Genomic DNA, 230,686 nt, shown 5'->3' on the forward strand with positions numbered 1-230,686 from the left:
TTGGAGACTGCGGCGGAATACTTTGAGTTTGAGAGCAGCAAACCCGAGGAAGTTCTGCAGGAGATTCCCGATACCATCGGCACCCATGCGGTGTTTATGGATAAGGACAGGGAGAACCTGACACTGATCGAGGTCATCAGCTGGAGGCTGCACGCCGACGGCGTTATTCACGGTATGCTGATCGATCACGATGTCGTTGAGACCACTCCGGTACTACCGGGAGATCACTGTCTATACCCAGCACAGGAGAGTGAAGGCTTTCGCTACTTCTTCCAACATCATATCGCCAACAAGATCAAATCTGAGGACCCTGAGGCACTAGCCGCGATCGCCGCTCTAGTAACGGCGCCATAAGAGTTAACAGGCCATAGAGTCAGTACAAAACTTATTCGGGAGTGTGCCCCCGGTGCCGTCGAAGCGGGACCGGGGCGCTATCTGACCAACTATTCCGCTTTCTTGATCCAATACACGAACTCGTCATTCTCCTCTGCATGCTGCACTAGTTCATAGCCGAGAAACTGGCAGAACTTGGGCACATCCCGCTGCGTCGAGGGATCGGTGGCCATCATTTTCAATACTTCCCCATCGGCAACATTTCTCACCGCTGAGTGCAGCATCATTACGGGTTCCGGGCACAACAGGCCGCGGGCATCGAGGGTGTGATCAAACTTCATAGTATTTATTGTGCGCAATTTAGCGCACTTCGTCATCTAGAAACTGGCTGCCGACTCTTCCGCTGACAGCCGCGCTAAAATCCATTTAGGCCCTATCGCATTGTGGGGAGATGATGATCTATGTATTGATTGAGCGAGAAATTGCCGCCGAAATGCAGAGCAGCTACGAGGAGGCCGCACGAAGAGTCCTTACCTGTGCCTACCGCACCGTCGGTTTTATCGAGGGACAGACCTATATCGAAAAGGGCAATCCATTGCGCCGCTTTACCCTGTCTAAGTGGCAGTCAGAACTGCACTGGCAACACTGGTACACCAGCGAGGAGCGACGCGCCCAAATGGCCCAGTTGGCCCCACTGCTAGTGGGGGAAGAGCGCGTCACGATCCTGGAAACCGCTGCATAAACCCCGCCACTTTATCCACCGCAGTCTGCCAGTGTTGGGCTTGGGTAAATCCACTCGCGCGACGGGGCTTAAAATCGTGGTCACCATCGGCAAGCCACTCAATCTCAATAGCCTCCGCCAATCCATAAGTATTCACCTCTGCAAGGCTGCCAAGTGGATCGCGATCTCCCTGCACAATCAAAGTGGGGCAGGCAAAATCTAGCAGGTGCTCAGTGCGGAGCTTCTCCAGCTTGCCCTGGGGGTGAAATGGATACCCCAGGCAGATAAGTCCGGCAACCACCCCCTGCGCATAGCTGTCATTGGCCAGGAGGCTCGCTACCCGCCCTCCCATCGACTTGCCCCCAATAAACAGGGGTAAATCACCGGCAAACTGCTCAATCTGGGCGTTAAAGTTCTCCTGTAACTGCGACATAGTGTTAGGCGGCCGCTTGCCACCTCCGCTGCGGCGCTGGGCCATATAGGGAAACTCGAAACGCACCACTTCGATACCCTGCTCACACAACCCAGTGGCCAACGTCTGCATAAATTCACTGTCCATGGGCGCACCGGCACCATGGGCAAACAGAAAGCGCGCTTTAGGAGCTTGAGGCTCATCAATGAGGTATTCAGACATCGGTAGGCAGATCCTCGGCCAGCACCAGATTGACTGTCTCCTCGCCGGGATCGAACCAAATTACCACGTCACCGGACTGCAACTGACGGCGCAGGCTAGCCACCTTCTCCGGTAGTTCCACCTCGCGCTCACCATACTCGGTGCCCTCACGGGTAGCATACTCTTCCAATAGGTTCTGCAAAGTGTTGGGATCCAACTGCGCAAAGGGAATGATCATACAACTTTCATATCCGGGTGAGATGGGAGCGACGAGCGCCGCTCCCGGTGTTTACCTGTACTGGTAAGTGGTTATTTAAACTTAGGATTTTGGCTTGCGGAAGCGCAGAGTCATGCGGTCACTCTCGCCGATGGCCAGGTACTTGTCTTTGTCCTCATCACCCAAGCGGAGAGAGGGTGGCAAAGTCCAGACACCTTTCGGGTGCTTGGCGCTATCTTTCGGGTTGGCGTTGACCTCACTGCTCTCTTCCAACTCAAAACCAGCCTTCTTGGCTGCTTCGATAACATACTCCTGAGTCACATAACCGCTCTTGACCATATCCTCTTTACTGGTACCAGGCTTGGCGCGATGCTCAACCACACCGAGAACACCGCCGGGTTTCAGAGCGCTGTAAAAGCTGGCAAAAGCCTTATCTTCATAACCGCGGTACATCCAGTTGTGTACGTTGCGGAAAGTCACCACCGCATCGGCACTGCCTGCTGGGGCTATCTCACGGCCAGTTTGCGGTGAAAACTCGGTCACTACGACATTCTTATAGGCCTTCTTGTCGGCAGCTAGCTTGTCTTTAAAGCTCTTCAAAGAACGTTGATAGTAAGAAGACTCGCTATCCTCGGGGAAGTGCGCCGCATAGAGCTTGCCCTTCTTGCCCAGGTAGGGCCCTAGGATTTCTGTATACCAGCCACCGCCAGGAGTAACCTCCACTACCGTCATATCTGGCTTAATGCCCAAAAATTCCAGGGTTTCTGCCGGGTTACGGTACTGGTCTCGCGCAACGTACTCTTTGCTGCGGTGATCCCCCTGAATAACAGAATTCAAGTCGGCAGCCTGGGCGCCACCAGCCAGGGCCAGAGCGCCGGCCAGAGCGAGCAGAGATTTCTTGATATTGATCGTCATAATCGTTCCTGTGTTGTTATCGTTAATCCAGCTTCGATCGCACACTGTCGATCTTATCCTGTAATGACTGTTCCCGGTCTATACGGGTTCCCAATTTCAGACTGGTAGTGATGCGATCGGCGCCCATCGCGTGTACTCGCTCATGGCAGGTTTTTACCGCAGCCATCACCGTATCCCAGTCCCCTTCTATGTTGGTGCCATAGGCATGTAGATGGTGTGTCAGTCCGGCTTCCGCCAGTACTTTTTCACACTCCGCAACATACCTACTGACAGACACCCCCACACCCATGGGTATCACGCACAAATCGGCAATGACCTTCATTGACAGTCCCTCGCTAAGTTACCTGTTACCGGGAAAAGAAAAATGGCTTTGAGATTGGACGATAGAGTTATCCGACGAGATCCTATTACAATGCAAATGATACGTCTCCACTGAAGCAAAGGAACACTATATGCAACAGCATCTCGTTATCTCCATGATCTGCAACGATAAGCCCGGTGTTGTGGAAAAGCTTTCTGCAGTCATTGCGGATAACGGTGGCAACTGGGAAGACAGCCATATGGCCCATTTTGCCGGAAAATTTGCCGGTATATTGCGCGTTGCTGTTCCCGGTGACAAAACCCAAGGCTTAAAGGTCGCCCTCACTAGCCTCGCCCAGGATGGCTATAACCTGATCGTTGAAGACGCGATCGCCGTTTCCACTAAGCCTCAACAGACACTGACATTGAAGCTGGTAGGCAACGACCGCCCCGGTATTGTGCGGGAAATATCCCGCGCACTCAGCGCCCACCATATCAATATGGATCAGTTGGAAACTACTTACAGTAGTACTCCGTGGAGTGGCGAGCCTCTGTTTACTGCCGAGTGCAAGATCAATGTGGATGAAGATATGGATCTCGATGGCCTGCGCGACGAACTCGACCAGATCGCCAATGAGCTGGGGGTGGAGATCGACTGCGAGGAGATCGCCACTCCCCTCTAATTATGGAATAATCCGCTGCCATGCGGAGCCGGGCCCACCGCCCGGCTCAAATCATTCAAGCTAGATAGTACCGCTCCAGGGCATCCGCCAAGTAATGTTCAAAATTGTTCTATTCCAACCGGAAATTGCCCCGAACACAGGCAATATTATTCGACTTTGCGCCAATACTGGCGCCGAGCTACACCTAATCGAACCCCTTGGCTTCGATATGGACGACAAACGCCTGCGCCGCGCCGGGCTTGATTACAGTGAATACAGCCGCGTGGTTCGACACCCAGACTGGCTGGCTTTTGTCGATAGTGAGAAACCTTCGCGGGTGTTGGCCCTGTCCACTAAAGGCAGCCACAGCCATACCTCAGTGGAATACCAAGACGGCGATGCGATTGTGTTTGGCCCCGAAACTCGCGGCCTGCCGGCGGAGTTTCTACAAATGGTGGGCCCAGAGAACACCCTGCGCATTCCTATGCGCGCCGAGAGCCGCAGTATCAACCTGTCCAACGCCGCCGCCATTGTGATCTATGAAGCCTGGCGACAGCTCGACTTCAACGGCGCCATAGACCAGCAGTAAGAATTTTTTGTTATGCCAAGCTCCCAAGCTCCAATAGGCCTGTTTTACGGTTCCAGCACCTGCTACACCGAAATGGCTGCAGAAAAAATCCGCCAATACATTGGCCCCCAGTGGATCGACCTACACAACGTAGCCGAAGCGGATATTGCCCTGGCCGAAAGCTACGATTTCCTACTATTTGGCATTCCCACCTGGGATTACGGTGAACTGCAGGAAGACTGGGAGAATATCTGGGACGACCTGGCCGAGCTCGATCTGAGCGGTAAGACTTTTGCTCTGTTTGGGCTCGGGGACCAGGAAGGCTATCCACAGTGGTTCCAGGATGCCCTGGGCTATTTGCATGCCCAACTGCTCGCCTGCGGCGCCCGCGCCGTAGGTTACTGGCCTGCCGAGGGCTATGAATTTGAGGAATCCAAAGGACTGACCGAAGATGGCAGCCAATTTGTCGGCCTCGCCCTCGATGAAGAGAATGAATTTGACCTCAGTGAAGAGCGTATTGGCCGCTGGTGTGACCAGGTAATGCATGAATTCGGCCTTAAGGACGGGGCCTGAGGATATTAGTGAAGTGAGCAAATCCGGCAAACACGCGGACATCCAATGGCGCGAAGACGGTCAACCCCTGTCCCTCGCCTATGACGATATCTATTTCTCCACAGCTTCCGGTCTGGAGGAAACTCGCTACGTATTCCTGCAACAAAATGCCCTGGCGGAACGCTGGGCGACCCTGCCCGAGAATGCCACTTTTACTATCGGCGAAACCGGCTTTGGCACCGGCTTAAACTATCTCGCCGCCTGGGAGCTATGGCAGAAAACCGCTCCGAAAAATGCGCAGCTCCACTTTATTAGTGTGGAGAAATTCCCCCTGCACCCCCAGGATTTGCAGCGCGCCCTGGCACTATGGCCACAACTGCAGGCCTACTCCCAGCTACTGATTGAAGCCTACCCGCCATTATTGGCCGAAGGTGTTCACCGCCTGCAGTTCGGTCCAGTAAAACTGACCCTGATTATTGGGGAGGCCAGCCAGGCTTTAGAAAGCCTGCGCTTACAACAAGAGAACCGCGATCGGTACGTCGATGCCTGGTTTCTGGATGGTTTTGCGCCGGCCAAAAACCCTGACATGTGGACTGAAGAGCTATTCACCAATATGGCCCGCCTGAGTCAACCTGGCGCCACTTTCGCCACCTTTACCTGTGCGGGGCTGGTTAAGCGTGGCCTGCGCGAGGCGGGCTTCGCCCTGCGCAAAGTAGCGGGATTTGGCAGCAAGCGGGAAATGCTGTGCGGCACCCTGGAGCAGTTTCACGACTGCCAGCAGCACAGTACCCCCTGGCACCTACCCAGCACCGAAGCACAGCATCCGCAATCTGCCACAGTGATCGGTGGCGGTATTTCCGGCGCCACCATTGCCAGAGCACTGGCAGAGCGCGGTGTACAAGTACAAATTATTGAGCGCGGACCTACCCCCGGCAGCGGCGGCTCCGGCAACGACCAGGGCATACTCTACGGCAAGCTCTCCCCCAAACCGGGCCCCAATGGGGACTTCAACCTGCATGCCCTGATGTTCGCCCAGCGCTTTTACAAACAGCACTGCCCACGGCTCGCACATTTTAACGGCCTCTTGCAACTGGCTCAGAGTGACAGGGAGAAGCTGCTACAGAAACAGATCGAGGCTAGCCTGGCAGAACACCAAGGGCAAAACCTGGCCAGAATGGTTACCCCTGAGGAGGCCTGTCAGCTCGCCGGCGTAGATCTTCCTTTTGACGGGCTCTACTTCCCCAATGCAGGCTGGCTGGAACCCCAAAAGGTATGTGCTGCGCTACTGGAACACCGAAACATCACTCGATATCAGGGCAGTGCCGTAGAAACACTGACGCGCCAATATGGCAAGTGGTTCCTGCGTATCGAAGACAAAGAAATAGAAACTGAAGCGGTCATTCTCTGTGGGGCCAATGATATCCGCAGCTTTGCACCGGCTGAAGCCCTACCCCTGCGACCAATACGCGGTCAGGTATCGCGCGTGCACGCCACTGAGGTCTCCGCAAAGTTAAAAATTGCCCTCTGTGGTGAAGGCTATATCACTCCGGCCCACGAGGGGCGCCAAAGCTTCGGCGCCACCTTCAAGCTCAAGGAAACCGCCACAGAGTTACGGGAAAGTGAACACAAGGAGAACCTGCAGACACTGGCAGAACTGCTGCCACACTTTGCCGAGGAATTCTCCAGCCAGGATTTCAATGGCCGCGCCGCACTGCGCGCCGCTACACCGGATTACTTGCCAGTTGCCGGACCAATTCCCGACTGGGCATCCATGGACAACACTTACGCAAGTTTGCGTAAAAACCGCAAATTATTCATCCCCGAGCACTCAGATTATCAGGCGGGACTTTATGTAATGGGCGGCCTGGGCTCCCGCGGTTTTACCTACGCACCGCTAACCGCCGAAGTACTCGCCAGCTGGATTATGGGCGGGCCCCTACCTGTTAGCGCAGATCTGGCGAAAGCCCTGCATCCAGCGCGCTTTGCCATCCGCAACCTGGGTAAAAATCGCTAGTCGAGTGTGGCTTAAGCTCCTCTTATCTCAGAGCTTTTAAGCGCCCCTCCCTAAACTTTGCCTGCCTGAGGCCTCCCCGGCGGGGCCAGCAGACTAGCGCTACCGGCGCCACAGGCCACGATGGTTTTCATGGCAGCCTCAACGCTAACACCGGGCAGTATTTCCACACACTCCGCCGGCACATGGAAAACAAAACCCGAAGTGGGTACTGGAGCCGTTGGCACGTAAACCGTCATCTCACCATTGGCATGCTGAGAGGTCACTATCGCCGTTACCGCAAGCGGATTATCTGCACCGTGGATACGCACCCGAGCCACAGGCCCGGAAAGTACCCCCTCACCACCACCGCCAATAAATTGCACAACCAAATCTTTAATAGTGCTATACCCAGGTGCCAGGCGACCAAGCCAGTGGTCAACATGGCGGTGTAGCCAGTTACCAATGCTGGTCTTAACCAATAGACCAATCAAGAAACAACCCCCAAGAATCAGTGCTATCACCACAAGTCTGGCGAGGGTATCCTTAAACTCCGTATGGGCTTCCAGCCAGGTAACGGCGGGGGCGACAATTTCGCTGACCTGGCCAAACAGCCACTGGAATAAAAGTACTAAGATTGCGATGGGCAGCACTACCGCCAAACCACCCAAAAGGGTCAAGGTGACAAAAGTTTTTACTCTGGTCATAGATAATTGATGTACCGACTTACTATCCGCAGCTACATACTGCTGCTCTTATCCTGCCTGCTGCCAATAGCAGCACAAGCACAATTGAAAGCAACCCCCTTCTCCATTCTGGAGGAGCGTCAACGTGGTGGGAATCATTTCACCCAGGGGCTTTATTTCGATGGCCAGCGCTGGTGGGAAAGCAGTGGCCTTTACCGTCGTTCCTGGCTTGCCGAGTATACCGACCCCAGTGAAAAACCTGTAAGGCGAAAGTGGTTGCCGGGCAGACTATTTGCCGAAGGTCTTACTGTTCTGGGCGATAAGCTCTACCTACTGACTTATAAAGCCGGTGAGCTACATATTTACAATGCCAGCAACCTACAACATTTGGAGGTTAAGCAATACAACGGCGAGGGTTGGGGCCTTACCAGTGACGGCAAGTCCCTGATTATGAGTAATGGCAGTAATAAACTGACCTACCGCGATCCAGATACTTTTGAAGTCAAGCGCCAACTCAAGGTACATGGCGCCGGGGAGGTCTGGTCGAATCTGAATGAGCTGGAATTCGCCGAGGGCCTGATCTGGGCCAATATCTGGCAAGACAGCCGCATCATCGCCATAGACCCCATAAGCGGAGAAGTGCGCGGTGCTGTTGACCTGAATCGGTTAAATCCCGATGTCCGTAAACACCCTGACACGGTTGCCAATGGGATCGCCTGGGATAAGAAGCGAAATGGGCTCTGGGTAACAGGAAAATTTTGGAAACAATTATACCTGATCCGGCCTGAAGGGCTGGGGTTTAGAAAAAGCACAGTCCAATAAAGTTAGCGCCTGCGGTCTATCACCGTCAGCACACCACCATTGCGCAAGTAGTCCATAGAGGAGAGCTGCAACTGCAGCCGAAAACCATGATCACGACTCTGCAAGCTGACGCCATCAAGCCCGGCCTGCCCATCGTAAAGCATGGTGGATTCCCCCTCTTCACCCTGCCATTGAATCCCTTCCACATTGCGCATGCCGGGGAGTTCCAAAGTTACCAGAGTAAATTGCTCCGGTAACGGCTGCAGCTCGACCTGCGCGACACCAGAAACTGTCGCCAGGGAGAAAACTAACTGATTCTCCGGTGCTGGCCGCCAGCCCAGATGAGTATCCGCTACAACAGATTGCGCAAAACTACGCGGAGCACTAGAGGAACAGCCAGAAAGCCCGGCCAGAACTGTCAACCACAACACAAAAAGCACGATCAATGTGCGCATAGACCTATCCTTAGGCGATCGCTGTGATGAGATGCGGGGTGAGATGTGATTATAACCCGTGAATTCAGTCACAACTCCTAAGCTGCCATTGCACGGTATTTCAAGGCAACCCCATCCTAAAACCCACCGCACAAAGTCGCTACGCGGGGTATACTCCGCCGCCATGAATTCCCCACAACATATTCTCGAACACGTCTTCGGCTATACCCACTTCCGCGATCCTCAGGAAACGGTAATCAATACACTAATGGCCGGCGATGACGCCCTGGTACTTATGCCCACCGGAGGCGGCAAATCTCTGTGCTACCAGATTCCTGCCTTGGCCAGGCCCGGTTGCGGCGTAGTGATCTCTCCACTAATTGCCCTGATGCAGGACCAGGTGGAAGCCCTGCAGGAAGCCGGTATTCGAGCCGCCTACCTCAACTCCTCCATCTCCTATGACGAGGCCCAGGCCATTGAGAACCAGTTACTGTACGGCGAACTCGACTTGCTCTATTTGGCCCCGGAACGCCTGCTACAACCCAGAACCTTGGCTCTTCTCCAGAGAGTAGAACTCTCATTGTTTGCCATTGATGAGGCTCACTGTGTCTCCCAATGGGGCCATGACTTCCGCGCTGATTACCTGCAACTCAGCTGTTTGCACGAGCAGTTTCCCAGAGTACCGCGCATAGCGCTGACTGCTACGGCGGACAAACGCACCCGCGCGGAGATTGCCCTGCGCCTCGATTTGGAAAACGCTCGGCACTTTGTGAGCAGTTTCGACCGGCCAAATATCCAATACCGGATCGAGCCCAAGGACAACCAGCGACGACAGCTCCTGCAATTTCTAAAAAATGGACAGGAAGGCCAAGCAGGCGTCGTGTACTGCTTGTCCCGCGCCAAAGTGGAAAATACCGCCGAATGGCTCAGCCAGCAGGGCTATACCGCCCTGCCTTATCATGCGGGCCTGCCGGCGGAAACCCGCGCAGAACATCAGCGTCGCTTTTTACGCGAGGAAGGGGTAATCGTGGTCGCAACCATTGCTTTCGGTATGGGTATCGACAAGCCGGATGTGCGCTTTGTTGTGCATCTAGACCTGCCCAAAAGCGTCGAGGCCTACTATCAGGAAACCGGGCGAGCGGGACGCGATGGAGACGCCTCTATAGCATTATTGCTCTATGGCCTGGAAGATGTAGTCAAACTCGGACAAATGGTGGAATCTTCCGAAGGTAGTGAAGAGCACAAACGCCATGAACGCACACGCCTCAATGCCATGCTGGGGCTATGCGAAATGACCAGCTGCAGACGTCAGGCACTGTTGCATTATTTTGCTGAAACTCTCGAGCAACCCTGTGGCAACTGTGATATCTGCCTGGAGCCGCCCGCTACCTGGGATGGCAGCGAAGCCGCTATCAAGTTGATTTCCTGCGTTTACCGCACAGGACAACGCTTTGGCGCCAGTCATGTCATTGACGTACTGCGGGGCTCAGATAATGAAAAGGTTCGCAAGTTCAACCACGACCAGCTCACTACCCACGGTATTGGCAAGGATTTCAGCGGCAGTGAGTGGAAGGCTGTGGTGCGCCAATTGATTGTAAGAGGCTATTTGGAAGTTGAAGGTGAATTCCAGGGGCTCAAACTCACAGAAAACTGCCGCCCATTACTACGCGGAGAGGAAAAACTGCAACTGCGCAAACTCCCCAAGAAAGCCCCTCGCGCGCAAACCCGAAATACGGCAGTTCTGGAAGATCTAGAGCCAGAAGAGGAGCCCCTCTGGCTAGCACTTCGCAACTGCCGTAAACAACTGGCCGAAGAGCGCGGGGTACCGCCTTATGTCGTCTTTCACGATGCCACCTTGCGCGGAATGGTTAAAGCACACCCGCAAACCCACAGTGAACTCCTAGCCATCTCCGGTGTTGGCGATAGCAAATTGGAACGTTTCGGCGATGCTTTTCTCGCCGTACTTAGGGGCTTCCCCAAACATGATTAAGGACCAAAAACTCATTAAATTAGTAAGAAATTAAAGTGGTACAAGAGGTCCATTCTATTTCGGGCTACAACAACTGATGAATTTTCCCACCTGGGGTTACCTGTGTTACAAAGGCACAAAGAGGTAAAAAATAACGTATAAATCCCCAACGAGAGGAAACCATGAAAGTTATTGGTCACCTGATTAATGGCAAACTCGATTCGGCCCGGCACCCTCGCCTACAAGACCTAACCAATCCCTCAACTAATGAAATAATCGGCAAGGTCGCGCTGGCCAGCAAAGCTACCGTTGAAGAGGCTATCTCTGCAGCAGAAGCTGCCTACCCCGCCTGGCGCAACCTACCCACAGCAAAGCGTGTACGTATCATGTACCGCTTGCGCGACCTGCTGGAAGAAAATGCGGAGAAGATCTGCGAGCTGATCACTCTGGAACACGGCAAAGTGCTCAATGATGCCATGGGTGAACTGCAGCGGGGCATCGAGAATATTGAATATGTCTGCTCTGCCCCAGAGATGCTCAAAGGCGAGCATAGTAAGAATGTAGGCCCGGCTATTGACTCCTGGAGTGAATTCCAGCCTCTGGGCGTCTGTGCGGGAATCACCCCGTTTAACTTTCCCGCCATGGTGCCTTTATGGATGTGGCCAATGGCGATTGCCTGCGGCAATACCTTTATCTTAAAGCCTTCTGAACGCACCCCCTCCTCCGCCCTATTTATCGCCGAACTGGGTATCGAGGCCGGTATCCCTGCCGGGGTTTTAAATGTCGTCAACGGCGACAAAGAGGCAGTAGATACACTACTGACAGACAAGCGTATTCAAGCGGTAAGCTTTGTAGGCTCAACTCCAATTGCAGAATATGTCTACACCACAGGGACTGCCCACGGCAAAAGAGTTCAGGCCTTCGGTGGCGCAAAAAATCACACCATCGTGATGCCAGATGCCAACTTGGACAATGCGGTAGCCGCATTAATGGGTGCTGCCTTCGGCTCCTGTGGCGAGCGTTGTATGGCTATTTCTGTAGCCGTTGCGGTTGGCGATGAAACAGCCAACGCTTTAGTAGCAAAGCTTAAAGAGCAAATTGCCCAACTAAAGATTGGCGATGGCATGAACAACCAAAACGATATGGGACCTTTGGTTACCCAAGCACACCTAAACAAGGTGGAAGGCTTAATCAGTGCCGGTATCGAAGAAGGCGCGGAGCTGGTAGTAGATGGCCGCAATATGAAGGTTCCAGGCTACGAAAGTGGCAATTATCTGGGAGCCTGCCTATTTGATCGTGTTACCGAGGAGATGGCGATACACCGCAGTGAAATTTTTGGTCCCGTCCTCTGCGTAATGCGTGTAGATACCATGCAGGAAGCGATGAATATCATTGATGCTCACGAGTACGGTAACGGTACTTGTTTATTTACTCGGGATGGGGAAGCTGCCCGTTACTTTAGTGATAACATTAAAGTAGGCATGGTCGGCATCAATGTGCCTTTGCCAGTACCTGTTGCACACCACAGCTTCGGCGGCTGGAAGCGCTCCTTATTTGGGGACCTGCACGCTTATGGACCTGATTCTGTAAGATTCTATACCAAGCGTAAGACCATCACCCAGCGTTGGCCGGCAAGTGGGGTGAGAGAGGGAGCACAATACAGTTTCCCTAGCAATGGCTAATTATTAAAGTTAGGGGCGGATACCCGCCCTTTAACCGTTTAAGCACTCCTTCCCCACCTAAACAATCAAGCCTCCCTTGATGTATCGGCAATAACATAAGCCCAGCAATCTTAGGAGATAGATATGTTTCAAAGAACCCATAAAAAAACAAAAATAAAAGTATTTTCAGCCTTACCTTTTTTCTTGCTTACGCTCTCTACATCTTCTATAGCTCTAGCCCAGAGTGCGACGCTGAAACAGTGCCAAAGCTGGAGTAATAAAATTGAGCACTACCAGGAAAAAAGGAAAAAGGGCGGATCAGGTAAAAAAATGGATGAATGGAAAGGAAAAATTCGAAAATACCGAGACAAATTTAGAAAAAATAAATGCAGCAGGTACGGAAGAAGGTTAGGTTAAAGTCGCTAAACACAACTCAGAATAACCTCAACTTCACCCTCCAAATATTTATAAAACCATTAAAAAAGGGCGCAACGCGCCCCTTTTCAAAGGATAAGAGTGATTACCAGTTGAAATCAAACTTATAGCCTACACCGATTTGGAACACCCAGGGATCAAACTCGTAGTCGCCACCGAATCTGTGCTCCCAAAAGCGACCGAAGTCATCATCATCATCACGGAAGTTGCGATAGAAGGTATCTACTTCAACATCGGTAGTGACATCATAGTAAATAGCTGCCAGATTGATCAGCCAGCTACTATCGTGACCAAAGGTGAAATCAACACCAATTTGCCATGTATAACCCCAGCTATCGCCAAAATTCACACGGCCATCCCAGTCACGGAAAACCAGATCATCATCATCGTTACGATGCCAGAAGCCCCAGTGTCTTAGGCGTTCATCACTAAAGTCGGTATAGTTAATACCGATACCAATATAAGGCTGCACCAAACAGCTGGGATCCAGTGGATACCAATTCAGGTATGCAGCAGTCGTTTGGGGCTTCCAACGAGCAAAATCACCGCGACGACGACGATCAAATAATATATCGTCATCCCAGTCATCATCCCAAAAACGATAAAGCCAGGGATCACGACTACCACCAGTATGGCGATCGCCTTGCTGGTAACTCAGTGAAACACTCCAGTGATCGATAGGCTTCCATTCAGCATTAATAAACCAACCCCACTCGCCATCTGGATCAAGATTGGTTCGGAAAGCACCCCAATCACGGAAACGATGATAGTCATCATCATAATCATCGTCATCGTAAAAGCGCAGCCACCGATCAGCAAAGGTTACATTGTCTGAGTTTGGTGACCAGTATGAACCGCCAATCCGTATCTTAAACTCCTGGGTAGGAGGAGGGGGTGGTGGGGCATAGCCAGCAGGTCCTGCCGAAGCGACACTAGAGATTGCTAAGGCGAGGGGCGTCATAACGGGGATCAGAATACGCGTCATCTTCATTTGTGGTAACTCCATTGATATTCAGCAGATCAAACAGCAATCAGCCCAATCAATGGTCAGTCTAGTCGCACGAAATCACAGATGTAGAAAAAACAAACAAATGTTGGCGCTCAAATATAATTCTACGTTTTTATGGCACACAAAATATCCTTTGTCGTTGAAATTCACATATTGGTATTGCTTCCAAAAGAAAACCAACGACACCCATTATTACTGCACTGCAAATTTGGACAACGTGCACTGCTTCGAATTCCACAACCTGTTTTGAACAGGAGCTGAAATATTCTCACTCAAAGAAAAAGACAGAGACGCCGAAAAGCGCCAAGTTATGATATTTCGGGAGAAGTAAAATCCAACTGGACGCACACAGAGGTTAATTAGCCAGTAAAAGGTAAATAAGAAACAACAAACAGATACATAGGGAAATTGTGACTTTACTGGCGAAAGGGATTCAGGCTATTCAATCCAGTGGAACCCCGGCCAACTTTTTGATCTCAAACGCCCCAATCCATAGTGTACTTCTGAGGAAGGGGCGCCACTAAAACCTGCGAGAAATAGCAGGTTAAATTTGCAAAAAAAATTCTAGAGCTTGCTAGCTAAACTCTGCTGCTACTTACCCTTTCTTGCTGCCACCCTGGCATTCAGGACTTTGTGGAGCATCGCCATCCCACTCATCCGGCGCATAAGTATGAAGAGCAAGGGCGTGGATCGGGCCAGCCATTTCACTCGCAAGCGCCGCATAAACCTTTTGATGACGCTGGACTTTCCGAACGGAATCAAAAACCTCACTCACAAGCACCACACGAAAGTGCATTTCAGATCCTGCCGGGACATTATGCAAATGACTTTCGCATTGAACCTCAATAAATTGGGGATGGAAATTGGCAGTTAACTTTTCTTCAATTTGCTTTGCAAGACTCATAAACTCTCTTCGCAGTGTTCCAGATGATAATACAGATTTTTAAATTCAAAAATTGCGCTTAAACAATCAACCTATGTAATATCTAGCCAGGGCAAACCGCTAAATTACCAACAGATTATCCCGCTGTTTGGCAAGCTCTAATACGCTGATACCACACCAGGATTAACTGACAACTTTTGCCTTACTCTTTCGCGCATCAACAATTGCTTCATAAGCAACGGTGATACTCTTCATTTGATCTTCAGCGTGGCGCATAAACTCCTCTGGAAGCCCCTTGGAAGCGATCTTATCAGGGTGATACTCAGCAGCCTTGCGGCGATAGGCCAGTTTTAAATCCTTATCGCTAGTTTCCTCAGTGCAACCAAGCACTGCGTAATGCTGCTGAAGATCGGAAGCACTGCCTCCCCTCCCATGTCCAAATTGATTTTGCATGGCATCAAAAAGCGATTCATGTAAACCAAGATCCGCGGTAATTTTCCTGAGAATTACCTCTTCAGAAGCATGTAATTCACCATCAGCATACGCCACTGCAAATAGAAGGCGATAAACCATTTCCCGCATCGCCTGATTCTGCACCAACATCCGATACTGTTTGGCGTAATCGTAAATGCTGTACTTATCCGTTTTCGCATTCTCAAAAATCTTGATGGCATGTTTACGATCCTCAGCCCCCAGACGAAGATTATTCTGAATAAAATCCTCAATCAGCTGAACTTCTGCTTTGGATACTTGGCCATCCGCCTTAGCCATCTTCGCCAGCATGGAAAACAGGGTAACGATAAAAACTTTCTGGGCCCCTTCCCTATTCAGAACCGCAGCGGCATTACCCAGTCGTTTGAGGCCAGAACCAAAGGAGCTACCTATCCAGGCACCCAAGGCCGCACCAATAGGGCCCCCAAACATAAAACCAAATCCGGCACCTATACCCGCCCCTAACCAGGACATATTCTCTCCTCTGAGCGCCGAATAGCGCCCCACTGTCATCTAAATCAAACATTTATATCCGGCCTATCTTACCACGTGTAAGAGAGCGTCAAAGGATAGGCGTGACCAGAAGGTCAAATTAGCCTCACATTAAGCCGTCACTTCGATCACTGCCAGGTACATTTAGTTGCCTAACAGTCTCCCGCTATCTGCCACAATGATGTACAGGGCATTCTCATAGGAAATGAGGAACAGCTAAATGAAACTGCGGCAAGAGGTAGACTTATTGCGCCACATAACAATAAGTCTTCTTTTATTACTGGTATTTACAGGATGTGGAAACCGACAGGACACTACTGGTCAGGATAGCCAGTCACAAACTTCCCAGGTTGATAATACCGGGCATCAAGACTGGGAGACGATTGTCGAAGTTCTCCTGCACCCCCGCTGCTTAAACTGTCACCAGCTGGAATTGCCACTTATTAATCAGGGCTCCCCCCATGTACCCCGGGTTGAGCGAGGACCCGAAAATATGGGGATGGGGACAATGCGCTGCAGTAACTGCCACTCTGACCAGAACAACCCTGTGACAGGCGCACCCGGTGCACCCGGCTGGGCCATGGCTCCAATAACCCTTAATTGGTCTCGTATGTCCTCGGCCCAAATCTGTGCGCTGTTAACCACTCCCCAGGACAATGGCGGCCGCTCCCCAGAGCAATTGATGCTGTTTATGAGTGAGAACCCCCTAGCTTTATGGGGATGGAACCCTGGGGGTAAACGAGAACCCGTCAATATCCCCCACGGCAAGCTAGTTGAGGCATTGAAAGGCTGGATAGCTGCGGGAACGCCCTGCCCACCCCAGGCACCTTCTAGTTAACCCCTAAAAGTTAACTCCTGACAAAGCCAAATAAGAGGGGCGCTAATTGAGCCCCTCAATTCTTGAGAGGGCCTGAGCCAAATCCTCTAACCAACCATCACTTCCCCCTCGCCAAGCAATAAAAATCTCTTCTCTGGGCTCAGTAAAGTTGCCAGCAACATCGATTTTTGCCCCACCGATATCCTCTGCCAGCCCCTCTGGCAATAAGGCAAGAAAGTGTCCCGTTTTTACCAGGCCGCACAATACACCGTAATCATTTACCACAACCTGGACCTTGCGGGCAGGTAGGTTATCCCCCCACCCGTCACTGCCAATACCCCTTTCCTCGCCACAGAAAGGAGAGATTCTAGGGGCCGCAAAGGGATACTGCTGGACAACTTCGATTGGCACTTCCGCATTTGCCCACTCCCCAGAAACCAACCGGTGGCCGGGGCCCGCGACAATACACAAACTTTCTGTACCCAGCTTACGCGTTGTTATCTGGGCGGGGACCTGCCCCAACAGCGCACCGGTAATCATGGCCAAATCTACCTCTCCCCTAACCAGCATTCTCAGGGCCAAGGATTCATAGGCGGAAGTCAATGAAAGGCACGCTTTTGGCTGGATTTCTGCCAGCTTGTTTTGAATAAATGCAGCCCAAGTCAATTGCAAGACTGCTGGGGCAGCTACCCGGCACTCCGAAAACTTACCCAGTTCACCCAGTTCACCCAGTTCAAAGTGTACCTGGCGTGCAATGGAAGTGATCTCAGCCGCTTTACCTTGTAGCCGGCGCCCAGCATCATTTAGTCGGATTTGCTTGCCTACCCGGTCGAACACGCGAGTATTCAGCGCCGTCTCCAGGCGACGTAAAACCTTACTTAAGGCCCCTGGCGTTGTATCTAAACGATCTGCCGAGCGCTGCAGGTTTTCTGTCGCGGCAATAACAAGAAATTTTTCAAGATCTTCTATTTCCATATTGGAATCAAAAGCCACCCAGAATGAATCGATTCGTAACTAATGTACGTCTAGAATCGCTTGCTGCCAAGTACACAGAGGCTCAATAGGAAACCCTGCCGCTAACCCATAAAGATCAGGAGCTGAATAATTTATGATCACGCTTAATAGGCTCTGCAGTATTACTATCGCAGCTGTCTTAACCATGGCCTCCACAATCAGTTATGCAGACGACTCCATTGGCTCTCATGGAATGGCGTTATTTTCAGTTAACGGGCAACTCATTGCATCGCATATGCCTCTTCACGGCAAACGCCACGGACATCAGCTTATTCTTGCTATGGAATCTGAAAATAAAAAAGAAATGATGAATCTGGCCCAGAACACGCCGCTTATCTCTCTCAAGCCTGAAGTTTTCTCTTTAAACCATTTGCGCAACGGTAAGTTAGGCCTCTTTAGTGGCGAAGTATTTGATGGCCACTTTGAGCGAAAAGGCAAAATTCTGCTTAGCTCGATAGAATTCACGGTAACCGACAAGCTATTAGACCTACCACTCTCCCGTAAAAAGAATGGCCATTACCGCTTGGTGCATCTGGACGAAACGAGTCTGCTTATTCACGAAATAGCTTCCCCGCCAAGTTTTGACCAAATCGTGGAAGTTACAGCAAAAGCAACTGCACCTAAATCCATAGATACTGGCAGTAAACTTCCTATTTCAGAAAAAAACTGGCCTGAAGCTCTCAAAGAAGCAGGTATTGCTTTTCGTCGACAAGTTTATTTGGAAACACAGGACTTCCAATAAAATGCAAGAGCCAATTCTTATTATCCAGCATGAAGAACATGAAGGGCCTGGATATATTGCAGATTGGGCAAGTCAACGCCAGATTCCGACAATTCTTATCAACCCACAGATCTCAATATTACCCGATACGGGCTTTAGTGGAGTGATTATTTTAGGAGGGATGATGAACGTAGAAGATCAAATCTCTCTACCTTGGCTTGCCGATGAAATACACTGGGTAAAAAGCATTGTTAATCGGCAAGTCCCCATTGTGGGCATTTGCCTTGGTGCACAAATTCTAGCTCATGCACTAGGTGCCGATATCAAGCCAATGAAGCAGGAAGAACTAGGTTGGTACCCAGTCCACTGGACAACACCTGAGACCCTAACCTTAAACAAAGTATTCCAAGCACACAGCTATTTTTTTGACATCCCTAAAAACGCCAAGCACCTAGCCAGCTCTGCGCTCTGCCCAAACCAGGCATTTCTATATGGAGAAAACATACTTGGCTTACAGTTCCACCTGGAGTGGTCACAACAACAGGTCGCACGGCTTTTTCCAGAGTACTTCCAGAAGCACGGTTCCAGCGTGAACAATCACACCGCCAGTCGCAAGGCGCTCTTTCAGCTACTTAACCAGCACTTCAGTAAAGAACCGCCAAAGAAATGACTCTTTGAATTCAATACACCAATTAATGCCTCTTAAATACATCACATTCTAAATTATCCCAAGAAGCTCAAAAGAATAAGAAACCTCTCCTATAAGCTAGTAAACCTTTCCTACCCGCTTGCCACCTTACCTAAACACTATATCTAACCCGTAGCCAAAGTCATTAAGCAGGCAAGCAAACACATTTAAAAATAGGAAAGCATTCTCAGCCAATAGTACATACTTCCCGATTTAACTCTAAAAAACACAAAGGAAACATCACCTTTTATTTTTTATGGCTATTATTTTTTAGCCAAAGCACCCTGACTATATCTCTCGTGCAACCGGCTTTGGCGCTTTGATATAAGTGTTATTGTTTTTACAAGGAAGTTTCAAATGAAGGTTTTTACTCCCAAACTATCGGCCTCTATAGCCGCCGCCGGGATAGCCCTTGGCTCCTCAACATCGGCGCTGTCTCAAGTTACGGATTCCGAGACCAGCATGATTACGCTGACTTTTATGGAAATGATTGATATTGCTTTTGTTGACAATATCACCATTGCAGATCCCACACCTGGAGACCCGGCAGTAGGTTTAGATTTCTTCTGTGTTGCCGGCACTGGTTTTAGCACCTTTAGCATTAATTTTGTAAACCCAACCACTACAGGTCCAGACTTCTTATTAAACAGCGCCAACGGATCAGGACCTATTATGTACAATGTTTTTTTCAAAAATGACCTAAGCCCTGGTCCTGGGCTGCCTGTCACACCCGATGTACCTATTCCAGGAAATGCATTACAGGCGAGTGCCTGCACGGCTCCAAGCACAGATGATAATGCAAAATTTGATGTTGAGATCCCATTCCCGGAATGGAATGGTAGAGAGGGGGATGGGCCTTTTATGGGATTACTAGAGATAACGGTAACTGCTGAATAATTTCAGCAGTTATTTATGGTTGCATCAGGATCTCTTTCTGGTGCAACCACTAACAAAGAGAAAGGTGAGCTCAACGGAAGAGTGTTCTTACAGTTATCTAAAACCGCCAGAAAAACCTTAAGAAAAACCACAAAATAATCTAAATACATTTCTCTCAAGCCAGCATCCACTCCGGATACATCACTCACAGTAACAGACTTTTACGCATCTGCCTGATCATTCATCAGTATTGAAGCATTAAAAGCTGTAAACCCATTAACATCCATGTTTGGCTTAAAGTTGTCTTGTGGACCTTGCACTCAGGAGCAAACTGAAGGGATCTCCTTTCTGAATACTTGCTGGAGAAGACTCCAGTTTTGGGAAGAGTAAGCCGCTTGATTGAGGGCTTGGTGGAAGCTTCTCAGACACTTCGATCAAAGCATTCTGCTTAACTGGGAATAAATCTTTTTATATGGCAACTTTGTTTCATCAAAAATTGAAAGCTGAAGTAGGAAAAACTAAGTTGGGCAAGGGTACAACGTGGTGGTAGGGTCTATAGCGAAGCCACTCCACTGGGAAGCTCCCTTACTTCGACCTCACTAGCAGAAGCAAATTTATGGCATCCGCAAGTAGATGTTGCCTCTGAAAATACAAAACTCGACGCCTAGCGTACGACAAACCTGCAGATTCTGATCCGTTACACTAAAGCTTGACCCATTGTGAAACTGACCTAATTTAACCTCACCCCCCAGGAACACCTTACCTCAACATTAGAATCAGATAAAACATCATTGCAATAAGATTAAAACCTATCAATCATCTAGCACACAAAGGCAATAAGAAATCTTTCTCAATAATTAGTACATCCCTCCCGAATCACCTACTACAGCAAGCTTCCTACAGGATATTTCCAACTTAACGACTATCATTTTCTAGGCCAAAGCACTCTGAACTATATCAATCTCATAAATTGCTTTGGCGCTTTAATAAAAGCGTCATTGTTTTTTACAAGGAAGTTTCAAATGAAGGTTTTTACTCCCAAACTATTGGCTTCTATAGTCGCTGCCGGGATAGCGCTTGGCTCCTCCTCATCAGCGCTATCCCAAGCCACAGACTCCGAAACCAGCATGATCACACTGACCTTTACGGAAACAATTGACATTGCTTTCGTTGATCCTGTCACCATTTCAGATCCTACACCTGGGGATCCTGCTGTAGGGGTAGATTTTTTCTGTGTTGCCGGCACTGGTTTTAGCACCTTTAGTATTGAATTTTTTAACCCAGCTGCTACTGGCCCGGATTTTTTGCTGGAAAGCGCCAACGCGACCCCGTCAATTATGTACGATGTTTTTTTTAAGAATGACCTAACTCCTGGACCGGGCTTGATGGTAACGCCTGCTGTACCTATTCCAGGCAATATTCTACAAGCAAGTGTCTGTGCAACCCCAGGCGCAGATGATAATGCGAAATTTGACATTGTCATTCCTGGCCCAATATGGACAGGCAGAGAGGCCGATGGTCCATTTACTGGCCTGCTGCAGATAATGGTAACTGCAGAGTAATCCTTACCAGTTGGCATTAGTTGCATCAGGGTCTATCTCTGATGCAACCATTAACCAAAAAAATCATTGGATTAGACCCACATGAATAATATTAATAAAACTGCCTGCAATTATCAAAAATTTCAAAGGCACGACTTTAAAACAACCCATCCAAAACCCTCAAAAAGCAACCAGCAAAAACTCTAGAGGCGCACATCATTAACTGAATCCTGTGCTTATCTATTATTCACCATCAATATAACAGCGATATCTTTACTCTTACTAAAGGGAATTTCCAATGAGTTTCCACATTCTAAAAAGTGTCATACTGGCGATTTTATTTATTCTCATAGCTACCTCATCACCATATTCTCTCTCGCAGGCTCAAGGTAGCGGACAAAGCTTAATCTCATTTGCAATCAATGAGTTCATTACAATAGAAGATGTAGACGATATAAATCTCAACCCAACTCCTGGGGCCCCCGCCCAAGGCACAGATTTATTCTGTGTTGCCGGCGATGGATTCCCAGCCTTCAGTATTATATTTACAGGCTTAGGCACAGGCACCGGAACACCATTTATTCTGCGAGGTAGGCAAGGAGCAGTATTGAACTATCAGGTCTCTTTCCAAAATGCCACCTCAGGGGGGGCTCCAATTGCAGCTTTACCTGGCGTACCTATCACAAATAATACACTTCAAGCAAACAACTGCATGAATAACAATGCGCTTTTCAACGTACTAGTGCCCGCTTCAGAGTGGGAACCTGTTGCAGGCATGGCTCCATTTAGGGGTAGGCTATTAATTACTGTGGAATCAGAATAAATACCAAAGTTATTAGGTATAAACACTGAGCATATAAACCCATACAAATAATTTTTCACCAGGAGGGTACTGCCTCCAAACATAACATAGAAACCGCCCATTTCAACTTATTCCTTGGATTAACAACTATTATTTTTAGACCAAGGCTACCTCAACAAGCTTCTAGGCTTGCCATGTGTTTTGGTTTTTTCTCAACAGAAGTGCTGCTGTTTTCTACGCAAGGAAGTATCTGATGAACCTTTTCACCTCCAAGACATTTTTATCAACCGCTTTATTTAGTCTGACACTCTGTTCAGCGACATCTGCACTATCTCAAGCAACTGACAGTGCACAAAGCATGATCACCTTGACTTATATGGACGCCATTCAAATAGCAAACGTAGATAATGTACCCATCCAAGCCCCCCCAGCTGGATCTGGAGATTTTGCAGCGGGATCGGATGTTTTTTGTGTTGCAGGAACTGGCAGCTTCACCAGCTTTGGTATCACATTTGCTAATGCAGGCACAGATCCCAGCTTTTTCCTCCAGCCCAGTGTTGCCGGTGCAAGCCCAATGACCTATGAAGTTTTCTTCTCAAACAGTACTCAGGGACAAGGCACCATGGTTACGGCAGGAGTCCCCCTACAAGGCAATGCCATCCAAGCCAATAATTGTGCAGATGATAATGCAAGATTTGACGTTAGAATTCCCCCAGCAGAATGGGAAGGCAGAGCCGGTGATGCTCCATTTATGGGCATGCTGGTAATTACAGTAGAAGCAGAATAAACGCATATTAAATAAATTCGGATTGAGCGGCCCTCTATCATTGGCTAGGATTTAGTGCCCATTAAATCTTAGGCAATCAGCAAGGGCCGCATCATTTTCAGATGGCTAAAAAGAAATTTTTATTACATAGATTACGTCTCAAAATCAGGCACTAAAACCCTTCAAATAGCCTACTGACAGCTTTCCTTAGAGGGTGAGACGCAATCACCCCCTGTGGTAAAAATCGGAGAAACACAAAAATCCATTTAATATGGCAAATGAAAATATATCAAAAGACATAGGTAGTCACTCTCAACCAATAGTAAAACCTTCCTAAATCACTCACAAAAACACAACTTCAATAAACCTTTAACCTCTTTACAGCTATCATTTTTAGGCAGAATCACTCCGACTATACATGTCTCGAATCCAGCTTTAGCGCTTCGAGCCCTATATTATTTTTTATAAGGAAGTTTAAAATGAAGATTTTCACTGCAAAATTAATGGCATCAATAGTTACTGCGGGTATAGCCCTTGGCTCCTCCACTTCGGCGTTATCTCAAGCCACAGACTCCGAAACCAGCATGATCACGCTAACCTTTACGGAAAATATTGATATTGCTTTTGTTGACCCCGTCACCATTGCAGATCCCACGCCTGGGGACCCGGCTGTAGGTGTAGACTTCTTCTGTGTTGCCGGTACTGGATTTAGCACTTTTAGTATTAATTTTGTAAATCCGGCTGCTACAGGCCCTGATTTTATTCTGATGCCTTCGGTAACTGGGACCCTACCTATCTCGTATAACGTATTCTTTAAAAATGACACTGCTCCAGGACCAGGGGTACCTGTTACGCCTAATGTACCAATCCCGGGCAACCTTATTCAGACAAGCGCATGCCCCGACCCCACATTTGATAACGCAAGATTTGACATTGAAATCCCCTTTGCTGAATGGGGTGGCAGAGAAGGAGATGGACCTTTTACAGGAATGCTAGAGCTAACAGTGACCGCCGAATAAAGTTACTCCACTCTCAAATTTTACTGGCATTGTTAAATGAAATTGTCACTTTTTTAAAGGAAGCTTCATTTGAAAACCGAATACCCTAAACTGTTCCTCTCCATTGCTACAACCTGCTTAGCTATGGGAGCCACCAACACCGCGCTATCTCAAGCCACAGATAGCGAAACAAGCATGATCACTTTGACATTTTCTGATTTCATAATCATCGAGAATGTAGATCCAGTCACTATTGCAGATCCAATGCCCGGAACCGATGCAATGGGATCAGATACCTTCTGTGTTGCAGCAAGTGGCTTTGGTAGTTTTAGCATCACATTTGCCAATGTGGGCTCAGACCCAACCTTTCTCTTACAGAGTAGTAATGGCACAGGACCAATTTCGTACAATGTAGCCTATGCCAACAGCACTGGTGGGCCAGCACAACCGGTAATGGCTGGTATACCTCTGCCCGGGCAGGGAATACAGGCAAGTAATTGCTTTAATGACAATGCACGATTTGATATTGATATCCCATTCTCAGAATGGGATATGAGACAACAAGATGGGCCTTTTACGGGTACGTTATTGATTACAGTTGAGGGGCAATAAGACATTTGAAAGTTAACGTTTTAGATACACCAGACCTAGAATCTGGTGTATCTAAAAATCACATATCAAAATTACTTGACTCAAAAAAAATATAATTTTAAGCCAAAAACAAAAAATTCAACAAAAATCAAAGCTCACGCTCCTGATTTAACCAAGCACTACAGTATAAGTTAACGTAAACATTATTACCGGTCGAAAAGCCTTGAATCCTAATACAGAGAAATATATAGCCACCACCCTACACTGAAATTCGTCCTTAAAACGACGTATACTTCATTGGCCAGCAAAGCTTCCTTAGAAATAGCTCAGATCTCTCCCCGAGCTTCTTAAGTTCTAGTGAACCTAGTATTACTCAGCTGAACAGGTAATTCTATTTTCAAAACAAACACCGCCCCGAGTAGAACAGGTTTCCAGTAGTTTGCCTTTGGCCTCTACCTCAGAAAAGCCTTTGGAGTGCATACCGCCAGCCCGCATATCTTTCATATAGCAGGCCCATCTGGGGCGTTCCTTTACTGGATGGAGAACGACATCTGGTTGGGCATTGTTAGATTGACCTTCTACCAGGGCCTGTAGATCCACAATCAGATCCTGCATGGAGCGAATATCTTTGCGCAACCTGACAACCTCTTTCTTGAGTTTGCGCATTTCATCCGCCTCTTGATTTTCATCCTTCAGGGCATGTACTTCTTTGCGAAGTTTTATCATCTCTCTTTTAATCTCGTGCAAATCTTCAGCGGTGCGATGATTGTCGTGGGCCAGTACAGGAGAGGAGAACAGAGCAAGGGAAATTAAAAGTGGCAAACTACGCATGGTCTTACTTCCAGTAAAATTTCTTATTACAAGCCAAAATCGGGAAGGAATATAGCGCAAAAAACCTTAACTCAAAATGAATCGTGTCGAGCACCCATTAATACCACCAACGCAGCTCTTGAGAGAATATGTAGTTAGAAGCCATTTAAAAGCATTCAGGGAGCTAGAGAGCCGTATTTTGTTTGCCTGTCCATCGAAAAATAAACAGGTAAATAGATATTCCTGACAAATACCTTGCAAATACAGCCATATTCCACTTTAAGTTTTATCAAAGAAAAAGAGGCGAACTGAAGTTCGCCTTATCAGGAATCGCTTTTGTGGGCCAAGTCAGCTGCCGGTTAAACTGCGTACCATGCTGATCATGACTCCCGCAGCAACCGCAGAGCCAATAACCCCAGCCACATTCGGGCCCATAGCATGCATCAGCAGGAAGTTGTGCGGATTGGATTCGAGCCCCACTTTATTGGATACCCGTGCAGCCATGGGCACGGCAGATACACCGGCAGAACCGATCAGTGGGTTTACCTTGTGCTTACTGAATACATTGAGCAGCTTGGCCATCAATACCCCTGCGGCAGTACCAATGGCAAAGGCCACGATACCCAGGGCGAGGATTCCCAGAGTTTTTGGGTCGAGAAATTTATCTGCAGCCAGTTTCGAACCGACCGAGAGACCTAGGAAAATCGTGGTGATATTGATCAACGCATTCTGAGCAGTATCCGAAAGGCGCGACACCACACCACACTCACGCATCAGATTACCGAAACAGAACATTCCCAACAGCGGAGCTGCAGCGGGGAGAAACAGGGCAACCAGAATCAACAGCAACAGCGGAAAGGTAATTTTCTCACGCTTGCTTACATGACGCAGCTGCACCATCTCGATTTTGCGCTCCTGCTCTGTAGTGAGTGCACGCATAATCGGTGGCTGAATCATCGGCACCAATGCCATATAGGAATAGGCTGCTACCGCAATCGCACCTAGCAAATCAGGGGCCAAAATGCTGGAAACATAGATTGCTGTGGGGCCATCTGCACCGCCGATAATACCAATGGCTGCAGCATCGGCGATGGAGAAGTCCATAATCCCCGCAACTGAGAGTCCGACAGCACCCAGTACAGTGGCAAAGATACCGAACTGTGCCGCCGCACCCAGGAACAGGGTACGCGGGTTAGCGAGCAGCGGGCCAAAATCGGTCATGGCCCCCACCCCCATAAAAATCACCAACGGCGCGACACCCGAAGCAATAGCCACAGAATAAAAGTTATACAGCATGCCGTTGCTGAAACCGGCATCGCTGGCAAACTCTGCGGCCTGTAGCTGCACCGCAGCCGGGGCAGCACCCAGGGCTGCTTTTAAATCCTCGAGACTGGCAACAGTATCCAACCCCAAGATCTGGGCCATTTGGGCAAGAACTGCTGCATTTCCCTGGGCCAATGCGGTCTCTGCTGCAGAGAGCGCCAGATCTGCTCCGGGAATATTGGCCAGGATACCGCCAAAGCCAATTGGCACCAGCAACAGTGGCTCAAAGTTTTTGCGAATAGCCAGAAACAGCAGCCCCAATCCAACAAAGATCATGACCAGCTGCCCCGGCATCATTTGTGCGATGCCGGAGGACTGCCAAAGCGTGAGTAAATTATCCACTTGCGACTCCTACCCCAATCTATGCGATAGACAGCAGGGCATCACCCACCGCCACGGAATCGCCCTCTTTTACCGCTACGCTGGCAACACTGCCACTGCGCGGCGCACTCACTACGGTTTCCATCTTCATGGCTTCGAGCACAATAATGGCCTGGCCTTCGCTGACCTTGTCACCAGGCATCACCATCACCTTAAAGATATTGCCCGCTAGGGGGGCATTGACCGGCTCACCACCAGTGGCTGGAACCGAACTGGCTGGACTGGCTGCAGGGGCGGCCGCACCTACCGGGGCAATATTGGTCAGATCGCCACCATCGGCCACTGTCACGGTGTAGCTCTGGCCTTCCACAGTGACCGTATACACCTCTTCCCCGTTGTCATTTTTCACTGCGGCATTTTCGTTGCCAGTAGGCACTGGCTCAAAGGCATCGGCGTTGCCGCGATTTTTCAGGAACTTGAGGCCGATTTGTGGGAAGAGTGAATAGGTGAGCACATCGTCAATTTCACCTTCGCCATTGGTCAGGGCAATGTCCTCTGCCCCGGCTTTTTCCTGTAACTCCAAGGTGAGCCTGTCCAACTCTGGAGCGATCAAATCCGCAGGGCGACAGGTCACTGGCGCTGCGCCTTCCAACACCTTCACCTGCAGCTCCTGATTCACTTCGGCAGGGGTCGCGCCATATTCCCCTTTCAAAACTGCTGCCGTTTCTTTAGAGACAGATTTATAGCGCTCACCGGTCAGCACATTTAATACTGCCTGGGTGCCTACAATTTGTGAGGTGGGCGTTACCAAGGGGATATATCCAAGATCCTGGCGTACGCGGGGAATCTCTTCGAGTACCTCATCCAGGCGCTCACCGGCACCCTGCTCGCGCAGCTGGTTTTCCATATTGGTCAACATGCCACCGGGCACTTGGGCCACCAAAATGCGCGAGTCCACGCCTTTAAGGGAACCTTCAAATTTCGCGTACTTTTTACGCACCTCGCGGAAATACGCGGCAATTTCTTCGAGCAGATGGATATCCAGGCCAGTATCCCGCTCGGTACCTTCAAGCATGGCAACCAGTGTTTCCGTGGGGCTGTGGCCATAGGTCATGGACATGGAGCTGATGGCTGCGTCCACATTGTCGACGCCCGCCTCGATACATTTGAGTGCGGTGGCAATAGAAAGACCCGTGGTCGCATGGCAATGCAGATGGATGGGAATATCCACCGCTGTTTTAAGGCGCTTTACCAACTCGTAGCCTTCGTAGGGGCGCAATAGGCCGGCCATATCCTTAATGGCAATGGAGTCCGCCCCCATATCCTCAATCTGACGCCCCAGCTCTACCCACAAGTCCATGGTATGTACCGGGCTCACCGTATAGGAGATAGTGCCCTGAGCGTGCTTATCTTGTTTTTTTACCGCGGCCAGTGCCGTCTTCAGGTTGCGCATATCGTTCATGGCATCGAATACGCGGAAGACATCCACCCCGTTGACCGCGGCACGCTCAACAAATTTTTCTACGACATCATCGGCGTAGTGGCGATATCCCAGAATATTTTGCCCACGGAACAACATTTGCTGCGGGGTGTTGGGCATGGCTTTTTTTAATTCGCGAATCCGCTCCCAGGGGTCTTCGCCGAGATAGCGAATACAGGCATCGAAGGTGGCGCCCCCCCAAGATTCCAGCGACCAAAAGCCGACTTGATCGAGCTTTACTGCAATCGGCAGCATATCGTCCAGTCGCAGGCGGGTGGCGAATAGTGACTGGTGGGCGTCACGCAGGACTACATCGGTAATCCCCAATGGCTTTTTAACCTCAGTCATGGGTTATCTCTCTCGGCAGAAATTATTGGATGTTGTAATGAAGCGAAATTTGGCGATTAACGTTTTTTTCGATGTTGTTCGATGGCCGCCTTGATAATGGCGTGCAAGCGGGCATTGTCATCGTTACCGCTAGCGGGCGGAGTGGCGACGGGCTCCGCTTCGGGAAAGTGGCGAGTAATAATTCGGGACATGATACCGGTGCCTATCACCAGTAACAGCAGGAAGGTAAAAACAATTCCCATACCGAACAGGGTAATATCCAACCCCTGTTGAAGTAGCGTATCTTGCACTCTGTATCCCCCTAAGCCTTCGGATAATACAAGGTTAATATCCGGGCGATTATTCTTCGGCCTGTGGCCGTTTAATGTTAAGCAGCCACTATACTTGGGTGCCTATAAAAACTGCCAAACAGCACCGCTAAACTTCCGCACAATTCCCAGCTTGACCAACACCAAGCCACCCCAACTGCAATCCCCAAAATTCTGCGACTGAGCGCAGTGATCTAATTGGAAACCTGCCTGGCTGGCAACCCATTTACGCCCGGCAATCTAGTCTTCAAGTAGGGCAAATACAACCTCGTTGGCGGCTCCACCCCGACAAGTAACCATACTATCTACTGCCGGAGGGTTCTTCTGCAGCATGGAAGTGCAGTCAATTTTCTATTATCAATACAAGTTGCTTTTAAAATCAAACACTTAATGGTTTCAGTGGCAACGGTGGCGCATGGTTCATTGCACCCTTTATTGGTGCAAACACGCTCGAATTTGAGTTCAAATCTCCTATTAAAACTACCAGCCGAATGATCATTGTTACGGAATAGCGATCACTTGCTGATAGAATATGCGCCAACCATCACACCAATTTTTCCTATTTCCAACTTTATGACCGATAAGACAATTTCCCTGCAGCCGAAGATTTACCAGGCCCCCATGGAAGGTGTTATCGACCACCATGTGCGCAGACTGCTTTCAATGATTGGCGGAGTCGATATCTGTGTAACCGAATTTGTGCGTGTTACCGATACCCGCCTACCCCGTCGGGTTTTTACACGTCTGTGCCCGGAGCTCTTGGAGGGCGCCAAAACGGCCAATGATGTCCCGGTACGCTTGCAACTCCTAGGCGGCAATCCCGAGGCCATGGGCATCAATGCCGCCAAAGCCGTTGCCGTGGGGGCAAAGGCGATCGATCTGAATTTTGGTTGCCCAGCCAAGTCGGTCAATAACAGCGATGGGGGCGCCTGCCTATTGCAAAGCCCGCATCGGGTAGAGGCGATTGTCGGCGCTGTGCGCCGAGCCGTACCGGATCACATCCCTGTCACCGCGAAAATCCGCCTGGGTTTCAACGACCGCTCTACCTATATGGAAAATGCCCTGGCCGCAGCCGCCGGTGGAGCCAATGAGTTGGCGGTTCACGCTCGCTCTAAAGTCGATGGCTACAAGCCCCCGGCCTACTGGGAATATATCGGTGAGATTCGGGAAAAACTGCAGATTCCAGTAGTCGCCAATGGCGATATCTGGACACTGGCGGAATTTCAGCGCTGCCACGAGCAAACCGGTTGCCAAGCCTTTATGTTTGGCCGCAGCCTGTTGGCAAGGCCTGATTTGGGGCTGCAAATCAAGGCCTTCTGCGCCGGGGTAGAATATCAGCCGATGGCATGGCCACAAATTGTCGAGTTACTCTGGGGTTACTATCAAATTACCCGGGAAGTCTACCCGGCCAAGTATCTGGGTAACCGGATCAAACAGTGGCTGGCCTATCTCAAGCTCGCGTTTCCAGAGGCCCAGGTATTTTTTGAGAAACTTAAACGCCTGCGCGAGGCTGAGGCTATTGAAGCCATTTTTTCCCAGGAGTTGGAGTCACCCCAGGAAATCATTAACCAAAAAGCTATTGCAGCCGCTTAATAGCGGCTGCAAAGTTCGTTAAAGCTCAGCGGTTGACTGGCGACTTAGGTAAGCCGGGTTGTAATACTTTTCCGGCAAATCATGGGCCTGGACACTCTCATAAATAACCCGTGTCTCTGTGCCAGTATTGATCGTATCCTGCAGCCGCATTTCCGCCACTACCTGCCGTCCCTCTCTTTGCCCCGGGGTAAAGTGCGCAATCTTGGCCAACTTGCCGGATTTCAGGTAAAGCTCGGCTTTTACCGGAAAATTACTTTTGCTATCCACCCACAAGTTAATACGCTGATAACTGGCCCCCTTGGTTTTAGCGGTAAGGCTCAAACGGTTTACCAGCTGATCCTGTAATGTCTCCTGCCCGGCATAAACGCCCTGATAATCCTCACTCCAGGTGAGTGTGGCCACATCGCCCACCGATGCCCCCCCCAACAATTTTTGCATGGGTGTAATCCGTATAGGGCGGCGGCTGCGCGGCATCAGCATCCAATAGTTATCCTGCAGCATTAACATCTTGGTGCCCTCCTCTCCCTTGCCTTTGAATACCACCAGAGATTTGCGCTGTGGGCGGGTGTACACATGGTAATTATCCATACTGTCCAGCTCGCCATTTTTGTAGACCCGCACCTCAGTGACTACTCGCGCGGAATTTTCTTGCAGACGGTAAAAATCGGCTTTGGCAAGCATGCTCTCCACTTGCTGCGTGGTGTAGATAATCTCGTTGCTGGCCCCACTATTGGTATTGAGTGAATTGGCCAATGCCATTGGAGCCATTGTTATTACCAGAGCGCTGCCCAAAACTTTCCAAGCAGTTTTTAGTTTCGCTAACTTATACATGTACCAATGCCTCTGTTATCGGTTTGTTTACACCTTTGCGCGCTGCCATAAAGGAAGACAGAACACAGATTGCCGCTACTGCTAACGAGATCATCCAAGCAAGATTCAATGAGAAATACACCACCAGGGGATAGCTCTCAGTTTTACCGGGAGGGGGCGGCATGGTGACTTCAAACACCATCAAACCCATACTCACCGCAGCTGCCAGCAAGATGCCCACGATCGCTCCTACCAGGGACAACACCAATGCCTCCAACACAAAGCCCAGCAGTAATTCGGCGCGGGACGTACCCAATGCGGAAAGAGTGCCGATCTCACGGGTTCTTTCTGTAACCGACATCGCCAAGGTATTGAAGAGAGAAACAAAAATCACCATCGCCATGATCACGCCCATCAGGCCAAAAATTCGGTCGTAAAGACTTTTCACCCCTTGGTAAAAGAAGGCGCGATCCTCCCAGGTGGTAATTTCCAACTCGGGAGCCTGCTCAGCCAGACGCGCCTTTAATACTTCGGTGTCTTCCAGCTCATAGCCGTACAGGTGCATGGTGCTGACTTTTTCACTATCGAGAATAAACTGAGCAGAATTTATCGAGAGATACACCTGACGCTTATCCATGTCAGGAACACCAGTTCCAAAAACACCCTGTACTTTAAAATCCAGTGCGTTAAGCGCCCCATCTACAGTGGTCGACATCAGGGTGACATAGTCCCCGGTTTTTACATTCAGATTTCTGGCCAGATCCTTGGCCAGCATAATCTGCGGATCGGTAGGATCTTCATTCTTACTCAGAATGCCACCTTCGGTCATATTTAAGAAAGGCCCTTTTACCCGAAACTCGCTCGGCAAAATCCCCTGTCCCAAAAATATGGTCGACTTATCTCCATTGGAGATCAAGCCATTCAAATAGATACGTGGTTGTACCGCCTTAACCTGGCTATCGGTCAATAAGCGCTTTCTCAATTCGTCGGCATTTTCCAAGCCATTTTGTAATGGATACTCTTCATCGCTATTGAAATATCCCGGCTGGGTAAACACCAGATGCCCCTGACTGCGTGCGGCGCCTTCTTTCAGGGATTTATAGGTGTATAGACCAAAGCCCCCGGAAGTCATCAGAGCCATCACTACAATAGCGACAATTGCGACGGTCAAAAGGCTGCGGCGGCGGTTGCGTAATAAATTCAAAACTGCCAGTTTTAAGCGACGCATGGGGCTTCCTCCTGCAAAATCACACCGTCTTGTAAATTGATCACTCTGTCACAGTGCTGAGTCATACGATCATCGTGGCTGGCCACAATAAAGGCCGTTTTCTGTTCCCTGCCAAGGTGTTTCATTAATTCAATAATCTGCTGAGCCGTTACACTATCCAAGCTAGCGGTGGGCTCATCAGCTATCACCAATTTGGGCTTGTGCACCAGTGCTCGAGCTATCGCCACCCGTTGTTGCTGACCGCCGGAGAGGCGGTCGGGGCGATATCGGGCAAACTTGGCCAAACCCACATAATCCAACATCTGCATTACCCGCTGTTTTACCTCTGCAGAATTCACACCATTGAGCTGTAATGGGTAGGCGACATTTTCAAAGGCACTCATCACCGGAACCAAATTAAATTTCTGAAAGATAAACCCCATCTGAGTGCGACGTATCTTCATTGCCTGCTGGTAGTCCCTGGTCATTAATTCACCGGCAAAATGCACCACACCGGAATAATCTTGGTCCAATAAGCCACAGATATTTAGCATGGTACTTTTACCGGAGCCTGAAGGCCCACAGAGGGCCACCATAGTACCGGGGCGAATGGCCAGGTTGACATCTCGCAAAGCCTGGTGCTTTATTTCACCTGTCGTATAGGTCTTTTCTATATGTGTCAGCTGCAACATCGGTCTTTCTCCAATCCCAATTACTACTCAATATCCAGCTTACAAAGTGCCAGAGCCCCTCTTGTATTGACCTTTACCTGCCATTCACTTTTCTGATCTGACTTTTCACCCAAATCCGCAGCCTCCAGGGCACCACAGTAGATCCAACTCACTGCCTGTACCGGCATGTGCGACAGACGCGGATCATTCATCAGCTCCCCATAGAGCTCAAATCCTCGATCAAAAGCATTGAAAAAAGCAGGTACCTTGGTAAAAGTGGTCGCCGCAATCCCTTTAAAAAGCAAATCCCGGGGCACCCCCCTAGCCGAGCGGCCAGGATTTTCAAGCTCCTCCAACATCAATAGGGCTTTGTCCATACGGGCGATCCCATTTTCTGCATAGCTCACCTTCTTCCAAGGCAACCAACTCTCCTTGGCCATCAGAGTCTCACTGGCACCCAGGTAGAATAGGGCTGCAGGGTCTGTGGGATCTTGCTGCTGGGCAACTTTGAAAGCCTCGTAAGAAACTTCAATAGCATCCCCACCCTGCTGCGCCGCCTTGTTATATAGTCCTTCTAACTGCGCATCCACTGCAGCAAAAGCGGAAGTAGACATACCCAGTTGAATCAGTGCCGCTGCAATAATCTTCTTCATGATTTCTCTCCTTGCGTTTAGGTTGGGAGCAGATTAGTGCTGGTTATGGAGGGGGTCTTGATCGTGCGACAAAAGGGGAAGGAGAGGGATAAACGGGAAATCTTTGGGCTGAATGGAGTTAGAAGCCACAGATAAGTGGTAAATGGCGAGGCGTAAACTATTTTGGCAAGTTACTTCCCAGGAGGTGGTACAGAAGAACCAGTTAATTGATATTGTCCCTAAGCGACCTATCAAATCAGCGCGAACACATACATAAATATTGGGCCCAACATATTGAGAGGGTAAGCCCAAACTCACCCATCTGTAAGCAAGCCATAGTATTGAAAAATTGATTCTTAGGTATTGTCAGCTATCAACTTGCTAATAAATTTTAAGGCAGAGAAGCCAGGGGTGTTTAATTTTTCTAAATTTTTAACCATTGCTGACGGTAGATAAGGCTTGGCTGCAAACAAAAATTGAGCCGCCCCGGCTGGTGATTCAGTTGGAATCTTTGAAGAATAGAGATTCCATAATTCATAAATAGAAATAGAGCCCTGCTCTTTCAGGTATGTATCTATCGCATTTATAATCAGAAGACCGTAATTATAGTGAATGCGTGGATTCTTACGTGACGCATCCAGATAAACCGGATTTTCCCCCAGGCTGGCAAGGCATTTCTGCTCTGCTTGCTTAATCTTCTGTGACAGATAACCCTTAGAAAGGATACTCTCGAACGCCAAACCGGCAAAATAATCAGCCGCTCCCTCATGAAGCCAGGAGTCAGCTGCATCTATAACATCTGCGCCCTCTCTCTGATATAAATGGGCAACTTCATGGGAAAAAAGCCAAAACAATTCATCGACATCAATTGCCTCAACAACAGACTTCTTACCATACCAATGCATAAATATCTGGCCTGGCAGAGTTCCACCTTGATGACCATGTCGACCATCGTCTGTAGAACTAAAAGAAGCAAACAACGCGGGCCTATAGCCAAGTGTGCCCATTTTATCAGCAAAGAAATCCATCAACTCAGGCAACTGAGCGCTCATCTGATGTTGCAGCTTCTCTGGTAGAAGTTCATCGATCACACTTACAAAGTGATCACTCTGTATCGGTTCTCCATGACCAATATAGACCTTGCTGCCTTCATCGAAAGCCGCCCACTCAATACTTCCCTGATAGATCCTGCCATGCAGGATAATATTGTCAGACTCGGGAGCAACAATCGTCAAATACCACTTCTTTAGGCTAGGTTGACAAGAATCTGCGCAGGCAAAAAATCTCCCCGTATGCAATAAATAACTTCCATCCGAAAACGGGGAGAAAGGGGCATATTCCTTGGGGAGGGCCGTATAAGTAGGGGTAAGATGAAAAGTAGCTTCTGTAAAGGCACTACCGTCCTCACGCACTAAACTCTCTACCTCATCAACAAACTCAAACTGATACCCGTTAGAAGTAGGAACCCAACGCTTGCTTCTTGAGTTATCCGGAGAGCTTTTAAAGGCGAGCTTCTTTATTGGCTTTTCTGACACAAAGGTAACAAACCAGTTACCATTTCCCTTCTTTTCCAGTTTGGTGCTAATAGTATTTGCAACTACTATAGAGCTGAATCCTAAACAGCTACATACCACAGCCATAGTAATTGCAAGGGCTATTGTACGAAACGATTTTTTTATTATCATTCTCAACCTTAATTACAAAAAGCTTGTACTCTGAGCGTTTGAATAAGCACTTAATATTTTTTTAGCATTATATCCGTGAATTACCTCTCCATTGATAAGCAAGACAGGAACACCTTTACCACCTAGGCGATCATACTGAAACCTGCCCTGCTGGGACTTCTCAATATCATACTCATAAAATGGTATATTGTGCTCTCTCATCAATTCACGTGATTTCTGGCAATAGCCACACCATTCGGTAGCGTAGAGAATAACCTCACCCGGCCGCAGAGAGGCGTAATCCGGAAGCGGATTAAAATACAGCGCTATCTTATCCCACTTTTGAAAAATCAACAGAGCTACAGCCAAAATCAACACATTCCTCATGCAAAGACCCTATAAATCAAAGAATCAGGCAAACAACCTCTTAGCAGCTCAACAACAATTTTAGAAAGTAGAAGATAAGCCCGCAATATGTACCAACTTAGGTGGTTCAGCATTTTATGTATAAGACCCACTAGGGTGATTATGCAAGATGTTCACCATCAACTTTCCATGCTCACTCATAACATCCTTACAAATATCAGCCCTTGAGCCACTCTTTTTTATTACATCCTCTTAACGTCCCCACCGTCACACTATCAGGCGCACCAAGGGTTTCGTCTTTAATGTAGTGTTGAGCTGATGCTTTTGCTGTAACTAAGGTGATCACTCTAAGAGAATGAATTTGTCAGTAAAAATTAGCTCTTAGTTAATACAGAGGGAAGGGGAACCTGTAATTTTTCAGCCCAGGGCTGAAGATCCTTGATAATAGAGGGATATAACTCTACCCCATCACGCAATTGCCGTGTTCGATTCGCCCAAGCACGCTGGCCAGGCACTCTTACAGGCTCACCGCTATCACTGCGGTTTTGCTCCCAGAGGTTACTTAAAGCAATGGTTTGACGAAGAAAGTCTGCTTTTGCCCCAAAAGCCTGGGGATCAATTATCTGTAAGAAAACCGAGTTGGCCTCTTTATCGTGTTTGGCTGAATCATCGCCACGGCCATAGCCTCCAAGTGCCATCGACAACACCTCCAACATCGCACTTAGTGCCGCCCCCTTGTAACCGTGATCAGCACCACCAATCGGTAAAATACTACCACCATCTTTGAACGCCGAGGGATCATCAGAAATCTTGCCATTATGATCTTTAAGGCAAGCGGAAGGCATTTTCCTACCCTCTCGCTTTGCACGTGACACATAGGCACCAGCTGTGATAGACATACTCACATCAAACAACAGAGGGTAATCTCCGGCCGGAGCCGCAAATGCCAGGGGATTCGCAGAGAACAATGGATCAATTCCCCCTTGAGGCGATACAGTATTTTCTCCCGGAGTTGAACAGGTTAGAATCGCCACATAACCCGCTTCGATTACCTGAGGTAAATAGGCAGCTAGGCAGGCAATATGCTGGCTGCGGCGAATAATAGCGGTAACAACACCCTGTTCAGATACTCGTGATAATGCCTGTTCAATGGCTTTGCTAAGCACCCAGGGACCAGGTAAAAATTGTGCATCCCAGTTAAAGCAGTTACCCCTATCGGACAACACTTTGGGTTCACCATTAAGCTTGGACTCACCACTTTGTAACCACTCTAAATTGCTCACAACCCGGTGCAAGCCATGGGTGGTGAAACCGAGCAAGTCTGCCTGCAAGAATACATTAGCGATTATGTCGGCCCTGTCCTTAGCGAGCCCCATACGCTGGAATAAAGCACTGGCAAAATCTCTTAATTCTGTGGAAGAGTAATAATCTTGCATCGTGACTCCATGTCATTCTTAGTTAGGACAATTAAGAACCGGCGCTTACTGTGAACCGGTTATAATTAATTCGCCTTACCACCTTAAATTTATTCTCTCTATGTAACAAACAAAAAATACATTCACATAGATTTAAACATTGCTGCGGCCCTACGGCTCACAGAAAACTTTTGCCCATCATCCATAATTACCGTAGCTGAGCCCGTCAGCCCTCGGTTAATCTTATCGATTCGCTTAATACAGACAATCGTTGATCGGTGTATCTGCCAAAAAAGATCAGGCTCCAACTGCGCCATCAATTCCTTAAGCGGTGTGCGTATAATATGCTGGCCCTGGTCTGAGTAAACAGTGGTGTACTTGTCCTCAGCGACAAAAGCCGAAATTTCATCACAGGAGATTAGGTGTACATCCTCTCCCCTACTAGCCCTGATCCAGCGTAGATATTCCGGCTTACCGACATTGAGTTGCTGCAATAAAGCCGCAATATTCGGACTCACTTGCGCCTGCTCTTCCGCTCTACTTTCCAGACGCTTCTTGATACGTTCACAAGCTAGCTGAAGTCGCTCATCATCAATGGGCTTCAACAAATAATCTACGGCTTCCTGCTCAAAAGCATTTACTGCATATTCATCATAGGCAGTAATGAAGACCACTACGGGTTTGATTTCCAGCTTGTTAAGCGCGGCAGCAACCGCAATACCGTCCAAACCCGGCATACGGATATCGAGAAAAATGACATCAGGCTGTTCTTGCTGGCAAAGGGTTAATGCCTCCTGACCATCAGCTGCTTTACCAACCACCACCAGTTCCGGAAAAACATCAGCCAACATTTTATCCAGATGATGACGCAACAAGGGTTCATCATCGGCAATTATTGCGCGCATGGAAACTCCAATCTAGCGGTAACCCCGCCCAGTTGATTACTACTTATCTGCAGCTTGCCTTCTTCCTGGTATAGAGTGGCAAGACGCTCCTTGATATTATTTAAAGCCAAACCATTGTGCTTGTTTGACTTTGACTTATTGGTTGCAGCCTGCAACCCAATTCCACTGTCCTCCACTTCTATGATCCACTGACTAGCTTTCGTAGCCACCCTGAGACAGACCAGCCCTCCTTTCTGTGAAGGCTCAATACCATGGAAAATAGCATTTTCCACCAATGGCTGTATTAATAGGGGCGGAACTTCCGTTGAAGGGTTAACGGTTTCTGCCAGTTCGACCCTATACTGCAAGCGCTCACCCAGTCGAATTTGCTGAATAGCCAGATAGCTTTCAAGACTGCGAAGTTCATCTTTCAGGGACACATAGTCAGAACGCGATTTATTCAAACTAAAGCGCAAAAGATCGCTAAAATTGTCCAGTAGTAGCTCTGCCTTCTGTGGATCGTGCCTAATCAGCATCTTAAGATTGGCCAATGTATTAAACAGAAAGTGAGGTTCTATTTGACTTTGTAATACTTTCAGCTGGCTTTGCACCAGAGTTTTTTGTTGCTGGGCCTGTAGTAACTCTGCTTCCTTGCGCTCAGTCTCCAGCTTGTGGGACTGTTCACGATTGAGATAAAACTGGTAGAGTAAAGTCGTCAAAAAGATAGCCAGAATTAGTGAGTAAATCAGGGCATTAACCGCAGGAAAAACTCCAAAGCCAGAGACCCACCACCAAACATTAATAGAACCCAACACCGTCGTTGCCGAAATGGTTACTGCATACTTGAGTACATGTGGCCAGTTCGGTTTTAGGTGGAGCATAAGCTTGCGCGTAGAAAAAGCAACAAAGCCATAGGTTAGGGATATACCAAAGTTGAGAGAGTAACTCCCTCCCCACACTTTTTTAGTGATTAGGGCCACAACAATACAAAGAATCAATATACGTAAATATTCACTGAGCAACTTCACCATGATTCCTTTTATATCTTCATGTTCGCAGTCAAAGTAACAAGGGTTTCATTAGGCAATTGTGTAAAATATGATTTTTTAGCGCCGCCAAAATACCTTATTGATGCGCCAAGAGTCCAATCGCCCTTCATTTCATGGTTAATACCAGCAGTCAAAACCATGCCTCTATCGCCAGGGGAATATAAAATATCCAATTTGGGATTGTAATTGTGATTAGATAAGTTCCAGTGCATCATCAGGTTATGGCGATTGCGTGCTTCGCTTAAAAAAGCTGCAGCAGAAGCATATCTGGTAGCATCCCATCCTTCCCCCTGTTCACTGTACCAGCTGGTATTGTCTGCAAGCCTTTGCCAATCGCGAGTATGCCACGCCCTGCTATCAAACCAGTATTCAGCGATGATTGTATGCCCTGCGTTATGGGTCCAGGTCATGCCCAACAGAGCCTGCCAGCCATCGCTCTGTTCTCCCTCTCGGGGTAAAGTGCCAGTTCTTGGAGAACCAGGCTTTAGCCATTGACGATAACGCTGCTGGTAACGGCCTTCGCTATGTAACTCCCAAGACTCCCCATAGGTCGTAACCCAGCTGGCGCCGATATTCAAACCACGCTGATCATCCAGGTAACCGAGCAGTTGCCATTCACTCACACCTTTCAGCTGGTACCAACGTGCAGCCAAACCTCTCGGAAGCTCTTCATTAATAAGTTGACTAGCATTAGCATCAACCAACATCAGGCTCAGCTCTCCACTTGCTGTGAAGCGGCTGGCTGATACGACAGCAACGCCCTCATCAGCCCGCAGAGATACCGGGTTGCGCTCCATAGGCAGGAATAGATCCAAAGGTCTGTGAGCGTAGCTAACACCAAAATCCAGGCGACGCTTACCTGCAAGCAGGTCCCACCCGAACCTATCCCCCTGCCAAAATAACTCTTCCACAACAAGTTCTGATTCCTCACCAGCGCCACTACCTGCCTCATGCAGCATGGAAACCTGTCCTTCCCAGTCCGATACCTGCAGCGCACCTTGTAATTTAACTTGGCGCTCATAACCTGACCCAGAATCGAAGATGGCACTTTTCGATTGATTCTTAGCGCTAACAGCCATTGCCAACTCCCACTGCTGAGTAAGTGACTGAGCATTGAGTTCACCCACCAAAGACATCATCAACAGCAGCCAAAAAGTATTCCTTTTCATCATCACCTCCAACTTGATAGAAGCAATTTAGCAACACGAGTTGTTGTCTCCAGCCCAAGTGATGAGTGGTATCCATGATGGACAGGCCGTAGATGGTTGGGATAAATGGTGGATAGCGGCTAGTGCAGGCCAGCGAGTGACGAATAAAGCTGGCCAATTCACAGATCAGTAGTGAGGCCACCATCATCAATTCTGAACAGCAACCAAAGTGATCGGTGGGCCATAACGCTCTATATCTAAACGCTCTGTCACCCAGTGCAAAAGGTCTCTCACTTCAGGCCATCAGAAGTGTTCCTCTTGGAACCCTCCTGTGCTCACCAAACCACAAAACAGGCACATAAGAAGTGAAAATTTTTAGCTTCCCGCGACGAAATCAATAAAAAATACTCTTTAAACCACAATTGGTGGAACCGTACCAGTTGATAGGAGTCCATCTTTTAACTCATTAAACACCGGCTATGACCTTATAGAGATAAATTGGGGGAACAATGCCTGGTCCACTTAAAACGTTTAGCGCTCTCACATTAACCGTAATTCTGGCCGCTTGTAGTGGAGGCTCTGGAGGCAGTAATAATTCTGATAATAATCAGCCTAATAATGAAACAAATGGCGGATCTAACACCGGCACAGATGCCGATAACAACAATGATAATGATGGGGGCAACACCGATACTGGCGACTACAGATTCAATCCTAGCACTCCGCTAAGTACATTGGTGGTAGGAACTAGTGAATATGCCCAGGGTACACTGCAATTAGAGGATACCGATAGTACCAGCCCCACCTTTCAGTCTGGGACTTATGCCGGAAAGTATGGTGACTTCAAACTATATGACAGCGGCAATTGGGAATACCAACTGAACAACAATGCCAACGATTTAAACAGCGGCGCCTCGGTAGAAGATACTATCGTTTTTTCTCTCAGTAACGGAGATCAGCTAAACATAACTTTTGCGATCCAAACGATTGAAGCCACCCAAAATAGTATCGTTTTTATATTGGTTAATTTTTCCGATGCCGCCGTAACGGATGATGTCAGCATCTCCCAGCTTGCGGATATGACATTCAACGCTACCGACTCCCTCGATAACACTTACAAAGAAAACTCACTGGGCCAGCTAAAGTTCCAGCGCCATCTCAGCAACAATAATTCTCTAGCACAATATTGCTATGGTGATGACAATAAAGAAGAAAGCTCTATTGACTGCTTTATATACAGCATCCCCGACAATCAAAACGGAGGGATTTTAAGTATTCAAAATGCTCAGAACCGTGCCACAAACTCTCAGGATGGGCAATATTCCGATGGAGGTTATACTTGGAGAGATAACGCAAGCCGCTGGGTAGAAAGCAATTTTGTCGATGCCAATAATCGCCCAGTAGACCTCAACGCATGGCGCCATCGAGTATTTATATTCCCAACCGCCGCTTACAATGCCGGGTTAGTTGGTACAGGGGTCGCGGCGGTCAATGGCCGCTGGAGTATCGTTACTGCAGATAGCGATCAACTAATTATGGGGCATGAACTGGGTCATAACATTGGTTTAGGCCATGCAGGCAATGATAACAACAACGATGGGGATACCAGCGACCGAGGGGAAAGTGAATATGGCGCTGCCGCAGCCTTCATGGGCAATAGCTGGCAGTCACGCTTATTTGGCAGCGCTCATAGGGACTTTATGGGTTGGTACAACAGCTTCCCTGGCTATTCCAAATCTGTTTCTAAAAGTATGGGGAATGCTTCAGAGGTTCAAATTCAAGCTATCGAACTTACCGCCGGCGAATTAAATAAAACAATGCCACAGATTATAAAGGTGGAGAGTAACGGTAGCAGCAATCGAGAAAATCACTATTTCGTGGAATATCATATTTCCCACCCCATCCTAAACCCTCGTTCACAGCAAGATAAGGCCGTAACTGTGCATTATCTGAAAGATGACACCGCCAACCAAGTGGCCACTCTTGAAGAGCCCGGCAGCAGCTTCACAGATTCGGCTGCTGGAGTCACCATAGAGTTTAAATCCAGAAGTGATGAAATGAATACTGCCACCATTTCAGTAAGCTATACAAATTAAAGAGAGAAATAGCAATGAGATACTTACTCACAATAATTTCGACCTTACTGTTAATTCCCACCGCCTCTGGTCAGGAAACTATAACGGGAGTACTGGAAGAAGAGGTTTCAGAAAATTTTAAGACAGGAAAAATTGATCATCGCTTTTCCATCAAAGATGAAAACACAGGGCAGTATTATTTTATAGATGCCAAGGAGATCAAAAAAAAGGGTATGAGATCTGGTGAACGAGTCAGAATACGAGGAGAAAAACAAGAGCGTCGCCGGCTTCATATCAAGGAAACCGAGAGAATCATTTACGAAGAATAAGCACGTAATATCCAGCCGCTCATAAATCTACGCCAGGGCATATACTTCATCAAAATAGCCCTGGCGACGTAAAAACCTACCGGATAGCACAACGCAATAAGCCGCCCTGTTTTTGCTATTATTTCACTGGTTATGTCTAGGAATTTGCCAACCCCTTTTGTTGGCGATACACATGCCAGGGAGTAACGGATGAAAACAGTTGTATCAATCGTTCTGGGTATCGCTCTACTTCAATCACTTTCAGCAAGTGCCGCCTGGACTGAACAGGCGCGCATTGACTATCTCAAAGTTCACAGCCAAGGAGTAGACGTTCGATTAAAAGGATTTGAAAATGCCAGTGCTGAAGTGGCATGCTCTGACACTAGGACATTTGTACTAGTGAATGATGAATCTCAAATCTATGACACCAAAGTCTCTTTTTTATTGTCTGCTTTTATGTCAAAGACCCCAGTAAACCTGAGTTACTATGGATGCTATGAAGACAGAATCCGCTTGTATTCCGTCATAATCAGGGACTGAAGCGCCATCAAGCGATGTTTGGAATAACAATATTTTATTGGAAGGATACATGGATGTATCCACTCAACTCTTAAAGAAGTATTTCACCAAATTCAATGTATAAGACCCGCATAATATTTAAGCGGATCTTATACAGGCCACTCTGACCTTCATTATAAACCTACGGCGCTTAAATCACGGGATCAGAGATTATCGTGACATTTTCCAGGCCATAATACTCTACAACCCAAGAATAACTTTCATACACTTCATAGCGGTCTGGGAAAGCTTTACCCACCACATCCCAGCGTTTACGAGATTTAGAATAACTTGATCCTTTGATCACACCAGTGAAATTGAATTCGTCACCGTTATGGGGATTAGTCACAGTAGTGGTATAAGGGATTTCAACCTCGCTATTTTCTACCATCATACGTGCCACCAGTAGGCTATAAGCGGGTACACTCGCGGGCATCGCTTCCTTAACGGTTCTCTGATTACTAACCGTCGAAGTTTCTCCAACCGTAGTTGAGGCTGAAAAAGTTTCAGAAAAATTGAACGTGATCGAGCCACTATTTTCAACGGTACCCGGAACTCCAACCTTGTAACCCTCAGTCAAGCTCACGCCGGCAGTCACCGAGATGCCGAGTGTATTGGTCCAGGTATCAGTTTCGCTCTTGCCATCCGTATACCAAACTTCGGTACTATCACTCTGAGTTACGCTAGAAAAATTCTCCAACAACCTCTCACCAAAGAAGGTTTTTGTATTCTCAGGGGTTTCCACAATTTGATCCCAGTGTATTTCAACCCCACTCTCAACCAGATCAAAACGGTCAGCCACACAAGGGTAAATACTCCAAATCTTGCTATCTCCTGCGGTACCAGCAAAACCCACAACTGAACGGGTACCAATACTTAGCTGATACTCTTGCCACTTATGCCAACCATTATTACTGCCAAAAGTTATCTCTCTAGTAGAGTTATTTGACATATCTTTTAAGTAAACACGGATACGAGAAATATTGCCATCGCGTTTCTTATAAAAACGCCAACCCTGGATATATTCCATATCTCCAAGGAGTTTGCGGAATCCTGAACCAGTCGTTTTACCCACCTCGTCATCATCAGCGTATAGATATTCAAGCTTTAAGCCTTTGATGCGTTCATCCCCGCTATAACTGCTAATAGCAGCTATTTTATCTCCCGGCACACGCTTGATGGAATAGCTATCACACATGTCAAAGTCACTGCCATTACCACTCTTACCATAGGAGAATATTTCATCATATCGCAAGGTTCCGCCTTTATCAGCGGTATTAAAATAGAGATCCAATATATTGGTAGTTGCTAAAACCGGGGCAGAAAGAAAAAACCCCATCACCACTGTAAAGATATACCTCATGGCATTACCCTTTTATTAATTGTGCTATCAGTCCGTCATTGTTAGTTACCTCATTACCTCTACCACCTGAGTATTTTCTCTTTTCGCACCTCCTTTAAATGCTTATTAAGGGGTTCCATCCTGTGTGAGATTCTTTTAAATCAGTAGATAGCTTTTATCCGTTATACTCATTGAGACACAAACTCAACAATCACCAGAAACTGCCCACCACCAGGGCAGTAGTAATCAGCAGTAATACTGAAAGTACACGATAATTGCGCCATAAGGGCTCACTGCGCAGCGCCTCGGTTTCCGCATCAAAGTCTTTGCGAGACCAAACAAACTGCCTAGCTTCCTCACTAATCTTTGCCGGGCTTATCAAGCTGGAAGCCACCAACACCATGGAGCAGAAAACAAAGAGGATTGGCGCTATATAAAGGAAATGTAAATTAGTCCAACCCAGCACCTCATTAGCGAGGAATAGAGTTACTCCTCCGGCAGTGCCCAAAACCAAAGTGGTCATTGCGCCCTTGGAGGTCGCTCCCTGCCAAAAAAAGCCAATTAGGAATAGAGCCAAAACAGGGGGTACGGCATAGGAAAGTACTTTTTGCAGATATTGGAACAGAGAACCAAAATTCTCTATCTGCGGCGCCCACAGCACAGCCAGAACCATAAAGATGAAGGTAACCAGTTGCCCCACGCGCATCAGCTGATGCTGATTCAAAGAGGGAAAACGCTGTCGCACGAAATCCATCGTCACCAATGTAGATGCAGAGTTCAGCGTGGAGTCAATCTGAGACATAAGGGCTGCAACAAAACCAGCCAAGACCAATCCCAAAATGCCCACAGGTAACAATTCAAATAGTAAGGTTGGATAAACCATGTCTGCCCGTTCCAGCTCGGGGAATAGGACAATCGCCATAGTGCCGGGCAGGACCATAATAAACAGCACCGGCAATTTCAGAAGACCGGCAAACAACGCTCCCCAGCGTCCGTGGTTAATATCTTTGGCGCTCAGCACCCGCTGTACCATGAATTGGTTGGTACACCAGAAATAGAACCCCAGTAAGGCCACTCCTGTAACCAACCCCAGCCAAGGCACACTGGGATCTCCGATTGGACGAATCAAACTCAATTGATGGGCGGATACCTGGGAAACCACATTCTCCCAGCCACCAGCGCGATCCAGAGCGAAGATACTGATCAGAATTGAGCCAAAAATCAGTAATAGAGCCTGGATAGTATCGGTGTAAATTACCGCAGCCAAACCGCCGGCAATCGTGTAAATACCTGCGATCACCGCCAAAATCGAAATGGTCACTGACATCGGCATTTCAGGAAAAATCAGCTTCATCACTAAGCCTCCGGCATAAAGGCTGCCGGCGGTATCCACCACGATATTCAGGAAAATTGTCAGACCGGAAAAGTAAGTCCTGGCGGTGCGATTAAAGCGCCGCTCCAGCATCTCGGGCATGGTGTAGATGCGGGAGCGAAGTATTGTCGGCAGATAAAAAATCGCGAAAAAAACCAGGATGACAGCAGCCATCCACTCATAGTTGAAGACTGCTATGCCAGTGCTATAGGCATCGCCTGCCAAACCAATCAGGGTAGTACTGGAGATATTCGAAGCGAACAGGGAAAGCCCTATCAGCGGCCAAACCATCTTTCGCCCAGCAAGGAAGTAATCTTCAGCAGTGTCGTGGCGACGACTGAGATAGAGCCCCAGGCCAATTGTGAAAACGAAATAGACGACCAAAATGATCGCATCGATGGGGTGGAGACCAAAATCGACCGACATAACTTCCTCGTTCACCGCTAGCTGCGTATTTTTTATGGTTTGCGGAACTTGCAAAAAATTAAATCACAGTGATTTAATTAAGTAAAGCAAACCATCAAAATATAAATAAATCCTTTAAAATCAATAAATTATGGAAAAAACCGTTCATCTCACTTTCATTGCTTACGCTAGGTAAACGCAATAAAATCCTATATGGACCTATTTGTCACCAATAGTCTCAGATCAAACTCTCGGATACGCGTTTTCTACAAAAGGGGCACAGAGATGGGTAAGGGAAGTAATTCCAGCGGCCTGCGTCGCTATAACGAACGGGTTTTGCTAACCGCGCTGCGGAAAGCAGGTACTGCGTCCAAGTCTGACCTGGCGCGCCTCACCAACCTCACCCCCCAGGCCGTTACACGCATCGTGGATGAATTGGAGAGTACTGGCATGGTTATGCGTGAGGGACGCAGGCTTGGCGGCAAAGGCCAGCCCTCCATCATGTACACCATCAACCCCACCGGTGCTTACTCCATAGGCATTAAAGTCGGGCGGCGTAATGTTGAATTATTGTTAATGGATTTTGGCGGCAATATTTTGAAGAAAATATGCCAGGAATTTGAATGCCCTGAACCCGACTTTCTACTCAGAAATATAGAATCAGGTATCGAAAATTTAAGTGCAGAATTAGTCAAAAAAGACCAATCCAAGCTCGTCGGCGTTGGTATCGCCATGCCCTGGTTTATCGGTGCCTGGACAAAAGAATTGGAAATGAGCGATACCCTGGCGAACGAATGGCGAGAAATTAACTTCGCAGAAGAGGTTTCCAAAGGCACCCACCTACCCGTCTTCTTTGAAAATGACTGCTCTGCTGCAGCAGTCGCCGAGCTGCAATTCGGTAAAGGCACTGAAGTTTCCGATTTTCTTTATATCTTCGTTGGCACTTTTATCGGCGGCGGCCTGGTGCTTAATAGCAGCCTGGAGACTGGTGTACATGGCAACTCAGGCAACCTGGCCACCATGCCAGTCCCTGCCTCCAAGCTCAGTAGCACCCCAGAACCCGAAAGGGCCTTCGAGACCTTACTTAATCGAGCCTCACTATTTGGCTTGCGCCGACACCTGCGCGCCAACCAAATTAATATCAATGACTCTGCTGATTTATTGTCAGTGATGGATCAGGCCCGCCCACTCATACAGGAATGGCTGGACGACTGTGCTGATGCACTGGTTTACGCCATTCTCTCCGCAGTCAGCGTACTGGACCTTGAGGCCGTTATTATCGATGCGCACCTCCCGCGATTCCTGCTGGAGGAGCTGGTGGAAATAATCTCCAGGCGAATGCAGCAAGCCGCCCCGTCCGGAGTTTTCAAGCCCCAGATAATGAGCGGCAAGATCGGTATTGATGCCATCGCGGTTGGCGGTGCCATCCTGCCCTTTTACTCCAATTTTGCACCAGATAAGACCGTGCTGTTGAAGGGCGGAGTACCCGAGCGGGTTCCGGTTTAACCTGAAATATAGCGAGAAAACAAGGCTCAACTAATTAGGCATTAAAACCGTATTGGTTCGTTTTACATAATCATAACAGTGAGGTGACCAGCGAGATGGCATTTAACCTAAAAGACAAATGGGTTTGGGATTTTTGGTTCGCCGTTGATGGCGATCAATACCATATGTTTTATCTACAAGCGGATAAATCCCTCGGCGATCCAGAGCTACGCCATTGGCATGTCTCGATCGGTCACGCCATTTCCACCGACCTGATTCATTGGACCCCAACGCAAGACGCGATAAAACCCTCCCAATATCAAGAGGGTGACACCGATGAGGCTGCAGACTCCTACACAACCTGGACCGGCTGCGTACATAAAGAGGGCGATACCTGGTACATGTTTTACACGGGTACCAAACGCTCAGAAAAGGGGCTTATTCAGCGGGTCTGCCTGGCCACCTCGAAAGATCTTTTAAACTGGGAAAAACATCCGGAAAATCCTCTGGTGGAGTTAGACCCCAAGTTTTATGACGGTCTAAACCTGGAATACTGGCATGATGCCTCCTGGCGCGACCCCTGGATTGTCAAAGATCCCGATCAATCCCATTATCATATGTATGTCACTGCCCGTTGTAATCAAGGCAGCCCCGACGGGCGCGGCGCAGTGGGTTATGCCAGCTCCACCGACCTTCTGCACTGGAAAGTTGGAGAACCCATACTGGCACCGGGCTGGTATGGAGAAATGGAAGTCCCGCAGATTGAAAAAATCCAGGGCCGCTACTATCTCTTCTGCTCTGTCTCCACTCAATTTCACAGCCAAGCCCACCGCCAGTCTATGAGCGGAAAACCACTTACCGGCACCAAGTATTTTGTCTCCGATGCGCTAAATGGGCCCTATACCGTTATTGGTGATGGATTCCTCGGTGCTGACGAGCAGGGCAGCCTATATTCCGGTCGGGTGATACAGGGGCCAGACCAACACTGGAATCTGCTCGCCTTTAACCGCAACGATGCACAAGGCAATTTTATCGGCGGGATTTGCGATCCCAAGAAGATCAAACTCCTTGCGGATGGGCAACTCACATTGGCAGAGTAACGATAGATGACCAACGGCATCTTGCGAAAGTACCGGTGCCGTGCCGCCTGCCAAGTATCCACCAGGGCCGAAGACTTCACCTAACCTGTAAGCAATCAATAGCTGAAAACTTCCCACTGATTGCAGTTTCTTTAGATATTTACCCCCAAGATCTCAGTAAAAACCCTTCCCTTTGCCCCCCCCACAATCCAAGCAAATTTTCTTCAGCACCCAAGCAGTACCCGGTCTCCCTCCATTGAAGAATAACTCTCACTGATTGATTTAGTTACACTCTTAAAATAAACAGGTAAATTTTCCGAAAAATTCTATTGCCCACATTAAATCACAGTGGTTTAATAAATAAAAAATGGCCATCCAGCCATGCTAATCAAGAAAAAAGAAGAGCCCAACCTAAATGGGCCTCCAGTGAAAACTAATAACCATAAGTGATGATTGAGGAGAGCGTCGTGAAGGCAGAAGACTTTCAAGCCGATTGCAAATGGGTCAGAGGTTTTAAACCAAGTTCAATCGCCCTGGCGATAGCGGTGGCATCCAGTGTTAGCGCTGCGGTAACCGCCCAAGAGCAGTTGGAGATTGAGGAAGTCATCATTACCGCTACGGCCCGCCCCGTAACGAAAATGGAATCCAGCATCTCTGTTAGCGCCCTAGATACCGAAGAATTGTCTCACTACGCTCCCCGCTCAACCGCAGAAGTTTTCCGTAGCCTGCCAGGTATACGCGCTGAATCTTCTGGTGGTGGTGGCAATGCCAATATCACGGTAAGGGGAATTCCGCTTGCCACTGGTGGCTCCAAGTACATGCAGATCCACGAGGATGGGCTGCCAGTACTCGAATACGGCGATGTCAATTTCGGCAATACCGACAACTTTATTCGAGCCGATTCCTCCCTATCCCGCATTGAAAGTGTACGCGGCGGCTCCGTCTCCACCTTTGCCAGCAACTCCCCCGGCGGTGTGATCAATATGATCAGCAAGACTGGAGAAGAAGAAGGCGGGAATATAGGCCTCTCCTTTGGTGCAGATTACGATGAAACCCGCCTGAACTTCGGCTACGGGCACCACCTCAGCGATACCCTGCGGTTTTATGTAGGCGGCTTCCTGCGCGAGGGGGAAGGTGTTCGTGAAACCGGCTTTGATGGCGATTCCGGTGGCCAATTAAAAGCCAATCTCACCAAAGATTTTGACAACGGTTATGTGCGCCTTTACTACAAACACCTGGACGATCGGGTGACCACTTACCTACCCGGCCCGGTAACTTATAAAGGCAATGGAGAGTTCGGCACTGTAGCCAACTTCGATGCCAGCAGCCAGACCCTGCACTCAGACAATTACCGCGATATTCCTACTTTCGATGCCTATGGCAACCCGGTAAATCGGGATCTCAGCGACGGTATTGAATCCCTGGTAGAAGCCTATGGATTTGAGAGTCAATTTGAATTTGAGAATGGCTGGACCATTACTGACAAGTTCAGAATTTCCGATATAAGCGGTAGCTTTATCTCCCCCTTTACTGACACCTTTGGCAATTACGGCCCACAATCCGCACAAGGTATGGCAGACCTGATCTGTGTCAATGCCGTTAGCGGAGAGGGTTCTGCAGTGGACTGTAGTGCAGGAACCACTGTGGCCTACGCCAATGGCGGAGAGGTCGATGAATTAGCCTATCTGAACTTATTGTTCGATACAGAAATCCATGATCTGGGATTGATCGTCAACGATTTCAAAGTCGATAAGCTCATTAATGACAATATTGTTGTTTCCGCAGGCTTCTACTACTCCAAGCAAAATATCAAGACCAGCTGGAATAGTTGGAATGCCCTAATCCAAAGCGTGGATGGCAGTAACTCCCAGAATCTAACCATCACAGCGAATGCCAGCGGGGATTTGTTAGTCGATGATGGCCTCTGGTCGGCAAGCTTCCTGTCCTATGCCTGGGATCTGGAATATGAAACCTACGCTCCTTATATGAACGTGTCTTTCGATGTTGGGGACTTCACCTTCGACTTCAGTGCACGCCACGATATGGTCAATGCAAAGGGCTCTCTGGTTTCCAGTTGCTGTGGTGGCGATACCGATTACGATATCAACGGAGATGGCATTATCAGCGATGTGGAAGATGCGAGCGCATCCGATGCCTTTGGTTTTACCGGTGGCATTATCACTATGGCTAACGGCAATACCCAACTGGTCGACTATGATGCAGATAACACCTCTTTCTCCCTTGGCGGCAACTATGCCATCAATGACAGCATGGCGGTTTTTGCTCGTTACAGTGAAGGTGGCCGCGCAATTGCCGATCGCCTGCTGCAAATTAGCGGCGCTTTAAATAGTGATGGCAGCCTCAGCGACACCACCGATGGCTTTGATTCTGTTGACCAGCTGGAGATCGGTTACAAGTTTAGCGCTGGTGATTTTGATATTTTTGCCACCTACTTCAATACCATCACCGAAGAAACCAATGCGGAAATCACCAGCGGCCTAACTTTCGTACGCGAGTATGAAGCACAAGGTATAGAGCTGGAAGGCTCCTATATTTATGGCGATCTCTCGGTTAACGGCAACCTGACCTGGACGGATGCCGAAATCAGCAAAGATGCGAATAACCCATCGGTAGTCGGCAATACCCCCCGCCGTCAGGCAGATATTATTTACACCATTACCCCGCAGTATAATTTTGGTGACAGCCTAACCTTCGGCGCCAGCCTGCAGGGCTCCACTGAGTACTATGTTTCAGATTCCAACCAGCTGAAACAAGATGGTTATGTGTTGGTGAATCTGTTCGGCTCTTATTATGTCACTGAGGATCTCACCGTCTCCTTTAATGTAAACAACCTTACTGATGAATTTGTTGTAACTGAGGTTGAAGAGTCTTACGCAGAAGCTGGAGATATTGTTCGCGGCAGGGCCATCAGCGGCCGTTCCACCAGTGTCAGCTTCAATTACGCTTTTTGATCGTTGTCCTCCCTACTCCAGTAAGTCGTTTGCAGCCCGTTTAGGGTTTCTTGCAAACACCGGGTGTCCAGCCTCCCCGTTGGCACCCGGTCTTTTTCTTCAACGAAAAACTTACTGCAGTCACTCCTCCAGTGGAGTAGCCTGTTAAAATTAACCGACCAAATATTTCTTTAAATAGAATACCCAGCCAGTGGAGCAAATTAGGATGGAAGTGCAAGGCAAAGCAGTAAATACCTTGCTTGGAGGCATAGAAGCCGGCGGCACAAAATTTAATTGTGCAATCGCCGCAGGTCCCAATGATGTCTGGGAGAGGGCCAGCTTCCCAACCACCACACCGGAAGAAACCCTCGGTCAGGTCATTGAATTTTTCCAGGCCGGCGCCCAACGCCATGGCCCTATTTCCACACTCGGTGTCGCAAGCTTCGGCCCGGTGGATTTGAACCCGCAATCGAGCCAGTACGGGTTTATCACTAACACCCCTAAAAATGGATGGTCCAATACCAACCTGGCCGGTCAGTTACAGGGGGCACTCTCTATTCCTGTAGCTTTCGACACTGATGTCAATGGCGCAGCGCTGGGAGAACACCTGTGCGGCGCCGTTGTAGGTGTAAAGAATTTTGTCTACGTCACCATCGGCACCGGTATCGGTGCAGGGGTCATGGTAGATAGCAAACTGGTAAACGGCGCCATGCACCCGGAAATCGGTCATATGCTGATGCCGCAAGACCAACAACGGGACCCCTACCCTGGTCACTGTCCTTTCCATGGCAATTGTCTGGAAGGCCTCGCCTGCGGCCCCGCTATTGAAGACCGCTGGGGCCTGCGCGGCCAGAGTATGGACAGTGATCATCCAGCCTGGGATTTACAGGCGGAATACCTAGCCACCATGTGTATAAACCTGACCAGCTGCTACTCACCGGAACGAATCATCCTCGGTGGCGGCGTTATGGAACAAGCGCACCTGTTTACACGTATTCACGACAAGTTTCTCGACCTGGCGGGTGGTTATTTCCCCCAGGTATCCCAGCGCAATATCCGCTCTTTTATAGTCCCACCAAAACTCGCCGGCCGCTCCGGAGAGGTCGGCTCTCTGCGTATGGCCCAGGCACTTTGCTCCAGCTATTAGATAACCAAATCCTCCCTCACAGGATGTGGAAGCGCCAGGGGTATATTCCTGGCGCCACTCCACCCGCCAAACTGCGCCCCACAACTCCCTTTCCAACTTATATACTCATCTTTGCGACTGTTGGCACAGCGCAAGGTAGCTAGTCTCGTATCCGATCTGATAGGCTTGTCAGTCTTGACCGCCCACTGACGCGGCTGAGCACACTTAAGCGTGGCTCATTAAGGGATAAAGATGAAAATAATTAAAATATTGTTTACAGGCTTAATGGTTTTGGCCACTCAGTGTGTGCAAGCCGGCACCGCTGAACCCACAACATTTACCCGCCAGGGCATTCTCTCTTACAACTTTCATTCCGACTTACTGGGGCGTGGATTTGTAATTGATGTGCTACTGCCGCTCTCCTTTAACCCCGAAGACAATACCCGGTATCCGGTCATTTATATGACCGACGGGTATATGAACTTCCCTATGGTGGCACCGAACCTGATCCACGAACAGGTACCCGATGAGCAAGGCAATACCAAGCTACCGCCAGTGATTTTGGTGGGCATCTCACACCCCCTGGACAGTTCCAACTTTACCCTACGTTTAACAGATTTTACTCCAGTACCTGGAGAGATTAGGGGGAATACTCTGGGTGGTGGCGCCAACCAATTTCTGGCGTTTTTGGAGAACGAGCTCAAGCCTTTTATCAATAATTCTTTCAAGGGAGATGAAAGTGACGAAACACTGGCTGGCCACTCCCTCGGCGGGCTCTTAGCCCTGCACGCCCTCTTCAATCACACCGATAACTTCGACCGCTATGTGATCGGCAGCCCCAGCATCTGGTGGGCGGATAAGCAAATTCTAGAAAGTGAACTCGCTTATGCCGAACGCCAGACTGACTTACCGAAAAGCGTGTATATGTTTATTGGTGGGGAGGAAATCTGCTTAGAAGAAGGAGAGGTTTGCGGCGTTCAAGATTTTAGGGACCTAGCCCAGCGACTCAAGTCCCGAGATTATGAAAATTTGACTCTACGCAAGCGAGTCATTAAGGGTGAAAACCACGATACCGTAGTTAATCCAGGTTACGATAAAGGGATAGAACAGGTTTTTAAAAGCAAAGTGCTACCACGAAAGTATTCGTTTTAATCGAACCTGTCGGCCCTAGAGCAGAGAAACGCTACAGGGCCCTGACACTACTCGCCTGGCTTGCTATCCATTACTCATACGCGTCACTAATACACTCCTCGGCCTCTAAAAAGACTAACATAGTCTTCTCCAGACTTTCTGCTGCGTCCATAAAAGGCAAGTGATGGCTATCTTTTAGTACCGAGAAACATTTACTCCCTTTATACCTTTTATAATCTGCCTTTACCTGTAAAGGCGTGGTAATGGAATCATTCTCACCGACAACGAATAGCGCTGGTATCTGTAAATGATCGATACCTCCATTAATGCTCATCGCCTGAAGCTCATCGTTCATCTTGTCAGCCAGGCTTCCACGCCGCTCCTGCCACCCAGGGAACTCTTCATCAATTTTTTCAGCGGCTAAAAAACCTCGAATATCAACTCCGTTCGCGATACCACCATTCGCTCGACTCGCCCACTTGGATAGCAGCAAATAATGCTCAGAGGGAGAGTCTTGATATTTTTGTAACTCCTGTATGGCTAATTGGTTGCCTTCCTCCTTCGCCCATTGCAGGGTTGCTTCAAAGCTGGCTTCTGCCTGCTTCTGCGCATCCTGGAAGGAAGAGATAAATACCAACCTCTCCAATGTCTCAGGATGCTCACTCGCATAGAGAGCTGCAAGCCCCCCACCCCAAGAGTGACCAACTAAGGTAACCTTATCTTTCTTATAGTGCGTTTTTAAAAAGGAAATCACATTGTGTACATCTTGAATATTGTTCTTTATCGTTAATGTGTCTTCGCTCACCTCTAGAGACTTGCCGGCCCCCCTTTGATGAAGATAAGCCACTAAATACCTTTCTTCGAGCGCCCGCCCAACAGTTACCTGAAATGGAACTAACCCCAACTCCACATCTCCCGGGCCGCCATGTAGAAACAGAATTAATGGTTTAGAAGGGTCACGACCTGACACCTCTAGATGCAGCTTTGCACCATCACTATCCACTACTCCTTTATAAACGACCTCTCCCGCAAAGGTGTGCCCGGCAAATAAAGCAAGAGAAGTCCTTACAAGGAAAACATTCAACCACTTCAAATTTAACATATCTTCACCAAAATAAAGTTATAAAAGAGCTTAGGATTTTCAGTGCCCAACTAACAAGATATAAGACAACAATACGATGCTCTGACTTCAAAGAATTTTTATTATAAAAAACCATACAAAACATCAACTTTGAGGTGAGACGAGAATAAAATCAGGTAAAGCAGGAGCCCGCTGAAAAATCTAAAAGCCCACATTCTTAATGGTTAAGAGATACACCAAATCCAAGATCTATTAATAGGAATGTGCAGCTCGTGCCGCCAGGGTTTAAGTGGCATATTTTTTTAAAATCAGTGCGACCACCAGCTGAATCAAAGCTTATTGCTTCACAGATCACAAATAGCCGACCTTCACCGCCCCAAGCATTTAAGCTCCAAGAGAAATTCAAGAATTTCATGGGTATACTACGAACTACCCAAGCAACAATTCACAAAGATGATAAACTTTAACCCCGCTCCAAAAGTTGGCCGACATTGTGCTCCTTGTTAGCTACCTTTAGGGCCTCCCCAAAACTCAAAATAGAAGAACTCATTGATCTCGGTGATAGCGCCTTCAAGTTTTTCACTGAAATCTCCTCAACGTCGGAGAAAGGTGCAAAAAGTGAAACCTCTTCTAATATATCTAAATCACTACTATAAGATTTTAGCGGAGATACTCTCAAAATATCGCCAGGTATATTTGGGATGTGTACATCAAGGCAAAAACCGTTAATAAAAGCAATTTTAGAAAGAATAAATGGCCATGGCGAAAACAACCGGTGCTCCAACCCCCAACAAGGCTCAGCATCTCGATGCCTTAATACCTTTGGAGACAAAAATTCACTTATAGCCGCCTCCATCTCATGAATATTCCCTTCGCACAGAGCAATATAAAATCGGCAGTCAATAGCGTAAAGCTTGTATTTTTTAGGAGACCCTGACAAAAAGGCCTCAGCTCTACTTTTCAACAAGCCCCAATCACCGGCAAGCGCCAGCCTAAGTTGCAGAGCATGGAATTCAGGGTTGCTTATATTATCGCAAACATATTTACCCTGACTTTTCCTTAGTAAAGGAATGAAATATTGCTTGCCCCAATGGATTAATTCCGGACTATCTGACATCAATGGATACAGGAGCTGACTATCTGGACTCTTCCCCATATCAGCAGGATAAAAGTGTGAATATAAAGCTAGCACCCTACCAACATCAAATGCAGATTTTTTCGCCTGTTCGATATCACCCTGCTTAAATAAAGCCTGTAAAGTCTGCGCTTCAAGAGTATCCATTAACATGAGCAATGGCCCACTCACTTTACCTCCTTCACTCAGGAGGCGCTTAAAGCTACTTTCACATCGTTCTATATCTCCGGGTTTATCAGAAATTTCTAGCCGCTTTAACCCATCCAAGAAAACTCGATCACTCATCTATAAACAACTTATTAAAAATTAACACTGAAGCCCTTAAGGCTAATAATTACAAAATATTTTCATAGCCACCGGGCATACAACATAGAAATTCAAACTCCTCAGACGATCTTTTGGACCAAGGTGAACGAGATAATCTCTATAAGGTTTTAGATTGAATAGATATATACAAACCCACAAGTTCACCAGATCCCTATAACTAGGCGACATTGAATCAACGATAACCACCTTCACTAATAAACTTATCGTCCACGCGCCTCTAGAAAATCAACCCACTGCTCGACCAGCCCCTTAAACTCCAGCGTTGGCAACTCTAGGTCAGGAGAACCCATGTCGCTTATGAACTTCGTGTTCTGATGCTCGATATAAGCCAACCCAAAAATATCAGCACCGAGTTCAGTATATTTTTTTTCTCCAGACAAAACTGAATCTATTTCCGGCAACACATCCTTTTTAATTTCTTGAGAGACTGCCCACATCTGAAAAAAACCCTCCAAGACCTCCTCTTCATCCAGCTTAGGATACAAGCTATAGCTATCATATATTTTGACTATGTCTATTCTTCTGTCTGCAGTCCTTAGCTCGCCCACCACAGAATAAGGAGCGTAGATTTTCATCGATTGTATCCCCACAAAAAAATTCCACTTGACATCAAAGACAAGCCGTACCGAAGCAACGATACTCCCTCATTAAACTTATTGGCCATGTGTCTCTAGAAAGTCAACCCACTGTTTGATTAGCTCTCTAAACTCCATTGTCGGCAATTCCAGGTCAGGAGCCATCCCCCCTATAAGCTTCGTAGTCTGAGGTTCGATATAAGCCAAGCCAAAAATATCAGCATCGACATCCGTATAAGCTACCTTGCCAGATATAACTGAACCTACTTCCGGTAACAAACATTCCTTAATATCTTGAGAGGTGTCCCAAGCTCGAAAAAAATCATACAAAATCACGTCTTCATCTAGGTCTGAACACAGAAAATAGGCGCCACTCTTTTTGATTATATCTATTCTTCTATCTGCGACCTTTAGCTCGCCCACCACAAAGAAAGGAGGATAAATTTTCAACGACCATATTCCCCAAAAAACTCACTTAAGCTCAAGCGCTAAGCTGTGTTGAAGTAACAGCTTTTAACAAGTACAAGCAATCTCAGCCCACCCCGCAATCTAATTACGCTGATTGATGGTACGGTTTGAGCTTAGGCGGCCGTACATCACGTACCCCACCTAAAAAACAGTTAACCAACCAGCCGTTTACCCAGCGGTAAGGTGAGAGTGAAGTTCAGTAGGCACCAAAGACTGCAACCATTGCCTTTTTACTCAGTTTTTTTCTAGTGACCTAATTGGCCATCAATAGATAAACCAGGTAACGAATTACCAGTGCCGTTGGTGTCCACGCTTACCAGCCTGTTATCACAATAGAAGCGACAAAGCCACCCATCTCTACATCATTTTACTTGCAAATATTTACTGCCAATATATCGCCCACCAACAATACAGGGAATATATATTATTAATGCATATACAATGGCCCACCCAGAAGAATTCATAAAAGCAATAAAAGTAACCAGCAAATAGGGGGGCGCCGCTACAGCCAATACAATTTTGGCATTCATTGAGGCAGTATCCTCACTTGTACGCGCCGCCATAGCACCACCCAATAACAATATCAGGGGTAATGAGATAATACTCACCAGCAAGTACAGGGAATAGAAAGGAATAGCAGATAATAGATACAACCAAGAGGCCAAACCCGCAGTAACGATAAAGAATGCTATACCACATGCCGCCGGGCTTTGCGGTATATTCTTACTGGTTGCTGCACGGTAAAGTGCAACCAATATAGCAACAGCCCCAACTATTAACAAAACATTCATATTAAACCTCAATTCCGTTATCTACAGTCGCACAACAAAAACTTGAATAGAAAACTCACCAGAAATTACATATCAAGTAATTAACAACCCACCACAAAAAGATAACTCACCCAACCTTACAGCTATTTTTTAGGAAAAATAATCGAATATCTTACCTATAAGCTCTAGATCCTGATAGCCCTTAGGATCAATTTCTTTGCGAAGTACTCGTTTTATATAATCCGTATCTCCAAGCAATCCACGCACAATGCAGTAGTATGAAGCCCAGATACCACGTGTTTTTTCAGGGACACTTAGGTAAAATGACTCTTGGCTATTTAGACAATATTGCTTTCTTAAGTACGCCTCCCCAAACTCGATTATATTAGCCAGATCACGCATAACATGTGCCACAGCTTTTTCTTGGCTATCAAAATCTTTAGCGTAAGTTGTTTGGCTATAAGAGGTTTCCAAATCAATATCTCTAACACTTACTGAAAAAGTAGGAACCCGACTCAAAGAGAGACCGGATAAATGAGATAAAATATCTTCCACCTCTTTGATGTATACACCTGCAGCCGGCTGCATTGTTACCGACGCAGGAGAGCCACAAAAAGTCCAGAAAGGATCTATTAATAGATCGCAAAATTTCGTTGGGCGATATCGATACCGTTTAGATACAAACTTCCAATCTTCAAGCTCTTCCGCCTTCAGTTTGGCTGCCGCAAGAACATCTGCTTTAAATGTCATATCACCTCTAGAAAAGCAAAACTGCTTACAAAGGAGCAAGCAGCTAATCAAGTCTTTATTGCACTAATAAATTTGCTCTACAACTCCACCCGATCCCCATGGCTAGGCGGCGTTGAAGTAACGATAAAAACCAAATCTATAGAAGCCATATTGAACAGCTGATGAGGAATCCCAGCGGCTATATGCAAACCCTGGCCGGGAGAGAGTAAATACTCTTCGCCATCACATTCAATAGTGGCCGTGCCCTGTAGTACAAAGAAAAACTGTTCAGATTGCCGGTGCAGGTGTCGAACTTCTGAGCAACCAGGAGGCACTCTCTCCTGAATCACACTGAGAGAATTGGTTCGTACCAAGTGCCAGCCATCGCAGCCCTCCCCCCAGGAGTAGTGCGCAGCATTCTCTTTTGAGACGACAGCCATCAATCCTCCCCCCGCAATCTCCGCAAATACTCCTCGCGGGATTTACGCATGTTGATGACATGGCTTGCGCTGAGGCGGTCGTGCATCAGGTTTCCACCTAAGAAGCAGTTAATCAACCAACCGATCTTTCCCAGCGGTAGGGTGAGAGTGAAGCTCAGTAGGCGCCAAAGGCCGTGGCCATAGCCTATTCGCTCAAATTTTTTGTTGGTGACCTTATAACCCATCAAATATTTACCCGGCGTCGCCTGAAAGCGGGAGCTCTCTGCAATCCAGGCCATCAGCAGATAGGCCAGGCAACAGATTCCCAACGCCATGGTTGTGGCGGCGCCTTCTGGCATATCGTAAACCTTCATCATCACAATGGAGGCGATAAAGCCAACCGCGACGTACAACAACAATACATCCAGTAAGACCGCAACGCCTCGGGCCAGCAAGTGGCCAAAGTAGTATTGATCATAGGTTTCTTCCGGCTGGGTGATTTTCTGCCGGATCAGCTTGCGCCCACCTCGGAGCCCTTGGGCGGGGTCTACAGTAACTTCTTCGCTTTGCAGCGAATTAAATATGCAATCACAAAGGGACTCATCCAAGGCGCCGTATAAATAGGAGGCATTACCATTCCAGTCGAACAAGCTATTGCAATACTGAAGAATATTATTAGAAATCTGAGCTTGTTTTTTACCTTGAGAGGTAGCTTCACTAGCCTGCAAATTTATTCTGGCAAAACGTTCGAAGATTGAGAGACCCAGATTCCAATTATATTCCTCATCGAGCATATAGGGTGTATCGGTGAGAAAACGCCAATGCTCTTTTACATTGAAATTACTGGGTTCTTGCAGCAGCCTATCCACTTGCTCCAACACCTGATGGTACTCGGCAATTCGCAGTGCTCGCTGTGGGTCTTGTTCAGTGTCATCCTCTTCAATAGGATTTTCTTGCACATTATCTTCTTGTGCATTCTTAACTTCAGGATGCTGCTCTTCAGCATGTTTCTCTGTCGAGGCCCCCTGCTGTCTCTCACCCCCAGCTTCCTGATCCTGGGCTTGGTTCAGGTCAAGAGAGACTTTTGATGGAGCTTGCTCAATAGCTTCTGAAGAGATTGGGGAGTGGTCTTGATGATTTGGCTCACTATTTTGTTGCACCTGGGGCTCTGCCTGCACGGCCTCAGGGGAGAGTGCAGCCCGCTCAACACTGGCAACTTCCGCAAGCACCTCGGTACTTTGCGGTTCCTCACTTTCCTTTTTCTCTTCTTTAAGCTCCTCAGCGGCTTTCAGGGCCCATTTATAGGCGCTATGTAACTGCTGAAACTCTTCAGGCTTTTCATCCGGGCGGGTTTGCTTCAGTTTTTTTGCGTAGGCGCGCTTGATTGCCCGCGCATCATCGCAGGGCGCTAGCTCGAGTATCTCCCAGGGGCTCATTAAATCCAATCCTCACCGTCGAGCTTATCGAAAATTTCAGTGAGTTCGGCACGCGCCTTACCAATCTCCACCAGGTTTTGTTTATCCAAAACCCGATCGAAGCTGGCGAGTAATTGAGCAATATAATCGCGCTGCTCGCCGAGGCTCGCTTCATACAAGCGCTCACCACGGGCGAGCAGCGCCCGGTTTTCCTCATCTTCACGGGGATGAAACTTGAGCTTGGCCAGTTTTTCCAGGGCTTGGGCTTTATCCTGTTCATTCAGGGCGCCCGGCGTAAATTCCACTAGCTTATTAAATGTTTTACCGGTGGAAATGACAGTGACATCCACTTCCAGCAAACCGTTCATATCGTAGCTGTAGCGCACTTCCACCACTTCCTCGCCCCGGGGTTTCTTGGGTACCGGCACCGTGAGTTCGCCCAGATAGACATTTTTCTTTACCAGACGATTTTCCCCCTGGTAAATATCGATACAGACCTCGTCCTGATCATCGTGGGCAGTGCAGACGCTACGCACGATACTCACAGGTACCACGGTGTTGCGCTCAATAATCGGCAGGAAGTAATTGCCCAGCTGCGGGCTATCTTCGTTCACTATGCCGGTACCCAGGGTGTAGGGGCATACATCGGTGAGGACGATATCATCCAGCGCGGAGTTTTTTTCCTTGAGCCCGGCTTGAATAGCCGCCCCCATGGCGACAACAGTATCCGGGTCCAGGTGGCAGGAGGGTAAGCGGCCAAACATACGTCCCACCATAGAGCGGAACAGGGCCAGGCGGGTGGAGCCTCCCACCAATACCACTTCGTCAATTTTAGCGGGTGGCAAATCGGCATCGCGCATGGTGCGCTCAATCGGGCGCTTGGCTCTCAGCAGCAACGGAGTGCTGAGTTTCTCAAACCATTCGGGAGTCGCTTTCCATTCGAGTTCGCGTCCACCGAGGTTTAATTTAAGTAACTGCTCTGCTTGCTGGCTGATACGGCGCTTGGCCGTTTCCAGCTGCATATACAGATTCTGCAGTTCGCGCGGTTTCAGGGAAGATTTTTTCAGCTGCAATTCTTCCAGAACGCTGTCGATCATTGCCTCGACAAAATCCTCACCGCCCAGATAGTTATCCCCGGCACTGGCATGTACTTCCATAATGCCATCGAAGAATTCCAGGATGGAGACATCGAAAGTACCACCGCCCAGGTCTAGCACCAGGAAATTCCCCTCCCGCTTATCGTGCAGGCCGTAGGCAATTGCCGCAGCGGTAGGCTCGTTGATCAGGCGCTCTACCTTGAGGCCTGCCAGCTCTCCAGCCAATTTTGTCGCCTGGCGCTGGTTATCGTTAAAGTAGGCGGGCACACTGATTACCGCTTCGCCGACCTCTTCCCCCATAAAGGCCTCTGCATCCTCTTTGAGAGAGCGCAGTACCAAGGCGGAAAGTTCGGTAGCGGTAAATTGCTGGCGACCCAGTTTGACTTGATGATCGGTGCCCATCAGGCGCTTAAAGGCGGCAACGGTGGTATCACTGTGATTGATCAGGCGCTCTTTTGCGGTTTTCCCCACCACTAGCTTGCCAGTGTCATCCAAACCAACCACCGATGGGGTCAAGGCCTCTCCCAGGCGATTGGGAATCAGCTTCACGCCATCTTCCGTTAAAACCCCACAGGCGCTATTGGTGGTACCCAGGTCAATACCAATAATGGCCATAAATCCCCCTACCTATTTTTCTTAAAACTTGATCAAGCACAGTCGTACCAACGGGTTTTTATACGGTATTTCCCGCAATCTGGTTGGCGCGATATTCTAAGCGCCCCTGCACAAAAATAGCCAGAGAGTGCAAGCACACGAAAGGCAAGTGCTGAAAACCACACAAATAGACTGGCCGTAAAACAACCCTCCTTCTGGCAGTTCCACATAACTGCCATATCCTTAGAGTCATTCGAAATCCACGAAGAGGCGCGGCCTTGTTGATGGGTAGATTTGAGGGAGTGAACCTCAAAGGAGATCTCTTTGGTGGAGTCACCACAGCCGTGGTTTCGCTACCCATGGCACTGGCGTTTGGGGTTGCTTCCGGGGCAGGAGCCAGTGCAGGGCTGTGGGGGGCCATTCTGATCGGGCTATTTGCCTCCTTGTTTGGGGGTACCCGAACCTTAATCTCTGAGCCTACCGGTGCCATGACAGTAGTAATGGCTGCGGTGATCACCACCATGATGGCAGAGCACCCAGACCAGGGACTGGCAATGGCCTTTACCGTGGTCATCATGGCGGGCATTTTTCAAATTGCTTTGGGGGCGTTAAAGCTCGGCAAATATATTGTCTTGATGCCCTACAGCGTGGTCTCAGGATTTATGTCCGGGGTGGGTATTATTCTGGTAATTTTGCAGATTGGTCCGTTACTCGGCCAACCCACGCCCGCTGGCGGGCCGATGGAAACCGTTCAGGAATTGCCGGAGCTAGTCAGAAATACCCACTATGGGGAACTCTTCCTCGGTTTACTCACCCTCGGAATGCTGTTTTTTTTACCAAAGAAACTCAAACAGCTGGTTCCCCCCCAACTGGTGGCACTAGTCGCCATTACCTTGCTTTCCATGGTGTTGTTCGACAACGAAGAGATCCGGCGTATCGGCGAAATTCCCAGCGGCTTGCCTTCCCTGATTTTGCCCGACATCACCTTTGATATGTTGTCCACCATGCTGATTGAGGCGTTGGTGCTCGGCACTCTGGGCTGTCTCGATACCCTGCTAACTGCAGTGATAGCGGACAGCCTGACGCGCAGGGAGCACAACCCCAGCCGGGAATTGATCGGCCAGGGCATCGCTAACACCGTATCCGGTTTGTTTGGCGGCCTGCCCGGCGCGGGTTCCACTATGGGGACCGTGGTGAATATTCAGGTAGGGGCACGTTCTCCTCTGGCCGGTATAGTGCGTGCGCTGATCCTACTGCTGGTGGTGCTCTGGTTTGCCCCCCTGACGCAACCAATTCCTATGGCGGTATTAGCCGGTATCGCGGTGTTCGTCGGCATTAATATTCTCGACTGGAGTTATATCCGACGCGTTCACCATCATCAGGTGGCAATATTCCCAACCTTTATTATGTACAGCGTTCTGTTGATGACCGTGTTTGTGGGCTTGATTTACGCCGTGGCCATTGGTGTTTTCCTTGTCAATATCATCACCATTGAGCGGCTCAGCCGTATTCAGGAAAAAAGTGTTAAAGCGATTTCCGGTATCGAGGAAGGCGACCCTCTCAATCGGCGGGAACGGGAGATGCTGCGGCAGTCAAAAGGACAGATCCTGTTTTTCTTTTTATCGGGCCCAATGTTGTTTGGGGTATCCAAGGCCATTACCCGACAGCAAGCCGCAGTGGGTAAATTTAAAGTCATCATTATGGATTTAAGTACAGTACCCATGATTGATACAACAGCGGCATTGGCACTGGAAAATACCATGCGTGATGCCATTAGTTTAGGCTGCAAAGTCTATCTGTACTGCCCCAATGAGCCAACACTGGACAGGTTGGAGAAATTACATATCCGGGATTGGATGGACGAGGATTGTTTTGTAGAAAGCCGGGTTGAGGCCCTCATCAAAGGCTTGGACTTTCTCAATCGCGAAGGCGAAAAAAAGGCCTGACCCGCCCTACTAATAAATGCAGTATTTATAGAATAAAACATCTATTTAACCTGCAGCCTTAAAATGACATTTTAATGGGTAAGCTTTTTTAATTTGGCAAATATTCATTACCCTTTTCTATTTTGCCTGAATGTAAAATGATAAAAATCAAAGCAAAAAGCGGAGTCATAACCCCGCTCAAATTTTCCACGCCACACTTTAGCTAAAATTCTGCAGCCATTAGGGAGACAAACGATCCAGCGTCCACAAACCGCTATCATCGGCGCGATAAATAAAGCGGTCGTGCAGGCGATTGGCACCACCCTGCCAAAATTCCACCGAGTGTGGCACTACCCGATAACCGCCCCAAAAATCTGGCAGCGGCACTTGTCCATCTGCAAAGCGCGCCTTTTCTTGGTCAAACTGTTTTTGCAGTTCCTCACGGGATGACAGTGGCTGGCTCTGGCGCGAGGCCCAGGAGGCCAGCTGGCTTTCCAATGGGCGGGACTGGAAATACTGCTCGGCATCCTCACGCGTCACCGACTCCACATTGCCGCTAACAATAACCTGGCGCTCCAGGCTGTGCCAGGGGAACAGCAGGGATACCTGCGGGTTCTTCTCCATATCATGCGCTTTTTTACTCTGCAGGTTTGTGTAAAAAACAAAGCCGCGCTCATCAAAACCTTTTAGTAATACAATGCGCTGGGAGGGCTGGCCGCTGCTATCGGCTGTGGCCAGACACATGGCACTAGGGTCAGAAAGTTTGGCCGCCAGAGCCTCCTCAAGCCATTCGCGAAACTGCTCCACCGGGGTGGCTTTTAACTCCGAACGGCGCAAACCGCCAAGCAGGTATTCACGACGCCATTGATCGATTTCCATGGTGCTACTTCCTAAGTTATTCAAGCTCAAAATATATCCAGCCAGCTGAAGCAAAGCGATTTTTATTCCAGCTACGCGACAAATCTTCTTGTATCGCAACTCCCTTTACACAAGGAATCTTGCGGCTCGGGCGCCAAGTTTCCTGTCGCGATACGGGACGAATCTCAATTTTCCTGCGTATTTCCCCTCGCAGGTGCAGACTCTGCGGGCGCTTGCGTGCTTTTTAGTGGGCCGCTAGGCTCACGGCATTTTTACACAAATAAGGAAAATGGTGGCTATGTCCTCTGCGCCCACATGCGCCCAGGTGCTCATGCGCCTGCTGCGCGACTACCAGGTGGAAAAAGTCTTCGGCATCCCCGGTGTCCACACCATCGAACTGTACCGAGGTCTGCCCGGCAGTGACCTGATGCATATCACTCCGCGCCACGAACAGGGTGCCGCCTTTATGGCGGATGGCTATGCCCGTGCCAGTGGCAAGATTGGTGTCTGCTTCCTGATCACCGGCCCCGGTCTCACCAACGCCGCCACCGCCATGGCGCAAGCCTATTCCGATTCGATTCCCATGCTGGTGATCTCCGCAATCAATCGCCGCGAAGACCTGGGCATGGGCCGCGGCCGCCTGCATGAACTGCCGCAACAAAGTGATGCCAGCCGCGGCTTCTGTATCTGGCAGCACACGCTCAGCCAGGCAGAGCAATTACCAGAGGTGATGTCACGGGCATTCCAGCTGCTGCAGTCCAGCCGCCCGGGGCCTGTGCATATCGAAATCCCCATCGACCTATTCCCGGCTCACATGCCCGGCCAACTGGAAGACTACAAAGCTGCACCAGCCGCTATGGCCCCGGCGGCAAATAGCGCTGCTATCGCCACGGCCGCCGAATGGCTGCAATCCGCCCAGCACCCGGTCATCCTCCTCGGCGGCGGTGCCCAGAGCGCCGGCGAAGCGGCTACCCAAATTGCTGAAAAAATTGCTGCCCCGGTATTTCTGTCTCTGGCCGCCAAAGGCGTTGTAGATGAACGCCATCCACTGTGTGGCGGTGCCAACCTGAGTTTCGATTGTGTACGCAACCGCGTGGAGAATGCGGATGTGGTGCTGGCCGTGGGCACCGAACTCTCTGAAACCGATCGCAACCTGGTGCGGGACGATTACGCCTTCTCCGGCAAACTGATTCGTATCGATATAGATGCTGCACAGCTGGTATGCAACGCCCAACCGGATCTGGCGATCTGTGCTGACGCCAAAGAGAGCCTGCAACAATTGGAAGCCGCCCTGATCCAACGCGATGCAACAGCAGGCGAACATTCTGAAAAAGAGGTTGCCCAGTTACTGAAAGACTGCCGCAAAGAATGGTGGGATGGTTCCGAACAACGCTTCCCCTGGGTTGAGGCCCTGCGCGAAGCCCTGCCGGAAAACGGTATCCTGGTGACAGACTCCACCCAGCTGGCCTATAACACTAACCACGCCCTGCCCCTATATCATCCGCGTAGCCATGTGACCTGTACTACCGGTTATGGCACCCTGGGCTTCGCCCTGCCTGCGGCAGTTGGCGCCAAGCTCTCTAGCGAGCGGGATGTGATCGCCCTGATCGGCGATGGCGGCTTGATGTTTACCCTGGGCGAATTGGCGGTGGCTGTTGAGCAACGTTTACCTCTGCCCATCCTGGTGTGGAATAACGCCGGCTACGGCGAAATCCGCGACTTTATGGATGCGGCGGAAGTGCCGCAGGAAGGTGTAAACCTGAGTACCCCGGATTTTGTTGCCCTGGCCAAGGCCTTTGGCGCCGAGGGCTGTCGTATCGACCAGCCCGGCCAATTGGCGCAAGCAGTAGCCGATGCCCTGGGCCGCCAGACCCCAACCCTGATCGAAATCAGCGCGCCTTCAGGCGCAGAACAAATGGAAGCGTGACATGACAGATCTCAGCAAACTGCCCACGGGCAAGCTGTTTATTAACGGCGAATGGCGCGAGCCTCTGGGTACCGGGACTCACCCGGTGATCAACCCGGCCACCGAAGAATTCATCTGCCAAGTGGCCGAAGGCTCGGCCGAAGATGTGGATCTCGCCGTGGAAGCCGCGCGCCAAGCCTTCCACAGCTGGCGCAACAGCACCGCACAGATGCGCCGCGAACTGCTCAACGCCATTGCCGACGGTATGGAAAAACGCAAGGAAGATCTGGTTCAGGCCGTGTCCCAGACACTCGGCTGCCCCGAACATATCACCCGCTGGTTGCATGTGGATGGCCCTATCTATGCCATGCGCTACTACGCCGAGCGCACCGCAGAAATGGAAAAAACAGAGAAGGCCGGCCATTCCGTACTGTTCCGCGAGCCCGTGGGCGTGTGCGGTTTTATCACTCCCTGGAACTACCCACTGCACCAGTTTGTGGGCAAAGTGGCCCCGGCCCTGGCCGCCGGCTGCACCATGATCACCAAACCCGCCGAGATCACGCCGCTGCAGGATTTTGTGATGGCGGAAATTATTGAAGAGGCCGGTGTCCCCGCCGGCGTCTTCAACCTGGTACCTGGTGCCGGCTCCGAAGTGGGTGCGGCGCTCTCTGCCCATCCCGGTATCGATATGGTCTCCTTCACCGGTTCCACTCGCGCCGGTGTGGAAGTGGCCAAGGCCGCTGCGCCCACGGTGAAGCGCGTAACCCAGGAATTAGGTGGTAAGTCCCCTCTGATTATCACCCCCGATGCAGATCTGGAAGCCGCCGTGCGTTGGGGCTGTGAAGATGTGTTTATCAACAGTGGCCAGACCTGTACCGCCCTCACCCGTATGCTGGTACCTGCCGAACGCTATGACGAAGCGGTAGAAATCGCCCGCCAGGTGGCCGAAGACATCGCCATGGGCACCAATGAAAATGCCTTTATGGGCCCACTCTCTTCCGCGCGCCAGCGCGAGATAGTGCGCGGCTATATCCAGAAGGGTATCGACGAGGGTGCACGCCTGGTCACTGGCGGCGCTGAGGTGCCCACCGGGCTGGAGAAGGGCTTTTATGTGAAGCCCACGGTATTTGCCGATGTTCACAACGATATGAGCATCGCCCGCGAAGAGATCTTTGGCCCTGTGACCTGCCTGATCCCTTACAAGGATATGGATGAGGCTATTACCATCGCCAATGACACCGAATACGGCCTATCCAGCGGTGTTTGGGCAAAAGATGCAGAGAGCGCCATGCCTCTGGTGCGCCGCATCGAGGCAGGCCTATGTTTCGTCAATGGCGGCGAGTTTAATTACGACGCACCCTTTGGCGGCTACAAGCGCTCTGGCAACGGGCGCGAATTTGGCGAGGCCGGCCTCGGCGAGTTTATCGAACTGAAATCCGTGCAACTGCCGGCATAAACTTCTGCACCGCCTGCAATCGTGGGCGGTGCAGTTGACTGCCAATCCCCTCCCCGCTATCTTTGCTCGCACATCACGAGAGTGGCTGACGCCAACGCCAACCTGCCGACCGGGGCAAGGTGGTTCTCTCTCTGCTGGCACACCAAAGCCTGCGGGGAGGATGGGGCTCTACAAGAGCAATCCAACCGGATTAGCGAATACCCTTTCGCCGCTTCCACGTCAGCCCTCCAAAGTTTTACCCTTGGAGGGACCATGTCCGAATCACCGTTATCCAGTAAAGACGTTATAGAAATTCAAATTGCCAACCAACGCAGCCGCACCGCGGTGAGAGCCGTGAGACGGGCCGATCGGCAATTGTTGTGGCAACTACTGTTCGACACCGCGGAAGAAGCTTTAAAATTCGCCACCAGCTGCCGTGCCAGTGAGCAGCCAATCACTGCCCACAAGGCCTGCGAGCTGGCGGGATAAACGAGAATCCAGTGGCGCCATTTTGATTCGCGCCAGATACCTAGTGCCACGAGCACCCGACAGGAGCTAAAAACAATATCATGTCCAAGCCAGAACAATTCTTTGAGCACCTGCGCAACGAGCTAAAACAAATCGAAGCCGACGGCCTCTATAAGCGGGAGCGGATCATTACCTCCCAGCAGGCCGCCGAGATACAGGTGAACAACGACACCCAGGTACTGAACTTCTGTGCCAATAACTACCTGGGCCTGGCCGATCACCCGGACCTGATCAAAGCCGCCAAAGAAGGCCTGGACCAGTACGGTTTCGGTATGGCCTCAGTGCGCTTTATCTGTGGTACCCAGGACATCCACAAGGCACTGGAATCGCGCCTGTCAGAATTCCTACACACCGAAGACACCATCCTCTACACCTCCTGTTTTGATGCCAATGGTGGCCTTTTCGAAACCCTGCTGGGTCCAGAGGATGCAATAATCTCCGATGCCCTGAACCACGCTTCAATTATTGACGGCGTTCGTCTGTGTAAGGCCAAGCGCTACCGCTACGCCAACAACAATATGGCGGAGTTGGAGAAACAGCTACAGGCAGCTGACGCCGAAGGCGCCAAAACCAAGCTGATCGCCACCGATGGTGTCTTCTCCATGGATGGTGTGATCGCCGACCTAAAAGCGATTTGCGATCTGGCTGACCGCTACAATGCCCTGGTGATGGTCGACGACTCCCACGCGGTAGGCTTCCTCGGTGAACACGGCCGCGGCACCCACGAATACTGTGATGTCATCAATCGTATCGATATTATTACTGGCACTCTGGGCAAGGCCCTGGGCGGTGCTTCCGGCGGTTTCACCTCTGGCCGCAAGGAAATTATCGATCTGCTGCGCCAGCGCTCTCGCCCCTACCTGTTCTCCAACTCAGTAGCCCCAGCTATTGTCACTGCCTCCCTGAAAGTGCTCGATATGCTAATGGAAGGTGGCGAACTGCGGGAGCAGTTACGCGAAAACTCTGCGTATTTCCGCAAGCGTATGTCCGAAGCTGGCTTCACCCTGGCCGGTGCCGAACATCCAATTATTCCGGTCATGATCGGCGATGCCGCTCTGGCTCAGAAAATGGCAGACAAGATGCTGGAGCGCGGCATTTATGTAGTGGGCTTCTTCTACCCTGTAGTACCTAAAGGCCAAGCCCGTATTCGCACCCAGATGTCTGCGGCACACACTCAAGAGCAACTCGATCAGTGCATTGATGCCTTCATTGAAGTGGGCCGCGAGCTGAAAATTATTTAATTCCCAAATAATCGCGGCGCTGTCTAACAACGGATCAATCCTATTGCCAGATGGTGCTGCGCCTTTCTTTTTGTAGTTTTAATGACAATGAAAGCACTTTCTAAACTGAAGTCCGAAGTGGGTATTTGGCTTACCGATGTGGAAATCCCCGAGCCAGGCCACAACGATCTGCTGATCAAAATTCACAAAACCGCCATCTGCGGCACCGACATGCATATTTATAACTGGGATGAGTGGTCGCAAAAAACCATCCCGGTTCCCATGGTAGTTGGGCACGAATATGTAGGTGAAGTGGTTGGTATGGGCCAGGAAGTTGCCGGTTTTGAAGTGGGCGACCGCGTTTCCGGCGAAGGCCATATCACCTGTGGCCACTGCCGCAACTGCCGCGCCGGCCGCCGCCACCTTTGCCGCAACACTTACGGTGTTGGTGTAGACCGCCAGGGCGCTTTTGCCGAATACCTGGTTATTCCGGCACTAAACGCTTTTAAAATTCCAGACAATATCTCTGATGAGCTGGCCTCCATTTTTGACCCCCTCGGTAACGCCGTACACACCGCCCTCTCTTTCGATCTGGTGGGCGAAGATGTATTGATCACCGGCGCCGGTCCTATCGGCATTATGGCCGCAGCAGTCGCCAAACATGTTGGCGCACGCCATGTGGTCATCACTGATATCAACGAATATCGCCTGGATCTGGCCCGCAAGATGGGGGCCACCCGTGCCGTGAATGTGTCCAAGGAAAACCTTAAAGATGTGATGACAGAATTGGGCATGAGCGAAGGCTTCGATGTGGGCTTGGAAATGTCCGGGGTTCCCGTTGCCTTCCGCGATATGCTCGAGGCAATGAACCACGGTGGCAAGATCGCCATGCTCGGTATTCCCGCCGGCGAAATGGCTATTGACTGGAGCCAGGTCATCTTCAAAGGTTTGATCATAAAAGGGATCTACGGCCGCGAAATGTTCGAAACCTGGTACAAGATGGCCAGCCTGATTCAATCCGGTCTGGACCTGACCCCGATTATTACCCACCAGTTCCCAATCGACGATTTCCAGAAAGGCTTCGACACCATGGGCTCTGGTGAGTCCGGCAAAGTGATCCTCAACTGGCAATAACTATTGCTCTTGGCCGTGGATAACTCCACGGCCTTACCTCCCGCTTTCCCCTCTACTAATAGATTTTTTGCCCAGCTCTTCCTCTTTTTGTATCTTGTAATGCTCGCAGCTGAAACAGCTGTATTGATAAATAAGATCTGATGAATTAGACCTATAGATGCAAAAGGAATTTTTGGCGATTTGGCGTAGCCCAAAACACAGTGGCATAGAACTATTTCATGCACACTTTCGCAGTTTTGCCTTTAATAAACATTGGCACGATGAATTAGCCATTGGCATTATCCAGGCAGGCGCGGAGAAATTAGATTATCGCGGGCAAAGTAATATCATCCCCCAGGGGAACATTGTCGCCATTAACCCCGGTGAAATACATACAGGTTACAGCGGTAGCGAGCAAGGCTGGCATTACCGGATGTTTTATTTTGATACAAAGCTGGTTACACAAATATTGCGGCAACATAGTAGCCCTGGTAAAACCCCGATGCCTTTCCTTAAGGGCCCTATTATTCATGATCCTGAACTTTTCAAGCTACTCTTTCAACTTCACTGCAGCCTGAATGGTACTCACTTACCGCTTGCCGTAGATAGCCTTTTAACGTTGGCGCTTACCAAGCTATTCGCCAATCATGGCGACCAGAACCTCAGCCCTCGAAATACAAAAGATATCTCAGCCGCAATAAAAATCCGCAACTATTTGTGTGATCACTGGCAATACAACGTAACCCTTGAGCAACTATGTCAGCTCACGGAAATGAGCCAATACCAATTAATCCGCTGCTTTAGCAAGCACTATGGTATAGCTCCCCATCAATTTTTGGTTCTTTACAAAATTCATCAGGCCCGCCTTTTGCTACAGCAAGGGCTAAATGCTGCCACAGCAGCAACCGAGTGTGGTTTCTTTGATCAAAGCCATATGAGTAGAAACTTCAAGAAGACTTTTGGTATTACGCCTGGGCGTTATCTAAAATCGATATAGCGCAATTTTATACAAGATAGTAATAGCTCCTCTCTATAGACTCATCCCTCACCGCCAGTAAAGCTGTTTCCACAACCCTCAACTGGTAACTTCTGAATGTTTGGCATAGGTACGTCTTATGAGTATGAAATTTGTTCTCGCGTGGATGGCTGTTATGTTTCCACTTATCTTTAGCCCTGGTCCTGCCAATATCACCTTCGCTGCAGCCGGCGCAAGCTTGGGTATCCGCAGGTCACTGCCACTAATGGCCGGAATAGATTTTATTTTTATTGTGAAAGGGTTCTTAGTTGGCTTTGGCTTAATGACTTGGTTAACCAGCTACCCTTTTGCCTTAAGAGCACTTCAAGTTGGCGGTGTAATCTATCTAATCTATCTCGCTTATCATTTCGCCAAACCTAAGTCGCCACTGAGCCAGGGAGAAGCGCCGAAGATTTCAATATGGAATGGAATGTTGATTCAAATTCTAAACGTTAAAGGCTGGATTATAACATTTACCATGTTTTCTATCTTTGCGCCTAACCTTCAGTACGAACCCACCACAACCATCCTATTACTAATCGCACTAATGACTATCCTTAATCTATCAACACACCTCTGCTGGATTGTATTCGGAAGTGCACTCGCAAAATTCGCCACTAATGATAGAAACCAAAGAGTACAGGGAATGCTATTTTCTTTGAGCTTGCTCTCAGTGGCGTTATGGATAGCATTAGACAATCCAATTATGTTGATCTAAAGAAGAGTGATTGGCAATTAAATGCTTTAGACACGAAAAACAACACTGGCTGGCAATGGTAACCTAGCAATATGCTCATAGCATATCTAGGGAGCCTCTGAATAATTCCGTAATACCTCTGCGGGTCTTGAAGGCTGTAGATGTTAGGCGCAGCTAGCCGCGAATGGCCGTAGCCCTTTGCAAGAGCTGCAACGCAGCAGATGCGGCCTTCAAGGCCCGCCCTTCGGGGCTTGCAGAGCGATTCACACTCCGCGTTGCGACTTCTTGAAAGGTCTAGACATTCCTGCGAAGCCGCGCCTTGATTGTGAACCGCTCTGCAAGCCAGAGGCATCACGGAGTTATTCAGAGGCTCCCTAGTGAACCCGGCATCCTTTCTCTGCAAGTTAGCAGAAATCCAACATCTTCTCTTGAGGAAATATTATGTGCCAAAATAGGTCCATATCATACATTCCAATTTGATAGCCTTTACAGCCCTGTTAGTATTGAAGGATTATACAAACTTCAAACAACTAAATCGTTGACTCAAAATTTATAACCAATGTGGATATCAATCAAATGGGCTGATCAATGAATGATCAATATCCTACTGAGCAACATCGATTTTTCAGTTAAGTAATTATAACCACTACAACCAATACAATGAATTTAACTTCCATTACCCATACACTTTTCACTCTTGGAACTTTTGCTGAAAGAAAAATATCGGGCCTAAAGCTCAAAAAAATTGAAATTGAAGAGGGGGAAATTAGTTACTTGCAGGGTGGGTCGGGTACACCGCTCGTTCTCTTACATGGTTTCGGGGCTGACAAAGATAACTGGGTTCGCTTAGCCAGATATTTAACCCCACACTTTCAGATCATTGCACCCGATTTACCTGGATTTGGAGAGAGCTTTAAAGATCCAGACTTAAACTATGATGTCCTACCCCAAACTCAACGCCTGAACAGCTTTGTGAATGCAATGGGTTTAGAGCACTTTCACCTTGCAGGCAATTCAATGGGTGGATACATAGCTGGAAACTATGCTGTAGAGTTTCCAGAAAAGATAAATAGCTTATGGCTTTTAAACCCTCTTGGAGTGGAAAGTTCACCCAGCAGTCCAATGTTTGAGCAAATTTTACGCGATGAATTACCTGTTATTCTGTCCAAGAACAGAGAGGAGTATGAATCGCTATTAGATAATGTTTTCCACAAAAGACCTTTTATACCAGGCTTTGCAATATCAGAGCTATCAAAAATAGCTGAAAATAACTTTTCACTGTACCAAAAGATATTTAAAGATATTCATCAGATAAAAGATGGAAGTATCAAATTTTCATCTCCACTAGAGGGAAGATTAAAGGGGTTTTCCAAGCCTACTTTAATCACCTGGGGCGATAAGGATAGAATACTTCATCCTGGCGCAGGCACAATCTTATCAAGAGAAATTATTAACTCCCAACTACAGCTGATCAAAGACATTGGGCATTTACCAATGCTTGAGTCCCCAAAAACTACCGCCAACCAGTTTATCTCATTCAAATCATCCCTACCTGAAGCAGGCTCTTACTAAAAACCGCCTTAACGTAAATAGAAAAGCACAACAGGAAACGATAAACCTTAAATCACAACGCAATTAAGCAGAAATATCAATAACATCTCTCGAACTTTATTCCCAGATTACTCCTGCCCATAATCAAACAGAAAAAACCCAGTAGTTAAGCTTTAGATATCCAGCTTTCTTATTAAACGCCCGCTGGTAGTTCCTTGCACCAGCAAGGAAAAAAGTACTACACCAAAAACCATAGATTGGATAGTCCACCAGTAGGGCAATTCAACGGGAAGGGAAAGTACCAGGGCTACAGCAATCACTCCACGCAAGCCACCCCAACTCATCAGCAGTCGCCAAGACTTTGGAATTGGCGGACCCACGAAGCGCGTTAATGGTGCTACCAGCACCACCGACAGGGCCCGAGCGCCCAGTGCTGCGGCCGTGGCAATTAACATCGCCAACCATTGATGGGTAAACATTTCGAAAGTAATGACCAACCCCATTATCACAAAAATAATTGAAGTAAAGAGAAGCCCCAACCACTCCCAAGTGGTTTCTGCATCTACCAGATAGGTTTTCCTTTGTTTTCGCAAGCAGGCTCTAGCCACTATGGCACAGGTCATAACAGAAATAATACCAGATACATGCAAAATGCTTTCCGCAAGGTAAAAGCTACCAAAAGCCACAATCACTAGAGTCATTAATGCTGCACTTGGTGTTCGTAGGAACAAAATAACCAGTGTTGTCAGCAACCCCAAAATCAAGCCTACGGCAACGCCACCAAAGAATATCATGCAGAAATACAGCGTTACTGAACTAACACTCAGCGATGGAGCCTCAGCGCTTACTCCGGTCCCCTGTACAATTGAGTAAGTGGCCAACCCTAGGACCAGAGAATAAAGGACTACCGCTGCGGCATCATTAAATAAGCTTTCCCCTTCAACAAGAGAAAGTAAATCTTCCCCAGTTTTTTCTTGTCGCAACTTATTCACTACCGCTACAGGATCGGTAGCCGCCAGAATAGCACCAGTCAACAATGCCGCTATCCAGGGAAATCCCGCCGGATGGCCAATTCCATAATAAGTAATTGCTGCGATCAGGAAGGCACAAATGACTAACCCTAGAGTCGAAAATAATAGAATCGGACCAATCCAGCGCTTTAAAATCCTTGGCTCAAGCTGCCAAGCAGACTCAAAAATTAGAACGGGCAAAATCACAAAAAAAACCAATTCCCTTAAGCTGGTTGCCCTCAACCCTGTATCATAATCGATTACCGGTAACAGAAAAGCAGCCAATACACCAGCCAATAAGCATCCTAGTGTATTATCAATTCTTAATATCCGGGAAATACCCAAACCAATAATTGCTGCCACAGACAAATAGAGCCCTTGCCCTACAATGACAACCACATCATTCACAAGTTTACTCTCCAGTGGAATGTACTATCACCCATCTCCTCAGAAGGATACAACCTTGTGCCATCATCTGTATAAAGCACTATGAAATTAACTCTTTCCCGCCAGCTAATTAATAAACTCCTAAATAACCACAAGGCCTTAGCTACATATGATTTGATGACTTTGATCAATCTGTAAAAATTCCTAGCAATCACAATTTATTAGGGTCGATAACTCATCAAAAATGCCGATAAAGTTCATGACTAATATTCATCCAACCGAACCACATCACAAGGATCTCTCACCCTGCCGGACAACATTACTCAATAGAAAGTCAGCACTAGTACTGCTCAGAGGTTTGATGCTCCCCCGTTTAGAAAGTGAAATTTGGCCCCCAAAATCCGACCCGACAGTCATCCTCTTAGGGTTAGTATCTTGGGAATGCCGCTCGAGAAAAAATGGCTCTAAGTGCATGTTTGAGCCCTACATTGGTGGAAGTTGTCGTATAGAAAGGCTACACAATCAGTATTCAGTATAGGAGAAAGGGGGGAAATGAACGGCAATATATCAATTTAAAAATTGAACAAACAAGGATTCATCAGTTCAGACCTCATGAGGAACAAACAAGCTCTTGCAATAACTCCATATACTGATCAGCCATAGCTTTCGCACTATTTTTACTAATAAGTGGCTCACAATACCCAAAAACAAATACCCCATTTTGATTGGTAGTATAGGCAATCACCATCATAGGGTAGTGACCATGATTTTGAACAAGCATACCAGCAGCTATATCAAAATGTTTCAATTCACCACACAATCCTCTCATGCTGCCTAAATTTGAAACACAAATGCCCGCTGGAAATGACTCTCTTTTATGGGAGTATTCATTTGCAGCTTGCATGATATCTTTTAGCCTGCAACTAGACTCAAAAACCAAACCTTTCAACTCGCTGGGGTTAAATCTTTCATTCAAATTATTTTGTATTTCTATGGCCAAGTCCAAAACTCCCACACCAGAATTGTGCGGTGAAACTTCCAACGTTGTTATCGCTGTAAAGGCCCCGATAACATTTAAACCTATCTTTGGTTTACACAGACCACGTACATCCATTGGCAATACGATCTCTGTCCAGGGTCGATGATTGGCCAACTGTTGAGATGAAATAACTGCCAAAGCACTGTACAGCGCAGTAAAACCTACTTTTTTCTCTTTGATTAATAAGGCTAATTTTTCTACATCATCGAAACATAGAGTGCGCAGGATTGCTCTACTTTGACGCCTGGCCAAGTCTGCGGTTTGCTCGACCGGCCATGAAAGGTAGTCCTTACCTGGTAGAAGCAGATGATCACCACCACTGTACCCCGCTTCTTTGAGATATTCCTCTATAGGCTTATATAATGGCAGCGGCTCTAGCTCTAGATTTCCACCTTTATTCAAATATAAATCTAGATAAAAGAACAAGACCATTATTGATCTACCGTCAATAGCCGCATGATTTGCAACTATGGAAATCCATTCCACACACTGGTTATTACCAATGTAAAGAGTTATCATATAAGTATACTTTTCTATATCTATAATTTTTTTAGACTGCCTCATATACTCCAACTCAAAATTGAAACCATGATCAAGCATATAAATTTCTAAAGGGATTGAGCTAAAATCCACATTACAATGCCATTCGAAATTCGCCCCTAATTTAACCCTTGCTCTCAACATAGGATGTAAATGGTGCACCCAGGCCAGCCCGTCTTGCAAAGTCTTCACATTTAATGGTTGAAGTACCTTAATAAAGGAGACAATTTGAGTCCCCCCATGACACTCCCTGGCAAACTCGACCATCAAGGCCTCGACCGCACCTAACTCTCGTGAATATGGCTCTGATTGCATAGCTTCAATCCTGCACAGATGTAAATCACAAGTTAAGATGACTATTCAATTAGTATAGAAAAAATAAATAGATTACTTAATATCGACACACCCAAACGTATTTTCATTTAAAATCCTTTAAACAAAAAGAGACCGATATCCAAGGTGTAGTCAATATACCTGTAAACCCTTAAATTTATTCACCTACAATCAACAGCCTATCTAACCTCTACTGTCGGCAATCACCGCAAACTTGAGAAACCTTATACTCTGGAAACAACTCAAATGAGAGTAAAAAACTGGGGGATTCAGGAATGCATCTATTAACTATAAACTTAGGAAGAACTGCTATACTTTTAAAGCAGCTTTATTCAACAGCATAACCATTGGAAATATCGGTAATTAATTCCATGTAAGTTTTCACATATTTAAGCGCACTCTCCTTACTGATAAGTGGCTCACAATAACCAAAAACAAAAACACCTTCCCCACCTAGAGCGTAAGTCACCAGCATGATGGGATGCGCCCCATGAGTTTGAACAGTCATAACCAAACCAAAATCAAAGAATTCCAATAAGCCCGTATACCCAAACACATCCCCCACATTAGAAACACAAAGACCTGACGGGAAATAGTTTTTTTCAGAAGCATAATACTCAGCCAGATCTTCTATCTCCACGAGCCTATAATCGAGCTTCAAAGGAGGATCAAAAAAACTTTTACGCCTTAGACATAAACGAACTTTTTTTTGTATTAGCCGTGCAAGACTCAACAAATCGAGACTGGTATCTTTTGCCGATAAGGATAAAGTTATTGTAGTAGTACACTCTCCTACAACATCTTGATCTATTTGAGATTTACACAAGAATTGGGCATTAATAGGTAACATTAATTCTGTCATGGGATGGAAGCTTGGTAACGATCTTGCAGCGAGGACAGCAATAGCACTATAGATTGAAGTGGTTTGAACATTCTCCTGTTTTGCAAGCAAACAAAAATGATCGTGCAGCTTTTTAGGGAGAAGCCGATAAATAGAGCACCCACTCCGAGAGGAAGCATGTTCAGCCTTTTCAACCGGCCATTTTACGGTTTTACAATTATTATTGTAAACGGATAATTGTGGATTTTTAAGCCTCTGCCTTGAGCTAATATATTCCACCATAGATTTATCCATTATGGAGGCGGAAAACTGGTTTTTTTGCTGCCCCCTCAAGAACCTATCCAAGTCACGGATCAAAATCAATGCTGAACGTCCATCAATGGCAGCATGACTTACAACAAGAGCAACCCACATTACACATCCATGCTTATCGGTGTAAATCGTCAAGCGATAACTATATTTATCCAACTCAAGAATTTCATTTCCCAAGCGGTTAAACTCTGCTTGATAATCAAAAGAAGATGTATCGCTCTTAATCTCAGTAGGAATATCTCGGAATCCTACATCACAGAACCATTGAGCATAAGATTTTTTTTCCACTCGAGAACGGAGCATAAGATGACGATTATGTAGGTATTCCATCCCCTCCATTAACTCTTCAACACCTATAGACTTGCATGCTCTGAAGAAGACAACCAGTTGTACTGCACCCTTAGACCTCTCGGTCAACTCTACAAAGAGAGCCTCCTGAGCCCCAAGCTTACGAAAAGGTTTTGTTTTTTTCATAGCAGGCTCGCCCCTAAAGGGAGGTTACTGCCAATTAGTATAGAAAAGAAATAATCTAAGGCTTAATCATAAATCAATATCCCCTCCCGGCTTCCCTATGTCATTGCGAGCATCAATCTCACAGGGTGTGAAACCACAATCAATGAATATATGTAACGATATGGTCGCAAGAGATCCGGCTCACCAGTCAAGCCAAGCACCTTAGCTGTAAGGCGCTATTTTTCAAGAAATTGACTGTATAGCAGATAGATTGCGGAAGTTGCTAACAACGCCCCCATCACTCTATTAAATATTTTAATTCTCACTTCAGTCCCTAACACCAGCCTGATTCTATCCCCCATAAGTGCCCAGGCGGTTAATGACAAATAACAGACAAAAAAATAAATCCCCACAAAATAAAATAAACTGTTACTCTGTGGGCTTGAAAACAAGGCAACACCAGATACACAGGCAATCCATGCCTTTGGATTTAACCATTGCAGAAGAAACCCCTCATGGAAGCGCGGCAGGGTACGTTCAGCAACAGCTATCTCTTCCGTGGGCCCGCTGGCAACCTTGTACCCCAGATAGATGACATAGAGTGATCCAGCGATAGCAAGATACTGCAACACCTGTGGATAACGCTCCAGTACCTGGTAAAATCCAAAGCCGATCATGGCAAGCAGTAAGGTAAATCCTATTGTCGCCCCAGATACAAATGGAATGGTACGAGCAAAACCATACTGCACTCCAGATGAGACGATTACCATGTTTACAGGCCCTGGCGTAATCGACATAGTGAGAGAAAACCCAAACATAGCTAAGAACAAGGACATATTTACACTCGAATATTATTTAATTTATCATCTTAAAAGAATGATTATTATTGGGACGCAATCAAGATAAATAAGCGCTACTGAGAATGGCGAACCCTAAGAGAGTTACCCCAATTTAACTAAAGGAAATCAAGTTGAAAAGAATTATTCTCCTAGCAACCTTGCTCATGTGTACCAGCTTTCAATCACTCGCAGAGCCCACAGTCGAAGAACATATCACAGACTTCATTAATGAATTTTCTTCGAACAACATAAAAGGCTCCGCATCTCACTTCTTCACAGAATCACCTCACTTTATCTTTGGCCCACACATTTTAACCCCACAAGATTCAGCACAAGTAGAAGAAGTACTATCTAAAATACGTGATGGTCTAGCCAAGCGAGGCTATAAAAATTCCGAGATCCTTGAATTCAAGACATTCTTTCAGGGTGAGAATATGTCCGTTACAACAATACTGCTTAAACGCTACAGCTCAGAAAGACAGGTTCTGGATCATCAATGCAGCACTTATACATTGGCCAAGACTGAAGAAGGGTGGAAAATCTTATCCTGGCTCCCTTCCGAGCCAGAAAGTAATACAAAATGTTTTACAGGTAAAAGTTAAACAATAAAACAGTAGTAGCCCCTAAAAAACCTAGAGGGATTTAGAAATGAGATCTCATAGTGAAATCAGAGTGCTTCTTACAGAATTGTATCAAGTGATTTCTGGCCCAGAAGGATTCAAACGCGACTGGAAAAAACAATTATCGCTATTCACACCTTACGCTAAAGTCATTCGAACCTCTTTAGATGGTGAAGGTAATCCCCAGGCGCTGGTCATGAATATCCAGGATTACCCTGAAAATTTTCAGAGGGTGGTTGGAGATGCCGCTTTTTATGAGGTTGAAATTCACAATATTATTGAGTCTTTCGGCAATATCGCTCACGCATTCAGTAGTTACGAAGCCTGGAGAGATAGTGATAAAACCCAGTTTATCAAGCGGGGGATAAACAGCATTCAGCTTTATCACGATGGGCATTCATGGAAAATAGTCAATATGATTTGGGATGATGAGCGACCCGGACTAACCATGCCACCTAAATATAACCCCGAGACCGAAAGTGTCTCGTAATCCCAAATTGGCCCCAGAATAATTGATAACTCGGCAATTAGATTCATTAAGCTCAATAAAACCCTTTCGTATTGGAAACTGAGGAAATAATCTGTAGCCAGTTAGTAGAGAAACTCTACCAATTTTTGATATGACCAAGTGATGCCAGTTTCTGTCTGCGTAACACTGAGGCTCTTATCAATGGATGAGAACTTTATAGGGGGCCGGCTCTCGCCTTGAAGGGTGAGGGCTATCTTAATTGGGAGAAGTTACCAGCTTCTACTCCAAGCTTCTCTTCCAGGCCCTTATTTCCTCGACATATAATTCGGGCTGTTCAAAAGCCGAAAAGTGCCCTCCCCGTTTCAAATGATTCCAATAACAAATGTTCTTATAACGCCCCTCAGCCCAAGAACGGGGTATTCTTACCATCTCCCCAGGATAAATACTGACTCCAGTGGGCAATTGCACTACCTTTTCCTGATCGGGGCCATAGGGGGCATCGAAGCTTTCCCAAAATAGTCGCGCAGAAGAGGCCGCTGTATTTGTCAGCCAATAAAGCATGATATTGTCTAGTAATTCATTCCTGGTAAAAATACTCTCCAAAGTTCCCTGGCAATTGCTCCATAAATGAAACTTCTCTAATATCCAGGCAGCCTGTCCTATGGGAGAATCCGCAAGACTATACCCCAGTGTTTGAGGGCGGGTGCTCTGTTCCTTGGCAAAACCGGAATCCCAACAATTGAAGAATCGTATTCCGGCCAGAGCCTCTTTCTCTTCCTCGCTGGGCCAATGCAAGGCTTCAGCGGTTGGCTCTTCCTTGGGATTATTGATATGAATAGCCCTGCACGCGCCCAGATTCTGTATGCCAATTTCAGTGGTCACCGACCGGCCCCAATCTCCCCCTTGAGCCAAGTACGATTGATACCCCAGGCGATGCATTAGGGTATCCCAGGCAGCGGCAATTCTTGGGATACCCCACCCCGTCGTTACAGGCTTACCCGAAAAAGCGAAACCAGGGAGCGATGGGCATACCACATGGAAAGCCTCCTCAGCACTCCCCCCATATTGAGTCGGCTCAGTCAGGGGCCCTATCACTTTGAGAAATTCCACAAAAGAACTGGGCCAACCATGGGTTATTACGATTGGCGTGGCGCTTCTATGACTGCTTTTGACATGAATTAGATGAATTTCCAGGTCGTGAATGGTTGTTATGAACTGGTCATATTGATTCAGCCTCTGCTGAGTGGCATACCAGTCATAGTCATTTAGCCAATAATCACAGAAATCCTTAAGATAATTCAAAGGGATTCCCTGCGCCCATCCATCTACGGTTTCTGCCTCAGGCCAACGTGCCTCCCGTATCCTTCGGTGCATATCAGCCAGCTGAGATTCTTGTATATCAATCCTGAAAGGTTGGACCTGAGCCATTCGTAGATTCCATCTCCTGAGTGAGCTGACTAAGTAGCCGCGGATAGACAATTACAAAGATTGATTGGCCATTGCTTTGTACTGAACCAAAACCGTAAACTGTACAAACATACAGCACCCTAGTTCCGATGAAAAAAATAGAATCAAACAATCCTCAGCCCTTACATAAAGGGCGCGGAGCCGCCAGTAATATCACTGGTCGTTTTGCCGAGCACATCAGTACACGGGAAAGCGATGGTTGGCAAACCGAGGCTGAGCCTCTGGAGCGACTACTGACTACCGCCATTGAAGAGAAGGCCAAGTCGATTATCGCTACCAATCAATCGCCCGACATCCCCTTTACTCAGTCTATCAATCCTTACCGTGGCTGTGAGCATGGTTGTGTCTATTGCTACGCGAGACCAGCTCATGCCTATATGGATCTTTCCCCAGGGCTCGACTTCGAAAGCAAGATCTTTTTTAAGGCTAACGCGCCCGTATTGTTGGAGCAGACGCTGCGCAAACCAAGCTACACCTGTTGTCCCATAGCACTAGGCGCGAATACAGACCCATATCAGCCTCTGGAGAAAGAGAAAGGCATAACCCAGGCATTGCTAACAGTAATGCAGCAGTTTCGACAACCGGTCACCATTGTCACCAAGAGCCAGCTGATTTTACGGGATCTTCCCATCTTGGCTGAGATGGCACAGGACAACCTTGCTCAGGTGGCAATTAGCGTGACTACTCTGGAGAGGGATTTAAAAAGGAAATTGGAACCCCGCACAGCGGGGCCTTCTGCCCGCCTGCGTACTATCGAACAATTGAGCAAGGCTGGGATACCCACGGCCGTACTTGCAGCTCCAATGATCCCGGCACTTAATGACTGTGAGCTGGAAGCTATTTTGAAGGCCGGGCGGGATTCAGGTGCCGAGAGGGCGGCCTATATCCTCCTGCGGCTACCCCATGAGGTGGCGCCACTTTTCCGTGAGTGGCTATCACTACATTACCCACAAAGGGCCGACCATGTAATGAGTCTGATACAACAGAGCCGCGGTGGGCGGGACTATCAAAGTGACTTTTCCCAACGCAGAACCGGTACAGGGGTTTTCGCTCAGTTACTGCGGCAGCGTTTTATTGTCGCCATTAGGAAATTGGGGTTAAATCACCGGCGCCTATCCCTGGATAGCAGCCAATTTAAAACACCACCCCTAGCCGGCGAGCAGCAGTCCCTTTTTTAACTGAGCTATGCGTTTTAACCTACAAGAAACTGAGAAAAACCCCTTGCGGACAAGATTTTAATGGATGCCTGGTTTTTGTATTTAATCCGCACTTCCAGCGGTACCCTCTATACGGGGATAACTAAAGATATTCAACGACGCTTTGCCGAGCACTGTGGTGGCGGGGCCAAAGCGGCCAAGGCCCTTCGCGGTAAAGGGCCTCTCACACTTGAATATCAGGTAAAAACTCAGGATAAATCTTCTGCACTGAAATTGGAAATCGCCATCAAGAGGTGGCCCAAGCATAAAAAAGAAGCGCTTATTGCCGGCACAATGGCATTGCCTGATTTACCCAGCTAACCATCATTTTGCCCTCGTGAGCCCTAAGCGACTAGCGCCTGGTAAGCAGCCAAGCCACTTCCATCGCTGGTACCAGCCCTTTTAAGCCACCTGGCACATCCCTGGAGGCCAGCATCTTCAGGTGATAATCCGCATTGTAACGCTCAAAAATCTCCTGAGAGCTGATGGAGAAGGGGGGACCCGCTAACTCAGACTGCTCATACTCAAAAGATATCAGTAATTGAGGGGCCACTTTTGTCATCGCCATCAAGTGCTGGGCATACACTGGGCGAATGTCTTGTGGCAACGCCACCAAGGCGGCACGATCATAGATACCATCAACTTCCTGTAGTATTTCCATATCCAGGTCGAAAATATCCCCTACATAAATATCAATATTGCTGGCCTTATAGCGCTTAAGGTTGGCAATTTGCTCGACTTCTGGGGTTATATCCATCTCTTGAAATAGTTGCTCTACCGCCATTTCACTCAGCTCGGCACCAACGACTCGATAACCTCCAGAAAGCAACCAGGCGATATCACGGGTTTTGCCACATAGTGGAACAAATACTCTATCGCCTTTGGAGAGAGAAAGCTGTGAAAAGAACTCCGACAGTAAGGAATTACCAGAGGCTTCGTGGAAAGCTATATTATTTTTCTTCCACTTCTCATGCCAATATGTCGCTTCCATGTTGCACCCCCGTGTGCATTCTAACGGTTATTTCTGATAACTCTGACGGATAATTCAGAGATCCTTCACACTCACTAAACCTAATATAAAAGGTATTCCAGTTCAGACTCTGCTTCAGGACCGGAAGCCTCTGGCTCAGTGAAAGCCAGTGCAGTTAAAAAAACAAAGGCCCCTGTAAATACGATGCTCTTCAACATTACCGATACCTCAGGTCATTTCTTTCACAGATTTAGTGGGAAACCGGAGTACTCACTCTGTCTTCAACAGCCACAAGTTATTTGCTTTTCGTCGATCCAGAGATAAAGAGTTTTCCCGGCCAGATAAAATCAACCAACCCCGCGACTATCGCGCCAAGTACAGCAGCAGTAATAAGCAGGAAATAACCATCTAAAGAGATCGGTTGCTGAGCTGTGAAAGCGATCAAGATACCAATCCCATAACTAATAATATTGCCAACCCCAGTAACCAAACCCATTGCCCAGGCCCCAATGGCCGATAATAATAAGGCCATAGGTAAAGCTAACCATGGTTGTTCCAGTTGCCACCCTGCAGTTCCCACAATTGCGACCAATCCTAGCCCAAGCCCTGTAACTGCACAGGCCAGGTTATAGCCACCGGAACGCAAGCTGCCGCCTCTAGCAAAATAGGTAACAGCACCCAGGGCCGCCACCCAGCTGGGCACACCAACAAGCTGGGCTGCCACAATCGCCAAAGAGGCACTCAGAAAAATCCGCAACCCAGTAAAAAGACGTTCCTGAGATTGCCCGTTACTATGTTCGAGACTTTCAGTTACGCTATTCATTACTTTCTCTCAATCTCCGCTGCACGCATTAATGACTGGCAATTCCTTGCCTAAATGCTTTCTACGCCACGCTGACTACTGATAACAATAAGTGGAGGAGCTATAGTCATCCCTCCATTAAGTGTATTTTCTCGCGTCTTTTGAATTTACGGGTAGCAGACTTCTTCCGCATCCTTGCCCAATCTTGCAATCGGTACAAACATGCGGCAAATTCAGGGAGTGGTTCTACCTACCCAAAGGGCGTTTTCTTAGTAGGTGATCAACTGAGGCCAATTGAGGAGATATGGGGATTACCAGGGGATTTCACTGCCATCATAATTATAAAATCGTCCACTCTTACCCTGACCCGCTTGCGTAAGCAGTTTCTTCAGGGCAGCCACACTTTGTGCCGTTGAAATCAGGGCACCGGGACCTCCCATCGCAGTTTTCACCCAGCCCGGGTGCAGGGCCATAACTGTGATTCCGCGATCATGGAGATCAATCGACAAGCTTTTAACGATCTGGTTGAGTGCTGTTTTGGAGCTTCGATAAATATAACCACCGCCAGAGCGGTTATCGGCGATACTGCCCACCTTACTACTCATCATGGCTATCAGCTTGTAGTCGCTGGCCGCCACGTTATCGCAAAAAGTTTCCGCCATCATATATGGCGCAATGGTGTTGGACTCCAATACGCGGCGCCATTCTTCCCGGTCCACTTTGCCAAAACCAGTGCCTTTCGGGCCGTAATATCCCGCATTATTGAGCAAGATATCAATAGGCTCCCCTTTCAAGGCCTTACCGAGAGCAATCATTTGCTCATAGTCGGTTACATCCAACTGGATGGGCTCTATCAGTGGGTATTTAGCCTGTAAGGTGTTGAGTTCATCGGCCTTTTTCAGATCTCTACAACAGGCGAATACACGCCATCCATCCTTGGCAAACTGGGCAGTCAACTCAAGACCTATGCCTCTATTACAGCCGGTGATCATTATGGTGCCAGACATCGCCTCTCCTTCAGTGTTATTCTTGCAGATCGCGATCATAGCAACTGTAGAACAATGTACTACTCACCCGACAATCTACTTTGGTTATTACTATTAGCTACCGTGGCTTGGTATATCTGGGCCAATATGGCAGCAAAAGAACATGTTAGGCGCGCTGCGGCCAATCACTGCAAACAACTGGGAGTGCAACTTCTCGACGATACGGTTGTGCTGGTACGCACCCGCTTAAAGCGTGACCGTCGAGGCCAGATCAGCCTGCAACGCAGTTATGAGTTTGAATTTACTTCCACTGGAGAACATCGCTATTCCGGTGTAGCAATTCTCCACGGCCGCCGTATTGAGCAGCTACAGCTGTCTCCACACCATTTGAGTTAACTTGGTATTTGTTGATGAAACCCGGCCTTTATCGCCACTACAAAGGAAATCTTTACGAAGTCCTGCACACGGCCATCCATAGCGAAACAGAAGAGCTCCTGGTGATCTATCGCGCTCTCTACGGAAACTATATTGTTTCGGCTAGACCTTACGCTATGTTTAGCGACACAGTCTCAGAGGATGGAAAAACATTCCCCCGCTTTAAACTCGAAAAAGCCTTCGAAATGATGGATAACACCCACGTAAAAAAAGCGCCAGAATAAATAAATCCAATCAGTCTCCAATCCCTGTCTTGCGCCATTTAATGCCAGAGGGATAACCTCTCGTGTCAGACAGAAGCCGATATTAATCGATAAAATTTGGCGCCTGACAAACAAGCTTGATCCTCTCGGACAACCCGCTCTCGTACCCACAAGGAAAACCGGTGAAAAACAAGAATATTATGATCTATGGCGCCTATGGTTACACTGGTGAGCTGATTGCCCGCCAAGCTGTAGCGCTGGGTTATCGCCCCATTCTAGCTGGTCGCAATGCTCAAAAATTACAGCCTCTGGCAGAAGCCCTTAATCTCCCGGCCATGGCCATCGACTTGGATAATACGGAAGTCTTAGAACGCAGCTTACGGGACGTTTATCTGGTTATCCACTGCGCCGGTCCATTTTCTGCTACCGCTGAATCCATGATGAGGGCCTGCCTCAACACTCGTACCCACTACCAGGATATCACTGGTGAAATTTCCGTTTATGAGACGGCACACCGTCTTGATGATGAAGCCAAAGCCAAGGGAGTCGTACTTTGCCCTGGTGCGGGATTCGATGTCATTCCTACTGATTGCCTCGCTGCCGCATTACACAAGGCTCTACCGTCAGCCACGCACCTGGCGCTTGGCTTCGACTCGGAGTCGAGTTTAAGCCCCGGTACAGCCAAGACCTCTATCGAAAGCCTCGGTATGGGAGGCGCCATTCGGCGCAATGGCAAAATCGAAACCATTGGCCATGGGCAGCTTACCCGCAGCATCGATTTTGGCCGAGGTGAAAAGTTTGCTGTCGCAATTCCCTGGGGCGATATCTCCACTGCCTTCCACTCAACCGGTATTCAAAACATTGAGGCCTACATCCCCATGAGCCCTGCAAGGGCAAAGAAGCTAAAGCGCCTGAATGGATTTCGTTGGCTGCTTCGTACCCAGTGGCTACAAAACTGGCTGAAAGCAAAAGTGAGCAAGTCTGTTCGAGGCCCCAGTGAAGAGCGTCGTGCCGGCCAGAAAACCTGGGTTTGGGGAGAAGTGCGCAATGACCGTCGCGGTGAGCGTAAAGTTGGCCGACTCACCACCGCCAACGGCTACGATGTCACCGTCTCTGGTTCCCTGGCAATCATGCAATATCTCCTCGACTATCAGGGCGAAGGGGGCTATTTCACGCCATCAAAACTCTGCGGCCATAAGCTGGTGGAGAATCTACATGGCTCTGGAACGATCGAAATCAAGTCGGCCTAGCCACTATTCTCAAAACCTTTCTGCTTTTTTCTAACGGACAAATCATGGAGCCGCGGACAGCTGCTCCTACTCTGTCTTTCCAGCCATTCCTTTCTTGGCGTCCTATTCACCTATCCCGAATCAATACTCTGCCAAGCTTTTAAGAGCGGCATATAGGCGTAAATAACGTCTATTTTGAGATTTCACTATTACGACATCATTTGGTCAACTCCGTGCAATAATCAATTTTTAAGTTTGCGGCATGCGAGACTTATCCATGAATTTGAAGAGTATTGATGTGTCCCTGGTTCTGTATCTCACGGAACGGGCGTCACGTCCCACTTCACGCAGACGGTACCTTTGGCTATCCAAATCTGGAGATGGCTGGCTCACCGTCGCCGTACTCCTCAGTTATATTATTTCCAATGCCGCCACTCAGCTTTTTATTGCCGCATGCTCTGGGTTGGCGGTAGAGCGCTCTCTCTATTGGACAATCAAAAACACGACCCGCCGCAGGCGTCCACCCCAGGCTATCCCCGGTATGCGCCCGATTATTATCGCCCATGACCGTTTCAGCCTGCCCTCGGGACATACCTCTGCAGCCTTTCTTTTTATTACATTTATGACTCAACAAGTCAGCCCAATGTGGGGATTAGGCTATATCTGGGCGACCGGGGTGGGCGCCGCCCGTGTAGGCTTGGGGGTACATTTCCCTTCTGATATTTTCGCCGGTGCCCTTCTCGGTTCATGTGTCGCATTAGCCACTGGCGCCGTCCTTTTATGAAAATACTCTATGGCGTTCAGGCCACCGGCAATGGACATATTGCCCGTTCGCGCACATTGGCAAAGGCATTGCAACAATACCCAGAACTTGAAATCCAATGGCTGTTTTCAGGTCGACCAAAGGAAAACCTGTTTGGCATGGAATTGTTTGGCGACTATTGGTGGCGGGAGGGAATGACCATTGTCCACAGTGAGGGGCGCCTCAGAAGCTTGGCCACGGTTGCCCAGGCTAAATTGCGCCAATTAATCCAGGATGTCCGCAAACTGCCAGTTAGCGAATACGACCTAATTATCAGTGACTATGAACCTGTCACCGCCTGGGCGGCAAAAATGCGCAAAAAGCCCAGTGTGGGTATCGGTCACCAATACGCTTTTTTACACTCGATTCCCATGCCCAGGTATAACTGGCCTTTTCATACCGTTTTACGTATCTTTGCTCCCACAAAAAAAAGCCTGGGTTTGCACTGGCATCACTTTGGAAACCCCATATTACCGCCCATAGTCCCCCCTCAACCCAAACCCGTGAGTGACACAGAAGATTACATTCTGGTCTACTTGCCCTTTGAACACCCAATACCCATGCTGGAGGAACTAGCCAAAGTAGAACGGCAATTTATTGTTTACGGTGTGCCAGAAAATCTGCCCACGGCAAACAATATCCAGATAAAGTCGCCTTCCACACTAGGATTCCAACAGGACTTGGTCAATGCCCGTGCAGTAATCTGTAACAGTGGTTTTGAATTACTGGCAGAGACCCTGGCTCAAGGCAAACCCATCCTAAGCCGACCACTGGCCTATCAATTTGAACAGGAAGCCAATGCCCAAGCACTGGAACAACTAAAGCTGGCGAAGATCGTACGCTCCATAGATGCCAATAGTATTCACACCTGGTTGCAGGAGGGGCCCAAATCTGTACGTATCCAATGGCCAGATGTCGCACAAGCTATTGCTGCCTGGATAGCACAGGGCTGCAAGCGAGACCCCGCAGATCTCGCCCGCAGTTTATGGCGACAAGTGACCCCCCGCCCCACCGAAGGGTCTGCACCCAACTACCAGAACGCTACCGACTAGCCCTTCTTTTTTTTGCGCTATCCGCAGTTGTAAAGACCATTGCCAGTCTATGGCCCACGACCTTCTACCACCATATCGCCAAGCGCATTCACACAAAAAGTCATTGCCCAATTTTGAGCCTCAGCGTTTACTTATCTGCCATTCAGTGGCCAACTAGACATTTATTTATCCAGCACTTAAAAAAATATTTGATCAGCACGGCACGAGAGTCTATCTCCAGCAATAGTGCAGTGGATTTGAAATTTTTGTAGTCGGACTAATATGTACATTTGCTCCATAAAAAAAATAATGAGGTAAGCATGACTAATTCATTGCTCAACGACCGTGATACCGAATTTCTACTCTATGAATTTCTCGATACCGAAGCGCTGCTACAGCGACCACGTTACAAGGAGCATTCCAGGGAAGTTTTCGATGCAACACTGAAAACCGCACGCACTATTGCCGAAAAATTTTTCGCCAACCACAATGCCAAGGGCGATGCCAATGAGCCCAACTTTGACGGCGAAAAAATACAGATGATCGCAGAGACCAAGCAATCTTGGGATGCCTTCTCCGAGGCCGGTTTTCTCGCGGGGCATTGCAATTTTGATGAAGGCGGCATGCAGCTGCCCAAAGCGATAATCAGCACGGCCCTTGGCTATGTTAGTGCCGCAAATATTGCCAGCGCTTGCTACCCCTTCCTGACTATTGCCGCCGCCAACCTGCTGCGCTCTTTTGCCAGTGACAGCCTAAAGGCACAGTTTTTGCCGCAGATGCTCGATGGCCGCTTCGCCGGCACTATGGCCCTCACAGAGCCCGATCAGGGCTCAGCTCTGGCCGATATCCGCACCAGTGCCGAACAGGCCGAAGATGGCAGCTACCGTATTCGCGGACAAAAGATGTATATCTCCGGCGGCGACCAGTCTCTGACAGAGAATATCGTTCATCTGGTATTGGCAAAAATCAAGGGTGCTCCCGCCGGCGTTAAGGGAATATCCCTATTTTTAGTGCCTAAAATGCTCCTTGATGAAAACGGCCAGGTAGCCCAGCCCAACGATGTAAAACTGGCGGGATTGCTGCATAAAATGGGCTTTCGCAACACGACCTCTACAGTATTGAGCTTTGGTGAGGATCAGGGCGCAGTGGGCTACCTGATCGGTGAGCCTCATCAGGGGCTCAAATATATGTTCCAGATGATGAATGAGGCTCGGATCAGTGTCGGCGCAGGGGCCTCTATTCTGGGCTATCAGGGCTATGCCTACTCCTTGCAGTATGCCAAGGACCGCCCCCAGGGACGCCTGCCTTCCAACCAGGACCCCAGCGCTAAGCAAGTTCCCATTATTCAACATGCAGACATTCGCCGTATGCTGCTGATGCAAAAGGCCTATGCCGAGGGTGGCCTGGGTTTAAGTATGTACGCGACTTCTCTTTATGAAGACCAGCACAGCGCACCCACGGAAGAAGAGAGCCAGCTGGCAGCCACTCTGTTAGACCTGATTACTCCGGTAGTGAAATCCTGGCCCTCCAAATACTGCCTAAAAGCCAATGAACTGGCCATCCAGGTACTCGGCGGCGCCGGTTATATTCGGGAATTCCCCCTGGAACAGCTTTATCGGGATAATCGCCTGAACGCCATCCACGAGGGCACTGAAGGTATCCACGCCCTCGATCTACTCGCGCGCAAAGTGCCCAGCAAAAATTTCCAGGCCTACCAGCTGCTGCAAACGGAAATCCGCAAAACGGTATTGGAAGCACGGCAGAAAGAGAGCTTGGTTAGCATGGCCGATACCCTGGAGGAATCCCTGCAAAAGCTCGACGAAACGGGCATGGCCCTGTTTACGCAATTACAGGAGGATGTGGATCGCGGGCTCAGTAATGCCACTCTCTACCTAGATGTTTTCGGCTGCATTATGGTGGCCTGGATCTGGCTGCGACAGGCGGTTATCGCCGCGAATGCCCTGGAAGGAACTACCAGCGAGGAAGATGGCAATTTTTACCGTGGCAAGTTGCACACCGCCCTCTTTTATTTTGAATGGGAACTACCCAATATCCAGCCGCAAATAAGCCTGCTGCAAAGTGGCAATAACCTGCCGTTCGATATGCGAGTCGATTGGTTTTAGCGAGTGACGATCAGGAGGGGCCATGTAGTAACTACAACAGTACAGTAATTTCCGTGCCCCCTTCGGGAAGAGATTCAGCGCTGATTTGCCCCTGGTAACTCTCAACAATATCCACCACAACAGCCAGGCCAATACCCTGGCCAGGCTGTTGCTGGTCGGCACGTACTCCGCGCTGGGTTACTTCGCGCCATTTATCGCTATCTAGGCCGGGCCCATTATCAGCGACCCGGATAGAGAGCTTGCGCCCCTCCTCGGGGTTCTCAATAACAACTCGAACCTGGCCGGCACCGTACTTGTAAGCATTATCGAGCAGGTTGCCAAGCAGCTCCATCAAATCACCCTCATCCCCATAGAATAGGGCGTTCTCAGCACACTCCCTTCGCACTTCACAGGGCCTGCTGCGATAGACTTTTTCCAGGGCATCCAGGATCTTTTCCAGAAGTGGCGCCACGGCAATACCGCGCAGGATAGACTTAGGGGAGCTGGCTACCGCACGCTGAAGTTGGTAGCTAATAATGCTGTCCATACGCTGTACTTGATCTGCAAGGGTTTTTCCGGCGGCATCGGGGTCCTTTTCCAGGCTCAACCCTTTGAGTACCGCCAGTGGCGTTTTCAGACTGTGGGCCAGGTCCGCCAAGGTATGGCGGGTCTTCTCACGCTGACGCCGCTCATTTTCAATCAACAGGTTCAGGTTGTCGGTAAGCGGGCGCAACTCCAGCGGGAAGTTTCCCTCCAGGCGATCGCTGCCACCCTGCTGCATATCGCGCAGGGCCTGCGCCAGTGCGCTTAACGGCGCAAATCCCCAGCGCAATACCAGCCATTGAGCCAAGACCAGCAACAGCGCCGCCACCCCCAGCCACTGCCAGATGGTCGAACGGAACTGCCCGACCTGCGCCTGTAGCGGAGCCGCATCCTCCAGCACTACAAAGGTGAAAGGGTGCTCATTTTCCAGACCCCAAGCCACTCCCTGGCGGAAGCTGCTGTAATTGGCATCGCCACCTGGCAGGGAAATACGCATAAAAGACTGCTGCCCTTGCGGCAGCGGGGAAAATTCCACCTCTGGCATTGCCAGGGCCGATTCAGAACGCCAAATTACCCGCCCTTGCCCATCCAAAACTGCGCCAATCAGGCCGGAATCTGGCTGGTTGAAGCGCTGTTCGGGCAGTTCGGGCGGCAGCACCAGACTCTCGCCCTCAGGTTCCGCCAGTGCCAACAGGGTGTAGATATAAAGCTGCAGCTCGCGCTGTTTAGCCTCATTCAAAGAGGTGCGATAAGCGTGCTCCAGCACCCCGGAAATCAACAGCACAAATGCCACCAGCACCAGGCTGGTAACCAGTGCCAGGCGGCCTTTTAGAGAATTCAGCCAAAAGGAAAACAGTTGCATTACAAATCAGGGTCAACTGGGAGCCATAAAGCGGTATCCGCGGCCACGCAGGGTTTCGATGGGCTTAAGCTGTGCCGCCGCATCAAATTTCTTGCGCAGGCGCCCGATAAACACTTCGATCACATTGCTATCCCGGTCGCAGTCCTGTTCATAGATATGTTCGGTGAGGGTGGTCTTGGAGACTACTTCATCCGGGTGCAGCATCAGGTATTCGAGCACCTTGTATTCAAAAGAGGTCAACTCCAGTTCGGTATCGTTGACTGTGACCCGCTGAGAGCTGGTATCCAGCAGTATCGGGCCCGCTTTGATCGTGGGTGAAGAAAACCCGGCGGAGCGCCGCACCAGCGCATTCAATCTCGCCAGTAACTCCTCGGTGTGGAAGGGCTTTACCAGATAGTCGTCACCACCAGCTTCCAAGCCGGCCACACGCTCCTGCCAGTGGCCGCGAGCAGTGAGAATCAGGATAGGGAAATGCTTGTCTTCGCCACGCAGTGTCTGAATCACCTGAATGCCATCCATTTTTGGCAGCCCCAGATCCATAACAGCGACATCGTAAGGATATTCACGCCCCAGGTAGAGCGCCTCTTCTCCATCCGGCGCCTCATCTACGGTATAGCCAGCGCCGCGCAGTGATTCTGCCAGCTGCTGGCGCAGTAAAACTTCATCTTCGACTAATAGTGCGCGCATATTCTTTCCCTTGTACTGCGAGTCTGTGGTAGCGGGTGATTAACGGGAGATCCTGCCGCTCTTCTTGTCCACAAAAACTACATAGACCTGACTCTTATCGGACAGCCCCTTTACCCGGTAGACCACCTGGCCCTGTTTGCGGGTTTCAGAGACCGATAATATTTTGCCGCCAAAACGCCGTTTCACAATCGAAGCGGCCTTTTCCCGGGAAACGCCCCCGTCCTGTACCCAGCGGAACTCATGCCGGAAGTTTTCCCTCTGCGGAGCCGGCCCACCCTGCCAGGAGGCAGCACATAGACCGGGAAACAAAACGATAAGGAAAAGAAAATGCCGAATAAAAGTGCGGCTCGATTTCACTGTGCGGCTCCTGTGGATGTCCTGGTTTTCCACCTTTTACTATTTCGACCGCCTTCCGCCGGCTCAAGGCGCCGGCGAGACTGCGACACGAACCCGGATTCTCTCGCCCGGGTGGTAATCTGTACGAGTCAGATAAACCTGACCATTATACCGATAGCGCACATCGTATCCGACTAATTCCCGCTGTGTACTGAACTCGTCGACAACCTGGCAACGAGATTCAGTGGCGTAATAAGTTGGGGCGTTGGCCCGACTGATCTGGTTACCCACCAGCGCTCCCACTAGTGCGCCCGCAACAGTGGCTCCAGCCCGTTGGCCGTGATGGTGGTGATAGCGACCGTGATGACCGCCACGTCCCAAGCTGTTGCCGACAGCGGCACCGATCAGCCCGCCAACCACAGTACCCGCCGGAGAAGCGGGCTCCCGGTAGGCCACCTGCTCATCCCGGCAGTAAGTACGCGGGTTACGGACCTGAATATCGGTGTAAACGGGAGTAACCTCGGTGACGCGGGCAAAGTCGTAGCTATCTGCACCGTAGGGGTCTGTGTAGCCATTGGGGCCCGCTTTGGCGGTAGCACTCAAGGCCACCAGCGCGGCGACTGCCGCGCCAGCGATAAACTGCTTGAAGAGTTGCACAATCGATCTCCCGTTATTCATCATCGGGAGCCAGAGTAGTCAAATTCATCTGAATAGACGCTGAATTACACCTGAGGTGGTAAGAAATATCAGGTTCTCTCCGTTTCCTCTCGCCTCTGCTGCCGCCGCTCCCGTCTCTCCCTGCGGCGCCGTTCCCGCTGGTTCCGCCTTTCCCGATTCTCCGTACGGCCGCGTTTATCCTTCTCCCATTGTTCCCGCAACTGTTTGCGCTGCTGGGGAGGCATCTGACGGAAGCGCTTGCGCGCCTCGCGAATACGCTGACGCTCCTCCTCGGGTAGGTCCATAAAGCGGCGATAAGAGTCCCGCAACTGGGCGCGCCGCTCCCTGGGTATATCCTGCCAGCGCTTATACTGTTGACGCGCTTCTTGGCGCTGCTCGGGGTTCATTTCACTCCAGCGCCTGGCCCCGCGTAACAATTGTTCCCGTCGATCTTCACTCAGTTGTGACCAGCGCGTCTCAAAATTCTGTAAAAGTCGGCGCTCACTGTCACTGAGACTCTGCCAATCCTGTGCCTGGGAAATATTCACAAAGAGCGATAAATACACGGCGGCCAGCCAACCACACAATATGGTTCTTCGCTCACTCATCGCTCAGCTCCTCGTGGGTCTCCCCTCCCCCGGTATTTGGTCTGCCTGTTATGGCTGGCTTTTCCGGCTTGGGCAACAACATCTCCAGCGCTTCCGGTGCTTGTATATCTCCCTGCTCATCGGCCCACTCCCCGACAAACATCAGGAAGTCCTCATCCAGTGGCTGCAGATCCTGCGCCAGTAGCGGGGCTGCAAAAAAGAGCACCGTATAGAAAAGACTTTTAGCGATACTTTTCTTGGTAAAAAGCACTTTTTCATCACTAGGAGGATTGCCCATTCAACTCTTCCGCCAACCACTGGTAGAACTCCATGTCCTCAACCATTTCAACATCCATTTCCTCATATAAATACCAGTCAGTGGCACTCAGCAATTCGGTAGCGGCCTGCTCGCTGGATACAGGCCAAAACAGCAATAACAACAATGATGCACAAGCGCCAGTGAAAACTAGCCAGCCGGGAGAGCCACGATAATACGATTTCTTTGCTGCCACTGCGCGTTGTCTGGCTGCAGCAAGCCGCGATAGAGTCTCTGTATCAATATCACGCTCCCGCCGGACAGCTGCATGCTGCGCAGCTTTCTTTAATGAATCACTCTGCACGACTGGATTTTCTTGCCGACTATTCATTGCGTTGCCTCTAGTTGGAATGCCTCTAGATGGTTGCGCAAACTGCGCATAGCTCTTGATAAATGGGTCTTAACACTCCCCTGACTGCAGGACATTGCCCGCGCAGTCTCGGCAACATCGAATTCCTCGACACAGCGCAGCAGGAAGGCCTGCTGTTGGCGCAGGGGCAACTTGGCCACAGCACTATCGATGGCTTCCAATAGGCGTTCGCCAGCAAGGACCTTATCCGGGGCGGGATTATGGCTATCGACCCATTCCAGCGGCTCTGGATCTAGCTCATCGCTGTTTGCCGGTAGCTTTTCCCGAAATAGTTGCCAGCGGGATAGCTTATTGTTACGCCGGTGCCAATCGGTAATCCGGTTGTTGAGAATAGTGAAAAACAGCGGCCGCCACTCGGCCCGATCGCGGCCACTATATTTCCTCACCAAGGCCAACATGGAATCCTGCACGATATCCAGTGCATCATCCCGATTGCCAACAGCGTAATTCGCCATGGTGAATGCCCGTTTCTCCACCTGGGCGAGGAACTGATTCATAGAAACCGGCTGAAGTCCTTGCGCACAGAATACTCTTCCAGATTCTTTTTATTGATTTTGAAGTCTTCATACAAAGACTTCGCCCGCACTTTTTTATTTAAGCCACCCCAGATCTCGGGATCATCCCTCTTCACGCTTGCGAGCCTTGGCACGTCGATCCATACGGCGATCTGTGCGCTCTCCTTTTTTGTCTAGCCGGTTATTGATTTTTGTACCCTTGTTGTCCAATCGTTCGTTAATTCGCTCGCCCTTCTGGTCAAGCCGGTTGTCGATACGATCCCCTTTACGGTCTAGTCGCTCAGCCAATTTATCATTGCCATTAGCAGCAGCCTGCTCAGCTCTTTGATCCAAGCGTTCATTGATGCGATCACCCTTGTTATCGAGGCGCTCTTCAATATGATCTCCCTTTTGATCCAATCTCGCCTCTATGCGATCGCCTTTTTGATCGAGACGATCTTCAACATGGTCACCGTGGTCATGCGGTTCGCTCTCATCACTCTGTGCATAAAGGGAGTAAGGAAAAGCCAGGCCAATAGTCAACAGCGAGAGTCCAATCAGTTTTTTCATAAATCACTCCATTTCCATTTGAGGAAAACCAATAAGGTTTAAACTGCACTGATTAGAACGCTCTACTGGACCAGAGGTTGACAAGAAATTTTATTTTTTCAGGTGCTTATTCCATAGGCCTGCGACACTTACTTATCCTTCTACGACCTCTGGACCGGGCACCTCATCCCCAAGCCAGCGCTGGGTCAAGGTACCCGCCGTCATAGCGCCATTCACATTGAGAGCAGTGCGCGCCATATCAATCAGCGGCTCCACAGAAATCAATAGCGCCGCGATGGTAACTGGCAAACCCATTGCCGGCAGCACCACCAGTGCGGCAAAAGTTGCCCCACCACCCACTCCGGCAATACCGAAGGAGCTGATTACCACCACTACCAACAGGGTGCCCAACCACATTGGGTCCCACACGTTAATACCCATCGGCACCGCCACCATGGTGGCAAGCATCGCAGGATAAATTCCCGCGCAACCATTTTGACCAATAGTGGCACCGAAGGATGCAGAGAAGTTGGCAATAGCCGGTGAATTGCGCAGTTCATCTACCTGGGTTTCCACATTCAGGGGAATGGTGGCGGCACTGGAACGGGAGCTAAAGGCAAACACCAGCACCGGCCAGACCTTGGTGAAGTAGTGCAGTGGATTCACTCCATTTACCAACAGCAATAAACCATGCACCAAAAACATTAGGCCTATCGCACAGAAAGAAGCCACGACAAAACCAAACAGATTGGCAATATCCGCCCAGCTGGATTTGGCAATCAGTCCAGCAACCAGCGCCATAACTCCGTAGGGCGTGAATGCCATAACCAAACGCACCAACTTCATAATCCAGACTTGTGCGACATGCACAAAGCGCTCGATAGCGGCACCTTCCTGCGGAAACTCACGGCGTACAGCCAGGGCCGCAAGCCCCAATAGCACAGCAAAAATAACCACTGAAATTACAGAAGTGGAGCGGGCCCCGGTCAAATCCAGGAAAATATTGCGCGGAATAAAAGAGGTGATAATTTCGGGAATCGAGAGATCGCTGACCCGCCCAATTCGCTCATTGAGCACTTCAACCCTTGCCGCCTCACGGGTTCCTTCGACAAGACCCGCAGCAGAGAGCCCAAACAAATCGGCCATGGCCACACCTATCAGGGCGGCAATTGCAGTAGTGCCGAGTAAAACCCCCAGCACCGACACACTAATTTTACCCAGCGCCTGGGTGTGACTCACTTTTACCACTGCCACCAGAATAGAAGTGAGTACGAGTGGCATAACCAACATATACAATAGGTTTACATAGCTATCGCCCAACATCTCAATCCAGGGCAGAACCTCACCCGGAGCAACACCCCAGTTACGCGATAGCTGTAGAAGCGCCCCAAAAGCCACACCCAGTAACAGCCCAGCAAACACACCAGGGGCAAGGGTGTCCCTGCCACGCTGCCAGCGGTACAAGCCAAACATTAAAACCACAAAACCGAGAAGCAGAACAAAAGCGCCGATGTGCATGGTATGAGAATCCCACCCTGGGCAAACTAAAAAAGTGGCGGCATGCTATCAGCGATATGCCAATGCCCTATAGTTACCTTGGTTATAGATACTTTGGTTATAGTTATATTGATTAATTTTTTTTAATTATCTTAGAGAGAAAACTTTACTGGAGAGCCACCTTTAAGTCCTCAGCAGTCTGAGGGCCAACCAGTGTTTTTATCCAGCGACCATCTTCACCAATCACTAAAGTTGTAGGCAGTACTTCAGGCCAGGGTTGCCCCCAGCGGCCATCTGGCTCTTGGGCCAACAGCGGAAATTCTATGCCCAGTTTCTGCGCCTGCTCAATTGCTGCAGTTGTGGGCAAACCATCAAAATTAACCCCCACCACTACCACATCACTATTGGTTTGCGCCAACTCATTAAGTACCGGCACTTCTTCCCGACAGGGTTTGCACCACTCCGCCCAATAGTTGACCAGGACTATTTTCCCCTCGGTAACAACCGGCGCACCACTCACGGAGTGCAAACGGCTGTCACTCTCACAAGCGCTGATTACGCTTACCAAGAATAGAGAGGTTACTACCAGAGTTTTCTTCATTTTTTTTATTATCAGCAACATCATCCTGACCCTCCGCTTCCATAATTTCATTTTCTAAGTATTTTGGTATTTCCGTTTCACTGGCTTCGGCCTGCTCCTTTTCCAAGGCTGTGGTAAAAAGAGATCCAATTGTGATTCCCAGCTGTTCCCCGGCAGTCCCGCGCGCCTTGGCAAAACGACTCTCCACTTCGCTGTACCACTCGAACCCTTGTAAATCGCTTGGATTGCCACTGGGAATCCACTGAGGATTCAACCAACTGGAAAGCTCCATAAGCGATACCGCATTAAGATCGCGGAGTAGGACATAATCACTTCCGTCGGTCTGGGCAATCACCCGATGTGCTTGTAAGACGTCCCGCAAGCGACGCCACTGGCCAAATTTAATTCCCAGCAAAGAAATATCACGCTCGCGCAACGGTTTGCCATGCCACCCACCTTTAAACATTTGCCAGAGGACAATCAAAGTAGCGACCAGGTCTGAATGCTGACGGCCTTGGGTTGCAGCGCGATACACAGAAAGGGTTCGCACCAGTACACAGCCTGCCAGCACCAACATCCACATCATATAAATCCACAACAGGAACAAAGGCACAAAGGCAAAGGCCCCATAAATAGCCTGTACAGAACTGCGCGCAACGATGGCACCAAATAGGTATTTCATGATTTCAAAGGCAATAGAAGTGACCACCCCTCCCTCAATACCATGGCGCAGGGACACATAGCAGTTAGGCACAGCGACAAAAAGCAGGGTGAAAACAATCGTGGTGAAAATAAAAGGCAGCACCCTCAGCACCACAGCCATCATGCCGATACCCTCTTCCCCACCTAAAAACAGCTTCTGTGAGAGCAAGAAAGTACTGGCAGCAAGCCCTGCCCCTAATAAGATGGGCCCAAGACTGAGAATGGCCCAGTACAATAGAAAGCTCGAAACCCCACTGCGCCCACGGGATACATCCCAGATAGAATTAAAGGTGCCCTCAATGCTGCGCAGTGTAAGTCCCGAAGTTACCACCAGCATGGCAATACCCAACCCGGTAAGCCGCTGCGCCTGGGCGGAAAAACTGCTGATATACTCCTGAACCTCACGCCCACTTTGCGGTACAAAGTGGGAAAAAAGCTGTTCCTGCAAGCGAGTCTGGAGCCCGGCAAAGTCCGGGAACAGCGACAGCATCGCAAAACTCACTGTCACCAGCGGCACTATGGCGAACAGAGTCATATAAGTGAGAGCCGCCGCACTTTTTTGGCAGTTTTTCTCCACAAATAAAGACCACAAAGAGGTCGCAAAGCGCCGCCATTGAACGAGCCAGTCTTTCACGCTTGATTTCAATTTCATTCCCTGTGTGCGACCTCCGCCAAATGCTGCGAGTACTCGACTTGCGCCTTAGAATTCCGCTACGGTATTCGGTTAGAATACGCCAAACAGTAACAGGATACCGACATAATGTGGACGATCTACCACAACCCGCGCTGCTCAAAATCCCGTCAAACCCTGCAATTGCTGCAGGACAACGGTGTGGAACCGGAAGTGATTCTCTACCTGCAAAACCCTCCTTCTGCTGAAGAGCTAAACCAGGTACTGCAAAAACTCGGCATCCCTGCACGCGACCTGTTGCGCACCGGAGAGGAGCCGTATAAGCAACTCAACCTGAAAGACGGGGACCTTGACGAAGCTCAGCTAATCAAGGCCATGGTAGAAAATCCCATCCTGATCCAGCGCCCGATCGTAGTAAGAGACGACAAAGCCACGATCGGCCGCCCACCAGAAAATGCGCTGGAGCTGCTCTAAATGTCGCCCGAAAGCGAAGCCTATGTGCTGATTCTCTATTACAGCCGCAGCGGCGCCACTGCGCGCATGGCTGCTGAGCTAGCACGGGGGGTGGAAGCCAGCGGTATCGCCGCACGCCTGCGCACCGTACCCGCAGTGTCTCCCGACACCGAGGCCAGTCTGGCCCCTGTGCCAAGTGAGGGCGCGCCCTACTGCACCCTCGACGACCTGCGTCAGTGTGCAGGCCTGTTGATGGGCAGCCCCACCCGCTTTGGCAATATGGCATCACCGCTGCGCTATTTTCTCGACCAGACCAGCGACATTTGGCTGGATGGCAGCCTCACTGGCAAACCGGCTGCGGTCTTTACCGCCACCGGCAGCCTACACGGTGGGCAAGAGACCACACTTACCTCAATGATGCTGCCACTTCTGCATCACGGCATGTTGATTGCTGGCATCCCCTACTCCGAAGCGGCCCTCATGCGGACCAGTACCGGCGGTACGCCCTACGGCGCTTCTCACTGGAATAAAGGGCATACCAGCGACCTGAGCGAAGATGAAATCACCCTGTGCAGGGCGCTCGGTACTCGTGTCGGCCAACTGGCCCAGACCCTAGCGGTTCCAGCTGCCAAATAAAGGATTCAACGTGAACGACACTATTCAGCGCAAACTACATATTGCGCTCCGTATCAATTGGTTTTGCTATATCGGCCTGTTGGTGCTGTTTGTGGTGCGTAACCTGTTTGTCGAGGGGGGCTCTCTCTCTCTTTGGCTGATTCAGACGGTACCGTTACTGCTGGTGCTGCCGGGCCTGATCAAGCAACGTTATCGCAGTTATCTCTGGCTCTGTTTTATTCTGCTTTTGTACATTACCACCAGCATTGTCGACGTAATGATGCCTACACGAGGCTGGGAGGATGGCCTAATGATGGTTTTGAGCCTTATCCTATTCTTTTCTGCAATGATGAGCAGTCGCTGGCATCGCATGCAGTAACCCCATGACGGAATTTCCGCCAATGGTTCCAGACACAAAGGCGTGGAAACATGCGCTTTCCACGCACTGAGGAGTTTTGAGGTTTGACTGATTCACCCCAGAAAAAAGGGTTTGCCCGAGGCTTTTTAGCTGCGATTGGCGGCTCCATCACTTGGTTACGACGAGTATTCACCAATATCGTCTTCCTGCTGATTTTGCTGTTTCTAGGCATCGCCATTTTTAGCAAGGACGAGCGTTTAGTGGTTCCACAGGGCGCGGCCCTGCGCGTAGCGCCCCATGGCTTTCTTGTGGATGAACTGGCCCAGCCCGCCACTTTACCGATTTTCCTGGGCGGCAACCGCGGGCCTTCCGAGGTGCGCGTCAAAGATCTGGTAGACGCTATCGACAATGCCGCCACGGATAAACGTATCTCCTCACTGGTGCTAGAGCTGGACCATATGGTGGGTGGCAGTCTCAGCAAGCTCGATGAAATAGGCGCGGCTCTGCAACGCTTTAAAGCTGCGGACAAACCTATTTACGCTGTGGGTGACAATTTCACCCAACCTCAGTACTTCCTCGCCAGCCACGCAGATAAGGTCTACCTAAATCCTATGGGCTCAGTGATGCTCACCGGCTTCGGTGTTTATCGCAACTATTACAAGAGCGCCCTGGAGAAACTCAAAGTCAACTTCCATGTGTTCCGCGTGGGCGATTACAAAGACTTTATCGAGCCCTACACCCGTGACGATATGTCCCCCGCCTCGCGTGAAAACAACCAGCGCTGGCTGAATGAACTCTGGGGAGAATACAGCGAGCAGGTAACCGGCCTGCGCAACCTGCCCGCCGAGAGCATCGATCTGTTTATCAACGAATTGCCGCAAAAACTGCAACAGCATCAGGGCAGTTGGGCCGAAGCCGCACTGGCCAATAAACTGGTGGACCAGCTCGCCAGCCGCATTGAGGCAATGGAGGAGCTGAAAAAGAGCATCGGCGAAGATGATAGTAAAAAGCGCGAGTACAAGTTTATTGACGCCCTCGCCTACTTGCGCAGCCATAAACTTGCCGAGGCAGCCAAGCCTATCCGGGAGTCCAAGAAAATTGGTCTGATTACCGCCAGTGGTTCTATTGTCGACGGCCAGGCACCTGCCGGTCGTATCGGCAGTGAAAGTCTCGGCAAATTAATCCAACGCGCCCGAGAAAAAGAAGTGGATGCCCTGGTACTGCGTATCGACAGCGGCGGCGGCTCCGCCTTTGCCTCCGAGGCCATTCGCCAGGAGTTGTTGGCTACCCGTGCAGCAAAAATTCCAGTGGTGATTTCCATGGGCAGTCTCGCCGCTTCCGGTGGCTACTGGATCGCCACTGGCGGCGATCGCATCTGGGCCTCCCCGGCCACGCTCACTGGCTCTATCGGTGTATTTGGCGCCTTCCCGACGTTTGAGAACTCCCTTGAGCATATCGGTGTTTACACCGATGGCGTAGGTACCTCGGACCTGGCCGGCAGTATGCGCCTGGATCGCGCCCTGTCGCCAGCAGCAGCCAGCATTCTGCAGCAAGGGGTGGATAACACCTATGCACGCTTCCTGCGTATTGTCGCCGAAGCCCGCGGCAGCACTCCCAAAGAGGTGCACAAGATTGCCCAGGGGCAGGTATGGACCGGTCGCGCCGCCAAGAAATTAGGATTGGTAGACGATCTCGGCAATCTCAGCGACGCCATCGCCGACGCCGCGCAGCTTGCTGAAATCGAAGAATACGACGTAGTAGAGATCCAGCGTGAACTGAGCCCCGGCGAAAAATTCCTGCGCGCTTTGAGCGACAATGTAGACGCGAAAATTGCCGCGAGCCTTGAAGCCAATCTGCCACTCGGCGCCTGGCTAAACAGCGTGCAGCCGGTATTGGCGCCAATCGCCGAGCTGCAGAGTTATCGCGACCCGCGCGCCCTCTATGTGCGCTGCCTGCCCTGCCAAGCGCCCTAAAGTTTTTCATCTCAACACCACATTCCGCCGCCGGCTCAATGCCGGCGCGGACGCCCGTAAAGCCCGCGCAATTCTTCCTTGGCCTGTTCCAGTAGTCGCCGCCTTTTCGCCGGCAGCCTCTGTCCCGCCCGGTTGATATAGAACGTCAGCATAGACATAGCGGAGCGATAGGGGTCAGACTTGCGCCGCTGGCTGGATTCCGCAGCCGCTTTCAATCCCTGTGCGATCGCTTTCGGGTCCTCCAGGCTAAAGAGGCCCTCACTCAAATCCAGGGCATGGCTGTGGCGCGTGACCTCTTCCGACCAATTGGCCTTTTTGGCGGGACTCACCAACACCTCCACTCATTGGCTGACCCACCTAACTATATGGTGGCGGCGTCTATGTTGGTCGCACGAAGCAACTCAGACCTCGCTGTCAGTGATTTTGACCCGGCGCAGGGCACCACTTAAAGCCACCAGGGCAAAGGCGAGCAGACTTAAAATCCCCGCCCACAGCAAGGTGGTCAGGGGGGCAGCGTATTCACTCAAGACTCCAGCGACCAGTGCCCCAAGAGCGGCGGAGCCAAACAGCGCAAACTGATAAATGGAGATGATGCGGCTGCGGTATTCCGCTGGGGCGAGCAACTGTACTATGCCGCGACCGAGGCCAGCGGAAGCCGCCGCCACCGCCCCCCAACACAGACACAGCAGGATTAGGCCAAACTTCGTAGGACCGAGGCTGATGGCAATCAACAGCGCTGCGCTATAGAGCAGGCACATAAGAATACCGCGCCCAGGTTCAGCCCCCTGGCCACGGCGCAACATAGTCACCGTAGCAATTACGGTACCAGCTACGAAGGCCAGTTGCAGCGTGGCGTAATAACCGGCGCCGCGACCGTAATCCTCCGCCAGCAGCGGCAGTACCACCAGAAAAACACCGATATGCACAAACCCATTAAAGGCCATCAACGCGGTCAACTCACGCAGTACTGGATGCCGCCAGGCCTGGGATAAGCCATCGAGAATCAGGCTGTGGGTGATTTTTTCCTTAGTCATGCGGCTGGCCCCACCCGCGCGCAGACTAATCAAGGCTGTGGCCGCCAACAGCAATACTCCTATCTGTACTAACAGCAGGGCTTGCAGCCCCCAGTGTTCGAAGCGGCTCGCCAGCAACATCCCCACAGCCTGACCACCGTATTGGGCCAACATCATCCAGGTCACAGTTTTCTGCACCCGTCGCTCGGAGGTTTGCCCACCGCCTTGGCGTGCACTGCGCTGTACCAGATTGTCCCGCGCCGGTTGCAGGAAAGCGCTACAAATCCCAAGGCAAATACCGTAGAGCATCAATATCGGCAGGGAGATCATGGACAGGAGGTAAACCAGCAGCAGAGTTGTGTGGCAGAGGACCAGACCAATGCAAGCCAGTGCGGAGACAGTGGCCGGATCACGGCGGTCGGCCAGGGCACCGCCGAACAGCAGGAACACCAGATTGGGCAAAAGCACCGAAGCCTGCACCCAGCCCAGTTGCAGAGCCGGCAAATCCACCACAGTGAGCGCAATCCAGGGCAGGAGAATCACCTGCAGCCCGGTAGCCAGGGAAGTGCCACTGTAGCCCAGCAGAAATTTTTGCAGCCTATGAGGCATCTTACGCGATAGACTTTCCAAGAGTTAATGACCCGTCAGCCGGTTTTTACGTGCCGACACCCTAAAAGAGAGCCCCAAGCGCCAGCGCAGTAGTCGGCGCAGCTCATTCAATGCTTCTTTATCCCCGCCATAAGCGGCGCGCTCAAAGGCGTCTGTCGCACGCCCGGAAAACTCTGCCAATGGGGGACTCTCCTGTGCGATACGTTCGGCGAAGTCCCGCGGCGCCTCACCGGGTCGCCGTGTGATACCTGCCCGAGCCATGCGCTTACAGAAAACTGCATAGAGGCGCTCTACCACAGGCTGTTTTCGTCCTCGCCCAGTAAAACGGGTCCACAGAAGAATGCCAAATAGTACAACCGCCACCGGTGTGGCAAAAAAAAGGGCCATCCGCAGGGGGGAAAGCTCTCCCACCAGGCGCTGCAAGGTGTCCCGCTGCTTCTCACTATCAAAACTAATCACGGTCTGATACCAGCGGTAATTGATCATGTCCCACTGCAGGCGCAGCTTCACCAGAATATCGAAGCGGTGCACCTGCAGTAGCGAATCCCGCATAAACTCCTCCCCTGCAGCGCTCTCCAGACCATCCCGGACCCGCTCCGGGGCAACCGCAGCAGTGGGGTCCACCCTCTGCCAGCCGCGTCCATCGAGCCAGATCTCGGCCCACGCATGGGCGTCGTACTCGCGCACCAGCAGGTACTCCTCACCACTCACCCACTCGCCACCCTGGTAACCCGCCACCACCCGTGCCGGCACTCCGGCGGCGCGCATGGCAAAAACATAGCTGCCGGCAAAGTGCTCACAGAATCCCTTTTGGCTGTCAAACAGGAATTCATCCACACTGTCTCTGCCGAGTGCCGGTGGGCTCAAGGTATAAGTGAATTCGCGATTGTAGAGGGCCAGTAACTGTGACGAGATCTCCTCACCGCTCAACCCCCGGCGGCGCAGGCGCTCCACCCAGTCTCGGATGCGCAAGTTTCCATCTGCCGGTAGCTGCAAATTGCGACGGCGCTCGGCACCGCTGAGTGTGGACTGAATAACCTGGGAGTCCCGGGGCCAGGAACGCACCTCATAGGCAAAGCGACTATATACCGGGGAACGTTTTACCAACCGGTCGTCCGTGGTTTCTCCCACTCCCGCACTGTCCGAGGCGGGTCTTGCCAGGGCGAACAACCAAGGGCTGCGGCTCGCCTCCTGGATCACCTGGTAGCGGTAACGCGGGCCGACTTGTGGCAGTGGACGCTCGCCACTATTCCAGTACACCCGGCCACCATTGCGCGGGTCCACACCAAAACCCTGCCGCCAGGTACGCCCATCGAATTCGGAGTACACCAGCCCTCGCCAATAACGTTGCTCCGGCGGCGGTATGGGTCCATCGAAAGAGATACGCAGTGCCGGCTTGGCGGATTTGGATAAGCGGGTGAAATCACCCGGTGCCATAGAGTCACTCACACCAGTGCGGCCGGCAGAAGTATCCTGGGGCACATTCCACAGAGGGCCCAGGCGCGGCATAACCACAAACAGCAGCAGCATCAAGGGTGTAGCCTGCGCCAACAATCTCAAGGAGAGCCCTAAGGCCCGACGCGGCCGCGCACTGAAGCTTCCCAGCTGTGCTGCCAGTGCAGCGGTAATCACCAGGGTCGCGATCAATCCGTAGAGGGCATAGGGAATCGATTGCTCACGCACAAACAGGGTCGCGGCAACAAAATAGGCCAGCAACAAACTGACAAAGGCATCGCGGCGGCTGACTAATTCCAGGTTTTTCAGGGTAAAGGACAGAGCCAGCAGCGCCACCATCGGCTCCAGTGCAAACCAACGCTGGTAGGATTGCGCCAAACCCGCCACTGTAAGCGCAATCACCAATAGTTTGAGGGCGCGCCCTGGCAGATCACGGCGCCCGCGAAAGACCTCCAAGCGCCAATAGACCGCAAAAGCCCAGGCAATACCAATCCACAGTGGCAACTGGCTCAGCTGTGGCAGCAGGGCGACAAACTGCGCAGCGAAAATCCACAGTAGGCTTTCGCGCGGCAATAGATCCCGGTTACTCGCCATCAGCCACCCCACTTGGGAAACAGGGCCAGCGCTGACAACACTCGCTGCTGGTGCTCGGTGCCGAGAGAGGGCGGCAAAGTAGTGCCGGGGATGCGCAGGCCATAGGCAATTCCCTGCTTCTCCGCCTGCAAGACCCAATCACACAGGTTGCTCAGGCGGGTCTCTACATCGCGCCCATCCAACAACTCCCAGTCGAGCCAGAGACGGGTATCGGTGCGGCTCTCATACTCCTTGCTATAGAGATCGCGACCGGCGGCATATTGCTTCCAAGCCAAATGGCGCAAGGAATCACCGGGCTGGTAGGGTTTGAGAGAGGCATAATCATCCCCGCCGCGACGTACCTGGCCGGATGTACCCTCTGCCTGGGCCTCTCCCAGTGGCAGGGGGCCAGCGGCGAGTGGTCGCGGATACACCAGGAATTCAACATCCAGGTCGATGCGGCTCCAGCAGCGAAACAGCCCCAGTGGAAAGCGGCTCTCGACTCTTAAGCGCGGCGCCTGAATTCGCCCCCGCTGCAGGGCTGGCAGCGCAATACGGAAGTCCGCCGAGGGCTCCTCACAGAGATCCACATATGCGCCCTCTTCCGGTGGCCAACAAATTTGTATCCACTCCCGTTGGCGTTTGTCCGCTCGGCTCAGATTAATATGTGCCTCGGCGAAATCGCCGGCAAAGGCCGCTTCAGTGCCCAGCAATTGCAGGCGCAGTCCACTCAAATTGGCGAAGGTATGCACAGGCAAGATAACGAAGACACTGATCAGCAAAAAGGTCAGGGCAAAAACCAGATTGTTCTCGTAATTGGTGGCCAGCAGCCAAAGCAAAGCGGTTATCAATAAATAACCAAGCCCCGCGCGGGTGGGCAGGATAAATAGGCGGCTGTGATTTAGGGTGATGTCCCGTGAGCGAGGCACTCGTCGGCTGAGCCAGCGCTCACCCAGCCTGCGAAAAAAATTGCGCGAGCTTGTACTGGAAGCCTGTCGGGGAAGGTCGCGGATCACACTCATCTGTTTAGGCCGCGATAATATCCACCTGGCGCATAAGGCGCTCTACCAGCTGATCGCCATTGCCGCCATCACTCTGCAAACGGTGCCCAGCCACCGAGGGCAGCACCGCCTGGATATCTTCCGGCAGGACATGGGCGCGATTATGAATCAGCGCCCAGGCCTTGGCAGCACGCAGCAGCGCCAGTGCCCCTCGGGGCGATAAACCCACCGCACAATCTGAGCTCTGGCGGGTATGCAGCACCAAACGCTCTAAATAATCGAGCAGACTGTCAGAGGCCTTCACCTGCCCCACCAGACTTTGCATTTTTTTCAGAGTAGCGAGGTCGATACGTGGCTTTAGCTTGGCCAGCTGTTGGCGGGGATCAGCGCCTAAATACAGGGCCCGCTCAGCTTCGCGGTTAGGGTAACCGAGGCTGATGCGCATCAGGAATCGGTCCAGTTGTGACTCCGGCAGGGCAAAAGTACCGGACTGCTGCAGTGGGTTCTGGGTGGCAATCACAAAGAAAGGCTGTGGCAACGCGCGGGTTTCGCCGTCGACACTGACCTGGCGCTCCTCCATTGCCTCAAGCAAAGCACTCTGAGTTTTGGGAGAGGAACGATTGATCTCATCGGCCAGCAGTAGCTGGCTGAAAACCGGCCCCTCATGAAAATGAAACTGCCCGGATTCCCGCTCAAAAATTGATACACCGAGAATATCCGCCGGCAGCATATCGCTGGTAAATTGCACGCGTTTATAGGAGAGACCGAACACCTGCGCCAGAGCATGGGCCAGGGTGGTCTTGCCCATACCTGGCAGGTCTTCAATCAACAGGTGACCTTTTGACAAAAGGCAGGCCAAGGCCAACTTCACCTGACGCTCTTTTCCCAGCAAAACACTGCCAATATCGGAAACGATGGCGGAAACTATTTTTTGCACGGCAAATCCATTACTGCTCATTTTTTTCTCAGGCCAAGGAGCGGCCCGGTGTAAGCACCCGCCAACGCTGTGGGGCGGGTGCTATGGTGCCAAACTCGCAAAAATCGAATTTGGCACCCGCTATTAATCATAGGAAGACAGGGAGTGCCCTGGTTTAAGCAAAGGCCCTGCAAAGCGCCTACAACAAAGACAGCCCCCGCATCAGATCGCGCTTCAGGTCTTCTGCATTCTCCAATCCGACGGAAATACGAATCAGGTTTTCGGTGATGCCCGCGCGGGCTTTGTCCTCATCACTGAGACGCCCGTGGGTGGTAGTAGCCGGGTGTACGATAGTGCTCTTGGCATCGCCGAGGTTGGCGGTGCAAGACAGGATTTTACAGTTGTCGATCACCTTCCAGGCTTCCTCGCGACCACCGCGCACGCAAAAGCTCAACACCGCACCAAAGGCATCCTGTTGTTCGCGGGCCAAGCGGTGCTGGGGGTGTTTGGGCAGGCCGGTGTAGTTGACCTTTTCCACCATCTCCTGTTCATCAAGCCACCAGGCCAGGTCCAGGGCGTTGGTGCAGTGGGCCTGCATACGCAGCTTGAGCGTTTCCAAACCTTTAAGGAAAACCCAGGCGTTAAACGGGCTCATACTGGGGCCGGCAGTACGCAGGAACACCACCAGCTCATCCATAACCTCTTTGCGCCCCACGGCGACACCGCCCAGGGCGCGCCCCTGGCCATCGAGGAATTTGGTTGCGGAGTGCACCACGATATCGGCGCCAAGCGCCAGTGGGCGCTGCAGGGCCGGAGTACAGAAACAGTTATCCACCACCAATAGAGCGCCGGCGCTGTGGGCCACCTCCGCCAGCGCGCGGATATCCGCCACTTCACACAGGGGGTTGGACGGGGTTTCCATAAACAGCAGCTTGGTGGAGCCATCCACCGCCTGCTTCCAGGCATCCATATCGGTGAGATCCACATAGCTCACACGCACGCCGAATTTTTCCATATAGCGGCCAAACAGCGCGGTGGTGGTACCAAACACACTGCGAGAGCAAATCACCCGGTCGCCACTTTTCAGCAGCGCCATACAAATACTGAGAATCGCGGCCATACCACTGGCCGTGGCTACCGCAGCCTCGCCACCCTCGAGCGCGGCGATGCGCTGCTCGAACATACGAACGGTGGGGTTGGTGTAGCGAGAGTAAACATTGCCGACACTCTCGCCGGTAAAGCGCGCAGCGGCTTCTGCAGCAGAGGGGAATACGTAACTGGAGGTGAGATAGAGGGCTTCGGAATGCTCGCCCTCTTCCGAGCGGACCTGCCCGGCGCGAACGGCCAGAGTTTCCAGAGCGTAACCGTCGTCTTCAAACATATACCGCTTCCTAGTCAGTATTTTTTGGAAGGGGTCATATTAACCGAAACGGTCGTGCATGGCGCCCTCTTCTGCCGTGAACAGAGCGCCGCCGGAGATAACTTACAGGGTGCTAGTATCGGCCTTCTTGTGCTTGGCCTCATCGTTGCGCGCCGCGTGAAGGCTATCGAGGTAATCTTCGTCAACATCGCCGGTAATATAGTTACCGTCGAAAACGGAGCAGTCGAACTGATCGATTTTCTGCTTACCTCCGCTGGAACTTACGACCAAGTCTTCCAAGTCTTGGTAAATCAACCAGTCTGCACCGATTTCTTCACAGATCTCTTCAGTCGTGCGGTCATGCGCCACCAGCTCACTGGCAGACGGCATATCAATACCATACACATTGGGGTACTTCACAGCTGGCGCCGCACTGGCGAAATAGACTTTCGCGGCACCCGCATCGCGAGCCATCTGAATGATCTGCTTACAAGTGGTACCGCGCACAATGGAGTCATCCACTAACAGCACATTCTTACCGCGGAATTCCAGCTCAATGGCATTCAGTTTTTGGCGCACTGATTTCTTACGCTGTTTCTGCCCAGGCATGATAAAGGTACGGCCGATATAGCGGTTCTTCACCATCCCCTCACGGAATTTCACCCCCAGCCGGTGTGCCACAGTCTGGCCGGCGGTGCGGGCGGAATCGGGAATGGGAATCACTACATCGATATCGTGGTCGGGGCGCAGGCGCAGAATCTTGTCTGCCAGGTGCTCACCCTGACGCAAACGCGCCTTGTGTACGGAAACGCCATCCATAATGGAATCCGGGCGGGCGAAGTACACATGCTCAAAAATACAGGGGGTCAGGGTCGGGTTTTCCGCGCACTGCTCAGAGTGCACAGTACCGTCCAGCTCGATATACAGCGCTTCACCGGGGGCCACATCGCGCACCAGTGTGTAACCCAGTACATCCAGGGCGACAGACTCAGAGGCCACCATATACTCGGTGCCTTTCTCGGTCTCACGTTTACCGTAAACCAGCGGACGAATACCGTTGGGATCGCGGAAGGCGACGATACCGTAACCCACAATCAGGGCCACACAGGCATAGGCGCCGCGCACACGTTTGTGCACACCGCGCATGGCGGTAAAGATATCTTCAGCCTTAGGCTGCAGCTTATGTAGCTTATGCAGCTCATGAGCGAATACATTGAGCAGCACTTCGGAATCGGAATCCGTATTAATGTGGCGCAGATCCTGCTGGAAGATCTCTTCAACCACATCCCGCACATTGGTGAGATTGCCATTGTGTGCCATGGCAATGCCATAAGGAGAGTTCACATAGAAAGGCTGCGCCAGGGCGGGACCGGAACTGCCCGCAGTGGGGTAGCGCACATGGCCGATACCAAAGTTACCTTTCAGGCGCTCCATATGGCGCGCGCGGAACACATCGCGCACCAGACCGTTGGCTTTTTGCTGGTTCAGGCGATCATCGTCACAGGTCACGATGCCCGCAGCATCCTGCCCCCTGTGCTGCAACAGAGTGAGCCCATCATAGAGCTGCAGATTGACATCACTCTTACCGACGATACCGACGATACCACACATATATTTGACCCTATTGATCGAAAAAGCGGCGCTAGCGCCCGATTAAAATAACTCTACGAAATAGTCCTTCACAGACTTGGCCAGCTCCCGCGCACTGCCCTCAAATTCGAGGAAATGGGGAATTAACACCGACTCACTCCACCAACTATCCTGCTCCACCGGCACCAGTGCCGGAGCCAGAATCAGCAGTGCCATCACCACAATGGCCCCACGCGCCAGACCAAACACCATGCCCAGTACCCTGTCGGTACCCGATAAGCCAGTGGCCTCAACAAAAGCGGAGAGCATCATATTCAAAAGCGCCCCAGCCAGGAGCGTTCCGAAGAACAGAATGGCGAAGGCGGCAATCGCCTGGAGGGATGGGGTGTCGACAAGGTTTGAAAGCAGTGGCGCCAGCTGTTCGCGAAACATCATCGCGACCACAAAAGCGGCAATCCAGGTGAGCAGTGACAGGGTTTCGCGCACGAAACCTCGACTAAGGCCGATAAGTGTGGAGATACCCACAATAGCCAGAATGGTCCAGTCAGCCCAATTCATTCAACCCTACCTGCGTGGCGGCTGCTGCCGCGAAGAGCGCGCATTCTAACTTAAGGGACTAAGCGCGTGAAGCCGTAGACGAATCGATTGGAATTTCCTTTCCAAACTGCAAAACTCCGTAGATTAATCACCTTACGGCAGTGGATTTATGCAAAAAAAAGCGCAGATGAATTGCCCTTTAGACGTGCCTCTGCGTGAGGACAGCCACGGGGCAAACAGGCGATATACCAGACCAAGAAGTGTAAGAAGCCCAGCCAATATCCCAGCCATCCGCGAAATACTGGCACAAGCTGGATAGGTTGCCGCTACTTTGGTGACCAGACCGGCACACCCTCTTTACCAAAATGCCAACCCGCCGCAAGCCACAGAAACCTCAAGCTTTGAAGCGAAGCACCAGGGTTTGCGCCTGCAGTAGTGCGTCCAGCTCCCGCTTAATAGTCTGTGCGTCGGCTTTATTCACTTTCGGCCCTACAAAGACCCGCACAAAGCGCCCCTTATCCGTTTCCACAGCGCGTGTGTACGCGCGATACCCCTCATCCATCAAGCGCATGCGCAGCTGCTGTGCACGGGAATCATCTTTGTAGGAGGCCACCTGAACCACCCAGGCCATCGGCTGCCCCTGATCATCAACCAATGGCGAGGCCGGCTGCTTGCCAGTATCAACCTCCACTGATGAAGTGGAATCATTTGTATCTTTTCCCTTCCCCGACTGTGTATCGGAGACAGCAAATTTTGCCGCACCCTCTGCGGGGTTAGAGAACTTCTCGGGTACTTCCGGCTGAAAAATTTCCCCAGCCTTCGGTGCTGGCGCCACACCGGCAACAGGCTCCGGATGAGCAATCTCAATAGGGCTGATATCCGGCTCAGCCGGGATCTGGCTTACCTCGCTGATATGCCCCTTTGACTCCCGGTCCAGCAGACTTGGCAGGAAAATCACGGCGAGCGCAATCAGCACCAGCGCACCGACAATACGCTGTTTAAAGCCGTCGTTCAGCCGCCCTCTGCGGGAGGCCTTATCCTCGCAATTCTCCATTACCCTCGTCTCGCATCTGCTGCAGAACTTCCGCCACAGTAAAGAAGGATCCATATACAAGCAACCTATCCTGTGGATTGAGGGTTGGCAGCAGTTGCCGCAACCCTTCAGCCACTGTTGGACAGCGCCGATCCACATTCGTCTCATCTACCCCAGCTTCCAGGAGGCCAGTGCAGAGTGCCTCACCCTCTGCGGCACGACCATTTTCCGGCAGCAAGGCCGGGTGCCAACGATCTACCAACTTACGCAGAGGAGCAAATAGACCGACGAGATCTTTATCTTCCATCGCCGCAACCAAGGCGTGGGTCTTCCCCTCCACCGGATTGGCCTTCAACCAAGCAGCCAAGTGTTCAGCCGCCGCCGGATTATGCCCCACATCCAACAGCAGATTTCGCTCACGCCAGTAGACTTGCTGGCAGCGCCCAGGCAGGGCTATTTGGGCCAAGGCAGCCTCTACTCCCTCCTGGGGTAAAGCATCCAGAAGTGTCAGCGCGGTAAGCCCAGCAGCAATACTGGGTCGCGGCAGAGTGATATCCGGTATTGACAGAACCAAATCGCCAAAGTGATAAATCTCACTCTCACCACTTGAAGAGATATTAAAATCCTGCCCGATAAAATAACTGGAACTGGCCTGCTTTTCTGACGCAGACAGCACAGATTGGGGTGGTGAGCTATCTGCACAGACAAAAGGAGCCCCGGGACGCAGAATGCCCGCTTTCTCGCGGCCGATGACTTCCCGATCGCTACCAAGCCAATCCTCGTGATCTACTGCCACGCTGGTAATAATCGCCAAGTCGGCATCCACCAAGTTGACCGCATCCAACCGACCACCGAGACCGACTTCCAGCAAAGCATATTGCACCTTCATGCGCTGGTATAACCACAGGGCAGCCAGGGTCGTGAACTCAAAATAGGTAAGACTGGTTTCCCCGCGAGCAGCCTCCACTGCGACAAAGGACTCCACCAACTGCTGATCCGATACCTCCTCGCCATTGATGCGTATTCGCTCATTGAAACGCAATAAGTGTGGAGAACTGTAAGCGCCGACGGAGTAGCCGGCGCGGCACAAGAGTGCCTCCATTGTCGCTACGCAGGAGCCCTTGCCATTGGTTCCAGCCACGGTAATCACCGTAGGGGCGGGTTTTTGCACCCCCAGTGCAGCTGCAACCGAAGAGACACGCTCAAGACCGAGTTCGATTTCAGAGGGGTGCAGCCGCTCCAGGCGGGTGAGCCAATCTTGTAGTGAGGACATAATTGGATAGATCGCTGGTGGGAGGCAGCAGCCAGACGTTCTTACCGACTGCTCTTAAGGACCTCCGGGGAATTGGGAAATAATTAATTACCGCTCAGTTTACCCAATAAGCGCGAGACGGTGGTACGCATATCCTTGCGTGGAATAATCATATCGATGGCGCCATGCTCCAGTAGGAATTCACTACGCTGGAAGCCCTTGGGCAACTTCTGGCGGATGGTCTGCTCGATAATATTGGGGCCGGCAAATCCGGCACGCGCACCTGGCTCGGCCGCATTGATATCACCCAGCAGGGCCAAAGAGGCTGAAACGCCGCCGTACACGGGGTCGGTCATAATGGAGATATAGGGTACTCCCGCCATCTTCATTTTTTCCAACACCGCCGAGGTCTTGGCCATCTGCATCAAAGAGATCAGGGCCTCCTGCATACGCGCCCCACCGGTGGCAGAAAAGCACACCAGCGGAATACGCTGTTCCAAAGCGCGTTGGGCCGCGCGGGTAAAGCGTTCACCCACCACATAGCCCATGGAACCGCCGTGGAAGGCAAATTCGAAGGCCACCGCTACCAAGGGCTCTCCATTCAGGGTGCCTTGCATGGCGATCAGTGCATCTTTTTCGCCAGTGGATTTTTGTGCTTGCAAAAGACGGTCTTTGTACTTTTTGACGTCTTTAAACTTCAGGCGATCCACTGGCAACACATCGGTAGCCAGCTCTTCGCGTCCATCTTCATCGAGGAATATGTCCAGGCGACGGCGGGCGCCGATGCGCAAATGGTGGTCGCACTTGGGGCACACATCCAGGTTGCGCTCCAGCTCCGGGCGGTAAAGCATGGCGTCACATTTGACACACTTCTTCCATACCCCCTCTGGGACCTTGCTGCTGCCGGCACGTCGCTCGGTGCGAATTACCGCGGGAACAATTTTTTCTAACCAGCTCATCTCGTTTCCAAATCCGGATGCTTTCTGTAGGCCGGTGCATTTTACCGACCGGTGAGTTTCAGGCTACGAATTAAAACACTAAGCTGAACATCAAACCGAGCCAGATCAGCCGCTATTTTTGGTGATCTGGCCAGTTTTTCGCTTAAACTTGGGTGAAAGCCTAACGGTCCAGTGCCTGGCGCATCTCGCTGACGATTTCCCCCAGCCTCGCCTTGGCTGCGACCAGGTCCGCAGCTTCATCCACCGCGGACACCAGTACACTGCCCACTACCGCCCCGTCGCCATGGGCGCTGACTGAGCGCGCCGAGCTGCCATCTTTGATACCGAAACCCACACACAAGGGCAGATCGGTGAAACGGCGAATATGTTCGAGGTTATCGCGCACAGAATCCAGGTCCAAATGGCCAGCACCTGTGACCCCTTTCAGGGAGACGTAATACACAAAACCGCTGGCCAGGCCGGTAATCTCGCGTATACGCTCCTCAGTGGTGGTCGGCGTCAGCAGGAAGATATTGCGCAGGTTGCGCTCCGCCAAGAGCTTGTTGAGCGGCCCCGCCTCCTCTGCCGGCAGGTCCACCGTAAGGGCGCCATCAACTCCGGCATCGAGCGCGGCATCGGCGAACTCCCGCTCACCCATTCGCTGGATCGGATTGGCATATCCCATCAGGATAACCGGGGTTTCCGCATCCACCTGGCGAAACTCTTTCACCAGCGCCAGGCACTTACGCAAAGAGGCGCCGTTGGCCAGGGCGCGCTCATGCCCTTTCTGGATTACCGGCCCTTCGGCCATGGGATCGGAGAAAGGCACCCCCAGTTCAATAATATCCGCACCACTGGCCACCAACTGATGCATCAAGGGTACGGTATTTTCCAAGCCGCCATCACCGGCGACGATATAAGTTACCAGGGCCTTTCGGCCCTCACCGCGCAGTCTCGCAAAGCGGCGATCAATTCTATTTTGTTCTGTCACTGTGTATTCCCTGAGCTACTTCTGGCCTAGTGCCAGCTCACTTGGTCCGATTATTTCGATACGCCCACCCGGGCAGGTGGGCAGAACGCTGCTAAACCTCAATGCCATCGATAGCGGCAACGGTGAAAATATCTTTGTCCCCCCGGCCGGAGAGGTTCACCATGATATTTTGCTCAGGCGCCATTTCAGCTGCGAGCTTCATCGCATAGGCGACCGCGTGGCTGGACTCCAACGCCGGCAGAATACCCTCGGTGCGGGTTAGGCGGCGGAAGGCATCAAGCGCTTCTTTATCATCAGCGGTAACATACTCCACACGGCCGATATCTTTGAGCCAGGCGTGCTCGGGGCCAACACCGGGGTAATCGAGGCCCGCAGAAACGGAGTGGGTTTCGATAATCTGGCCGTCCTCATCTTCCATCAGGTAAGTGCGGTTGCCGTGCAGAACACCGGGAATACCATCGTTGAGTGGCGCCGCGTGCTTACCGGAGGCCAGGCCTTCACCGCCAGCTTCAACGCCAAACATCTTCACCTCTGAATCATTGAGGAAGGGGTGGAACAGACCAATCGCATTGGAACCACCGCCGACACAGGCCACCAGGGCGTCGGGCAACTGACCAAAGCGCTCCAGACTCTGACGGCGCGCTTCGCGACCGATAATAGAATTGAAATCCCGCACCAATTGCGGATAGGGATGAGGGCCAGCCACTGTACCAATAATGTAAAAAGTATTATCGACATTCGTTACCCAGTCACGCATGGCCTCATTCATGGCGTCTTTGAGGGTCTTGGAACCGGACTCCACCGGTACGACTTCGGCACCCAACAACTTCATGCGGTAGACATTGGGGGACTGGCGTTTGACGTCTTCAGCGCCCATATAAACGGTGCACTGCAACCCCAAACGCGCGGCTACGGTAGCGGTGGCCACACCGTGCTGGCCTGCGCCGGTTTCGGCAATAACACGACTCTTACCACTGTGCTTTGCCAGCAACGCCTGGCCCACGGTGTTATTTACTTTGTGTGCACCGGTGTGATTGAGATCTTCGCGCTTAAGCCAGATTCGCGCACCGCCCGCCTGCTCAGTCAGTCGCTCAGCAAGATACAGCGGCGATGGCCTGCCTACGTAGTGCGCCAGATCGTGATCAAAGGCAGCGACAAAATCCGGATCATCTTTCAGGCGGCTATACATTGCCTGAAGCTCATCCAGTGCGCTGATCAGCGTCTCCGATACAAAGCGACCGCCGTAGGGACCAAAATGTCCGCTCGCATCCGGGAAGGTGGAAAAATCGATAGCACCTGGCTTACTCACACTCATACTCCGTGGGTCACGTGGTTTTTAAACTATTTGCCTATTTATTAATGCTTGAATAGTTCCTCCTGAACTATTCAAGCATCGCCAGAAAATACTGGCGCAGATACGTGGATCTGCTGGTATTTACTGGCTCGCGCCGGCACTGCCGGCGGCGGCACTTCCCTGTGCCGCTTTCATCCTATGTAGCGATAGTTCCTCCTGAACTATTCAAGCATCGCCAGAAAATACTGGCGCAGATACGTGGATCTGCTGGTATTTACTGGCTCGCGCCGGCACTGCCGGCGGCGGCACTTCCCTGTGCCGCTTTCATCCTATGTAGCGATAGCTCCTCCTGAACTATTCAAACACCGCCAGAAATACTGGCGCAGATGCGTGGATCTGCTGGTATTTACTGGCTCGCGCCGGCACTGCCAGCGGCGGCACTTCCCTGTGCAGCTTTCATCTTGTGTAGAGATAGCCCTTCAGAGCTACTCAAGCATTACCAGAAAATACCGGCGCAGATGCGTGGATCTGCTGTTATTCACTGGCTCTCGCCGACATTGCCGGCAGCGACACATTCTTGTGGCGCTAAAATATTCTGTCTCGCCAGCTAGTTGTTCTTAACTGCACGAATAAAAGCACTCACTTTTTGTCGGTCCTTGATACCCGGCGCCTGCTCTACGCCGCCGCTGACATCCACGCCCAGAGGTCGCGCTGCCGATATTGCAGCAGCAACATTATCCGCTGTCAGTCCACCAGCAAGCACTATGGACCGGCCGCTTTCCTGAGGAACCCTATCCCAGTCAAAAGTCTCACCGGTACCACCAGGAATGCCTGGACGATAGGCATCCAGTAAAAACCCGCGTGCTTTGGGGTGCTCCTGCATTGCTGCGACAACATCCAAGCCCTCCTTCATACGCAGGGCCTTGATATAGGGCCGGCGAAACTGTTCGCAGTAACGGGCAGCTTCCTCACCGTGAAATTGCAATAAATTAAGAGGAACCAACCCCAAAGTCTGGTCCACTTCACTCTGGGCAGCATCCACAAACAGGCCGGTCAGGGTAACAAAGGGAGGAACCGCCTCGGCAATCACTGCCGCAACCTGCGGATCGATATAGCGGGGGCTCGCCTTGTAGAAAACCAATCCCAGTGCATCCGCACCGGCATCAATCGCCATCAGGGCATCTTCTACACGGGTGATGCCGCAAATTTTCACTTGCATCGCTTAACCTGGAGCCAGCCGAGCGGCCAACAAAAATGAGGGAACGCTGGATACTAGCAGATTGACACCGGGGGCGAAACGCGTGCTATTCAAGTGGCGTAGCAGCCTCACGGCTGCATGGGAAGCAAAAGCTAGCTGTTAAGGCTGTGCAAGTGAGCCGAGAGGCAGAGGCACCAGCAGAGGACCCGGATCACAGCTAGGCAACTGAAACTCCTTCGGGTATTGCACATCTACCAGATACAAACCAAATGGCGGCGCGGTAACTCCACCCGCGGAGCGGTCGCGCTTCTCCAGCACTTCTCCCACCCAACTCGAGCTGCGCTCACCCCGGCCCACCGCCATCAGCACACCGGTAATATTGCGCACCATATGATGCAAGAACGCATTGGCGCTCACTTCCAGCACGATCAGCTGGCCAACACGGGCAATATCCAAGCGGGTAATTTCCCGCACAGGGCTTTTAGCCTGACACTGGGAAGCGCGGAAACTGGTGAAATCCTGGCGGCCAATCAAGTGCTTCGCCCCCTCGCGCATGGCATCCAGATCCAGTGGATGCTGGGTCCAGGTCACCTCTGACGAGCTGTGCGCCGAGCGGGTCGGGGCACTGTGAATCAAATAGCGATAAGTCCGCGCATGGGCGGAAAAACGCGCATGAAATTGCGCCGGCATCTCACGAACCCAGCGTACACGCACAGAATCCGGTAACTTGGTATTCACCCCTTGAACCCAGGCGCGCTCCGGGCGCTGGGCACGGGTATCAAAATGAATCACCTGATTGGTGGCATGCACACCGGCATCAGTTCGCCCAGCACAGACCAGGGTGACCGGCTCTGCCGCAATATTTGACAGGGCACGCTCCAGGTGGGCCTGCACAGTTTCCGCCGCTGACTTCTGCTTCTGAAAGCCGTGTAACCGCGCACCGCAGTACTCAACTCCCAGCGCAATACGACGCAACCCCTCGGGCAGTTGCTCGCCAGGGGGAACTTCGCCATTGGCCTTGTAAATATATTCGCGTTCAATTGCCTGCGTCATAACGGCAAAATTACTCTATTGATGCCACCTCAAAGTCGAGGAGAGCGTAAAAAAGCAAAATCCAACAATCTGGATACAAACTGGGGGAAACCGGGAATTCTCCGACAAAATAAAAAAACCTCGCAGCCAGTGCGAGGTTTTTTCAGGCGGAGTTGAGAAGCGCTTAAACCATGCGCTCCAACAACTCCTCAGCGCGACTCTTATGCTCGCCACCGCCATCTTGGGCCACTTCTTTGAGAATATCCTTGGCGCCCTCTTTGTCACCCATATCCATATAGGCCTGGGCCAGCTCCAGCTTGGTGCCCATCTCATCGCCGCCTTCGAGCAGGCTCAGTTCGGAGTTGAGATCATTTTCCAAGTTGAAATCCAAGCCGGCAAATTCAGACTCGGTCTCCTGCTGCTGAGTGGCAACAGCCTCACCCGCTTGCTGCTGGGACTCTTGCTCAGAGAGTCCCTGCGCTTGGTCTGCCGTAGCCTCCAACCCCAAATCACTTTCGAGGTCCAGACCGGTAGACAGATCCCCATCGGTGGACTCATCAATCAGGGCCAGCTCCTCCTCGAGAGAAAACTCTTCTTCTACTGAAGCCTCATCGAGGGACAGCTCCTCTCCAGTCGCTTCCAGAGAGGCCATATCAAAATCGAGATCCTCTTCCTGGGGCAGGCTATTGGGCACAGTAGTATCCGCTACAGCGGCGCCATCTTCACTCTGCAGAGATTCAGTAGAGGCAAGGTCCCCGGCAATATCATCGAGATTAATACTGTCGAGGTCCAGTTCCCCATCGAGCTCTGAACCAATCATATCCAGGTCACTCTCGGAGAAAGTCTCCAGTGAGAGCTCATCTTCGCTACCCGCGCTGGACGTAATATCGAGATCAGCCTCCAGAGAGTCCAGCTCCTGGGTCTCAAGGCTCTCCTCAATTGCCAGGGCCTCATCGGCTTGCGACTCTTGCCCGGCCTCTTCCATCATGGAGAGATCCAATTCGAAGTCCAGACCACCAATGGAACCACCGGACTTCGCCTTGTCAGCCGCCACTGCAGCCTCTTCAGGCTCCGCTACCAGCTCGTCGGCACCCACCTCATGGCTCTCAGCGCTATCCAGCGCCAGGGAATCAAGATCCAATTCTGAGGTATCGAAATCAATTGGCGCCAAGTCTGACGCATTCTCGGCGGCAACTTCCTCTACTGGCGAGTCTTGCAATGCCAATTCCGAAGTTTCACCTGTATTCAGATCACCGAGATCCAACTCACCAAGATCGAGGTCGTCGAGGTTTAGCTCTTCATTATTGTTGGACGCCAGCTGAGAACCATCCTGCTCGCTGTCAAAGGCACCATCGAGATCCAAGTCATCAAGGTTGAACTCATTGTCCAGATCGAGGGATTCACCCGTCTCCAGCGCAGGTTCTGTAAAACTATCCTCCAAATCGAGAGACAGTTCTTCAGAGGCTAATTCGCCATCTGCTTTCTCACTATCCAGCTTCTCACCGTCCAAGGAGAGATCCATGGTGAGGTCGTCAAGCAGTGAATTGTCGCCATTAAAATCGTCTATAGAGGACTGAGCCGGTTCTGCTGCGGAGAAATCCTGATCCAGTGCAGCACCGATATCATCCAGTTGCGCCGCTTCCAGAGATTCGCTGGAAAAATCCATCGCCGGGGCTTCAAAGTCTGGAGCATCGGCAATAGTTTCACGCAGGCGCGCGGCGCGGTCGGCCGCAGGGCCATCGCTGATAGCCAGTAATTGGATGTAGTGATCGTCGAACTTCTCAACGTCCTGATTGTGGGCGTAAACTTCCATCAGCATCAGGCGTGCATCTACCACCTGGGGATCTTTTTCCAGGCCCAGCAGCAATTTACTTTCTGCCTCTTCGTACTGCCCAAGGGACAGATGAATCTCGGCCTCGGAGATGGGGTCATCGGTGCCCACATCACCCAGATCACCGAGGTCAAAAGCGTTATCGGCTTCCATGCTCTCTACGGCAGCCAATGTCTCATCAGCTTCAGCGGTCTCTTCCGGCATCACCTGCAGAGACTCCTCTGCGGCCAACTGTTGCTCCAGTTGCTGCTCTGCTTCCTGCTCAGCCTGGCGACGACGCCAAGTAAAGAAACCGAACAAGCCCACTAGAAGACCCGCGGCACCGATGCCAATCAATTGCGCATTGTCGCCGAGCTTCTCCATCAGGCTGGGCTCGGGCTGGGTCTGAACAGACACTACGCGATTGCGCGACTGCGGTTCAGTTTCAGCGACCTGCGTATCATTCTGTTCTGTTGCGTCATCCAGAGACTCAGCGGCGAGGGACTCGTCCAGCTGCGTCTCATCACTCCCCAGTGTATTATCTGCCAGCTCAGCGCTGTCAATATCACTGGTATCAAGGAGCGGATCAGACAATTCGGCTGCGGCTTGCACCGCAAGCATCTCCTCATTGGAAACCTCTACCAAGGCCTCCATGGTATCGATCTGCTCATCGAGTTCGGCGATACGCTCGCGCAGCTCGGTATTTTCCAGCTGCGATTTATCCAGCTCTTCCTCGGCCACCGTCAGGTCGCCTTCCAGCGCCTCGCTGTCTTCTGCACCGCTTCCGGAACCCGAAATTACAGACTCATTGTCGCCGGGCGCAGTCAGGCTGACACGCCCCTCAACCTCATTGCTGACAATGCGTTCTTCCTCTACCGGGCGCGCATCCAGCGGCGCACCCGTGGCGACTTCCTCAACACCGCTGCGTTGGCGCCAGGAATCATTCTGTTGGGCGACCTCTGAGATTGCCTCGGTGAGGCTCAAGCTGCGCAGATCCTCACTGTTTGGCAGACGCAGCACAGCACCTTTTTTCAACAGGTTAATATTGCCGTTGATAAAAGCTTCCGGGTTCAGGCGCTGAATCGCCAACATAGTTTGCTGAACGGAAAAATCACGACTCACACGATTTTCCAGGGCGATCTCCCACAGGGTATCGGCAGAGGAAACCGGACCGTAAACTTGGCTGCTGTCGCCGCTATCTGTGGCAGCGCGCTGCGGCTGACGGCGCACAGGCTCGGGCTGTTGCGCCGCCGGCGTTTCTGCGGGCTGCTCCACTTCAGGCTGGGCAACCGGTTGCTGGGCAGGCTGTACCGGGCGCGGCGCGGGCCTCTGCACCTGGGTGTCGCGGCGTACCTGCTGGCGCTCGCGCTCAGCGGCGCGCACCGGCTGTTGGGCGCTGTTTGGTGAAAACGCCGGCAGGTCCATTAATAGGGTGTATTCACGCAGTAAGCGGCCACTGGGCCAGCGGGTTTCCACCAGGAAATTCAGGAAAGGCTCGCGGATTGGTTCGCGGCTGGTAATACGGACCACCGGCTTGCCACCGGAGTAATCCACATCAAAACGCAGTGAAGTGAGTAGGTAAGAGCGTTCCACACCTGCGCGGTCAAATTCATCCGGCCCCGCGAGGCGCACTTTGATCTCAGCATCGTCCAGGCCGCGGGTTTGCAGCAGGCCAATTTCCGCATCGAGTGGCTGATTAAGGGTGGAGTTGAGTTTGATCTCCCCCAGTCCGAGCGCCAGAGCCGCATTGCTTCCCAGTGCACCGACTAGACCAACTGCAAGTGCCAACTTACGCACACGCATATCCGATTCCCTTTATTGTTAGAATCTTCCCAGGGCATCTGAAAAGCGCGCCTTCAGAAAATCCCCATTACTGAACAGTAATCGTTCGACTATTTGACCGCCGTGCAGGCGGCCACCAACCTTGGCGATTATTTCGCCATTTGCAGCCGAACCAAAGTTAAGATAACACCTTCACTATGGCGGCTAAGTATTAAGTATCAGTAGTTTTTTAGCAACAAGTGAGCAATTTGTGCACAGTTCATTGCAACGTCTTTGCGCAGATTATCCGACACCGCACAAAGATTTATCTGACGCTTGCCCAAAAGGCTTTGGCGCAGGCGACCGATGATTGTCACGTCACTGCCCACAGCGTTTTCCGCCGAGGGTTGCTCTGCCAACTGAAGGCGCACACCATTGGCTAACAATGCGCGTATTTTTTCCAGGTCCACGTCTTCGCGTAAAACGATACCCAAATTGGCCAGCTGCCCGTGAAACACAGAAACGGTGTTAATGCTGGCATCCACCGCGACGTTATCGCCGAGCAAACGGCGCAAATCGTGTATCAGCGTCAGTTCGCCGAGCGTGTGGCCACTGGCGAGTAGGGCTTCACTGGCACTGAGCTGATTAAACGCGAGGCGGTGCCCAATGGCAGGGTCGACTTCCGCTTCCTGACCGCTGAACATACGCGCTGTCTGCGCCGCTGTGGCATCGATGGCGGCTTTACCCAGTGCGGATACAGGCTGATTGAGTTGCACCTGTACACCCTGCAGTTGTTCTGCCAGTGGAAATAGCGCTTCGGCTACCATGGCCGCACCGGCGCTGGGCAATGCCACCAGACGGCGCTCTGCGTTAGCCAGTTCCGCCGCATTAAATGCCGGATGGATCAGGGCAACGCTCTCATCGCCGCGGGTATTGTTGGCCGCATCCACCACCCAGGCACCACTGTTTTCAGCGCTGGTCATCGCCGCGTTAATGGCATCGCTGGAGTCCAGCAAAATCACCACCTGCCCCTCAGCAAAAGCGAATTTTTCCAGGGCTTGTACAGAGATACTGCGATTGGCGAACACCTGGGGGTCCACTTCGCGCTCCTCGCTCTCCAGCAAACACAGCTGCTCGGCGGTAATAATTTCCCGCTCCTCCAGGATTTCAAGCAGAGGGGCAAAGGCGGCGTTATCAACACCGACGATGACCAATTCGCGGGCGGCTTCGGACATGGCTATTCACTTCGTTGAGTTGGAAAGGAAAAATGAGGGGGCGATTATACCCGTGGGGAAAAATCGAAAAAGCCGCTATGACAACCAGTAGCGGCTTTTTACTTGATGGGGTTCACAGCTTGGCAAAATGTCCTCTATTAACAAGTGCTGCAATAAGCGCCTCCAGATAACTTATACCAAACTGTACCAGTTACAGCTTACCCAGCAAAATCAGCAATATACGGCGCAGCGGTTCTGCCGCCCCCCAGAGTAATTGATCGCCCACAGTAAAGGCATTCAGGTACTCTGGGCCCATGCTTAACTTGCGCAGGCGCCCCACCGGAATATCCAGCTTGCCGGTAACCGCCGTAGGCGTCAGCTGTTGCAAAGTGGCTTCACGCTCATTGGGTACTACATTAACCCAATCGTTAGCACTGTCCAGCAACTGCTCGATTTCTACCAGCGGCAAATCCTTTTGCAGCTTCACGGTAAAGGCCTGGCTATGGCAGCGCATCGCGCCGATACGCACACAGGTGCCATCTACTGGAATTGGGCTCTGGGTTTGCAGAATCTTGTTGGCTTCCACCTGGGCTTTCCACTCCTCACGGCTCTGGCCATTCTCCAACTGAGTATCAATCCAGGGCAACAGGCTGCCGGCCAGAGGCGCGCCAAATTGCGCAGTGGGGAAATCTGCCGAACGCATGTCCGCAACCACCTTGCGATCGATATCCAAAATGGCGCTGGCAGGGTTTTCCAGCTCTGCTGCCACGCCGTCGCGGATCGCACCCATCTGTGTAATCAGCTCACGCATATTCTTGGCGCCGGCACCGCTGGCGGCCTGGTAGGTCATGGCACTCACCCACTCCACCAGACCGGCCTTGAACAGTCCGCCCAGAGCCATCAGCATCAGACTGACAGTGCAGTTGCCGCCGATAAAATTCTTCTGCCCGACAGCAATTGCGCGGTCGATCACATCGCGGTTGACCGGGTCCAGTACGATTACCGCGTCTTCCTGCATACGCAAGCTGGATGCCGCATCAATCCAATAGCCCTGCCAGCCGGCCTCGCGCAGGCGAGGGAAAACCTCTTTGGTGTATTCACCGCCCTGGCAACTGACAATGGCATCCAGCCCTGCCAGCGCATCAATATCGTAGGCATCTCCAAGTGGCGGCAGATCGCGGCCAATATCCGGCGCCTTGCCGCCAGCATTAGAGGTGGAGAAGAAAATCGGTTCAGCGATATGCGCAAAGTCGTCCTCGGCGCTCATGCGTTCCAGTAATACCGAGCCGACCATTCCACGCCAGCCGATAAAACCTATTTTCTGCATTGCTTTGTCCTGTTAGTGATGTGATCAGCGTGCGCCACCGAGAAAGCGGCGCGATAGTAAAAAAGGTAAATGTGTGACGCCACGCGCTTACAGCGCGGCGACAACAGCGGCACCCATCTCCGCCGTGGAAACATTACGGCAACCTTCTGTGTAAATATCAGCGGTGCGCAGCCCCTGTTCCAGTACTTCACTTACCGCAGCCTCAATGGCATCCGCCGCCTCCCCCATATTCAGGGAATAACGCAACATCATCGCCGCAGACAGGATAGTGGCAAGGGGGTTGGCAATGCCCTGCCCGGCAATATCCGGGGCGGAGCCATGACAGGGCTCATACAGACCAAAACCATTTTCGTTCAGAGAGGCAGACGGCAGCATCCCGATAGAACCGGTGAGCATGGCAGCGGCATCGGAGAGGATATCGCCGAACATATTGCCGGTTACCATCACATCGAACTGCTTGGGAGCACGCACCAACTGCATCGCGGCGTTGTCAACGTACATATGCGACAGCTCCACATCCGGATACTCCGGCGCCAGGCGGTCCAGCACTTCGCGCCAGAGCACGGTGACTTCCAATACATTCGCTTTATCGACGGAGCAGAGCTTGCCATTGCGCTTTTGCGCCGCTTCAAATGCGGAGCGCGCGATACGCTCGATTTCCGATTCGCTGTACACGTAGGTGTTGTAACCCTGGCGCTCACCATTTTCCAGGGTGCGAATTCCGCGGGGTTCACCAAAATAAATTCCACCGGTGAGTTCGCGCACAATCAGAATATCCAGCCCAGCCACCACTTCGGGCTTGAGCGAAGAGGCGTCGGCCAGTTGCGGATAGAGAATGGCCGGGCGCAGATTGGCATAGAGGCCGAGCCCGCTGCGAATTTTCAGCAACCCCTTTTCCGGACGAATTTCACGCGCCAGGGTATCCCACTGGGGCCCACCGACAGCGCCGAGCAATACCGCATCACATTCGCCTGCGGCCTTGAGCGTTTCGTCGGTGAGGGGCTCGCCGTGCGCATCGATGGAGGCACCACCAATCAGACCCTGCTCAAAGCTAAGGCCCAAATGGTATTTGCCGGATACGACCTCCAGCACTGCCATGGCCTGTTCAACAATTTCCGGGCCAATGCCGTCACCCGGCAAGATCATCACTTTCTTTGTCACAGGAATTTCCTTTAATTATTGAACCGCATCGAAAAGCCACGGGGCTTTTTCTCGTCGAGCCGCCTCATAGGAGCGGATATCATCAGCGTGCTCCAGGGTCAGGCCGATATGATCGAGGCCATTGATCAGGCAGTGCTTGTGGAAGGCATCCACCTCAAAGGCAATCGCCTCACCACAGGGCTTATGTATATGCTGCTGCTCAAGATCGACCGTAAGCGTGTAACCTTCCTGTGCGTGAGTTTCCTCGAACAGGCGGTGCACGACTTCTTCTGGCAAAACGATTGGCAGCAACCCATTTTTAAAGCAGTTGTTAAAGAAAATATCGGCAAAGCTGGGTGCAATGATTGCGCGAAAACCATGGTCTTCCAGCGCCCAGGGGGCGTGCTCACGGCTGGAGCCGCAGCCAAAATTTTCCCGCGCCAGCAGCACCGAGCCCCCCTCATACCGGGGGAAGTTCAGAGGAAAATCCGGGTTGATCGGGCGGTTTGAGCAGTCCTGGCCGGGAAAACCCTCATCCAGATAGCGCAATTCATCAAACAGATTGGGGCCGAAGCCAGTGCGCTTGATAGACTTCAGAAACTGCTTGGGAATAATCAGATCCGTATCCACATTGGCTCGATCCATGGGCACTACAAGGCCCTGGTGCTGGGTAAATGCTCTCATCAGGCCATCTCCTCTTGCGCTTGCACTGGTGCCATCTCGCGCACATCAACAAAGTGTCCGGCAATCGCCGCCGCAGCTGCCATCGCTGGGCTAACCAGATGCGTGCGACCGCCGTAACCCTGACGCCCTTCAAAGTTGCGGTTGGAAGTGGAGGCGCAGTGCTCTCCAGCTCCTAATTTGTCCGCATTCATTGCCAGACACATAGAACAGGAGGGCTCGCGCCACTCGAAACCGGCTTCGACAAAAATTTCGTGCAGCCCCTCGCGCTCCGCCTGGGCCTTGACCGCCTGGGAGCCCGGTACAATCAATACCTGCTTAACACTGTCGGCCTTGCTGCGGCCCTTGGCTACAGCGGCGGCGGCGCGCAGGTCTTCAATACGGGAATTGGTACAGGAGCCGATAAAGACACGGTCGAGGCGAATATCACTGATCTTCTGCCCGGCACTCAGCCCCATATACTCTAAAGCTCTCAGCATGCCGGTACTCTTGGTGGCATCGGTTTCAGCGGCGGGGTCCGGCACACTGGCGCTGATGGGCACAACCATTTCCGGCGAAGTCCCCCAGCTCACCTGGGGCTCAATTTCCTCACCTTGTAGTACTACAAGGTGATCAAAATCCGCATCGTCATCGGAGTGCAGATGACGCCAGGCCTCAACTGCCCGATTCCATTGTTCGCCTTTTGGCGCGTAGGGCTTGCCTTTCACGTAATCGAGGGTGATCTGGTCTACCGCCACCATGCCCGCGCGGGCACCGGCTTCAATAGCCATATTGCACACGGTCATGCGACCTTCCATGGACATCTTGCGGATGACTTCGCCACCGAACTCAATGGCATAGCCGGTACCACCGGCAGTACCGATCTTGCCGATAATTGCCAGTACCACATCTTTGGCAGTAACACCGGGAAGCAGAGTCCCATCCACACGCACCAGCATATTCTTCATCTTGCGCTGGATCAGGCACTGGGTGGCCATTACATGCTCCACCTCTGAGGTGCCAATACCGTGGGCCAAAGCCCCCAGAGCACCATGGGTGGAGGTGTGGGAATCACCGCATACGACCGTCATTCCCGGTAGAGTGGCGCCGGTTTCCGGGCCAATCACATGCACAATACCCTGCCCCGGCTCATTGATACCGAACTGCACCACGTCGAAATCCCGGCAGTTCTCATCCAGGGTCTGCACCTGAATACGGGAGATATCATCGCGGATACCACTGACACCGGCGGCGCGTTCAGCGCTTTCGGATGGCACATTGTGATCAGGAGTAGCGACCAGGGAGTCCCTGCGCCAGGGTTTGCGGCCAGCCAGACGCAGCCCTTCAAAGGCCTGGGGGGAAGTCACCTCATGAATCAGATGACGGTCGATATATATCAGTGCGGAGCCATCGTCACGGGTCTTGATCAGGTGGTCCTGCCAGAGTTTGTCGTAGAGTGTTTGCCCTGTCACAGCCGTTCCTCTCAATAATTGTGACCCCGAGTCTAACTAGGCCTAGAAAATAACACCAATTTATATTTATTATTCAATCTATTCCTTTATGGAATTTGAACTTTACTCTGAGGCGCTACCGTGGCCAGAGTTCCCTTATTAGGAGGTATACCGATTGGAAATTCAGTGGTTGAGGGCATTCCTGGCAATTGCCGAGCAGGGCTCGGTATCCGGGGCTGCAGAACAGCTGCACCTGACCCAGCCCGCGGCTAGTAAGCGCCTCGCAGCCCTGGAGCAGCAGTTGCAGGCCCCGCTGTTTGACCGCATCGGCCGGCGCCTGCAACTAACCGATGCCGGGCGCGCCCTACTGCCCCGCGCTCGCCATATCCTCAACGAAATCAGCGATACCGAGCAGGAGTTGCGCGCCCTTGGCAATAATGTCAGCGGCAGCCTGCGTATCGCCACCAGCCACCATGTGGGCCTGCACCATCTGCCGCCAGTGCTGAAGGAATTCAGCAATCGCTACCCACAGGTTGCCCTGGATATCGACTTTGTAGATTCTGAGCAGGCCTACGAAGCCCTAATGGCCGCCAAGTACGAACTGGCCGTAGTTACCCTGGCCCTCAAGGATTACCCCCACCTAAACGCACAAGTCATCTGGCCAGACCCTTGTGTGGTAGTGGCTGCACCCGGCCACCCACTCACCAGAATCCCTGAGCTGGAACTGGCTGACCTAGCCAACTACCCCGCGATCTTGCCGGATCTCAACACCTATACCGGGCGGCTGATCAAGCGGGAGTTCGACGCCTTGGGCTTAAAGCTCACCGCCAAGCTCGCCACCAATTTTTTGGAGACGATCAAAATGATGGCCTGTGTCGGACTGGGCTGGAGCGTTTTACCCCAAACCTTGGTGGATGAGAGTTTGGCGGTATTACCGGTAAAAAAATTGCAGGTCCTGCGTAACCTCGGCGTAATCAGCCATCGTGGCCGCACGCTCAGCAATGCTGCCAGCGCACTGCAGCAGATGCTTTTTGAAGCAAACCCGTGAATTTCTATTTGGCAATTGGTTGATCGAGATTCCTTCTAAATTCATGCCACTTTTCTGACATGACTTCACACTTTTTCAAGGAAACAGAAACATCTTATAAACGTCAGTTCGCTCTATTGGCCGACAAATTTGTAAAAATGTGCAACTTACAGCAACAGAAAAAAAATAACCCTGTACACTCCGCGACAAATTTATCACGGAGAGAAGCTCATGAAGAAATCTGCTATTGCACTGTGCGCCCTTCTCGGCAGCGCTACCGCCAACGCGGATACAGTTCTCGGTTTTGATGCCAGCATCGGTGCCTGGCTGCCAAATTACAACGGGGATATTGGTAAAGATGATTTCAATGTAGATGAGCTTTCCCTCAGCGAGGACCACATCACCTTTATCCAGGCCGCACTGGAGCACCCGATCCCCTTAGTACCCAATATCATGCTTGCACACAGCAATATTGATACCGATGGCAGCGCTGAACTGCAAAGCACTGTGACTTTCGACGATGAAACCTTCCAGATCGGCGCAACCATCAACACCGATCTCGACCTCACCCATACCGACGCCACCTTCTACTATGAAATTCTGGATAACTGGGTAAATCTGGACTTGGGAATTACCGCGCGTAAGTATGACGGTGAGTTTACCGCCATTAGTGAAGACCGCGCCGAAAATATCCAGCTAACTGGCTATCTGCCAATGGCTTACGGAATGGCCCGGTTTGACTTGCCATTTAGCGGCTGGTCCATTATTGCTCAGGGCAATGGCACAGCTTATCGCGGCGATACTCTCACAGATTTCACTGCAAAAGTTCGCTGGGATTTCGTACCTGCTGTGGACCTGGCGATTGAGGCCGGCTACCGCGTAATGACCTTAAACCTCGATGAGCTGGATGACCTGCAAAGCGATATTGAAATCAAAGGGGCCTATATTGGCCTCAACCTGCACCTGTAAGCCCAAGCCCTGAATCATTCACATCGATTCGCAAATTACTTCCGGCACGCGATAGCTAGCGCGCCGGAATTCCCCTAAGGTGGGTTCATCATTTCGCCCCTTGAGATACCGCAATGCGAAGCACGAACCTCTCTCAACATCACCGCTTAATATCCCGCTAGGTATTCCTGAGGGCCGCAGAAACACAGTAAACTCTCCAGAGTTTCCTTTGAGCATGAACAGCGAGGCGAGCGGGCAGTGCAACCTTTTCTGCAAACACTAGGAATTTCCCACCCCATTCTTCAAGCACCAATGGCCGGTGTATCTACCCCTGAATTGGCTGCGGCCGTCTCCAATGCGGGCGGACTCGGCGCCATCGGGCTCGGCCCCTACTCCCCGCAAAAAGCCGCCGAAAAAATCCAACAAACCCGTGCACTTACTCAGCACCCTTTCAACGTCAATGTCTTTTGTCATCAACCTGCAGTTGCAGATGCCCAACGTGAGGACACCTGGCTCAATTTCCTGGCTCCATATTTCTCAGAATTAGGGGCAACACCTCCACAAACATTACACGAACCCTACCCAAGCTTTCTTGGTAACCGCGAGATGCTTGAGATGCTCCTGCAGGAAAAGCCCGCAGTGGTAAGCTTTCATTTCGGATTGCCCGATCAAGCCACAATCAATGCTTTAAAAAATGCTGGTATCACCCTGATTGCCACCGCTACAACCCCAGAGGAAGCAAAATCCGCAGAAGAAGCGGGAATGGATGCCTTAATTGCTCAAGGTATAGAAGCCGGTGGCCATAGAGGGGTGTTTGTACCTGAGGAAGACCGGGAAATAGGTACACTCGCTTTGGTTCGCCTGCTTTGCTGCCAAAGCAACCTGCCTATTATTGCTGCAGGAGGCATTATGGATGGAGCCGGAATACATGCGGCTCTTTCCCTGGGCGCCAGTGCTGTGCAAATGGGAACCGCATTTATACTTTGCCCAGAGTCCGCCGCTGACGAAAACTACCGAAAAGCACTTAAAAGTGAGCACGCCCATAACACTGCTGTTACTGCGAATATCTCTGGGCGCCCTGCTCGCGGTATCTCCAACCGCTTTTACACTGATCTAAACCACAACGCCCCGACAAGACCTGACTACCCAATCTGCTACAGTGCTGGCAAAGCGCTCGCCAACGCTTCAAGTACAGCAGACAGTGATAGCTTTGCCGTGCAATGGGCCGGCCAGGGAGCCCCTCTATGCCGGGCACTACCCGCAGCAGAGCTGATTACTACCCTGGTGGCCGAACTGGAAGCCACAAAATAAGCTGAAGGGCATCAGCGGGAAAAGATCGCTATCTTATTTCCATCCAGATCGTGGAAATAAGCCCCTCAGAAGGCTCCAGGGTCTCTATGGCCAAGTTCACCTTCGCTCACAACACCCAAGCTAAGAGCCATAAAATACGATCAACCTCCTTTTTATTTTCGGCTTTAAGAGCAACCATAGTGCCATCACCAAAGTTGGCAGACTCATTATTGAACGGCACAGTGAGCGCGAGTTTCGTAGAGGAGTTGAGAAATTCCCAAAAGACCACTCTACCAGACGCATAAATTTCCTTACACCCAAGTAAGCTAATTAACCGACCATAAAACTGCGAGCCTGCTCCAGGTTATTGGCACCAAGTGAAATATGTGAAATCACTACAATCACTCCTGTTTAGGGTAATTGACGTAAGATATTGTTTTTAGGAACAGCGAATCAAAATATAGCCGGGCTATTACCCGGCAACATTTGGTTTATTGTTGATCATCTGAGGCTATCGCCCGAAAGTTACATAACAATCGAGGTCAGCGGGAGAGAATTGCCCCAACCGCAGTTTGAACCTCATTATCACCAGCATTGATACCGAGGCAGAAAGACCGATATTCATCACCGCTCCCGCCAAATCTACGGTCAATCTCGGCCAGGCAATGCACCATTTCACCATCCAAAATAAATGAAAGTTCTATTTCCTTCGCCCCGAAGAAGCCACCGCCCTTAAATTCAATTTCTTGGTAGCACCCAGATTTAGAAGAAAAAGCGCCCCCATTCAAATAGCCCTTTTCAACATCTGTCTTCACCAAATCAAAGCCTTCGCTCTCAATCATTGCAATAATAGACTGCACCACCGGCAAGGGCTTTATTTCCAGATAATCTCGATCCTTAGGATCAATGGCAAAATCAATATCCAGTGCCGTTTCCAACCAAACCCGACACTGATTCTTTCGAGCCACCAATGCAGTGATGGGTGTCTCATCGTTTAGTTTGAATTCAAAGGGAATCTCTCTACCCTCACCAGCACCAATGGTAAATGGCTCCATAATTCTTACAGCGCTCAAAATCATGTTGACATAGCTAGTACCATTGTCATTTTCAACTTTTACTTCGGTACAAAGCTTTAAGTTAATAGCTTCAATCGCCTGTTCAATATCACCCCCCTGAACATGGACATTCCCCGTGATTAGTCCTCCCTGAAATACACTCGCGCTTTCCAGTACCGTATCAACCTTAGCCGCACCAATTCCCAGAGAGGCCTTTAACTTCTGCAACATAATTTCTACCAACAATTAAAACTCATCGACCAAAACTAAACACAGCACCTACGATAAAACAAGCAGGATCACACAAGTGGAGCGCAGCGGCAGAAAAAGTCTTCCTTAGTCTAATAATGATTACACTGCATAATCACTCAAATAAATAACCCTTCAAATAAGAATAGAAACCAATGAAAAACCATCATCTACGAATAAAACCGATTATCAGATAAAACAAACTATCAACAATTATCACAACCAAGAAAACGAAAAAGCTATATAAAAATGACCGCCCCCAAGATAAATCAAACTGCAGACGCAACATAAACAAGGGTACGATAAAATACAAAAGCGCTAACGGAACCAAAACCGCTTGTCAATTCCAATTATTCCAGCTCCAATATTGGCCAATAAGATCAGCAGTGCCGGCACAAGAACAAAAGCTATAGATGCAAACCCATCCAACCCTCGATCTTTACCCCGCTCAAGGAACTTTAACAAGATAAAAACCACACCTGCCGATATCGATACTTGAAGCATAAATTTCTCCACCTATGTATTTAAAAGCAGCATATTGATTGACTCTTAGCGCACCACAATAAACCCCAATATACATTCGAAAAAATCACTACGGACAATAAAAACGCAGGTAAACCTTTCACATTTAAGGACAGTGTATTGAATTCACATTAACCCCACAAACAGTAGCATTTAGTCCGCAGAAGATACACGGATAACATGACCATCAGGATCCTTAACCAAGAAGGTCTCACCAAAAACATCTGTATATAAGTCTTTATATATATTTATCCCAGCATCAGCCTTCCACTCTTTATAAAGCTCTTTCACTTCGGTATCAGTCTCAAGATTAATACCAATCTCTGCAAATCTTGGTGACTCATGCTCTGGAGACTCGCCACCTGACCAAATAGCAAAATCCGCAACCCCATCAACCTTAAAAACTACATATCTAGGGCTTGCAAAGTAGGGTTCAAAATTAAATAAATTCTGATAGTATTCAGCAGAGTGCTGTATATCCGAAACATAAATTAACTGTAAATTGGGCTTCCTGATCTTTATCATGAATACATACCTTTAGTTGTGATTCCAAAACATCCGAAATAAACATGTAACAGACAATTCTGCATTAAGCGTACTATAAATACAATGTATACTCTATCTGGAATTATATAGAAATCACATGAAAAAAGGGCTGGTTAAATCAACATTTATAAAACATAAGTTAAGACTCAGAAAATCCAAGCAATCGTTTTCATTAATTTTATAAGTTTCATCACTTTAAAATTCGAAAACTGATAAATGAATATTCCTACTGACCACCTCAGACTTACCCACAGATGTCGATTCAAGATCAACCAGAAGCTTACTGAAGGAAAAAAATTCGACACTTTCAGAAAATCCGGATATAGAAATTTTTGTACCACATTACTAAATGTGATTTATTACACATTTTTCTCAACGAAGCTATTTAACTCAGAAATCGATCGAATAACATACAACTTTTTATTTGCCGATAGCTTTTTCAACCTTTGTAAAAATCTATCATTCCAAAATTTTGGGCAGAACTTTAATATTTTGTAGCTCTCAAGCGTTCCCTTTAAAATGGAACTCCCATTAGGCCAGCCTTCTGGTTTCTTAAACAATCCTGTAAAGAGCCGCTTCGTCACCAACCAATAGGTAACAAAGTAAGGTAAATCTATATAAACAAGCGTATCGGCTTCGTCTAAACGCCTATTAAAAGAATCCAATGAGCTTATTGGCCCAAAGCCTTCAATAATCCACTCTTCGGAAGCGAGAATGTTCCCGTGAGTCTCTTCATAGCTATGAAGATCTACCTCTTGACCACTCTGCTGATATAAAATGGAATCCAAAGCATACAATTTTATACCCGTTACTGACGCTAGCTTTTTACCTAAAGTAGATTTCCCATTAGCTGGCTTGCCAAAGATCGCTATTTTTTTCATTCCAGTTCCTTCATCTAGTGCAACCCCCAAAGGCAGAAACAAAAAACCCGCCTCTTTGGCGGGTTTGATAAATTAGCAACACATCAACAATCCCACCATTCTTATGGAATGATAAGAATAATTCGAGCAGTTGGTTGCGTTGAAATTGTATTCATTTAATCATCTTGATTTAAGCACCACTCAATGTCAACCGCTTGCCTGATAAAAATACCTCACCGGACTGCTCTTTGCCACCTTCCCTCTAGGCATTGGAGATACCAGCCTAAAAACTAAGAAATAAACAACCACTAAAAACTGTGTCAGTAATTTCTTAGCTTATAGCGTCAATATAGTTTGTGGCAAAACTTTGGCGACTTTATTATACCCTTTACAATAAAGTCGCCGAGCTTGGAATCACGATTGATGCTGTTAAGAATTTTCTTATTCCGAGAAAGCTACTGTTTTGTCAACCAAGCAGCCATTCACAGATTTGGGCTCATTAAGTTTGTCAATAAGCCAACACTCTTCATAGATTGAACAATAACAGAGCTCTATACCTATAAATTTATCGGCTTCGTCAAATTTATCCAATTCTTTCCCTGTATAGGATAATGGCTTAACCGTATTTTGTGGCGACAGTATTCTATTACTAATGTGGGATTGAGTAATACTAGGTAAATTTGGAATGTCATTCCTAAGTTTGATAGGCTCAGATTTGTATTGAACTATCCCATACTTAATTACAGCAGGACCATTCCCACTATTCGTTACACTATACTCAAAACGTGTGGTGTTAAAATTACGATGTATTTCCAACCTTGGCCAAACAGAAGCTCGAGCATAAGCACGATCTACATAAGCAGAATACATGCTAACTATAGCCGTAACGAAACTAATGAATAGAGCTGAGAAAGCAACAATCATCTCAGGTTTTTTGTACCACTTCACATTATCCATGCATTCATATTCCTAAACTTTGGCTCTATCAGCCACATAGCCAATTAACATTGCCAACAGGAGCAGCCAGACCATTTACGGTCAAAGCGGGCTGATCAACCAACTGGCTCCCTGCCAACCATTTTTGACTGGCTACAGCCTGGTAAATTTGCAGGGTAAAATAGCATATTTTCCTTACCAGTTAACTATCTGATTAGCACTCCACAATGGAGCATCAGGCTTGTAGGACTTATTGATTTAAAAGAAAGGCACTTGAATGAAACTGCACTAGCAGTTTGAAGGAAAACTCTCTGGGGAAATGTACTCAGGTAGAGATTGAAGCTTGCAGCAACTACAATCCTTCCAAAAATTGACCGCCACTATAACCGGCATTCTAAATACGCGCTATAGCGCAGCGGAAGCATACTTCAAAATATCTGATTCATTGCCTTGTTATACGGTGAGCTCTCTCTCCATTACAAGGACTTCTAAGCCGCAATAAGTAACTTTTTCTATTGGATTCCAACCCAAACAACTATAAAGACCGCCGTCTAGATGCTCCGTTTGGAGATAGAGCTTCGACACACCAAGCTGTTCTGCTAGTGAGATGATTCTGTCAATGATTGCTTCTGCGATTTTCTTTCCGCGATGGGACTTGGAAACATACACACCACCGAGCCAATGTTCCTTTTCTGGGTAAATAGTCATTTCACGATATTTCAACTGTGCCGCACCCAAGATTTCTCCTGATTCAACTGCTATAACGAGAAGTGGTATTTTATCGGTGTTTAGGTAGTCAGAAAGCGATTCTCGAGTTTTAGCCAGGCTATTGCTTTCCCTTAGGTAACCCCATTCCGTAAAATACCACTCCGCAACAATTGGTAACGCTTGTTTATTCTCGGCTAATAGTTGCAATTCCATCTCTCAACCTTTCGTTTGCGGTTTGCCTCATAATATTCACATGCGGCGGTGAAGCGTAGCGTAAGCCGCTCGGCGACGATAGCGGCGAACAACATGCCTTCGTTAACTGATTTAACACCCACCATCACCACCCCCTCCATCTCCAAAACCTCCAGAATCACCACTGCTAAAGTGACCATCAGAGCTAGAGCCCTGAGTTACTCCAAACTTCACTATAAACCACAGTACACTAGAAATTAGGAAGCCCGTAAATACTAACGGAGCGAAGACTGAATTAAGCAAAGTTTCGGAAGTTAGATCTATCATGTGCCAAGCTCCAACTAGACCAAAAAAATTTATTGTGAATGATTTCATTTACTCTCCTTGTATCACTTAACGCCTCGCAAAGGGACGCGCAGTGTTTTGGCTGTCCCTGCGACCAAAGGGAGCGATTGCTGCGGATTGCTATGTGTTATATTTTACCCACGAAAGATACCTTCTGAGAATTTCCATTTGCCGAGCCATAAACCTTGAAAAATTAACTGCGCTCCATAATATGAATGCGAGAAGCACAAGTAGTTAATAAATATGGAAGACTTAGGCAATAAAATTCCCCACAATATACACCAAAATCACAGCCGCAAATACAATCCCTGACGAATGGCTTCTTCGACAAAAGCTAAAAAACTAGCTTTCCTTATTTTCCATCAATAATGAGCCTTAATCCTTGAGCTGAATTAAAAGATCTCACATAAAGCTCATAATAAAGCCTGCGAGGCATCTCTAAGAACGAACCCACACGCGAATGTTCAATTTTAATCCAATGTAACACTCTTAATTTCCCTTAATTTTAATGTGATACCAAACGACGGCAAAAAACTAACACCACGCTTTATGGCTAGTTTAGAGTGGAACAGAAAACCAGTCCGACAACATGCATTGTTAAGTGGTTCACTCAAGTGCAAGGTCATTTGATTTACCGTAAGCACCACACAGGCAACACATTTCTGGATACCAAAACACTTGTAAGAATGGAATATGCCCTTCAATCTTTTTAAGATCGAAAGTAGAAACATACTCAGTGCCTCTTTCTTTTAAATGAACTCTTTTTGAATATTCACCGAACCTATGCTCAGAATTTTCAGGATAGTATTCTATAGTAGCTTCAGCTCCGTAATTTAAGCCCTCAGCATTCATAGAAATAGTCGCCTGGAATGTATTCGATTCAATCTTTTCTACTTTAATGAGCTTATCAAACTCAGACCCCATTTTAGGAGCGGTACAAGCAAACGCCAAACTAGAAGCAACCAGACATACAAGTGTGATTAGAAATCGATTCACAGCTATTCACTTAACGTAAAGCCAACTTGCGCGGGTGTTCTAGTACGAAGCCGGTTAGCACAATAAAGTTATTACTTTAGCACTTAAATCAAAAAACCCCTCAAACCCCTTACGCCTGGTTCAACGCCTCGTTATGCGCCTTTCCACTACCTCACACAATACCATTGCCACTAGCGATCAGGGATATCACCAAAAAAACCTATTACACAAGATACTTTTCCTTGCCCATCTATTTCTGTTACATCAAACCCAGCCATAAGTAACTTGCCTTCCTGATGTATAGCCCAATGGTAGCGATGAAACCCATGCTGAGAATCTACTCCGCTAGTTCGAGAGTAAACCGCACCTGGAAGCTTTGATTTCACTTCATGGACATTTTTTTCAAATCCATCAATACCAGAGACATCAATGGACGGATCAACAAACCGGACATTGTTACTTAGGGCATTTTCAAGGTGATCGCGCACTTTGGTAGAGTCAGGCTCGTTCCATGCCGCCAGCATATAGTCGAGTGCTTCTGGGTAGTCTGCCATATTTTCTTTCTCAAATATCTAGAAAAATTCAGGGTTCAAAAAACGTGATCGCATAACGTTTTGCTCAGCAGGCACCGGAAAGTGCTACCGTAGCGTAAAGCACAAAACGCCCAGGGTGTAGGTGATCGGATACGGTAACTTGTTATGTACTGTGGATAGCCAATAATAAATCAAAAGCATTGCTTTCTTAGCTCCTTAAATAGTTCTTTGCCTTTTTCATTTAGTTTACCTTCATGCCGACCACAAACTTCGATATAAGGTGAATTTATGTGTATTGCTTTAATAGCTCGCTGCCGAATTGCTTCGAATTTTGGGTTAGCAATCACACAGGCCTCAAAGTAATCCCAGCGCTTGTAGTCAACATCATCCTTGATCCATGACTCAAGAAGATTTGCAACCTCCTCTGGCTCCCACTCAACCGAACGCACCTTCCACTTCTTAAATAAGCAGAAGGCAATAACAGCCAAGCCACCTAAGCCCAGCCAATATAGAATGCTCATATTGATTTACACATAACGCCTTGCTAAGGGGCTGCCGAAACGCAGTGTAGGCTGTCCCACGGAGCCCGTGTCTTTTGCGGCCGGAGTGTACTTGAGCAACTTGTTATATGGCTCAATGCTCTGCAACCCCAAATTGAGACAACATATTGGAAGGCAACGAAAACTTAACCTGGTCATTGTGCGTGGTTAGCTGCGTTTCACCCTCGAAAAGAGTTAGCGAAACTGAATATGTTTGGTTGTTTTTAACGCCAGGTATTACTGGTGACTGCAACTGAAGCTCTAATGTGCCAGGCTCAATGGCTCCCTCAGCATAAACCGGTCTGCCATTTGGGATAGTGCTTTCGAAAACCGCTTTATAGGAAGTGGCAGATTCACTGGGCTTGAGCAGGGTATATATCATTGCGTACTTGACGCCTGCATTGCGCTCTATAAGAAAGCCGCCGCCTTCTGTTTTGACATATTCTGATATAGATGGTGCTGGCATATTGGAACCGCACGCCGACAAAACCAATACAAATAGTGAAGTTAGAAATATTCTCATTCGTTCTCCAATGGTGGTTTGGCCATATAACGCAGTAAGCACCGGAGAGCGAAGCGAGTCCGGTGCCTTGCTTTGTTATACCTGCTTTGTGAAAGTTTCTAACAAGCGATTGAAAATTTGGTACTCTCTGTTTTTTACAGTTTCTTCGGATGGGTTATACATACCATCAAAGGACCTAGAAATATCGGCCTCGACCACATAGTACCCTTGGTTAAGGTATACCACCCCACACAAAAGCCACTGAGATGGCCCCATTTTGAAGGCTACGTAAAAACCTTTATTGCCATTAATCTCGATTTCAGTGTTCACGAGCTGCTCCGCCGTGTGAACCTCCCGATAGGGCTGCATTTTGGTTAATTGATTAAACAGACCTTCCGAATGTTTAGATATATCGTCAATAGAAGGAGCATTAACTAATGTGACATGATAATAATTAATATCAAACGCAGCTGGCCCAAACACTACCTTTGTGTACTTTTCTTCCTGGTGTTCGTGAACCTTTGTGTACGTCCACTCGTATCCATCAATGCTTGGAGGATGCGGCAAGCCCACCTGAAACACACGACCCTCGGCAATATACATATCGCCTTCGACCTCTCCTTCTAGAAACTTTGGCGCTGGTACAAGGCCTCCAATAATTCCTCCCGTTCCAGAACACGCTGTTACAAACACGCACAAGAAAAAAAGAACGACTTTTTTCAATTTAGTTCTCCTTTGTTTGAAGAGGTATAACGCCCAAAGCAGCGCGGCGACGCTTGCGGCGTCCGCTGCCTTTACTGGTTATGTGCTGATTGCCGTAATACACTCTTCTCTGGCCTTCCAAATCTCTTCAAATTCAGATTCACCATATTCATTCCGAATGTACTCTTTATGAAATTCCTGCTTTTCCTCACCAATTCCACTTGGTTCGACGACTTTCTCAGAGAAGAAGTCGTTTATCACTTCATCGGCTTCAATTCCGTATCGTGTCAGATCCACTCTAACGCCTTGATAGCTAAGATAGCAATGAGCCTCTGGAATAAACTCAAAGCCATATTCAGTCAAGACATTACCAACACCAGGAGTGTTGGCTTCAGTCATGGGGTAAATACCAACAACTAAATCAATGCTGATTTCCAACTCATCGGCTAGCTCCTTTAATAAAGCGTGCTTTGTACTGCATGCACCCTGGCCTTCGGTTAAAATAAGCCTCCAATTAGCTCTATCGCTCGTTCTACCGTAAGGTAATTTCCATACATACTCGCACGCCTCATGAAAACTCGACAATCCAAGCTTACTAAAAGCTTGAGACAGCTCACCGGCTTCTGATAAATTCCTATTTGGTAGAGATTCGTACATAAAATTTCTCACTACACATAATGCCGTGATATGCGGCGGGCACTGCGAAGCGACGACCGTCCGATGGAGGCCCACAGGGCCGGAACAAACATCATCACCTTGTCATATGGTTTTATATTTCAGCCTTCATGAGCAAACAGCCACCTTTATGAGGAATAAGCTCATGTGACTCCAATTTGATATTTTTTACTACTCTAAATCCTTGGGTTTTATAAAGGCCAATAGCTCGAATATTGTCAGCAAACACAATGAGACTAAGTTCATTGTAACCGTCATTACTTGCTTTTTCTTTTGTATGATTTATCAATGATTTACCAAAACCCAATCTTCGATACGATTCTTCAACACACATAGCATCGAGAAAATAGCTTCCTTCAACTCTACTGGTATAAAACTCTCTGAACCTTTCAATTCGATTAGCTGGTAAAAAGTTTGTTAATTCTTCAGTTATACCGTGATAGTGCGCCGGATATGAGAGGGCCATTCCGATAATTTTTTGATCAATTTCAGCCACAATAGCACTGCGAAAAGTATGAGGGTAAACATCTTGTTCTAATCCATCACAAAGTAGCTGCAAAGCAGAACAACCCGGTATCAAATTGTGAAAAAGATATTCAACTGCACCGTCAGATGCCAAGTAATCAAGTTCAGCTATACGTTGACAGTCTACTTTAGTTCCTTGCTTATAATTTACGTTCATTTTTCATACCCTGAACATTTTTGATTAGTGGCACCGCCATATAATGCCCCAATAAGCGGCGGGCGCAAGCTGTTCTATATTTTTGATCACAGCTTGTGACTGTCTGACTTCAACGGCTTGTTATGTGTTTTACGCCAGATGACCACCAATACTAACTCCTAAGACAAATGCCGTTAATGAAGACGCAGCAAAGATATATAACACCCAATTTGGCCAGATAGAATAAATGTATCGACCAGACCTTGGATCAAATTTAGTGTACCAATTCGTTTTATAACTGCCGCTTCTACAATCACTTACAATACTAAAGAACAACAACATGAAAAGCACCTGAACAAACCACCAATAAAATGATTTAACATCAAAACTAAACAACTCCAACCCCGACAAAAACCCTAAACAAACTAAAACAAATGGGGCTACAAAACCGTAAAACAAATGATACAAAATTAACCTACTTCATTGATTACGTATTCAGCATTAATATTGGTGACTATCGATAAAAACACATAACGCCGTGCTAAGCGGCTGATTTTTATTGGTTTAATTTTGTGTCATTTAAGCACAAAATTGAAGCGACGAAAATGAGTCCGACTTGAGCGCCTTGTTATGCGCATTACTCCCAAGTAACCTCAGATATGCCGAATTCACTTAGCTCATTAAAAACAGGCGTGAAACATGGTTTCTCGAATCTTATTTTAGAATTAAGATTTTCAAATGCATCCTGTGCTAGCGAACCGATAGCTTGCCAAGGCAGATCTGCTGAATTAAACCAGACGCTGGTAAAGTTGGTTTCCTCAATATTGTGTGTAACAACTACGGGAAAATTCGACTCCTTGCCACCTAGCAGCACCACAATAGATTCACCAGAGTTTTGTATATCGCCAACAGTACGAAATTTACTTTTTAAAAATCCCAATATTCTATCCGTGCTTGAATTCTCTATGTAAATTTCCATGGTCGATTACGTATAACGCCCAAAGCAGCGGCGCGCGTTAGCATGTCCTGCCCGAAGGGCGTTGCTGCCTTTGCTTGTTATATGTTTGGCTGAATGCGAAGTGATAACCAACGCATACAACGAAAATAAAACTGCCAATATTTAAGGCTTGTACGTATAAAAACCAGATGATTGGGTTTTGCTCAATAGTTGGTTCGGAGTGCCCAAGGGCGATTGAATGTACGCTAGGTATTAACATGTGCGCAACCCTTGAGGCGGTAACTAATATTCCTGCGAAAAGTGAAAGCCCAGATAAAATGGAGCGCTCTCTATAGAACCACACTAATGATGCAGCAAATAGAAAGAAGGGCATAAACCAAGCAGTAAAGTCGTTAATGCCACCAAATAGCTGCCAAAATGTTGTCGGGCTATATACATGATCTTCCATATCTATTTACACATAACGCCGCCAACACGGGCCGAAATGGAGCAGCGAAGCTGCGGAATGTAGGTCCAGCCAGCTTTGCTGGCGGTCGTGCTTGGCTTTGTTATGCATTTATAACTCGCTGATGATTTCGACAATTTCAAGCTCAGCAACTTTATGCGAGCCACCCACCAAATATGCTCTTTGGCCTATTTTGACTCTTTCGCGGATCATGTCGAAGTAACCACCCTTATCCTCGTAGATTGGCTTTCTAATAATGGCCGTACCTTCATCCAGGGCTTCCCTCTCTCCCCCTACGATGTTTTCTTCAGACAGTGTTTCGAATTCTGGATAAAGCGCAAAGACATATCTGTTTCCCGCGTCAGATTCGAATTTCAAATCACTGCGAAGAGTGTTTGAAAGCTTACACTGCGTATTAAGTTTTCTATACCGAACGCGAAAATAGTAGTCTTCTTTATCGAACATTACTTTGGGCTCGCAGGTGCATAACGCCAAGCTCACCCGCGGAGGCCCGATAGCGCCGGAGTCGGGTGCAGCTTCTTGTTAACCCTTTTTATTTGAAACATGACTTTGAATTTGGTCAGCAATGTTTGCGTAAACTGACTTTAGCTTATTTGGGTCCAGTGTTGATTGAAATTCAATAACTAGGCCCTTAAAGCCATTTTGCGTTGTGCTAATAACGAGTTCCATTGACGTGTTTTCTTGGAACTGATGTAAGTCTATGCCAGCTTTTGCAAGTTCTGAGCTTAATTGTGCCTCGTTGAGAGAGAAGCTCCCCAATTTTTCTTGTAACTCCTGAGCGCTAGAAACTGACAACTCGTTTGCAGGAATCTTGTAATCAAATCCTCGTGTTACAGCTGGCTCTATGATGCCGCTCTTTACAGCTGCATAGATAAGTAAGATGACGAGTACAGTGCCATTAGCGAATTTGGAAAGCTTTGACTTTCCAAGTGTGATGAATGGTTTTCTTTCTTGAGTCATTACTTTCCTCGTTGGGTTAACGTTGCCAGCAAGGGCAGCCGAAGCGAAGCGTAGGCTGTCCAGCCCAGCCACCGGCTGGGCGATCTTGCCTGGCCTGGTTATAGCTGGAGCACACTGAACGACCTACTTGCTCTCTGCCAGCCAACTTTGGCTGGCCACTGCCCGATAAATTTACAGGGAAAAATACCATACTTCCCCCACCAATTAACTAGCTGATTGGCACTCCACAATGGTGCAACTGACTTGCAGGGCTTGTTGACTTAAAACGAAGGCACTTGAACGAAACTATGGTGCCAGATTGCAGGAGAACCCTCTAACGAAGCGTGTTCAGGTAGAGATTGTTACTTGCAGCAACTACAAACCATCTAAAAAATGACCGCCACAATAACGCCCCGCGCAGTGGCAGACAAGTTGGAGCGTCTTTTGGGCGCATAATGGCGCAGCCATGCCCAAAAGGTGCGGACACTTGACTGTCCCAGCGACCAACGGGAGCGATTGACGCAGCTTGTTATGAGTTTTCGTCAAGGTGCCACCCAACAATATCGCCAACATCATCGTAGACATTGTAAATAACCTCACAGTCGCAGAAGCCGCCGTGCTCGCCAAGCCAAGGAATAACTATCTCTGGGTTAATTTTCTTAGACTTTAGGAACTCAATTGTTTCTCTAAGGGTGTGGTCACATGCCGGGGCGGATTCACGGTTTAAATAGGACAGCAGATCCTTTAGTTCATTAATATCCAATGGGATAGATACTCGAATTTCATCCCGCTCATTTTGCCTGTATTGAGCCTTTAGTTTCTTCTTCTGCTCTTTATCCATGCTTAAGACTCATAACGTTGCCAGCAAGGGCAGCCGAAGCGAAGCGTAGGCTGTCCAGCCCAGTCTCCGGCTGGGCGATCTTGCCTGGCCTGGTTATGCGTGACCTCGCACTGTGAATAAAACTATTTCTTTCTAGGGCCGCCTGCAAAGTAGCCAGCCAAAATTAGTATGACGGCAATACCAAGCGTGTACCACTTGCTAACACTAGGGCTATCTGAGGGAACAACCTTGTAATAGCCATTTTCCGGTGTAGATTGCACCCAACTCAGCGGAACAAAATCCACTAACTCAGGAATTCCTGTAGCTATTGCTATCAGTGTGTAAACAAAGATCGAAATCCCTAAGTAAAAAATTATCTTAGCCATTCTCAACCGGCCGCATAACGCCTCAATAACCCGCAGCTGAAACGCAGCGAAGCGGAGTGTAAGCTGTCGGGCGCCGAAGGCGCGTAGTTAATTGATTTGTTAAATGTAAGACCACCATGCACCTATGATAAGTAGAATTATTATTGCCACTTGGATTTTATTGGCTTTACTTTGTTCAGCTTTGGCTTCAGGTGTATCAGTCACTCCTACGTGATGATCGAACCCTCCTTCATCAAGATCTTCGTTGAAGATGATGAGCCCATTAATCAAAACAGCGATCATTACCAGTAACATTGCTGTTAGCCAGTAGAATCCCGTGAAGTACTGCCTAGATTCTCACAATAACCGACACACTTGGCGATAGCGAAGGAGGCCAGCTGGTTGTAGGCTAGTAAGCTTCCACACAAACAAGCCAGGAACCTCATGGGAACCCGTACCAACCAGCTGACCTTGAAAGAACGATACCAGATTGAGGTCCTTAATGGGCAAAACTATTCAGCCCGAGCCATTGGACTACGCCTCAATAGATCCAATAAGACCATCTCTCGTGAGCTTGGTCGTTACAGCCCTTACTGTGCCGAGAGTGCCCACCGTCAGGCACTGCAACGACGGCACGGAGCTATTAAACATACCAAGCTCGACTTTGCCATGCAGGTACAAATTGACCACCAGCTAAAAAATGCAAGTCCTGAACAAATCGCTGGGCGAATGCAGCTTGAGAGATGTGCGAAAACGGTTAGTTGTTCAACAATTTACCGCTGGGTCAGTCGACTTAACTGGAGGTCACGTCTGCCAAGGAAAGCCAAACCTTATCGGAAACGGGCAGGTTCCGAGGCAGGCGTAAAGCTTATTCCAGAGCGCATAGATATTGATCAAAGACCTGCGATTGTCGATGAAAACACTGAGATCGGTCACTGGGAAGGCGATACAGTTTATGGTCAAGATGGCTATCTGGTGACACTGGTTGAACGAGCTTCCAAATTATTGCTCACTCGCAGAGTCCCAAATAAGAGCAAGAAAACAGTGAGTCGGGCGATCAAGCAGATGTTGAAGCCATATCAGGCCATCTGTAAAACCATCACCTTCGATAATGGAGGAGAATTTGCAGGTCATCAATCGATTGCGCAGAAGCTAGGATGCAGAATATATTTTGCGAAACCTTACCACTCTTGGGAGCGTGGGCTGAACGAAAACACTAATGGCCTTTTGAGGCGCTTCTTTCCAAAAGGAGTGGAAATTGGCAAGATACCAAAAAGCCGTATTGATGACGCAGTGTTTCGAATCAATACTCGACCTAGGAAAGTACTAAATTACTTGAGCCCGCTGGAATTTTTGGCGGGTAAACGTGTGTCACTTATGTTGGAAATCTAGGCTGGATACCCAAACCAAATAGAAGACAAAAAGTAATCAGTATTGCTGCGGGCTTTAGGTCAATGCCATTCATCTTCGAGTACATTTAACGCCTCAATAACCGGCAGCTGGAACGGAGCGAAGCGCAGTGTGGGCTGTCCGGCGCCGAAGGCGCGAAGTTAATTGGCTTGTTATGTTTTTTCGCTCGCTAGGTCCTGTGCAACTAATAGCCTAACTTGGTTCATTCTACTGAGACCCTGCTTGTACTCTTGTAGTTCTGTGCGCTCAAATATTGGAGGTACGTCTGGGTTGATTCGATCTAGTTCGACACTAACCAAATAGGAGCCATTTATTAATACCATATATATGTCTTCGCCTTGATCTGGGGTCCAATGCAAAACATAAGCATTGTTCGTGTTGTGCCCCTTAGACTCTAGCGCATCACGGAGCCTCGAAGGAGAAGAGAAAAACTCGTTTGATTTCTGTAGCTCCTCCCGAAAATCCTTCTCCATTTTGCTTCCGATTAATTTCATCCACTCACACTCTCATGAAACATAACAGTTAATTCAAAGGCAGCGTCTACATATCACCCTTCTATATAATTCTGCTGTCCTCAATCAAAGCCAACTTAAAAACCTAGTAAAGTCAAAGAACTACATTGAGTGTCACAAAATAAAACAGGTAGATATATAGCAGCGTCTTTATAATTCCACTCTATCCCTGCTTTATATCACTTTTCACATCCCTTAAAAATCAACAAGTTATAGAATTTTCCCTAGAAATAGGAGCAGCGTCTTTTGAATTCTGGTATACGAAGCAGGGCTTAGCTATCAGTGCTGTATTTCACCAACCTACTATGCACACATGTCCTAACTGGAAGGATGCACTACCACGTAGAAAATTGGCTTTCTCAGTACACGGTCTTGAAGAATCGGGTACCTCCCTTGAAAAAATCAACAACTGTTTTTTTGGAGCAAAGAAAATTGAAAGCCCTTACCTCAAAAGCAAAACATCCCGCTTCTCTATTAAAGCTCTCATAAAATCACAGGGTCGCTAATAGCCATCTCTCCAGCGCTTGATAAGCCATCCATAGTGGTTTGTCCTCCACTCTGCTATTCTGCGCCCCCTATAAAGAAGCTCTTCGAACTTTGGCCTGGACCTTTCTGTTCAGATCTATCCCGATTGCATGCTTCAAGAACATCAGGTTTGGGCTTGCCGTTCATTATTTGATCAAACGCTTTTGCTCATTAAGCCCCCAGGAAACCTGCCCCCTACCCCAATCTGAGCCGACCGCCACTCCTGCGGAGCTCTTGGGGTTTGCGAACACTTTTGTAACTTACTGATTTTCTTAGAGAAAAATGCCAAAAACCGCAAACAAGACTAAGGCCGTGAAACCCGAACACACCCCCATGATGCAGCAATACATGCGCATCAAGGCCCAGCATCCCCAAGAGCTGGTGTTCTATCGTATGGGGGACTTTTACGAGCTGTTCTTTGATGATGCCAAGAAGGCAGCTGAGCTGTTGGATGTCACTCTTACTGCGCGTGGCAAGTCCGGGGGTGAGCCTATACCCATGGCCGGTATTCCCTACCATGCAGCTGAGGGCTACTTGGCGCGGCTGATTAAAGCTGGTGTTTCCGTTGCCATCTGTGAACAAATCGGTGATCCCGCCACCAGCAAAGGGCCGGTTGAGCGCCAGGTAGTACGTATTGTTACTCCGGGCACGGTCACGGACGAGGCACTTCTCAACGATCGCCGCGATAACCTCCTGGCTGCTATTTCGCACTTGGGCGATGTATTTGGCCTGGCACTGCTGGACCTGGCAACCGGTCGTTTTGTGGTTCAGGAAACAGATTCTCTGGAAGCCCTGGCCGAGCAGGTTCAGCGCCATAACCCGGCTGAGCTACTCGCGCCAGAAGACCTCTCTTTGCCAGTGGAAATTGAACGCCGTGCCGGTGTACGCCGCCGTGCGCCTTGGGAGTTCGAGCTGGAAACCGCCCTGCGCCTGCTCAATCAACAATTTGGCACCATGAACCTGGAAGCCTTTGGTTGCAGTCATATGCACGGCGCTATAGTGGCCGCCGGCTGCCTGCTGCAATATGCACGGGATACCCAGCGCACCGAGCTGCCACACATTCGCGGCCTGCACACCGAAAGCGGCAATGAAACCGTGGCCCTGGATGGCGCCAGCCGTCGCAATCTGGAAATCGATCTGAACTTGAATGGCAGCGATGATAATACCCTGCTGTCGGTTCTCGACAGCTGTAAAACCGCCATGGGTAGTCGCCTGCTGCGCCGCTGGCTGAACAACCCGCTGCGCCAGCTCACTACCCTGCGCAACCGCCAGGATGCCATTGCTGCATTGATTGAAGAGTATGGTTTCGAGCCCCTGCGCGATGCCCTCAAACCCGTGGGTGATATGGAGCGCATTCTAGGCCGCCTGGCACTGCGTTCCGCACGCCCCCGCGACCTGGCAAGGCTGGGTCAGTCTCTGGCACAGTTCCCCGAAATCCAACAGCAGCTAAATGAATCAAATGCCACTCTAATAAAAGAGTCATGCGGTCAGATCGGTGAATGGCCTGAAACTGTTGAGTTGCTGCAAAAAGCGATTATTGAAAATCCGCCTGTCGTGATACGTGATGGCGGCGTAATCGCCACCGGCTACGATGAAGAGCTGGATGAGCTGCGCGCTATCAGTGAGAACGCAGGGGATTACCTGGTACAGCTGGAACTGCGCGAAAAAGAGCGCACCGGTATCCCCACATTGAAGGTGGGTTACAACCGGGTGCACGGCTACTTTATTGAAATCAGCCGTGGACAGAGTGACAAGGCACCGGCGGAATATATCCGCCGCCAAACCCTGAAGAATGCCGAACGCTTTATTACTCCCGAATTAAAAGAGTTCGAAGACAAGGCACTTTCAGCCAAAAGCCGCGCCCTGGCGCGAGAGAAGGCCCTCTATGAGGCGCTGATTAATCAACTGAATGAGTCTCTGGCTGAGCTGCAAGCCGCTGCGGCTGGTATTTCTGAATTGGATGTTCTGGCCTGCTTGGCTGAACGTGCCGACAACCTGCGCCTGTGCCGCCCTGAGCTGGGCACCAATCCTGGCCTGCATATCACCGGTGGACGTCACCCGGTGGTGGAACAGGTATTGGACGAACCCTTTGTCGCCAACGATATCGAGCTGCGCGACGATCGCCGTATGCTGGTCATTACCGGCCCGAATATGGGTGGTAAATCTACCTATATGCGCCAGACTGCGCTGATTGCCCTGCTGGCGCACTGCGGCAGCTATGTCCCAGCAGACAGCGCCCAGATCGGTCTGCTGGATCGCATCTTTACCCGTATCGGCAGTGCCGATGACCTGGCCGGTGGCCGCTCCACCTTTATGGTGGAAATGACCGAGACCGCTAATATCCTGCGCAATGCCAGTGAACACAGCCTGGTACTGATGGATGAAATCGGCCGCGGCACCAGTACCTATGATGGTCTTTCCCTGGCCTGGGCCTGCGCTCATTACCTGGCCGGAGAAGTGCGCGCCTTCACCTTGTTCGCCACCCATTACTTCGAGCTGACCGATCTACCCAATCAATGTGCCGAAGCAGCCAACATCCACTTGGACGCCACAGAGCACGGTGAGGGCATCGTCTTCCTGCATCGCATTCAGGAGGGACCCGCCTCCAAAAGTTACGGTTTACAAGTGGCCAAGTTGGCGGGGATTCCCGCCGATGTACTCACAGAGGCCCGTACTCGCTTGGCGGCCTTGGAGGCCGGCGCCCAGTCAGTAGATGTACCCGTAGTGACTCCCGAGTCCACTCAAGCACCTGAGCAGGCAACGGAAACGACTATAGCGCCAGTACTCTCAGCACCAACTCAAGCTGATTCTCCCCAACAGGTCGATCTGTTCGGCAGTCCCAGCCACCCTGCAGTGGATGCGCTGGAGGAGCTGGACCCAGACGATTTGACCCCGCGCCAGGCCCTGGAAGCGCTCTATGCTTTACGCAAGTTATTGAAGTAAAAGGCCGGGCGGCAATTGTCGCCCAGTGCAACTTGTTATAAACAGTGAACTAAATCGACTGAAAAGCCACTACAATTCGCGCCAGTAATTGATAGAATCCGTGCTCGAAAGAATCAGTGCACTATTGAGGGACAATCATGACATTCGTAATTGGGGAAAACTGCATTAAGTGCAAATACACCGACTGTGTAGAGGTTTGCCCGGTAGACTGTTTTTACGAAGGCCCTAACTTTCTAGTGATCCATCCCGACGAGTGTATCGACTGCGCCCTGTGCGAGCCTGAGTGCCCCGCCAATGCGATTTTCTCTGAGGACGAAGTGCCCGATGATCAACAGGAATACATCGAGTTGAATGCCGAACTCGCCGAGGTTTGGCCAAATATCACCGAGAAAAAAGACCCGCTACCCGATGCCGAAGAGTGGGATGGCAAGAAAGGCAAGCTCGACCTTCTCGAGCGATAGCAAAGCACAAAAAGCCGTCTCTGACGGCTTTTTTCTTTTCTGGTCCAGATAAAATTGCCGCATTAAATGAGAATAATAATATTTACGGTATCGAGCATTTTCCTATGCCTGTCTCTGGCAGTACTGGCAGAACCCGAAGAGAAAAAACGTATTGCCCTGGCTTTTAGTGGCGGGCCTGTGCCGGGCATAACCGAATCCCTGTTACACCAGCTTGAAGCCCTGCAAATACCCGCAACTTTCTTTCTGGTTGGCAAGGATATGGAGCGTTATCCCAATCAAACACACGCCATAGTGCGTGCCGGCCACCAGGTCGGAAGTCACGGTTACTCCTATGTCGACTTGGCAAATCTACCTTTGAGTAGTGCCAAAGCAGAGATTAAAAAGACCTGTCTGCTTTTACAGCATCATGGCTATCGAGAAAAACCGGCGATCCTGCCCCCTTTTGGACGTATCTCTGAAGAGCTTGGCAGCCTTCTGGCTGCACAAAATTTCGAGTTGGCTCAATGGGACCTGGAGCCTCACCTGCATGTGGATATGAGCAGGCCCGAGCTCATCGCCGACTACATAGTTCAGAATGCCAAAGACGGCAGCGTGGTAATGCTGCACCCAATGTATGAGCATGGTAAGGAGGTGGCAGCAGCACTGCCTCTCATCCATGCACAGACCACGAAACAGGGGTTTTACTTTGTTAGCCTGGATAAGGTCACAGATACTGGCGGTGATAGAAATTTGTAATTACCGACTCCATTCACTACCAATTAAGAGGTTGGGAGTCTGCCCCCCAAAGTTTTGCAACCGGTTCCCTCTATCTTAACTGGAGACCACTATGCTACGTTGGGCCATTATTTTCCTGGTTATTGCACTGATAGCCGCATTTTTCGGTTTCAGTGGTATCGCCACCACAGCGACAGAAATCGCTAAAATCCTCTTCTTCATCTTTATTGTGCTTTTTGTCCTGACATTGATTTTTGGCAGGGGCCGGCCACCCAAGTAGCACCCTTGCGCTATACAAGATTTAACCCCGGTAATTCACCGGGGTTATTTTTGGTGGGGCGTTCTGGTTGGTACCAGGTCCAGCACTTCTGCCAGGTGGTTGAAGCCCAGCACCAGCTCCATAACCCCCAAGGCTTCCAATAACTCATCATCCCCCGCTCCCAGCTTGCGTGCCTCAGCGATCAGGTGCTGCCGGTGATCGTCTGGGGATGTATTGGCGTTGCGAGCAAGGTCAAACAGTGCATGCTCCTTCTCGGAAAAGTGCACATTCTTTGGGTCTGTGCGAATACGCATGACTTCATCGGGGGTTACCCCGAGCATTTGCAGGGAGGTACTGTGGTGGTAAATGCCATAGTCGCAGTGATTATCCGCAGAGACCGCCAAGCCAATAGCCTCCTTCAGCTGGGCGGAAAGACAGCCGTGTAACATCACTGCCTTGAACTTCTGCCAATTAGCTAGCAGCAGTCCTTGGTGGTGGGCATAAATCCTAAACAGGCTGGGAATCCCACCCAGCTCATCCTGAATTTCTGCAAATACCCTGATGGCTTCATCTGAATCAGGGGTCTCCACTAAAGGAATGCTACTCATCGTTCACCTATCCGTTGTCAAACCGGCTCTGTCGAATGGCAGAAATAACTTCCTGGCGCCATAAAACACTGTATATAATCACAGCATGAGAAAGATTATCCACTGCGACTGTGATTGTTTTTACGCTTCGGTCGAAATGCGAGACGATCCCAATCTTCGCGGGCGCCCACTAGCCGTAGGTGGTAGCAGTGACCGCCGCGGGGTAATCTCTACATGCAATTATGAAGCTCGCAGTTACGGCGTGCGCTCCGCCATGCCAACCGCCCAGGCCAAAAAACTCTGCCCTGACTTGATTGTAGTACCCGGCAACATGGCCAAATACCGTGAAGTCAGTCAGCAGATCCGCGAAATTTTCCTCGATTACTGTGACGATATTGAGCCCCTTTCGCTGGATGAGGCTTTTCTAGATGTCAGTAATAGTGGGCGCTGCCACGGTAGCGCTACATTAATGGCGGAGGAGATCCGCCAAAGAGTGAGAGAGACCCTTGGCATTACGATCTCAGCCGGCGTTGCCCCAAACAAGTTCCTGGCCAAGATCGCCAGTGACTGGCGTAAACCCGATGGACTAACGGTAATCACGCCAGAGGAAGTAGATCAATTCGTATTGCGTTTACCGGTGAACAAAATCCATGGTGTGGGCCGAGTAACAGCAGAGAAAATGCACCGCCAAGGAATTCACACCTGTGCCGACCTCAGGCGCTATTCCCAGGTGGAGTTGAGTAAAACCTTTGGGAAGTTTGGGCGCCGTCTCTATGAACTGAGCCGCGGCATCGACGATCGCCCAGTGAGTGGAGATGGCTCTCGCAAGAGTGTCAGTGTGGAGCGCACCTTTAACAAGGATCTCTGTGAGTTTAACGAATGGTTGGAGGAAATGACTCACCTGTATACACGACTGCTGGAACGCCTGGAAAAACTCGGCGATCGTTATGAGGTAAATGGTGCCACCGTAAAGGTAAAATATGCTGACTTTTCCCAGAGTACTCATGAACGCAATAGTCGCGCAGGTCGAATTTCTGAATTTCGCCAGTTACTGCAGGAATGCTGGGATAAACGATCGACTCCCATTCGCCTGCTTGGCGTAGGTCTGAGGCTAACAGATCTGCGCGCCGAACACGGTCCCTTACAACTGCCTCTACCACTGCCGGATTTGCCGACACATCACTAACCGGGAGACTTCTCAAGCAAATTATTTTTTATAAATAGTTTGCCCTGCCCCCCGCAGAACCGGTCGCATTTTTTCTGTCATATTTTCAAACAAAGCGAACATCGACAATTTTAAAGAAAACACTCTTTATTAAGAGAATTTTTGAGTCAAAAAAATTCATTGCACGCCAATTACCCCTTAGAAAAAGGTTTAAAGCGCCAAACGACCGTTCATCAAGTTATGGCGTTACCCGTTACCCTCTGTAAGCCCTGGCTAAGCAGGGGCATCTATACTTCGCAGGCCAAGAGAACTTGGGCGGATCTAAAAGCAATAGGCACCCAAAGTTGTTCACTTGGATAAAAAATTTAATGTCTAAACCGACTACAATTTTTATGATCAACGACGCATAAATCCAGACCTAAGCCACCTCTGGCTTTCGGGTTCACTGCGTACGGAGGCACAACACTTTGTCTCGCAAAGCGTTCCAACAATTTTCTGATGAAAAACTGCTCGAGCATTACCGGGAGAAACGCAGTCTTGCTGTATTTGAGCCACTGTATAACCGCCACAAAGACGCTCTCTATCGCTACTGCGTACAAATGGCACCCTCTTCAACCACACAGTTGCTACAGGCCCTGTGGGAAAATGTCTTACAGAACCCTCCGCAACTTCATGGCCGGCTATTTAGAAACTGGCTGTTTATTCAAGTCAACAAAGCTCTGCGGGAACATGTAGACAGCACTACACAATCTGAGGCATTAACCAGTGAGAGTAAGGTTGTCGCAGCTATTCAAAAACTCCCCAAGCTTCAGCGCAACGTATTATTACTGCATATGGAGTGCAAACTCTCCCTGGCCTCAGTAGCGGATATAGAGCGCATTTCACTGAAAAAATGTCGAGAGTATTACCAGTTGGCTCGACAACAAATTGAAACCCTGATCTACGGATCTCAAGCAAAACCCTGGCAAGTGGAGGCCATAAAAGAGTGATTGAGGTAGAAGCATGAGTAACTGGGAGCACCAATACCGCGAAGAGGCGTCAGCTTTTACCTCACCGCAACAGTTAGACAGTGGAATCTTATTACAGGCAAAAGGCTATCAACCGAAAAAGGATATAGGCCGAATCTTATCCGGAGCCTCCCTGAGTTGCGCTTTGGTGACCGCTTTTTTAATGTTGGTACATCCGGCACAGCACCTTGGTGCCCGAACCCCCGCTATGACTCAGAATAATGAGATTCAACTAACCACTCAGGAAATTGCCCAGTGGCAACCTCCTCGGCCAGAACCTGAAGTAAAGGAAGACCCATGGCAGACATTACGCAGCCAGGTTAGTGCCGAAAACTATGTTGCTCTTTGCCAAGAATGGCGCCAACAACAAAATAATATTGCGGAACCGGTCTTACCCCGAGAACTGCGTAAGGCAGCGCAGAAACGCTGTCGGATTCTGCCATAGAAACAGTAGCTCTCTTACCAGTGTGCTACGTCTATTTCTACACTTAAGCATCAGTGTCGTTGCAGTGCAAAATGACACTTATAAACAATAAAGTTACAAAGGGTGAGCTGGCCGTGGTGGGCATCTATGGCGCGGGTGGCTCCAATGCCGGTGATAACCAAGCTTTGAGGTCTTGGGTTACCGAAATGGGCGGGGCCATGTTCGGTCCAACTGAAAAAATTAAAGCCCGGGATTTTCTAGTGAGGGCATCTCTACAGCAGAAGCACTTATTACTGCTTGGCTACAGCCGTGGGGGAACCACGGCCATCAACCTGGCCAATTTACTCGGTCGCAAAGGCATATCCCTAAACCACCTGATAATCTTCGATGCACATAGTGTCTTCGATAATAGAATTTTTTATCTCAGATATGACAATGTTCAGCAAGCGATCAATTTTCTGCAGAGAAACCCCAGAAGCGCTGGTCGATATGGCTGGTGGGGAACAAATCCCTACTGGGGAAGCCCACTAGTCTCTAACTTTATCAAAGTTCAAGAAATTGACTTTACCGGTGCATTCTTTAGAAGAGGGATGCCGGTTTCCCATTTAAACATCGTCCGTCAATCTCTTGCTTCGCTCTGACTTCTTAAACTCAAAGACAGCGATAAAAAGTAGCAACAAAAAATTCTTCATCCTTAAAACCCCAGACAGAGCAGAAGGATAACCTACTCATAAACCCCAGTAGTTTTCTTCAGCATAAGTAATCACTTAATTTCAACCATCTACTCCCAAACTGGTTTCTTGGCTGCTTCTGGGCTTGTATCAATAAATGGTTTACCCATGGTTCACTGAGCAAACCGGTTAATGCATTACTGAGCAATCTCTAATCTTCTTACAGAGTCTCTCCCAGCGTATTTAAGACTTCCTATATTCTTTTTAGAAATTAATTTTGACTGGGAATATTCCCTTTAGAGTACTATCTTCATTGATAATTTATTACATTGAAGACTCATATTCCTGTACCCCTTCGAAAAAAGATAACAACTCTATATAAAACAAAACATTGTCTTTAGCCTAATATATCTACATTACCCTATTAACCTAAGATATCCGCTAAGCAAGTGAAATCAATATGCCATCAAAAATATTATCGCATCTTAGCCTACTCCTGATCTGCTTCGCCTTCTCAAGCCACGCCAAAGAATTGAAAATTGCCATATCTCAGGATGCCCCCCCTATGTCATCAATCAGGCGAGGAGTGGATTAGAAGTTGATGTCATCACCCAGTCTCTTCCAAATTACACCATCTCATTTATCCAAATGGGCTGGGGGGAGATTCTTGGAGCAATAGAGCGAGGTATGGCAGAGGCTGAAGCGAACGTACACGAAAATAATGGAGACCTCTATTATTCAAATGACTATATAGCTTTTATCAACTACGCAATCAGCCGTAAAAAAGATCAAATTAAAATCAATCAACTAAAGGATCTAGTAGGACACCACGTAATAACCTGGACAGGAGCACACAAGGATCTTGGGCCAGAATTTAGCCAGCTCTTCTCTCCCGGAAAGATAGGTGCAAAGAATTATGTAGAATTAGAAAGCTCTCAAGATCAGGTAAGGGAATTCTGGAGGGAAGACAACTCAATTATAATCATTGATAAAAGTATTTTTTCTTATTTCTCCTCTAAAGATGGCCACTCTATGAATGAGGTCGATATCCATACAATCGTTGTACCTGTTCTGACATTTAAAATGGCATTTAAAAACAAAGCAGACAGAGATGCCTTCAATCACGGTCTCAGACAGCTATGCAATAAAGGAATATACGAAGCTCTCCTAAAGCGATATAGCGTTGCACCAGAAGCCAACATCTGCAAAAACTTTTCGCAATAAGCTTGCTTTTAGGATTCTCCATCGCGGACTGATTTTCATCAACCAAAAAAATATCAGGTTGTGGGCTGTTAACACCTATCTGCCTTCTCCCTTGCTCGGCAATAAATCTTCAGGGGTGGCAGTGCAGGTATTAACAGCACCTATTTTGATTCACCTCAGCTATCAATAAGCCGACAAACCGCCATCCACAGCCAGTGCCTGGCCGGTAACATAAGTCATCTTTGGAGAGAGTAGCATTAACATAGCCGCTACTACTTCTTTCGGCTCACCAAGACGCTTCATCGGACAACCTTCGGCGAGAAAAGCCTGAACCTCTTCCGGGCTGGCCCCTGGGGCCTCCACAGAAGTCACCATTGGCGTCAGGCAATAGAATGGGCAAATGGCATTCACCCGAATACCGTACTTGGCGTTTTCCATTGCTGCAGTTTTGGTCAGTCCAATAACCCCATGCTTGGCGGCAGCATAGGAGGCAATTTTGGGTGCACCCCCCAGCCCTGCCATAGAGGAAACATTGAGAACCACACCGCCTCGATCTTTCATTAATGGCAGCTGGTGCTTGAGACCGAAAAATACGCCCTTCAGGTTTACATTGTATTGATGGTCCATCATCGCTTCGTCAGTCTGCTTCAGGGACATCATCGGCGGAGCGATACCGGCATTATTAACCGCCATATTCAGGCCACCGAACTCAGACTCGGCCAGTCGCACCAGAGCAACGCAATCCGCTTCAGAGGAAACATCGCAACGTTGAGCACGCACCTGGATACCATCACTACCCAGGTCATCAGCGAGTTGCATCAGGCCCTCTTCATTAATATCTCCAAGTACCAAGCGCGCTCCGCGAGATCCCAACTCTTTAGCCAGCAGTTTGCCAAAACCACTGGCGGCGCCGGTAATTAGGGCAACCTGGTTGTCGAAATCCAATATTGGATCTTGCATATTAAATTCCCCCACAGGAAGTCATTCCGCCATCCACCACTACGCATTCGCCCGTGGTGTAACTGGAGGCGTTGGAAACTAAGTAGAGTACTGTACCCGCCATCTCCTCAGGCTCGGCGTGACGGTGCATAGGGATATGGCCGATTGCGGTTTTATAAATATCCTCGTGGGTGAAGAGTGCCCCGGCAAACTTGGTTTTGGTCAGCCCAGGCAATAGGGCATTAACACGGATATTGAACTGGGCACACTCCTTGGCAAAGGCTTTGGTCATATTGACTACTGCCGCCTTGGTGATGGAATAGATTCCCTGCCCCACACCAGGCTGCAGGGCATTGACCGAGGCAGTATTCACAATCACACCACCACCCTGCTCACGCATCAACTTGCCCGCTTCCACAGACATGAAGAAATAGCCACGAATATTCACTTCAACCGTTTTTTCAAAAGCCGCGAGGTCGGTATCAAGGATATGACCAAAATAGGGGTTGGTAGCCGCATTGTTAATTAGGATATCCAGCCGCCCAAAGCGTTCGCGGACATCGGAAAACATTTTCTGGATATCTTCCATATTGCCGATATGGCAAGGCACCGCTTCCGCTTTACCGCCGGCATCGACAATCGCATCGGCAACAGCCTGACAGCCTTCAATTTTTCGGCTGGATACCAGCACATGGGCGCCTTGCTCTGCCAAAAGTTTTGCAATTGCCTCACCAATACCCCGGCTAGCACCGGTTACCAGAGCAATTTTTCCGGTGAGATCAAAAAGATTCTTTGCCATTTTTTATCCTTATCATTTTCCAAAGCACAATAAAAAGCGAAATAAATTGTATCGAAATGACCTTCTAACTAACTCGCCTCACTGGCAATGCTCATTGCCGTTTGTGCCAGTGGCTCTACCAGAGCGCCGAGGCTCGCCGCATTGCGATTAGAGGCGTTGCCATCCTGTGCGCGTTTGGCCACGCCCTGGACTATCGCCGCTAAACGGAAAAAACTAAACGCCAAATAAAAAGGCCAGTGGTCAATGCCCTCAATCCCCATACGCTCACAATACTTGGCCACATAGGCCTGTTCAGAGGGGATACCCAGCGAGGCAATATCCAGCCCCAACAGGCCGGACATCTTGTCACCCCCAGCAGGCATACGCATTTGCATGCACTGATAGGCAAGATCGGCAAATGGGTGGCCCAACGTAGAAAGCTCCCAATCCAGCAGGGCGATCACTTTGGGTTCTTTAGGGTGGAAAATCATATTGTCGAGGCGGTAATCACCGTGTACTAGAGCTATCCGACCATCGTCTTCTGGGAGCGCACTGCCAAGCCATTCAATCAACTCTTCCATCGCCGCAATAGGCTGTGTCTCGGAAGCCCGGTATTGCCCCGTCCAGCGTTCCAGCTGCCGCTGAAAATAGTTTCCCGGGCGGCCGTAATCGGATAACCCCATGGCGTCGATGTTGAGACTATGTAATGCGGCGAGCACCCGATTCATTTCATCGTACATAGCACTGCGCGCAGGAGCATCTGCCTCAGGAATTGCCGCATTCCAGAAAATCCGCCCCTCACAGTATTCCATCAGGTAAAACATGGAGCCGATCAGATCCCGGTCTTCACATAAATGAAAAACTTTGGGCACCGGTACGTCGGTATCTGCCAGTGCAGACATAACACGGTACTCACGATCCACTGCGTGAGCAGATTTCAATAGTTTTCCCGGGGGTTGCCGACGCAATACATAGGTATTTGAAGGCGTTTCCAGCTTAAAGGTGGGATTGGATTGACCGCCGGAAAATTTACTGATTTTCAGTGGCCCGGAAAAACCTTCAACATTTGCGCTGAGGTATTCCTGCAACTTTTCCAGCGGCAAAGCTTCCACTGAGTTACGTGACTCCTTTACGGTTTCAGACATGCTCCTCTCCCTGTGCAGTCTCTGCGGCATAACGGGCAGCCAGGTTGCGTCCCAGCTGCATCATATGTACTTGATCTGGTCCATCGGCTAAACGGATAGTCCGCGCGTAAGCATAGTGGTGGGCCAAGCTATAGTCCTGGCTCAACCCTGCCGCACCGTGAATCTGGATAGCGCGGTCAATCACCTTGCAGGCCATTTGCGGTGCAACAATTTTAATCATGGCAATCAGGTCTTTGGCCGCTTTATTGCCAAGTCGATCCATTTGCGCCGCAGCTTTTAAAGTTAGCAAACGTGCCTGCTCAATTTCACAGGCAGACCTGGCAATATCCTCCCGCACTGAGCCCTGCTTGCTCATCGGGCGTCCAAATACAATACGATTTTCCGCGCGGCCTGCCATCATTTCCAGGGCGCGCTGGGCCTGGCCAATTAAACGCATGCAGTGGTGAATTCTGCCCGGCCCCAAACGCCCCTGGGCAATTTCAAAACCACGCCCTTCTCCGAAAATCAGATTAGACGCGGGCACCCGAACATTCTCAAAAATCACTTCAGCATGACCTTCCGGAGCATCGTCGTAGCCAAATACCTGCATGGGCCGAATTATTTTTACCCCAGGGGTATCTGTGGGAACCAGGATTTGCGATTGCTGGCGATGCCGATCCGGATTAGTGGGATCGGTCTTGCCCATCACAATCATGACCTTACAGCGCTTATTCATCAGGCCACTAATATAAAATTTATGACCATTAATCACATATTCATCGCCATCGCGCACGATAGAAGTTTCAATATTCGTAGCATCGGAGGAGGCCACCTTGGGTTCGGTCATGGCGAATGCCGAGCGAATATTGCCCTCCAGCAATGGCCTCAGCCAGGTTTCCCGCTGCGCTTCCGATCCGTACTGGGTCAGCACTTCCATATTGCCGGTATCCGGGGCGCTGCAATTAAAAATTTCTGAGGCAAATAAGACCTTGCCCATCTCCTCCGCCAAAGGCGCATATTCCAAGTTTGTAAGGCCGGCACCATAGCGGGAATCGGGTAAGAATAAATTCCACAGCTCAGCCTCACGGGCTTTTTCTTTTAAAGCCTCCATAATAGGGGGCTCGCCCCAGGGGTCATCCTGCAACTGCTGTATATAGGTACTCTCAGCGGGATACACATATTCCTGCATAAAGTTTTTGAGCCGCTCCAACAGGCCCTGTACCTTTTCTGAATATTCAAACTCCATGTCTTTTCACCTTTAATTGTGTTATAGGTTTTAATTCAGCTGTAAGTCACGGAAGTGTGGCGCTCATCTCTCTCCAAATGAGGCACGTGATTAAAACTGTTCAAGCTGAGCCCCTGCCCTGCGCTAGAGAAAAAACGGGTAGTGCCGGTATTCTGTATCTGCATATTGAGTTTGATCACCGACTCGGGGGGACCGCCCAATACCTGCCGCACCATCATGGCAATAGCCCCACCGGAACTGACCACCAGAGTTTTACTGCCTTTGGGGCTATCGCTGATTAAATCCAAAACTTCACGAATGCGATTTTCGAATGCCTGCCAACTCTCTGCCGGTGCAATTTCCCCTGCAGACCAGGCGAGCATGCCCTGCATTAGAAAGCGGTAAAAGTCGGCACGGGGTGCATTGGGGCCCGGGGTAGCTGTGGGTTTTTTCTCACTGTAGAGGCGAGCTACTTCAAGGAAGTCGAACTCATTCAATTGGGGAACCACCGTCAAGTGGCCCTCTAAGTCGATGCCAAGGCCTGCACAGATACCCTCGGTAGTTTGCCGATGACGGCGCAGGCTGCCGCAGAAAATCCGGTCAAACTTCTGGCCAGTGCCCCGCCAGTATTCCCCCAGCCAGCGGGATTGCTGCCAGCCGATATCGGAGAGATTGTCGTAATCATCGGCGCCGAAGGACGCCTGTCCATGGCGCACCACGATTGATTCGGCCACAGCGAGTTCCTCTTTTTATGGAACTCCAACCCTAGTCCTCTCGTTTGAATCATCAAAGTTTATTGTGCGAATATATGATCATTCACACTGGTTATGATTGAGGCACAGATGCAGTTGCAAAAAATGGATATGAACCTGTTCTTGGTTCTGGAGGCCATTTATAACTCGGGCAACCTCACCCGAGCCGCTGAGCAGTTGCATATCACCCAGCCGGCAGTGAGTAATGCCCTGGCACGTCTGCGCCGTACCCTGGACGACCCATTATTTATTCGCGGCCCCTCCGGCATGACTCCCACCCCTCTTACGGAGTCCATCATGCCTAGGGTGCAGCAGGCCCTTTCCCTACTGGGCACCAGCCTGAATGAACACCGCCAATTCAACCCCGCCCTGGCACGCAAAACATTGCGACTATCTATGAACGACATGGCAGAAACCCTACTGCTGCCGCCTCTATTAGAGCGCCTGGAAAAAGAAGCGCCGGGTGTAACAGTAGAGTCATTTCACGTTCCCAGGGATCAGCTTGCCAAGGAACTGGCCGCCAATACATTGGATTTCGCCCTGGATGTCCCTCTCGCGACAGCGCCCCAACTGCAACAACAGCGCCTGCACCAGGACCGTTATCTCTGTATGTTGCGCAATGAGCATCCCTTGGCTGGGGAGTCGAGCCTGACACTGGAACAGTATTTACAACTGGAACATATCCATGTTTCCAGTAGGCGCACGGGTCCTGGCCTGGCGGATATAGCACTGAACAAACTTGGGCGGCGACGCACCATCAAACTGCGTGTACAACACTACCGAGTAGCGCCTTTAATCGTATTACGCACAGATTTAGCTCTGACCGTGCCAGCGAGTCTGGCCAGTCAGTATTCGGCACGCCTATTTGAACTGCCGTTCCAAATACCCCTAATGGACTGGCATCTGTTGTGGCACAAAAATCTACAAGAAGATCCCGCCAATCGCTGGCTGCGAGAGCAACTTCTGGCGGTTTTGGCTGTATAAGTGAACAGAGGAAAATCCCTTTAAAAACAAGCATTTCAGCCAAATGAGAATGGGACGCAAATAGCTTAATAAAACGTCAGGAATTGATCACTGAATTCGACCGGAAAGGTCACTGTTTCGCGTCAAAGGCTCTTGTTATCCTGCTGGGCAACGATATGCACTTTTTTGCATATATAAATGAACCCCAAAGGTTACAAGAAGAGAATTTTGCCATGTCCCAAGCCTACCCTAATATGCTTGCCCCCCTGGACCTGGGCTTCACCACCCTGAAAAACCGGGTGCTGATGGGCTCCATGCACACCAACCTAGAAGAACACCCCGGTGGCTTTACCCGTTTGGCGGCATTCTACGCTGAGCGCGCCCGCGGTGGCGTTGGCCTGATTGTAACGGGGGGTATCGCGCCCAACGAAGAGAGTGGCGTATTTAAGGGTGCCTCTAAAATGAACACCCCAGAAGAGGCGCAACAGCATCGGGAAGTGACCGAGGCCGTTCATGCCGAAGGCGGCAAAATCTGTATGCAGATCCTGCACACCGGCCGCTACGCTTACAACGAAAACCTGATTGCTCCCTCCCCCATCCAGGCTCCGATCAACCCTTTCACTCCGCGCGAGCTAACCAGTGAGGAAATCGAAGGCCAGATCGATGATTACGTACGCTGCGCTACCCTGGCCCGCGAAGCCGGCTACGACGGCGTAGAGATCATGGGCTCCGAGGGTTACTTTATTAACCAGTTCATCGTAAAGCGCACCAACAAACGTACCGATGAGTGGGGCGGCAGCTTCGAGAATCGTATCCGCCTGCCGATCGAAGTCGTTCGCCGTGTGCGCGAGGCTGTTGGCGAAGACTTTATTATTATCTACCGCCTGTCCATGCTGGACCTGGTGGAAGACGGCAGTGACTTCGACGAAGTGGTTGCCCTGGGCCAGGCTATCGAAAAAGCCGGCGCCACGATTATCAATACCGGTATCGGCTGGCACGAAGCGCGCGTTCCCACTATCGCCACCAATGTACCCCGCGCCGCATTTACCGATATTACCGCCAAGGTGAAACAGCACCTGTCTATCCCGGTAGTTGCCAGTAACCGCATCAATGTGCCGGAAGTGGCCGAAGAAGTGCTGGCCTCCGGGCAGGCCGATATGATCTCCATGGCGCGTCCATTCCTGGCAGATTCCGATTTCGTCAACAAGGCCGCAGAGGGCCGCGCCGATGAAATCAATACCTGTATTGGCTGTAACCAGGCATGCCTGGATCACACCTTCCAGCTGAAGCTCACCTCCTGCCTGGTCAACCCACGCGCTTGTCATGAGACTGAGTTGAACTACCTGCCTACCGAAAACGTGAAAAAAGTTGCTGTTATCGGTGCCGGCCCCGCTGGTTTGGCTGCCTCCACCGTTGCCGCCGAGCGCGGACACCAGGTAACCCTGTTTGAAGGCAGCGACAAAGTCGGTGGCCAGTTTAATATCGCCAAGCAGATTCCCGGCAAGGCAGAATTCCAGGAAACCCTGCGCTACTTCAAACGCCGCCTGGAAGTGACTGGCATTGAGGTCAAACTCAACACTATCGCTACCGCAGAAGACCTGCAGTCTTTTGACGAAGTGGTAATCGCCACCGGTATCGAGCCGCGCACTCCACCGATCCCCGGTATTGAGAGCGACAAGGTGTTGGGTTATCTGGACGTACTGAAGCATAAGAAACCAGTCGGCGAAAAAGTGGCCATTATCGGCGCGGGCGGTATCGGTTTCGACGTAGCGGAATACCTGACTCACGACGGCCCCCACTCCACCGAAGAGGAAGTCGTTGCCAGCGATAAAGAAGAGTTCTTTAGTGAATGGGGTGTGGATATTGAGCTGGAACAGCGCTCTGGCCTGAAACCCCGCGAAGCGGTAAGCACCCCTCGCCAGGTTTATCTGCTACAGCGCAAAACCACCAAAGTGGGTGCGGGCCTGGGTAAAACCACTGGCTGGATTCACCGTGGCAGCCTGCAACACCGCAAGGTTGAGATGATTGCCGGTGCTCTTTACGACAAAATTGACGAGCAGGGATTGCATGTTCGCGTAGGCGATGAAGAGCGACTGCTAGAGGTGGATAACATTATTGTCTGCGCTGGCCAGGAACCTGCTCGCAAACTGTATGAAGCATTGCAGGAACGCGGAGTGAAGACCCACCTGATCGGTGGTGCCGACGAGGCCGCGGAGCTCGACGCCAAGCGCGCCATTGATCAAGGCTCACGCCTCGCCGCAGAGATCTAAAAAAATTCCCCGGCAATATTCTTGTCGGGGATTTTCTCAGGCAAATCAGAACGGGAAATTCCATGCTTACTACTGGATTTCCCGTTTTTTATGCCTCACAGACTCCATCTATTTCTATATCTGAAAAACCTCTTTTTAACTATCCAGTGATTTTGGCACTTTCACCTGAAGAGATTGTCTGCTCTTTCTGCTCCGGCCACTGTGGGCGGGAGAGGTAAGCTGTTGTGCGATAAAGCGCGAATACGACACCGCAAAGCGCCAGCAACATCCAATAAAGCGTCGGTCCACCCCACCACTCTAGAACCACCCCTCCAGCCAGTGGGGCCAAGGCCCAACCGAGAGCGTAAAAGGAAGAGGCCCCAAAATAGGTACCGCGTAAATGCTCAGGCGCCAACCGGTCTATCTGTACACTCATGGTTGGAAAGAGAATCGCTTCAGCCAAACTGAGGACAAAGGTCGCCCCCATCCAGCCCCAAAACCAGTGCACCGGATTGAGGGCAAACCACATTTGTGCCGCAGCCAATACCACCAGCCCGATCATAATTCGCCCATTAATATCCAGCTTGCGCATCAACTGCATGAGTGGAAACTGCAATAACACGATGGTCATTGCGTTCACAAAGATCATACTGGATATCAGCTCAACCAATCGCGGAGCCTCCGCCCGTGTCAGATATTGCACCAGACTGGAATCCATATGGGCATAGATAAACATCGTGAGAATATTGGCAAAAATCACCACCATAAACACATGGTCCCTGCGCAATATCGCCAGGGTACTGCCTAAATCGACAGAACCATCACCATTGCTCTTTGAGAGCTGTCCCTTCTCTGTTTTTGCAAATCCCCAAATAAACGCCAGCGCCAAAAGCAGATAACTGAGAGAAGTTAAGCCAAAGGTGGACTGCTGCGCACTAAGCCCCGCCCAGACACCAACAATGGGCCCTAATGCCGCTCCCGCATTAATAAGGAAGTAACGCAGCTGCAGAGCTAACTCACGACTCGCCTGGTTATCAATTAAGTCGCCAATCAATGCGCTGGCTGGCGGTTCCCAAACGGCGCGACCAATTGAGCAAAGAGTCATCGCCAGAATAAATCCCGCTAATGTCTGGGTCACTGCCAACAGGGCAAAAGAACATAAGTTTATTAGCGAACCTAATAGCAGAATATTCCGACGTCCATAGCGATCAGACAAAGCCCCCACAAAAAAGCCCAATAGCGCCGCACCAATTGCTGAGGCACTGAGAATCAAGCCAATTTCCGCTGCACCCAACTCAAATTTATTGAAAAGAAGAATGGCCAGAAAAGGCCAAACCATAAAATAAGTGCCACGACTAAAAAAACTGCCTACTAATATTATCCAGACCAGAGGAGGAAATCCCCTGAGGTTCTGCCACCAATTCCAACGCATTGCCTAATACTCCACTTCTATTTCTTCCTTGTTCTCTAAAGGTCCTCTAAGACTCTTTGAGCTCCGCACCAGGTAGTAAAATTCAAACAAAACCAGGAAGGACAACCCTTCGCACAGGCTTAACGTCCATGTGCCGCCTTAAAAGTCGACAGGGTAATCAACCGCGAGAACCAATCTTTAATTGGTCGGTTAATAGTTTTCTGACAAAAAACCCGAAAGGGTCGCCTTTCGGGTTTTAGGGATTGGCAAGCGTATAACCTGCAAACTCATTCAACCTGGAGTTAACCCTTTTAAGTTGCTTAAGGGTTAATTGTGAGAACCTTCGGCACTTTGCGTGCCTTCCATTCTTAAGCGCGGTATCCCTAATACTATCCAAGTGGATTAGTTTTGAAAACCTAATTTTCTATATTCATAAAAAATTTATCTGATCAGATTTTTCCTGCAAGATTTCTCTCATTACCAGCAGAATCTGTTCGCATGTCTATACTCCAGCAGGAAAGTCCTCTTTTAGTTACCCAGTAAAGCTATACGAATAATGTAGCCGTCACCCCGATCCACAGAGAATAATAGCGACATGTCCCTATCCAGCATGCTTAGACGAGCACGCCCCATGGTAGAACGGGCACAGCGTGATCTCAGCCCACCCTATACGCTTTTTTTTTCAATCAGTGACGCCAAGCAACGAGCTCAAGTACGGCACACCCATGCTAAGGACTTCCCAAGCGCCTGGCAGACTCTCACTGAAATTACCCATAGGGCAGCTAAAAGCTCCAAAATAGAACCCTGCTGGCTACGGGTAGATTGGGTTACCCGCAGGAGCACAATGACTCTTGCCGGTTTACATGAACTTCTCCAGGACACCAAGCGCTCCTACTTCCGCTACGGCCTTGCATTGGATGTCGATTGCAAATTTGCTTTTCTCGAACAAGAGCTTAACGGGAATGCCATGCTACATGGCGGCGATAAAATCGAGCATGGATTCCTCAATGAAAAGAATTTTACTTCATACTTCAAGAAACGTTTTGACCAGCAGGAAGATCTGGATTTCTCCGATGAGCGAAGCATTGTACTTCTGACCACTGCAGGGCTTTTTTGCGAAGAAGAACTGGAGCCTTTGTGCCTATATGAATCGGGATTGAATACTGGACGCCGGGTTATTGAAGAGCTGGATAGCCAGAAAATTACAAAGATTATTGAAAGTAGCAGCCATTATCTAGCTGGCCAGGTAAAGCCCAGTGGGCATTTTCACTATGGATGGCATACCTGTTTCGATCAAGAGATCATCAATGACAAAAACTTATGCCACGCAAGTAGCATCTGCGCGATGGTTGAGGCCTGGGAAGTCACCAAAGAGTATTCTCTATTGGAAGCCATAGAGGAGGCATTGAAATATCTTACCTCTAAATTAATCCAAATAACTTTCCCAAACACAAGTGAAGTCACTGCCTTTTGGGTAGAACAGCATAGTGAAATCAACCTAGCTAGTAACGCGGCAAGCCTATTAGCTCTGGTTAAATATTCTGAGGCTTTGCAGTGCAGAACTTATGCAGACCTGATGGAGCAATTAGCCAGGGGCATAGAATTTATACAAAACCTGGACACTGAGCAGCTTCCCCTTGTTCTGGAGTTTTCTTCTTTCACCATTAAACAACAGCCGGCCTCGAATAACCCTCTGGGTAAAGCAGCTTTCGCATTAATATGCCTTTATAGCTGGGATAAGAATCCTCGCTGGTTAACACTGGTAGAGAAAAGCTTGGATCATTTTATAGCGACTGAGCACTGGCGCACTCACGATCACTGGGTGAGCCACTGTGTAAATCTGCTCACGATTTATAGGCCGAAGGAGAAATACTATCAGTTCGGTATCCGTAACTTTGCCAGTATTCTGGACTTCGTCGAGAAGCATATAACTGCATCCCCAAGGTTACTCGAGTTAATGGTGGCTGCAGCAAAGATGATCTCGGATCTAAACACCCAAGAGGCATATCAATATCTACTGGACCAAATTGATCTTGAACACTTTTATCGTGCATTACATGGTAGGGCCAATCACCTATTAAACGGCTATTTTTGGCCTGAGTTTGCCATGTTCTTCAAGAATCCGGCGAGAGTCACTGGCAGTTTTTTTACTCGTCATGAAAACTTCAGGGTCAGATTAGACGAAGTGAGTCATTATCTTTCTAGCTTGATCGCCTATAGGAAATATCTTTTATCCCAAGCACCTAAAAAAACAGGGGCTACTGCCAATCTATACCATTCCAAAATCATTACTGATGGGCAAGCCACCGCGCCCCCTGTCGCTCAAGATCAGCCAGTGATTGCCTGGGGCGGTGATGTAAATCTGGGGCGCAGACAACACTACCGTACAGTCCAGCTGGGCATTGAACAGGTTCTGGGGCATGTCCCAGCAATGAATAATGCCGATCTCAGCGTTATTAATCTGGAGTGCGTGATCGCCACTAGCGGAGAGCAGGGTATACCAAAGGGAGAGGTCTCCCCATGTTATTACCGCGCTAGACCAGAGATGCTGTCCATACTCATTAATGCAGGAATAGATATAGCCTGTACTGCTAACAATCACAGCGGCGATTATGGGCCTGCCGCATTAATGGAACAGGGGCAGTGGCTTGATTGCACAGGGATTGGACATTCAGGTTCCGGCAGGAATCTAGAGGAGGCACTCGGCCCTGTAATCAGACCTGCTGGAAATATCAATGTAGCGATATTCTCTCTTGATGCCACCCAGCCTCGTTATGCTGCCGGCCCCACGCATCCTGGTTGTGCTCACCTCCCCCTATCAGTACCAGAGCTATGGTACGACACTCTGCAGCCCCTTATTACTGCAGCTCGCAAGAAAGCCCAGGTGGTTCTGGTAGCCGTGCACTGGGAAGCAAACCATAAGGCTCACCCCTGTCCTCAGCAAGTCATCGCAGCCCACAAAATTATTGAGGCTGGCGCAGATGGTATTCTGGGCTCTGGCAGTCACAATCTACAAGGTATAGAACTATATCAACAGCGCCCTATTATCCACGGTGCCGGGGACTTACTCTTTGATTGTATCCGTGAAAGCGTGTCCGATAGTGGCGTTTTTCGCCTGCACCTAAGTACCAGTGGCATTGAGCAAATCACATTTGCTCCTGTTGAAGCTGGTTTTGGCTACTCAAAGCAATTATATGGTGAAGCTGCTAAAGCACACTGTAAAAGGTTTTCCCAAATTTGTTTGTCACTGGGAACCCAACTCCATTTATGTGAAGACGGCACAGCCAATCTAAAGCTTACTCCGCCCTCACGCCTGGCAAGAAAACTCTCTATTAGTAGGAAAACCACTTATCGGCAAGAAAAGATATTAGCAAAACGCCCAATAACCCCCCAATGGCAGGTTCCTTCGGTACCTGTTGATGCCCAAATCCCCCCCCAAAAAATTGGCCCTCTAGTGCTACTGGGGGTTAAATTAACTCCTAGAGAGCTAATATCCCGGCAGATGCTATGGGTGGAGTCCTTTTGGAAAATCGAAAGTAAACTCGCTGAGGACTTCAGGCTGGACTTCCGCGCTATACCAACTTTGCAGAGTTCCATGCCCTGCTGGGGAACCTCTATGGACCACGACCCCTGTGACTGGCAGCTCCCCACTAGCCACTGGGAGCCCAACACGATTTACCGTGATTTTTTTGGGCTTAGAGCCCCTGCAAGCAGAGATCTTAGTGATGCGGAGCTACATCTATATGTCGGTTTGATTTCCAATAAAACTAAAATCAAGCCAATTCCTATTCCAGGAGTAATGAGCAAACTAAGCCTCACTCCGCAACGTGAATACCAAAAGAGCAAAATTCCAGTTTATAGAACCAAGTTTCCAGACATTATTTATAATCATCTACCTGGGCAAACTTGGAATGCAGAACAGCTGGCCACTATCTCTGGAGGCACCTGGCTGGAACCTCCCCCTAAAGATAAAGAGTGGTTCGTAAGCAGTGTAGTTTCAGATAGTGGACTTATTGAAGCATCATCAGAGCCAGTTCTCTTCGTTGCACATACAAACTTGGATCGCTCCTACCATGCGCCGATTCCGAAGGTCTCAGCAAAATTCTGGGATTCTCACAAAAAACTACCATCGTTTGCTGACCGAATTGCCGGAGCTATAGTCTCACGCCCTATCCCCGGACTGCCTAAAGGACTGCCAGTGTTAAAGGTGGATGACCCTCTTAAGACGATCATAGAGCTAGGTTTTGCAGCCCGCGAGCGTTTCGATGGTGAAGTCATTGCTATTACTGGAACATCAGAGGGACTTCCTATACGAAACATGATCACACATACACTTGGTCCAAAGGATAAAGTTCTAACCAATTCTGGTGCTGACAACTCATGCATAGCAGCCCCATGTGTGTTGGCCAGTCTAAATAAGGATCATGAAGCTGCGATTATTGAAGTTACGCAAAGTGCCCTCAGTATGAAGCCTGGGCCAATTACACATCGTATTAAACCGACAATATCTTTAATTACTGAAATTGATTTACCGTCCACTAACCAAACGGCAACTTCAGTAGCCGACATGGCCAAATTGTGTTCCCGAATCTTTGAAGGTTTAACCGGTCCTGCTATTGCAATAGTTGGAGAACACCTTCAATGCTTTGACTATATATTCAAAAAGGCTAAGAAACACGCTCGAAGAGTTATTCTATTTGGGGAAAGCACTAATGCCGAAGTCCGTATCAATAAAACATGCGCAAACGACAATGATGACTCGGTTTCCCTACAGTTACCAAACCGAGAATTAGAGATAAGTTTACCAAACTCAAGTAACGAAGTTTTATATCGCATAGCAGCAGTAATTAGTATCATCTATGCAATGAATGGCAATATTGAAGAGGCAGTCTCTAAACTTCAAAAAATCAATTTGAATGCGAAGCCCAAGCGACAACCAACCATCTCTCCACCACAACATATCAACTGGATATGATCACTAAACACACAAACTAAGTTACAGTGGTCATCATTAAGGGAACGCATGAAGATCTTCAATCTCATAAGAATAACAAGCGACTAAAAAGTGGGGCAAATTATTTCAAACGAGGTATGTTTCTCATAAACGTTATAAATAGTGAAGTCAGTGTTTTCAAAGACAAGAAATTTGAAAATATGAATTTTTTATGAATGTAACATGACCAATCAGCTTGCAACATAAAATTCATGAAATCTCCAACCACTTCTTAAGGCCATCGCTTAATACCCGACCAGCAGTGTACTCCCCCATGACTAATCATCCTTCAAAACCCTAATCTAAACAAACCTCAGACTAATAGACAGCTAATACCCCACCGCCAGCAATCCGCTGACTAAATTATAATTCACCTCATTAAAATTACACTCAGGGTAGAAGTATGCACTTCCCAACAGCGCCTTTTTGTAAATATGATTTCAGTTGAGCCTGTAACAGTCATGCAACCATTCACACTGAAAAAACAAATCTGAGATTTCGTTTTAGAGATAGGGGCGCCAGAAATGACTAAGGATCCAGATGTTGGCAAACACTTAAATAAAAATCTGACGCCAATAATAGAAACTAGCTCTGGCCCCATCATCGGTAAAAGTGATTTGAAATTGGGGATCCATAAGTTTCTTGGGATACCTTATGCCCGCCCCCCCGTAGGAGAACTACGCTGGAGTCCTCCTGAAGAGCTCCCCCCCTGGACAACTCCATATCATGCAGAAGAATTCGGCATGCCGGCTGCGCAAAACCCATCCACATTAATGGAAGTCCGAGGACGAGATGGCGAAATTCCTGAGCGGGAGGAATGTTTACATCTCAACATTTTTTCTCCCCCAGTCAACCCCTCACAGAAGCTTCCAGTTATGTTCTGGATTCATGGGGGATCTTTCTATATGGGCTCTGGCTGTCAACCTATTTACAATGGTAGTTACTTAGCTGCCAGTGGCAGGGCCATCATCATTACATTCAACTATCGACTAGGCTCTTTTGGGTTTTTACGCCTCAAGGACATCTGCGAGATTCCCTCTACCGGTAATGAGGGCATTCTGGATCAAATTGCCGCACTTAAGTGGGTAAAAAATAACATCTCCGTATTTGGTGGAGACCCAGCCAATATTACACTTTTTGGCGAGTCTGCAGGCGCCATGAGTATCGCCTCTATTTTGAATATTTCTGAATGCCAAGGATTATATGCTCGTGCCATTGTGCAAAGCGGCCACCCCAGAGCCCTTCATTCTATCGAGCAGGCAAACCAGATGGCTGAAGCCTTTACTTTTCATCTCAGGAAAATAAGTAAAGGAAAATCACTTTATCACTATACAGCAAAAGAACTTTTACAAGCACAGAAAAAAATTCTAGAAGCTACACAGCTACATCAAAAATGGGGAAAACTTCCTTTTAAACCCGTTATTGACAATAAACTTATAGAAGATACAAAACTTAGTAGAAAAACAACAGAAAAAGGTCTCCCACTCCTTTTAGGAAGCAATCTAGAAGAATGGAATTTGTTTAGTGCATCCAATCCGGAAATATATACACTTACTTATCAAAAGATTTGTAAACACCTAGAGTGGTTAATTCCTGAAGATAAGCTAAAACCCATTATCAATTATTATTATCAACAAGCCTCTATAACTAAAGATAATCATTGGCCAATATGGAGTAAAACCTGGAATCTAATGCTTACAGATATGGTATTTACCCTCCCAGGCCTCAGGCATCTCAATGGATATCCCGGTAATTGTTTTCACTACCATTTCACACAACCCCTTGCCTCTCAACCTCTGTTAGGGGCTTGTCATGCAGTAGAGCTCGGCTATGTATTTGGAACCCATGGCGAAGATTCTCTTAAGATGCTGTACGGTGGAGAAACCGAGGCCCATCTGCTCAGCGCCTCTATTCAGGGATCCTGGCTTAGCTTTGCTGAAATAGGTACTCCTGGAGGGGATTGGGCTGTCTATTCAGGCACCAACAGTAAGCGATTAGGCCAAAATTCAACCTCTAGAGAATTTAATGCCACGGATTTACTCAACTTATGGCAAGATATTCCCAATGAAGCCTTAAATAAATACCTATAAAATCAAAAGCATGATAAAAATTCTACTTGCCCGTCATGGTGAGGCCGCAAAAGGTCCTCTAATACCTGACCCAACTCTCACCACCTTGGGACATAAACAAGCCTCAACTTTAGCTCAAAGTTTCACTGAAAATACGGATCTCAATATAGTTAGTAGTCCCAAACTACGCGCACAACAAACTGCACAACCTTTAGCAGAGAAGTGGAGGAAAATCGTTACTTTAGAAAACAGAGTCAGCGAAATTCCTACACCCAAAGGGGTCACACTACAACAACGCTTACCTTGGCTACGTTCTTTATTAGATCAGAATTGGGACCCCAACAATACACAACAAAAGAAGTGGCGTGACGGAATCATTCACTATCTTTTAAGTATTCAAGAAGACACTATAGTATTTTGCCACTTTATGGTAATCAATTCTGTAGTAGCACATGTTCTGGATAATTCTAAAATTCAGCAGTTCCGTCCTGACTATACATCCATCACCGAACTAAAACTACTCAACGAAAAACTTAACTTAGTTAAACTTGGCAGCGAGCGGATAAGACCAATATTATAAAGAAATTTAGAGTGCTTCACGCTCAAGTCAAAAATGGGGCAATTTATCGCCCCATATAACGAACTTGACAACTGAGCTTTAGTTTATACTTTTACTCACCACCTCAAAAACATCCTTAGATAACCCACCAGAATCAAGAATACCCTTAAGAGCCTCTCTCATTTTACCCGAAAGATCATCACTGTATTTTTGCCAGCGTGTAATCGGCACAACAAGCCGTGCTGCTATCTGTGGATTAATTTTATCTAGCATAACGACCTGCTCAGCAATAAAGAAGAAGCCACTACCATCTTCCTTATGAAACTGCTTAAAGTTTCGATTAGCAAAGCCACCGAGTACCGCTCGAACTTTATTTGGATTTTTAATCTCAAAGGATGGATGCTTTGTTAAATTTTTGATATTGGCAAGAGTTCCATTTCGGGCACTGCTACTTTGCAGCCCTAACCAAAGCTCCACAACTTGAGTATCATCTTTCCAGCACTGATAGAATTCTTGTATTGCCGAATCAACCTTCGGAGCACTTCCGTAGTTAATCAATGCACTCAGTGCTGCGGCGCTATCAGTCATATTCCCAGCTGTCTCAAACTGCTTTTGTACAATATTTAACGCATCATCTTTTTCTGTAGCTGCAAGATAAGATAAGCAAGTATTTTTCAAGCTTCTCTCAGCAATATCTTTTGCATTGGGACTATAGGGTTTCTGGTGATCCAACGCTGTATATCTTTGTAACAGCTCAGGAGCCAATGCCGTTGCCAAAGTTTTTAAGGCGAAATCTCGCGCTACAACTATCGCTTCAGCATCAATAAGATCATTCATCTCTGCAACGGATTGCTCACTTGGCAATCGTAGTATTTCTGCCACTAAGGCGGGATCTAGTGTGCTATCTTTTAGCACATCCCGGTATGCCTCTATCAGTTCAGGCTGTAACTGAAGTGCCTCTCCACTACGATAGTCTTGCTGTAGTTGTGAAAGGGCCATAAATGCAAGACGCTGCGATGCATCCCAACGGTTAAACGTATCTGAATCATTACGCATCAGGAAAATCAACTGTTTCCCGGTATAGGGGTAACGAACTTTGACAGGCGCAGAAAAATCACGCAAAAGTGATGGCAGGGGTTTTTTCCGAAATCCACTAAACTCAAAGAGTTGCTCAGGCTGAGTAACCTCCAGAACTTCCTCAATGTCCCCTTCATTGTTGAGAATAGAGTTATTTCCATCCACATCCAGCAAACCAATTTTAATCGGGATATGAAGTGGTAGACTTTGATCCTGGTTCGCCCTAGTTGGGCAAGACTGAGAAACTTTGAGGCTATATCTGCCCGTTGCTTGATCAAAGCTGTCTGTAACCTCTAAGATTGGAGTTCCAGCTTGACTATACCAATGTCGAAACTGGGTGAGGTTTACCTGATTAGCATCTTCCATCGACAGGATGAAATCTTCACAGGTTGCTGCACTTCCATCATGTCGTTCAAAATAGAGATCGCTACCTTTGCGAAACTTCTCCTTCCCCAATAGGGTGTGCAACATCCGGACTACTTCCGCACCTTTTTCATATACTGTTAATGTATAGAAATTGGAAATCTCTATGTATGAATCTGGCCTTATTGGGTGTGACATAGGGCCCGCGTCTTCAGCAAACTGGTTGGTTCGTAATAGTGAAACATCTTCGATACGCTTAACAGCCCGAGAATTCATATCAGCAGAAAATTCGGCATCACGAAACACCGTAAAACCTTCTTTTAAACTGAGCTGAAACCAATCCCGGCATGTAACTCTATTTCCCGACCAGTTATGAAAGTACTCATGCCCAACGATAGATTCTATTCTCTGGAAGGCAGAATCGGTTGCTGTCTCAGGACTCGCCAGCACACAAGCTGAATTGAAGATATTTAGCCCTTTATTTTCCATGGCCCCCATATTGAAATGATCTACCGCCACGATCATAAAAATATCTAGATCATATTCTCTGCCATATACTTCCTCATCCCAACTCATAGCCTTTTTCAGGGAGCGCATGGCATGCTCGCATTTACCGATGTTTTTTGCTTCAGTAAAAATTTGGAGTTTTACTTCACGCCCGCTACTAGTAGCAAAAGTATCCTCTACATTTTCCAAATCCCCTGCCACCAAAGCAAATAGATAAGATGGTTTCGCAAAAGGATCCTCCCAGGTCGCAAAATGACGACCATTCTCACAATTGCCAAAATCAATCTGATTACCATTGGATAGCAATACAGGATGATCTTTTGGCGCAACGATAGTAGTGGTGAATTTCGACATCACATCCGGACGATCGGGGTAAAAAGTTATCTTTCTAAACCCTTCTGCCTCACATTGTGTGCAATACATACCATTTGAAAGATACAAACCTTCTAAAGAAGTATTATCTTCAGGATTAATTCTATTATGGATTTCCAATATAAATTCAGGCTTATCCACCAATATAGACAATCCCTGGAGGGTTTCTTGATATGAGACCTCGGGAAGAATTGAACCATCAATTGCAATAGATAACAGCTCTAAATCGACGCCATCCAGAAGTAAAGGCGGCAAACCTTGACCCGCCTTGGGGTTCCTACGGATTTTTAGCTGTGACTTTACCAGAGTCGCCTTGGGCTCCAATTCAAAATGAAGATCTGTGCTATCTACCAGATAATCTGGTACTTGATAATCTTTGAGGTAAATAGTCTTCGGCTGAGCGTCTTGCATTTTTTAAATATCCTCATTCAATTCGCCCCCATGGAAGATTAATTCCGTGTAAATTGGGCTCGTATATGCCAACACAGGCTAAAGAAAACATAAATAGATAATACCTCTTCTAATCTTGAATATCTCTAAGATCCATCCCCCGTTTACCAATCACAAATTAGGCTCATTTTGCACAGCTCAAGCAACGGTTCCTAAGCAGATTCAATACCCACCCAGAATCATCGCCGTATTTATCCCTCTAGCGGATGGTCAATTTTTTAGCTATTTAAGCCTCTCTCCACCAATCACCGACTAAAAATCTTATATTTTTAGTTTGATAAGAATGGGGTTCTTGGACTGTTTGTTGGTCCATTGACAGAGGCAGTGGTTTAGTAGGGGTAAACTGATCGGCTATCTTCTAATCAATGAAAACTTCTAGTTACCCGCCCGCCACTCCAGTAGCAGATTTCAGCCTGGACAGCAACTCTAACCACGTGCGGACTGCCCCCTATCGTAAGTGAGAATCTCCACAGCAAAAACAATTATAAGACTCTTGCTGATAGCTTCAGACTATTTAACATACACCTTAATCACTGAGTGAGTCTACAAAAGATTCCAGGTGTTGCAGGTCAAGATACCCCTCCCTCATGAGGTATCTGCATTGCTATCAAAGCCCAATACAGCCTTAATACTTCATTCGAATGGGACTGCAGGCTAAGCCTGTTGCTTTCTGGCTTTTACACCCAAAGCCGGAGAATAATAACAGATGCAATGACACCTAAAACTGCTGCAGGACAGAGTGGCTGACATCTTATGACCCAACATTCATTTCTCATTTTGGTGGGTAGGTGAACCATCTTAGTAGTCAATAATCTAACTCTCACAAAGTATTATCCTGACAGTCTGATAAGATATCTTGTTACAGATCTGCAAAAGACGCTATTAACCCGTTACATGACTGCTGCAGTTTTCTAGCGATTATACGAAATCACCTCCACTCTATAAGTTAAGAGTTTTAAAGTGCGAAAACCCCGTATTCTTATCATTGTGACTACAGTACTCTTAGCTACCTTTCTAGTTGGTAGTTGGTGGAAAAAAGATATTGTTGTCTCTCAGATGATCAACCTATTTGCAGGCGAAGTTGTTATTCAGCAATTATCCGGATTGAAATTAGGCATCAAGGAAGCTTCTATCGAACAAGTCCGCCTTCAGTCCAACCGAAAAAATAACCTTATCCTGAACAAGGTTAAAATACTCTATCCTTTTCATATTATTTTTGATCGGGATAATACCCAAAAGATTGAGCTATCAATTGGCAAACTCACATACTCTGAAATAAAAAACTCTACGTCAAGCAAACCTAACAAAACTGAAAAGATACCCTCTAAAGAAAACACTCTCACCTTAAGTAATTTAACTCAGAATATAATAAGCTTTATACCTGGATCAGTATTCGTAAGAGAAATTGAATTTGGTGATGATTTGAAGGCTGGCCCACTGAAAATTAACCGGCATAATACAGAGATCCATATACAAACACCTTTCAGCTCAATCAAAACCGGAAATCACGAACTTTCACTTAAAGCCAATTTGACTTCAAGCGACATTACTACAGTTACAGAAATAAGCTCTGGCTTAATTAAAGAACCTTCTCGACTGGAAATAGATATATCCAAAACCCATCAAAATCAATGGAAACTAGATGCGAGTGCATCATCAAACCTAAATTCCATTGAGTCGATTCTAAACATCTCTGAAGTATTGACCGAAACCCCTGTAGATGGGATGAGAGCCAGTGGGAATATACTGATTAATGCTCGCGCCTTCGTTCCAGACGAAATCTTATCCAAGGCAAACTATCAGGATATTCTATTTAAAGTTGAGAGTGATAACCTGGGATTGAGCTTACCCATTGAATCTTCCAATAAAAAGATACAAGCTCACTTGTCAACTCAGTCACCCATAGAACTCAAACTAAAGACTCTAAATCCTATTCAGTTAGAGTCCGTCACTGGTTCTGGCTCAATTGAGGTTTCAACACTAAAAGATTCTGGCAGCAAAAATCTTTTGGCAAATCTTAGGTTCGAATATAGCGATCTAACACCCAACCCTAAGTTCCAATTGAAGGGCTCTGTCGATCTGGCTGGCGTAGAACCACTAATCAAGCCCCTTTTGACTAAGAATTACTTTCCTTCACTCGAAATTACCAATCCCAAAGGATATCTCAGCTTTCAAAGTGAGGCTCACTTAAATTTTACCGAAACATCATCTATAAATAAAAACTGGCTTGAGCAAATTCGTCTAACTATCTTACCAAAAAGCAATTTACTGTTTGATGCAGAAATAACCGGCCTGAAAGAAGAGTCTCCCTTACTCACCAGCGGGTTAAATCATAATCAAATTCAAGCCGAAGTTAAGAAGAACATTCATATTACCGGGAGCCCCTCGGAATCCAACTCCTTCAACTTACAAATTCACGATGGATTAATTGTCACTCAGCTAAAAGCCAAAAACACCCCTAATTCAGCCTCTTCAAAAATTGAACACATTCAGTGCATTATCAAAAATTTTACCGAGTGCAGGTTTAAGTTCGAGGTCAAATCTCCTGTAATAATTGATATGCCCGCGGGTGTTGTTCTCAGAAAAGTGGATATTTCATCATCCATTCACTTCCAGGAAGATGGCGACATTCAGAATTTAAAACTGGAACAAGTTAAAGCCTCACTTGGAGAGCTGAAAGCTAAGGAATTCAAGATTAGGGAAGCGGAACTTATAGCACCTAAAGTCAACTGTGAAATTTTATCAGGCATCAAAAGTTGCATTATTGAAAAATCAAGCAACCATTTTAGCAATCTCTCCAGTGAGCATGCGACCTTATCTGGAACACTAGATATGAATAATATAAAAGTAATATCTTCAGGAGATAGCTCACAGTTCAGCAGTGACTTTAGTAGTAACAGACTTAAGGTCGTTACCCCTGAAAATTATACCCTTGAGACTTCTCTTACTGGCTCTCTCTCCCTGGACGGGAGTAAGCTTGAGGGACAAAGCCAAGTTAAGGCCGGTAATTTACAACTCACCTCAAGTTTGCATCATGATATCGAGTTAGCAGTTGGCGCTCTTCAATTTTCACTGCCATATGTTGAGTTCAATTCCGCAGCACCTCTCAGTAAGGTTTTCCAAGGCTTACCTTTAGATATCGTTTCTGGGGGGCTTTCTGCCAATGGCGCTATATCATGGCCTCGCCAATCAACTGATACTATCGATATAAGTTTAACTAATATCGCTGCGATCTACGATAGTAGCTTTGCTGCAGGAGTTAATGGGAATGTTCTGGTGGAAACTCATAGAGGAAAATGGTTTACATCTAAACCACAGCCTCTGACTATAGAATCCATCAACGCAGGATTACCTCTAAATAATTTGTCCTTTTCTCTGTCTGTAAATAAAACACAAGATCTTATCCTAAACGATTTTTCTGCAGAGTTTCTTGATGGAAAACTGTCTTCCGAAGCTTTGTATTGGAATCTGGATAATATAGAGCGCAACAGTACCTTGTACGCAGAGCATGTATCTCTGGAACAGCTAGCTCAAGAAACCGAATCGGAAAGTTTCAAAGCCAAAGGACGTCTTAACTTAACCATACCTATTACCACAGGCCCCCATGGAATTACCGTTAAAAATGGTCATCTGGAAGCAGTCGAGCCTGGCGGAGAGCTAAGATATTATGGTGCCTTTTCTCAGCAGATGCTCAAGGGCAATCCCCAGCTGAAACTGATCTCAAATGCCCTTGAAGACTATGACTTCCGCACCCTGGAAGGCAACTTGCAATATCCTCCCAGTGGAGACCTATTACTCAACTTAAAACTTGTCGGGCGTAGTGAATCAATGGATTCAGAAAGAGACCTGATTATTAACCTCAACCTTGAGAATAATATTCCTGCGATGTTGCGCTCGTTACAAGCCAGCCGTGACCTGACAACAGCGTTAGAAAAGCAACTGGACCAATAGGTTGCTAGTAAAGTAGGCTCTCCCCACTAGTGCATAAGGTCGACTAATTCAGAGCGGGTTAAGGTAGAGCCATTACAATTGCCAAATGTGGTCACTCCCGACGCAGTTGGCGAACCTGGCCTGATTTTTGACGTAACTGCTGAAGATGCAACAAATAAAAGGCGCCTAAGTGGCACCATAAGGAGTATCAGATGAGGGCCAGCCGGCTGATTCTTTTAGGAGTACTGTACACTTTGATTGCTATAGGTTGCACACCTACTGTAGCAGTGAAGGCCCCCAGCGAGCCAATTACTGTAAACCTGAATGTTAAGATTGAACATGAAATCCGGGTCAAAGTGGACAAAGATCTTGAAAACCTGTTTGACGACAAGGAAGGCATTTTCTGAGGAGATAGAATATGAGTATGGTAAAGAAAGCTCTATTAGTTCTGGGCTTGATAATGGCGTTACCCGCAATGGCGATTTCCTTAGAAGAGGCCAAAAAGCAAGGGTTAGTGGGAGAAGCAAACAGTGGCTATATCGCTATTGTGGACGCCAGTTCGCCTGAACTGGAGAAGCTGGTAAAAAAAATAAATGCGGAACGTAAGCAGGCCTATACCGAGATTGCCAAAAGCCACAATGTCGATATTGCCCAAGTTGCGGCACGTGCTGCCGAGAAACTAGAGGCCCGCCTATCCCGTGGGGAGTACTACCAGGATAACCTTGGTCGCTGGGTGAGAAAATAAGCGCTCTTGGAGTAGAAAAACGGAAACTGTGACGTATTACATCGCTATCACAGTTAGTTTGAGGAAGCCCCACGAAACACACCTTTCATGGGGCCTCCCTATTTAGGGGCCAAAATTAGAGATTTCCAAACAGGGATTGCCCGTCAAGTCCCTGCTTTTCCATAACTTCCCTTAAACGTTTCAGTGCATCAACTTGGATTTGGCGAACCCGTTCACGAGTGAGACCAATCTCACGCCCAACTTCTTCTAGAGTGCTCGCCTCAAAGCCACGTAATCCGAAGCGCCTGGATACAACTTCACACTGCTTGTCGGGAAGCTCACCAAGCCAGCGATTAATGCTATCGAAAAGGTCGCTATCCTGAAGGAGTTCTGCCGGATCAGACTCCTGCTGGTCGGGTATAGTATCAACCAACGTCTTCTCGGAAGAAGGGCCTATAGGAGTATCTACGGAGGTGACTCTCTCATTGAGCCCCAGCATCCGTTCGACGTCCTCTACAGGTTTCTCCAACAAGTTAGCAATCTCTTCTGCAGATGGCTCGTGATCCAGCTTCTGTGCAAGCTCACGAGATGCTCGAAGATACACATTTAACTCTTTTACTACATGGATTGGCAGGCGAATAGTACGAGTCTGATTCATAATGGCTCGTTCTATTGTCTGACGTATCCACCAAGTAGCGTAAGTAGAAAAGCGGAAACCTCGCTCCGGATCAAACTTCTCAACAGCGCGAATTAACCCCAAGTTGCCCTCTTCGATTAGGTCTAACAATGCGAGGCCACGACTAACGTAGCGACGGGCGATTTTTACAACAAGGCGTAGGTTACTCTCGATCATACGCTTTCTTGATGCAGCATCACCACGCAAGGCCTTGCGTGCGTAATAAACCTCTTCTTCAGCGGTCAGTAGGGGGGAAAAGCCTATTTCATTGAGATAGAGCTGGGTGGCATCCAGGTTCTTCTGTAAATGGCCATCGCCATCCAACCTGCTAACCCGACTCTTCTCTGTGGGGGAGGAAACGGAGTTATTTTTTGCCGCATTTCTCCGCGTACGGCCACTACTTTTACCTTTTTCGGAATTTAGTTTCTGCTCATCATTCTCTACCGCCAACTCAGGAGGAAAGTCTTCTGCCTGGCCAGTCATGGACTGGTCTTGCCGTTGTGCTTCCATTTCCCCTGCTCCTTGTACTTTGCCAATATCAACCGCATAGCATGAGACCAGAATCGGTCTAAAAAACGACCAATCAGGTACACATGTGCGACAGCCACAGAATCGGCTTGACCATTTGGTCGCCACGATTGCTGTGACCACCCCAAGTGGTATTAGTTAAAAGTCCATTTTTATTTGCAGAGCTTTAGAGCACTCTCCCGGCTTAAGGCAGATACGCGAGAGGGTCCACTGGCTGACCGTTTTTTCGTATTTCAAAGTGGAGCTTGTCGCGGTTGGTACCACTCGAACCCAGTTCCGCTATCCGTTGTCCAGCTTTGACCTTACTACCCTCTTTCACCAACAGTCGGTGATTGTGGGCATAAGCACTCAAGTAAACATCGCTGTGCTTAACGATCAGCAGTTTTCCATACCCTCTTAATGCACTGCCAGCGTAGATAACAGTGCCATCAGCTGCTGCCGATACAGATTCTCCCTTTTCACCGGCGATATCAACACCCTTCCGCAAGGGGTCTCCAGAGCGGAACTTGCTGATGACTTGTCCACGGACAGGCCAACTCCAGTGAATCGTCCCTGTTCGCTTACTTTGAGGCTTCTGGCGCGTAGAGCTTCTCGTTAAAGATTTTTTATTCTTGGCGGGAATAGCTTTTTTTGTGGACACAGGCTTAGCCACAGCTTTTTTTCTGGCTACAGGCGAGCTTGAGGCGACTTGACGCGGCACTTTACCATTCAACTGTAAGCGTTGGCCGGGATAAATATTATAGGGAGGTTTAATGCCATTGATAGCCGCCAGCTTGCGGAAATCCTGACCGTAACGCCAGGCAATAGAATACAGGGTATCCCCGCGGCTCACAGTATGATGATTGAGACGGATACTTGGAGGCTGATTTAGGGAACTACTCGGTGCTCTGTGGCCAGCACAGGAAACCAGGGCTATAGCCACGACACAGACGCCTAATATTTTTAACATCAAAGTCAAAAAATGACCAATATTAGGCTTATTGTTCCGCCAAAAATGGGCCTCAACTTGTCGTAAAAGATGACATTCCATTATTCTCTTTTTACATCAGACCACGGCATTTATGGAAAAAGTGTCTAAAGAAAAGCTCTAAAAATCATTGGAAAAGCTTCATAAAAAGCTGCCATACCGAGATATTCCAGATCTTATTGCGGTGTGGCGTAGGATTTACCTCGATGCCCCCCTCCGAAATAGTCCACCGCGAGAACCAGTACAGCAGCAACCAAAGCGGCAATAATCGCAGGCCCCAGATTCGCATTCTCACCTGTCTGGGCCATAAAGTTCGACGGGGATGTATTCGCGAGTAATGGCGCAAGCTTACTGGAAACAGTTTCGGCGCCACTGATTGGTAGCTTCCAGGGCCAAATTATTTTCAGGCTACCTAATAAGATTCCTGAAAGAAAAGCCAATGTGCGAGCGACATATTTGTGCATCAACCAGGAAAGCAATCGGCTAAAAAGCATTAACCCCAGAGCGGCCCCAACCGCAAAGTACAATAAATTCGACAATTGCAGCTCATGTACTGCAGTGAGCACCTTGGGATAAATCCCAATCATAAGCAGGATAAAGGCACCTGAAATTCCGGGCAAAGCCATGGCACAAATTGCCAATGCTCCAGATAAAAATAAAGTAAGTGGCGTGGCTGGGATATCCCCAGGACGAAGCTCACTGACAACAACTGCCAGCGCGATGCCTAGAAAGAGAAAGACCGCTGTCGAAAGAGACCACCTGGGGATATTGCGAAGAATAGGGAAGGTAGAAGCCAGCACTAGGCCGAAAAAGAAAGACCAGACGAGAATAGGATATTGCTCCAAAAGGCCACTAATAATCCTCGCCAGGCTGAAGATACTGATCAACACCCCTAAAAACAGGGATAACAGGAAGCTGCCATTGATGTGCTTCCACGTCGCAGATAACCCTTCCTCCCGCATTATCGTAATACAGTGAGGCCCTATCCGGCTCAAAGAGTCGAGTAACTCCTGGTAGATCCCTGTAATAAAAGCAATGGTCCCCCCGGAAACCCCCGGAACAACATCTGCAGCACCCATTCCCATACCACGCAGCACTACACCCGGGTACCGGCTCTTAAAGAGCTCTCTAAATTTCATCGAACCACACCACTAAGCAGCGGCACAAACCGCACTGCTTCTAGCTTTTCCACATCGAACTGATCGGTATCCTGGCGACGAGAGATCATCATCAGGTGCTGTTGCTCCGAACCCACCGGAATAACCAGCACACCATTTGGTCCCAACTGTTGCTTGAGTTCATCGGGAACCGTTGAGGGAGCCGCTGCTGCCAGGATTGCATCATAAGGCCCTTTTTCCGGCCAGCCAAAACCACCACTACTGAGATTGTATTCAATATTCCGATATCCCAACTCGTTAAGACGCTGGCGGGCCTTATCGAGCAAGGGTTCGACACGCTCAACAGAAAAAAGTTGTTCAACCAGCCTAGAAAGAATTGCGGTTTGGTAGCCGGAACCCGTACCAACTTCTAAAACTCTATGCAGGGATTTGGCCCTGCTCATCAGCAACTCCGTCATGCGGGCAACAATGTAAGGTTGGGATATTGTCTGGCCATAGCCAATTGGCAGAGCTGTATCCTCATAGGCGCGGATCGCCAGGGCTTCATCCAGAAAAAGGTGCCTGGGGGTCGAAGCCATCACATCGAGGACTTCTTCATTGCTAATGCCCTCATCCCTCAAGCGTTGGATCAGGCGATTGCGAGTTCGCTGGGAGGTCATTCCCAAGCCTTCGTGTCTCAAGCGGTCCATAAGCTTTTATTCCATCCCCTGTATAACTCTCGCTTTCAGCCACAAATTTTATGTGTCCGAGTTCACATTGACCAGCTGTGCCACCTCCCTTAGCAAGGCTGTTGCGAATGCCCCAGGCGGCAACGCAAATTCCAAGAGGAGGTCATCAGACTGCCACTCAAAACGAAAAGCCTCTGGACGTAGGGCCAATGATCTTCGCTCTTGCTTGAGCCCGCAATGTTCCAGCCAGTTACACCAGCTCAGCCACTTCTCTAGTACTTGCTGCTCCAATTCGCCTTGAGGACCTGTGGCGAGGTTTCTACCGCGCCCCCACAAAGGACCACTGGGCTCACTTTGTGGCTCACCCTCAATACTTTGCTGCCAGCAGCCTTGAGTGATTCTTTCTGCCAATACCTGATTAAACAGCCAACTGCGCGCAGCCGACATGGCAAAGGCCTTTTCATTCTTACGACAGCGTCCCTCTTCTTCCGCCAGGTGACGCGCCAGGTCCAGGTTGCCGCCATCGATACCAAAGCGCTGCTCACCGAAGTAATTTGGCACTCCGCCGCCTATCTGTTTAAGCACCTCTTCCGCAGCCGCTCGATCACCGCTTACATTGCGCAGGCGAATTTTAAACCGATTGCCTACATGCTCCCCGCGACGTAGTTTACGGCCGCCTCGAAAAAACCTCAGAAGTGAAACTTCTTCACTATTGATCTGCGACCAATCTGCCTCTGGCTTCTGTCCGAGCCAAACACTAAACCACTGCGTGGTTACGGCATGTCGATCCTTCAACCCAAAGTAGCTGACATCCAGAGGGCGCACTCCGGCGAGTTTGGCTAGCTGTTTTGCCACCCAGACAGTATTGGCCCCCCGCTTCTTAATATGCAGGTACACATGCTCCCCGTCCTCTGTAGGTTCGGGAAAGGCCATCTCATCGACAACAAAATCTTCCGCAACAGTACGAAAATCAGCAGAGATTGCCGCCCCACCCAAAGCACGGGGCCAATTTAGATTCCAGACTTCAGACATCATATCGCTCAAGTAAAACAGTGGCCTGGGCCGCAATTCCTTCACTCCGCCCGGTAAAGCCAAGCTTCTCCGTAGTCGTTGCTTTCACACTAATATCGGCGATATCCACACCGCAATCCGCAGCAATATAGCCGCGCATGGTTTCTATATGAGGAGCCATCTTGGGAGCCTGCGCAATGAGAGTGGTATCAGCATTCACCAGGCGATATCCCCTTTCCTTAATTAGGGTCATAACATGTTGCAAAAGGGCGCGACTATCCGCGCCACTAAAACGCTCATCCGTATCGGGGAAATGATGACCGATATCACCGAGAGCCAAAGCACCAAGAAGCGCATCGCAAAGTGCATGCAATAACACGTCCCCATCGGAATGGGCTTTTAAACCAAAGCTATGGGGAATTTTTGCTCCACCAAGCACAACATGATCGCCAGGGCCAAACGCATGCACGTCAAAGCCCTGGCCAATTCTAAAACTCACTATCGATAATCCTCGGTGGGAGCGTAGCGCAGACGTAAAATGGTCTCTACAATTACGATATCGGTGGGGTGGGTCACTTTGATATTGTCACTCCGACCTTCAACAAGTTGCGGAGAGTGACCAAAAATTTCCAACGCACTTGCCTCATCTGTAACAGCTTCACCTTGCTGTAATGCTTGACTGAGGCAAGAGCGAAGTAGCGCAAGAGGTGCTCGCTGAGGGGTCTGTGCAAGCCATATCTGATTGCGATCCAGGGTTTGCTCAACACATTGAACACCGCTTATCTCAGACCCTCTCTTTACAGTATCACTGGCCTGACGCGCTAGCAGCGCGGTCTGTGCAACCTGGCTGTGCAATAGTGCACTAATGTCTTCCATTGCAACACATGGCCGAGCGGCATCATGTACAAGCACTGGGGTGTCGCCATGTTCCCGTTGAGCGAGAAATTCCAGGGCTGAGAGGACAGAATCCGCTCGCTCAGCGCCACCAATTACAGTGTGCATTAATGGGTGAGAAGCTTCTTTCAAGTGCGGGAAAAATTCATCATCCTTTGATAGGGCCACAACAACGCCAGCAAGTCCCGGCCAACTTAAAATATTCCTCAGGGTTAGGGACAATAAAGGGCGCCCCAGTAATGGTAAATACTGCTTGGGGCGATCGGCTCCCATACGTTTACCAACACCCGCAGCGGGTACAACCACCCAATAATCTGTAATCACTTTTTAGCCTCTTCCGAATCCAGGAAGATAAACAGGGTTTCCCCTTCCTTAATCAATCCCAAATCATAGCGTGCCTTGGCTTCGACACCATCAGTGCCCACTTTCAGGCTTCGTACTTCTCTCAACAACTGGCGATTTTCCCGCGCCAAAGCTGCATTTTTTTCCTGTTGCTGAGCAAGCTGTCGTTTGAGACGGGTAACTTCGGCGAAACTGCCATCACCAACCCAGAGACGATACTGAGTGGCAAGCAGAATAAAGGTAAGAATTCCCAGCAGCCATTTCATACGAGATTACGATATTTCGCTTGTTCGTATTATAGGTATTGCAGAGGAATCCCTCTGCAATACCAATGTGCGATTCAAATATTGATTATTTAAATTCAGCACGGCCACGGTAAGGAGCGGAACCGTTCAGCTCAGCTTCAATACGCAGCAGACGATTGTACTTAGCTACGCGGTCGGAGCGACACAGGGAGCCGGTTTTGATTTGACCAGCAGCGGTAGCTACAGCCAGGTCAGCAATGGTGGTGTCTTCGGTTTCACCAGAGCGGTGAGAGATTACAGCGGTGTAGCCTGCATCTTTTGCCATCTTAATCGCGTCCAGAGTTTCGGACAGGGAGCCGATCTGGTTGAACTTGATCAGGATGGAGTTACCCACGCCTTTCTCGATACCTTCTTTGAGGATCTTGGTGTTAGTTACAAACAAGTCATCGCCTACCAGCTGTACTTTGTCACCTATCTTGTCGGTGAGAATTTTCCAGCCGTCCCAATCGCTCTCGTCCATACCGTCTTCGATAGACAGGATCGGATAGTTGGCGGACAGATCGGCCAAATAGCTGGCGAAACCTTCACTGTCGAACTGCTTGCCTTCGCCAGCCAAGTCGTACTTGCCATCTTTGTAGAACTCGGAAGAAGCACAGTCCAGAGCCAGGGTAATGTCATCCCCCAAGATGTAACCAGCCTTTTCTACCGCTTCAGCAATGACCTTCAGAGCGGCTTCGTTGGATGGCAGGTTCGGAGCAAAACCGCCTTCATCACCAACCGCAGTATTCAAACTATTGCTGGACAGTACTTTTTTCAGTGAATGGAAGATCTCTGCACCTTGGCGAAGGGCTTCGGCAAAAGATTCAGCTTTAACGGGCTGAACCATAAATTCCTGGATATCCACATTGTTGTCGGCGTGCTCACCACCGTTGAGGATATTCATCATCGGAACCGGCATAGAGTATTCACCCGGAGTGCCGTTTACCTCAGCAATGTGCTGATACAGGGGAATTTTTTTGGAAGCTGCAGCGGCTTTAGCGGCCGCCAGTGAAACCGCCAAAATAGCATTAGCGCCCAGCTTGGCTTTGTTTTCAGTACCGTCGTCATCGATCATCGCCTTATCCAAAGCGCGTTGATCGGTAGCATCCATACCTTTCAACAGATCGGCGATAGTCGTGTTGATATTCTCAACCGCTTTCAATACGCCTTTGCCCAAGTAACGGCTTTTATCGCCATCGCGAAGTTCCAGCGCTTCACGGGAGCCAGTAGAGGCACCGGAGGGGGCGCAGGCGGAGCCAATGGAACCGTCTTCCAGGATTACATCGGCTTCGACGGTAGGGTTACCGCGGGAATCCAGCACTTCGTAGGCTTTAACAGCGACAATCTTGCTCATTAACAATGGGCTCCGTATTAGTACTAACTAAACTTGTTACTTATTAAAAAGGTAATTACTGAAAGAAATTTACCAATAGCTGCACACAACAGTTAAGGGCTCTTACTCTTGTGAAACTTTTTCTCACAGTTTTTTGTGAGAATCTCTAATCGTAGCTTCCATAAATAATAGCTACAGAATAAGTACCAAGCGCCCAAAAAGGGCGCGCGCTATGTATTTCTTACTTTTATTCAGTATCCAGAGGCGTAAAGCCTTTGATTAAATCATCCACAGCTTTCATCTGTGCGAGGAATGGTTCCAGCTTCTCCAGTGGCAATGCACTGGGGCCATCACACAATGCCTTATCTGGATTCGGGTGTGCTTCCAGGAACAGGCCGGCAATACCAATAGCCAAACCTGCTCGGCCCAGCTCAGTGACCTGTGCACGGCGACCACCAGAGGCAGCACCGGAAGGATCGCGCATTTGCAGTGAGTGGGTGACATCAAAAATCAGCGGCGCACCACCGGAGGCATTGATCATGGTGCTGAAGCCCAGCATATCGACAACCAGATTGTCGTAGCCAAAGCAGGCACCGCGCTCACACAAAAGAATATTTTCATTACCGCACTCAGCAAATTTCTCCACCACATTTTTAACTTGCGGAGGGCTCATAAACTGGGGCTTTTTGACGTTGATCACTGCACCAGTCGCTGCCATAGCGGCGACCAGATCAGTCTGGCGGGCCAGGAAGGCCGGCAGCTGGATAATATCCACGACTTCGGCAACCGGAGCAGCCTGGTGTACTTCGTGGACATCGGTAATCAAGGGGACCTTAAAGGTGTCTTTGATTTCCTGAAAAATCTTCAGGCCTTCTTCCATTCCCGGTCCGCGATAGGAGTTGATGGAAGAGCGATTGGCCTTGTCAAAAGACGCTTTAAAAACATAGGGAATACCCAGTTTTTCAGTGACTTTTACATAGTGCTCAGCCACCTGCATCGCCAGGTCGCGGGATTCCAGTACATTCATACCACCAAACAGCACAAAGGGCTTATCATTGGCGACCTGAATATTTCCGACTTCAATTGTTTTCACAGTTTATTCCCTGTTATCTCCGCCTCAACTAACTTAGAGTTGAGGTGGAATTATTTTTTAACCCTGGTTTTCGCGCTGCTTCATTGCGGCGGCAACAAAGCTTTCGAACAGCGGGTGGCCGTCGCGCGGGGTTGAAGTAAATTCCGGGTGGAACTGGCAAGCAACGAACCAGGGGTGATTCGGCAATTCAACCATTTCTACCAGGGTATCGTCTGCAGACCAGCCGCCAATTTTCAAACCGGCTTGCTGCAGGCGATCAACGTAGTTGTTGTTCACTTCGTAGCGGTGGCGGTGGCGCTCTACAATGACGTCTGCGCCGTAGATATCGCGAGCCTTAGTGTCTTTAGCCAAGCGACACTCCTGGCCGCCCAAGCGCATGGTGCCACCCAGGTCGGACTGCTCGTCGCGCTTCTCGATATTGCCTTCACTATCGATCCACTCTGTGATCAGGCCGATAACAGGGTGCGGGGTTTTAGTATTAAATTCAGTACTGTTGGCACCTTCGAGGCCGAGCACATTGCGCGCGAACTCGATAACCACAGACTGTAAACCGAGGCAGATGCCCAGGTAAGGAATATTGTTTTCACGAGCGTAGCGAACAGATTCAAGCTTGCCCTCTAAACCGCGCTCACCAAATCCACCGGGAACCAGGATTGCATCGGCATCCTTGATCAGGTCAATGCCGTTCTCACCCTCAACGTCTTCAGCGTTGATAAAGTCGATATCCACTTTGCAGCGGTGCTTGATTCCCGCGTGGGTCAGGGACTCGATCAGGGACTTATAGGCATCCAGCAACTCCATGTATTTGCCAACCATGGCAATTTTCACTTCGTGCTGCGGGTTTAGCTTGCCATCGACCACTTCGTCCCACTCGGAAAGGTCTGGTGCTTGGCATTCCAGCTGCAGTTTTTCCACAACGATATCGTCAAGACCGTAACTGTGCAGAAGACGCGGTACGCCGTAGATGGTCTTGGCATCGGGCAGCGGTACAACAGCGCGCTCTTCAACATTGGTGAACAGTGCAATCTTGCGGCGGGAGTCCTCGTCGATCTCACGCTCGGAGCGGCACAGCAGAATATCCGGCTGCAAGCCGATAGAACGCAACTCTTTAACAGAGTGCTGGGTCGGCTTGGTCTTGGTTTCACCAGCAGTGGCAAGAAAGGGCACATAGCTCAGGTGGATCAACAGGGCGCGGTTGGTGCCCATTTCCACACGCAGCTGACGCACGGATTCCAGGAACGGTTGGGATTCGATATCACCTACGGTGCCACCGATTTCAACAATAGCGACGTCGACATCGCGGCCACCTTCTACAACGCGGCGTTTGATCTCGTCGGTAATATGTGGGATCACCTGTACGGTGCCACCCAAGTAGTCACCACGGCGCTCTTTGCGCAGTACGGTCTCGTACACACGGCCGGTGGTGAAGTTGTTACGCTTGGACATCCGGGTACGGATAAAGCGTTCGTAGTGACCCAGGTCCAGGTCAGTCTCGGCACCATCCTCGGTGACATACACCTCGCCGTGCTGGAAGGGACTCATGGTACCCGGGTCTACGTTGATGTAGGGGTCCAGTTTGAGGATGGTAACCTTGAGGCCACGGGCCTCGAGAATGGCGGCCAAAGAGGCGGAGGCGATACCTTTCCCCAACGAGGAAACCACGCCACCAGTTACAAAAATATAGCGCGTCATGCAAAACCTTGGTCAGTTGAGCGCTCGATGAATGTCGAGCTTACAGGGCTGGCCCGGGCGGATAATCCAGCTTCTCCCGGTGCCTTTGAGACGGGGCGCCAGGGTAGCAGAAAACCCCTCTCCGCTCAATCGAAAAACCGCCAGCTGGGCGGTTTCACCGAAGGTGCTACTGGCAAAGTGGAGCAGCCCGCCTTACAGCAGAATAAATCGGCAACTGCCACCAGCTCTCCATCCAGATACACGAGCGGTATCCGGTCTCGCAGCCAGGGTTCCAACGCTCTCTCCTGCAACACCTTCTTGAGAGTCTGGGAACGAAGTCGGTCGAGAGGCTGGACGCGCTCACCGCCCCGGCGGTATTTCACTTGATATACCCCCTGAGGCCAACCCTGCACCGATTCCAGTACACCACCTCTGGGCAACAGTAGTGCTGACACGCCATCCCATTGAAGGCTTTCTTCCGTGGTAGAAAAGGGCTCCATGACAGGGGTCAGATAGAGGCGCCGCTGAAAGCGTCGCACTACACACCCACCCAGTCGTACTTCCACCTGGGCATCCGCACTCGCTTTCTCAATTTGCGCCAAAGCTTCTTGCAGAACCACGGATTCCGGTGCCATACCACCCTGCAGCAACACCCAACCGCGCAGTAGATTTTTGCGCCGCGCAATACTTAAATTCGTGAACGTCGCTAAAAAGAGGCTCTCCCCTAACCTCTCTCGCCTGATATCACAGATCTGCAAGTCAGCAAGCGCCAACTCCTCTAGCAGTAATGCAGATTCCCTAAGATTATCTGCAGCCCGCTGAATACTCTGCCGTGCCGACCAACGGGTGGATAAAACAGGCATGACCTGTCGGCGTAAATAGTTGCGCTCAAAAGCCTCATCAGCATTACTCTCATCCTCAATCCAGCTGAGCCCGTGTTCAAGGGCCCAGGCTTCCAGCTCACAGCGCCCCACTGACAACAAAGGACGAAGTAAGGATTTACCCTCACCCAACGGCCGACTCTCCGCCATACCCGAAAGCCCAAGGACGCCCGCTCCCCGCATTAGTCTATATAGAAAGGTTTCTGCCTGATCATCCCCATGGTGACCGAGCAAAATTTGATCACCGGAGGACATCACCGAATCAAAAGCCTTGTAGCGAGCCTTACGCGCCCCCTGCTCTATCCCACCACCGCTTCTATCGACTTGCACACGCACCGCAACAAAAGGCACTTGCAGCTCACGGGCAACAGCTTCGCAGTGGCCAAGCCAGCGCTCTGCATTACTACTTAGGCCGTGGTGCACATGCACTGCCTTAACGGGGATACCATTCTGGTTGAGAAGATGCAGCAAGACAGTGGAATCCAAGCCACCAGAAAATCCAACCCATAGCTGTCCCAGAGCCGGGTGGCGCTGCATCGAAGACTTTATAAGTTGCGGTAGAGAATTTGCTGCGGATTTGGAGGTCACTGCCTATACCCTGGAACTGAGATCGACACAGTATACCGGTGCTGGCAACTTGAGTTGATGGACTTCTGAGCGGGAAGCGGGATATTGCAGAGCTACAGCTCTTCAGCAACTCAACCACTTAAAAGAGAGGTGTAGCCCAGACCTCAATTTTTACAGACCCGGGCATTTAATTACCAAAAACGGCTAGAGATGAAAATCACTAACCCGCACAGCGAATATCAGCAGAAGCTGCCGCATCGGGTACCAATCGAACATTGGCTACGGCTATCGCTGCGGCCCCCTCACTCTCCAAGCGGAAGGCACTGAAAACCTTGCTAAAGTCAGCGCCAGCTTTGGCGAAGCATTGCAGGTCCACCGAGAGACGGGTCCAGTCATTCAGCGGTATGGTTTTCAGAGTGGCTTGCAGCGGCACTCTGGCAATACAGTCCTCTCCACAAGTCACCGCCGCTTGTAACGGTTCACGCAGCTTCTGGTCAACGCGAATATTCAGACTCAAGGCTGAGCCCTCCTCCAAATAAATGCCCAAGTTCTGCATATACTCCGCAGACAACTGCACAGCACCGGGGCGCAGGCCCTTCCACTCGATCAAACGCGCATCCTCTTGAGAGGACATATCAATCGAGGTCACAACGATATTGTTATCCTCACCACTGGCCGCTCGGTTGCCATTCACTGGAACTGCCTTGGCTCCGTCCTCGGCAATATTCAATACCCAGGGAGCGCGCGGACGGGAAACCAATAACCAGGCATCCTCCAGTCCACCCGCAGCCATATTTTCGCTGGTCTCAGGCAAGTCGTTGCTGACCAGGGATTCGTCATTCACACTCAAGCCGTAACCCAAAGCAAACAAGGGATCGTAGTGCTCGTGGTATGGATTCAAAGCCGTTTGATTGGTGTACATCGGCCAGCTAAAGGGCAACTTACCAGTGAAATCGTATCGAATCTCACCTTTGGCACCTCGGAATAATACATCGGCCACACCGGCACCCTCAGACCCCGGCAGCCAAGCGGCCACAAAAGCATCCGATGCATTTAATTCACTGTTCACCCAAAGCGGGCGACCGGACAGGAAAACACTGACAACTGGAATTTCCTGTTCACGCAATTTCTTCAACAGTGCCAGATCTTTCTTGTTACCGCGCTGGTATTCCAGATTTGTGATATCACCATGCCATTCCGCGTAGGGTTCTTCACCATAAATGGCAATAGCCACCTGGGGTGTCTTGCCATTGGCAAAGCTGGCATCGGTAAAGCTTCCATCCTCACTCAGTATGGCTTCACCACCCACGCTCTTTACGGCTGCGGCGATGCCCTCAAAGATGGAAGTAGCACCGGGAAAATCTTCACGGGTATTACCAGTGCCCTGCCAGGATATTGTCCAACCACCACTTTGTTTGGAGAGGTTGTCGGCCCCATCGCCGACGACTAGAACATTCTGCTTCGCAGCTAGCGGCAACAATTGATCATTGTTTTTCATTAACACCAAAGACTTCCGCACTGCCTCTCTGGCGATAGCGCGGTGCTCGGCATTGCCGAGAATGCCAGCCTTGCCCGCTAGGGGCATATTACGCTCGAACAAGCCGGCGCGAAGTTTCACTCGCAGTATGCGGCGCACCGCATCATTCAAACGCTCAGTGGGGATTTCACCGCTCTTCGCCTGAGCCAAGGTATTGTTGTAGAGGGCCTTCCAATCCGCAGGCACCATAAACATGTCCAGACCAGCGTTAATTGCCGCGGCACAACTTTCCAGAGTGCAACCCGGCACGAAACTGTGGCCATTCCAGTCCCCGACTACAAATCCATCAAAACCCAAACGCTCCTTCAAGACATCCGTCAGCAAGTATTGATGGCCGTGCAGCTTCTCACCATTCCAACTATTAAAAGAAGCCATTACCGTTTGCACACCAGCGGGCAAAGCGGTCAGGTAACCTGCCGCATGTACTTCTGCCAGTTCCTTTTCAGGCACAGCATTATCCCCGCGGTCGATTCCACGTGTAGTTCCACCGTCACCGACAAAATGCTTAGCCGTAGCCACTAGGTTTTCCCCGCGAAGAAAATCGGCTTCGTTCTTGCCCCCCTGCAACCCTTTCACCATGGCTTCCGCATAGTCAGCCACTACAGCCGGATCTTCAGAATAACTTTCATAAGTGCGTCCCCAGCGGTCATCCCGCACTACCGCCACAGTGGGGGCAAAGGTCCAGTCGATACCGGTAACAGCGACCTCGCGGGCGGTCGCACGACCAATACGCTCGATCAGCTCAGCATCCTTCGCCGCCCCGAGGCCAATATTGTGGGGAAAAAGAGTTGCCCCAATAACATTATTGTGACCGTGCACCGCATCGGAGCCCCAAATCAGGGGAATAGCAACACCGCCATCTGAAGTGTCCATGGAGGCCTTGAAAAAGGCATCGGAAAGCGCGAGCCAATCTTTAGGCGTGGCAAACTTATCGTTGTTTGGAAAGGCACCACCACCGTTTAGCACAGAGCCCAGATGGTATTTCTTAACATCTTCAGGGGTGACGTGGCGGATCTCCGCCTGAATCATTTGCCCCACCTTCTCTTCCAAAGACATGCGCGACATAATTTCGGAAATACGCGCTTCCAACTTTTCGCTGCGTAGAAACGCGGGCTCGAGTAGCGGCCAGTTTTCCAGGCTACCTCCACTGCTTATCTGGGAGTTATCCTCTTTTGACGGAACTTCTTCTCCCTGCGGCTGACAGCCAACAAGTGCCGAAACACAGAGCATTAAGCTCAGTGAAAATCGTTTTTTAAATTTCACGGATAACTCCCAAAATTTTCCCACGCGAGTCCTTCTGTCCTACCAATTCCATAGCTACCAGAATGAGTAACACAGATATTATTATTTCAGTGTAAATCCCATACTCCAGCCACAGCCAATAAGGCCCCGATTGGATTTCAGGTATTCCACGCAACGGTATCAACGGAGCAAAGTGCAATACTTGCCGAGGAGCGCCAATAGAAATCCGATGGATTGGGCTAAATCACAGACAAGGCGGAAAACAATTTCTAGCTGGACTACTTAAAAAATAGCCTGGAGAAAAGTTTCAGTTGCCCTTGCCCACTACTCCATCGCAGCGCCACGCAAAGTCGGAGAAAAAGCACCGTAATAAGCGATATAGCAGTAGCACAGCAGCGGTACTAAAAAAGAAATCTGAATACCCGCTTCATCGGCGAGCACCCCCTGAAGCAATGGAATAACCGCACCGCCAACAATGGCCATGCACAGGACACCGCTGCCCTGACTGGTGTACTGACCCAAACCTCGCAACGCCAGGCTGAATATGGTTGGAAACATAATGGAGTTGCAAACCCCCACAGCGACAATCGACCATACAGCCAAATAACCAGAGGAGAGCATCGCAACCACGATAAGCACTACGGAACCCAGCGAACACACCGCCAGTGTTTTTCCCGCAGAGACATAGCGCAGCAGCAGAGCCCCGGCAAAGCGGCCTACCATAGCGCCACCCCAGTAGTAGGAAACATACTTTGCCGCTTCAAATAACTGCATTTCAGCAACAGAGGATTCACTAAAAAAGCTAACCAGGAAACTTCCTATAGCTACCTCGGCGCCTACATAGGCAAAAATACCAATTGCTCCCAGTGTCAATCTGGGAAAGCGCCAAATGGAAAAAGTCTCACTGCGGGGCGGACTTGTACTGTGAGAAAGGCGGTGTTCGGGGATTGTCGGCAAGCGAATCCAGGAGAAAAAAGCCACCATCATCAACAGCACTACTGCCAACCAAAAATAGGGTTTTTCCACCAGGGCCGCCTCCCTAGCGCGAAATTCATCGACACTAGTTGCCGTATCGGGATCGGCGCCCATTGAAATCGCGGCAAAAAAAACGGCACCACCGGCAACCGGCGCCAAGGTAGTTCCCAGAGAGTTAAATGCTTGGGTTAGGTTTAAACGACTTGGAGCCGTTTTGGCACTACCCAAAGCAATAACGTAGGGATTTGCCGATACCTGCAATACTGTAATACCAGAAGCCAGTACAAAAAGCCCCAATAAAAACACTTCATAGATTTGCAGGCGCGCAGCAGGAATAAAAACCAGGCAACCAGCACAAGCCACTAACAAACCAAAGACCAACCCCAACTGGTAGCCAACTCTACGCAACAGCAACCCAGCAGGAACGGAAACCAGAAAATAGGCCGCAAAAAAGTAAAACTGTACTAGAACAGCGCGGGTATAACTCAGCTCAAAAACATTTTTAAGATGTGGTACCAGAACATCATTCAGCCCGGTGATAAAACCCCACAGAAGGAAAAGCGAAGTCAACGCTGCAAGATTTAAATACCCTGGAGAGCGCCCCTCTTGAGCCTGGGCATCTGAATCACAAACAGCCATTTCGTTCAAGTGAAGACTCGACTCGGGCAACATCTGGCGCATTGGAAACCGATCCCCAAATTTCAAACTCGTTTCTCGGCGATTATACTGTTCTTCCTAAACGCTTTTGAGTCGCCAGCGGAAAATTAAGGACAAAATGTGCAATTTTTTATAACCCTTAATAAAAAACACTTTCACTCAATGAAAGTTGTCTTATGGGTCCAGATTGCCGAAAGTAACTTGACTAATCACCCCGAAAAGCGACAAAAAGGACTAAATAAGGGCTAAGCTGGAATCCTGGCGTACAGGCCCACTGGCGGGCACCGGTAAGCCAAGGTAATATCTTCCGGATAATAATGAACGCGATGATGAGCGTCTATCCCGTCATTTTCACAAAATTAAATATACGGGACATCATGCAGTACTCTACCCGTCAATACTGGAATGCAACTGCGGAAATTCCTTCGACCCGCTGGTTTTGGAAATTACAGCTGGTCAGCTGGATTGGCATTTTGTTGGTGACATTCCTCTCCCTGACTCTCTGGCATTCACCCACTGAGTGGCCAAGCTTCGAGCCAGCAAATACTATTTTCCAGTGTGCTGTGGCTTTTGTTCTCTCGGTATTCCTAAGACCCATTTTTGATATCGCCTGGGACTCTGAACTGGCCGTTCGCACAGTTATCTATCTACTCGCCGTTGCGGTGATTTCCGGCATCTGGACCCTGGTGCGCATGGAGGCCTATATCCGCTTGAGCAGGGAGCACTCCATCTGGTCTGAATTCGGCGGCTGGTATTATGCCTCCCTCTTTGTCTTTCTTTTTTGGAGTGCACTTTACTGTGGGGTTAAATACCACATACTGCTGCAAGGGGAACACAAAAAAATGCTTGAAGTGGCCGCGGACAACGAGCGCGAGCAACTTCGTAGACTCCAGGCAGAGGCTATCGCCAATGAGGCCCAGCTTAAAATGTTGCGCTATCAGCTCAATCCCCACTTTTTGTTCAATACACTAAATTCCATCAACGCCCTGATTCGCTTTCAACAGGCCGATGAGGCCCGCGAAATGGTTGTACGACTCAGTGATTTCCTGCGCCTCTCCCTAAAAGAGAGCCCTATGCAAAAAGTAGAACTTGAACAGGAAGTCAAAGCAGCACTCCTCTATCTGGAGATTGAAAAAACCCGCTTTGCTGACCGCTTGGTTGTAGATCTCAATGTCGATGAAACGGCCCGGCAAGCATTGGTGCCCAGTATGTTGTTACAACCACTGGTAGAGAATTCAGTAAAATATGCCATCGCCCCCAATGAACTGGGCGGCACCATTGGAATCCATGCGAAGAGTAGTGGCCAACGCCTGTTGCTGGAAGTACAGGATTCAGGCTGCTCAGAAGATTGCGCCGGCGAGAGAAATTTCCAAGCAAGTTCCACCGGTGTTGGACTGAAGAATGTACGGGAGCGACTTTCCAGCCTCTATCCACAAAATTACCATATAGAGCAACAGGAAAAACCTGATTGCGGCATGTCGATACGAATCAATATTCCACTAGAAATAGCCACTTATCCCACCTATAAAACACGGGGAGAAGTCCAATGAACAAACTCACTGTCGTGCTGGTGGACGACGAACCCCTAGCCCTGCGCCTTCTGCAAAGCATGTTTGAGGAATTCCCTCATATAGAAATTTCCGCCTGCTGCCGCAATGGACGCGAGGCGTTGCAAGCCGTATCTGAATACAGTCCAGACCTACTGGTTCTGGATGTACAAATGCCAGGCATGAACGGCTTTGATGTGGTCAGTCGTCTACAGGCCGACACCATACCATTGGTAATATTCGCCACCGCTTTCGACGAATATGCCCTCAAAGCTTTTGAAGTTCACGCTGTCGATTATGTTTTAAAACCCTTAGATAGCGCCCGCCTAGAAACCGCCCTTGATCGCGCGCGCCAGCGCTTGCAATTGGCACATGTCGGCAAAAAAGACATCCACCAGGAAGAAAAAAACCGGCTGCTGCGCTCTATTGAGGAAATGAGTTCAACCAGGGGACAAGCCTCTGAGACTCACACCCCAGTGATCAACAATCGCCTGGCGATTAAGGATCGCGGCAGTATTACTATGGTCAATCAGCAGGAAATCGAGTGGATAGATGCCGCCGGTGACTATATGTGTGTGCATGTAAAAGGGGAAACCCATGTTATGCGCAGCACCATCAAAGACCTGCAAAAACAGCTGTGCCCGGATAATTTTAAGCGTATTCACCGCTCCACCCTGGTGAATCTCAACTATATCGAACACATTAAAGTACTTACCAAGGGAGAGTACTTTCTCACCCTAACTAGCGGCGCTAAAGTCAAAGTCAGTCGTAACTATCGCCTACCGATCAAGGAATTTCTCGAAGCCAATAGACGTGTAGCTTCAGAAGCCTCCTAAACAGTTTGCTCATCATCGCCACTCAATACCGGCAGGGACTCGCCGGTATACCAGTGAAATAACCAACCTAAGCAATATCTGATCCACGCCATCCAGTTAATAAAGAGAGCCCCTTTCTTTACAATAAAAAAAGCCGGCATGGAAATGCCGGCTAAACGAGCTCAGAAGAGAAGAAAAAAATTAAGCGCGTTTGTCTGGGCGGTGACCAATGGCACCGTAGTAAAGAATATAGAGGTAGCAGAAAATAGGCAGGACAAATGCCAACTGGATACCCACTTGGTCCGCCAATAATCCCTGCAATAACGGCACTATAGCGCCACCGACTATAGCTAGGCACAAGATACCAGAACCCTGACTAGCCGCCTTGCCAAGTCTCGCAAGAGCCAAACTGAAAATTGTTGGGAACATAATGGAGTTACACAGCCCCACCGCCAAAACAGCATACATTGCCAGGTAGCCGCTACCGGCTACAGTGATAAGCAGAAGTAGGCAGGAGCCCAGGGCACAAATTGCCAGCACTTTTCCCGCAGAAATAAAGCGCATAATCAAGGCACCGGCAAAACGCCCAACCATGGCCCCACCCCAGTAGAGGGAGATATAGAACGCTGCCTCGGATTCCTCAAGACCGGCAATAGAGTCTTCGGCAATAAAGTTCACCAGGAAACTGCCGATAGAAACTTCCGCGCCGACATAAACGAAAATCGCTACCGCCCCTAATACGAGATGGCGATAATTCCAGGCCGAAGCTTCACCTATCTCCGATGGGGCCTGTGAAGTATTGCTGACAATAGACGGCAGATTCAAAAACGCAAAAACCAGAGCCAACACGGCTAGGGTAGCCGCCAGAATCAGGTAGGGCACTTCGATCACCGAGGCACTGACTGCACCGACGGCAACTCCCGCAGCTGGGAGAATTAAAAATGCACCGAATTGTGGGGCTACGGTGGTACCTAGTGCATTAAAGCCCTGGGTCAAGGTTAGTCGGCTGGGTGCCGTGCGCTCATTTCCCAAGGCGGCAACATAGGGGTTTGCCGATACCTGTAAGATAGTGATACCGGAAGCGAGAATAAACAGGGCCCCTAGGAAAAGCCCATAGACCTCCATGCGCTCCGCAGGAATAAATAGTAAGCAACCCAATACCGCGATAGTGAGGCCGGTGACGATACCTTTTTGGTAACCAATCTTACTCACCAGACTACCCGCCGGCAGGGAAACCAAAAAATAAGCTCCAAAAAAACAGAATTGCACCAGCATCGCCTGGGCATAGTTCAGCTCAAAAATCCCCTTGAGATAGGGAATCAGGATATCGTTCAAACAGGTAATAAATCCCCACATAAAAAACAGTGAGGTCAAAGCTACCAGCGCAAATTTTTGTCCCGCTTGATCACCAGCTTGTAACTGCACAGCATCCGTTGCCATATTCCTCTGCAAAATTGCCATATTTGATTCCCAGAAACTTCTGCCGCAACTAAACCGTAAATGGCAAGCCAGCACTTAAACACTTGTTATTCTTTTTGCTTTCTACCATGGAGGCACAGATACGACGCAGCGGTTTTCGACAAGGGGGGTTAAAAATGGGGGCAGTAGGGACAGTGTAAAGTGCCCTGGGCACGCTCAACTAGCGGGACAAACAAATAACAGAAGAGGAACAAGCAACCCAACAAATGGGGAATCGCCAAATATAGAGTAGATCTCGTAAAAAGAAACTGGACTCTAAAGAAAGAAAAAAGGGCAGCGCCATGATCGGGACTGCCCTTTTAAGGATATTAAGAAACGATATTGCCGTAGCTCATCAGGCGCTGGTAGCGCTTTTCCAGCAACTCATCAATAGGAATAGCACTCAACTGTTCCAGTTGTTCACCGAGGCGCTCCTTCAGGCTCTCAGCCATGGCATCCGGATCGCGGTGCGCACCGCCGAGGGGCTCTGGGATGGTTTCATCCACAATACCTAACTCCTCCAACACACTGGAAGTCACCCCCATAGCCTCGGCAGCCAGTGGAGCCTTCTCTACGGTCTTCCAAATAATATTGGCGCAGCCCTCCGGAGAAATCACAAAGTAGGTGGAGTACTGCAGCATATTGAGCTGATCACCAACACCAATTGCCAGAGCACCACCGGAAGAACCCTCACCAATCACGGTACAAATAATCGGCGTGCGCAAACGGGACATCACCGCCAGGTTCTGGGCAATGGCCTCACTGATGCCGCGCTCTTCACTATCGATTCCGGGGTAAGCCCCTGGAGTATCGATCAAAGTCAGCACCGGCATTTTAAAACGCTCGGCCATTTCCATAATGCGCAAAGCTTTGCGGTAGCCCTCCGGCTTAGGCATACCGAAGTTACGCGCAACCTTCTCGTTCACAGAGCGGCCTTTTTCTTCACCGATCACGGCTACTGGCTTGCCATTCAAGCGTGCGATACCAGTAATAATCGCCTTGTCATCACCAAAATGACGATCGCCGTGCAGCTCGTCCCAATCGGTGAATAGCCGCTCAATATAATCCTTGGAGTATGGACGCTGCGGGTGCCTGGCCACCTGGACCACTTGCCAGGGACTCAGGTCTGCGTAGATGGACTCGGTCAGAGTTCTGCTCTTATCCCGCAGCCGGGTCACTTCATCGGCGATATTCAGCTCATTGTCGTCCCCGACCAGCTGCAACTCTTTAATTTTGCTTTCCAGCTCTGCAATCGGCTGCTCAAACTCGAGAAAGTTGAAATTCATGAAATCTGCGCCTTAACTCTTTTCCATGCCTCTGGGCAATCACAGCGACATAGCTTAACTGTACAGAACCGACCAGTCGAGCCCAGTGGACTTTAACGCCGCTCAGCGTATTGAAGTGCCACCCGCTCACGTCCCAGCAACTCCCGCAGGGACTGAACCATCTGATCATTCGGCTCCACATTCCACTGTGGAGGCAGGCGGTAGAGACCTCGCGCATCGTGGCGCAACACTTCCAGACTGACCCCGCACTGGCCACCGGTATAGGGCTGCAAACACGAGGCCAGACGCTTGGCTAATCCAGGGGCCACAACACCGGTATCGACTTGCAGGCGCACACCGGTCACCCGGCTCTGACGCAGCTCATCCAGGGTGGAAACCCCATTCACGGTCATTTTCAGACCGCCGCTGTAATCGTCATTGGCCACGGGGCCTTCGAGTACCAGCAGCGCATCCTTAGCCAGCTTGTCGCGGTGTTCGCCAAATGCCTCGCTGAACATGGCCGCCTCAATACGGCCGCTGCGATCATCCAGGGTAACAATAGCCATGGAATCGCCACGCTTGGTCTTCATCACCCGCATGGCAACCACCAGGCCCGCCACTTTTTGCGCTTCGCGGCCAGGTTTTAAGTCGGCGATTCGCGCCTTCACCAGGTGTTGTAACTCACCGGCATATTCGTCAATGGGGTGGCCGGTGAGATACAGACCCAGGGTGTTTTTCTCACCCTCCAAGCGCTCGCGAATACTCCAGCAGCGAGTGCGACGGAAGTCCTCGTACACATCACCATCGGAAGATTGCGGCACCACCTCACCGAACAAATCCATCATGCCTGCATTGGCATTAGCCTTTTGCTGTTCCGCCGCCTTCACCGCTTCATCCAGCGCGTTAAACAGCACCGCGCGGGAATAATCCAAGCCGTCACTGCCGCCAGTATCCGGCCCAATGCTGTCGAAGGCACCAGAGCGCACTAGCGCCTCCAGTGCGCGCTTATTCACCTTGCGCGGATCGACACGCGAGCAGAAATCGAACAGATCGGTAAAGGGACCGCCCTCTTCCCGCGCCGCAATAATATTTTCAATCGGCCCCTCACCCAGGCCCTTGATGGCACCGAGACCGTAAATAATGCGGTTATCGATATCCACCGAGAACTGGAAGCTACCCAGATTCACATCCGGCGGCACCAGCACCAGCTCCATGGCGCGACACTCTTCGATAAAGGTCACCACCTTATCGGTCTTATCCATATCCGAAGACATGGTCGCCGCCATAAACTGGGCGGGATAGTGCGCTTTCAGCCAAGCGGTCTGGTATGACACCAGTGCGTAAGCCGCAGAGTGCGACTTGTTAAAACCATAGCCTGCGAACTTCTCTACCAGGTCGAAGATCTTAATCGCAAGTTCGGGGTCAATTCCTTGCTCTTTTGCCCCATTTTCAAAAGTGGCCCTCTGTTTGGCCATTTCCTCCGGTTTCTTTTTACCCATCGCCCGGCGCAACAGGTCAGCGCCACCGAGGGTATAGCCCGCCAACTCCTGGGCGATCTGCATCACCTGTTCCTGGTAGACGATCACGCCGTATGTAGGCTCCAGGATCGGTTGCAGTTTCTCGTGCTGGTATTTGGCATCCGGGTAAGCCACCTGAGCGCGACCGTGCTTACGGTTAATAAAGTCATCAACCATGCCCGATTGCAGCGGACCCGGACGGAACAGGGCCACCAGGGCGATCATATCTTCCAGGTTGTCCGGCTGTAGGCGCTTGATCAGGTCCTTCATCCCCCGGGATTCCAACTGGAATACCGCCGTGGTCTCTGCCCGCTTGAGCATCTTGAAGGTTTCATCATCGTCCAGTGGCAGCGCGGCGATATCCAGAGGTTCCAGCCCCTCGCGCGCACGGGTCTCATCCACCATGCGCTTGGCCCAGTCGATGATGGTCAGCGTCCGCAGGCCGAGGAAGTCGAACTTCACCAGGCCCGCATCTTCCACATCGTTTTTATCAAACTGGGTCACCAGGCCTGCACCGGTCTCATCACAATAGAGCGGTGCGAAGTCGGTGAGCTTGGTGGGGGCGATAACCACACCACCCGCGTGCTTGCCCACGTTACGGGACACCCCTTCGAGCTGCAGGGCCATCTCCCAGATTTCCTGGCCCTCGTCATCGCTTTCGAGGAACTCGCGCAATATCTCTTCCTGGTCGAAGGCCTTCTGCAGGGTCATACCTACATCAGGGGGAATCATCTTCGACAGCTTGTCTGCGAGGCCGTAGGACTTGCCCTGCACCCGCGCCACATCTCGCACCACCGCCTTCGCGGCCATGGTGCCGAAGGTAATAATCTGGCTCACCGCTTGGCGGCCATAGTTATCCGCAACGTAGCCAATTACCCGGTCGCGCTTCTCCATACAGAAGTCGATATCGAAGTCGGGCATCGACACCCGCTCCGGGTTCAGGAATCGCTCGAACAGCAGATCGTATTGCAGCGGGTCCAGATCGGTAATGTCCAGCGAGTAGGCCACCAGAGAGCCGGCACCGGAACCCCGCCCCGGGCCCACCGGGATATCGTGGTCTTTGGCCCACTGGATAAAGTCCATTACGATCAGGAAGTAACCGGGGAATCCCATCTGGATAATGATATCCAGCTCAAAGCGCAGGCGGTCTTCGTAGACCTGGCGGCGCTCGGTATAGTCCGCAGCGGACTTGTCGAGGATGGTGGCGAGGCGCCGCTCCATACCCTCGTAAGAGACCTTTTCGAAGAACTGGTCTTCGGTCATACCCTCGGGAATCGGGTATTCCGGCAGGAAGTATTTACCCAGCTGGATTGGCGCCGAACAGCGCTTGGCAATCTCCACGGTATTTTGCAGGGCTTCGGGGATATCGCCAAACAATTCCCACATCTCTTCCGGCGTGCGGAAATACTGTTCGGCGGAATAACGGCGCTCGCGGCGGGGGTCATCGAGGGCGCGGCCTTCGTGGATACAAACGCGCACTTCGTGGGCCTCGAACTCGCTCTCTTCCATAAAGCGCACATCGTTGGTGGCTACCACTGGCAAATTTAATGCCTGCGCCAAATCCACCGCCGAGTGCAGATAGTCCTCATCGCCGGCGCGACCGGTGCGCTGTAATTCCAGGTAGTAGCGGCCAGGGAATAACTCCGCCCACTCCCGTGCCAGCTCCTCTGCCTGGGCGCGGCGCCCCGCTACCAGTGCACGGCCCACATCGCCGTACTTGGCACCGGACAGCATCAGCACCCCTTCGCTGTACTCCTTAACCCATTCGCGTTTGATATAGGCGTTACCGTGGTACTGGCCTTCCATCCAGGCGCGGGAAATCAGCTCGGTAATATTGCGGTAACCATCGGCGTTCATCGCATAGAGAGTAATCAGCGTCGGCTTGCCCTCGCCGCCTTCGCTGAGCCAAAAATCCGCTGCGGTAATCGGCTTGATACCGGCGCCCAAACAAGCCCGGTAGAATTTGATCTGCCCGTAGAGGTTGCACTGGTCGGTAATCGCCAGGGCTGGCATTTCCAGCTCCTGGGCGCGGGCGATGGCCGGCTTGATTCTTACCAGGCCATCGATCAGGGAAAATTCTGAGTGAATTCTTAGGTGGACAAAGGGTTGGGTCATAGTCGCATTTAGTTCCGGGCCCTGCGAGGCCCGGCCCCGACAAAGCGCTATCGATTGTTTACCAGATTCGGCCCATTTGCCGCGCGCGCTCAGTGCAGAGTTTTAACACTGCACGGCGCTCATCATTGTTCATGGAGCCCCAGCGGCTGATTTCGTTACCACTGCGAAAACAGCCCTCGCACAGGTCCTGCTCATTCAGGGCACATACGGAGATACAGGGGGATTTCACCGGGCGCTCTTTCAGCTCCACGGTTTTTACCGGTTGTTCAGACATCTTTAGCCTCAAGCGGGACCAGCTCACTGGCGAAATGTTTGCCGTTGGCCGCATAGTGATCGCTGCTGGCTTTGAGCAGCTCGTAGGTGGCGGGATCGAGAGATTTTACTACCTTGCCGGGAGAGCCCAGCACCATAGAGTAATCGGGGATTTCTGTGCCCTCGGTCACCAGCGCATTGGCGCCAATGATACAGCACTTGCCGATTTTGGCCCGGTTTAAGATCACGGCATTGATACCAATCAGGCTGTAATCACCAATATCACAGCCGTGCAGCATCACTTTATGGCCTACGGTGACACCGGTGCCGATGGTTAATGGCACACCGATATCGGCATGCAATACCGAGCCATCCTGTACGTTGCTGTATTCACCGATAGTGATCGGCGCACAGTCCCCGCGCACCACCGCGTTAAACCATACGGAGCTGTGCGCAAGCATACGCACATCTCCAATCACATGGGCACCGGGCGCAATATAGTGGCCCTCACCTTCCAGTTGTGGCTGTTTATCCCCCAATCTGTACAGCATTTGGCCTCCGGCTCGATATGATTATGAACCGCTTATTATCTCGCGCCAAAGAGGCCGTGGCTAGGGAGAGATGATTGCGCTTTTCACAATATGACCCGCTAGAGCAGCTCGCCCTGCTGGACAAAGTTGGCGCCCTCAAGGGTGAGCAAGCGCGCTTTCAAAGACAGGCCGCCGGCGTAGCCGGTAAGGCTGCCATTGGCTCCGATCACGCGGTGGCAGGGAATAACGATGGCAATCGGATTTGCACCATTGGCCCGCGCCACCGCGCGAATAGCCCGTGGCTGGCCCAACCACTGGGCTTGCTGGCTGTAACTGCGAGTTTCGCCAAAGGGAATTTGCAACAGCGCATCCCAAACCCGGCGCTGGAATTCAGTGCCTTTTGGCACCAGAGGCAGATCGAAGCTTTTGCGCTGGCCGGCGATATATTCCCGCAACTGCTGGGCGGCCAAATCCGTCAGCTCCGAGGCGCCCCGCTGCCAACCGCCCCCCAAACGCAATGGTCGTTCATCATCATAAAACTGGAGTGCAACTATACCTCTGGCGCCTCGGGAGAGCCCCTCTCCCTCCTGCTCGCAGGCCGCGATGGCAACATCCCCCAATTCCGTGGTGTAACTCTCATAGACAATCATTTTTTCTCTCCAGATTTCAGGGACTGCCACAACAAAATGGCTCCATATGCCCGCCAAGGCCGCCACTGCTCTGCCCGCTCCAGGACCTGCTTGGGTTTTGCCTTTTCACCATCACTGCCCAAGGCTTGTAGAATACCCAAATCCGACGCGGGGAAAGCGTCCGGCATCGACAGGCCACGCATAGCGATATAATGCGCCGTCCAATCGCCAATACCCGGCAGTGCTGTGGCCTGGCTGCACCAATCCTCCAGGGACTGATCGGCAAAACTCACACGGCCATCCAAAGTTGCGGCAACAAACTCCTGTAGGGTTTTCATCCGAGCCCGGGTCAAACCCAGATCCGCAAAGTCCGCCTCAGCGAGACGCTCGGCCGTTGGGAATAAAAACCGCTCTCTGCCAGCATCGTCTACAAACGACTCCCCGTAGCGGGCCACTATACGTCCGGCAATAGTGGTCGCCGCCGCGACACTGATCTGCTGACCGAGAATCGCCCGCAGTGCATATTCGAATGGGTCCCAGGCACCGGGCAAGCGCAGGCCCGGATTCTTCGCCAACTGATCTGCCAACAATGGATCTTCGTTTAATACTGTCTGGATCTCCTCAATATCCGCATCCAGATCAAACAGCCGGCGCAGGCGCTGGTTCAGCAGATATAACCCTGCCCCACCTTCCTGACCAAAAACCTCCACTACCAGGCGATTGCGTTCCGGGTCGTGGGAGACCTCCATCACGCCACGACAAGCATCCAGTTCGAAACTGCGTGAATAGACCTCCCCCTCCACCTGCTCTACCCCCGCCAAAGCGCGAGTTCCCAAAAAAGCCAGGAGTTGCTGCCAATCTAATGGCGGGCGGTAATCCAGGTACAACCGCACCCGAGTCGCACTCGCCTTCTCCGCGCGCACTGCGTGCCCCTCCCTGCGCACCTCGGATGGAGTGCGTTGATAGATCTGTTTGAATACGCCGTTAAAGCGTCTCAAGCTGTTAAAACCTGACTCATAGGCAATTTCAGCAATAGGCAGGTCCGTATCTCGTAGTAAACGAAAAGCAAACAGTGCCCGCTCGGTTTGCCAAACCGCCAAGGGGCTTACCCCCAAGTGCTCAGAGAACAGACGGCGTAAATAGCGGCTGCTGACCCCGAGACGCTCTGCCAATCGCTCCACAGATTGAGGCTCGCGCTCACTGCGCATCAGTTTTAAAGCGCGCTGCACGGTGGTCGAAACCAATCCCCAAGCTGGACTGCCCGGCGCAGAATCGGGGCGACAGCGCAGGCAGGGCCTAAAGCCCGCATTGGCCGCCTCCGCCGCAGTTTCAAAATAAGTGACATTGCGCTCCAACGGTGGCCGAGCGGGGCAGATGGGTCGACAGAAGATACCTGTCGTCTTCACCGCCGTAAAAAAACGCCCATCAAAACGCCGATCACGGGCAAGCCGCGCACTGGAACAAATTGCCGCATCAATTTTCATTTACCCTCCCGAATCTGACCTACAGTGTATTTCCACGCTGCCTTGGAAACTAGTCAAAAACGGAACTGACCCAAAAGCCATAGACCCGATAGTCATAACAAGACTCAAGCCTTCGTTATCATGAGAAATAAATTCACATAACGAACGTTTGCCGCGGCAAGGACTATATCCGGTTACCCGATTAATTTACGCACCTGATTACTCTTTACAGCTCACAAGAAATTTTCAAAACTATCAACGTCTTTCCGCTTATTCCCCATCAAAAATACACACCGGCAACAAGTTGAAAATTTCTCAGCACAAATGTGCAGGCATTTTCACCTCCCTCACTGCCAACAAGAAAACTAAAAAAATAAACTGCCATTATTTTTCCAATCATTACCTTTATTCAGAGAAATCACACATATTTATCCACATCGAAATTCGGTGGCCTATCTATTCTGATAAGAAATAAAAATCAGATATTTACTCCACCAATTACATCTATAGGGAAGCAACCTTCAAGAAGTGGGCACTTATTTTCACTTCTATTTTCTCGTAGCAAATGGCAGTTCTTCCCCAACAGATAACAAAAAAGTATTTGTTTCCAGAGATTTCAAAGCATGTCAAAAATATCGTTAATTGTATTTTTTCTTTCGCTACTGCTATTGAGTGCCTGCGGATCGGACAAAGGAAAAGCCCGAGCCGCCGATAACTTCCCCCCGGGCTCCAATGTGACAGACAGTGATGGAGATGGCGTTCGCGATTCCGACGATAACTGCCCCAGCATCAGTAATCCCTCCCAAGATGACCTCGACAGCGACGGTAGCGGTGATGCCTGTGACAACGATGATGACAGTGATAATCACCTGGACTTAGAAGATAACTGTCCACAAATCGCCAACATCGATCAGGCAGATAGTGACGGCGATAAAGTTGGCAATGCCTGCGATGAAGATCTCGATGGTGATGAAGTAGTCAACGATGCGGATAACTGTCCTGCAAACGCCAACCATGAACAGAGTGACATGGATGGCGATGGTGTCGGTGACAGCTGCGATAACGACCTCGATGGCGATGACTTCACCAATAGCCTCGATAACTGCCCCACCGTCTCCAACCCAGACCAAACCGATCAAGACAATGACGGCATTGGCGATCTATGTGATAGCGACAGTGATACCGACAATGATGGCCTGGATGATGGTGTAGACAACTGCCCGCAAGTGCCCAACGAAGATCAAGGTGATACCGACAACGACGGCACAGGCAACGCCTGCGATAACGACGATGACGGTGATAGCATCGAAGATATCAGTGACAACTGCCCTGGCAAACCAAACCCAGCACAAGAGGATCAGGACAACGATGGATTAGGCAATGTCTGCGATCCGGACCTCGATAACGACGGCATTGATAATGAAGCTGATAATTGTCCTGCTATCGCCAATACCGACCAAAGTGATATCGACTCCGATGGAAAGGGCGATCTATGCGATAGCGATGATGATGCGGATGGCATTGAAGACCATGCCGATAATTGTCCCGTCGATGCCAATGCAGATCAAACCGACACCGATAGAGATGGCAGAGGCGACCTTTGTGACTCCGACCGGGATGGCGATGGGGTAGACAACGATGCAGACAATTGCCCCCTCGTGGCCAATGAGGACCAGGTAGATACCGACGGTGACAGCTTCGGCGATGCCTGTGATAACAACTCTGATATCGACGGGGATTTAATTACTGACTATGTCGACAACTGTGTAAACATTGCCAATACCAGCCAATTCGACCGAGACGGAGACGGTATTGGTGACGCCTGTGACAACGATAAGGATGGTGACGGCAGTGCCAACACAGAAGATAACTGCCCTGCCATTCCCAATCGAGACCAAGCCAATAACGATAGTGACCAGTTCGGTGATATCTGTGACAGCGACGATGATAACGACGGTATCATCGACCTGATCGATAACTGTCGCTTCAACCCCAATGCCCACCAAAAGGATAGCGATGCCGACTACCTCGGTGACGCCTGCGACCCCGATCTGGATAACGATGGCATCGTAAATAGCAATGACAATTGTCCCCATAACCCCAACACACTTCAGGAGGATCATGATGGGGACGGCGTCGGGGATGCCTGCGATACCAATACCGATGCAGATAACGATAGCTTCGACGATGGTGTGGACAATTGCCCCACAGTAGCGAACCCGAATCAATCAGACCAGGACAACGATGGCCTGGGAGACATTTGTGACAATGACCGGGATGGCGATGGTACGACGAATGAACAAGATAACTGTCCCTTCGTTCCCAATGATCAAAGCGATAGTGACGGCGACGGAAGTGGTGATCATTGTGACAACGATGTCGATGGAGATAGTATCGAGGACACCTTAGACAACTGCCCGAATGTGCCAAACCCAGAGCAGGAAGACGGGGATGAAGATGGCAACGGCGACGCCTGCGATAGTGATATCGATAATGACACCCTGGATGACAGCGCAGATAACTGCCCAGCTATTTCCAATCCAACGCAAACGGATAGTGATGGAGACGGACAGGGCGACGCCTGCGACCCCGACGTAGATAACGATGGTGTGGAAAACACCTCAGATAACTGCCCTCAAACCTGGAACCCGAATGGAGAAGACTCTGATCAGGACGGCATTGGTGACGCCTGTGACTACGATACTGTCCTTTCCTGCACTTCCTTCGAGGGGCTTGAAATAATGGATGGCGCTAGCACAGAGCTGGAACATGGTATCAATGCTCCCTGCGATGGCTGCTCAGTAGTTTCATTGGCCAAAGTAGGCAATGGAATACTCTCCGATGCCGCCAGAATGGAAGTTGCGAGTGGCGCTGGAGGCAGCACTTATATCCAGGTCAACCACAGTAACGTGAAAAGTGGTCGCTACCTACTTAGCTTCCTGGTAGAAAATACGAGCTCAGTACTGGATCTTATCTACCTCAACAGTATTACCATCAGTACCTATCTGGACGGAACTGCTACAGGTGAAAGCATCAGCGGTTATAGGTTGGCTCCATTTAAGGTCAATGGTGCCCAGAATCACCGCCTGTTACTGGCAAATACTCAGGCAGACTTTAACCAGGTACGCCTGACTCTTGGCGGATTGGAGCTCACCAATAACAAGCTGGATATCTATCTCGCCTGTGCGGTTCCTATAAGCCTGCCATAGTAAAGCCCTTATAAAAGCAATAAAGCCCCGAGTTCCGGGGCTTTATGTTTACAAAGGTTTATTGAAACGATATTTGACCGCGCATATAGTCAACGGCTTGGCCGATTAGAATAACCTCATCACCTACAACCTCACAGGTGAGTACTCCGCGCCTCTTTGATAGCTGCATTGCATTGAGATATGACTTACCCAAAACCTGACTCCAATAGGGTGCCAACTCGCAATGTGCAGATCCTGTTACGGGGTCTTCATTGACTCGCAGCTTGGGAAAAAAACAGCGACTGACAAAATCACAGTGATCTCCCGGTGCGGTGATCACCACACCCCTCAAATCGAGCTCAGCCAGCAACATGAAATTAGGCTTAACGCTCTTTAGTTGAGTCTCGCTATCCAATACAACGATATAGTCAAAGGCAGCCAAAGTTTTCACAGGAACGATACCTAAAGCCTCAGCCAAATCTGATGGACATTCCGTTGGGGCAGGGATACTGGTAGGAAATCGCATTTTATAGCCGCCTTCGCAGAGCCCTACTTTTAACAAGCCACTGCGAGTTTCGAAGTTGATAACAGGCTTTGCGTACGATAAATGCTTAAACAAAACATGGGCTGCCGCCAGGGTGGCATGACCACAGAGATCCACCTCAGCTTCAGGTGTAAACCAACGCAGCCTATAACCCTCTCCCTCTGGAACAAAAAACGCTGTTTCAGATAAGTTATTTTCTTCAGCAATATTCTGCATCTGTATATCTGTGAGCCACTCTTCAAGTGGACAAACCGCGGCCGGATTACCAGAAAACATACTGGATGCAAAGGCATCTACCTGATAAATAATAATTTTCATGTTCTTCTAAATTTTCCACTTATAAAATAACAACAGGATTACTACTAGTAGCGTCTCCATTACAGGCAACATATACAACGCAGCAAAAATTAACAAATATAAAAAAAGGGACAACTTAGTGCCCCTTTAAGTAGAAACCCGGCTTTAAATGTTAAGTTACATTTTCACCTTATTCATACCGCATACTCCAGAATTCTATCAATCCAAAGGGCAAACACTTGCCAGGGAGGTAGTGAAAGCCCGCTTCATAAACTCAAACTGCTCATTGGTTTCCATGTGTGCACTCAAGGAATTTCTGGCCGAGAGAAAGCGCTTTTTCTCAAGCTCCGTCATGCCGTCATGATAGAGGTATAATTTTTCAATCGGCTTCATGGCCGACTTTTCACTTCTATAAAATTTATCCTTGGACATAGCAAGGTCAACCTTATCCCGTATTGACCCATCCGGCATTATCTGAACAGACACACTGGGCACATAGTTTGCAATTGGCCCCTTTAGATTTAACACCTCGGGATTCAACTCACTAAGTTTCTTGGCGATATAGACTTTCAGCTTGTTATTTCTAACTTCCAACTTCACAAACGGCTTTATTATTTTGAATTTATCTTTATCTTCTTCAAACAACTGCACAGACGCCTCCAACATCACCAAACTCTGGGTGTTTAGAAAACGCTCATATTCCTCTAATTGACAAGACGCCTGTACATACTGACTAAAGAAGAAGGCAAGAACCAGGGCTGGTATTTTCATAGTTCTAATGATTATCCTTAATTTTTAGATATGGACCGCCCAATTCCACTGGGCAAATCTGACGTATATCACACCCTATTCTAGTCGTCTTTTTTTCTTGGATAATCTATAGGTTCACATTTGCGGATCTTCCCACAGAAAATACGCAGCTTCCTTCATTTTTCAGGTTATATACGCCATTTGAGGACGACACAAAGAAGCACATAAACTAGTTCCTAAAGTACCCATTGAGTGAGGAAACCAGTAATGGAAGCCTCTCTCCTCTTTACCTTCGGTAGTCATCCAGAATTACCGGCGGCAAGCTTTTGGCTTCCGACATCCACTCTTCCACACTCTCTCTTGCCAGAAGCCTCATTACCCATTGATGAGCCCGGGGCCAATCACACATTTCCGGGCTATGGGCATACAACCTGATAACCGTGGGCACCAGCACCAGATCTGCGAGGGAGAGATCACCACAAAGATAAGAGCCACCACTATGGGCTAATTCTTGCTCCCAGCAGTGAAACAGTCGCTCCGCATCTGCCTGCTCAGACTGGGTCATCTGACGCTTATCCTGATAAAAAGCGCTTTCAAAAGAAAGTCGTGGACACAACCCTGAGAGACCCGCATGTTGCCAACTTAAGAAAGAACGTGCTCTAGCCTTGGCCAAAGGATCTGAGGGAAGTAAACTTCCGCCGCCAATATCGTTGGCATATTCCATAATGGCTAGGGAATCAAAAATAACACTCTGGTTTTCAACCAATACGGGTACTGAAACAGCGGGGGATATCTCACCAATCCGGCGAAGATTTTCAAAGCGCTGCGGCTTGCGAATATCAACAACTCTCTCTTCAAATTCAATACCCAGCTCCCTAAAAGGAAGCCATGCCCGAAAAGCCCAGCTGGAGGCATTTTTAGTACCAGTGTATAAAATACGTTCCATGTTTTTCCCTTAAAATTTTTAGATACGGTCTTTAAAACAGATAACAGGGTAATTAAATAGACTCAACTATAAATCCAAAATGATGATCAACCTACTGTAGTGTTTCTTCAATGTAAACATCCTCATTTTTTGTGATTAATCACTCAGCTTTTTCTATCAACCGATAAAAGAGTCTCAGTAAAAGCAACACCTGATTCTCAATATATGTTGCATCTAAACTTTCCCCTACTTTTTCCCTAAGAGTTTATTCCAGGTAAAAATAAAAAACCCGGCAAATGCCGGGTTTTCAAGGTGAAAATTTGCTTAGTTTTACTTCAAGCCAAGAACTTCTTTACCCTGGATGAAAGTAACATCCACGGGTATATCCGCCTCTGCCAATCGATCCAGGTCAGCCTGCAACTCAGGACCGATAACCCCTTTTTCAGCGAGCAAAGTTTTGGCCTGCTCGTAGTTACCATCACCCTGAATAGTCAGGATCAGGCGCGACAGGTTGGTCATGGCCTGCTGCATTTTTTCGAAATCCACACTGTATTGACCGGTTTTCGGATCGCGGGTAAAGGCGCCCTGCTCTTTGAAGAAGTTAAAGCGCATCATATTGGCCTTACCGTGGGCACTGGCTGCACCGAAGCGCACACTGCGGAAAATGCCAGCGAGGAAGGTAACGTAGTTATCCATCAGCTCGCCCTCTTGGATCTCGCCTTTCTCATGCAAGCGGGTCACCATATACAGGCCGAGAATATCGGCTTTGCCTTCTTCCAGAGAGGAAGAAGTCTCCTTCAACACTTGGCGTACATTTGCTCCGCCGGTCACAGTCTTCTTAATACCCAGGCCGTGCGCCACCTCGTGGAACATGGTATTGGCAAAGAAAGCGGGGAACGTGATGTGCTTGCGCTGATCTGGAGCAATCAATACATCGCTGATGGGCACCAGGATCTTGTCAAACTTGGCACGCATAGCGTTTTTCAGCTGCAGGCGACGAGTGCCTTTCGCCAGCTGAACTTCTTCATCGTTAGGCAGGTTAATGGCAATCGTCTTGGAACCCGCATTGCTGTGACCTGCGTAGAAAAGTACATCGTACGCATTCAGATCAGAATCGGTACCTGGCTCTTCGGCCTTGTACTTTTCTTCTACCGGCAAGCCTTCCTGTAATTCAGGCAACAGCGCAGCAAACTTGGCCAACTTCTTACTCCACTCTTTATCTTTAAGGAGTACGTAAGACTCGTAAGCCGTGCGATAGGCGAACATTTGATCTTCGTAGTTTTCAATGGGGCCGATCACTACGTCGATATCATTTTCCTTCATGTCCATCCATGCCATATCGCTGGGACGGAAATTATCATTGAGCAGCGCTTCAGCACGCATGTCCAGATAGTTGGCGAATTCTTTACTTTCCGCCAGCGCGGCTGCCTGGCGCAGGATATCCGCTGCCTTCTTCAGGTCAGCATTGTAGGCTTTGCTGTAGGGGATCAGCTCCAGCTTACCGGCATCGTTGCGGCGCACCAGAGAGTAGAGGCCATCTTTTCCAGGTTGGTCCCAGTTCTCAAACTCTTCGCGAGTCATATCTGCCGGATAGAAGTTGGCACCCAGGGGTTTGAGACCGTAGCCAGTGATAAACGGCTTATTGTCATTGAGGCGATCCCAAGGACCGTAATTAATCTCGGCAAACTTGCGCGCGCGGTTGTCTTCGATATCGGGCAGCAGCACTTCTGCTGGGCCGTAGGACTGCAGCCAGAACAGTCGATCCATGATCCGGCTGGCATCAATCAACAGGCCGATCATCTTACGCTGATTCTCGCTAAGATTACTCATATCAGCGGTAAGTTCTACTGGTACATAAATATTAAAACGCTTATCAGCGTTTTCTATGGCTTGGCCTGCGGGCGGTGTGACCGTCTCAGATTCTACAATCTGTGCCTCCGCTTCATCTTTACGGATTTCCTCGGCCTGTTTGTCTTTGCTACAGCCGCCCACCAGCGCCATGGCCAGCAGTGCGGCAGCGATCTTGGTAGTGTGAAAGGGAATGGTCATATCGCTCTGCCTATCATTTTTTTGTTTCGGCGCCACATTAGTCTGGCTACACACAATTATCAAGACAGGCTTTTATGGCTCCGCCACCTGAGAAGCCACAGGAGTTTCCTCTCCTATTCCAGCCGTACGCTCCTGCTGCTGCATACGCCACAGGGTCGCATAGTGCCCGCCTTCCTCCAGAAGCTGGCTGTGGGAACCCTGCTCAACGATCTGGCCTTGATCCATGACCAAAATCTTATCGGCATCCACAATTGTCGAAAGACGGTGGGCGATCACCAGTGTGGTCTGTTCGCGGGCAATTTCTTTCAGAGAGGCGACAATACTGCGTTCCGAACGGCTGTCCAGAGAGGAGGTGGCTTCATCAAAAATCATAATCGGTGGTTTTTTGAGCAGCGCCCGCGCTATGGCAACCCGCTGTTTTTCACCACCGGATAGCTTAAGGCCGCGCTCACCAACCAGAGTATCCACCCCCTGGGGCAGCTGGCGGACAAAATCCGACAGGTGAGCATGATGAATTGCAGCCATCACTTCCTCATCAGTGGCATCCACCCGCCCATAACGCACATTTTCTTTGATTGATTGATTGAATAACACCGCATCCTGGGGCACCACACCAATAGCGCGACGCAAGGATTCCTGACTGACCGTACGAATATCCTGGCCATCAATGCGAATCGACCCATCACTTACATCATAAAAGCGGAACAACAACTTAAACAGGGTCGACTTACCGGCCCCGCTGGCTCCCACAATCGCCACTTTCTGGCGTGGCAGCACGGAAAAACTAACCTGGCGCAAAATTTCACGATTGTCTTTGTAGCCAAAGCGCACGGCATCAAATTCAATTCGCCCTTCCTGCACTTGCAAATCTGAGGCCTCGGATTGATCGGCCACCGCTGGCTTAACCCTGAGCAAAGAGAACATCTTTTCAATATTGGCCAGGGCACCTTTCATTTCCCGATAGACAAAACCGAGAAAATTCAACGGGATAAAAATTTGCATCATAAAGGCGTTAACCAGGACAAAATCTCCGATGGTCATCTGCCCCTTGGCCACACCTACTGCCGCCAAAATCATCGCTGCGCACATGGCAGAGGCAATAATCAGTGCCTGACCAGTGTTTAGGCTAAACAGCGATAGGCGGTTTTTACGCCGGGCCCGCTCCCATACCGCCAGCTCACGATCGTAATGATTCGATTCGTGCCGCTCATTGGCAAAATATTTCACCGTCTCATAGTTGAGCAAGCTGTCTACCGCACGACTGCTGGCCTGGGATTCGGCTTCATTCAGGGCGCGTACAAAACGGGTGCGCCACTCGGTGGCCACGACAGAGAAACCGATATAAACAATAACGGCAACCAGCACTACCAGAGCAAACACGCCGCTGTAATTCCACCAGAGCAAGCCCGCTACCATGGCGATCTCAAGCAGAGTGGGTACAATATTGAACACCATAAAGCGCATCAAAAAGCCGATGCCACTATTGCCCCTTTCAATATCCCGAGAGAGCCCCCCGGTACGCCGATCCAAGTGAAAGTCCATATCCAACTTGTGTAGGTGCCGAAATACCTCCAGGCCAACTCGACGCTGAGCCCGTTCCGTCACCCGGCCAAAGATGGTATCCCGCAACTCACCAAACAGAGTACTGGAGAATCGCACCGCACCATAAGCCAATAACAGCCCCAGTGGCAGAGCTATGGCTTGGGCAACACCACCGGTTTTATCCAGATTGTCGACGATATGCTTGAGGATAAAGGGTAAAGTGACCCCCGCAATTTTTGCCCCAATCAGGCACAAAATTGCCAGGGCGACAGCCCGGCGAAACTCCAATAAGTAGGGGAACAGGGTTTTCAGCGCACCCCAGTGCACCTCGTCCAGAGAAACAGTGGACTTGGGTCTCGGCATAATCAGTTCCGGAAGGAAAAATAGCCGCCTATTATAAATAGACTTAAAGGGTTATATAGACGCTCAATCGCAGAAACCGATTGGATGCAGCACCCCTAAACCAAAAGTTGAGCAGCAAATCTCAAACCTTGGCTACCAAGCCTCCATCCACATTAATCGTTTCTGCCGTGATAAAGCGAGAGTCATCTGACGCCAAAAACACAGCAGCATTAGCAACATCGAGCGGGTATCCTGGCCCCTTCAGCATCTGCGCGGGCTCTAAGAAGTTAGTAAAGACATGCTTGCCCTCTGGAGAGGTAACCGCCTCGGTCAGTATCTGCCCAGGCCGCAAGCAATTGGCTCTGATATTGTGACGTGCCCCAATTCCGGCAATATAACGAGTAAAGGCTTCCACCCCTGCTTTCGAGGCATAGTAAGAAGCTGATGGCAGGAAACTAACCTGCTCCAATTGCGTATCGGTTGGCGCACTCTGCGCAGCAAGCGAAGACACATTAATAATGGCACCACCCCCTGCGCCAATCAGGTAGGGCCAAACCGCTTTACACATCAGAAAACAGCCAGTCAGGTTGACTTTAAAAACCTCCTCCCACTCCTGTAAGTCCTCGTAGGGAAACATATTCGGCGCACCCGTCCCTGCACCGTAAAACAGGATATTGATTGCCCCATAGCAACTGATTGTCTCCATCACTGCTTGACTGACTAACTTGTTATCGGTGACATCGCAGGGGATATAAGTAGCTTCTCCGCCGGAAGAACGAATGGACTGCTCGACTTTTCGCCCCTCCAAAGCGCGGCGCGCCAAAATAGCCACCTTGGCGCCCTCCTCCGCAAAGCGATGAGTAGTCCCATCACCGATACCTTCATTACCGCCAACAACAATGGCGACTTTGTTGCTTAGTTTTCCCATAGTCGGCACTGCCAAAGTCGATAATTACTGTATTGATGAAGAGAGTACTTATAGTTAAGGAGTCCCTGAAAAACTCCGTAATACATTTGTGGACCCCTAAGGCTGTAGAGGTTAGACAAAACTCCTGGCCAATGGCCTTTGCAAGAGCTGAAACCCAGCAGTTGCAACCTTCAACATCAGCCTTCTAGCTTTCAAAGCAGCCTAAAGAATTATGAAGGAATTCCTTAATTTTAGGTTAGCTATATAAAAGCCTAGTATCACCGTGCGATATGCCAACCAACAAATCGACCAAAGAATATTTTCATGCCTCCATAAAGAACATATGAAAGACATGTAAATATACGACCGCAAGAAAACTAAGCCTCATTAAAAGTGTGATTTCAGTAAAATAGATTAGATGCCATGGACAGAAATCAAAAGAGAAAGCTCAATGCAAAAATTAATGGAAAAGCCTTATCGCAACCCCGCCGATTTACAACTAGCGCTGATACGTATTTATATTGGGCTTAACTTTACTCACCATTTTGCTGAAAAATTCGGACTTCTAGGCGCCAAGACTTACGAAGAAGTCGTTCAATATTTCACAGCTATAGGTTTCTCCAGCATCATGGTAGTTATATCTGGGCTTTGCGCATTTGCCGCATTTATTGGTTTCACTTTTGGCCTATTCACTCGTTTCGCAGCAATAGGAACGTCACTTTATTTGCTCATCGCCTTGTTTTCAGGGCGTCACTATCTCGCCGGCTTCTCCTGGGCTGACCATACTAGCGGCATTGTTATTAATGGTGTAGAGCAAACCGTTTATGGTGGATGGGAATACCCCTTATTTTGGTCATTTATCTGCCTATCGTTCGTGTTAACGGGTGGTAGAAAGTGGTCCTTAGATGCACATTTAAGAAAATCCAGCTCTGCTATTATTAGATTTTTAAGCCAGTGAGTTACTGCGAAGAAAAAATTATCGGTTTTAAAAATCACAAGCGTCTAGGCGATAAGTATCTTTAGCACTGAACAACAAAATCAAAGGGTAAATCTATGCAATATAGCCTTCACCCACTAGTTGAAACCGATGCACATGAAGGCCTCGTATGGGTCGATTGGCAAAAGAGATTGTATTTCACCTCCAAACCTTCAAGTGATTATCGAACTCCATCGGCCATTCGTTATTTTGATTTTAAAGACAGGTCTATACATACGGTAATTGAGCGAAGCAATATGGCTAATGGTATGTGCCTGACAGCTGATAAAAATCACCTGCTAGTGGCTGAACAGGGATTCCATGATAGTCCTGGATGTATTAGCCGCATAAATTTAAATAGCTTTTGCAGAGAGATTATTGTTGACAACTTCAAAGGACTACCCTTTAACTCACCTAACAAGATAGTTCAAGCAGACTCCCACTTTTTCTTTACCGACCCCGATTATGGTTACTACCAGGGGTTTAAACCACAAAGCGAATTGCCCACCGGCCTATACTCCTATGATGCACAAGCATCGCAATTATTTTGCCTGGGCGACGAATTTATTGTTCCTCACGGGCTTGCACTCTCCCGCAATCAAGAAACTTTGTTTCTAGTTGATAACTGCAGCATCACAAAAGAAAAGCCTTTTTACGACCCCAACCATGAACAAATTATATTCACCCTCCAGCCCAGCTGTGGGCCAAGCAATGTTCAAACAGAAACAATCATCAAAATACCCCCACAGGGTTTTATCGATGGAATAATTATTGGAGAGAACAAACAGCTAGTATTTACCTGCTTAAATAAGTTGATGACCTGTTCAGCACAAGGAGAAAACTTGCAGTGCCTCTACGAAAGTTCTGAGGATATTAACTTTGTAAACATAGCAATGGCAGAAGGAAGGCTATACGCCACTTCAGATAATGCCATTTACTATCTTGAAACTTAATGAAAAACATGAAAACAAACCATAAAACCCAGCAAAAGTACTACCACCTTTGGACTGACAAAAGTCATATTTCCAGGACAACAGAGCACTATTTAACTGGCTTTACATTAATCCAATATTCCAACCCCAATCCAGAATATCACTACAAAGATTTGCCAGAGGTAATAAACAGTGAGTTTGCCATCTTACCTCCCAGCTGGGAAAGTGATTTTCACCCAACACCCAGTCCACAATGGGTCATTACCTTATCCGGCCGATGGAGAACAACAACAAAAGATGGGGTTTGTGTAACCTACCAACCAGGTGATGTGCACTTTGGTGGAGATTTACCACTGGAGGGAGTGCCGTTAAATCAACAGGGTCACAAAGCGCTTAACCCATCCTCCAAAGAATCGACAAAGGTACTGATACTTTCTGTCAACACCCCTCTTTCAATTCCTGAAAGCCAGTTCTGCCCCTAAATACCATAGCTATAGTGAAAGAACATATAAATTATTATGGAGGATGAGAATATTATTTATGAGAAACTGGCAATTTTCGATTTGCTGTCAAAGTTTATTCTCACTATAGATAATCAAGACGCCAAGGTCTGTGCCTCGCTATTTACCGAAAATGGTCGCTTTGAAAGCGGTAGTTTGATGATTAAAGTGCGGCAAAAACTTTATGAATACCTGCTTGTCCACAGCCGTTTGGGTACCCGACATATCACGTCTTCATATCTTTATGTTGTTTCTCTCGATAGGGCGACCGATAAGGGAAAATCAACCATAGTAGTTTTTTGCAGCAACTCGCGCTGATTATCGCGTGGTAATGGCGGGCCAGTATGACGATGAACTTGTGAAGGTTAATGGTGAGCGGCTATTCCTGCGCCGAAGTGCCATCGCTTCTGGTTTACCTGAAGATCCAGAATTTTCATTACTCAATGCAGATCAGCAAACTGCACATGTAATAAAACCCTTATTAGATGCATGGCAGCAACTGGGCGAACCCATCAGGCATTGATGGCATTATTTATCTAAGCCCCTATGACAGTTACACGAGCAACCAGCCTCACTGTAAGAATACGGAAAATCAACAAGAAAACAACGATTCAGCACCTGACCAAAACATAAATAAGATTTGCTGTATTCTATGCTTGCCCTGTAGAGAGATAATCACTTCAATCAGTATCTATCCAGACTTAACGCAATTGGCTCTGATATTGTAATCTGCCTAAATTCAAGGAATGTAATAAATAAAGCCTCCCACTCCAGCCTCAGAGGGCTAATCATTGACTAGAAATAGGGCTTCAATTGCGCATCCGTCAGTACACTTAGTGCAGCGAGTAGAAACACATTGATGATCTGCCCCCACTCACTACGCTAAGCCGCAATGTCTCGATAACGAAATAATAGGATTAATATGCTTTAGCCCCAGCTCTGGCTATCCATGCCTTACATGCACCACAAGGAGGCCTTCTATCCGATTTCCCTTTGTGCTTATTGGGCTGACGAGCCGCAAAAATACTATTTTTGATAGATTGACTGTTTTCTCCTGATCTACGCCGCTGACTGAATGCCCTTCTCAAGCAGTCTACCTCAGCACAGGTTCGACCAAAGATATATCGGTCTACATCCAATTCTGCCGGAATAGTGTTCCAAATCGTATTCGGGATATATCCTCGACTGGTTCCATTCCCTGTTGATCCTTCAAACCACTGCTCTAATACACTATCGTACATAACTGCTACCATACTCGGTGTGTTCGAACCATTTCCGCCACGGTCCCTGGCTAGTGTTCTAACTTTATTGACGGCCTGATTCCCTAAATTTTGGGCAGAGCCAGCCTTCGGTACTGTCTGAATATATTTGACATATTTTTGGCAATGCAACATTGGCCGGCGCTTAGGGGCTATCCCCTTATAGATAGGACCAAACTGACTGATAACATTATGGGCATGGTAATAGGCATGTTCCATCACCGGAGGAGGCAACGGAGAACCGTTTTCAACCACAAAAATACCACACTTATTACACTGAAACTTATGATGATATTCTGGCATCTTGTATATCCTTTACTTGAACCCATTTTAATTAAAATATTAATAACTGCTTTTTTAAACCTCAAAGAAATCTACACACCCTTTAATTGAAAAGGCACCTCTTAGTCGAGGGTAGATCTGTTTTTGTTACATTAAATATCTATAAAATAACTATCATTAAAACTGGCCAAAATTCTTGACCAGCGAGCGTTGGCGATACTGCTAGTTAGCAGCGAAAATCAGAAGTATTTATACTGTTACCTTCAGCTTGGTTCTATAGCTTCAAAGTCATCCTCGCGCAGGCGCATGGTTCCATCCTCTTGCAGGACCCATAGTTCCCGAGTGATAACTCCTTGCGCATTGTTCATCTTCCACTTACTGGTAAGAACTGTTGAGGAACCATCAACTACCTCAATCTCGGTATCTTGATAAGCCACATCAGAGAATCCCTGAGCCACTAGGTTTTGCCAGAAAGCTTTTATCTGCTCCCGACCATGAAATACACCAAACGGCCTGGCATCCATTTGAGCATTCTGTTCATACATTGAAGCGCAGCCCTCAGCATTCCCGTGATTAAAAAATGACTTCCACTGTTCGCTGGCCACAATAGTTTTCTCAATAAGTAGCTTGTTCATATCCGACTCCTCTTGATAAAGGCTTGATCTTTAACTTCCATAAGCATATTGCCCTAACGCACCGCCTGTGATAAATACACATTCAATCAAATTAGTGTTTAGTGAAATTAAACTATGAAACCCAGTCTAGAGGACATGCAGATATTTTTAGCCGTAGTTGAGGCCCGCAGCTTTACTGCCGCAGCAGACAAGTTGGTACGTACCAAGTCGGCAATTAGCCAGGCAGTGACTAGATTGGAAGAAGATCTCGGTACAAGGTTGCTTTACCGGAGCACCCGCTCGCTTTCATTAACGGAGACAGGAACCCAATTCTACGCTCACTGTCGCGAGATCCGGGATATCTACAACAACGCCCTGGCCGATTTAAAAAGTAATAACAAGGAACTCTCGGGCACACTGACAATCACAGCTCCCCACGCGCTCTGCGAGCCGGTTATAGTTCCTGCAATTAGACAGCTTAACGAGCAGCATCCACAGCTGGGGGTTCGTTTACTGGCGGATGATGCCCCAATGAATTTGATTGATTCCCAAGTAGACTTGGCAATTCGGGTAGGCAGCCTGGATATGCAATCCGCCAAAGTGTCAAAGCTGGGAATACTCCGGGAAAGCCTCTATGCGAGTAGAGGATATATAGAGCAACAGGGAGGAATACCTGACGATCTTACCGAATTACGCAACTGGCAACATATCATCAATGATTGGCAAGGCACCCCGGTGAAATATCAGCTGGGTAGTAAAAAAGAGATTCGAGTTATTCCCAAGATACGCTGCAACTCTCTACATAACATTTTACAAATGACAACAATGAGTTTAGGGGTTGCAAGACTACCAGACATTGTCGCAGCAAAATTGGTTAGTGAAGACTCTTTAAGGCATCTAGCCACAGTAGCTTCAACCCCTGTTCACTATATGCACCTTTTTTCTAAAAGGCCTCCGCCAAAGGTTCAACACTTCACCAAGATTTTGAGAAGATTAATGTCATCTTATCACTAGCTTCCGAGTTATCTTCGACTGAGGTGCTATCGAAGACAGGTAGGACCTTAGCCTTAGTATCCGATAAAAATTTACAATAAATAAAAAGAAAAAACCCTACAGGCAGGGTCAATTTTCAAGTGCCAGAGTTCTTTCCCGCTCCACAAAAGAGCGCTTTACAAACTCTGAAGCACTAAGACCCAGCTCCTCTTTGAATGCCCGGGAAAACTGGCTGGTGCCGTTAAATCCACAATTGAACGCCACCTGTAAAATACTTGCATTTTTCCCGGCTGCCAATAACTGTGCGGATGCGGCCTCCACCCTGGCACGTCTCACCAAGTTAATATAAGAGGTATTATGAAAACGCAGCGCTCTATGTAAATAGGAGGTTGAGATATCCAATGACGCTGCCAGCTGTGGCGCGGACAAATCCGAGTCACAACAGTGTTTTTGAATCAGCCTGCAAGCCTGTTGAAAAATAGACTTTAAGCGACTCGGAGTTTCCGACTCCGCCTGCAAATTGCCACGACTCTCCTGGATACAGGCAATAATTAATTCGGCTATCGGATTAAAGAGAAAGCGGGAAGAAGCAAAGGTGCACCTTTGTTTGGCCTGGGGAAACAGCAAAAGATAATTACGTAATAAGAGGCCGGGACCACTGCTACCATCTATCGTCAGAGGACAGTTATCCTTGGGACCTGAACGAAACCCCTCGAGCTTCTCACGGGGAATGCGACACAATAGCGAGCGACTTTCATGAACCAAATCATGAGTAATTGTCTGCGCCAGATCAACCAAGTAGAGCCCACCGGGATTCATCGGGGTAAAATAACTCCCACGCTGTATAGCACCACGGCCAGATAAAAGATATATCAATGTATAATTGGCATACCCATCACTCAAGTGATTGCTTGCTCGATGAAAAGAATTCCCAGAGAAGCAGGCTCGAGCAAATGAGTCTCCCGTTTCAGGATTGGAAGATACTGCAAATTCCCCATAATACGCGCTGTTATGATGAGACTTGAGCAACAATTCACAGCGGTAAGGTAGACCAGCCTCCATCAGCTCCTTCCAGCGGCGCCAGCGTTCATTAACTACAAAATCATCTGTCCTGGCCACCCAGTCAAAAAACGGAGTCTTATCGCGATCCATCGAAACATCAGTCTGCATGACATGCTTATCCTTAAGCTGCCCATTTATGGTATTAAGCAAGAATAATAGATTTTTGAAAGCCTCTTTGTACCCAAAAGTTATTTCGGCGGCATCCTAATTTTTTCTACACCAGGGTAGAGGCTGGAGAAGCGACACCTGTAAATGATCTCCAGAAACACGCCTTAGAAGCTATTTTCATAAATAGTGAAGCGAAATAATCAGTGAGTAAAATGATGAATGAACTTCAGCTATTCAGAGACCGATTCGCAATTAGCGATCTACTTGCTCGCTACACTTTAACTATCGATAACTGTGATGCCCGAGGTTGGGCGTCACTTTTTACACTTGACGGTCGCTTCGAGCATGGCAATCGAGTAATCCGAGGAAGGGAAAAGCTAGAGCGCTATGCAGTCATCCACAACAAACTGGGTAGCCGGCATATTACCTGTTCGCCATTACATCATATTTCAGAAGATGGGCAATCTGCCTCAGGCAAAGCAACTACAGTATTTATTTTAGTGAC

221 protein-coding genes and 1 riboswitch (2 of these 222 cut by a window edge) are annotated in these 230,686 nt (G+C 49.4%); of the genes, 83 read left to right on the plus strand and 138 right to left on the minus strand.

The features are described 5' to 3' along the window. A protein-coding gene (locus ACJJIT_RS12845) for a hypothetical protein (RefSeq protein WP_252085280.1) crosses the window boundary here: on the plus strand, window positions 1-354 show its 3' portion. Its footprint begins 333 nt before the window's first position; 354 of the gene's 687 nt are visible here — the last part of the coding sequence; its start codon lies off the left edge, out of view; its stop codon occupies window positions 352-354. An 89-nt stretch (window positions 355-443) separates the two neighbouring features. Here the strand turns inward: ACJJIT_RS12845 and tusA are convergent, their stop codons facing one another. Continuing rightward, window positions 444-710 carry a sulfurtransferase TusA gene (gene tusA, locus ACJJIT_RS12850; RefSeq protein ID WP_252085279.1) on the minus strand — a complete coding sequence of 89 codons (267 nt, stop codon included), beginning with the start codon at window positions 708-710 and terminating at the stop codon, window positions 444-446. Between the two features lie 77 nt (window positions 711-787). Here tusA and ACJJIT_RS12855 point away from each other — a divergent pair, with 77 nt between their 5' ends. Beyond that, window positions 788-1,075 carry an antibiotic biosynthesis monooxygenase family protein gene (locus ACJJIT_RS12855; RefSeq protein WP_252085278.1) on the plus strand — a complete coding sequence of 96 codons (288 nt, stop codon included), beginning with the start codon at window positions 788-790 and terminating at the stop codon, window positions 1,073-1,075. Here the strand turns inward: ACJJIT_RS12855 and ACJJIT_RS12860 are convergent. The 4 genes from ACJJIT_RS12860 to ACJJIT_RS12875 form a co-directional block, all read right to left on the minus strand. Beyond that, complete coding sequence (locus tag ACJJIT_RS12860; RefSeq protein WP_252085277.1) at window positions 1,050-1,688, minus strand: alpha/beta family hydrolase; 639 nt, start codon at window positions 1,686-1,688, stop codon at window positions 1,050-1,052. The genes ACJJIT_RS12855 and ACJJIT_RS12860 overlap by 26 nt on opposite strands. After that, window positions 1,681-1,905, minus strand: coding sequence for a YheU family protein (locus ACJJIT_RS12865; RefSeq protein WP_252085276.1), 225 nt, complete (start codon window positions 1,903-1,905; stop codon window positions 1,681-1,683). The genes ACJJIT_RS12860 and ACJJIT_RS12865 overlap by 8 nt, the downstream gene beginning before the upstream one ends. Before the next feature lie 81 nt (window positions 1,906-1,986). Further along, window positions 1,987-2,799: a class I SAM-dependent methyltransferase gene (locus ACJJIT_RS12870; protein WP_444898630.1), complete on the minus strand. Its 813-nt coding sequence runs from the start codon at window positions 2,797-2,799 to the stop codon at window positions 1,987-1,989. Between the two features lie 22 nt (window positions 2,800-2,821). Beyond that, complete coding sequence (locus ACJJIT_RS12875) at window positions 2,822-3,121, minus strand: MTH1187 family thiamine-binding protein (protein WP_444898631.1); 300 nt, start codon at window positions 3,119-3,121, stop codon at window positions 2,822-2,824. A gap of 130 nt (window positions 3,122-3,251) precedes the next feature. On the opposite strand from ACJJIT_RS12875, the gene ACJJIT_RS12880 reads away from it, so the two are divergent. The 4 genes from ACJJIT_RS12880 (at window position 3,252) to mnmC (ending at window position 6,895) form a co-directional block, all read left to right on the plus strand. Then, complete coding sequence (locus ACJJIT_RS12880) at window positions 3,252-3,782, plus strand: glycine cleavage system protein R (protein WP_252085273.1); 531 nt, start codon at window positions 3,252-3,254, stop codon at window positions 3,780-3,782. 94 nt (window positions 3,783-3,876) lie between these two features. Beyond that, window positions 3,877-4,350, plus strand: a complete 474-nt coding sequence (gene trmL, locus ACJJIT_RS12885; RefSeq protein ID WP_444898632.1) for a tRNA (uridine(34)/cytosine(34)/5-carboxymethylaminomethyluridine(34)-2'-O)-methyltransferase TrmL — start codon at window positions 3,877-3,879, stop codon at window positions 4,348-4,350. A 12-nt stretch (window positions 4,351-4,362) separates the two neighbouring features. Beyond that, the gene (gene fldB / locus ACJJIT_RS12890; protein WP_444885510.1) at window positions 4,363-4,902 is read left to right on the plus strand and encodes a flavodoxin FldB; all 540 of its coding nucleotides are present in this window, start codon (window positions 4,363-4,365) and stop codon (window positions 4,900-4,902) included. A gap of 13 nt (window positions 4,903-4,915) precedes the next feature. Continuing rightward, on the plus strand, window positions 4,916-6,895 hold the full coding sequence (mnmC, locus tag ACJJIT_RS12895) for a bifunctional tRNA (5-methylaminomethyl-2-thiouridine)(34)-methyltransferase MnmD/FAD-dependent 5-carboxymethylaminomethyl-2-thiouridine(34) oxidoreductase MnmC (protein WP_444898633.1): 1,980 nt from the start codon (window positions 4,916-4,918) through the stop codon (window positions 6,893-6,895). 50 nt (window positions 6,896-6,945) lie between these two features. Here mnmC and ACJJIT_RS12900 read toward each other — a convergent pair whose 3' ends face one another. Continuing rightward, entirely contained in the window at window positions 6,946-7,578 is a 633-nt protein-coding gene (locus tag ACJJIT_RS12900) for a DUF502 domain-containing protein (RefSeq protein WP_444898634.1), read from the minus strand. 9 nt (window positions 7,579-7,587) lie between these two features. Between ACJJIT_RS12900 and ACJJIT_RS12905 the strand changes: the two genes are divergently transcribed. Continuing rightward, window positions 7,588-8,379, plus strand: a complete 792-nt coding sequence (locus tag ACJJIT_RS12905) for a glutaminyl-peptide cyclotransferase (RefSeq protein WP_444898635.1) — start codon at window positions 7,588-7,590, stop codon at window positions 8,377-8,379. Between the two features lie 2 nt (window positions 8,380-8,381). Here ACJJIT_RS12905 and ACJJIT_RS12910 read toward each other — a convergent pair whose 3' ends face one another. Then, a complete protein-coding gene (locus tag ACJJIT_RS12910; protein WP_444885514.1) occupies window positions 8,382-8,813 on the minus strand; it encodes a hypothetical protein in 432 nt (143 codons plus the stop codon). A 163-nt stretch (window positions 8,814-8,976) separates the two neighbouring features. On the opposite strand from ACJJIT_RS12910, the gene recQ reads away from it, so the two are divergent. The 3 genes from recQ (at window position 8,977) to ACJJIT_RS12925 (ending at window position 12,839) form a co-directional block, all read left to right on the plus strand. Then, window positions 8,977-10,782 (plus strand): DNA helicase RecQ, encoded by a 1,806-nt coding sequence (gene recQ, locus ACJJIT_RS12915; protein WP_444898636.1) that lies wholly within the window; start codon window positions 8,977-8,979, stop codon window positions 10,780-10,782. 161 nt (window positions 10,783-10,943) lie between these two features. Then, the gene (locus ACJJIT_RS12920) at window positions 10,944-12,443 is read left to right on the plus strand and encodes a CoA-acylating methylmalonate-semialdehyde dehydrogenase (RefSeq protein WP_444898637.1); all 1,500 of its coding nucleotides are present in this window, start codon (window positions 10,944-10,946) and stop codon (window positions 12,441-12,443) included. Between the two features lie 123 nt (window positions 12,444-12,566). Next, window positions 12,567-12,839, plus strand: a complete 273-nt coding sequence (locus tag ACJJIT_RS12925; protein WP_444898638.1) for a hypothetical protein — start codon at window positions 12,567-12,569, stop codon at window positions 12,837-12,839. A 103-nt stretch (window positions 12,840-12,942) separates the two neighbouring features. Here the strand turns inward: ACJJIT_RS12925 and ACJJIT_RS12930 are convergent, their stop codons facing one another. The 3 genes from ACJJIT_RS12930 to djlA all read right to left on the minus strand — a co-directional run bounded on the left by ACJJIT_RS12930 (window position 12,943) and on the right by djlA (window position 15,715). Then, a complete protein-coding gene (locus tag ACJJIT_RS12930; protein ID WP_252085263.1) occupies window positions 12,943-13,848 on the minus strand; it encodes an OmpW/AlkL family protein in 906 nt (301 codons plus the stop codon). Window positions 13,849-14,461: 613 nt separating this feature from the next. Then, window positions 14,462-14,770 (minus strand): BolA family protein, encoded by a 309-nt coding sequence (locus tag ACJJIT_RS12935; protein WP_444888526.1) that lies wholly within the window; start codon window positions 14,768-14,770, stop codon window positions 14,462-14,464. A gap of 162 nt (window positions 14,771-14,932) precedes the next feature. Then, window positions 14,933-15,715 (minus strand): co-chaperone DjlA, encoded by a 783-nt coding sequence (gene djlA, locus ACJJIT_RS12940; protein WP_252085261.1) that lies wholly within the window; start codon window positions 15,713-15,715, stop codon window positions 14,933-14,935. A gap of 238 nt (window positions 15,716-15,953) precedes the next feature. Here djlA and ACJJIT_RS12945 point away from each other — a divergent pair, with 238 nt between their 5' ends. Then, entirely contained in the window at window positions 15,954-16,571 is a 618-nt protein-coding gene (locus ACJJIT_RS12945) for a hypothetical protein (protein WP_444898639.1), read from the plus strand. Window positions 16,572-16,613: 42 nt separating this feature from the next. On the opposite strand, the gene ACJJIT_RS12950 is transcribed toward ACJJIT_RS12945, so the two are convergent. After that, window positions 16,614-17,525, minus strand: coding sequence for a LysR family transcriptional regulator (locus tag ACJJIT_RS12950; RefSeq protein ID WP_444898640.1), 912 nt, complete (start codon window positions 17,523-17,525; stop codon window positions 16,614-16,616). Between the two features lie 133 nt (window positions 17,526-17,658). On the opposite strand from ACJJIT_RS12950, the gene ACJJIT_RS12955 reads away from it, so the two are divergent. The 8 genes from ACJJIT_RS12955 (at window position 17,659) to ACJJIT_RS12990 (ending at window position 24,568) form a co-directional block, all read left to right on the plus strand. Then, on the plus strand, window positions 17,659-18,306 hold the full coding sequence (locus ACJJIT_RS12955) for a hypothetical protein (protein ID WP_444898641.1): 648 nt from the start codon (window positions 17,659-17,661) through the stop codon (window positions 18,304-18,306). Between the two features lies 1 nt (window position 18,307). Then, the gene (locus ACJJIT_RS12960; protein ID WP_444898642.1) at window positions 18,308-18,955 is read left to right on the plus strand and encodes a type 1 glutamine amidotransferase; all 648 of its coding nucleotides are present in this window, start codon (window positions 18,308-18,310) and stop codon (window positions 18,953-18,955) included. Window positions 18,956-19,330: 375 nt separating this feature from the next. After that, window positions 19,331-19,870 (plus strand): hypothetical protein, encoded by a 540-nt coding sequence (locus tag ACJJIT_RS12965; protein ID WP_444898643.1) that lies wholly within the window; start codon window positions 19,331-19,333, stop codon window positions 19,868-19,870. A gap of 1,106 nt (window positions 19,871-20,976) precedes the next feature. Further along, window positions 20,977-21,411, plus strand: coding sequence for a hypothetical protein (locus tag ACJJIT_RS12970; protein WP_444898644.1), 435 nt, complete (start codon window positions 20,977-20,979; stop codon window positions 21,409-21,411). A 277-nt stretch (window positions 21,412-21,688) separates the two neighbouring features. Then, a complete protein-coding gene (locus ACJJIT_RS12975; protein WP_444898645.1) occupies window positions 21,689-22,213 on the plus strand; it encodes a hypothetical protein in 525 nt (174 codons plus the stop codon). A 232-nt stretch (window positions 22,214-22,445) separates the two neighbouring features. After that, window positions 22,446-22,979: a hypothetical protein gene (locus ACJJIT_RS12980; RefSeq protein ID WP_444898646.1), complete on the plus strand. Its 534-nt coding sequence runs from the start codon at window positions 22,446-22,448 to the stop codon at window positions 22,977-22,979. A 458-nt stretch (window positions 22,980-23,437) separates the two neighbouring features. Then, window positions 23,438-23,977: a hypothetical protein gene (locus ACJJIT_RS12985; RefSeq protein ID WP_444898647.1), complete on the plus strand. Its 540-nt coding sequence runs from the start codon at window positions 23,438-23,440 to the stop codon at window positions 23,975-23,977. Between the two features lie 69 nt (window positions 23,978-24,046). After that, window positions 24,047-24,568, plus strand: coding sequence for a hypothetical protein (locus ACJJIT_RS12990; RefSeq protein ID WP_444898648.1), 522 nt, complete (start codon window positions 24,047-24,049; stop codon window positions 24,566-24,568). A 348-nt stretch (window positions 24,569-24,916) separates the two neighbouring features. Here ACJJIT_RS12990 and ACJJIT_RS12995 read toward each other — a convergent pair whose 3' ends face one another. From ACJJIT_RS12995 to ACJJIT_RS13010, 4 genes are all read right to left on the minus strand, one after another. Then, window positions 24,917-25,378, minus strand: coding sequence for a hypothetical protein (locus ACJJIT_RS12995; RefSeq protein WP_444898649.1), 462 nt, complete (start codon window positions 25,376-25,378; stop codon window positions 24,917-24,919). 327 nt (window positions 25,379-25,705) lie between these two features. Next, window positions 25,706-27,022 carry a sodium ion-translocating decarboxylase subunit beta gene (locus tag ACJJIT_RS13000; protein WP_444898650.1) on the minus strand — a complete coding sequence of 439 codons (1,317 nt, stop codon included), beginning with the start codon at window positions 27,020-27,022 and terminating at the stop codon, window positions 25,706-25,708. Between the two features lie 19 nt (window positions 27,023-27,041). Further along, window positions 27,042-28,829, minus strand: a complete 1,788-nt coding sequence (oadA, locus tag ACJJIT_RS13005; RefSeq protein ID WP_444898651.1) for a sodium-extruding oxaloacetate decarboxylase subunit alpha — start codon at window positions 28,827-28,829, stop codon at window positions 27,042-27,044. Between the two features lie 56 nt (window positions 28,830-28,885). After that, complete coding sequence (locus ACJJIT_RS13010; RefSeq protein ID WP_252085251.1) at window positions 28,886-29,119, minus strand: OadG family protein; 234 nt, start codon at window positions 29,117-29,119, stop codon at window positions 28,886-28,888. Between the two features lie 591 nt (window positions 29,120-29,710). On the opposite strand from ACJJIT_RS13010, the gene ACJJIT_RS13015 reads away from it, so the two are divergent. Beyond that, entirely contained in the window at window positions 29,711-30,730 is a 1,020-nt protein-coding gene (locus tag ACJJIT_RS13015; protein ID WP_444900918.1) for a tRNA dihydrouridine synthase, read from the plus strand. Between the two features lie 18 nt (window positions 30,731-30,748). Here the strand turns inward: ACJJIT_RS13015 and ACJJIT_RS13020 are convergent, their stop codons facing one another. The 11 genes from ACJJIT_RS13020 to ACJJIT_RS13070 all read right to left on the minus strand — a co-directional run bounded on the left by ACJJIT_RS13020 (window position 30,749) and on the right by ACJJIT_RS13070 (window position 40,781). Next, a complete protein-coding gene (locus ACJJIT_RS13020; RefSeq protein WP_444898652.1) occupies window positions 30,749-31,561 on the minus strand; it encodes an outer membrane lipoprotein-sorting protein in 813 nt (270 codons plus the stop codon). Then, the gene (locus ACJJIT_RS13025) at window positions 31,554-32,768 is read right to left on the minus strand and encodes an ABC transporter permease (protein ID WP_444898653.1); all 1,215 of its coding nucleotides are present in this window, start codon (window positions 32,766-32,768) and stop codon (window positions 31,554-31,556) included. Before ACJJIT_RS13025 ends, ACJJIT_RS13020 begins: the two co-directional genes overlap by 8 nt. Beyond that, a complete protein-coding gene (locus ACJJIT_RS13030; RefSeq protein ID WP_252085248.1) occupies window positions 32,756-33,439 on the minus strand; it encodes an ABC transporter ATP-binding protein in 684 nt (227 codons plus the stop codon). Before ACJJIT_RS13030 ends, ACJJIT_RS13025 begins: the two co-directional genes overlap by 13 nt. Window positions 33,440-33,462: 23 nt before the next feature. Then, entirely contained in the window at window positions 33,463-34,071 is a 609-nt protein-coding gene (locus ACJJIT_RS13035) for a hypothetical protein (protein ID WP_444898654.1), read from the minus strand. A gap of 335 nt (window positions 34,072-34,406) precedes the next feature. Continuing rightward, window positions 34,407-35,735 carry a hypothetical protein gene (locus ACJJIT_RS13040; protein WP_444898655.1) on the minus strand — a complete coding sequence of 443 codons (1,329 nt, stop codon included), beginning with the start codon at window positions 35,733-35,735 and terminating at the stop codon, window positions 34,407-34,409. Window positions 35,736-35,747: 12 nt separating this feature from the next. After that, window positions 35,748-36,101 (minus strand): glutaredoxin family protein, encoded by a 354-nt coding sequence (locus tag ACJJIT_RS13045; protein WP_444898656.1) that lies wholly within the window; start codon window positions 36,099-36,101, stop codon window positions 35,748-35,750. A 353-nt stretch (window positions 36,102-36,454) separates the two neighbouring features. Next, window positions 36,455-37,516 (minus strand): Ldh family oxidoreductase, encoded by a 1,062-nt coding sequence (locus ACJJIT_RS13050; protein WP_444898657.1) that lies wholly within the window; start codon window positions 37,514-37,516, stop codon window positions 36,455-36,457. 122 nt (window positions 37,517-37,638) lie between these two features. After that, window positions 37,639-38,400, minus strand: a complete 762-nt coding sequence (locus ACJJIT_RS13055; RefSeq protein WP_444898658.1) for a LytR/AlgR family response regulator transcription factor — start codon at window positions 38,398-38,400, stop codon at window positions 37,639-37,641. After that, complete coding sequence (locus tag ACJJIT_RS13060) at window positions 38,388-39,407, minus strand: sensor histidine kinase (protein WP_444898659.1); 1,020 nt, start codon at window positions 39,405-39,407, stop codon at window positions 38,388-38,390. The genes ACJJIT_RS13055 and ACJJIT_RS13060 overlap by 13 nt, the downstream gene beginning before the upstream one ends. 11 nt (window positions 39,408-39,418) lie before the next feature. Next, complete coding sequence (locus ACJJIT_RS13065; RefSeq protein ID WP_444898660.1) at window positions 39,419-40,597, minus strand: hypothetical protein; 1,179 nt, start codon at window positions 40,595-40,597, stop codon at window positions 39,419-39,421. Beyond that, window positions 40,548-40,781, minus strand: coding sequence for a hypothetical protein (locus ACJJIT_RS13070; RefSeq protein WP_444898661.1), 234 nt, complete (start codon window positions 40,779-40,781; stop codon window positions 40,548-40,550). The genes ACJJIT_RS13065 and ACJJIT_RS13070 overlap by 50 nt, the downstream gene beginning before the upstream one ends. Before the next feature lie 304 nt (window positions 40,782-41,085). On the opposite strand from ACJJIT_RS13070, the gene ACJJIT_RS13075 reads away from it, so the two are divergent. The 3 genes from ACJJIT_RS13075 to ACJJIT_RS13085 all read left to right on the plus strand — a co-directional run bounded on the left by ACJJIT_RS13075 (window position 41,086) and on the right by ACJJIT_RS13085 (window position 43,499). Further along, entirely contained in the window at window positions 41,086-42,672 is a 1,587-nt protein-coding gene (locus tag ACJJIT_RS13075) for a VCBS domain-containing protein (protein WP_444898662.1), read from the plus strand. A gap of 14 nt (window positions 42,673-42,686) precedes the next feature. Continuing rightward, entirely contained in the window at window positions 42,687-42,980 is a 294-nt protein-coding gene (locus tag ACJJIT_RS13080) for a hypothetical protein (protein ID WP_444885542.1), read from the plus strand. A gap of 189 nt (window positions 42,981-43,169) precedes the next feature. Then, entirely contained in the window at window positions 43,170-43,499 is a 330-nt protein-coding gene (locus ACJJIT_RS13085; protein WP_444898663.1) for a hypothetical protein, read from the plus strand. 169 nt (window positions 43,500-43,668) lie between these two features. On the opposite strand, the gene ACJJIT_RS13090 is transcribed toward ACJJIT_RS13085, so the two are convergent. Both ACJJIT_RS13090 and ACJJIT_RS13095 read right to left on the minus strand, forming a co-directional pair. Then, entirely contained in the window at window positions 43,669-44,880 is a 1,212-nt protein-coding gene (locus ACJJIT_RS13090; protein ID WP_444898664.1) for a hypothetical protein, read from the minus strand. A gap of 190 nt (window positions 44,881-45,070) precedes the next feature. After that, window positions 45,071-46,657 (minus strand): sodium:solute symporter, encoded by a 1,587-nt coding sequence (locus ACJJIT_RS13095; RefSeq protein ID WP_444898665.1) that lies wholly within the window; start codon window positions 46,655-46,657, stop codon window positions 45,071-45,073. A 264-nt stretch (window positions 46,658-46,921) separates the two neighbouring features. Here ACJJIT_RS13095 and ACJJIT_RS13100 point away from each other — a divergent pair, with 264 nt between their 5' ends. The 5 genes from ACJJIT_RS13100 (at window position 46,922) to ACJJIT_RS13120 (ending at window position 54,429) form a co-directional block, all read left to right on the plus strand. After that, the gene (locus tag ACJJIT_RS13100) at window positions 46,922-48,142 is read left to right on the plus strand and encodes an ROK family transcriptional regulator (protein ID WP_444898666.1); all 1,221 of its coding nucleotides are present in this window, start codon (window positions 46,922-46,924) and stop codon (window positions 48,140-48,142) included. Between the two features lie 95 nt (window positions 48,143-48,237). Next, the gene (locus ACJJIT_RS13105; protein ID WP_444898667.1) at window positions 48,238-49,221 is read left to right on the plus strand and encodes a hypothetical protein; all 984 of its coding nucleotides are present in this window, start codon (window positions 48,238-48,240) and stop codon (window positions 49,219-49,221) included. 446 nt (window positions 49,222-49,667) lie between these two features. After that, window positions 49,668-52,172 carry a TonB-dependent siderophore receptor gene (locus ACJJIT_RS13110; protein ID WP_444898668.1) on the plus strand — a complete coding sequence of 835 codons (2,505 nt, stop codon included), beginning with the start codon at window positions 49,668-49,670 and terminating at the stop codon, window positions 52,170-52,172. 205 nt (window positions 52,173-52,377) lie between these two features. After that, window positions 52,378-53,298 (plus strand): ROK family protein, encoded by a 921-nt coding sequence (locus ACJJIT_RS13115; protein ID WP_444898669.1) that lies wholly within the window; start codon window positions 52,378-52,380, stop codon window positions 53,296-53,298. A gap of 231 nt (window positions 53,299-53,529) precedes the next feature. Continuing rightward, window positions 53,530-54,429: an alpha/beta hydrolase gene (locus tag ACJJIT_RS13120; RefSeq protein ID WP_444898670.1), complete on the plus strand. Its 900-nt coding sequence runs from the start codon at window positions 53,530-53,532 to the stop codon at window positions 54,427-54,429. Between the two features lie 70 nt (window positions 54,430-54,499). On the opposite strand, the gene ACJJIT_RS13125 is transcribed toward ACJJIT_RS13120, so the two are convergent. The 9 genes from ACJJIT_RS13125 to ACJJIT_RS13165 all read right to left on the minus strand — a co-directional run bounded on the left by ACJJIT_RS13125 (window position 54,500) and on the right by ACJJIT_RS13165 (window position 63,039). Continuing rightward, window positions 54,500-55,510 (minus strand): alpha/beta fold hydrolase, encoded by a 1,011-nt coding sequence (locus ACJJIT_RS13125; RefSeq protein WP_444898671.1) that lies wholly within the window; start codon window positions 55,508-55,510, stop codon window positions 54,500-54,502. 442 nt (window positions 55,511-55,952) lie between these two features. Continuing rightward, entirely contained in the window at window positions 55,953-56,909 is a 957-nt protein-coding gene (locus tag ACJJIT_RS13130) for a hypothetical protein (protein WP_444898672.1), read from the minus strand. Window positions 56,910-57,151: 242 nt separating this feature from the next. Then, entirely contained in the window at window positions 57,152-57,526 is a 375-nt protein-coding gene (locus tag ACJJIT_RS13135; protein ID WP_444898673.1) for a hypothetical protein, read from the minus strand. Between the two features lie 78 nt (window positions 57,527-57,604). Beyond that, the gene (locus ACJJIT_RS13140) at window positions 57,605-57,976 is read right to left on the minus strand and encodes a hypothetical protein (protein WP_444898674.1); all 372 of its coding nucleotides are present in this window, start codon (window positions 57,974-57,976) and stop codon (window positions 57,605-57,607) included. Between the two features lie 380 nt (window positions 57,977-58,356). Next, complete coding sequence (locus ACJJIT_RS13145; protein ID WP_444898675.1) at window positions 58,357-58,785, minus strand: hypothetical protein; 429 nt, start codon at window positions 58,783-58,785, stop codon at window positions 58,357-58,359. A gap of 129 nt (window positions 58,786-58,914) precedes the next feature. Then, a complete protein-coding gene (locus ACJJIT_RS13150; protein WP_444898676.1) occupies window positions 58,915-59,514 on the minus strand; it encodes a hypothetical protein in 600 nt (199 codons plus the stop codon). Between the two features lie 77 nt (window positions 59,515-59,591). Then, window positions 59,592-59,933, minus strand: coding sequence for a cupin domain-containing protein (locus ACJJIT_RS13155; RefSeq protein ID WP_444898677.1), 342 nt, complete (start codon window positions 59,931-59,933; stop codon window positions 59,592-59,594). Continuing rightward, window positions 59,933-61,348, minus strand: coding sequence for an RDD family protein (locus ACJJIT_RS13160; RefSeq protein WP_444898678.1), 1,416 nt, complete (start codon window positions 61,346-61,348; stop codon window positions 59,933-59,935). The genes ACJJIT_RS13155 and ACJJIT_RS13160 overlap by 1 nt, the downstream gene beginning before the upstream one ends. After that, a complete protein-coding gene (locus ACJJIT_RS13165; protein WP_444898679.1) occupies window positions 61,348-63,039 on the minus strand; it encodes an Hsp70 family protein in 1,692 nt (563 codons plus the stop codon). Before ACJJIT_RS13165 ends, ACJJIT_RS13160 begins: the two co-directional genes overlap by 1 nt. 263 nt (window positions 63,040-63,302) lie before the next feature. Here ACJJIT_RS13165 and ACJJIT_RS13170 point away from each other — a divergent pair, with 263 nt between their 5' ends. Then, window positions 63,303-64,964 carry a SulP family inorganic anion transporter gene (locus tag ACJJIT_RS13170; RefSeq protein ID WP_444898680.1) on the plus strand — a complete coding sequence of 554 codons (1,662 nt, stop codon included), beginning with the start codon at window positions 63,303-63,305 and terminating at the stop codon, window positions 64,962-64,964. Window positions 64,965-65,183: 219 nt separating this feature from the next. On the opposite strand, the gene pdxH is transcribed toward ACJJIT_RS13170, so the two are convergent. Further along, entirely contained in the window at window positions 65,184-65,822 is a 639-nt protein-coding gene (gene pdxH / locus ACJJIT_RS13175) for a pyridoxamine 5'-phosphate oxidase (RefSeq protein WP_444888478.1), read from the minus strand. 277 nt (window positions 65,823-66,099) lie between these two features. Between pdxH and ACJJIT_RS13180 the strand changes: the two genes are divergently transcribed. From ACJJIT_RS13180 to ACJJIT_RS13215, 8 genes are all read left to right on the plus strand, one after another. Continuing rightward, window positions 66,100-67,728, plus strand: coding sequence for a 5-guanidino-2-oxopentanoate decarboxylase (locus ACJJIT_RS13180; RefSeq protein ID WP_444898681.1), 1,629 nt, complete (start codon window positions 66,100-66,102; stop codon window positions 67,726-67,728). A gap of 1 nt (window position 67,729) precedes the next feature. Further along, on the plus strand, window positions 67,730-69,163 hold the full coding sequence (locus tag ACJJIT_RS13185) for an aldehyde dehydrogenase family protein (RefSeq protein ID WP_444898682.1): 1,434 nt from the start codon (window positions 67,730-67,732) through the stop codon (window positions 69,161-69,163). A gap of 65 nt (window positions 69,164-69,228) precedes the next feature. Then, window positions 69,229-69,357, plus strand: a riboswitch (SAM-I-IV-variant riboswitch). Between the two features lie 58 nt (window positions 69,358-69,415). Further along, window positions 69,416-69,631, plus strand: a complete 216-nt coding sequence (locus ACJJIT_RS13190; RefSeq protein ID WP_152454298.1) for a hypothetical protein — start codon at window positions 69,416-69,418, stop codon at window positions 69,629-69,631. 80 nt (window positions 69,632-69,711) lie between these two features. Next, window positions 69,712-70,911: a glycine C-acetyltransferase gene (locus ACJJIT_RS13195; RefSeq protein WP_444898683.1), complete on the plus strand. Its 1,200-nt coding sequence runs from the start codon at window positions 69,712-69,714 to the stop codon at window positions 70,909-70,911. An 87-nt stretch (window positions 70,912-70,998) separates the two neighbouring features. Further along, window positions 70,999-72,024, plus strand: coding sequence for an L-threonine 3-dehydrogenase (tdh, locus tag ACJJIT_RS13200; protein ID WP_444885566.1), 1,026 nt, complete (start codon window positions 70,999-71,001; stop codon window positions 72,022-72,024). A gap of 157 nt (window positions 72,025-72,181) precedes the next feature. After that, entirely contained in the window at window positions 72,182-73,000 is an 819-nt protein-coding gene (locus ACJJIT_RS13205; RefSeq protein ID WP_444898684.1) for an AraC family transcriptional regulator, read from the plus strand. Between the two features lie 118 nt (window positions 73,001-73,118). Further along, complete coding sequence (locus ACJJIT_RS13210) at window positions 73,119-73,736, plus strand: LysE family translocator (RefSeq protein ID WP_444898685.1); 618 nt, start codon at window positions 73,119-73,121, stop codon at window positions 73,734-73,736. A 639-nt stretch (window positions 73,737-74,375) separates the two neighbouring features. Then, complete coding sequence (locus tag ACJJIT_RS13215; protein WP_444885569.1) at window positions 74,376-75,287, plus strand: alpha/beta fold hydrolase; 912 nt, start codon at window positions 74,376-74,378, stop codon at window positions 75,285-75,287. 152 nt (window positions 75,288-75,439) lie between these two features. On the opposite strand, the gene ACJJIT_RS13220 is transcribed toward ACJJIT_RS13215, so the two are convergent. From ACJJIT_RS13220 to ACJJIT_RS13235, 4 genes are all read right to left on the minus strand, one after another. Next, window positions 75,440-76,684, minus strand: coding sequence for a cation:proton antiporter (locus ACJJIT_RS13220; RefSeq protein WP_444885570.1), 1,245 nt, complete (start codon window positions 76,682-76,684; stop codon window positions 75,440-75,442). 589 nt (window positions 76,685-77,273) lie between these two features. Then, complete coding sequence (locus tag ACJJIT_RS13225) at window positions 77,274-78,557, minus strand: hypothetical protein (RefSeq protein ID WP_444898686.1); 1,284 nt, start codon at window positions 78,555-78,557, stop codon at window positions 77,274-77,276. Window positions 78,558-78,903: 346 nt separating this feature from the next. After that, window positions 78,904-80,202, minus strand: a complete 1,299-nt coding sequence (locus ACJJIT_RS13230; protein WP_444898687.1) for a hypothetical protein — start codon at window positions 80,200-80,202, stop codon at window positions 78,904-78,906. Between the two features lie 215 nt (window positions 80,203-80,417). Continuing rightward, window positions 80,418-81,017, minus strand: a complete 600-nt coding sequence (locus tag ACJJIT_RS13235) for a LysE family translocator (protein ID WP_444898688.1) — start codon at window positions 81,015-81,017, stop codon at window positions 80,418-80,420. Between the two features lie 134 nt (window positions 81,018-81,151). On the opposite strand from ACJJIT_RS13235, the gene ACJJIT_RS13240 reads away from it, so the two are divergent. Together ACJJIT_RS13240 and ACJJIT_RS13245 are read left to right on the plus strand one after the other, a co-directional pair. Continuing rightward, window positions 81,152-81,622, plus strand: a complete 471-nt coding sequence (locus tag ACJJIT_RS13240; protein ID WP_444885574.1) for a DUF6841 family protein — start codon at window positions 81,152-81,154, stop codon at window positions 81,620-81,622. Window positions 81,623-81,668: 46 nt separating this feature from the next. Then, on the plus strand, window positions 81,669-82,130 hold the full coding sequence (locus tag ACJJIT_RS13245; RefSeq protein ID WP_444898689.1) for a hypothetical protein: 462 nt from the start codon (window positions 81,669-81,671) through the stop codon (window positions 82,128-82,130). Between the two features lie 258 nt (window positions 82,131-82,388). Here the strand turns inward: ACJJIT_RS13245 and ACJJIT_RS13250 are convergent, their stop codons facing one another. Further along, a complete protein-coding gene (locus ACJJIT_RS13250; RefSeq protein WP_444898690.1) occupies window positions 82,389-83,537 on the minus strand; it encodes an epoxide hydrolase family protein in 1,149 nt (382 codons plus the stop codon). A 128-nt stretch (window positions 83,538-83,665) separates the two neighbouring features. Between ACJJIT_RS13250 and ACJJIT_RS13255 the strand changes: the two genes are divergently transcribed. Both ACJJIT_RS13255 and ACJJIT_RS13260 read left to right on the plus strand, forming a co-directional pair. Then, window positions 83,666-84,754 carry a PA0069 family radical SAM protein gene (locus ACJJIT_RS13255; protein WP_444898691.1) on the plus strand — a complete coding sequence of 363 codons (1,089 nt, stop codon included), beginning with the start codon at window positions 83,666-83,668 and terminating at the stop codon, window positions 84,752-84,754. A gap of 60 nt (window positions 84,755-84,814) precedes the next feature. Further along, entirely contained in the window at window positions 84,815-85,093 is a 279-nt protein-coding gene (locus ACJJIT_RS13260; RefSeq protein ID WP_444885578.1) for a GIY-YIG nuclease family protein, read from the plus strand. A gap of 31 nt (window positions 85,094-85,124) precedes the next feature. Here the strand turns inward: ACJJIT_RS13260 and tmpT are convergent, their stop codons facing one another. From tmpT to ACJJIT_RS13275, 3 genes are all read right to left on the minus strand, one after another. Then, entirely contained in the window at window positions 85,125-85,763 is a 639-nt protein-coding gene (gene tmpT / locus ACJJIT_RS13265; protein WP_444898692.1) for a thiopurine S-methyltransferase, read from the minus strand. Window positions 85,764-86,037: 274 nt separating this feature from the next. Continuing rightward, the gene (locus tag ACJJIT_RS13270) at window positions 86,038-86,565 is read right to left on the minus strand and encodes a DUF1097 domain-containing protein (RefSeq protein ID WP_444888464.1); all 528 of its coding nucleotides are present in this window, start codon (window positions 86,563-86,565) and stop codon (window positions 86,038-86,040) included. Window positions 86,566-86,855: 290 nt separating this feature from the next. Then, on the minus strand, window positions 86,856-87,551 hold the full coding sequence (locus ACJJIT_RS13275) for an SDR family oxidoreductase (protein WP_444898693.1): 696 nt from the start codon (window positions 87,549-87,551) through the stop codon (window positions 86,856-86,858). 54 nt (window positions 87,552-87,605) lie between these two features. Here ACJJIT_RS13275 and ACJJIT_RS13280 point away from each other — a divergent pair, with 54 nt between their 5' ends. The 6 genes from ACJJIT_RS13280 (at window position 87,606) to ACJJIT_RS13305 (ending at window position 93,353) form a co-directional block, all read left to right on the plus strand. Beyond that, complete coding sequence (locus ACJJIT_RS13280) at window positions 87,606-87,926, plus strand: DUF3301 domain-containing protein (RefSeq protein WP_444888462.1); 321 nt, start codon at window positions 87,606-87,608, stop codon at window positions 87,924-87,926. A 14-nt stretch (window positions 87,927-87,940) separates the two neighbouring features. Then, entirely contained in the window at window positions 87,941-88,189 is a 249-nt protein-coding gene (locus ACJJIT_RS13285) for a DUF1653 domain-containing protein (RefSeq protein ID WP_252085197.1), read from the plus strand. A gap of 161 nt (window positions 88,190-88,350) precedes the next feature. Continuing rightward, entirely contained in the window at window positions 88,351-89,418 is a 1,068-nt protein-coding gene (locus ACJJIT_RS13290; protein WP_444898694.1) for a saccharopine dehydrogenase family protein, read from the plus strand. A 256-nt stretch (window positions 89,419-89,674) separates the two neighbouring features. Then, window positions 89,675-90,181, plus strand: coding sequence for a phosphatase PAP2 family protein (locus ACJJIT_RS13295; RefSeq protein WP_444888459.1), 507 nt, complete (start codon window positions 89,675-89,677; stop codon window positions 90,179-90,181). After that, complete coding sequence (locus tag ACJJIT_RS13300; protein WP_444898695.1) at window positions 90,178-91,251, plus strand: MJ1255/VC2487 family glycosyltransferase; 1,074 nt, start codon at window positions 90,178-90,180, stop codon at window positions 91,249-91,251. Before ACJJIT_RS13295 ends, ACJJIT_RS13300 begins: the two co-directional genes overlap by 4 nt. A gap of 299 nt (window positions 91,252-91,550) precedes the next feature. Beyond that, window positions 91,551-93,353, plus strand: a complete 1,803-nt coding sequence (locus tag ACJJIT_RS13305) for an acyl-CoA dehydrogenase (protein WP_444898696.1) — start codon at window positions 91,551-91,553, stop codon at window positions 93,351-93,353. A 31-nt stretch (window positions 93,354-93,384) separates the two neighbouring features. Here the strand turns inward: ACJJIT_RS13305 and ACJJIT_RS13310 are convergent, their stop codons facing one another. The 12 genes from ACJJIT_RS13310 to ACJJIT_RS13365 form a co-directional block, all read right to left on the minus strand. After that, window positions 93,385-94,737: an ATP-binding protein gene (locus ACJJIT_RS13310; RefSeq protein ID WP_444885587.1), complete on the minus strand. Its 1,353-nt coding sequence runs from the start codon at window positions 94,735-94,737 to the stop codon at window positions 93,385-93,387. A 12-nt stretch (window positions 94,738-94,749) separates the two neighbouring features. Further along, entirely contained in the window at window positions 94,750-95,424 is a 675-nt protein-coding gene (locus ACJJIT_RS13315; RefSeq protein WP_252085191.1) for a response regulator transcription factor, read from the minus strand. A 39-nt stretch (window positions 95,425-95,463) separates the two neighbouring features. Continuing rightward, window positions 95,464-95,781 carry a PepSY domain-containing protein gene (locus ACJJIT_RS13320; protein WP_252085190.1) on the minus strand — a complete coding sequence of 106 codons (318 nt, stop codon included), beginning with the start codon at window positions 95,779-95,781 and terminating at the stop codon, window positions 95,464-95,466. Window positions 95,782-95,844: 63 nt separating this feature from the next. Next, on the minus strand, window positions 95,845-96,417 hold the full coding sequence (locus tag ACJJIT_RS13325) for a glycine zipper 2TM domain-containing protein (RefSeq protein WP_444888455.1): 573 nt from the start codon (window positions 96,415-96,417) through the stop codon (window positions 95,845-95,847). An 89-nt stretch (window positions 96,418-96,506) separates the two neighbouring features. After that, the gene (locus ACJJIT_RS13330) at window positions 96,507-97,025 is read right to left on the minus strand and encodes a DUF3106 domain-containing protein (RefSeq protein WP_444898697.1); all 519 of its coding nucleotides are present in this window, start codon (window positions 97,023-97,025) and stop codon (window positions 96,507-96,509) included. After that, complete coding sequence (locus ACJJIT_RS13335) at window positions 97,018-97,302, minus strand: hypothetical protein (protein WP_444898698.1); 285 nt, start codon at window positions 97,300-97,302, stop codon at window positions 97,018-97,020. The genes ACJJIT_RS13330 and ACJJIT_RS13335 overlap by 8 nt, the downstream gene beginning before the upstream one ends. Beyond that, window positions 97,286-97,651, minus strand: a complete 366-nt coding sequence (locus ACJJIT_RS13340) for a hypothetical protein (protein WP_444898699.1) — start codon at window positions 97,649-97,651, stop codon at window positions 97,286-97,288. Before ACJJIT_RS13340 ends, ACJJIT_RS13335 begins: the two co-directional genes overlap by 17 nt. Then, window positions 97,648-98,187 (minus strand): RNA polymerase sigma factor, encoded by a 540-nt coding sequence (locus tag ACJJIT_RS13345; protein ID WP_444898700.1) that lies wholly within the window; start codon window positions 98,185-98,187, stop codon window positions 97,648-97,650. Before ACJJIT_RS13345 ends, ACJJIT_RS13340 begins: the two co-directional genes overlap by 4 nt. A 120-nt stretch (window positions 98,188-98,307) precedes the next feature. Beyond that, on the minus strand, window positions 98,308-98,754 hold the full coding sequence (locus ACJJIT_RS13350; RefSeq protein WP_444885592.1) for a hypothetical protein: 447 nt from the start codon (window positions 98,752-98,754) through the stop codon (window positions 98,308-98,310). A gap of 132 nt (window positions 98,755-98,886) precedes the next feature. Further along, a complete protein-coding gene (locus ACJJIT_RS13355; protein WP_444885593.1) occupies window positions 98,887-100,251 on the minus strand; it encodes an L-cystine transporter in 1,365 nt (454 codons plus the stop codon). Between the two features lie 145 nt (window positions 100,252-100,396). After that, window positions 100,397-100,831, minus strand: coding sequence for a TlpA family protein disulfide reductase (locus ACJJIT_RS13360; RefSeq protein ID WP_444898701.1), 435 nt, complete (start codon window positions 100,829-100,831; stop codon window positions 100,397-100,399). Beyond that, window positions 100,773-102,164 (minus strand): YihY family inner membrane protein, encoded by a 1,392-nt coding sequence (locus ACJJIT_RS13365; protein WP_444898702.1) that lies wholly within the window; start codon window positions 102,162-102,164, stop codon window positions 100,773-100,775. Before ACJJIT_RS13365 ends, ACJJIT_RS13360 begins: the two co-directional genes overlap by 59 nt. A gap of 108 nt (window positions 102,165-102,272) precedes the next feature. On the opposite strand from ACJJIT_RS13365, the gene arsC reads away from it, so the two are divergent. The 4 genes from arsC (at window position 102,273) to sppA (ending at window position 105,542) form a co-directional block, all read left to right on the plus strand. Then, window positions 102,273-102,617 (plus strand): arsenate reductase (glutaredoxin), encoded by a 345-nt coding sequence (gene arsC / locus ACJJIT_RS13370; protein WP_252085180.1) that lies wholly within the window; start codon window positions 102,273-102,275, stop codon window positions 102,615-102,617. Continuing rightward, a complete protein-coding gene (gene wrbA / locus ACJJIT_RS13375; RefSeq protein ID WP_252085179.1) occupies window positions 102,618-103,232 on the plus strand; it encodes an NAD(P)H:quinone oxidoreductase in 615 nt (204 codons plus the stop codon). Between the two features lie 10 nt (window positions 103,233-103,242). Next, a complete protein-coding gene (locus ACJJIT_RS13380; protein WP_252085178.1) occupies window positions 103,243-103,590 on the plus strand; it encodes a DUF2069 domain-containing protein in 348 nt (115 codons plus the stop codon). Window positions 103,591-103,673: 83 nt separating this feature from the next. After that, window positions 103,674-105,542: a signal peptide peptidase SppA gene (sppA, locus tag ACJJIT_RS13385; RefSeq protein ID WP_444898703.1), complete on the plus strand. Its 1,869-nt coding sequence runs from the start codon at window positions 103,674-103,676 to the stop codon at window positions 105,540-105,542. A gap of 35 nt (window positions 105,543-105,577) precedes the next feature. Here the strand turns inward: sppA and ACJJIT_RS13390 are convergent, their stop codons facing one another. From ACJJIT_RS13390 to trpB, 13 genes are all read right to left on the minus strand, one after another. Then, the gene (locus ACJJIT_RS13390) at window positions 105,578-105,871 is read right to left on the minus strand and encodes a DUF3175 domain-containing protein (protein WP_444898704.1); all 294 of its coding nucleotides are present in this window, start codon (window positions 105,869-105,871) and stop codon (window positions 105,578-105,580) included. Window positions 105,872-105,943: 72 nt separating this feature from the next. Then, the gene (locus tag ACJJIT_RS13395) at window positions 105,944-107,164 is read right to left on the minus strand and encodes an MFS transporter (RefSeq protein ID WP_444898705.1); all 1,221 of its coding nucleotides are present in this window, start codon (window positions 107,162-107,164) and stop codon (window positions 105,944-105,946) included. Between the two features lie 24 nt (window positions 107,165-107,188). Beyond that, window positions 107,189-109,213, minus strand: a complete 2,025-nt coding sequence (locus ACJJIT_RS13400; protein ID WP_444898706.1) for a transglutaminase TgpA family protein — start codon at window positions 109,211-109,213, stop codon at window positions 107,189-107,191. Beyond that, on the minus strand, window positions 109,213-110,214 hold the full coding sequence (locus ACJJIT_RS13405) for a DUF58 domain-containing protein (protein ID WP_444898707.1): 1,002 nt from the start codon (window positions 110,212-110,214) through the stop codon (window positions 109,213-109,215). Before ACJJIT_RS13405 ends, ACJJIT_RS13400 begins: the two co-directional genes overlap by 1 nt. Window positions 110,215-110,218: 4 nt before the next feature. Then, window positions 110,219-111,130 carry an AAA family ATPase gene (locus tag ACJJIT_RS13410; protein ID WP_444900919.1) on the minus strand — a complete coding sequence of 304 codons (912 nt, stop codon included), beginning with the start codon at window positions 111,128-111,130 and terminating at the stop codon, window positions 110,219-110,221. Window positions 111,131-111,308: 178 nt separating this feature from the next. Further along, the gene (locus ACJJIT_RS13415; protein WP_444898708.1) at window positions 111,309-112,490 is read right to left on the minus strand and encodes an O-succinylhomoserine sulfhydrylase; all 1,182 of its coding nucleotides are present in this window, start codon (window positions 112,488-112,490) and stop codon (window positions 111,309-111,311) included. Window positions 112,491-112,592: 102 nt separating this feature from the next. Further along, window positions 112,593-114,080, minus strand: coding sequence for an amidophosphoribosyltransferase (purF, locus tag ACJJIT_RS13420; protein ID WP_444885603.1), 1,488 nt, complete (start codon window positions 114,078-114,080; stop codon window positions 112,593-112,595). A gap of 42 nt (window positions 114,081-114,122) precedes the next feature. Beyond that, window positions 114,123-114,617 (minus strand): CvpA family protein, encoded by a 495-nt coding sequence (locus ACJJIT_RS13425; protein ID WP_252085170.1) that lies wholly within the window; start codon window positions 114,615-114,617, stop codon window positions 114,123-114,125. Between the two features lie 373 nt (window positions 114,618-114,990). After that, on the minus strand, window positions 114,991-115,650 hold the full coding sequence (locus ACJJIT_RS13430; RefSeq protein ID WP_444898709.1) for an SPOR domain-containing protein: 660 nt from the start codon (window positions 115,648-115,650) through the stop codon (window positions 114,991-114,993). Next, a complete protein-coding gene (gene folC, locus ACJJIT_RS13435) occupies window positions 115,631-116,902 on the minus strand; it encodes a bifunctional tetrahydrofolate synthase/dihydrofolate synthase (protein WP_444898710.1) in 1,272 nt (423 codons plus the stop codon). Before folC ends, ACJJIT_RS13430 begins: the two co-directional genes overlap by 20 nt. 83 nt (window positions 116,903-116,985) lie before the next feature. Further along, window positions 116,986-117,840 (minus strand): acetyl-CoA carboxylase, carboxyltransferase subunit beta, encoded by an 855-nt coding sequence (gene accD, locus ACJJIT_RS13440; protein WP_252085167.1) that lies wholly within the window; start codon window positions 117,838-117,840, stop codon window positions 116,986-116,988. A gap of 160 nt (window positions 117,841-118,000) precedes the next feature. Then, window positions 118,001-118,810, minus strand: a complete 810-nt coding sequence (trpA, locus tag ACJJIT_RS13445) for a tryptophan synthase subunit alpha (protein WP_444898711.1) — start codon at window positions 118,808-118,810, stop codon at window positions 118,001-118,003. 91 nt (window positions 118,811-118,901) lie between these two features. Beyond that, window positions 118,902-120,125 (minus strand): tryptophan synthase subunit beta, encoded by a 1,224-nt coding sequence (trpB, locus tag ACJJIT_RS13450; protein WP_444898712.1) that lies wholly within the window; start codon window positions 120,123-120,125, stop codon window positions 118,902-118,904. A gap of 104 nt (window positions 120,126-120,229) precedes the next feature. Here trpB and ACJJIT_RS13455 point away from each other — a divergent pair, with 104 nt between their 5' ends. After that, window positions 120,230-120,457: a hypothetical protein gene (locus ACJJIT_RS13455; protein ID WP_444898713.1), complete on the plus strand. Its 228-nt coding sequence runs from the start codon at window positions 120,230-120,232 to the stop codon at window positions 120,455-120,457. Between the two features lie 254 nt (window positions 120,458-120,711). Here ACJJIT_RS13455 and ACJJIT_RS13460 read toward each other — a convergent pair whose 3' ends face one another. The 8 genes from ACJJIT_RS13460 to leuC form a co-directional block, all read right to left on the minus strand. Next, the gene (locus tag ACJJIT_RS13460; RefSeq protein ID WP_444898714.1) at window positions 120,712-121,323 is read right to left on the minus strand and encodes a phosphoribosylanthranilate isomerase; all 612 of its coding nucleotides are present in this window, start codon (window positions 121,321-121,323) and stop codon (window positions 120,712-120,714) included. A 138-nt stretch (window positions 121,324-121,461) separates the two neighbouring features. Beyond that, the gene (gene truA, locus ACJJIT_RS13465) at window positions 121,462-122,355 is read right to left on the minus strand and encodes a tRNA pseudouridine(38-40) synthase TruA (protein ID WP_444898715.1); all 894 of its coding nucleotides are present in this window, start codon (window positions 122,353-122,355) and stop codon (window positions 121,462-121,464) included. A 163-nt stretch (window positions 122,356-122,518) separates the two neighbouring features. Continuing rightward, window positions 122,519-125,947, minus strand: coding sequence for a FimV/HubP family polar landmark protein (locus ACJJIT_RS13470; RefSeq protein WP_444898716.1), 3,429 nt, complete (start codon window positions 125,945-125,947; stop codon window positions 122,519-122,521). A gap of 197 nt (window positions 125,948-126,144) precedes the next feature. Then, complete coding sequence (locus ACJJIT_RS13475; protein WP_252085161.1) at window positions 126,145-127,140, minus strand: Asd/ArgC dimerization domain-containing protein; 996 nt, start codon at window positions 127,138-127,140, stop codon at window positions 126,145-126,147. Between the two features lie 190 nt (window positions 127,141-127,330). After that, on the minus strand, window positions 127,331-128,446 hold the full coding sequence (gene asd / locus ACJJIT_RS13480; RefSeq protein ID WP_444898717.1) for an aspartate-semialdehyde dehydrogenase: 1,116 nt from the start codon (window positions 128,444-128,446) through the stop codon (window positions 127,331-127,333). An 87-nt stretch (window positions 128,447-128,533) separates the two neighbouring features. Continuing rightward, window positions 128,534-129,592 carry a 3-isopropylmalate dehydrogenase gene (leuB, locus tag ACJJIT_RS13485; RefSeq protein ID WP_444888918.1) on the minus strand — a complete coding sequence of 353 codons (1,059 nt, stop codon included), beginning with the start codon at window positions 129,590-129,592 and terminating at the stop codon, window positions 128,534-128,536. A 30-nt stretch (window positions 129,593-129,622) separates the two neighbouring features. Beyond that, window positions 129,623-130,270 (minus strand): 3-isopropylmalate dehydratase small subunit, encoded by a 648-nt coding sequence (gene leuD / locus ACJJIT_RS13490; RefSeq protein WP_252085158.1) that lies wholly within the window; start codon window positions 130,268-130,270, stop codon window positions 129,623-129,625. Then, complete coding sequence (leuC, locus tag ACJJIT_RS13495; RefSeq protein WP_444898718.1) at window positions 130,270-131,718, minus strand: 3-isopropylmalate dehydratase large subunit; 1,449 nt, start codon at window positions 131,716-131,718, stop codon at window positions 130,270-130,272. Before leuC ends, leuD begins: the two co-directional genes overlap by 1 nt. A gap of 154 nt (window positions 131,719-131,872) precedes the next feature. Between leuC and ACJJIT_RS13500 the strand changes: the two genes are divergently transcribed. From ACJJIT_RS13500 to ACJJIT_RS13510, 3 genes are all read left to right on the plus strand, one after another. Next, window positions 131,873-132,745: a LysR family transcriptional regulator gene (locus ACJJIT_RS13500; RefSeq protein ID WP_252085156.1), complete on the plus strand. Its 873-nt coding sequence runs from the start codon at window positions 131,873-131,875 to the stop codon at window positions 132,743-132,745. Window positions 132,746-132,955: 210 nt separating this feature from the next. Further along, on the plus strand, window positions 132,956-133,693 hold the full coding sequence (locus ACJJIT_RS13505; RefSeq protein WP_444885614.1) for a TIGR04219 family outer membrane beta-barrel protein: 738 nt from the start codon (window positions 132,956-132,958) through the stop codon (window positions 133,691-133,693). Window positions 133,694-133,930: 237 nt separating this feature from the next. Continuing rightward, complete coding sequence (locus ACJJIT_RS13510; RefSeq protein WP_444898719.1) at window positions 133,931-134,983, plus strand: NAD(P)H-dependent flavin oxidoreductase; 1,053 nt, start codon at window positions 133,931-133,933, stop codon at window positions 134,981-134,983. A 521-nt stretch (window positions 134,984-135,504) separates the two neighbouring features. On the opposite strand, the gene ACJJIT_RS13515 is transcribed toward ACJJIT_RS13510, so the two are convergent. The 21 genes from ACJJIT_RS13515 to ACJJIT_RS13615 all read right to left on the minus strand — a co-directional run bounded on the left by ACJJIT_RS13515 (window position 135,505) and on the right by ACJJIT_RS13615 (window position 148,825). Continuing rightward, entirely contained in the window at window positions 135,505-136,260 is a 756-nt protein-coding gene (locus ACJJIT_RS13515; RefSeq protein WP_444898720.1) for a sporulation protein, read from the minus strand. A 324-nt stretch (window positions 136,261-136,584) separates the two neighbouring features. Beyond that, the gene (locus tag ACJJIT_RS13520) at window positions 136,585-136,770 is read right to left on the minus strand and encodes a hypothetical protein (RefSeq protein WP_444898721.1); all 186 of its coding nucleotides are present in this window, start codon (window positions 136,768-136,770) and stop codon (window positions 136,585-136,587) included. Between the two features lie 171 nt (window positions 136,771-136,941). Then, entirely contained in the window at window positions 136,942-137,313 is a 372-nt protein-coding gene (locus tag ACJJIT_RS13525) for a VOC family protein (RefSeq protein WP_444898722.1), read from the minus strand. Window positions 137,314-137,693: 380 nt separating this feature from the next. Next, complete coding sequence (locus ACJJIT_RS13530; RefSeq protein WP_444898723.1) at window positions 137,694-138,215, minus strand: adenylate kinase; 522 nt, start codon at window positions 138,213-138,215, stop codon at window positions 137,694-137,696. Window positions 138,216-138,635: 420 nt separating this feature from the next. After that, the gene (locus tag ACJJIT_RS13535) at window positions 138,636-139,151 is read right to left on the minus strand and encodes a hypothetical protein (protein WP_444898724.1); all 516 of its coding nucleotides are present in this window, start codon (window positions 139,149-139,151) and stop codon (window positions 138,636-138,638) included. 432 nt (window positions 139,152-139,583) lie between these two features. After that, a complete protein-coding gene (locus tag ACJJIT_RS13540; protein WP_444898725.1) occupies window positions 139,584-140,051 on the minus strand; it encodes a GNAT family N-acetyltransferase in 468 nt (155 codons plus the stop codon). Continuing rightward, entirely contained in the window at window positions 140,033-140,230 is a 198-nt protein-coding gene (locus ACJJIT_RS13545) for a hypothetical protein (RefSeq protein WP_444898726.1), read from the minus strand. The genes ACJJIT_RS13540 and ACJJIT_RS13545 overlap by 19 nt, the downstream gene beginning before the upstream one ends. Before the next feature lie 751 nt (window positions 140,231-140,981). Further along, on the minus strand, window positions 140,982-141,371 hold the full coding sequence (locus tag ACJJIT_RS13550) for a hypothetical protein (RefSeq protein ID WP_444898727.1): 390 nt from the start codon (window positions 141,369-141,371) through the stop codon (window positions 140,982-140,984). Between the two features lie 170 nt (window positions 141,372-141,541). Beyond that, window positions 141,542-141,904 (minus strand): hypothetical protein, encoded by a 363-nt coding sequence (locus ACJJIT_RS13555; RefSeq protein WP_252085146.1) that lies wholly within the window; start codon window positions 141,902-141,904, stop codon window positions 141,542-141,544. Between the two features lie 170 nt (window positions 141,905-142,074). Beyond that, window positions 142,075-142,404 carry a hypothetical protein gene (locus tag ACJJIT_RS13560; RefSeq protein ID WP_444898728.1) on the minus strand — a complete coding sequence of 110 codons (330 nt, stop codon included), beginning with the start codon at window positions 142,402-142,404 and terminating at the stop codon, window positions 142,075-142,077. A 112-nt stretch (window positions 142,405-142,516) separates the two neighbouring features. After that, complete coding sequence (locus ACJJIT_RS13565; protein ID WP_444898729.1) at window positions 142,517-142,945, minus strand: hypothetical protein; 429 nt, start codon at window positions 142,943-142,945, stop codon at window positions 142,517-142,519. Between the two features lie 75 nt (window positions 142,946-143,020). Next, window positions 143,021-143,647, minus strand: coding sequence for a hypothetical protein (locus ACJJIT_RS13570; RefSeq protein WP_444885628.1), 627 nt, complete (start codon window positions 143,645-143,647; stop codon window positions 143,021-143,023). Between the two features lie 78 nt (window positions 143,648-143,725). Then, window positions 143,726-144,283: a hypothetical protein gene (locus tag ACJJIT_RS13575; RefSeq protein WP_444885629.1), complete on the minus strand. Its 558-nt coding sequence runs from the start codon at window positions 144,281-144,283 to the stop codon at window positions 143,726-143,728. 112 nt (window positions 144,284-144,395) lie between these two features. Beyond that, window positions 144,396-144,983: a GNAT family N-acetyltransferase gene (locus tag ACJJIT_RS13580; protein ID WP_444898730.1), complete on the minus strand. Its 588-nt coding sequence runs from the start codon at window positions 144,981-144,983 to the stop codon at window positions 144,396-144,398. Between the two features lie 616 nt (window positions 144,984-145,599). After that, window positions 145,600-145,902, minus strand: coding sequence for a hypothetical protein (locus ACJJIT_RS13585; protein WP_444898731.1), 303 nt, complete (start codon window positions 145,900-145,902; stop codon window positions 145,600-145,602). Between the two features lie 76 nt (window positions 145,903-145,978). Continuing rightward, window positions 145,979-146,368, minus strand: coding sequence for a hypothetical protein (locus ACJJIT_RS13590; RefSeq protein WP_444898732.1), 390 nt, complete (start codon window positions 146,366-146,368; stop codon window positions 145,979-145,981). Window positions 146,369-146,476: 108 nt separating this feature from the next. Beyond that, on the minus strand, window positions 146,477-146,830 hold the full coding sequence (locus tag ACJJIT_RS13595; protein WP_444898733.1) for a hypothetical protein: 354 nt from the start codon (window positions 146,828-146,830) through the stop codon (window positions 146,477-146,479). A 78-nt stretch (window positions 146,831-146,908) separates the two neighbouring features. Beyond that, window positions 146,909-147,346 (minus strand): hypothetical protein, encoded by a 438-nt coding sequence (locus ACJJIT_RS13600; protein WP_444898734.1) that lies wholly within the window; start codon window positions 147,344-147,346, stop codon window positions 146,909-146,911. Between the two features lie 508 nt (window positions 147,347-147,854). After that, window positions 147,855-148,166 (minus strand): DUF2695 domain-containing protein, encoded by a 312-nt coding sequence (locus ACJJIT_RS13605; RefSeq protein WP_444898735.1) that lies wholly within the window; start codon window positions 148,164-148,166, stop codon window positions 147,855-147,857. A 122-nt stretch (window positions 148,167-148,288) separates the two neighbouring features. Further along, on the minus strand, window positions 148,289-148,531 hold the full coding sequence (locus ACJJIT_RS13610) for a hypothetical protein (RefSeq protein WP_444898736.1): 243 nt from the start codon (window positions 148,529-148,531) through the stop codon (window positions 148,289-148,291). Window positions 148,532-148,630: 99 nt separating this feature from the next. Continuing rightward, complete coding sequence (locus ACJJIT_RS13615) at window positions 148,631-148,825, minus strand: hypothetical protein (protein WP_444898737.1); 195 nt, start codon at window positions 148,823-148,825, stop codon at window positions 148,631-148,633. Window positions 148,826-148,954: 129 nt separating this feature from the next. Here ACJJIT_RS13615 and ACJJIT_RS13620 point away from each other — a divergent pair, with 129 nt between their 5' ends. The 5 genes from ACJJIT_RS13620 (at window position 148,955) to ACJJIT_RS13640 (ending at window position 155,355) form a co-directional block, all read left to right on the plus strand. After that, entirely contained in the window at window positions 148,955-149,902 is a 948-nt protein-coding gene (locus ACJJIT_RS13620) for an IS30 family transposase (protein ID WP_444898738.1), read from the plus strand. 1,337 nt (window positions 149,903-151,239) lie between these two features. Next, complete coding sequence (gene mutS, locus ACJJIT_RS13625; RefSeq protein ID WP_444898739.1) at window positions 151,240-153,900, plus strand: DNA mismatch repair protein MutS; 2,661 nt, start codon at window positions 151,240-151,242, stop codon at window positions 153,898-153,900. A 137-nt stretch (window positions 153,901-154,037) separates the two neighbouring features. Further along, complete coding sequence (gene fdxA, locus ACJJIT_RS13630; protein ID WP_252085117.1) at window positions 154,038-154,361, plus strand: ferredoxin FdxA; 324 nt, start codon at window positions 154,038-154,040, stop codon at window positions 154,359-154,361. Window positions 154,362-154,427: 66 nt separating this feature from the next. Further along, entirely contained in the window at window positions 154,428-155,096 is a 669-nt protein-coding gene (locus tag ACJJIT_RS13635) for a polysaccharide deacetylase family protein (RefSeq protein ID WP_444898740.1), read from the plus strand. Between the two features lie 91 nt (window positions 155,097-155,187). Continuing rightward, a complete protein-coding gene (locus tag ACJJIT_RS13640; protein WP_252085115.1) occupies window positions 155,188-155,355 on the plus strand; it encodes a DUF1328 domain-containing protein in 168 nt (55 codons plus the stop codon). Between the two features lie 44 nt (window positions 155,356-155,399). Here the strand turns inward: ACJJIT_RS13640 and ACJJIT_RS13645 are convergent, their stop codons facing one another. Beyond that, on the minus strand, window positions 155,400-155,942 hold the full coding sequence (locus ACJJIT_RS13645; protein WP_252085114.1) for a carboxymuconolactone decarboxylase family protein: 543 nt from the start codon (window positions 155,940-155,942) through the stop codon (window positions 155,400-155,402). Window positions 155,943-156,027: 85 nt separating this feature from the next. On the opposite strand from ACJJIT_RS13645, the gene dinB reads away from it, so the two are divergent. The 5 genes from dinB to ACJJIT_RS13670 all read left to right on the plus strand — a co-directional run bounded on the left by dinB (window position 156,028) and on the right by ACJJIT_RS13670 (window position 160,412). Continuing rightward, a complete protein-coding gene (dinB, locus tag ACJJIT_RS13650; RefSeq protein WP_252085113.1) occupies window positions 156,028-157,107 on the plus strand; it encodes a DNA polymerase IV in 1,080 nt (359 codons plus the stop codon). A gap of 446 nt (window positions 157,108-157,553) precedes the next feature. Beyond that, window positions 157,554-158,075, plus strand: a complete 522-nt coding sequence (locus tag ACJJIT_RS13655) for an RNA polymerase sigma factor (protein ID WP_444898741.1) — start codon at window positions 157,554-157,556, stop codon at window positions 158,073-158,075. 13 nt (window positions 158,076-158,088) lie between these two features. Next, window positions 158,089-158,538, plus strand: a complete 450-nt coding sequence (locus tag ACJJIT_RS13660; RefSeq protein WP_444898742.1) for a hypothetical protein — start codon at window positions 158,089-158,091, stop codon at window positions 158,536-158,538. A 71-nt stretch (window positions 158,539-158,609) separates the two neighbouring features. Then, complete coding sequence (locus ACJJIT_RS13665; protein ID WP_444898743.1) at window positions 158,610-159,158, plus strand: hypothetical protein; 549 nt, start codon at window positions 158,610-158,612, stop codon at window positions 159,156-159,158. A gap of 717 nt (window positions 159,159-159,875) precedes the next feature. Then, entirely contained in the window at window positions 159,876-160,412 is a 537-nt protein-coding gene (locus ACJJIT_RS13670; protein ID WP_444898744.1) for a hypothetical protein, read from the plus strand. Window positions 160,413-160,574: 162 nt separating this feature from the next. Here the strand turns inward: ACJJIT_RS13670 and ACJJIT_RS13675 are convergent, their stop codons facing one another. The 5 genes from ACJJIT_RS13675 to ACJJIT_RS13695 form a co-directional block, all read right to left on the minus strand. After that, complete coding sequence (locus ACJJIT_RS13675) at window positions 160,575-161,351, minus strand: SDR family NAD(P)-dependent oxidoreductase (RefSeq protein ID WP_444898745.1); 777 nt, start codon at window positions 161,349-161,351, stop codon at window positions 160,575-160,577. Window position 161,352: 1 nt separating this feature from the next. Next, on the minus strand, window positions 161,353-162,129 hold the full coding sequence (locus ACJJIT_RS13680) for an SDR family oxidoreductase (RefSeq protein ID WP_252085107.1): 777 nt from the start codon (window positions 162,127-162,129) through the stop codon (window positions 161,353-161,355). Window positions 162,130-162,197: 68 nt separating this feature from the next. Further along, complete coding sequence (locus tag ACJJIT_RS13685) at window positions 162,198-163,253, minus strand: phosphotransferase (RefSeq protein ID WP_444898746.1); 1,056 nt, start codon at window positions 163,251-163,253, stop codon at window positions 162,198-162,200. Beyond that, a complete protein-coding gene (locus ACJJIT_RS13690; protein WP_444898747.1) occupies window positions 163,246-164,478 on the minus strand; it encodes an acyl-CoA dehydrogenase family protein in 1,233 nt (410 codons plus the stop codon). Before ACJJIT_RS13690 ends, ACJJIT_RS13685 begins: the two co-directional genes overlap by 8 nt. Window positions 164,479-164,513: 35 nt before the next feature. Continuing rightward, entirely contained in the window at window positions 164,514-165,191 is a 678-nt protein-coding gene (locus ACJJIT_RS13695; RefSeq protein ID WP_444898748.1) for a histidine phosphatase family protein, read from the minus strand. A 108-nt stretch (window positions 165,192-165,299) separates the two neighbouring features. Between ACJJIT_RS13695 and ACJJIT_RS13700 the strand changes: the two genes are divergently transcribed. Beyond that, a complete protein-coding gene (locus ACJJIT_RS13700) occupies window positions 165,300-166,193 on the plus strand; it encodes a LysR family transcriptional regulator (protein WP_252085103.1) in 894 nt (297 codons plus the stop codon). Window positions 166,194-166,405: 212 nt separating this feature from the next. After that, entirely contained in the window at window positions 166,406-168,442 is a 2,037-nt protein-coding gene (locus ACJJIT_RS13705; protein WP_444898749.1) for an oxidoreductase, read from the plus strand. A gap of 139 nt (window positions 168,443-168,581) precedes the next feature. Here ACJJIT_RS13705 and ACJJIT_RS13710 read toward each other — a convergent pair whose 3' ends face one another. After that, on the minus strand, window positions 168,582-169,853 hold the full coding sequence (locus ACJJIT_RS13710) for an MDR family MFS transporter (protein WP_444898750.1): 1,272 nt from the start codon (window positions 169,851-169,853) through the stop codon (window positions 168,582-168,584). Window positions 169,854-170,427: 574 nt separating this feature from the next. Here ACJJIT_RS13710 and ACJJIT_RS13715 point away from each other — a divergent pair. From ACJJIT_RS13715 to ACJJIT_RS13725, 3 genes are all read left to right on the plus strand, one after another. Next, on the plus strand, window positions 170,428-174,807 hold the full coding sequence (locus ACJJIT_RS13715; protein ID WP_444898751.1) for a CapA family protein: 4,380 nt from the start codon (window positions 170,428-170,430) through the stop codon (window positions 174,805-174,807). A gap of 542 nt (window positions 174,808-175,349) precedes the next feature. After that, entirely contained in the window at window positions 175,350-176,915 is a 1,566-nt protein-coding gene (locus ACJJIT_RS13720; protein WP_444898752.1) for a carboxylesterase/lipase family protein, read from the plus strand. 10 nt (window positions 176,916-176,925) lie between these two features. Further along, window positions 176,926-177,474, plus strand: coding sequence for a histidine phosphatase family protein (locus ACJJIT_RS13725; protein WP_444898753.1), 549 nt, complete (start codon window positions 176,926-176,928; stop codon window positions 177,472-177,474). A gap of 78 nt (window positions 177,475-177,552) precedes the next feature. Here the strand turns inward: ACJJIT_RS13725 and pepN are convergent, their stop codons facing one another. Further along, on the minus strand, window positions 177,553-180,183 hold the full coding sequence (pepN, locus tag ACJJIT_RS13730; RefSeq protein WP_444898754.1) for an aminopeptidase N: 2,631 nt from the start codon (window positions 180,181-180,183) through the stop codon (window positions 177,553-177,555). A gap of 999 nt (window positions 180,184-181,182) precedes the next feature. Here pepN and ACJJIT_RS13735 point away from each other — a divergent pair. The 3 genes from ACJJIT_RS13735 to ACJJIT_RS13745 all read left to right on the plus strand — a co-directional run bounded on the left by ACJJIT_RS13735 (window position 181,183) and on the right by ACJJIT_RS13745 (window position 184,897). After that, on the plus strand, window positions 181,183-184,173 hold the full coding sequence (locus tag ACJJIT_RS13735) for an intermembrane phospholipid transport protein YdbH family protein (protein WP_444898755.1): 2,991 nt from the start codon (window positions 181,183-181,185) through the stop codon (window positions 184,171-184,173). 191 nt (window positions 184,174-184,364) lie between these two features. After that, window positions 184,365-184,559, plus strand: coding sequence for a YnbE family lipoprotein (locus ACJJIT_RS13740; protein ID WP_252085095.1), 195 nt, complete (start codon window positions 184,365-184,367; stop codon window positions 184,557-184,559). An 11-nt stretch (window positions 184,560-184,570) separates the two neighbouring features. Further along, window positions 184,571-184,897 carry a YdbL family protein gene (locus ACJJIT_RS13745; protein ID WP_444885655.1) on the plus strand — a complete coding sequence of 109 codons (327 nt, stop codon included), beginning with the start codon at window positions 184,571-184,573 and terminating at the stop codon, window positions 184,895-184,897. 115 nt (window positions 184,898-185,012) lie between these two features. On the opposite strand, the gene rpoS is transcribed toward ACJJIT_RS13745, so the two are convergent. The 14 genes from rpoS to ACJJIT_RS13815 form a co-directional block, all read right to left on the minus strand. Next, window positions 185,013-186,062 carry an RNA polymerase sigma factor RpoS gene (gene rpoS, locus ACJJIT_RS13750; RefSeq protein WP_252085093.1) on the minus strand — a complete coding sequence of 350 codons (1,050 nt, stop codon included), beginning with the start codon at window positions 186,060-186,062 and terminating at the stop codon, window positions 185,013-185,015. 202 nt (window positions 186,063-186,264) lie between these two features. Further along, on the minus strand, window positions 186,265-187,029 hold the full coding sequence (locus ACJJIT_RS13755; protein WP_444898756.1) for a peptidoglycan DD-metalloendopeptidase family protein: 765 nt from the start codon (window positions 187,027-187,029) through the stop codon (window positions 186,265-186,267). Between the two features lie 194 nt (window positions 187,030-187,223). After that, complete coding sequence (locus tag ACJJIT_RS13760) at window positions 187,224-188,186, minus strand: DUF368 domain-containing protein (RefSeq protein ID WP_444898757.1); 963 nt, start codon at window positions 188,184-188,186, stop codon at window positions 187,224-187,226. Then, on the minus strand, window positions 188,183-188,854 hold the full coding sequence (locus tag ACJJIT_RS13765; RefSeq protein ID WP_444898758.1) for a protein-L-isoaspartate(D-aspartate) O-methyltransferase: 672 nt from the start codon (window positions 188,852-188,854) through the stop codon (window positions 188,183-188,185). The genes ACJJIT_RS13760 and ACJJIT_RS13765 overlap by 4 nt, the downstream gene beginning before the upstream one ends. Window positions 188,855-188,902: 48 nt before the next feature. Then, window positions 188,903-189,865, minus strand: coding sequence for a tRNA pseudouridine(13) synthase TruD (gene truD / locus ACJJIT_RS13770; RefSeq protein WP_444898759.1), 963 nt, complete (start codon window positions 189,863-189,865; stop codon window positions 188,903-188,905). Then, window positions 189,858-190,343, minus strand: coding sequence for a 2-C-methyl-D-erythritol 2,4-cyclodiphosphate synthase (ispF, locus tag ACJJIT_RS13775; RefSeq protein WP_252085088.1), 486 nt, complete (start codon window positions 190,341-190,343; stop codon window positions 189,858-189,860). The genes truD and ispF overlap by 8 nt, the downstream gene beginning before the upstream one ends. Further along, window positions 190,343-191,062: a 2-C-methyl-D-erythritol 4-phosphate cytidylyltransferase gene (gene ispD / locus ACJJIT_RS13780; protein ID WP_444898760.1), complete on the minus strand. Its 720-nt coding sequence runs from the start codon at window positions 191,060-191,062 to the stop codon at window positions 190,343-190,345. Before ispD ends, ispF begins: the two co-directional genes overlap by 1 nt. Then, window positions 191,059-191,346 (minus strand): septum formation initiator family protein, encoded by a 288-nt coding sequence (locus ACJJIT_RS13785; protein ID WP_444898761.1) that lies wholly within the window; start codon window positions 191,344-191,346, stop codon window positions 191,059-191,061. The genes ispD and ACJJIT_RS13785 overlap by 4 nt, the downstream gene beginning before the upstream one ends. An 85-nt stretch (window positions 191,347-191,431) precedes the next feature. Continuing rightward, complete coding sequence (gene eno, locus ACJJIT_RS13790) at window positions 191,432-192,718, minus strand: phosphopyruvate hydratase (RefSeq protein WP_444898762.1); 1,287 nt, start codon at window positions 192,716-192,718, stop codon at window positions 191,432-191,434. Window positions 192,719-192,944: 226 nt separating this feature from the next. Next, the gene (gene kdsA, locus ACJJIT_RS13795) at window positions 192,945-193,790 is read right to left on the minus strand and encodes a 3-deoxy-8-phosphooctulonate synthase (protein ID WP_444885663.1); all 846 of its coding nucleotides are present in this window, start codon (window positions 193,788-193,790) and stop codon (window positions 192,945-192,947) included. Between the two features lie 57 nt (window positions 193,791-193,847). After that, window positions 193,848-195,482, minus strand: a complete 1,635-nt coding sequence (locus ACJJIT_RS13800; protein WP_252085084.1) for a CTP synthase — start codon at window positions 195,480-195,482, stop codon at window positions 193,848-193,850. A 125-nt stretch (window positions 195,483-195,607) separates the two neighbouring features. Continuing rightward, window positions 195,608-196,930 carry a tRNA lysidine(34) synthetase TilS gene (gene tilS, locus ACJJIT_RS13805; protein WP_444898763.1) on the minus strand — a complete coding sequence of 441 codons (1,323 nt, stop codon included), beginning with the start codon at window positions 196,928-196,930 and terminating at the stop codon, window positions 195,608-195,610. Window positions 196,931-197,129: 199 nt separating this feature from the next. Further along, the gene (locus tag ACJJIT_RS13810; protein WP_444900920.1) at window positions 197,130-199,676 is read right to left on the minus strand and encodes a glycoside hydrolase family 3 protein; all 2,547 of its coding nucleotides are present in this window, start codon (window positions 199,674-199,676) and stop codon (window positions 197,130-197,132) included. Window positions 199,677-200,012: 336 nt separating this feature from the next. Further along, a complete protein-coding gene (locus ACJJIT_RS13815; protein WP_444898764.1) occupies window positions 200,013-201,344 on the minus strand; it encodes a sugar MFS transporter in 1,332 nt (443 codons plus the stop codon). Between the two features lie 353 nt (window positions 201,345-201,697). Between ACJJIT_RS13815 and ACJJIT_RS13820 the strand changes: the two genes are divergently transcribed. Then, a complete protein-coding gene (locus ACJJIT_RS13820; protein WP_444898765.1) occupies window positions 201,698-202,870 on the plus strand; it encodes a sensor histidine kinase in 1,173 nt (390 codons plus the stop codon). Further along, window positions 202,867-203,703, plus strand: coding sequence for a LytR/AlgR family response regulator transcription factor (locus ACJJIT_RS13825; RefSeq protein WP_444898766.1), 837 nt, complete (start codon window positions 202,867-202,869; stop codon window positions 203,701-203,703). Before ACJJIT_RS13820 ends, ACJJIT_RS13825 begins: the two co-directional genes overlap by 4 nt. 180 nt (window positions 203,704-203,883) lie before the next feature. Here the strand turns inward: ACJJIT_RS13825 and ACJJIT_RS13830 are convergent, their stop codons facing one another. From ACJJIT_RS13830 to ACJJIT_RS13860, 7 genes are all read right to left on the minus strand, one after another. Further along, complete coding sequence (locus ACJJIT_RS13830; RefSeq protein WP_444898767.1) at window positions 203,884-205,143, minus strand: sugar MFS transporter; 1,260 nt, start codon at window positions 205,141-205,143, stop codon at window positions 203,884-203,886. Window positions 205,144-205,469: 326 nt separating this feature from the next. Continuing rightward, a complete protein-coding gene (locus ACJJIT_RS13835; RefSeq protein WP_252085077.1) occupies window positions 205,470-206,426 on the minus strand; it encodes an acetyl-CoA carboxylase carboxyltransferase subunit alpha in 957 nt (318 codons plus the stop codon). Between the two features lie 92 nt (window positions 206,427-206,518). Then, entirely contained in the window at window positions 206,519-210,037 is a 3,519-nt protein-coding gene (dnaE, locus tag ACJJIT_RS13840) for a DNA polymerase III subunit alpha (protein ID WP_444898768.1), read from the minus strand. 58 nt (window positions 210,038-210,095) lie between these two features. Beyond that, entirely contained in the window at window positions 210,096-210,311 is a 216-nt protein-coding gene (locus ACJJIT_RS13845) for a DUF1289 domain-containing protein (RefSeq protein WP_444898769.1), read from the minus strand. Continuing rightward, window positions 210,304-210,840, minus strand: coding sequence for a gamma carbonic anhydrase family protein (locus ACJJIT_RS13850; protein ID WP_444898770.1), 537 nt, complete (start codon window positions 210,838-210,840; stop codon window positions 210,304-210,306). The genes ACJJIT_RS13845 and ACJJIT_RS13850 overlap by 8 nt, the downstream gene beginning before the upstream one ends. A gap of 98 nt (window positions 210,841-210,938) precedes the next feature. Then, window positions 210,939-211,469: a methylated-DNA--[protein]-cysteine S-methyltransferase gene (locus tag ACJJIT_RS13855; RefSeq protein ID WP_444888381.1), complete on the minus strand. Its 531-nt coding sequence runs from the start codon at window positions 211,467-211,469 to the stop codon at window positions 210,939-210,941. Beyond that, window positions 211,466-212,932 carry an AlkA N-terminal domain-containing protein gene (locus ACJJIT_RS13860; protein ID WP_444888380.1) on the minus strand — a complete coding sequence of 489 codons (1,467 nt, stop codon included), beginning with the start codon at window positions 212,930-212,932 and terminating at the stop codon, window positions 211,466-211,468. Before ACJJIT_RS13860 ends, ACJJIT_RS13855 begins: the two co-directional genes overlap by 4 nt. A 602-nt stretch (window positions 212,933-213,534) precedes the next feature. Here ACJJIT_RS13860 and ACJJIT_RS13865 point away from each other — a divergent pair. Further along, on the plus strand, window positions 213,535-216,120 hold the full coding sequence (locus tag ACJJIT_RS13865; RefSeq protein ID WP_444898771.1) for a thrombospondin type 3 repeat-containing protein: 2,586 nt from the start codon (window positions 213,535-213,537) through the stop codon (window positions 216,118-216,120). Window positions 216,121-216,178: 58 nt separating this feature from the next. Here ACJJIT_RS13865 and ACJJIT_RS13870 read toward each other — a convergent pair whose 3' ends face one another. The 6 genes from ACJJIT_RS13870 to ACJJIT_RS13895 all read right to left on the minus strand — a co-directional run bounded on the left by ACJJIT_RS13870 (window position 216,179) and on the right by ACJJIT_RS13895 (window position 223,476). Then, the gene (locus ACJJIT_RS13870) at window positions 216,179-216,961 is read right to left on the minus strand and encodes a PhzF family phenazine biosynthesis protein (RefSeq protein WP_444898772.1); all 783 of its coding nucleotides are present in this window, start codon (window positions 216,959-216,961) and stop codon (window positions 216,179-216,181) included. A 198-nt stretch (window positions 216,962-217,159) separates the two neighbouring features. After that, entirely contained in the window at window positions 217,160-217,591 is a 432-nt protein-coding gene (locus ACJJIT_RS13875; protein WP_252085069.1) for a hypothetical protein, read from the minus strand. A gap of 385 nt (window positions 217,592-217,976) precedes the next feature. Continuing rightward, window positions 217,977-218,636: a glutathione S-transferase family protein gene (locus ACJJIT_RS13880; protein ID WP_444898773.1), complete on the minus strand. Its 660-nt coding sequence runs from the start codon at window positions 218,634-218,636 to the stop codon at window positions 217,977-217,979. 309 nt (window positions 218,637-218,945) lie between these two features. Further along, window positions 218,946-220,664 carry a dipeptidyl-peptidase 3 family protein gene (locus ACJJIT_RS13885; protein WP_444898774.1) on the minus strand — a complete coding sequence of 573 codons (1,719 nt, stop codon included), beginning with the start codon at window positions 220,662-220,664 and terminating at the stop codon, window positions 218,946-218,948. A 72-nt stretch (window positions 220,665-220,736) separates the two neighbouring features. Beyond that, entirely contained in the window at window positions 220,737-222,569 is a 1,833-nt protein-coding gene (locus ACJJIT_RS13890; RefSeq protein WP_444898775.1) for an ABCB family ABC transporter ATP-binding protein/permease, read from the minus strand. Between the two features lie 121 nt (window positions 222,570-222,690). Continuing rightward, complete coding sequence (locus tag ACJJIT_RS13895) at window positions 222,691-223,476, minus strand: SDR family NAD(P)-dependent oxidoreductase (protein WP_444898776.1); 786 nt, start codon at window positions 223,474-223,476, stop codon at window positions 222,691-222,693. A gap of 430 nt (window positions 223,477-223,906) precedes the next feature. Here ACJJIT_RS13895 and ACJJIT_RS13900 point away from each other — a divergent pair, with 430 nt between their 5' ends. The 5 genes from ACJJIT_RS13900 (at window position 223,907) to ACJJIT_RS13920 (ending at window position 226,386) form a co-directional block, all read left to right on the plus strand. Then, on the plus strand, window positions 223,907-224,413 hold the full coding sequence (locus ACJJIT_RS13900; protein ID WP_444898777.1) for a DoxX family protein: 507 nt from the start codon (window positions 223,907-223,909) through the stop codon (window positions 224,411-224,413). Between the two features lie 95 nt (window positions 224,414-224,508). Next, entirely contained in the window at window positions 224,509-225,384 is an 876-nt protein-coding gene (locus ACJJIT_RS13905; protein WP_444898778.1) for an SMP-30/gluconolactonase/LRE family protein, read from the plus strand. Beyond that, window positions 225,384-225,845, plus strand: coding sequence for a hypothetical protein (locus ACJJIT_RS13910; RefSeq protein WP_444898779.1), 462 nt, complete (start codon window positions 225,384-225,386; stop codon window positions 225,843-225,845). Before ACJJIT_RS13905 ends, ACJJIT_RS13910 begins: the two co-directional genes overlap by 1 nt. Before the next feature lie 36 nt (window positions 225,846-225,881). Further along, on the plus strand, window positions 225,882-226,181 hold the full coding sequence (locus ACJJIT_RS13915) for a nuclear transport factor 2 family protein (RefSeq protein WP_444898780.1): 300 nt from the start codon (window positions 225,882-225,884) through the stop codon (window positions 226,179-226,181). Window positions 226,182-226,194: 13 nt separating this feature from the next. Then, on the plus strand, window positions 226,195-226,386 hold the full coding sequence (locus tag ACJJIT_RS13920) for a hypothetical protein (RefSeq protein WP_252085060.1): 192 nt from the start codon (window positions 226,195-226,197) through the stop codon (window positions 226,384-226,386). 394 nt (window positions 226,387-226,780) lie between these two features. Here the strand turns inward: ACJJIT_RS13920 and ACJJIT_RS13925 are convergent, their stop codons facing one another. Further along, a complete protein-coding gene (locus ACJJIT_RS13925; protein ID WP_444898781.1) occupies window positions 226,781-227,425 on the minus strand; it encodes a hypothetical protein in 645 nt (214 codons plus the stop codon). A gap of 242 nt (window positions 227,426-227,667) precedes the next feature. Continuing rightward, window positions 227,668-228,039: a nuclear transport factor 2 family protein gene (locus tag ACJJIT_RS13930; protein WP_444898782.1), complete on the minus strand. Its 372-nt coding sequence runs from the start codon at window positions 228,037-228,039 to the stop codon at window positions 227,668-227,670. A gap of 114 nt (window positions 228,040-228,153) precedes the next feature. On the opposite strand from ACJJIT_RS13930, the gene ACJJIT_RS13935 reads away from it, so the two are divergent. Then, a complete protein-coding gene (locus ACJJIT_RS13935) occupies window positions 228,154-229,032 on the plus strand; it encodes a LysR family transcriptional regulator (protein WP_444898783.1) in 879 nt (292 codons plus the stop codon). Window positions 229,033-229,140: 108 nt separating this feature from the next. Here ACJJIT_RS13935 and ACJJIT_RS13940 read toward each other — a convergent pair whose 3' ends face one another. Then, on the minus strand, window positions 229,141-230,181 hold the full coding sequence (locus ACJJIT_RS13940; RefSeq protein WP_444898784.1) for a helix-turn-helix transcriptional regulator: 1,041 nt from the start codon (window positions 230,179-230,181) through the stop codon (window positions 229,141-229,143). Between the two features lie 215 nt (window positions 230,182-230,396). Between ACJJIT_RS13940 and ACJJIT_RS13945 the strand changes: the two genes are divergently transcribed. Beyond that, on the plus strand, window positions 230,397-230,686 hold the 5' portion of the coding sequence (locus ACJJIT_RS13945) for a nuclear transport factor 2 family protein (protein ID WP_444885688.1). 214 nt of this gene lie beyond the right edge of the window; the window shows 290 of its 504 coding nt (coding positions 1-290); the start codon lies at window positions 230,397-230,399; its stop codon lies beyond the right edge, outside the window.

The sequence above is a fragment of the Microbulbifer mixtoriginis (SeqCode) genome (assembly GCF_052467515.1).

Coding starts and splice junctions, on each gene's coding strand:
- ACJJIT_RS13690 (WP_444898747.1), bottom strand. CDS start 164,478: ATGGAGTTTGAATATTCAGAAAAGGTACAGGGCCTGTTGGAGCGGCTC.
- ACJJIT_RS13725 (WP_444898753.1), top strand. CDS start 176,926: ATGATAAAAATTCTACTTGCCCGTCATGGTGAGGCCGCAAAAGGTCCT.
- ACJJIT_RS12870 (WP_444898630.1), bottom strand. CDS start 2,799: ATGACGATCAATATCAAGAAATCTCTGCTCGCTCTGGCCGGCGCTCTG.
- ACJJIT_RS13920 (WP_252085060.1), top strand. CDS start 226,195: ATGGCGGGCCAGTATGACGATGAACTTGTGAAGGTTAATGGTGAGCGG.
- ACJJIT_RS13760 (WP_444898757.1), bottom strand. CDS start 188,186: ATGAAATTTAGAGAGCTCTTTAAGAGCCGGTACCCGGGTGTAGTGCTG.
- ACJJIT_RS13160 (WP_444898678.1), bottom strand. CDS start 61,348: ATGAGCCCCTGGGAGATACTCGAGCTAGCGCCCTGCGATGATGCGCGG.
- ACJJIT_RS13905 (WP_444898778.1), top strand. CDS start 224,509: ATGCAATATAGCCTTCACCCACTAGTTGAAACCGATGCACATGAAGGC.
- ACJJIT_RS13310 (WP_444885587.1), bottom strand. CDS start 94,737: ATGCAACTGTTTTCCTTTTGGCTGAATTCTCTAAAAGGCCGCCTGGCA.
- ACJJIT_RS13475 (WP_252085161.1), bottom strand. CDS start 127,140: ATGTCCGAAGCCGCCCGCGAATTGGTCATCGTCGGTGTTGATAACGCC.
- trpB (WP_444898712.1), bottom strand. CDS start 120,125: ATGAGTGTGAGTAAGCCAGGTGCTATCGATTTTTCCACCTTCCCGGAT.
- ACJJIT_RS13190 (WP_152454298.1), top strand. CDS start 69,416: ATGTCCGAATCACCGTTATCCAGTAAAGACGTTATAGAAATTCAAATT.
- ACJJIT_RS12935 (WP_444888526.1), bottom strand. CDS start 14,770: ATGAGTCTTGCAAAGCAAATTGAAGAAAAGTTAACTGCCAATTTCCAT.
- ACJJIT_RS13900 (WP_444898777.1), top strand. CDS start 223,907: ATGCAAAAATTAATGGAAAAGCCTTATCGCAACCCCGCCGATTTACAA.
- ACJJIT_RS12880 (WP_252085273.1), top strand. CDS start 3,252: ATGCAACAGCATCTCGTTATCTCCATGATCTGCAACGATAAGCCCGGT.
- ACJJIT_RS13400 (WP_444898706.1), bottom strand. CDS start 109,213: ATGGCGAGTAACCGGGATCTATTGCCGCGCGAAAGCCTACTGTGGATT.
- ACJJIT_RS13305 (WP_444898696.1), top strand. CDS start 91,551: ATGACTAATTCATTGCTCAACGACCGTGATACCGAATTTCTACTCTAT.
- ACJJIT_RS12980 (WP_444898646.1), top strand. CDS start 22,446: ATGAACCTTTTCACCTCCAAGACATTTTTATCAACCGCTTTATTTAGT.
- ACJJIT_RS13740 (WP_252085095.1), top strand. CDS start 184,365: ATGAGGGCCAGCCGGCTGATTCTTTTAGGAGTACTGTACACTTTGATT.
- ACJJIT_RS13930 (WP_444898782.1), bottom strand. CDS start 228,039: ATGAACAAGCTACTTATTGAGAAAACTATTGTGGCCAGCGAACAGTGG.
- ACJJIT_RS13150 (WP_444898676.1), bottom strand. CDS start 59,514: ATGACATTTAAAGCAGATGTTCTTGCGGCAGCCAAACTGAAGGCGGAA.
- ACJJIT_RS12975 (WP_444898645.1), top strand. CDS start 21,689: ATGAGTTTCCACATTCTAAAAAGTGTCATACTGGCGATTTTATTTATT.
- ACJJIT_RS13135 (WP_444898673.1), bottom strand. CDS start 57,526: ATGAAAATCTACGCTCCTTATTCTGTGGTGGGCGAGCTAAGGACTGCA.
- ACJJIT_RS13015 (WP_444900918.1), top strand. CDS start 29,711: ATGACCGATAAGACAATTTCCCTGCAGCCGAAGATTTACCAGGCCCCC.
- ACJJIT_RS13365 (WP_444898702.1), bottom strand. CDS start 102,164: ATGAAATTGAAATCAAGCGTGAAAGACTGGCTCGTTCAATGGCGGCGC.
- ACJJIT_RS12905 (WP_444898635.1), top strand. CDS start 7,588: ATGTACCGACTTACTATCCGCAGCTACATACTGCTGCTCTTATCCTGC.
- accD (WP_252085167.1), bottom strand. CDS start 117,840: ATGAGCTGGTTAGAAAAAATTGTTCCCGCGGTAATTCGCACCGAGCGA.
- ACJJIT_RS13145 (WP_444898675.1), bottom strand. CDS start 58,785: ATGAATGTTTTGTTAATAGTTGGGGCTGTTGCTATATTGGTTGCACTT.
- ACJJIT_RS13230 (WP_444898687.1), bottom strand. CDS start 80,202: ATGAAAAAAACAAAACCTTTTCGTAAGCTTGGGGCTCAGGAGGCTCTC.
- ACJJIT_RS13330 (WP_444898697.1), bottom strand. CDS start 97,025: ATGAGTGAGCGAAGAACCATATTGTGTGGTTGGCTGGCCGCCGTGTAT.
- ACJJIT_RS13535 (WP_444898724.1), bottom strand. CDS start 139,151: ATGGATAATGTGAAGTGGTACAAAAAACCTGAGATGATTGTTGCTTTC.
- ACJJIT_RS13660 (WP_444898742.1), top strand. CDS start 158,089: ATGAGTAACTGGGAGCACCAATACCGCGAAGAGGCGTCAGCTTTTACC.
- ACJJIT_RS13415 (WP_444898708.1), bottom strand. CDS start 112,490: ATGTTTGAAGACGACGGTTACGCTCTGGAAACTCTGGCCGTTCGCGCC.
- ACJJIT_RS12860 (WP_252085277.1), bottom strand. CDS start 1,688: ATGTCTGAATACCTCATTGATGAGCCTCAAGCTCCTAAAGCGCGCTTT.
- ACJJIT_RS13590 (WP_444898732.1), bottom strand. CDS start 146,368: ATGGAAGATCATGTATATAGCCCGACAACATTTTGGCAGCTATTTGGT.
- ACJJIT_RS13600 (WP_444898734.1), bottom strand. CDS start 147,346: ATGACTCAAGAAAGAAAACCATTCATCACACTTGGAAAGTCAAAGCTT.
- ACJJIT_RS13935 (WP_444898783.1), top strand. CDS start 228,154: ATGAAACCCAGTCTAGAGGACATGCAGATATTTTTAGCCGTAGTTGAG.
- leuB (WP_444888918.1), bottom strand. CDS start 129,592: ATGATCTTGCCGGGTGACGGCATTGGCCCGGAAATTGTTGAACAGGCC.
- ACJJIT_RS13710 (WP_444898750.1), bottom strand. CDS start 169,853: ATGCGTTGGAATTGGTGGCAGAACCTCAGGGGATTTCCTCCTCTGGTC.
- ACJJIT_RS13595 (WP_444898733.1), bottom strand. CDS start 146,830: ATGTTCGATAAAGAAGACTACTATTTTCGCGTTCGGTATAGAAAACTT.
- ACJJIT_RS13285 (WP_252085197.1), top strand. CDS start 87,941: ATGAAACCCGGCCTTTATCGCCACTACAAAGGAAATCTTTACGAAGTC.
- djlA (WP_252085261.1), bottom strand. CDS start 15,715: ATGTCCTGGTTAGGGGCGGGTATAGGTGCCGGATTTGGTTTTATGTTT.
- ACJJIT_RS13020 (WP_444898652.1), bottom strand. CDS start 31,561: ATGTATAAGTTAGCGAAACTAAAAACTGCTTGGAAAGTTTTGGGCAGC.
- leuD (WP_252085158.1), bottom strand. CDS start 130,270: ATGAGAGCATTTACCCAGCACCAGGGCCTTGTAGTGCCCATGGATCGA.
- ACJJIT_RS13115 (WP_444898669.1), top strand. CDS start 52,378: ATGGAAGTGCAAGGCAAAGCAGTAAATACCTTGCTTGGAGGCATAGAA.
- ACJJIT_RS13895 (WP_444898776.1), bottom strand. CDS start 223,476: ATGGGAAAACTAAGCAACAAAGTCGCCATTGTTGTTGGCGGTAATGAA.
- ACJJIT_RS13315 (WP_252085191.1), bottom strand. CDS start 95,424: ATGCGCGCACTATTAGTCGAAGATGAAGTTTTACTGCGCCAGCAGCTG.
- ACJJIT_RS13355 (WP_444885593.1), bottom strand. CDS start 100,251: ATGCACATCGGCGCTTTTGTTCTGCTTCTCGGTTTTGTGGTTTTAATG.
- ACJJIT_RS13820 (WP_444898765.1), top strand. CDS start 201,698: ATGCAGTACTCTACCCGTCAATACTGGAATGCAACTGCGGAAATTCCT.
- ACJJIT_RS13880 (WP_444898773.1), bottom strand. CDS start 218,636: ATGGAACGTATTTTATACACTGGTACTAAAAATGCCTCCAGCTGGGCT.
- ACJJIT_RS13080 (WP_444885542.1), top strand. CDS start 42,687: ATGAGATACTTACTCACAATAATTTCGACCTTACTGTTAATTCCCACC.
- ACJJIT_RS13640 (WP_252085115.1), top strand. CDS start 155,188: ATGCTACGTTGGGCCATTATTTTCCTGGTTATTGCACTGATAGCCGCA.
- folC (WP_444898710.1), bottom strand. CDS start 116,902: ATGTCCTCACTACAAGATTGGCTCACCCGCCTGGAGCGGCTGCACCCC.
- ACJJIT_RS13845 (WP_444898769.1), bottom strand. CDS start 210,311: ATGTCTGAACAACCGGTAAAAACCGTGGAGCTGAAAGAGCGCCCGGTG.
- ACJJIT_RS13685 (WP_444898746.1), bottom strand. CDS start 163,253: ATGTCTGAAACCGTAAAGGAGTCACGTAACTCAGTGGAAGCTTTGCCG.
- tdh (WP_444885566.1), top strand. CDS start 70,999: ATGAAAGCACTTTCTAAACTGAAGTCCGAAGTGGGTATTTGGCTTACC.
- ACJJIT_RS12960 (WP_444898642.1), top strand. CDS start 18,308: ATGCAAGAGCCAATTCTTATTATCCAGCATGAAGAACATGAAGGGCCT.
- ACJJIT_RS13205 (WP_444898684.1), top strand. CDS start 72,182: ATGCAAAAGGAATTTTTGGCGATTTGGCGTAGCCCAAAACACAGTGGC.
- ACJJIT_RS13105 (WP_444898667.1), top strand. CDS start 48,238: ATGGCATTTAACCTAAAAGACAAATGGGTTTGGGATTTTTGGTTCGCC.
- ACJJIT_RS13225 (WP_444898686.1), bottom strand. CDS start 78,557: ATGCAATCAGAGCCATATTCACGAGAGTTAGGTGCGGTCGAGGCCTTG.
- ACJJIT_RS13130 (WP_444898672.1), bottom strand. CDS start 56,909: ATGAGTGATCGAGTTTTCTTGGATGGGTTAAAGCGGCTAGAAATTTCT.
- ACJJIT_RS13270 (WP_444888464.1), bottom strand. CDS start 86,565: ATGAATAGCGTAACTGAAAGTCTCGAACATAGTAACGGGCAATCTCAG.
- ACJJIT_RS13635 (WP_444898740.1), top strand. CDS start 154,428: ATGAGAATAATAATATTTACGGTATCGAGCATTTTCCTATGCCTGTCT.
- ACJJIT_RS13520 (WP_444898721.1), bottom strand. CDS start 136,770: ATGCTTCAAGTATCGATATCGGCAGGTGTGGTTTTTATCTTGTTAAAG.
- recQ (WP_444898636.1), top strand. CDS start 8,977: ATGAATTCCCCACAACATATTCTCGAACACGTCTTCGGCTATACCCAC.
- ACJJIT_RS13040 (WP_444898655.1), bottom strand. CDS start 35,735: ATGATAATAAAAAAATCGTTTCGTACAATAGCCCTTGCAATTACTATG.
- ACJJIT_RS12995 (WP_444898649.1), bottom strand. CDS start 25,378: ATGCGTAGTTTGCCACTTTTAATTTCCCTTGCTCTGTTCTCCTCTCCT.
- ACJJIT_RS13885 (WP_444898774.1), bottom strand. CDS start 220,664: ATGACCATTCCCTTTCACACTACCAAGATCGCTGCCGCACTGCTGGCC.
- ACJJIT_RS13785 (WP_444898761.1), bottom strand. CDS start 191,346: ATGAAATGGCTGCTGGGAATTCTTACCTTTATTCTGCTTGCCACTCAG.
- ACJJIT_RS13860 (WP_444888380.1), bottom strand. CDS start 212,932: ATGAAAATTGATGCGGCAATTTGTTCCAGTGCGCGGCTTGCCCGTGAT.
- ACJJIT_RS13045 (WP_444898656.1), bottom strand. CDS start 36,101: ATGAGGAATGTGTTGATTTTGGCTGTAGCTCTGTTGATTTTTCAAAAG.
- ACJJIT_RS13830 (WP_444898767.1), bottom strand. CDS start 205,143: ATGGCAATTTTGCAGAGGAATATGGCAACGGATGCTGTGCAGTTACAA.
- ACJJIT_RS12875 (WP_444898631.1), bottom strand. CDS start 3,121: ATGAAGGTCATTGCCGATTTGTGCGTGATACCCATGGGTGTGGGGGTG.
- ACJJIT_RS13540 (WP_444898725.1), bottom strand. CDS start 140,051: ATGGAATTGCAACTATTAGCCGAGAATAAACAAGCGTTACCAATTGTT.
- ACJJIT_RS13680 (WP_252085107.1), bottom strand. CDS start 162,129: ATGGCAAAGAATCTTTTTGATCTCACCGGAAAAATTGCTCTGGTAACC.
- ACJJIT_RS13755 (WP_444898756.1), bottom strand. CDS start 187,029: ATGTTAAAAATATTAGGCGTCTGTGTCGTGGCTATAGCCCTGGTTTCC.
- dnaE (WP_444898768.1), bottom strand. CDS start 210,037: ATGACCCAACCCTTTGTCCACCTAAGAATTCACTCAGAATTTTCCCTG.
- ACJJIT_RS13855 (WP_444888381.1), bottom strand. CDS start 211,469: ATGATTGTCTATGAGAGTTACACCACGGAATTGGGGGATGTTGCCATC.
- ACJJIT_RS13180 (WP_444898681.1), top strand. CDS start 66,100: ATGTCCTCTGCGCCCACATGCGCCCAGGTGCTCATGCGCCTGCTGCGC.
- ACJJIT_RS13525 (WP_444898722.1), bottom strand. CDS start 137,313: ATGATAAAGATCAGGAAGCCCAATTTACAGTTAATTTATGTTTCGGAT.
- ACJJIT_RS13395 (WP_444898705.1), bottom strand. CDS start 107,164: ATGCCTCATAGGCTGCAAAAATTTCTGCTGGGCTACAGTGGCACTTCC.
- ACJJIT_RS13645 (WP_252085114.1), bottom strand. CDS start 155,942: ATGAGTAGCATTCCTTTAGTGGAGACCCCTGATTCAGATGAAGCCATC.
- ACJJIT_RS13890 (WP_444898775.1), bottom strand. CDS start 222,569: ATGCCGAGACCCAAGTCCACTGTTTCTCTGGACGAGGTGCACTGGGGT.
- ACJJIT_RS13925 (WP_444898781.1), bottom strand. CDS start 227,425: ATGCCAGAATATCATCATAAGTTTCAGTGTAATAAGTGTGGTATTTTT.
- ACJJIT_RS13075 (WP_444898662.1), top strand. CDS start 41,086: ATGCCTGGTCCACTTAAAACGTTTAGCGCTCTCACATTAACCGTAATT.
- ACJJIT_RS13665 (WP_444898743.1), top strand. CDS start 158,610: ATGACACTTATAAACAATAAAGTTACAAAGGGTGAGCTGGCCGTGGTG.
- ACJJIT_RS13915 (WP_444898780.1), top strand. CDS start 225,882: ATGGAGGATGAGAATATTATTTATGAGAAACTGGCAATTTTCGATTTG.
- ACJJIT_RS13275 (WP_444898693.1), bottom strand. CDS start 87,551: ATGTCTGGCACCATAATGATCACCGGCTGTAATAGAGGCATAGGTCTT.
- ACJJIT_RS13065 (WP_444898660.1), bottom strand. CDS start 40,597: ATGAAAAGGAATACTTTTTGGCTGCTGTTGATGATGTCTTTGGTGGGT.
- pepN (WP_444898754.1), bottom strand. CDS start 180,183: ATGCAAGACGCTCAGCCGAAGACTATTTACCTCAAAGATTATCAAGTA.
- ACJJIT_RS13195 (WP_444898683.1), top strand. CDS start 69,712: ATGTCCAAGCCAGAACAATTCTTTGAGCACCTGCGCAACGAGCTAAAA.
- ACJJIT_RS13815 (WP_444898764.1), bottom strand. CDS start 201,344: ATGCGCCAGATGTTGCCCGAGTCGAGTCTTCACTTGAACGAAATGGCT.
- ACJJIT_RS13250 (WP_444898690.1), bottom strand. CDS start 83,537: ATGGCTCAGGTCCAACCTTTCAGGATTGATATACAAGAATCTCAGCTG.
- ACJJIT_RS13165 (WP_444898679.1), bottom strand. CDS start 63,039: ATGGCCATTATTGGTATTGACCTGGGTACCACCAATAGCGCCTGTGGG.
- ACJJIT_RS12910 (WP_444885514.1), bottom strand. CDS start 8,813: ATGCGCACATTGATCGTGCTTTTTGTGTTGTGGTTGACAGTTCTGGCC.
- ACJJIT_RS13910 (WP_444898779.1), top strand. CDS start 225,384: ATGAAAAACATGAAAACAAACCATAAAACCCAGCAAAAGTACTACCAC.
- ACJJIT_RS13940 (WP_444898784.1), bottom strand. CDS start 230,181: ATGCAGACTGATGTTTCGATGGATCGCGATAAGACTCCGTTTTTTGAC.
- ACJJIT_RS13035 (WP_444898654.1), bottom strand. CDS start 34,071: ATGAAGAAGATTATTGCAGCGGCACTGATTCAACTGGGTATGTCTACT.
- ACJJIT_RS13210 (WP_444898685.1), top strand. CDS start 73,119: ATGAGTATGAAATTTGTTCTCGCGTGGATGGCTGTTATGTTTCCACTT.
- ACJJIT_RS12985 (WP_444898647.1), top strand. CDS start 23,438: ATGAAGATTTTCACTGCAAAATTAATGGCATCAATAGTTACTGCGGGT.
- ACJJIT_RS13050 (WP_444898657.1), bottom strand. CDS start 37,516: ATGCAAGATTATTACTCTTCCACAGAATTAAGAGATTTTGCCAGTGCT.
- ACJJIT_RS13360 (WP_444898701.1), bottom strand. CDS start 100,831: ATGAAGAAAACTCTGGTAGTAACCTCTCTATTCTTGGTAAGCGTAATC.
- mutS (WP_444898739.1), top strand. CDS start 151,240: ATGCCAAAAACCGCAAACAAGACTAAGGCCGTGAAACCCGAACACACC.
- ACJJIT_RS13025 (WP_444898653.1), bottom strand. CDS start 32,768: ATGCGTCGCTTAAAACTGGCAGTTTTGAATTTATTACGCAACCGCCGC.
- ACJJIT_RS13090 (WP_444898664.1), bottom strand. CDS start 44,880: ATGAGGTATATCTTTACAGTGGTGATGGGGTTTTTTCTTTCTGCCCCG.
- tusA (WP_252085279.1), bottom strand. CDS start 710: ATGACGAAGTGCGCTAAATTGCGCACAATAAATACTATGAAGTTTGAT.
- ACJJIT_RS13615 (WP_444898737.1), bottom strand. CDS start 148,825: ATGTTACTGGTAATGATCGCTGTTTTGATTAATGGGCTCATCATCTTC.
- ACJJIT_RS13255 (WP_444898691.1), top strand. CDS start 83,666: ATGAAAAAAATAGAATCAAACAATCCTCAGCCCTTACATAAAGGGCGC.
- ACJJIT_RS13405 (WP_444898707.1), bottom strand. CDS start 110,214: ATGAGTGTGATCCGCGACCTTCCCCGACAGGCTTCCAGTACAAGCTCG.
- ACJJIT_RS13700 (WP_252085103.1), top strand. CDS start 165,300: ATGCAGTTGCAAAAAATGGATATGAACCTGTTCTTGGTTCTGGAGGCC.
- oadA (WP_444898651.1), bottom strand. CDS start 28,829: ATGACTGAGGTTAAAAAGCCATTGGGGATTACCGATGTAGTCCTGCGT.
- ACJJIT_RS13155 (WP_444898677.1), bottom strand. CDS start 59,933: ATGGCTGTCGTCTCAAAAGAGAATGCTGCGCACTACTCCTGGGGGGAG.
- ACJJIT_RS12930 (WP_252085263.1), bottom strand. CDS start 13,848: ATGAAGATGACGCGTATTCTGATCCCCGTTATGACGCCCCTCGCCTTA.
- ACJJIT_RS12855 (WP_252085278.1), top strand. CDS start 788: ATGATCTATGTATTGATTGAGCGAGAAATTGCCGCCGAAATGCAGAGC.
- ACJJIT_RS13705 (WP_444898749.1), top strand. CDS start 166,406: ATGTCCCAAGCCTACCCTAATATGCTTGCCCCCCTGGACCTGGGCTTC.
- ACJJIT_RS12950 (WP_444898640.1), bottom strand. CDS start 17,525: ATGGAAATAGAAGATCTTGAAAAATTTCTTGTTATTGCCGCGACAGAA.
- asd (WP_444898717.1), bottom strand. CDS start 128,446: ATGCAGAAAATAGGTTTTATCGGCTGGCGTGGAATGGTCGGCTCGGTA.
- ACJJIT_RS13095 (WP_444898665.1), bottom strand. CDS start 46,657: ATGTCGGTCGATTTTGGTCTCCACCCCATCGATGCGATCATTTTGGTC.
- ACJJIT_RS13335 (WP_444898698.1), bottom strand. CDS start 97,302: ATGGGCAATCCTCCTAGTGATGAAAAAGTGCTTTTTACCAAGAAAAGT.
- ACJJIT_RS13245 (WP_444898689.1), top strand. CDS start 81,669: ATGAGATCTCATAGTGAAATCAGAGTGCTTCTTACAGAATTGTATCAA.
- ACJJIT_RS12970 (WP_444898644.1), top strand. CDS start 20,977: ATGATCACACTGACCTTTACGGAAACAATTGACATTGCTTTCGTTGAT.
- arsC (WP_252085180.1), top strand. CDS start 102,273: ATGTGGACGATCTACCACAACCCGCGCTGCTCAAAATCCCGTCAAACC.
- ACJJIT_RS13120 (WP_444898670.1), top strand. CDS start 53,530: ATGAAAATAATTAAAATATTGTTTACAGGCTTAATGGTTTTGGCCACT.
- ACJJIT_RS13425 (WP_252085170.1), bottom strand. CDS start 114,617: ATGAATTGGGCTGACTGGACCATTCTGGCTATTGTGGGTATCTCCACA.
- ACJJIT_RS13125 (WP_444898671.1), bottom strand. CDS start 55,510: ATGTTAAATTTGAAGTGGTTGAATGTTTTCCTTGTAAGGACTTCTCTT.
- ACJJIT_RS13085 (WP_444898663.1), top strand. CDS start 43,170: ATGAAAACAGTTGTATCAATCGTTCTGGGTATCGCTCTACTTCAATCA.
- ACJJIT_RS13300 (WP_444898695.1), top strand. CDS start 90,178: ATGAAAATACTCTATGGCGTTCAGGCCACCGGCAATGGACATATTGCC.
- ACJJIT_RS13835 (WP_252085077.1), bottom strand. CDS start 206,426: ATGAATTTCAACTTTCTCGAGTTTGAGCAGCCGATTGCAGAGCTGGAA.
- ACJJIT_RS12955 (WP_444898641.1), top strand. CDS start 17,659: ATGATCACGCTTAATAGGCTCTGCAGTATTACTATCGCAGCTGTCTTA.
- wrbA (WP_252085179.1), top strand. CDS start 102,618: ATGTCGCCCGAAAGCGAAGCCTATGTGCTGATTCTCTATTACAGCCGC.
- ACJJIT_RS13470 (WP_444898716.1), bottom strand. CDS start 125,947: ATGCGTGTGCGTAAGTTGGCACTTGCAGTTGGTCTAGTCGGTGCACTG.
- rpoS (WP_252085093.1), bottom strand. CDS start 186,062: ATGGAAGCACAACGGCAAGACCAGTCCATGACTGGCCAGGCAGAAGAC.
- fldB (WP_444885510.1), top strand. CDS start 4,363: ATGCCAAGCTCCCAAGCTCCAATAGGCCTGTTTTACGGTTCCAGCACC.
- ACJJIT_RS13675 (WP_444898745.1), bottom strand. CDS start 161,351: ATGCAAGATCCAATATTGGATTTCGACAACCAGGTTGCCCTAATTACC.
- ACJJIT_RS13575 (WP_444885629.1), bottom strand. CDS start 144,283: ATGTACGAATCTCTACCAAATAGGAATTTATCAGAAGCCGGTGAGCTG.
- ACJJIT_RS13430 (WP_444898709.1), bottom strand. CDS start 115,650: ATGGAGAATTGCGAGGATAAGGCCTCCCGCAGAGGGCGGCTGAACGAC.
- ACJJIT_RS13810 (WP_444900920.1), bottom strand. CDS start 199,676: ATGCTCTGTGTTTCGGCACTTGTTGGCTGTCAGCCGCAGGGAGAAGAA.
- ACJJIT_RS12925 (WP_444898638.1), top strand. CDS start 12,567: ATGTTTCAAAGAACCCATAAAAAAACAAAAATAAAAGTATTTTCAGCC.
- ACJJIT_RS13055 (WP_444898658.1), bottom strand. CDS start 38,400: ATGCGCGCAATAATTGCCGATGATGAACCCTTGTTGCGTCATCATCTG.
- trmL (WP_444898632.1), top strand. CDS start 3,877: ATGTTCAAAATTGTTCTATTCCAACCGGAAATTGCCCCGAACACAGGC.
- ACJJIT_RS12920 (WP_444898637.1), top strand. CDS start 10,944: ATGAAAGTTATTGGTCACCTGATTAATGGCAAACTCGATTCGGCCCGG.
- ACJJIT_RS13260 (WP_444885578.1), top strand. CDS start 84,815: ATGGATGCCTGGTTTTTGTATTTAATCCGCACTTCCAGCGGTACCCTC.
- ACJJIT_RS13295 (WP_444888459.1), top strand. CDS start 89,675: ATGAATTTGAAGAGTATTGATGTGTCCCTGGTTCTGTATCTCACGGAA.
- ACJJIT_RS13825 (WP_444898766.1), top strand. CDS start 202,867: ATGAACAAACTCACTGTCGTGCTGGTGGACGACGAACCCCTAGCCCTG.
- ACJJIT_RS13460 (WP_444898714.1), bottom strand. CDS start 121,323: ATGCAAGTGAAAATTTGCGGCATCACCCGTGTAGAAGATGCCCTGATG.
- ACJJIT_RS13530 (WP_444898723.1), bottom strand. CDS start 138,215: ATGAAAAAAATAGCGATCTTTGGCAAGCCAGCTAATGGGAAATCTACT.
- ACJJIT_RS13715 (WP_444898751.1), top strand. CDS start 170,428: ATGTCCCTATCCAGCATGCTTAGACGAGCACGCCCCATGGTAGAACGG.
- ACJJIT_RS13235 (WP_444898688.1), bottom strand. CDS start 81,017: ATGTCCTTGTTCTTAGCTATGTTTGGGTTTTCTCTCACTATGTCGATT.
- ACJJIT_RS13850 (WP_444898770.1), bottom strand. CDS start 210,840: ATGCTGTACAGATTGGGGGATAAACAGCCACAACTGGAAGGTGAGGGC.
- ACJJIT_RS13765 (WP_444898758.1), bottom strand. CDS start 188,854: ATGGACCGCTTGAGACACGAAGGCTTGGGAATGACCTCCCAGCGAACT.
- ACJJIT_RS13170 (WP_444898680.1), top strand. CDS start 63,303: ATGGGTAGATTTGAGGGAGTGAACCTCAAAGGAGATCTCTTTGGTGGA.
- ACJJIT_RS13070 (WP_444898661.1), bottom strand. CDS start 40,781: ATGGTGGCCTCACTACTGATCTGTGAATTGGCCAGCTTTATTCGTCAC.
- pdxH (WP_444888478.1), bottom strand. CDS start 65,822: ATGGAAATCGATCAATGGCGTCGTGAATACCTGCTTGGCGGTTTGCGC.
- ACJJIT_RS13565 (WP_444898729.1), bottom strand. CDS start 142,945: ATGAGAATATTTCTAACTTCACTATTTGTATTGGTTTTGTCGGCGTGC.
- ACJJIT_RS12965 (WP_444898643.1), top strand. CDS start 19,331: ATGAAGGTTTTTACTCCCAAACTATCGGCCTCTATAGCCGCCGCCGGG.
- fdxA (WP_252085117.1), top strand. CDS start 154,038: ATGACATTCGTAATTGGGGAAAACTGCATTAAGTGCAAATACACCGAC.
- dinB (WP_252085113.1), top strand. CDS start 156,028: ATGAGAAAGATTATCCACTGCGACTGTGATTGTTTTTACGCTTCGGTC.
- ACJJIT_RS13350 (WP_444885592.1), bottom strand. CDS start 98,754: ATGAAAAAACTGATTGGACTCTCGCTGTTGACTATTGGCCTGGCTTTT.
- ACJJIT_RS13215 (WP_444885569.1), top strand. CDS start 74,376: ATGAATTTAACTTCCATTACCCATACACTTTTCACTCTTGGAACTTTT.
- ACJJIT_RS13610 (WP_444898736.1), bottom strand. CDS start 148,531: ATGGCTAAGATAATTTTTTACTTAGGGATTTCGATCTTTGTTTACACA.
- ACJJIT_RS13620 (WP_444898738.1), top strand. CDS start 148,955: ATGGGAACCCGTACCAACCAGCTGACCTTGAAAGAACGATACCAGATT.
- ACJJIT_RS13800 (WP_252085084.1), bottom strand. CDS start 195,482: ATGACGCGCTATATTTTTGTAACTGGTGGCGTGGTTTCCTCGTTGGGG.
- eno (WP_444898762.1), bottom strand. CDS start 192,718: ATGAGCAAGATTGTCGCTGTTAAAGCCTACGAAGTGCTGGATTCCCGC.
- ACJJIT_RS13670 (WP_444898744.1), top strand. CDS start 159,876: ATGGCAGAGGCTGAAGCGAACGTACACGAAAATAATGGAGACCTCTAT.
- tmpT (WP_444898692.1), bottom strand. CDS start 85,763: ATGGAAGCGACATATTGGCATGAGAAGTGGAAGAAAAATAATATAGCT.
- ACJJIT_RS13100 (WP_444898666.1), top strand. CDS start 46,922: ATGGGTAAGGGAAGTAATTCCAGCGGCCTGCGTCGCTATAACGAACGG.
- truD (WP_444898759.1), bottom strand. CDS start 189,865: ATGTCTGAAGTCTGGAATCTAAATTGGCCCCGTGCTTTGGGTGGGGCG.
- ACJJIT_RS13580 (WP_444898730.1), bottom strand. CDS start 144,983: ATGAACGTAAATTATAAGCAAGGAACTAAAGTAGACTGTCAACGTATA.
- ACJJIT_RS13545 (WP_444898726.1), bottom strand. CDS start 140,230: ATGGTCACTTTAGCAGTGGTGATTCTGGAGGTTTTGGAGATGGAGGGG.
- ACJJIT_RS13720 (WP_444898752.1), top strand. CDS start 175,350: ATGACTAAGGATCCAGATGTTGGCAAACACTTAAATAAAAATCTGACG.
- ACJJIT_RS12900 (WP_444898634.1), bottom strand. CDS start 7,578: ATGACCAGAGTAAAAACTTTTGTCACCTTGACCCTTTTGGGTGGTTTG.
- ACJJIT_RS13345 (WP_444898700.1), bottom strand. CDS start 98,187: ATGAATCAGTTCCTCGCCCAGGTGGAGAAACGGGCATTCACCATGGCG.
- ACJJIT_RS13555 (WP_252085146.1), bottom strand. CDS start 141,904: ATGGCAGACTACCCAGAAGCACTCGACTATATGCTGGCGGCATGGAAC.
- ACJJIT_RS13185 (WP_444898682.1), top strand. CDS start 67,730: ATGACAGATCTCAGCAAACTGCCCACGGGCAAGCTGTTTATTAACGGC.
- truA (WP_444898715.1), bottom strand. CDS start 122,355: ATGACGCAGGCAATTGAACGCGAATATATTTACAAGGCCAATGGCGAA.
- ACJJIT_RS13505 (WP_444885614.1), top strand. CDS start 132,956: ATGAAGAAATCTGCTATTGCACTGTGCGCCCTTCTCGGCAGCGCTACC.
- ACJJIT_RS13030 (WP_252085248.1), bottom strand. CDS start 33,439: ATGTTGCAGCTGACACATATAGAAAAGACCTATACGACAGGTGAAATA.
- ACJJIT_RS13560 (WP_444898728.1), bottom strand. CDS start 142,404: ATGAGCATTCTATATTGGCTGGGCTTAGGTGGCTTGGCTGTTATTGCC.
- ACJJIT_RS13280 (WP_444888462.1), top strand. CDS start 87,606: ATGTACTACTCACCCGACAATCTACTTTGGTTATTACTATTAGCTACC.
- ACJJIT_RS13340 (WP_444898699.1), bottom strand. CDS start 97,651: ATGAATAGTCGGCAAGAAAATCCAGTCGTGCAGAGTGATTCATTAAAG.
- ACJJIT_RS12945 (WP_444898639.1), top strand. CDS start 15,954: ATGAAACTGCGGCAAGAGGTAGACTTATTGCGCCACATAACAATAAGT.
- ACJJIT_RS12865 (WP_252085276.1), bottom strand. CDS start 1,905: ATGATCATTCCCTTTGCGCAGTTGGATCCCAACACTTTGCAGAACCTA.
- ACJJIT_RS13745 (WP_444885655.1), top strand. CDS start 184,571: ATGAGTATGGTAAAGAAAGCTCTATTAGTTCTGGGCTTGATAATGGCG.
- ACJJIT_RS13865 (WP_444898771.1), top strand. CDS start 213,535: ATGTCAAAAATATCGTTAATTGTATTTTTTCTTTCGCTACTGCTATTG.
- ACJJIT_RS13870 (WP_444898772.1), bottom strand. CDS start 216,961: ATGAAAATTATTATTTATCAGGTAGATGCCTTTGCATCCAGTATGTTT.
- ACJJIT_RS13605 (WP_444898735.1), bottom strand. CDS start 148,166: ATGGATAAAGAGCAGAAGAAGAAACTAAAGGCTCAATACAGGCAAAAT.
- purF (WP_444885603.1), bottom strand. CDS start 114,080: ATGTGTGGTATCGTCGGTATCGTCGGTAAGAGTGATGTCAATCTGCAG.